At 69.5% G+C, this 226,435-nt stretch carries 213 protein-coding genes, 3 tRNA genes, 1 pseudogene and 1 other annotated feature (1 of these 218 running past the window's edge); of the genes and pseudogenes, 110 read left to right on the top strand and 107 right to left on the bottom strand.

Annotation, left to right across the window (positions count from 1 at the left end):
* Positions 1-155: 155 nt before the first annotated feature.
* Entirely contained in the window at positions 156-890 is a 735-nt protein-coding gene (locus QBJ89_RS00450; RefSeq protein WP_277978580.1) for a peptidylprolyl isomerase, read from the top strand.
* A 19-nt stretch (positions 891-909) separates the two neighbouring features.
* Complete coding sequence (gene queA, locus QBJ89_RS00455) at positions 910-1,935, top strand: tRNA preQ1(34) S-adenosylmethionine ribosyltransferase-isomerase QueA (protein ID WP_277978581.1); 1,026 nt, start codon at positions 910-912, stop codon at positions 1,933-1,935.
* Between the two features lie 544 nt (positions 1,936-2,479).
* On the opposite strand, the gene QBJ89_RS00460 is transcribed toward queA, so the two are convergent.
* A complete protein-coding gene (locus QBJ89_RS00460; RefSeq protein WP_277978582.1) occupies positions 2,480-4,756 on the bottom strand; it encodes an NADP-dependent malic enzyme in 2,277 nt (758 codons plus the stop codon).
* Between the two features lie 41 nt (positions 4,757-4,797).
* Positions 4,798-5,274 carry a methylated-DNA--[protein]-cysteine S-methyltransferase gene (locus QBJ89_RS00465; protein ID WP_277978853.1) on the bottom strand — a complete coding sequence of 159 codons (477 nt, stop codon included), beginning with the start codon at positions 5,272-5,274 and terminating at the stop codon, positions 4,798-4,800.
* Between the two features lie 98 nt (positions 5,275-5,372).
* On the opposite strand from QBJ89_RS00465, the gene QBJ89_RS00470 reads away from it, so the two are divergent.
* The 3 genes from QBJ89_RS00470 (at position 5,373) to mutS (ending at position 8,416) form a co-directional block, all read left to right on the top strand.
* Positions 5,373-5,552, top strand: coding sequence for an antitoxin (locus tag QBJ89_RS00470; RefSeq protein ID WP_277978583.1), 180 nt, complete (start codon positions 5,373-5,375; stop codon positions 5,550-5,552).
* A complete protein-coding gene (locus QBJ89_RS20155; RefSeq protein WP_431522487.1) occupies positions 5,540-5,770 on the top strand; it encodes a type II toxin-antitoxin system RelE/ParE family toxin in 231 nt (76 codons plus the stop codon). Before QBJ89_RS00470 ends, QBJ89_RS20155 begins: the two co-directional genes overlap by 13 nt.
* A 69-nt stretch (positions 5,771-5,839) precedes the next feature.
* Positions 5,840-8,416 (top strand): DNA mismatch repair protein MutS, encoded by a 2,577-nt coding sequence (mutS, locus tag QBJ89_RS00475; RefSeq protein WP_277978854.1) that lies wholly within the window; start codon positions 5,840-5,842, stop codon positions 8,414-8,416.
* Between the two features lie 152 nt (positions 8,417-8,568).
* Here the strand turns inward: mutS and QBJ89_RS00480 are convergent, their stop codons facing one another.
* Positions 8,569-9,696, bottom strand: coding sequence for an aspartyl/asparaginyl beta-hydroxylase domain-containing protein (locus QBJ89_RS00480; protein WP_277978584.1), 1,128 nt, complete (start codon positions 9,694-9,696; stop codon positions 8,569-8,571).
* A gap of 529 nt (positions 9,697-10,225) precedes the next feature.
* On the opposite strand from QBJ89_RS00480, the gene QBJ89_RS00485 reads away from it, so the two are divergent.
* Positions 10,226-10,639 (top strand): hypothetical protein, encoded by a 414-nt coding sequence (locus tag QBJ89_RS00485; protein WP_277978585.1) that lies wholly within the window; start codon positions 10,226-10,228, stop codon positions 10,637-10,639.
* Positions 10,640-10,739: 100 nt separating this feature from the next.
* On the top strand, positions 10,740-13,484 hold the full coding sequence (locus tag QBJ89_RS00490; RefSeq protein WP_277978855.1) for a [protein-PII] uridylyltransferase: 2,745 nt from the start codon (positions 10,740-10,742) through the stop codon (positions 13,482-13,484).
* 4 nt (positions 13,485-13,488) lie between these two features.
* On the opposite strand, the gene QBJ89_RS00495 is transcribed toward QBJ89_RS00490, so the two are convergent.
* From QBJ89_RS00495 to QBJ89_RS00505, 3 genes are all read right to left on the bottom strand, one after another.
* Positions 13,489-13,674 (bottom strand): hypothetical protein, encoded by a 186-nt coding sequence (locus QBJ89_RS00495; protein ID WP_277978586.1) that lies wholly within the window; start codon positions 13,672-13,674, stop codon positions 13,489-13,491.
* Between the two features lie 75 nt (positions 13,675-13,749).
* Positions 13,750-15,156, bottom strand: a complete 1,407-nt coding sequence (gene nhaA / locus QBJ89_RS00500) for a Na+/H+ antiporter NhaA (protein ID WP_277978587.1) — start codon at positions 15,154-15,156, stop codon at positions 13,750-13,752.
* Between the two features lie 255 nt (positions 15,157-15,411).
* The gene (locus QBJ89_RS00505; RefSeq protein ID WP_277978588.1) at positions 15,412-16,788 is read right to left on the bottom strand and encodes a helix-turn-helix domain-containing protein; all 1,377 of its coding nucleotides are present in this window, start codon (positions 16,786-16,788) and stop codon (positions 15,412-15,414) included.
* A 106-nt stretch (positions 16,789-16,894) separates the two neighbouring features.
* Here QBJ89_RS00505 and QBJ89_RS00510 point away from each other — a divergent pair, with 106 nt between their 5' ends.
* The 13 genes from QBJ89_RS00510 (at position 16,895) to QBJ89_RS00570 (ending at position 30,991) form a co-directional block, all read left to right on the top strand.
* Positions 16,895-18,421, top strand: coding sequence for an acyl-CoA carboxylase subunit beta (locus tag QBJ89_RS00510; RefSeq protein WP_277978589.1), 1,527 nt, complete (start codon positions 16,895-16,897; stop codon positions 18,419-18,421).
* Positions 18,422-18,464: 43 nt separating this feature from the next.
* Positions 18,465-18,752, top strand: a complete 288-nt coding sequence (locus QBJ89_RS00515; RefSeq protein WP_277978590.1) for a hypothetical protein — start codon at positions 18,465-18,467, stop codon at positions 18,750-18,752.
* A complete protein-coding gene (locus QBJ89_RS00520; RefSeq protein WP_277978591.1) occupies positions 18,749-18,961 on the top strand; it encodes a hypothetical protein in 213 nt (70 codons plus the stop codon). Before QBJ89_RS00515 ends, QBJ89_RS00520 begins: the two co-directional genes overlap by 4 nt.
* Positions 18,958-19,395, top strand: a complete 438-nt coding sequence (gene mce / locus QBJ89_RS00525; RefSeq protein ID WP_277978592.1) for a methylmalonyl-CoA epimerase — start codon at positions 18,958-18,960, stop codon at positions 19,393-19,395. The genes QBJ89_RS00520 and mce overlap by 4 nt, the downstream gene beginning before the upstream one ends.
* Positions 19,388-20,173, top strand: coding sequence for an enoyl-CoA hydratase-related protein (locus tag QBJ89_RS00530; protein ID WP_277978593.1), 786 nt, complete (start codon positions 19,388-19,390; stop codon positions 20,171-20,173). Before mce ends, QBJ89_RS00530 begins: the two co-directional genes overlap by 8 nt.
* Position 20,174: 1 nt before the next feature.
* Positions 20,175-22,382 carry a methylmalonyl-CoA mutase gene (scpA, locus tag QBJ89_RS00535; protein ID WP_277978594.1) on the top strand — a complete coding sequence of 736 codons (2,208 nt, stop codon included), beginning with the start codon at positions 20,175-20,177 and terminating at the stop codon, positions 22,380-22,382.
* Positions 22,379-22,798 (top strand): lysozyme inhibitor LprI family protein, encoded by a 420-nt coding sequence (locus QBJ89_RS00540; RefSeq protein ID WP_277978595.1) that lies wholly within the window; start codon positions 22,379-22,381, stop codon positions 22,796-22,798. Before scpA ends, QBJ89_RS00540 begins: the two co-directional genes overlap by 4 nt.
* Positions 22,786-23,793, top strand: coding sequence for a biotin synthase BioB (gene bioB, locus QBJ89_RS00545; RefSeq protein ID WP_277978596.1), 1,008 nt, complete (start codon positions 22,786-22,788; stop codon positions 23,791-23,793). Before QBJ89_RS00540 ends, bioB begins: the two co-directional genes overlap by 13 nt.
* Positions 23,794-23,866: 73 nt before the next feature.
* Positions 23,867-25,861, top strand: a complete 1,995-nt coding sequence (locus tag QBJ89_RS00550; protein ID WP_277978597.1) for an acetyl-CoA carboxylase biotin carboxylase subunit — start codon at positions 23,867-23,869, stop codon at positions 25,859-25,861.
* A gap of 298 nt (positions 25,862-26,159) precedes the next feature.
* The gene (locus tag QBJ89_RS00555) at positions 26,160-27,665 is read left to right on the top strand and encodes an efflux transporter outer membrane subunit (protein ID WP_277978598.1); all 1,506 of its coding nucleotides are present in this window, start codon (positions 26,160-26,162) and stop codon (positions 27,663-27,665) included.
* Positions 27,665-29,059, top strand: a complete 1,395-nt coding sequence (locus tag QBJ89_RS00560; RefSeq protein WP_277978599.1) for an efflux RND transporter periplasmic adaptor subunit — start codon at positions 27,665-27,667, stop codon at positions 29,057-29,059. The genes QBJ89_RS00555 and QBJ89_RS00560 overlap by 1 nt, the downstream gene beginning before the upstream one ends.
* The gene (locus QBJ89_RS00565; RefSeq protein ID WP_277978600.1) at positions 29,049-29,783 is read left to right on the top strand and encodes an ABC transporter ATP-binding protein; all 735 of its coding nucleotides are present in this window, start codon (positions 29,049-29,051) and stop codon (positions 29,781-29,783) included. Before QBJ89_RS00560 ends, QBJ89_RS00565 begins: the two co-directional genes overlap by 11 nt.
* On the top strand, positions 29,783-30,991 hold the full coding sequence (locus QBJ89_RS00570; RefSeq protein ID WP_277978601.1) for an ABC transporter permease: 1,209 nt from the start codon (positions 29,783-29,785) through the stop codon (positions 30,989-30,991). Before QBJ89_RS00565 ends, QBJ89_RS00570 begins: the two co-directional genes overlap by 1 nt.
* A gap of 64 nt (positions 30,992-31,055) precedes the next feature.
* On the opposite strand, the gene QBJ89_RS00575 is transcribed toward QBJ89_RS00570, so the two are convergent.
* The 6 genes from QBJ89_RS00575 to QBJ89_RS00600 all read right to left on the bottom strand — a co-directional run bounded on the left by QBJ89_RS00575 (position 31,056) and on the right by QBJ89_RS00600 (position 38,732).
* The gene (locus QBJ89_RS00575) at positions 31,056-31,730 is read right to left on the bottom strand and encodes a nucleotidyltransferase family protein (protein WP_277978602.1); all 675 of its coding nucleotides are present in this window, start codon (positions 31,728-31,730) and stop codon (positions 31,056-31,058) included.
* Entirely contained in the window at positions 31,717-32,640 is a 924-nt protein-coding gene (locus QBJ89_RS00580) for an XdhC family protein (protein WP_277978603.1), read from the bottom strand. Before QBJ89_RS00580 ends, QBJ89_RS00575 begins: the two co-directional genes overlap by 14 nt.
* 145 nt (positions 32,641-32,785) lie before the next feature.
* On the bottom strand, positions 32,786-34,990 hold the full coding sequence (locus tag QBJ89_RS00585) for a xanthine dehydrogenase family protein molybdopterin-binding subunit (RefSeq protein ID WP_277978604.1): 2,205 nt from the start codon (positions 34,988-34,990) through the stop codon (positions 32,786-32,788).
* Positions 34,991-35,020: 30 nt separating this feature from the next.
* A complete protein-coding gene (locus tag QBJ89_RS00590) occupies positions 35,021-37,264 on the bottom strand; it encodes a xanthine dehydrogenase family protein molybdopterin-binding subunit (protein ID WP_277978605.1) in 2,244 nt (747 codons plus the stop codon).
* On the bottom strand, positions 37,261-38,226 hold the full coding sequence (locus tag QBJ89_RS00595; RefSeq protein ID WP_277978606.1) for an FAD binding domain-containing protein: 966 nt from the start codon (positions 38,224-38,226) through the stop codon (positions 37,261-37,263). The genes QBJ89_RS00590 and QBJ89_RS00595 overlap by 4 nt, the downstream gene beginning before the upstream one ends.
* On the bottom strand, positions 38,223-38,732 hold the full coding sequence (locus tag QBJ89_RS00600; protein ID WP_277978607.1) for a 2Fe-2S iron-sulfur cluster-binding protein: 510 nt from the start codon (positions 38,730-38,732) through the stop codon (positions 38,223-38,225). Before QBJ89_RS00600 ends, QBJ89_RS00595 begins: the two co-directional genes overlap by 4 nt.
* A 67-nt stretch (positions 38,733-38,799) precedes the next feature.
* On the opposite strand from QBJ89_RS00600, the gene QBJ89_RS00605 reads away from it, so the two are divergent.
* Both QBJ89_RS00605 and QBJ89_RS00610 read left to right on the top strand, forming a co-directional pair.
* The gene (locus QBJ89_RS00605; protein WP_431522494.1) at positions 38,800-39,819 is read left to right on the top strand and encodes a glycerophosphodiester phosphodiesterase; all 1,020 of its coding nucleotides are present in this window, start codon (positions 38,800-38,802) and stop codon (positions 39,817-39,819) included.
* Entirely contained in the window at positions 39,819-40,097 is a 279-nt protein-coding gene (locus QBJ89_RS00610) for a hypothetical protein (protein WP_277978608.1), read from the top strand. The genes QBJ89_RS00605 and QBJ89_RS00610 overlap by 1 nt, the downstream gene beginning before the upstream one ends.
* Before the next feature lie 318 nt (positions 40,098-40,415).
* Here the strand turns inward: QBJ89_RS00610 and QBJ89_RS00615 are convergent, their stop codons facing one another.
* The 15 genes from QBJ89_RS00615 to QBJ89_RS00685 all read right to left on the bottom strand — a co-directional run bounded on the left by QBJ89_RS00615 (position 40,416) and on the right by QBJ89_RS00685 (position 54,815).
* Positions 40,416-40,709 carry a GCN5-related N-acetyltransferase gene (locus QBJ89_RS00615; protein WP_277978609.1) on the bottom strand — a complete coding sequence of 98 codons (294 nt, stop codon included), beginning with the start codon at positions 40,707-40,709 and terminating at the stop codon, positions 40,416-40,418.
* Positions 40,710-40,719: 10 nt separating this feature from the next.
* Positions 40,720-42,120, bottom strand: coding sequence for a dihydrolipoyl dehydrogenase (gene lpdA, locus QBJ89_RS00620; protein ID WP_223012500.1), 1,401 nt, complete (start codon positions 42,118-42,120; stop codon positions 40,720-40,722).
* 128 nt (positions 42,121-42,248) lie between these two features.
* Complete coding sequence (gene odhB, locus QBJ89_RS00625; protein ID WP_277978610.1) at positions 42,249-43,505, bottom strand: 2-oxoglutarate dehydrogenase complex dihydrolipoyllysine-residue succinyltransferase; 1,257 nt, start codon at positions 43,503-43,505, stop codon at positions 42,249-42,251.
* A 78-nt stretch (positions 43,506-43,583) separates the two neighbouring features.
* Positions 43,584-46,556: a 2-oxoglutarate dehydrogenase E1 component gene (locus QBJ89_RS00630; RefSeq protein WP_277978611.1), complete on the bottom strand. Its 2,973-nt coding sequence runs from the start codon at positions 46,554-46,556 to the stop codon at positions 43,584-43,586.
* Between the two features lie 125 nt (positions 46,557-46,681).
* The gene (gene sucD, locus QBJ89_RS00635) at positions 46,682-47,572 is read right to left on the bottom strand and encodes a succinate--CoA ligase subunit alpha (RefSeq protein WP_184035604.1); all 891 of its coding nucleotides are present in this window, start codon (positions 47,570-47,572) and stop codon (positions 46,682-46,684) included.
* Positions 47,573-47,638: 66 nt separating this feature from the next.
* Complete coding sequence (locus QBJ89_RS00640; protein ID WP_277978612.1) at positions 47,639-47,935, bottom strand: GIY-YIG nuclease family protein; 297 nt, start codon at positions 47,933-47,935, stop codon at positions 47,639-47,641.
* Positions 47,936-47,988: 53 nt separating this feature from the next.
* Positions 47,989-48,954, bottom strand: coding sequence for a malate dehydrogenase (gene mdh, locus QBJ89_RS00645; protein WP_277978613.1), 966 nt, complete (start codon positions 48,952-48,954; stop codon positions 47,989-47,991).
* A gap of 126 nt (positions 48,955-49,080) precedes the next feature.
* Complete coding sequence (zapE, locus tag QBJ89_RS00650) at positions 49,081-50,175, bottom strand: cell division protein ZapE (RefSeq protein ID WP_277978614.1); 1,095 nt, start codon at positions 50,173-50,175, stop codon at positions 49,081-49,083.
* A gap of 352 nt (positions 50,176-50,527) precedes the next feature.
* On the bottom strand, positions 50,528-51,310 hold the full coding sequence (locus QBJ89_RS00655) for a succinate dehydrogenase iron-sulfur subunit (RefSeq protein WP_132907670.1): 783 nt from the start codon (positions 51,308-51,310) through the stop codon (positions 50,528-50,530).
* 131 nt (positions 51,311-51,441) lie between these two features.
* Positions 51,442-51,912 (bottom strand): VOC family protein, encoded by a 471-nt coding sequence (locus tag QBJ89_RS00660; protein WP_277978615.1) that lies wholly within the window; start codon positions 51,910-51,912, stop codon positions 51,442-51,444.
* A complete protein-coding gene (locus QBJ89_RS00665) occupies positions 51,912-52,688 on the bottom strand; it encodes a VOC family protein (protein ID WP_277978616.1) in 777 nt (258 codons plus the stop codon). The genes QBJ89_RS00660 and QBJ89_RS00665 overlap by 1 nt, the downstream gene beginning before the upstream one ends.
* Positions 52,689-52,699: 11 nt before the next feature.
* A complete protein-coding gene (locus QBJ89_RS00670; RefSeq protein ID WP_277978617.1) occupies positions 52,700-53,416 on the bottom strand; it encodes a DUF1428 domain-containing protein in 717 nt (238 codons plus the stop codon).
* On the bottom strand, positions 53,413-54,114 hold the full coding sequence (locus QBJ89_RS00675) for a glutathione S-transferase family protein (RefSeq protein ID WP_277978618.1): 702 nt from the start codon (positions 54,112-54,114) through the stop codon (positions 53,413-53,415). The genes QBJ89_RS00670 and QBJ89_RS00675 overlap by 4 nt, the downstream gene beginning before the upstream one ends.
* A gap of 166 nt (positions 54,115-54,280) precedes the next feature.
* Positions 54,281-54,406 carry a hypothetical protein gene (locus tag QBJ89_RS00680; RefSeq protein WP_277978619.1) on the bottom strand — a complete coding sequence of 42 codons (126 nt, stop codon included), beginning with the start codon at positions 54,404-54,406 and terminating at the stop codon, positions 54,281-54,283.
* Complete coding sequence (locus tag QBJ89_RS00685) at positions 54,384-54,815, bottom strand: VOC family protein (RefSeq protein WP_277978620.1); 432 nt, start codon at positions 54,813-54,815, stop codon at positions 54,384-54,386. The genes QBJ89_RS00680 and QBJ89_RS00685 overlap by 23 nt, the downstream gene beginning before the upstream one ends.
* A 62-nt stretch (positions 54,816-54,877) precedes the next feature.
* On the opposite strand from QBJ89_RS00685, the gene QBJ89_RS00690 reads away from it, so the two are divergent.
* From QBJ89_RS00690 to QBJ89_RS00715, 6 genes are read left to right on the top strand one after another with little or no spacing between them, the layout of a single operon-like run.
* Entirely contained in the window at positions 54,878-55,573 is a 696-nt protein-coding gene (locus tag QBJ89_RS00690; protein ID WP_277978621.1) for a winged helix-turn-helix transcriptional regulator, read from the top strand.
* A gap of 58 nt (positions 55,574-55,631) precedes the next feature.
* A complete protein-coding gene (gene cobS, locus QBJ89_RS00695) occupies positions 55,632-56,636 on the top strand; it encodes a cobaltochelatase subunit CobS (protein WP_277978622.1) in 1,005 nt (334 codons plus the stop codon).
* Between the two features lies 1 nt (position 56,637).
* A complete protein-coding gene (locus QBJ89_RS00700; protein ID WP_277978623.1) occupies positions 56,638-56,940 on the top strand; it encodes a nucleotidyltransferase family protein in 303 nt (100 codons plus the stop codon).
* 16 nt (positions 56,941-56,956) lie between these two features.
* Positions 56,957-57,271, top strand: coding sequence for a HepT-like ribonuclease domain-containing protein (locus QBJ89_RS00705; protein WP_277978624.1), 315 nt, complete (start codon positions 56,957-56,959; stop codon positions 57,269-57,271).
* The gene (gene cobT, locus QBJ89_RS00710; protein WP_277978625.1) at positions 57,271-59,097 is read left to right on the top strand and encodes a cobaltochelatase subunit CobT; all 1,827 of its coding nucleotides are present in this window, start codon (positions 57,271-57,273) and stop codon (positions 59,095-59,097) included. The genes QBJ89_RS00705 and cobT overlap by 1 nt, the downstream gene beginning before the upstream one ends.
* Positions 59,094-59,354, top strand: coding sequence for a ribbon-helix-helix domain-containing protein (locus QBJ89_RS00715; protein WP_277978626.1), 261 nt, complete (start codon positions 59,094-59,096; stop codon positions 59,352-59,354). The genes cobT and QBJ89_RS00715 overlap by 4 nt, the downstream gene beginning before the upstream one ends.
* Before the next feature lie 21 nt (positions 59,355-59,375).
* Here the strand turns inward: QBJ89_RS00715 and QBJ89_RS00720 are convergent, their stop codons facing one another.
* Positions 59,376-59,795: a GNAT family acetyltransferase gene (locus QBJ89_RS00720; protein WP_277978627.1), complete on the bottom strand. Its 420-nt coding sequence runs from the start codon at positions 59,793-59,795 to the stop codon at positions 59,376-59,378.
* Between the two features lie 102 nt (positions 59,796-59,897).
* Positions 59,898-59,953, top strand: a sequence feature (sul1 is cis-regulatory element that is thought to sense ions involved in sulfur or methionine metabolism; They are found in Alphaproteobacteria).
* A gap of 59 nt (positions 59,954-60,012) precedes the next feature.
* Between QBJ89_RS00720 and QBJ89_RS00725 the strand changes: the two genes are divergently transcribed.
* Entirely contained in the window at positions 60,013-61,527 is a 1,515-nt protein-coding gene (locus tag QBJ89_RS00725) for a SulP family inorganic anion transporter (protein ID WP_277978628.1), read from the top strand.
* Positions 61,528-61,667: 140 nt separating this feature from the next.
* On the opposite strand, the gene QBJ89_RS00730 is transcribed toward QBJ89_RS00725, so the two are convergent.
* Both QBJ89_RS00730 and QBJ89_RS00735 read right to left on the bottom strand, forming a co-directional pair.
* A complete protein-coding gene (locus QBJ89_RS00730) occupies positions 61,668-66,296 on the bottom strand; it encodes an NAD-glutamate dehydrogenase (protein WP_277978629.1) in 4,629 nt (1,542 codons plus the stop codon).
* Positions 66,297-66,561: 265 nt separating this feature from the next.
* A complete protein-coding gene (locus QBJ89_RS00735) occupies positions 66,562-67,806 on the bottom strand; it encodes a PAS domain-containing protein (protein ID WP_277978630.1) in 1,245 nt (414 codons plus the stop codon).
* Between the two features lie 154 nt (positions 67,807-67,960).
* On the opposite strand from QBJ89_RS00735, the gene QBJ89_RS00740 reads away from it, so the two are divergent.
* Positions 67,961-68,036, top strand: a tRNA-Thr gene (locus tag QBJ89_RS00740).
* A 788-nt stretch (positions 68,037-68,824) separates the two neighbouring features.
* Here the strand turns inward: QBJ89_RS00740 and QBJ89_RS20160 are convergent.
* The 7 genes and pseudogenes from QBJ89_RS20160 to QBJ89_RS00770 all read right to left on the bottom strand — a co-directional run.
* Positions 68,825-69,265 (bottom strand): annotated as a pseudogene (locus QBJ89_RS20160) (phage baseplate assembly protein V); the annotation flags it as partial.
* Between the two features lies 1 nt (position 69,266).
* Positions 69,267-70,583: a surface lipoprotein assembly modifier gene (locus QBJ89_RS00745; RefSeq protein WP_277978631.1), complete on the bottom strand. Its 1,317-nt coding sequence runs from the start codon at positions 70,581-70,583 to the stop codon at positions 69,267-69,269.
* Positions 70,583-72,160 carry a transferrin-binding protein-like solute binding protein gene (locus tag QBJ89_RS00750; protein ID WP_277978632.1) on the bottom strand — a complete coding sequence of 526 codons (1,578 nt, stop codon included), beginning with the start codon at positions 72,158-72,160 and terminating at the stop codon, positions 70,583-70,585. Before QBJ89_RS00750 ends, QBJ89_RS00745 begins: the two co-directional genes overlap by 1 nt.
* A gap of 409 nt (positions 72,161-72,569) precedes the next feature.
* A complete protein-coding gene (locus tag QBJ89_RS00755) occupies positions 72,570-72,797 on the bottom strand; it encodes a hypothetical protein (protein WP_277978633.1) in 228 nt (75 codons plus the stop codon).
* The gene (locus QBJ89_RS00760) at positions 72,794-73,207 is read right to left on the bottom strand and encodes a hypothetical protein (RefSeq protein ID WP_277978634.1); all 414 of its coding nucleotides are present in this window, start codon (positions 73,205-73,207) and stop codon (positions 72,794-72,796) included. Before QBJ89_RS00760 ends, QBJ89_RS00755 begins: the two co-directional genes overlap by 4 nt.
* Positions 73,208-73,330: 123 nt before the next feature.
* Positions 73,331-73,528, bottom strand: a complete 198-nt coding sequence (locus QBJ89_RS00765) for a gp53-like domain-containing protein (protein WP_277978635.1) — start codon at positions 73,526-73,528, stop codon at positions 73,331-73,333.
* A 17-nt stretch (positions 73,529-73,545) separates the two neighbouring features.
* Complete coding sequence (locus QBJ89_RS00770) at positions 73,546-74,178, bottom strand: SOS response-associated peptidase family protein (RefSeq protein WP_277978857.1); 633 nt, start codon at positions 74,176-74,178, stop codon at positions 73,546-73,548.
* Between the two features lie 314 nt (positions 74,179-74,492).
* On the opposite strand from QBJ89_RS00770, the gene QBJ89_RS00775 reads away from it, so the two are divergent.
* The 7 genes from QBJ89_RS00775 to QBJ89_RS00805 all read left to right on the top strand — a co-directional run bounded on the left by QBJ89_RS00775 (position 74,493) and on the right by QBJ89_RS00805 (position 77,043).
* On the top strand, positions 74,493-74,720 hold the full coding sequence (locus QBJ89_RS00775) for a hypothetical protein (protein WP_277978636.1): 228 nt from the start codon (positions 74,493-74,495) through the stop codon (positions 74,718-74,720).
* On the top strand, positions 74,720-74,956 hold the full coding sequence (locus QBJ89_RS00780; protein ID WP_277978637.1) for a hypothetical protein: 237 nt from the start codon (positions 74,720-74,722) through the stop codon (positions 74,954-74,956). The genes QBJ89_RS00775 and QBJ89_RS00780 overlap by 1 nt, the downstream gene beginning before the upstream one ends.
* Positions 74,957-74,983: 27 nt before the next feature.
* Positions 74,984-75,190, top strand: coding sequence for a helix-hairpin-helix domain-containing protein (locus QBJ89_RS00785; RefSeq protein WP_277978638.1), 207 nt, complete (start codon positions 74,984-74,986; stop codon positions 75,188-75,190).
* 86 nt (positions 75,191-75,276) lie between these two features.
* Positions 75,277-75,618 carry a hypothetical protein gene (locus QBJ89_RS00790; protein ID WP_277978858.1) on the top strand — a complete coding sequence of 114 codons (342 nt, stop codon included), beginning with the start codon at positions 75,277-75,279 and terminating at the stop codon, positions 75,616-75,618.
* A gap of 71 nt (positions 75,619-75,689) precedes the next feature.
* Positions 75,690-75,878: a type II toxin-antitoxin system HicA family toxin gene (locus QBJ89_RS00795; protein WP_277978639.1), complete on the top strand. Its 189-nt coding sequence runs from the start codon at positions 75,690-75,692 to the stop codon at positions 75,876-75,878.
* A 26-nt stretch (positions 75,879-75,904) separates the two neighbouring features.
* Positions 75,905-76,306 (top strand): type II toxin-antitoxin system HicB family antitoxin, encoded by a 402-nt coding sequence (locus QBJ89_RS00800; protein WP_277978640.1) that lies wholly within the window; start codon positions 75,905-75,907, stop codon positions 76,304-76,306.
* A 341-nt stretch (positions 76,307-76,647) separates the two neighbouring features.
* Positions 76,648-77,043: a hypothetical protein gene (locus tag QBJ89_RS00805; RefSeq protein ID WP_277978641.1), complete on the top strand. Its 396-nt coding sequence runs from the start codon at positions 76,648-76,650 to the stop codon at positions 77,041-77,043.
* A 643-nt stretch (positions 77,044-77,686) separates the two neighbouring features.
* On the opposite strand, the gene QBJ89_RS00810 is transcribed toward QBJ89_RS00805, so the two are convergent.
* Positions 77,687-77,911, bottom strand: a complete 225-nt coding sequence (locus tag QBJ89_RS00810; RefSeq protein ID WP_277978642.1) for a hypothetical protein — start codon at positions 77,909-77,911, stop codon at positions 77,687-77,689.
* A 256-nt stretch (positions 77,912-78,167) separates the two neighbouring features.
* Here QBJ89_RS00810 and QBJ89_RS00815 point away from each other — a divergent pair, with 256 nt between their 5' ends.
* Entirely contained in the window at positions 78,168-78,371 is a 204-nt protein-coding gene (locus QBJ89_RS00815) for a hypothetical protein (protein ID WP_277978643.1), read from the top strand.
* Between the two features lie 38 nt (positions 78,372-78,409).
* Here the strand turns inward: QBJ89_RS00815 and QBJ89_RS00820 are convergent, their stop codons facing one another.
* On the bottom strand, positions 78,410-78,724 hold the full coding sequence (locus QBJ89_RS00820; RefSeq protein WP_277978644.1) for a hypothetical protein: 315 nt from the start codon (positions 78,722-78,724) through the stop codon (positions 78,410-78,412).
* Positions 78,725-78,902: 178 nt separating this feature from the next.
* Positions 78,903-79,427: a replication protein A gene (locus QBJ89_RS00825; RefSeq protein WP_277978645.1), complete on the bottom strand. Its 525-nt coding sequence runs from the start codon at positions 79,425-79,427 to the stop codon at positions 78,903-78,905.
* Between the two features lie 239 nt (positions 79,428-79,666).
* On the opposite strand from QBJ89_RS00825, the gene QBJ89_RS00830 reads away from it, so the two are divergent.
* Entirely contained in the window at positions 79,667-79,873 is a 207-nt protein-coding gene (locus tag QBJ89_RS00830) for a cold-shock protein (protein ID WP_277978646.1), read from the top strand.
* Between the two features lie 379 nt (positions 79,874-80,252).
* A complete protein-coding gene (locus QBJ89_RS00835) occupies positions 80,253-80,531 on the top strand; it encodes a hypothetical protein (RefSeq protein WP_277978647.1) in 279 nt (92 codons plus the stop codon).
* A gap of 692 nt (positions 80,532-81,223) precedes the next feature.
* Here the strand turns inward: QBJ89_RS00835 and QBJ89_RS00840 are convergent.
* The gene (locus tag QBJ89_RS00840; RefSeq protein WP_277978648.1) at positions 81,224-81,898 is read right to left on the bottom strand and encodes an SOS response-associated peptidase; all 675 of its coding nucleotides are present in this window, start codon (positions 81,896-81,898) and stop codon (positions 81,224-81,226) included.
* A 429-nt stretch (positions 81,899-82,327) separates the two neighbouring features.
* Here QBJ89_RS00840 and QBJ89_RS00845 point away from each other — a divergent pair, with 429 nt between their 5' ends.
* Complete coding sequence (locus QBJ89_RS00845; protein ID WP_277978649.1) at positions 82,328-84,982, top strand: sensor domain-containing diguanylate cyclase; 2,655 nt, start codon at positions 82,328-82,330, stop codon at positions 84,980-84,982.
* A 555-nt stretch (positions 84,983-85,537) separates the two neighbouring features.
* Here QBJ89_RS00845 and QBJ89_RS00850 read toward each other — a convergent pair.
* Positions 85,538-85,873 (bottom strand): hypothetical protein, encoded by a 336-nt coding sequence (locus QBJ89_RS00850; RefSeq protein WP_277978650.1) that lies wholly within the window; start codon positions 85,871-85,873, stop codon positions 85,538-85,540.
* Between the two features lie 67 nt (positions 85,874-85,940).
* Positions 85,941-86,756 carry a TrmH family RNA methyltransferase gene (locus QBJ89_RS00855; protein ID WP_277978651.1) on the bottom strand — a complete coding sequence of 272 codons (816 nt, stop codon included), beginning with the start codon at positions 86,754-86,756 and terminating at the stop codon, positions 85,941-85,943.
* A 68-nt stretch (positions 86,757-86,824) separates the two neighbouring features.
* On the opposite strand from QBJ89_RS00855, the gene QBJ89_RS00860 reads away from it, so the two are divergent.
* Positions 86,825-87,082, top strand: coding sequence for a hypothetical protein (locus QBJ89_RS00860; protein ID WP_277978652.1), 258 nt, complete (start codon positions 86,825-86,827; stop codon positions 87,080-87,082).
* Between the two features lie 240 nt (positions 87,083-87,322).
* Here QBJ89_RS00860 and QBJ89_RS00865 read toward each other — a convergent pair whose 3' ends face one another.
* Genes QBJ89_RS00865 through QBJ89_RS00875 form a run of 3 tightly spaced genes read right to left on the bottom strand, consistent with a single transcriptional unit; the run spans position 87,323 to position 89,654 of the window.
* Complete coding sequence (locus QBJ89_RS00865) at positions 87,323-88,321, bottom strand: SMP-30/gluconolactonase/LRE family protein (protein ID WP_277978653.1); 999 nt, start codon at positions 88,319-88,321, stop codon at positions 87,323-87,325.
* Between the two features lie 2 nt (positions 88,322-88,323).
* Positions 88,324-88,740 carry a hypothetical protein gene (locus tag QBJ89_RS00870; protein WP_277978654.1) on the bottom strand — a complete coding sequence of 139 codons (417 nt, stop codon included), beginning with the start codon at positions 88,738-88,740 and terminating at the stop codon, positions 88,324-88,326.
* 20 nt (positions 88,741-88,760) lie between these two features.
* Positions 88,761-89,654, bottom strand: coding sequence for a cupin domain-containing protein (locus QBJ89_RS00875; protein ID WP_277978655.1), 894 nt, complete (start codon positions 89,652-89,654; stop codon positions 88,761-88,763).
* Positions 89,655-89,767: 113 nt separating this feature from the next.
* Here QBJ89_RS00875 and QBJ89_RS00880 point away from each other — a divergent pair, with 113 nt between their 5' ends.
* Together QBJ89_RS00880 and QBJ89_RS00885 are read left to right on the top strand one after the other, a co-directional pair.
* Entirely contained in the window at positions 89,768-91,084 is a 1,317-nt protein-coding gene (locus tag QBJ89_RS00880) for an MFS transporter (RefSeq protein ID WP_277978656.1), read from the top strand.
* A gap of 26 nt (positions 91,085-91,110) precedes the next feature.
* On the top strand, positions 91,111-92,070 hold the full coding sequence (locus QBJ89_RS00885) for a cupin domain-containing protein (protein ID WP_277978657.1): 960 nt from the start codon (positions 91,111-91,113) through the stop codon (positions 92,068-92,070).
* A 103-nt stretch (positions 92,071-92,173) separates the two neighbouring features.
* Here the strand turns inward: QBJ89_RS00885 and QBJ89_RS00890 are convergent, their stop codons facing one another.
* Positions 92,174-93,202, bottom strand: coding sequence for a LacI family DNA-binding transcriptional regulator (locus QBJ89_RS00890; RefSeq protein WP_277978658.1), 1,029 nt, complete (start codon positions 93,200-93,202; stop codon positions 92,174-92,176).
* A gap of 175 nt (positions 93,203-93,377) precedes the next feature.
* Here QBJ89_RS00890 and QBJ89_RS00895 point away from each other — a divergent pair, with 175 nt between their 5' ends.
* Entirely contained in the window at positions 93,378-94,619 is a 1,242-nt protein-coding gene (locus tag QBJ89_RS00895; RefSeq protein ID WP_277978659.1) for an MFS transporter, read from the top strand.
* Entirely contained in the window at positions 94,616-96,217 is a 1,602-nt protein-coding gene (locus tag QBJ89_RS00900) for a glycoside hydrolase family 43 protein (RefSeq protein WP_277978660.1), read from the top strand. The genes QBJ89_RS00895 and QBJ89_RS00900 overlap by 4 nt, the downstream gene beginning before the upstream one ends.
* Positions 96,218-96,280: 63 nt before the next feature.
* On the opposite strand, the gene coaBC is transcribed toward QBJ89_RS00900, so the two are convergent.
* Genes coaBC through QBJ89_RS00920 form a run of 4 tightly spaced genes read right to left on the bottom strand, consistent with a single transcriptional unit; the run spans position 96,281 to position 100,801 of the window.
* Complete coding sequence (gene coaBC, locus QBJ89_RS00905) at positions 96,281-97,468, bottom strand: bifunctional phosphopantothenoylcysteine decarboxylase/phosphopantothenate--cysteine ligase CoaBC (RefSeq protein ID WP_277978661.1); 1,188 nt, start codon at positions 97,466-97,468, stop codon at positions 96,281-96,283.
* Complete coding sequence (locus QBJ89_RS00910) at positions 97,465-98,511, bottom strand: hypothetical protein (RefSeq protein ID WP_277978662.1); 1,047 nt, start codon at positions 98,509-98,511, stop codon at positions 97,465-97,467. The genes coaBC and QBJ89_RS00910 overlap by 4 nt, the downstream gene beginning before the upstream one ends.
* A complete protein-coding gene (gene ubiB / locus QBJ89_RS00915) occupies positions 98,508-100,046 on the bottom strand; it encodes a 2-polyprenylphenol 6-hydroxylase (RefSeq protein ID WP_277978663.1) in 1,539 nt (512 codons plus the stop codon). Before ubiB ends, QBJ89_RS00910 begins: the two co-directional genes overlap by 4 nt.
* A complete protein-coding gene (locus tag QBJ89_RS00920; RefSeq protein ID WP_277978664.1) occupies positions 100,043-100,801 on the bottom strand; it encodes a class I SAM-dependent methyltransferase in 759 nt (252 codons plus the stop codon). The genes ubiB and QBJ89_RS00920 overlap by 4 nt, the downstream gene beginning before the upstream one ends.
* 197 nt (positions 100,802-100,998) lie before the next feature.
* On the opposite strand from QBJ89_RS00920, the gene mutM reads away from it, so the two are divergent.
* From mutM to dnaA, 3 genes are all read left to right on the top strand, one after another.
* Positions 100,999-101,814: a bifunctional DNA-formamidopyrimidine glycosylase/DNA-(apurinic or apyrimidinic site) lyase gene (gene mutM / locus QBJ89_RS00925; RefSeq protein WP_277978665.1), complete on the top strand. Its 816-nt coding sequence runs from the start codon at positions 100,999-101,001 to the stop codon at positions 101,812-101,814.
* 97 nt (positions 101,815-101,911) lie between these two features.
* Positions 101,912-102,175: a 30S ribosomal protein S20 gene (gene rpsT, locus QBJ89_RS00930; protein WP_132909366.1), complete on the top strand. Its 264-nt coding sequence runs from the start codon at positions 101,912-101,914 to the stop codon at positions 102,173-102,175.
* 464 nt (positions 102,176-102,639) lie between these two features.
* Positions 102,640-104,001, top strand: coding sequence for a chromosomal replication initiator protein DnaA (gene dnaA / locus QBJ89_RS00935; protein ID WP_277978859.1), 1,362 nt, complete (start codon positions 102,640-102,642; stop codon positions 103,999-104,001).
* Positions 104,002-104,008: 7 nt separating this feature from the next.
* On the opposite strand, the gene QBJ89_RS00940 is transcribed toward dnaA, so the two are convergent.
* From QBJ89_RS00940 to secB, 4 genes are all read right to left on the bottom strand, one after another.
* Positions 104,009-104,299, bottom strand: a complete 291-nt coding sequence (locus QBJ89_RS00940; protein WP_277978666.1) for a PspC domain-containing protein — start codon at positions 104,297-104,299, stop codon at positions 104,009-104,011.
* A 217-nt stretch (positions 104,300-104,516) separates the two neighbouring features.
* Positions 104,517-105,524: a tryptophan--tRNA ligase gene (gene trpS / locus QBJ89_RS00945; protein WP_277978860.1), complete on the bottom strand. Its 1,008-nt coding sequence runs from the start codon at positions 105,522-105,524 to the stop codon at positions 104,517-104,519.
* A gap of 5 nt (positions 105,525-105,529) precedes the next feature.
* Entirely contained in the window at positions 105,530-107,119 is a 1,590-nt protein-coding gene (gene murJ, locus QBJ89_RS00950; RefSeq protein WP_277978667.1) for a murein biosynthesis integral membrane protein MurJ, read from the bottom strand.
* 104 nt (positions 107,120-107,223) lie between these two features.
* Complete coding sequence (secB, locus tag QBJ89_RS00955; protein ID WP_277978668.1) at positions 107,224-107,724, bottom strand: protein-export chaperone SecB; 501 nt, start codon at positions 107,722-107,724, stop codon at positions 107,224-107,226.
* Between the two features lie 192 nt (positions 107,725-107,916).
* On the opposite strand from secB, the gene QBJ89_RS00960 reads away from it, so the two are divergent.
* The 3 genes from QBJ89_RS00960 to QBJ89_RS00970 are packed head-to-tail and all read left to right on the top strand — an operon-like array spanning position 107,917 to position 110,442.
* Entirely contained in the window at positions 107,917-108,561 is a 645-nt protein-coding gene (locus QBJ89_RS00960; protein ID WP_277978669.1) for a Tim44/TimA family putative adaptor protein, read from the top strand.
* Between the two features lie 38 nt (positions 108,562-108,599).
* Positions 108,600-109,931 (top strand): MltA domain-containing protein, encoded by a 1,332-nt coding sequence (locus QBJ89_RS00965; RefSeq protein ID WP_431522488.1) that lies wholly within the window; start codon positions 108,600-108,602, stop codon positions 109,929-109,931.
* On the top strand, positions 109,906-110,442 hold the full coding sequence (locus tag QBJ89_RS00970; protein ID WP_277978671.1) for a Smr/MutS family protein: 537 nt from the start codon (positions 109,906-109,908) through the stop codon (positions 110,440-110,442). Before QBJ89_RS00965 ends, QBJ89_RS00970 begins: the two co-directional genes overlap by 26 nt.
* Before the next feature lie 71 nt (positions 110,443-110,513).
* Here the strand turns inward: QBJ89_RS00970 and dapE are convergent, their stop codons facing one another.
* A complete protein-coding gene (gene dapE / locus QBJ89_RS00975; protein ID WP_277978672.1) occupies positions 110,514-111,635 on the bottom strand; it encodes a succinyl-diaminopimelate desuccinylase in 1,122 nt (373 codons plus the stop codon).
* Positions 111,636-111,649: 14 nt separating this feature from the next.
* Between dapE and QBJ89_RS00980 the strand changes: the two genes are divergently transcribed.
* Complete coding sequence (locus QBJ89_RS00980) at positions 111,650-112,108, top strand: cupin domain-containing protein (protein ID WP_277978673.1); 459 nt, start codon at positions 111,650-111,652, stop codon at positions 112,106-112,108.
* Here the strand turns inward: QBJ89_RS00980 and QBJ89_RS00985 are convergent.
* From QBJ89_RS00985 to rpmH, 7 genes are all read right to left on the bottom strand, one after another.
* Positions 112,105-112,773 carry a glutathione S-transferase family protein gene (locus QBJ89_RS00985; RefSeq protein WP_277978674.1) on the bottom strand — a complete coding sequence of 223 codons (669 nt, stop codon included), beginning with the start codon at positions 112,771-112,773 and terminating at the stop codon, positions 112,105-112,107. The two genes, QBJ89_RS00980 and QBJ89_RS00985, sit on opposite strands and share 4 nt — an antisense overlap.
* Before the next feature lie 9 nt (positions 112,774-112,782).
* The gene (locus QBJ89_RS00990) at positions 112,783-113,130 is read right to left on the bottom strand and encodes a hypothetical protein (RefSeq protein ID WP_277978675.1); all 348 of its coding nucleotides are present in this window, start codon (positions 113,128-113,130) and stop codon (positions 112,783-112,785) included.
* Positions 113,131-113,346: 216 nt separating this feature from the next.
* Positions 113,347-113,997 (bottom strand): ribosome biogenesis GTP-binding protein YihA/YsxC, encoded by a 651-nt coding sequence (gene yihA, locus QBJ89_RS00995; protein WP_277978676.1) that lies wholly within the window; start codon positions 113,995-113,997, stop codon positions 113,347-113,349.
* Positions 113,994-115,697, bottom strand: coding sequence for a membrane protein insertase YidC (gene yidC, locus QBJ89_RS01000; protein ID WP_277978677.1), 1,704 nt, complete (start codon positions 115,695-115,697; stop codon positions 113,994-113,996). Before yidC ends, yihA begins: the two co-directional genes overlap by 4 nt.
* A gap of 18 nt (positions 115,698-115,715) precedes the next feature.
* Positions 115,716-115,928 (bottom strand): membrane protein insertion efficiency factor YidD, encoded by a 213-nt coding sequence (yidD, locus tag QBJ89_RS01005; protein WP_132910560.1) that lies wholly within the window; start codon positions 115,926-115,928, stop codon positions 115,716-115,718.
* The gene (gene rnpA / locus QBJ89_RS01010; RefSeq protein WP_277978678.1) at positions 115,925-116,242 is read right to left on the bottom strand and encodes a ribonuclease P protein component; all 318 of its coding nucleotides are present in this window, start codon (positions 116,240-116,242) and stop codon (positions 115,925-115,927) included. Before rnpA ends, yidD begins: the two co-directional genes overlap by 4 nt.
* Before the next feature lie 44 nt (positions 116,243-116,286).
* Complete coding sequence (gene rpmH, locus QBJ89_RS01015; protein ID WP_076743215.1) at positions 116,287-116,421, bottom strand: 50S ribosomal protein L34; 135 nt, start codon at positions 116,419-116,421, stop codon at positions 116,287-116,289.
* Between the two features lie 189 nt (positions 116,422-116,610).
* On the opposite strand from rpmH, the gene QBJ89_RS01020 reads away from it, so the two are divergent.
* Positions 116,611-118,119, top strand: coding sequence for a YifB family Mg chelatase-like AAA ATPase (locus QBJ89_RS01020; protein ID WP_277978679.1), 1,509 nt, complete (start codon positions 116,611-116,613; stop codon positions 118,117-118,119).
* 10 nt (positions 118,120-118,129) lie between these two features.
* Here the strand turns inward: QBJ89_RS01020 and QBJ89_RS01025 are convergent, their stop codons facing one another.
* Together QBJ89_RS01025 and QBJ89_RS01030 are read right to left on the bottom strand one after the other, a co-directional pair.
* Positions 118,130-118,480: a DUF3147 family protein gene (locus tag QBJ89_RS01025; RefSeq protein ID WP_277978680.1), complete on the bottom strand. Its 351-nt coding sequence runs from the start codon at positions 118,478-118,480 to the stop codon at positions 118,130-118,132.
* Between the two features lie 51 nt (positions 118,481-118,531).
* On the bottom strand, positions 118,532-119,854 hold the full coding sequence (locus QBJ89_RS01030) for a dicarboxylate/amino acid:cation symporter (protein WP_277978681.1): 1,323 nt from the start codon (positions 119,852-119,854) through the stop codon (positions 118,532-118,534).
* A 73-nt stretch (positions 119,855-119,927) separates the two neighbouring features.
* Here QBJ89_RS01030 and QBJ89_RS01035 point away from each other — a divergent pair, with 73 nt between their 5' ends.
* Entirely contained in the window at positions 119,928-121,211 is a 1,284-nt protein-coding gene (locus tag QBJ89_RS01035; RefSeq protein WP_277978682.1) for a M24 family metallopeptidase, read from the top strand.
* A gap of 4 nt (positions 121,212-121,215) precedes the next feature.
* On the opposite strand, the gene QBJ89_RS01040 is transcribed toward QBJ89_RS01035, so the two are convergent.
* A complete protein-coding gene (locus QBJ89_RS01040; RefSeq protein WP_277978683.1) occupies positions 121,216-121,962 on the bottom strand; it encodes a PEPxxWA-CTERM sorting domain-containing protein in 747 nt (248 codons plus the stop codon).
* 160 nt (positions 121,963-122,122) lie between these two features.
* Here QBJ89_RS01040 and alaS point away from each other — a divergent pair, with 160 nt between their 5' ends.
* The 4 genes from alaS (at position 122,123) to QBJ89_RS01060 (ending at position 128,997) form a co-directional block, all read left to right on the top strand.
* On the top strand, positions 122,123-124,801 hold the full coding sequence (gene alaS / locus QBJ89_RS01045; protein WP_277978684.1) for an alanine--tRNA ligase: 2,679 nt from the start codon (positions 122,123-122,125) through the stop codon (positions 124,799-124,801).
* Between the two features lie 302 nt (positions 124,802-125,103).
* Positions 125,104-127,140, top strand: a complete 2,037-nt coding sequence (locus QBJ89_RS01050; protein WP_277978685.1) for an alpha/beta hydrolase family protein — start codon at positions 125,104-125,106, stop codon at positions 127,138-127,140.
* Between the two features lie 69 nt (positions 127,141-127,209).
* A complete protein-coding gene (locus tag QBJ89_RS01055; RefSeq protein WP_277978686.1) occupies positions 127,210-128,280 on the top strand; it encodes a catalase family protein in 1,071 nt (356 codons plus the stop codon).
* 69 nt (positions 128,281-128,349) lie between these two features.
* Positions 128,350-128,997: a methyl-accepting chemotaxis protein gene (locus QBJ89_RS01060; protein ID WP_277978687.1), complete on the top strand. Its 648-nt coding sequence runs from the start codon at positions 128,350-128,352 to the stop codon at positions 128,995-128,997.
* 39 nt (positions 128,998-129,036) lie between these two features.
* Here the strand turns inward: QBJ89_RS01060 and QBJ89_RS01065 are convergent, their stop codons facing one another.
* The 4 genes from QBJ89_RS01065 to QBJ89_RS01080 all read right to left on the bottom strand — a co-directional run bounded on the left by QBJ89_RS01065 (position 129,037) and on the right by QBJ89_RS01080 (position 134,637).
* Positions 129,037-129,906 carry an acyl-CoA thioesterase gene (locus QBJ89_RS01065; RefSeq protein WP_277978688.1) on the bottom strand — a complete coding sequence of 290 codons (870 nt, stop codon included), beginning with the start codon at positions 129,904-129,906 and terminating at the stop codon, positions 129,037-129,039.
* 8 nt (positions 129,907-129,914) lie between these two features.
* Positions 129,915-131,042, bottom strand: a complete 1,128-nt coding sequence (locus tag QBJ89_RS01070; protein WP_277978689.1) for an acyl-CoA dehydrogenase family protein — start codon at positions 131,040-131,042, stop codon at positions 129,915-129,917.
* A 99-nt stretch (positions 131,043-131,141) separates the two neighbouring features.
* Positions 131,142-132,329, bottom strand: a complete 1,188-nt coding sequence (locus tag QBJ89_RS01075; protein ID WP_277978690.1) for an acyl-CoA dehydrogenase family protein — start codon at positions 132,327-132,329, stop codon at positions 131,142-131,144.
* Positions 132,330-132,618: 289 nt separating this feature from the next.
* A complete protein-coding gene (locus QBJ89_RS01080) occupies positions 132,619-134,637 on the bottom strand; it encodes a 3-hydroxyacyl-CoA dehydrogenase NAD-binding domain-containing protein (protein WP_277978691.1) in 2,019 nt (672 codons plus the stop codon).
* A gap of 433 nt (positions 134,638-135,070) precedes the next feature.
* On the opposite strand from QBJ89_RS01080, the gene QBJ89_RS01085 reads away from it, so the two are divergent.
* The 5 genes from QBJ89_RS01085 (at position 135,071) to QBJ89_RS01105 (ending at position 137,768) form a co-directional block, all read left to right on the top strand.
* Positions 135,071-135,454 (top strand): hypothetical protein, encoded by a 384-nt coding sequence (locus tag QBJ89_RS01085; protein WP_277978692.1) that lies wholly within the window; start codon positions 135,071-135,073, stop codon positions 135,452-135,454.
* Positions 135,455-135,484: 30 nt separating this feature from the next.
* Positions 135,485-136,222 (top strand): Crp/Fnr family transcriptional regulator, encoded by a 738-nt coding sequence (locus tag QBJ89_RS01090; protein ID WP_277978693.1) that lies wholly within the window; start codon positions 135,485-135,487, stop codon positions 136,220-136,222.
* Between the two features lie 46 nt (positions 136,223-136,268).
* Positions 136,269-137,486 carry an AI-2E family transporter gene (locus tag QBJ89_RS01095; RefSeq protein WP_277978694.1) on the top strand — a complete coding sequence of 406 codons (1,218 nt, stop codon included), beginning with the start codon at positions 136,269-136,271 and terminating at the stop codon, positions 137,484-137,486.
* 53 nt (positions 137,487-137,539) lie between these two features.
* Positions 137,540-137,616 (top strand) — tRNA-Asp (locus QBJ89_RS01100).
* Positions 137,617-137,691: 75 nt separating this feature from the next.
* Positions 137,692-137,768: transfer RNA gene (locus tag QBJ89_RS01105), tRNA-Asp, on the top strand.
* Between the two features lie 82 nt (positions 137,769-137,850).
* Here the strand turns inward: QBJ89_RS01105 and QBJ89_RS01110 are convergent.
* The 4 genes from QBJ89_RS01110 to QBJ89_RS01125 form a co-directional block, all read right to left on the bottom strand.
* The gene (locus QBJ89_RS01110; protein ID WP_277978695.1) at positions 137,851-138,057 is read right to left on the bottom strand and encodes a DUF2842 domain-containing protein; all 207 of its coding nucleotides are present in this window, start codon (positions 138,055-138,057) and stop codon (positions 137,851-137,853) included.
* The gene (locus QBJ89_RS01115; RefSeq protein WP_277978696.1) at positions 138,054-138,566 is read right to left on the bottom strand and encodes a 5-formyltetrahydrofolate cyclo-ligase; all 513 of its coding nucleotides are present in this window, start codon (positions 138,564-138,566) and stop codon (positions 138,054-138,056) included. Before QBJ89_RS01115 ends, QBJ89_RS01110 begins: the two co-directional genes overlap by 4 nt.
* A gap of 218 nt (positions 138,567-138,784) precedes the next feature.
* On the bottom strand, positions 138,785-139,090 hold the full coding sequence (locus QBJ89_RS01120; RefSeq protein WP_223010090.1) for a cell division protein ZapA: 306 nt from the start codon (positions 139,088-139,090) through the stop codon (positions 138,785-138,787).
* Positions 139,090-139,266, bottom strand: a complete 177-nt coding sequence (locus QBJ89_RS01125; RefSeq protein WP_223010091.1) for a hypothetical protein — start codon at positions 139,264-139,266, stop codon at positions 139,090-139,092. The genes QBJ89_RS01120 and QBJ89_RS01125 overlap by 1 nt, the downstream gene beginning before the upstream one ends.
* A gap of 136 nt (positions 139,267-139,402) precedes the next feature.
* Here QBJ89_RS01125 and gap point away from each other — a divergent pair, with 136 nt between their 5' ends.
* The 3 genes from gap to QBJ89_RS01140 are packed head-to-tail and all read left to right on the top strand — an operon-like array spanning position 139,403 to position 142,062.
* The gene (gap, locus tag QBJ89_RS01130) at positions 139,403-140,404 is read left to right on the top strand and encodes a type I glyceraldehyde-3-phosphate dehydrogenase (protein ID WP_277978697.1); all 1,002 of its coding nucleotides are present in this window, start codon (positions 139,403-139,405) and stop codon (positions 140,402-140,404) included.
* Positions 140,405-140,416: 12 nt separating this feature from the next.
* Positions 140,417-140,947, top strand: a complete 531-nt coding sequence (locus tag QBJ89_RS01135; RefSeq protein WP_347342808.1) for an MOSC domain-containing protein — start codon at positions 140,417-140,419, stop codon at positions 140,945-140,947.
* The gene (locus tag QBJ89_RS01140) at positions 140,872-142,062 is read left to right on the top strand and encodes a phosphoglycerate kinase (protein ID WP_277978698.1); all 1,191 of its coding nucleotides are present in this window, start codon (positions 140,872-140,874) and stop codon (positions 142,060-142,062) included. The genes QBJ89_RS01135 and QBJ89_RS01140 overlap by 76 nt, the downstream gene beginning before the upstream one ends.
* Before the next feature lie 132 nt (positions 142,063-142,194).
* Here QBJ89_RS01140 and QBJ89_RS01145 read toward each other — a convergent pair whose 3' ends face one another.
* From QBJ89_RS01145 to QBJ89_RS01160, 4 genes are all read right to left on the bottom strand, one after another.
* On the bottom strand, positions 142,195-142,644 hold the full coding sequence (locus QBJ89_RS01145) for a MaoC family dehydratase (RefSeq protein WP_277978699.1): 450 nt from the start codon (positions 142,642-142,644) through the stop codon (positions 142,195-142,197).
* Positions 142,645-142,715: 71 nt separating this feature from the next.
* Positions 142,716-144,044 (bottom strand): ectonucleotide pyrophosphatase/phosphodiesterase, encoded by a 1,329-nt coding sequence (locus QBJ89_RS01150; protein WP_277978700.1) that lies wholly within the window; start codon positions 144,042-144,044, stop codon positions 142,716-142,718.
* Between the two features lie 83 nt (positions 144,045-144,127).
* On the bottom strand, positions 144,128-145,591 hold the full coding sequence (locus QBJ89_RS01155; RefSeq protein ID WP_277978701.1) for a hypothetical protein: 1,464 nt from the start codon (positions 145,589-145,591) through the stop codon (positions 144,128-144,130).
* Between the two features lie 52 nt (positions 145,592-145,643).
* A complete protein-coding gene (locus QBJ89_RS01160) occupies positions 145,644-146,024 on the bottom strand; it encodes a hypothetical protein (protein WP_277978702.1) in 381 nt (126 codons plus the stop codon).
* On the opposite strand from QBJ89_RS01160, the gene QBJ89_RS01165 reads away from it, so the two are divergent.
* Positions 146,023-146,280, top strand: coding sequence for a hypothetical protein (locus QBJ89_RS01165; RefSeq protein WP_277978703.1), 258 nt, complete (start codon positions 146,023-146,025; stop codon positions 146,278-146,280). The genes QBJ89_RS01160 and QBJ89_RS01165 overlap by 2 nt on opposite strands.
* On the opposite strand, the gene QBJ89_RS01170 is transcribed toward QBJ89_RS01165, so the two are convergent.
* Both QBJ89_RS01170 and ychF read right to left on the bottom strand, forming a co-directional pair.
* Entirely contained in the window at positions 146,247-146,417 is a 171-nt protein-coding gene (locus tag QBJ89_RS01170; RefSeq protein WP_277978704.1) for a hypothetical protein, read from the bottom strand. The genes QBJ89_RS01165 and QBJ89_RS01170 overlap by 34 nt on opposite strands.
* Before the next feature lie 194 nt (positions 146,418-146,611).
* A complete protein-coding gene (gene ychF, locus QBJ89_RS01175) occupies positions 146,612-147,712 on the bottom strand; it encodes a redox-regulated ATPase YchF (RefSeq protein WP_277978705.1) in 1,101 nt (366 codons plus the stop codon).
* 103 nt (positions 147,713-147,815) lie between these two features.
* Between ychF and QBJ89_RS01180 the strand changes: the two genes are divergently transcribed.
* Both QBJ89_RS01180 and QBJ89_RS01185 read left to right on the top strand, forming a co-directional pair.
* Complete coding sequence (locus tag QBJ89_RS01180) at positions 147,816-148,412, top strand: TetR/AcrR family transcriptional regulator (RefSeq protein ID WP_277978706.1); 597 nt, start codon at positions 147,816-147,818, stop codon at positions 148,410-148,412.
* A gap of 229 nt (positions 148,413-148,641) precedes the next feature.
* Positions 148,642-149,547 (top strand): hypothetical protein, encoded by a 906-nt coding sequence (locus tag QBJ89_RS01185; protein WP_277978707.1) that lies wholly within the window; start codon positions 148,642-148,644, stop codon positions 149,545-149,547.
* Positions 149,548-149,662: 115 nt separating this feature from the next.
* Here the strand turns inward: QBJ89_RS01185 and QBJ89_RS01190 are convergent, their stop codons facing one another.
* From QBJ89_RS01190 to QBJ89_RS01210, 5 genes are all read right to left on the bottom strand, one after another.
* Positions 149,663-151,192, bottom strand: coding sequence for an efflux transporter outer membrane subunit (locus tag QBJ89_RS01190; RefSeq protein ID WP_277978708.1), 1,530 nt, complete (start codon positions 151,190-151,192; stop codon positions 149,663-149,665).
* The gene (locus QBJ89_RS01195) at positions 151,192-152,772 is read right to left on the bottom strand and encodes an MDR family MFS transporter (RefSeq protein ID WP_277978709.1); all 1,581 of its coding nucleotides are present in this window, start codon (positions 152,770-152,772) and stop codon (positions 151,192-151,194) included. The genes QBJ89_RS01190 and QBJ89_RS01195 overlap by 1 nt, the downstream gene beginning before the upstream one ends.
* 1 nt (position 152,773) lies before the next feature.
* Positions 152,774-153,955 (bottom strand): HlyD family secretion protein, encoded by a 1,182-nt coding sequence (locus QBJ89_RS01200; RefSeq protein ID WP_277978710.1) that lies wholly within the window; start codon positions 153,953-153,955, stop codon positions 152,774-152,776.
* Positions 153,956-154,267: 312 nt separating this feature from the next.
* Complete coding sequence (locus QBJ89_RS01205; protein ID WP_277978711.1) at positions 154,268-155,182, bottom strand: family 43 glycosylhydrolase; 915 nt, start codon at positions 155,180-155,182, stop codon at positions 154,268-154,270.
* Positions 155,179-156,321 carry an endo-1,4-beta-xylanase gene (locus tag QBJ89_RS01210; RefSeq protein ID WP_277978712.1) on the bottom strand — a complete coding sequence of 381 codons (1,143 nt, stop codon included), beginning with the start codon at positions 156,319-156,321 and terminating at the stop codon, positions 155,179-155,181. Before QBJ89_RS01210 ends, QBJ89_RS01205 begins: the two co-directional genes overlap by 4 nt.
* A gap of 237 nt (positions 156,322-156,558) precedes the next feature.
* On the opposite strand from QBJ89_RS01210, the gene QBJ89_RS01215 reads away from it, so the two are divergent.
* Complete coding sequence (locus QBJ89_RS01215) at positions 156,559-157,281, top strand: FadR/GntR family transcriptional regulator (RefSeq protein WP_277978713.1); 723 nt, start codon at positions 156,559-156,561, stop codon at positions 157,279-157,281.
* 10 nt (positions 157,282-157,291) lie between these two features.
* Here the strand turns inward: QBJ89_RS01215 and mobA are convergent, their stop codons facing one another.
* The gene (mobA, locus tag QBJ89_RS01220; RefSeq protein WP_277978714.1) at positions 157,292-157,879 is read right to left on the bottom strand and encodes a molybdenum cofactor guanylyltransferase; all 588 of its coding nucleotides are present in this window, start codon (positions 157,877-157,879) and stop codon (positions 157,292-157,294) included.
* A 236-nt stretch (positions 157,880-158,115) separates the two neighbouring features.
* Between mobA and QBJ89_RS01225 the strand changes: the two genes are divergently transcribed.
* Positions 158,116-159,150 (top strand): M23 family metallopeptidase, encoded by a 1,035-nt coding sequence (locus QBJ89_RS01225; protein WP_277978715.1) that lies wholly within the window; start codon positions 158,116-158,118, stop codon positions 159,148-159,150.
* A gap of 2 nt (positions 159,151-159,152) precedes the next feature.
* Positions 159,153-159,641 (top strand): bactofilin family protein, encoded by a 489-nt coding sequence (locus QBJ89_RS01230; protein ID WP_277978716.1) that lies wholly within the window; start codon positions 159,153-159,155, stop codon positions 159,639-159,641.
* Between the two features lie 283 nt (positions 159,642-159,924).
* On the opposite strand, the gene purB is transcribed toward QBJ89_RS01230, so the two are convergent.
* Both purB and radC read right to left on the bottom strand, forming a co-directional pair.
* A complete protein-coding gene (gene purB / locus QBJ89_RS01235; protein WP_277978717.1) occupies positions 159,925-161,238 on the bottom strand; it encodes an adenylosuccinate lyase in 1,314 nt (437 codons plus the stop codon).
* Positions 161,239-161,320: 82 nt separating this feature from the next.
* Positions 161,321-162,007, bottom strand: coding sequence for a RadC family protein (gene radC, locus QBJ89_RS01240; protein ID WP_277978718.1), 687 nt, complete (start codon positions 162,005-162,007; stop codon positions 161,321-161,323).
* A gap of 98 nt (positions 162,008-162,105) precedes the next feature.
* Here radC and QBJ89_RS01245 point away from each other — a divergent pair, with 98 nt between their 5' ends.
* The 3 genes from QBJ89_RS01245 to QBJ89_RS01255 are packed head-to-tail and all read left to right on the top strand — an operon-like array spanning position 162,106 to position 165,787.
* A complete protein-coding gene (locus QBJ89_RS01245; protein WP_277978719.1) occupies positions 162,106-165,204 on the top strand; it encodes a YdbH domain-containing protein in 3,099 nt (1,032 codons plus the stop codon).
* 8 nt (positions 165,205-165,212) lie between these two features.
* Positions 165,213-165,401: a YnbE family lipoprotein gene (locus QBJ89_RS01250; protein ID WP_132909268.1), complete on the top strand. Its 189-nt coding sequence runs from the start codon at positions 165,213-165,215 to the stop codon at positions 165,399-165,401.
* Between the two features lie 5 nt (positions 165,402-165,406).
* Complete coding sequence (locus QBJ89_RS01255; protein ID WP_431522489.1) at positions 165,407-165,787, top strand: YdbL family protein; 381 nt, start codon at positions 165,407-165,409, stop codon at positions 165,785-165,787.
* A 13-nt stretch (positions 165,788-165,800) separates the two neighbouring features.
* Here QBJ89_RS01255 and QBJ89_RS01260 read toward each other — a convergent pair whose 3' ends face one another.
* Together QBJ89_RS01260 and QBJ89_RS01265 are read right to left on the bottom strand one after the other, a co-directional pair.
* Positions 165,801-166,580 carry a sterol desaturase family protein gene (locus QBJ89_RS01260; protein WP_277978721.1) on the bottom strand — a complete coding sequence of 260 codons (780 nt, stop codon included), beginning with the start codon at positions 166,578-166,580 and terminating at the stop codon, positions 165,801-165,803.
* A gap of 10 nt (positions 166,581-166,590) precedes the next feature.
* Positions 166,591-167,295 (bottom strand): PEPxxWA-CTERM sorting domain-containing protein, encoded by a 705-nt coding sequence (locus QBJ89_RS01265; RefSeq protein ID WP_277978722.1) that lies wholly within the window; start codon positions 167,293-167,295, stop codon positions 166,591-166,593.
* A 379-nt stretch (positions 167,296-167,674) separates the two neighbouring features.
* On the opposite strand from QBJ89_RS01265, the gene QBJ89_RS01270 reads away from it, so the two are divergent.
* The 7 genes from QBJ89_RS01270 to uvrC all read left to right on the top strand — a co-directional run bounded on the left by QBJ89_RS01270 (position 167,675) and on the right by uvrC (position 174,589).
* Entirely contained in the window at positions 167,675-168,007 is a 333-nt protein-coding gene (locus tag QBJ89_RS01270) for an AtpZ/AtpI family protein (RefSeq protein WP_277978861.1), read from the top strand.
* A 28-nt stretch (positions 168,008-168,035) separates the two neighbouring features.
* Complete coding sequence (locus tag QBJ89_RS01275; RefSeq protein WP_132909269.1) at positions 168,036-168,824, top strand: F0F1 ATP synthase subunit A; 789 nt, start codon at positions 168,036-168,038, stop codon at positions 168,822-168,824.
* 42 nt (positions 168,825-168,866) lie between these two features.
* Positions 168,867-169,094: a F0F1 ATP synthase subunit C gene (locus tag QBJ89_RS01280; protein WP_019515901.1), complete on the top strand. Its 228-nt coding sequence runs from the start codon at positions 168,867-168,869 to the stop codon at positions 169,092-169,094.
* A gap of 63 nt (positions 169,095-169,157) precedes the next feature.
* Entirely contained in the window at positions 169,158-169,652 is a 495-nt protein-coding gene (locus tag QBJ89_RS01285; protein ID WP_277978723.1) for an ATPase, read from the top strand.
* Positions 169,645-170,262 carry a hypothetical protein gene (locus QBJ89_RS01290; protein ID WP_277978724.1) on the top strand — a complete coding sequence of 206 codons (618 nt, stop codon included), beginning with the start codon at positions 169,645-169,647 and terminating at the stop codon, positions 170,260-170,262. The genes QBJ89_RS01285 and QBJ89_RS01290 overlap by 8 nt, the downstream gene beginning before the upstream one ends.
* Before the next feature lie 390 nt (positions 170,263-170,652).
* Positions 170,653-172,470: a DUF885 domain-containing protein gene (locus QBJ89_RS01295; protein ID WP_277978725.1), complete on the top strand. Its 1,818-nt coding sequence runs from the start codon at positions 170,653-170,655 to the stop codon at positions 172,468-172,470.
* 199 nt (positions 172,471-172,669) lie between these two features.
* On the top strand, positions 172,670-174,589 hold the full coding sequence (gene uvrC, locus QBJ89_RS01300; protein WP_277978726.1) for an excinuclease ABC subunit UvrC: 1,920 nt from the start codon (positions 172,670-172,672) through the stop codon (positions 174,587-174,589).
* A 10-nt stretch (positions 174,590-174,599) separates the two neighbouring features.
* Here uvrC and QBJ89_RS01305 read toward each other — a convergent pair whose 3' ends face one another.
* Entirely contained in the window at positions 174,600-176,357 is a 1,758-nt protein-coding gene (locus tag QBJ89_RS01305) for a methyl-accepting chemotaxis protein (protein ID WP_277978727.1), read from the bottom strand.
* A gap of 262 nt (positions 176,358-176,619) precedes the next feature.
* Between QBJ89_RS01305 and recO the strand changes: the two genes are divergently transcribed.
* Together recO and leuB are read left to right on the top strand one after the other, a co-directional pair.
* Positions 176,620-177,351: a DNA repair protein RecO gene (gene recO / locus QBJ89_RS01310; RefSeq protein WP_277978728.1), complete on the top strand. Its 732-nt coding sequence runs from the start codon at positions 176,620-176,622 to the stop codon at positions 177,349-177,351.
* A 28-nt stretch (positions 177,352-177,379) separates the two neighbouring features.
* Positions 177,380-178,432 (top strand): 3-isopropylmalate dehydrogenase, encoded by a 1,053-nt coding sequence (gene leuB / locus QBJ89_RS01315; RefSeq protein WP_277978729.1) that lies wholly within the window; start codon positions 177,380-177,382, stop codon positions 178,430-178,432.
* A 65-nt stretch (positions 178,433-178,497) separates the two neighbouring features.
* Here leuB and QBJ89_RS01320 read toward each other — a convergent pair whose 3' ends face one another.
* Entirely contained in the window at positions 178,498-179,688 is a 1,191-nt protein-coding gene (locus QBJ89_RS01320; protein ID WP_277978730.1) for a glycosyltransferase family 39 protein, read from the bottom strand.
* A 245-nt stretch (positions 179,689-179,933) separates the two neighbouring features.
* Between QBJ89_RS01320 and QBJ89_RS01325 the strand changes: the two genes are divergently transcribed.
* The 6 genes from QBJ89_RS01325 to QBJ89_RS01350 all read left to right on the top strand — a co-directional run bounded on the left by QBJ89_RS01325 (position 179,934) and on the right by QBJ89_RS01350 (position 183,554).
* Positions 179,934-181,139 carry a trans-sulfuration enzyme family protein gene (locus tag QBJ89_RS01325; protein ID WP_277978731.1) on the top strand — a complete coding sequence of 402 codons (1,206 nt, stop codon included), beginning with the start codon at positions 179,934-179,936 and terminating at the stop codon, positions 181,137-181,139.
* 11 nt (positions 181,140-181,150) lie between these two features.
* Positions 181,151-181,549 (top strand): Co2+/Mg2+ efflux protein ApaG, encoded by a 399-nt coding sequence (gene apaG, locus QBJ89_RS01330; protein WP_277978862.1) that lies wholly within the window; start codon positions 181,151-181,153, stop codon positions 181,547-181,549.
* The gene (locus tag QBJ89_RS01335) at positions 181,546-182,334 is read left to right on the top strand and encodes a LysR family transcriptional regulator (protein ID WP_277978732.1); all 789 of its coding nucleotides are present in this window, start codon (positions 181,546-181,548) and stop codon (positions 182,332-182,334) included. The genes apaG and QBJ89_RS01335 overlap by 4 nt, the downstream gene beginning before the upstream one ends.
* The gene (locus QBJ89_RS01340; RefSeq protein ID WP_277978733.1) at positions 182,331-182,843 is read left to right on the top strand and encodes a GNAT family N-acetyltransferase; all 513 of its coding nucleotides are present in this window, start codon (positions 182,331-182,333) and stop codon (positions 182,841-182,843) included. The genes QBJ89_RS01335 and QBJ89_RS01340 overlap by 4 nt, the downstream gene beginning before the upstream one ends.
* A gap of 189 nt (positions 182,844-183,032) precedes the next feature.
* Positions 183,033-183,305, top strand: coding sequence for an alpha/beta fold hydrolase (locus QBJ89_RS01345; RefSeq protein ID WP_277978734.1), 273 nt, complete (start codon positions 183,033-183,035; stop codon positions 183,303-183,305).
* A 9-nt stretch (positions 183,306-183,314) separates the two neighbouring features.
* The gene (locus tag QBJ89_RS01350; protein WP_277978735.1) at positions 183,315-183,554 is read left to right on the top strand and encodes a hypothetical protein; all 240 of its coding nucleotides are present in this window, start codon (positions 183,315-183,317) and stop codon (positions 183,552-183,554) included.
* A gap of 188 nt (positions 183,555-183,742) precedes the next feature.
* Here QBJ89_RS01350 and QBJ89_RS01355 read toward each other — a convergent pair whose 3' ends face one another.
* From QBJ89_RS01355 to QBJ89_RS01365, 3 genes are all read right to left on the bottom strand, one after another.
* On the bottom strand, positions 183,743-184,363 hold the full coding sequence (locus QBJ89_RS01355) for a hypothetical protein (protein WP_277978736.1): 621 nt from the start codon (positions 184,361-184,363) through the stop codon (positions 183,743-183,745).
* A gap of 75 nt (positions 184,364-184,438) precedes the next feature.
* Entirely contained in the window at positions 184,439-185,869 is a 1,431-nt protein-coding gene (locus tag QBJ89_RS01360) for an AMP nucleosidase (protein WP_277978737.1), read from the bottom strand.
* Between the two features lie 215 nt (positions 185,870-186,084).
* On the bottom strand, positions 186,085-186,564 hold the full coding sequence (locus QBJ89_RS01365) for a peroxiredoxin (protein WP_277978738.1): 480 nt from the start codon (positions 186,562-186,564) through the stop codon (positions 186,085-186,087).
* Between the two features lie 98 nt (positions 186,565-186,662).
* Here QBJ89_RS01365 and QBJ89_RS01370 point away from each other — a divergent pair, with 98 nt between their 5' ends.
* From QBJ89_RS01370 to QBJ89_RS01420, 11 genes are all read left to right on the top strand, one after another.
* A complete protein-coding gene (locus tag QBJ89_RS01370) occupies positions 186,663-187,223 on the top strand; it encodes a YqgE/AlgH family protein (RefSeq protein WP_277978739.1) in 561 nt (186 codons plus the stop codon).
* A 72-nt stretch (positions 187,224-187,295) separates the two neighbouring features.
* Positions 187,296-188,780 carry an adenosylhomocysteinase gene (ahcY, locus tag QBJ89_RS01375; protein WP_431522490.1) on the top strand — a complete coding sequence of 495 codons (1,485 nt, stop codon included), beginning with the start codon at positions 187,296-187,298 and terminating at the stop codon, positions 188,778-188,780.
* Between the two features lie 169 nt (positions 188,781-188,949).
* On the top strand, positions 188,950-191,952 hold the full coding sequence (locus QBJ89_RS01380) for a TonB-dependent receptor plug domain-containing protein (RefSeq protein ID WP_277978741.1): 3,003 nt from the start codon (positions 188,950-188,952) through the stop codon (positions 191,950-191,952).
* A 115-nt stretch (positions 191,953-192,067) separates the two neighbouring features.
* Complete coding sequence (locus QBJ89_RS01385; protein WP_277978742.1) at positions 192,068-194,404, top strand: sensor histidine kinase; 2,337 nt, start codon at positions 192,068-192,070, stop codon at positions 194,402-194,404.
* The gene (tsaE, locus tag QBJ89_RS01390; protein ID WP_277978743.1) at positions 194,401-194,865 is read left to right on the top strand and encodes a tRNA (adenosine(37)-N6)-threonylcarbamoyltransferase complex ATPase subunit type 1 TsaE; all 465 of its coding nucleotides are present in this window, start codon (positions 194,401-194,403) and stop codon (positions 194,863-194,865) included. Before QBJ89_RS01385 ends, tsaE begins: the two co-directional genes overlap by 4 nt.
* A complete protein-coding gene (locus QBJ89_RS01395; RefSeq protein WP_277978744.1) occupies positions 194,862-195,839 on the top strand; it encodes an aminoglycoside phosphotransferase family protein in 978 nt (325 codons plus the stop codon). The genes tsaE and QBJ89_RS01395 overlap by 4 nt, the downstream gene beginning before the upstream one ends.
* Positions 195,836-196,591, top strand: coding sequence for a nucleotidyltransferase family protein (locus QBJ89_RS01400; RefSeq protein ID WP_277978745.1), 756 nt, complete (start codon positions 195,836-195,838; stop codon positions 196,589-196,591). The genes QBJ89_RS01395 and QBJ89_RS01400 overlap by 4 nt, the downstream gene beginning before the upstream one ends.
* Positions 196,584-199,580, top strand: coding sequence for a double-strand break repair protein AddB (gene addB, locus QBJ89_RS01405; RefSeq protein ID WP_277978746.1), 2,997 nt, complete (start codon positions 196,584-196,586; stop codon positions 199,578-199,580). The genes QBJ89_RS01400 and addB overlap by 8 nt, the downstream gene beginning before the upstream one ends.
* On the top strand, positions 199,555-203,028 hold the full coding sequence (gene addA / locus QBJ89_RS01410) for a double-strand break repair helicase AddA (RefSeq protein ID WP_431522491.1): 3,474 nt from the start codon (positions 199,555-199,557) through the stop codon (positions 203,026-203,028). The genes addB and addA overlap by 26 nt, the downstream gene beginning before the upstream one ends.
* Before the next feature lie 48 nt (positions 203,029-203,076).
* Positions 203,077-203,400 carry a thioredoxin TrxA gene (trxA, locus tag QBJ89_RS01415; RefSeq protein ID WP_132910589.1) on the top strand — a complete coding sequence of 108 codons (324 nt, stop codon included), beginning with the start codon at positions 203,077-203,079 and terminating at the stop codon, positions 203,398-203,400.
* A gap of 93 nt (positions 203,401-203,493) precedes the next feature.
* Positions 203,494-203,778 carry a virulence factor gene (locus tag QBJ89_RS01420; RefSeq protein WP_277978747.1) on the top strand — a complete coding sequence of 95 codons (285 nt, stop codon included), beginning with the start codon at positions 203,494-203,496 and terminating at the stop codon, positions 203,776-203,778.
* 156 nt (positions 203,779-203,934) lie between these two features.
* Here QBJ89_RS01420 and nagE read toward each other — a convergent pair whose 3' ends face one another.
* The 6 genes from nagE to QBJ89_RS01450 form a co-directional block, all read right to left on the bottom strand.
* Positions 203,935-205,635, bottom strand: a complete 1,701-nt coding sequence (nagE, locus tag QBJ89_RS01425; RefSeq protein ID WP_277978748.1) for an N-acetylglucosamine-specific PTS transporter subunit IIBC — start codon at positions 205,633-205,635, stop codon at positions 203,935-203,937.
* Positions 205,632-208,100: a phosphoenolpyruvate--protein phosphotransferase gene (ptsP, locus tag QBJ89_RS01430; protein WP_277978749.1), complete on the bottom strand. Its 2,469-nt coding sequence runs from the start codon at positions 208,098-208,100 to the stop codon at positions 205,632-205,634. The genes nagE and ptsP overlap by 4 nt, the downstream gene beginning before the upstream one ends.
* Before the next feature lie 29 nt (positions 208,101-208,129).
* The gene (gene nagA, locus QBJ89_RS01435) at positions 208,130-209,299 is read right to left on the bottom strand and encodes an N-acetylglucosamine-6-phosphate deacetylase (RefSeq protein ID WP_277978750.1); all 1,170 of its coding nucleotides are present in this window, start codon (positions 209,297-209,299) and stop codon (positions 208,130-208,132) included.
* Complete coding sequence (locus tag QBJ89_RS01440; RefSeq protein ID WP_277978751.1) at positions 209,296-210,354, bottom strand: SIS domain-containing protein; 1,059 nt, start codon at positions 210,352-210,354, stop codon at positions 209,296-209,298. The genes nagA and QBJ89_RS01440 overlap by 4 nt, the downstream gene beginning before the upstream one ends.
* A gap of 68 nt (positions 210,355-210,422) precedes the next feature.
* Positions 210,423-211,157, bottom strand: coding sequence for a copper homeostasis protein CutC (locus QBJ89_RS01445; RefSeq protein ID WP_277978752.1), 735 nt, complete (start codon positions 211,155-211,157; stop codon positions 210,423-210,425).
* Positions 211,154-212,176, bottom strand: coding sequence for a N(4)-(beta-N-acetylglucosaminyl)-L-asparaginase (locus QBJ89_RS01450; protein WP_277978753.1), 1,023 nt, complete (start codon positions 212,174-212,176; stop codon positions 211,154-211,156). The genes QBJ89_RS01445 and QBJ89_RS01450 overlap by 4 nt, the downstream gene beginning before the upstream one ends.
* A gap of 184 nt (positions 212,177-212,360) precedes the next feature.
* Here QBJ89_RS01450 and QBJ89_RS01455 point away from each other — a divergent pair, with 184 nt between their 5' ends.
* Positions 212,361-215,402, top strand: coding sequence for a TonB-dependent receptor domain-containing protein (locus QBJ89_RS01455; protein WP_277978754.1), 3,042 nt, complete (start codon positions 212,361-212,363; stop codon positions 215,400-215,402).
* A gap of 224 nt (positions 215,403-215,626) precedes the next feature.
* On the opposite strand, the gene QBJ89_RS01460 is transcribed toward QBJ89_RS01455, so the two are convergent.
* The 6 genes from QBJ89_RS01460 to QBJ89_RS01485 all read right to left on the bottom strand — a co-directional run bounded on the left by QBJ89_RS01460 (position 215,627) and on the right by QBJ89_RS01485 (position 221,034).
* Positions 215,627-216,025, bottom strand: a complete 399-nt coding sequence (locus tag QBJ89_RS01460; RefSeq protein ID WP_277978755.1) for a DUF6165 family protein — start codon at positions 216,023-216,025, stop codon at positions 215,627-215,629.
* Positions 215,982-216,911, bottom strand: coding sequence for a glycosyltransferase family 9 protein (locus QBJ89_RS01465; RefSeq protein WP_277978756.1), 930 nt, complete (start codon positions 216,909-216,911; stop codon positions 215,982-215,984). The genes QBJ89_RS01460 and QBJ89_RS01465 overlap by 44 nt, the downstream gene beginning before the upstream one ends.
* 124 nt (positions 216,912-217,035) lie before the next feature.
* Entirely contained in the window at positions 217,036-218,253 is a 1,218-nt protein-coding gene (locus tag QBJ89_RS01470; protein ID WP_277978757.1) for a dihydroorotase, read from the bottom strand.
* Positions 218,250-219,239, bottom strand: coding sequence for an aspartate carbamoyltransferase catalytic subunit (locus tag QBJ89_RS01475; RefSeq protein WP_277978758.1), 990 nt, complete (start codon positions 219,237-219,239; stop codon positions 218,250-218,252). The genes QBJ89_RS01470 and QBJ89_RS01475 overlap by 4 nt, the downstream gene beginning before the upstream one ends.
* 12 nt (positions 219,240-219,251) lie before the next feature.
* A complete protein-coding gene (gene ruvX / locus QBJ89_RS01480; protein ID WP_277978759.1) occupies positions 219,252-219,782 on the bottom strand; it encodes a Holliday junction resolvase RuvX in 531 nt (176 codons plus the stop codon).
* Between the two features lie 151 nt (positions 219,783-219,933).
* Positions 219,934-221,034, bottom strand: coding sequence for a DUF3089 domain-containing protein (locus tag QBJ89_RS01485; RefSeq protein ID WP_277978760.1), 1,101 nt, complete (start codon positions 221,032-221,034; stop codon positions 219,934-219,936).
* Positions 221,035-221,172: 138 nt separating this feature from the next.
* Between QBJ89_RS01485 and gatC the strand changes: the two genes are divergently transcribed.
* From gatC to QBJ89_RS01520, 7 genes are all read left to right on the top strand, one after another.
* Entirely contained in the window at positions 221,173-221,460 is a 288-nt protein-coding gene (gene gatC, locus QBJ89_RS01490) for an Asp-tRNA(Asn)/Glu-tRNA(Gln) amidotransferase subunit GatC (RefSeq protein WP_277978761.1), read from the top strand.
* A 40-nt stretch (positions 221,461-221,500) separates the two neighbouring features.
* On the top strand, positions 221,501-222,985 hold the full coding sequence (gene gatA, locus QBJ89_RS01495) for an Asp-tRNA(Asn)/Glu-tRNA(Gln) amidotransferase subunit GatA (protein WP_277978762.1): 1,485 nt from the start codon (positions 221,501-221,503) through the stop codon (positions 222,983-222,985).
* Between the two features lie 45 nt (positions 222,986-223,030).
* Complete coding sequence (locus tag QBJ89_RS01500; RefSeq protein WP_277978763.1) at positions 223,031-223,327, top strand: AbrB/MazE/SpoVT family DNA-binding domain-containing protein; 297 nt, start codon at positions 223,031-223,033, stop codon at positions 223,325-223,327.
* Positions 223,324-223,734 (top strand): type II toxin-antitoxin system VapC family toxin, encoded by a 411-nt coding sequence (locus QBJ89_RS01505; protein ID WP_277978764.1) that lies wholly within the window; start codon positions 223,324-223,326, stop codon positions 223,732-223,734. Before QBJ89_RS01500 ends, QBJ89_RS01505 begins: the two co-directional genes overlap by 4 nt.
* Positions 223,727-225,190 (top strand): Asp-tRNA(Asn)/Glu-tRNA(Gln) amidotransferase subunit GatB, encoded by a 1,464-nt coding sequence (gene gatB, locus QBJ89_RS01510; RefSeq protein WP_277978765.1) that lies wholly within the window; start codon positions 223,727-223,729, stop codon positions 225,188-225,190. The genes QBJ89_RS01505 and gatB overlap by 8 nt, the downstream gene beginning before the upstream one ends.
* A gap of 78 nt (positions 225,191-225,268) precedes the next feature.
* Positions 225,269-226,036 (top strand): hypothetical protein, encoded by a 768-nt coding sequence (locus tag QBJ89_RS01515; RefSeq protein ID WP_277978766.1) that lies wholly within the window; start codon positions 225,269-225,271, stop codon positions 226,034-226,036.
* Positions 226,036-226,435: the 5' end (the start) of a M48 family metallopeptidase gene (locus QBJ89_RS01520; RefSeq protein ID WP_277978767.1), read on the top strand. The gene runs 776 nt beyond the window's last position; the window shows 400 of its 1,176 coding nt (coding positions 1-400); it begins with the start codon at positions 226,036-226,038; its stop codon lies off the right edge, out of view. Before QBJ89_RS01515 ends, QBJ89_RS01520 begins: the two co-directional genes overlap by 1 nt.

The following is a 226,435-nucleotide window of genomic DNA, read 5'->3' on the forward strand; positions in this document are numbered from 1 at the left end:
CCGGACCAAGTTCGGGATGACGGAAGGTAAAAGCATGGAGAGGCGGTTCACCGCACCCGTCAGCAGCCGCATCGCCCCCCCATTCAGTTTGGCGCAAGCGTCAATCTGGTCTAGACGCGGCCGCTGACACTCTCCCGACAGATCCGAAAGCACCGATGCGCCCGTCCGCCCTCCTGTCCGCCCTCTTCACCGCCGCCGTGCTCACCGCCGCCCCCGTCGCGGCGCAGGAGCGGCTCGCGCCGCCGCCGCTCGGCGACAAGACCAACATCTGGCTGCTCGATCTCTCCACCGGGGGCCGCGTCGAGATCGCGCTGCGCCCCGACGTCGCGCCCAAGATGGTCGAGCGGATCAAGCAGCTCACGCGCCAGCATTTCTACGACGGTCTCGTGTTCCACCGCGTGATCGATGGCTTCATGGCGCAGGGCGGCGACCCCAAGGGCGACGGCACCGGCGGCAGCTCGCTCCCCGATTTGCCCGCCGAGTTCAACTATCTGCCGCACGTGCGCGGCTCGGTCGCCGCCGCGCGCGCCGAGAAAGAGGACAGTGCGAACAGCCAGTTCTACATCGTCTTCCAGCCGCGCTTCTCGCTCGACAAGAAATACACCGTGTTCGGCCGCGTCATGTCGGGGATGAACTACGTCGACGCGATCGAGCGCGGCGAGCCGCCGGCGAACCCGTCGCGGATCGTCCACGCCTATATCGCCTCGGACAACCCGCCGGCGTACCAGCCGCTGCCCGCCGCCGCGCCGGCCACGCTGCCCACGCTGCCGGGCACCACGCCGACGCTGCCGGGGACGGGGCCGGGGACAGGGCAGGACGCGACGACGACGACGCCCGCGGTCAGGACCGCCCCGGCGCCGCGCGCCAAGTCGGCGCCGCGCCGCCGCTGAGCCGGCGCGCGCGACGCCGATGAACGTCGACCTCTTCGACTTCGACCTGCCGCCCGAGCGGATCGCGCTGCGCCCGGCGAGCCCGCGCGACGCCGCGCGGCTGCTCGTGGTGCGCGGCGACGGGCTCGACGACCGCAGCGTCGCCGACCTGCCCGAGGTTCTGCGCGCGGGCGACCTGCTCGTCTTCAACGACACGCGCGTGATCCCCGCGCAGCTCGAGGGCATGCGCGGCAACGCGCGCATCGGCGCGACGCTGCACAAGCGCGAGGGATCGCGGCGCTGGCGCGCCTTCGTGCGCAATGCCAAGCGGCTGCGCGACGGCGATGCGATCGACTTCGGCGCGGGCGTGCACGCCAGCGCGAGCGACCGCGGCGAAGACGGCAGCTGGGCGCTCGACTTCGCGGGCGACGAGCCGGTCGAGCTGCTGCTCGAACGCGCCGGGCGAATGCCGCTGCCGCCCTATATCGCGGGCAAGCGCGCCGCCGACGCGCGTGACGCCGACGATTACCAGACGATGTTCGCCGCCGAGCCCGGCGCGGTGGCGGCGCCCACCGCGGCGCTGCACTTCACGCCCGGGCTGCTCGAACGGCTCGCCGCGGCCGGCGTGGAGCATGCCACGCTGACGCTCCACGTCGGCGCAGGCACCTTCCTGCCGGTCAAGGCGGACGACACCGCCGACCATAAGATGCATGCCGAATGGGGCCGCATCGACCAGGCCACCGCGGACCGGCTCAACGCAGCGCGCGCGCGCGGCGGGCGCGTGATCGCGGTGGGCACCACCTCGCTGCGGCTGATCGAGAGTGCCGCGGGGGAGGACGGGATCGTCCGCCCGTTCGAGGGCGACACCGCGATCTTCATCACGCCGGGCTATCGCTTCCGCGGCATCGACGGGCTGATGACCAACTTCCATCTGCCGCGCTCGACCCTGTTCATGCTGGTCTCGGCGCTGATCGGGCTGGAGCGGATGCAGGCGGCTTACGCGCACGCGATCGCGCAGGGGTATCGCTTCTACAGCTACGGGGACGGGTCGCTGCTGCTGCCATAGCGGCAAGCCGTGACGCGCCGGCGTGCGCAGGGGCAGGTTCGAGAGTAGAGGAAGGGCGGCGCCTGACGCTATCGGCGGCAGCGGGCTGTCCTACGCCGGTAGCCGTGTGGCAGAAACATCGACGCTCTGTCTCATCGCCGGCGCGTGCGTCGGCGCCCGGTACCATGACAATCGCCGCGCGCGTCGCCGCAAACGCGTCAGCGACTCAACATTCGCAACATTCGCCTGCGGCCGCGACCCGGGCGACGCGGGCGAAAGGCTGCGGCGGCAGACCCTTGATGTGTGTGTTCGGTCGCAAGCGCGACTGCGCGAACGTTGAGTCATGTTGGAGCGTCGCGAGCCGATCGGGCGCGAATGTTGAGTCATGTTGGAGCCGGGCGCACCGATCCGGCGCGAACCTTGAGTCGCCTCGACGCGTCGCGCCCCCACCGACCGGCACCGCTAACTGGATCGCGCCAGCACCGGTCTCCCGGCGCTCGAGCATGATCGACGGGCCTCGCCTGAGGCTTCACCACCGGCGCGTCCCGCGCCCCGGCATCGCGCCTCAGCGCGCGATGCCGCCCGCGGCGAGCACCGCCAGCGTCACCAGCTCGCTCGCGGTGGAGGTCATCGGCGCGATCTGCACCGGCTTCTCCATGCCCACCAGCATCGGCCCGATCATGTCGTCGCCGCCCAGCTCACGCAGCAGCTTGGCCGAGATATTGGCCGATTGCAGCCCCGGCATGACGAGGATGTTGGCCGGTCCCGACAGCCGCGCAAAGGGGTAGTTGGCCAGCTGCTTGGGATTGAGCGCGACGTCGGGCGCCATCTCGCCCTCATATTCGAAGCTGACCTCGCGCTGGTCGAGCACGTGGACCGCCTCGCGAATGTTGTCGAGCCACTGGCCGGTCGGGTTGCCGAAGGTGGAATAGCTCAGGAACGCGACGCGCGGCTCGTGCCCCATCTGGCGCGCCACGGTCGCGGTCTGCTCGGCGATGTCGGCCAGCTCCTCGGGGTTGGGGCGCTCGTTCACCGTCGTGTCGGCGATGAAGACGGTATGCGACTGGCCCACCAGCACGTGGATGCCGAAGGCGGTGCGGCCCGGCGCGGGATCGATCACGCGCTTGATCTCGCGCATCGACTGCGCCCAGGGGCGGGTGACGCCGGTGATCATCGCGTCTGCCTCGCCGAGCTGGAGCAGCACCGCGCCGAAGATGTTGCGGTCCTGGTTTATCATCCGCTCGACCTCGCGGCGCAGGAAGCCGCGACGCTGGAGGCGCTGGTAGAGGAAGTCGACCATCTTGGGCACCAGCGGCGAGACACGGCTGTTGTGCAGCTCATATTCCTCGGGGTTGTCGATCCCGAGCGCGCGCAGATTGTCGTACACGTCCTCGCGCCCGACCAGCACGGGAATGCCGTAGCCACCCTCCTTGAAGGCGATGGCGGCGCGCAGCACCACCTCTTCCTCGCCCTCGGCGAAGAGCACACGCTTGGGATTCGCCTTGGCGCCCTCGTAAGCGAGGCTCAGCACCGCGGTGGTGGGGTTGAGCCGCGCGCGCAGGGTCTCGCGGTAGGCGTTCATGTCGGTGATCGGCTTGGTGGCGACGCCCGAGTCCATCGCCGCCTGCGCCACCGCGACTGACACCATCTCCATCAGCCGCGGGTCGAACGGCGCGGGGATGATATAGTCCGGCCCGAAGGTGTGGCGCGTGCCATAGGCGACGGCGACCTCCTCGGGCACGCGCTCGCGCGCCAGCTCGGCGATGGCGTTGGCGGCGGCGATCTTCATCTCGTCGTTGATGCCGGTGGCGCGCACGTCGAGCGCGCCGCGGAAGATGAAGGGAAAGCCGAGGACGTTGTTGACCTGGTTCGGATAGTCCGACCGACCGGTGGCGACGATGGCGTCGGGGCGCGCCGCCTTGGCGAGCTCGGGGCGAATCTCCGGCTCGGGATTGGCCATCGCGAAGATGATCGGCGCGGGCGCCATGTCCTTGACCATCTCGGGCTTGAGCGCGCCCGCGGCCGAGAGGCCGAGGAACACGTCGGCGCCGTGCAGCGCCTCGGTGAGCGTGCGGCGATCGGTGTTGGCGGCGTGCGCCGACTGCCATTGGTTGACGTCGTCGCGGCCCTGGTAAATCACGCCGGTGCGGTCGCAGATCAGCACGTTGTCGGCGCGCACGCCCATCGCCTTGATCAGCTCGGTGCAGGCGATCGCGGCCGCGCCGGCGCCGTTGACGACGACCTTGACCGAGGAGAGCTGGCGACCGGTGAGCAGACAGGCGTTGATCAGGCCGGCGGCGCAGATGATCGCGGTGCCGTGCTGGTCGTCGTGGAAGACCGGGATGTTCATCCGCTCGCGCAGGGTCTGCTCGATGATGAAACACTCGGGCGCCTTGATGTCCTCGAGGTTGATGCCGCCGAAGCTCGGCTCCATCAGCTCGACCGCGTCGATGAAGCGGTTGACGTCCTCGGTCTTCAGCTCGATGTCGATCGAGTCGACGTCGGCGAAGCGCTTGAACAGCACCGCCTTGCCCTCCATCACCGGCTTGGAGGCGAGCGCGCCGAGATTGCCCATTCCCAGGATCGCGGTGCCGTTCGAGATCACCGCGACCAGATTGCCCTTGGCGGTGTAATCATAGGCAGTGGCGGGATCGTCCGCGATCGCCTGCACCGGCACGGCCACCCCGGGCGAGTAAGCGAGCGCGAGATCGCGCTGCGTTGCCATCGGCTTGGAGGCGATGATCTCGATCTTGCCGGGGCGCCCTTCCGAGTGGAACAGCAGGGCCTCGCGCTCGGAGAACTGGTCGTGGCGCGTCTCGGTGGCGGTGCGATCGTCGGTCATGCCCTTCCTCTAGGGAAGGCGGGCGCGTTTGAAAACCATCGCTAACGTCGCTCGTGCGCGAGCAGCCGTTGCTTGGCGGCGAGCCCGCCGGCGAAACCGGTGAGCTTGCCCGAGACGCCGATCACGCGGTGGCACGGCACCACGATGGACAGCGGATTGCGCCCGTTGGCGGCGCCGACCGCGCGGCTGGCGGTTGGCCGGCCGATGGCGCGCGCGATGTCGCCGTAGCTGCGAGTCTCGCCGTGCGGGATGGCGGCGAGCGCGGCCCAGACCGCGCGCTGGAACGGGCTGCCGGCGGGGGCGAGCGGCAGGTCGAAGCTGCGGCGCTGACCGGCAAAATATTCGCCGATTTGGGTCACTGCGCTGGCGAGCACGGGATGGTCGGCGCGCTCATCGGTCGCGGCGAGTCGGACGCGCCCGGGTGCGTCGTCGGGCCACAGCACGGCGACCAGTCCCGCATCGCTGGCGACCAGGGTGAGCGTGCCGACGGGCGAGTCCGTGGTGGTGCGGTAGAGCATGGCGCGAATGTAGCGGGTGGGGTGAAGGGGCGCATCCCATGCGTTGCGGCCAAAGTGCATGGATGGCCGAATCAGGTCGATGACCTTATGCTGGCGGCATGGAACAGGAGGCGGGCATCTTCGAGGAGCGGGACCCTGACGCCGAAGATGCGTCGGTCGCCCGCGCTCGCGCGGACCTTGCGGCCGGGCGGGTCTATTCCCACGAGGAGGTGGTCGCCTGGCTCAAGACCTGGGGCACCGACGCCTACCGGCCTTTTCCGCGTAGATGGCGAGGGTAGTCTGGACCGATCGCGCGATCCAGCAGCTTCAGCAGATCGTCGACTACATCAATGCGTTGGATCCCGGGGCGGCCCGGCGTATGCCGGCGCGGCTGGTTGCGGCGACGACGAGCCTCCGACACTTTCCGCAGCGCGGCCGGCTGGTGCGCCACGGCTACGCGAGTTGCCAAGCATACGGCGCTTCATCATTCTCTACGACATTCAGGGTGACAGCGTGACAATTCTCGACATCCGGCACGACGCGCAGCGCCAGCGTGACGCCTGACTTCATGACCGCCCCCACGCCGATGATGGCGCAGTATCTCGCTCTCAAGGCGGAGGCGGCGGACTGTTTGCTGTTCTACCGGATGGGCGACTTCTTTGAATTGTTCTTCGACGACGCGCGCGTCGCCTCCCAGGTGCTCGACATCGCGCTGACCTCGCGCGGTGAGCATGAGGGCGAGAAGATCCCGATGTGCGGCGTGCCGATCCATGCCGCCACCGCCTATCTCCAACGCCTCATCAAGGCCGGCCACCGCGTCGCCATCGCCGAGCAGACCGAGACGCCCGAGGCGGCGCGCAAGGCGCGTGGTTCCAAGGCGCTGGTCTCGCGCGCGATCGTCCGCGTCGTCACCGCCGGCACGCTGACCGAGGAGACGCTGCTCGATTCACGCGCCGCCAACTGGTGCGTCGCCGTCGGTGAGGCCGCGGGCGAGGTGGCGCTCGCCGCCGCGGACGTCTCGACCGGCCGCTTCGAGGTGATCGCCTGCGACCGCGCCGGTCTCGCCGCCGAGCTAGCGCGGCTCGGCGCCGCCGAGGTGATCGCCGCGGAAGAGAGCGACGCCCCCGCCACGGTGCGACGTCCGCGCGGCGAGTTCGACAGTGGCGCTGGCGAGGCGCGGTTGAAGCGACTGTTCGGCGTGGCGACGCTCGACGGCTTCGGCCAGTTCGGCCGCGCCGCGCTCGCCGCGGCGGGCGGGTTGGTCGCCTATCTCGACCATACCGCCAAGGGCAAGCTGCCCTTCCTGCGGCCGCCGGTGCTTGCCGCCGCGCGCGACACGATGGCGATCGACGCCGCGACGCGCGAGAGCCTCGAGCTGACCTGCACTGCTTCGGGGCAGCGCAAGGGCAGCCTGCTCGACGCGGTCGACCGGACCGTGACCGGCGCGGGAGCGCGGCTGCTCGCCGCCGACCTGGGCGCGCCGCTGATGGCGCGCGGTGCGATCGAGGCGCGGCTCGACCTCGTCCGATTGCTCCATGACGACGCGGCCCTGCGCGAGCGTGTCCGTGCCGCGCTGCGCGCGCTGCCCGATATCGGTCGTGCGCTGGGGCGGCTGGCGGCAGGGCGCGGGAGCCCGCGCGACCTCGGCCAGTTGCGCGACGGGCTGGACGGCGCCTGGACCATCGGCGAGCGGCTCGGCGCGCTGGAGCCGGCGCCCGCGCTGCTGCGCGAGCTAGCGCCGCGATTGCGCGGGCATGGCGCGCTGATCGATCTGCTGAAGCGCGCGCTCGTCCCTGCGCCCCCGATCGAGGCGAGCGACGGCGGCTATATTGCCGCGGGCTATGACGCCGCCCTCGACGCCTTGCGCGAGACCGGCAGCGGTGGCCGGCGCGCCATCGCAGCGCTCGAGGCAAGCTTCCGCGAGCGCACCAAGATCAGCGCGCTCAAGATCCGCCACAACGGCGTGCTTGGCTACCACATAGAGGTGCCCGCGCGCGTCGCCGACCCGCTGATGCGCGCGGACTCGGGCTTTACGCATCGTCAGACCCTCGCGGGCGTGGTTCGCTTCAACGCGCCCGAGCTGCACGAGGTGGCGGCGAGCGTCACGCAGGCGGGCGCGCACGCGCTCGCGGCCGAGGCGGCGCATCTGGAAGAGCTCACCGCCACGGCGCTCGCCGGGCGTGAGGCGATCGCCGCGACCGCGGACGCGCTCGCCCGGCTCGACGTCGCAGCGGGCCTGGCCGAGCGCGCCGCCGAGGGCGCCTGGTCGCGTCCGAGCTTCGTCGAGGAGGCCTGTTTCGACGTGCGCGAGGGGCGCCATCCGGTGGTCGAGGCCGCGCTGGCGAAGAGCGGCGACCGCTTCGTCGCCAACGACTGCGCGCTCGGCGGCGCGGCGGCGCGGCTGTGGCTTGTCACCGGGCCCAACATGGGCGGCAAGTCGACCTTCCTGCGCCAGAACGCATTGATCGCGGTGCTGGCGCAGGCGGGCGCCTATGTGCCCGCCGCGGCGGCGCGGCTCGGGCTGGTCGATCGCTTGTTCAGCCGGGTCGGCGCATCGGACAATCTCGCGCGCGGGCGCTCCACCTTCATGGTCGAGATGGTCGAAACCGCCGCGATCCTGGCGCAGGCGACGCCGGACAGTCTCGTGATCCTCGACGAGGTCGGGCGCGGGACGAGCACCTATGACGGGCTCGCGATCGCCTGGGCGGTCGTCGAGGCGATCCACCAGGACAATCGCTGCCGCTGCCTGTTCGCCACGCATTATCACGAGCTGACGCGGCTGGCGGAGCGGTGTGACTCGCTGTCGCTCCACCACGTCCGCGCGCGTGAGTGGAAGGGCGAGCTTGTGCTGCTCCACGAGGTCGCGGACGGGCCGGCAGATCGCAGCTACGGCCTGGCAGTGGCGCGGCTGGCAGGCATGCCGCCCGCGACGGTGCAGCGCGCCAAGGCGGTGCTGGCGAAGCTGGAGGCGGGGCGCGCCAAGACCGGCGGGCTGGCGGCGGGGCTTGACGACCTACCGCTGTTCGCCGCGGCGGCGCAGGTGGAGGAGGCGCAATGCGACGCCATCCGCGCCCAGGTGGAAGCCCTCGACGTCGACGCACTCACCCCGCGCGAGGCGCTCGACACCTTGTACCGGCTGAAAGCGCTGACGCGAGAAGCGTAGGGGTCAGTTGCGGCCGCGTTCGGCGTTCCGGTGCACGCAGCGATTCAGGGCCTTGCGGCGCGGCGCACGTGACCTGAGCTCGCGCGTGCGCGGGAGCACGGCGCGGCGCAATGGCCCCTCGCTGCCGCAGGGCTCGCCTGCCCGCTCGCCCGTTACTGCCCGCCCTCGTACAGCCCGACCGCGCCGAACAGCGTCGTCAACCCGGCGCGCTCTGCTGCGGTGAGCTCGGGGCGCCAAACCTCGAACAGCAGCACCACGCGGGGTTCGTCGCTGTCGTTCCACGCCTCATGCTCGATCGAATCGTCGAAGATCATCAGCTCGCCGGCGCGCACCGCGCGCTCCTCGTTGCCGACGCGCAGGCGGCAACGCTCGGGCACGATCAGCGGCAGGTGGACGATCAGCCGCGTGTTGAGCATGCCGTTATGCGCCGGAATGTGGGTGTGCGGTCGCAGCACCGAGAACAGCGCCATCGGCGAGCGTCCGGGGATGTGCGGCAGCGGCGCGGCCGCCAGGGCGGCGAGCGTCGCCGGGCAGCGCGGCGCGTTCACGGCCTGCGGTACGCCATTCTCGAGCAGGTGGAAGGCGCTCCAGCGGGGATCGTCGAGCAGCGCATGGCCGCGGCTGGCGCGGGTCGGATCGGCCTGCACATAGGGCGCGGAGCCGCTGCCGCTCGCGATCAATTCATCCAGCTCGGCGCGGATCGCCGACGCGGCTTCGACGAGCCCCGGCGCCCAATCGAACTCCGCCGCGTCGAAGAACTGGCGGTGCGGCAGACCGGGGAAGAAGAAGCTGGTCGGCTGCTGGAGGTACAGCTGCTTCTCGCCCGTCACCAAGGCTACCGCCTCGGTGAAGCGCGGGCCTGCGTTCGCGTCCGCCACCCGGGCGCGCAGGTGGTCCGCAAACCGCCCCGACGCCGCCGCGAGCCGCTCCTGCGCGGCGCGAAGCAGCGGCTGCGCGCGCTCCGCTTCGGACGCATTCGCCAGCGCCAGCCCATAGAAGGAGCAGGCGGCGCGATCGTCCTCGGCATAGTCGCCGCGCAGCACCAACGCCTGGCGGTGACGCGGCTCGGCGGCGAGCACGCGGTCGAGCGCCTCTGTCACCGCGATTCGCTCGGCGCCCGTGCCGGCGCGTGCCTGGGCGAGCAGTAGCCACAGCTGCGAGGTCGCCACCCCTGCCGCGGCGACGCGCTCGAACGCGTCGCGCGCCGCCCCCGCGTCACCGCGCTGCAACGCCTCATATCCCGCCTGCGCCAATCGCGCGTGCTCGCTCTGTGCTGCCATTTGCTCAGCGTAGAGGGAGAGCCGTCACGATTGAAGGAGGTTATCCGCAACGCGGTGCTTGGATAGCGCGGCTCTCCGCGTCGCATCGCACGATATGCGCCCACACGCCTCGGCTCGGCGCCGCTCGCTCTACAAATGGGAAGGCGACGGCGGGAGGAACGCATCACACGGAGGTCCGCACGCGATCGGCGGCGATCTCGGATCGCGGCCGCCGTCAGATCTGGGGGATTGCGGGTGAGAGTGGTGGTCATCAACTACACGGGCACAGTCGGCAAGGCGACGGTGGCCGCGCACCCGCTCGCCCCGCGGATGGCCGACGCGAAGATCTTCGCGATCGAGAGCGTCAACCAGACCACGTCCGATCTGGGTCTGGAATCCCAGGCAATGAAGGGCGAGAAGTTCGGCGTGCTCTTCCGCAAGCTGCTGATGCTCGCCTCCGTGATCATCGACGTCGGCGCCACCAACGTCGAGGATTTCCTCGACCGCATGATCATAATACGAGGGCGCGCAGGAGGAGATCGACTTCTTCGTGGTCCCGGTCGTCTCCCGCGGCAAGGAGCAGCAGGAGACGATCCAGCTGGTCGACGCGCTCGCGGCTGCCGGCGTCTCGCGCGAGCGCGTGCGGATCCTCTTCAACCGGGTGGACGCTGACGTGCGCGACGAGTTCGCGCCGGTGCTGATCTACGCCAAACAGCGGCAGACCTGCATCGCCAACCCGGCCGCCGCGCTGTACGAGACCGAATTGTGCGACCTGCTCGCCGCGAAGCGACTGTCGATCGGCGCGTTGATGGCGGACGAGACAGACTATCGCGTGCGCCTACGCACGATCGACAAGGGCGATGCCAAGGCGATCGCGCACTACTCCGACATGCACGCGCTCAAGCTCCTCGCCAAGGCGGCGGCACCGCAGTTCGACCGCGCGTTCGCGGCGCTGTTCGCCTGAGCGGACAGCGAGTGCGAGCAAGTACGGGGCGCCGGCGCGCCTGCACGATCGCACACGCGAGGGGGGCGACGCGGCGGCTCGATTGACCTATCTGGCGCGCATGACCGGGCGTTTCGACCATCTCCCCCACCGCCGCGCGATCGTCAGCCGTCGCGCGCTCGCCGAGGCCGCGGCGGCGCTACCGGGCGACGATCCCGCGACGCTGCGCCGCGGGCTGAGCCAGCTGCTGCGGGAGGCGCTCGACGCCGGCCGCGCCGAGATCGCCCGCCGGCTCGCCGCGACGCCGTCGCGCGGTCTCGAGGCTGCCAACGCCCAGGCCTATCTGGTCGACCAGTTGCTGATCGTGCTTGCCGAGGTGACGACGCACCGGCTCTATCCGGTCCACAACCCGACTGCGGGTGAGCGGCTGCTGCTGATCGCGGTGGGCGGTTACGGCCGCGGCGAGATGGCGCCCTTCTCCGACGTCGACATCGGTTTCCTCACGCCCGGCAAGCAGACCCCCTGGGCCGAGCAGGTGATCGAGTCGATGCTCTACACCTTGTGGGACTTGGGGCTGAAGATCGGCCACTCCAGCCGCTCGCTCGACGAGATGGTGCGTCAGGCCAGGGCCGACGTCACGGTGCGCACCGCGCTGCTGGAGGGGCGCTTCGTCTGGGGCGACGAAGCGCTTTATGCCGAGGCGGCGAAGCGCTTCCACGACGACGTGCGGCACGGCACCGAGCGCCAGTTCATCGCCGACAAGCTGGCCGAGCGCAACGCGCGCCACGTCCGCATGGGCGACACGCGCTACGTCGTCGAGCCCAATGTCAAGGAAGGGAAGGGCGGGCTGCGCGATCTGCACGCGCTCTTCTGGATCGGCAAATATGTCTATGACGTGCAGCGCGCCGCCGAGCTGGTCGACATCGGCCTGTTCACCCGCGCCGAATATCGCGCCTTCCATCGCGCCGACAACTTCCTCTGGGCGGTGCGCTGCCACCTCCACCTGATTGCCGGGCGCGCCGAGGACCGGCTGACCTTCGATTATCAGCGCGAGATCGCGGAGCGGATGCGCTACGCCGCCCGGCCGGGGAAGCCCGCGGTCGAGCGCTTCATGCAATTCTACTTCCTCCAGGCCAAGGCGGTGGGGTCGCTCACCGGACTGTTCCTCGCCCATCTGGAGGAACGGTTTGCGCCGAAGCGGCGCTACGGCCTTCCGCGGCTGCGTCGCGCCCCGCGCAAGCTGCACGGCTTCACCGTCGACGGCGGCCGTATCGCGCTGCCCGAGGACGAATTCCTCCGCGCCGATCCCGTTCGGCTGGTCGAGCTGTTCGCGCTCGCCGCGCACGAGGCCAAGGAGATCCACCCGCTGGCCATGCGCGCCGCGACGCGCGACGCCAAGCTGGTGGCGACGGTGCGCCGCGACCCGCGGGCCAATGCGTCGTTCCTGGAGCTGCTCGCCGGCCCCGCCGACCCCGAGCTGGCGCTGCGCTGGATGAACGAGGCCGGCGTGCTGGGCCAGTTCGTGCCCGATTTCGCGCGTGTGGTCGCGCAGATGCAGTTCGACATGTACCACCATTACACGGTCGACGAGCACACCATCCGCGCGCTCGGCCTGCTCAGCCGGCTGGAGCACGGTCAGCTCGCCGAGGAGCACCCGCTCCCCAGCACGGTGATCGAGCAGATCGTGTCGCGACGCGTGCTGTATGTCGCGGTGTTCCTCCACGACATCGCCAAGGGGCGCGGCGGCGACCATTCGATCCTGGGCGCCGAGGTGGCCGAGCGGCTCGGCCCGCGCTTCGGGCTCTCCCCGGCGGAGACCGAGACGGTCGCCTGGCTGGTGCGTCACCATCTGCTGATGAGCGCCACCGCCTTCCGCCGCGACCTCACCGACTTCAAGACCATTCTCGACTTCACCGAAGTGGTGCAGAGCCCCGAGCGGCTGCGGCTGCTGCTGGTGCTCACCGTGGTCGACATCAAGGCGGTCGGTCCGGGGACGTGGAACGGGTGGAAGGGCCAGTTGCTCGGCGACCTCTACGACCGCGCTGAGGAGGTGCTGCGGCTCGGCCACAAGCAAAAAGGGCGCGGCGAGCGGCTGCTCGCCAAGCAGGACGGCCTGCGCGCGGCGATGGGGTGGAGCGAGGCCGAGCTCGCCGCCTACGCGCATCGCCTGCCCGAGGCCTATTGGATCGCCGAGCCGGGCGACGTGCTCGCGCACAACGCGGCCTTCGTCGCGCGCGCCGGCGACGCGCCGCTGTCGATCGACGCGCAGGTCTATCCCGAGCGCGGGGCGACGCTGGTGACGGTCTATGCCGCCGATCACCCCGGCCTGTTCAGCCGCATCGCCGGCGCGATCCACGTCGCCGGCGGCAACATCATCGACGCGCGCATCCACACCACGCGCGACGGCATGGCGCTTGACAATTTCCTCGTGCAGGATCCGCTCGGCCGCCCCTTCGACGAGGCGGGGCAGCTCGAGCGGCTCAAGACCGCGATCGAGGACGCGCTGGCGGGGCGCGGCAAGCTGACCGACCGCCTGCGCGCCAAGCCGCTGCCGCGCGCGCGCGCAGACGCGTTCCGCATCGAGCCCAATGTGCTGGTCGACAACAAGGCATCCAACCGCTTCACCGTGGTGGAGGTGGCGGCGCGCGACCGCCCGGCGCTGCTGAACCAGCTGGCGCACGCGCTGTTCCTGTCGAAGGTCACGATCCACTCAGCGCATGTCGCCACTTATGGCGAGCGCGCGGTCGACGTCTTCTACCTGACCGATCTCACCGGCGACAAGCTCACGGCCGGCGCGCGGCAGCGCGCGCTGGAGAAGCGGCTGCTCGCCGCGGCGGCGGGCGTGCCCTACGAAGAGGCGGCGTAGCCGCTCAGTCGCGCTCGTCCTCATCGACGGCAGCATCGTTCGCGCCTGCGTCCGGCCCTTCGCCTGCGCCCGCGCGGCTCTGACCGGTGCCGCGCTTGGCAAGATCCTCGGTCGTGGTGCCGTCGTTCTGCTGGTCGATGTCGGCGGTGGGGTCGGCGCCCTCGCCGGCGTTGGCGCGATCGTCTGACATGGGTAAGGCTCCTGCTGCTCGCTGTCCTAACCCGCCGCGCCGGTGGACGGGCGCGGACGGTTGCGCTGCCCTGCGTTAGCCTCCGGTTGCCGCTGCTTCCGTATCGGCGACGGCCGCCGCGTGCCACAGTACGCCATAACCGAACAGGCCCGACACCAGCGACGCCGCCAGCACCGCGAGCGCGGCCATCTCGGTCAACTCGACCTCGGCAAAGGCGAGTTCGGCGATAAACAGTGAGATGGTGAAGCCGATCCCCGCCACCGCGCCGATGCCGAGCACCATCCGCCACGTCACACCGTCGGGCAGCCGTGCCTGACCGAGCCGCGTCGCCAGCCACGTCGCCGAGAGGAAGCCAATCGGCTTGCCCAGCACGAGCCCGACGACGATCCCGAGCGCCAGCGACGATTGCACCGCGTCGCCGACCAGCGCCGCCGAAAAATGGATCCGCACGTTCGACAGCGCGAACAGCGGCAGCACGATGTACGACACCCAAGGCGTGAGGATGCGCACCAGCCGCTCCGCCGCCTCGTCGGTGGCCGCGGCCATCTCGTGGAGGTAGCCGAGCCGGTGCTGTGCCTTCTCGCGATATTGCTCGGCCTCTTCCTCGTCGCGTGCGCTGTCGGCCGCGGCCTGCGCCGCCTTGAGCTGGTCGACCGGCTTCTGCACGCGCTCGACGAAGCGCTTCTCCGACAGGCGGGAGCTGGTCGGCAGCAGCAGACCGATCGCCACGCCGGCGATGGTGGGGTGGACGCCCGAGCCGAGCACGCCGACCCATACCACCAACCCGCAGGCGACGTAGAGGATCGGCGCCACCCAGCGCAGCCGCAGCAGCACCATCATCGCGGCATAGCCGGCCGCGGCGAGCAGCAGGAACCACGGTTGCAAGGTCTCGGTGTAGGCCACCGCGATCACGAGGAGCCCAAACACGTCGTCGATCGCGGCGAAGGCGAGCAGCACCGCACGCACCGCGGGCGGCAGCCGGGTGGTAAACATCGCCACGATCGCGAGGCTGAAGGCGGTGTCCATCGCCGCCACCACGCCCCAGCCATGCTGTGTCGGCGTGCCGTAGTTGAAGGCGAGATACAGCCCGACCGGCACGACAAGGCCGCCGATCGCGCCCGCGACCGGGAAGACCGCGGTCTGCCACGAGCTCAGCGCGCCCTTGACGAACTCGCGCTTCACCTCGGTGCCAATAATTAGGAAGAACAGCGGCATCAGCGCGTCGTTCACCCACTCAGCGACCGAGCGCTCGATCGCCCAGCTGCTGTAGCTGATCCGCAGCGGCCGGTCCCATAGTCGCGCATATTCCGCGCTCCACGGCGAGTTGATCGCCACCAGTGCGATCAGCGACGCGAGCAGCAGCGGCCCACCCGAGACCTGACCGATCGCAAAGAACGGCTCGATCTTGCGCAGGATCCTAGCGGCGGATGAGTGGTGCGCGCGCGCCGCGACCTGGCCGGACAGGCGCGGGCTGAGCGCCATGGATGCGTTCTCCCGCGGGTGAGTAGGGTAGTGGATACGGGCGAGCGGGGCGCGGCGTTCCGTGCGGCGGCGGCTGGCTGACACAGATCAATGACTAAGCACCGCTGCTCCGTCCTGATCGCAAACCGGAGTCCACCGTGCCGCTTACTCGGGAAGCGTTATTCTTGCGGGCCAGTGGTTTCCGGAACAGGCCGGGACGACGCCAAGAAGTTGCGGCTGAGCCTTCAAACCCTTCGTTCTTGCGGACCGTACCGGTCACATCACCCGATAAGGTACCGCGCGCCGCTCTGCCGCATCGACGACGATCGCGCGATCGGTCGGTGGGAAGGCGCGCTGGTCGCAGTCGGCGCGAGGGCAGAGGCGGCAGCTGATCCCGATCGGCGTCGCCGTGCCGCGCGGGCCCACCGCGTCGGCGTAGACGAAATCGGCGGCGTGCCGCGCCTCGCAGCCGAGCAGGACGGCGTAGCGTCGCGGGCTGCGCGCGAACTGCCCGGACGGTTTGACCAGCCCCTTGGCGAGCGAGACGTAGCGTGCGCCGTCGGGCGTCTCAGCGAGCTGGACCAGGATGCGATCCGGGATCGCCGCCGCCTCGTGGACGTGCCACAACGGACAGGCCCCGCCGAAGCGCGCGAACTGGAGCGGCGTGGCCGAGTGGCGCTTGGTAATGTTGCCCGCCATGTCGACGCGGCAAAAGTAGAAGGGGATGCCCTCCTCACCGGGGCGCTGCAGCGTGGATAGGCGATGGCAGGTCTGCTCGAAGCTCGTGTTGAAGCGGCGGGCGAGCCGGTCGATGTCGTGGCGCCCGCGACGCGCCTCGTCGCGGAAGGCGCGGTAGGGCATCAGCAGCGCGCCCGCGGCGTAATTTGCCAGACCGGTAGCGAGCAGTCGCCGCGCTTCTTCCTGCGCCAACGGCGCGGCGGCCACGATCGCGGCGATCGGCGCCGCAAAGGCGTGGGCGGCGAACCGGTGCGCGATCAGGAAACGCCGGCTTTCGGCGGGCAGTGCCGCAGAGAGCGTCAGGCGCGTGCCGTCGAAGCGCGCGAGCGCGGCGTCGTCGTGCTGGTCGGTCACGATCGTCACGCCGCGCGCGCGCAGCGCTGCCTCGACCCATTCGGCGTTGCCCGTGCCGCCCTGCTTGCCGGCAAGCGCCTCTGCGGCGAGGTCGAGCGGATCGACGTAGTTGCCCGCCTCGTGGAACCAGTCGCGCACCGCCTCCCAGGGCAGCCGCGCCCCCGCGCCGGCGGTCATCGCCTCCTCGGCGAGCGCCGCGCGCGCGTCGGCTTCCCGCTTGGCGGCGTGGAGCGCGATCAACCGGTCGGCGAGGTCGGGGCTCTGCTCGGCGAGGCGCGCCACCTCGTCGGGGGACATCGGCGCGACGGTCGGTTCGGCCAGCGCCTGCGCCAGCGCGGCGAGGCGGCGCGCCGGCACCTCGCCCTCGATCTGCGCCAGCGCGGCGGGAAAGTGGCGCGCGAGCGCGGCGAGCACCGCGCCGGTGAGCGGGCGTTCGTCGCTCTCTAGCTGCGACAGATAGCTCACCGACAGCGCCAGTCGCTGTGCCATGGCGCGTTGGGTGAGGCCGGCGGCGCGGCGCAGGTCGCGCAGCGCGGCGCCGGCGTAGAGCCGCTGCCTCATCGCGACGGAATAGTTCGCAAGACGTCGCTTCGCAAGTTCGCAACTTCGCATTTGCGCACGCGCGCGGCGACAGGCAGGACGGCCGCGCACGTAACGGGAGAGCTGCATGACCTCGACCATCGCCGAGCTGGAACGTCGCCGCGATGCCGCGCGCGCGGGCGGCGGCGAGAAGCGTGTCGCCGCGCAGCACGCCAAGGGCAAGCTGACCGCACGCGAGCGGCTCGACGTGCTGCTCGACGAGGGCAGCTTCGAAGAGGTCGACATGTTCGTCGAGCACAATTGCGTCGACTTCGGCATGGCGGAGCAGGTGATCCCGGGCGACGGCGTCGTCACCGGATCGGGCACGATCAACGGGCGCCTGGTGTTCGTGTTCAGTCAGGACTTCACCGTGTTCGGCGGTTCGCTGTCCGAGCGGCACGCGCAGAAAATCTGCAAGATCATGGACATGGCGATGAAGGTCGGGGCGCCCGTGATCGGGCTGAACGACAGCGGCGGCGCGCGGATCCAGGAGGGCGTGGCGAGCCTCGGCGGCTATGCCGAGGTGTTCCAGCGCAACGCGCTCGCCAGCGGCGTGGTGCCGCAGCTCAGCCTGATCATGGGGCCGTGCGCGGGCGGGGCGGTCTACTCGCCGGCGATGACCGACTTCATCTTCATGGTGAAGGACTCCAGTTACATGTTCGTCACCGGCCCGGAGGTGGTGAAGACGGTGACCAACGAGGTGGTGACGCAGGAGGCGCTGGGCGGGGCGGTGACGCACACCACCAAGACCAGCGTGGCCGACGTCGCGTTCGAGGACGATATCGAGGCGCTGCTCGCGGCGCGCGACTTCATCGACTTCCTGCCCGCGTCGAACCGCGAGGCGGCGCCGGAGCGACCCACCGCCGACGCCTGGGACCGGATCGAGCCGAGCCTCGACACGCTCGTCCCCGCCAATGCCAACCAGCCCTACGACATGCACGAGCTGATCCGGAAGGTGGTCGACGAGGGCGACTTCTTCGAGGTGCAGCCGGCGCACGGCGGCAACATCCTGTGCGGCTTCGGGCGGATCGAGGGGCGCACCATCGGCGTCGTCGCCAACCAGCCGACGGTGCTGGCGGGTGTGCTCGACATTAACGCCAGTCGCAAGGCGGCGCGCTTCGTGCGCTTCTGCGACGCCTTCGAGATCCCGATCGTGACCTTCGTCGACGTCCCCGGCTTCCTGCCCGGCACCGCGCAGGAGCATAACGGCATCATCAAGCACGGCGCCAAGCTCTTGTTCGCTTATGCCGAGGCGACCGTACCCAAGATCACTGTGATCACGCGCAAGGCCTATGGCGGCGCATACGATGTGATGGCGTCGAAGCATCTGCGCGGCGACCTCAACTATGCCTGGCCGACCGCCGAGATCGCGGTAATGGGCGCGAAAGGCGCGGTCGAGATCATCTTCCGCGGCCGCACGCCGGACGAGATCGCCGAGCGCACCGCCGAATATGAGGCGCGCTTCGCCAATCCCTTCGTCGCGGCGAGCAAGGGCTTTATCGACGAGGTGATCCAGCCGCATTCGACCCGCCGCCGCATCGCGCTGGGCCTGCGCAAGCTGCGCGGCAAGTCACTGGAGAACCCGTGGAAGAAGCACGACAACATTCCTTTGTGATGCTGCGTCATGCACATTATAAGGACATGTGAAGGAGTTTGCGGTGCAGACTGAGCGTGTAACGTTCCTGACCACGCCCGCTCACAAGGCCGCGTTGGACGCGTTCGCGCGCGAGAACGGCATGTCGGTCGGCCATGTCGTGCGCGAGGCGACGAGCCGTTACATCGTGGACCCGGCGCCGTCGTCGGACGACGAGCGTGTCGTGGACCTGCTCGTGCCGCTGGTGAACGATGCCGTCGTGGACATGCGTGAGACGATCGCGGCGATGCGCGGCGATATCGAGCGTGCTTGTGCGGTGGTCGATGCGGTACTGGCAGGTGAGCCCAAGTGAGCGCCGTCGATAAAGCGCTGAGCGCGCTCAAGAGCGTGATGACCGTCAAGGATCAGCTCGATCTGTTGGCGAGAGACATGACGGGGCTCAATGCACGGGTCGCTGCGCTCGCGGAGGCACATGGGGGATTGCGCGATCGGGTCAGCCGGTTGGAGGGCGTGATCCAAGGAGCCGCGATGATGAACGCTCGCCCCAGGCTCGAGGAATGACGAGACCTTCGGGCCTCGGCCGCCTCAACCACGTCGGCATCGCCACGCCCTCGATCGAGCGCGCGGTCGAGACGTACCGCACGCTGCTCGGCGCCGAGGCGGTCGGCGAGCCGTTCGATCTGCCCGCGCAGGGCGTGCGCGTCTGCTTCATCGACGCACCCAACACGCAGGTCGAGCTGATCCAGCCCTACGACGAGAGCTCGCCGATCGCCGGCTTCCTGCGCAAGAACCCGTCCGGCGGACAGCATCACGTCTGTTTCGAGGTTCCGGATGTCCACGCCGCGGTGGCGCATCTCACCGCACAGGGGGCGACCGTGCTGGGCGAGCCGCGGATTGGGGCGCACGGCACGCCGATCGTCTTCGTCCACCCGCGCGACATGGGCGGCGTGCTCGTCGAGCTGATGGAGACGACCCACGGAGACCCGCATGACTGAGCCGGCGATGATCCTCACCGAGCGGCGCGGCGACGTGCTGGTGTTGACGCTCAACCGCCCGGACCGGCTCAATGCCGCGCCGCCCGCGATGTTCGAGGCGATCACCGCCGCGTTCGCCGATCTCGGCGACGCGCGCGCGGTTCTCCTCCGGGGAGCGGGGCGCGCCTTTTGCTCGGGCGCCGATGTCGGCGCGGGCGCGCTCTCCAACGACGATCCCGGTGCGGCGACGCATGCGGCGTTGACCGGCTCGTACAATCCCGCGATCCTCGCCGTCGCCGAGGCGCGCGTGCCGGTCGTGAGCGCGGTGCGCGGTCCGGCGGCGGGGATCGGCTGCAGCCTCGCGCTCGCCGCCGATCTGTGCGTCGCCAGCGACACCGCTTATTTCCTCCAGGCCTTCGTCAACATCGGTCTGGTTCCGGACGGCGGCGCGAGCTGGCTGCTGCCGCGGCTGATCGGGCGCGCGCGCGCCGCGGAGATGATGCTGCTCGGCGAGCGGGTCCTCGCCGCCAAGGCGCTCGACTGGGGCATGATCCATAAACTGGTCGCGGACGTCGACCTCGACGCCGCCGCCTTCGCATTGGCCCAGCGGCTTGGCGCCGGGCCGACGGTGGCGCTCGGCGCGATCCGACGCGGGCTGCACGCCGCGCTGGAGAGCGACCTTGCCACCGCGCTCGCGCGCGAGGCCGATGACCAGCGCGCGATGCGCGGCACCGCCGACGCCTTGGAGGGCGGCACGGCGTTCCTCCAGAAGCGTGCGCCCGCGTTCAAGGGCACCTGACATGGCCGAGATCGAAACCAACCTCGGCGAGGACGCCGGCAGCACACGCGCTCCCGCCGCGGCGCCCGAGCCGACGGCGCAGCCGACGCTCGCCGACTGGCAGGCCGCCGCCTCGAAGGAAGTGAAGGGCAGGGACCTCACCTGGAGCACGCCCGAGGGGATCGACGTCCAACCGCTCTACACCGCGGACGATGTTGCCGACTGGGATCCGGGCCTGCCCGGCTTCGCGCCGTTCACACGCGGCGTGCGCGCGTCGATGTATGCCGGCCGGCCGTGGACGATCCGACAATATGCCGGCTTCTCCACCGCGGAGGAGTCGAACGCCTTCTACCGCCGCAACCTCGCGGCCGGGCAGAAAGGGCTGAGCGTCGCCTTCGATCTCGCGACGCACCGCGGCTATGACAGCGACCACCCGCGCGTCACTGGCGACGTCGGCAAGGCGGGTGTCGCGATCGACACCGTCGAGGACATGAAGATCCTGTTTGACGGCATTCCGCTCGATCAGATGTCGGTCAGCATGACGATGAACGGCGCGGTGATCCCGATCCTCGCCTTCTTTATCGTCGCGGGCGAGGAGCAGGGTGTCGAGCGCGCCAAGCTCGACGGAACGATCCAGAACGACATCCTCAAGGAGTTCATGGTCCGCAACACATACATCTACCCGCCCGAGCCGAGCATGCGGATCATCTCGGACATCTTCGCCTATACCAGCCGCGAGATGCCGAAGTTCAACAGCATTTCGATCAGCGGCTATCACATGCAGGAGGCGGGGGCGACGCAGCTCCATGAACTCGCCTTCACCATCGCCGACGGCATCGACTATGTGAAATACGGCGTCGCCAGCGGGCTCGACATCGATAAATTCGCGGGCCGACTGTCGTTCTTCTTCGCGATCGGCATGAACTTCTTCATGGAGGTGGCGAAGCTGCGCGCCGCGCGGGTCTTGTGGCATCGCGCGATGACGCAGCTGGGGGCGAAGGACGAGCGCTCCAAGATGCTGCGCACCCACTGCCAGACCAGCGGCGTGTCGCTGACCGAGCAGGATCCGTACAACAACGTCATGCGCACCACGATCGAGGCGATGGCGGCGATGCTGGGCGGTACCCAGTCGCTCCACACCAACGCGCTCGACGAGGCGATCGCTCTGCCCACCGACTTCTCCGCGCGGATCGCACGCAACACGCAGATCGTGCTGCAGGAAGAGACGGGGATGACCAAGGTCGTCGATCCGCTCGGCGGCAGCTATTATGTCGAGAGCCTGACCAAGAGCCTGATCGACGGCGCGTGGGACATCATCGAGCGGGTCGAGCGCGAGGGCGGCATGGCCAAGGCGGTCGCCGCGGGCTGGCCCAAGGCGATGATCGAGGAAGCTGCCGCCGCGCGCGCGGCCCGGGTCGATCGCGGCGAGGACGTGATCGTCGGCGTCAACAAATACCGGCTGGCGGGTGAGGCGCCGATCGACATTCTTGATGTCGACAATGTCGCCGTGCGCGAGGCGCAGGTGCGGCGCATCGCCGCGGTCAAGGGGGCGCGTGACGAGACGGCGTGCCAGCGCGCGCTTGACGCGCTGTGCGCGGGCGCACGCGGCGACGCCAACCTCCTCGCCCTCGCGGTCGACGCGGCCCGCGCGCGCGCCACGCTCGGCGAGATCTCCGCCGCGATGGAGCACGTGTTCGGCCGCTTCGGCACCCACCCCAAACCAGTCAAGGGCGTGTACGGCGGCGCCTATACCGACGACGAGCGCTGGGCGCGGCTGGTGCGCGGCGTCGCGGCGACCGAGCGCCGCCTCGGCCGCCGCCCGCGCCTGCTCGTGGCGAAGATGGGACAGGACGGCCACGATCGCGGCGCCAATCTCGTCAGCAGCATGTTCGGCGATCTCGGCTTCGAGGTGGTGCCCGGACCGCTCTTCCAGACGCCGCGGGAGGCGAGCGAGCTCGCGCTCGAGAAGAACGTCGACGTGGTCGGCGCCTCCAGCCTCGCCGCCGGGCACAAGACGTTGATCCCCGAGTTGATCGGCCACCTGCGCGAGGCCGGACGCGCCGACATCAAGGTGATCGCCGGCGGGGTCATTCCCGCGCAGGACTATGACATGTTGCGGGAAGCCGGCGTGCAGGCGATCTTCGGACCCGGTACCAACCTGATCCGGGCGGCGGAGGAGGTGCTCCGCCTGCTCGGCCACAACATGCCGCCCGACGAGGAGACCGCGTGACCGTCTATCCTTCGCGCCGCGCAAGCGCGGCACACTGCCTGACCCTGATGGTCGGAGCGGCCGTACTGGCGCTCCTTGCTCCGCCTGCCGAAGCGCAGACGCAGGCGCAGATGAACCAGCAGGCCGGCGCCGCGTACAAACAGGCCGATGCGCAGATGACCCAGGCGTGGCGCGTGCTCTACGCCGACATGAAGAAGCGCGATGCCGCTGATGGCTCGCGCGGCGGCGGCTTCGGCTATGCCGCGGCGGCGCTCGCCAGCCAGCGCGCCTGGCTCCAGTTCCGTGACAGGCAATGCGTGCTAGAAAGCGGCGAGTTCGCCGGCGGCTCGCTCCAGCCGATGGCGCAGGCGCAATGTCTGGCGAAGGTGACCCGCGCGCGGACGCAGCAGTTGAAGGGAATAGGGTGGACGAAGTGACGGGCGCGCGACGCAACGACTGGACCCGCGAGGAGATCGCAGCGCTGTTCGACCTGCCGTTCGACGAGCTGATGTGGCAGGCGCAGACGATCCACCGCGCGCATCACGCGCCCGGCCAGGTGCAGCTCTCCACGCTGCTGTCGATCAAGACCGGCGGCTGCCCGGAGGATTGCGGCTATTGCTCGCAGTCGGTCAGTGCGGAGAGCGGCGTCAAGGCGACCAAGCTGATGGACGTCCGCGCGGTGCTCCAAGCGGCGGCGCAGGCGAAGGACAATGGCTCGACTCGCTTCTGCATGGGCGCGGCATGGCGCAATCCGAAGGATCGCGACATGGACGCGATCGTCGCGATGGTCGAGGGCGTGCGCGGCATGGGGATGGAGACGTGCATGACGCTCGGCATGCTCGAGCCGCATCAGGCCGATCGCCTCGCGACGGCGGGGCTCGATTATTACAACCACAATATCGACACCTCGCCCGAGCGTTACGGCGACGTGATCACGACGCGGACCTTCCAGGAGCGGCTCGACACGCTCGACGCGGTGCGCTCGGCCGGGATCAACGTCTGCTGCGGCGGCATCGTCGGGATGGGCGAGACGCGCGAGGATCGCGTCGGCTTCGTCCACGCGCTCGCGACGTTGCCCGAGCATCCCGGTAGCGTGCCGGTCAACGCTTTGGTGCCGGTGAAGGGGACGGTGCTCGGCGACATGCTGGCCGACACGCCACTCGCCAAGATTGACGAGATCGAGTTCGTCCGCACCGTCGCGGTGGCGCGGATCACCATGCCTGCAAGCATGGTGCGGCTGTCGGCCGGGCGCGAGAGCATGTCCGACTCGACCCAGGCGTTGTGCTTCATGGCGGGTGCGAATTCGATTTTCACCGGCGACAAGCTGCTGACCGCAGGGAACGCCGGCGACGACAAGGACGCCGCACTGTTCGCCAAGCTCGGGGTGACGCCGATGGCGGCGGAGTGCCGGCTGACCCAAGCGGCGGAATAAGCGGCGGCAGCCGACCAGATAAGACAGCGCTCGCCATCGCCTCATCGCGGTGGCGGGACAGCAGGAGAGGTCCGTGTTCAAGAAGATCCTGGTCGCCAATCGCGGCGAGATCGCCTGTCGCGTGTTTCGCACCGCCAAGCGGATGGGGATCAAGACCGTCGCGGTCTATTCCGACGCCGACGCGCGTGCGCCGCACGTGCTGATGGCGGACGAGGCGGTGCGCCTCGGGCCGGCGCCAGCGGCGGAGAGCTATCTCAAGGCCGAGCTGATCCTGCTCGCTGCCAAGGAAACCGGAGCCGACTGTATCCACCCCGGCTATGGCTTCCTGTCCGAGCGCGAGAGCTTCGCGCGTGCCTGCGCGGAGGCGGGAATCGCCTTCGTCGGCCCGCCGCCGGCTGCCATCGCGGCGATGGGGGACAAGATCGAGTCGAAGAAGCTGGCCAAGCAGGCCGGCGTCAACGTCGTCCCGGGCTATCTCGGCGAGATCGCCGACACCGACGAGGCGGTGCGGATCGCGGGCGAGATCGGCTATCCCGTGATGATGAAGGCCTCAGCCGGCGGCGGCGGCAAGGGCATGCGCCTTGCTTGGAGCGAGCAGGACGTGCGCGAGGGGTTCGACGCGACCAAGCGCGAGGGACTGGCGAGCTTCGGCGACGACCGCGTCTTCATCGAGAAGTTCATCGAGAGCCCGCGGCACATCGAGATCCAGGTGCTCGGCGACCAGCACGGCACCATCGTCTATCTCAACGAGCGCGAATGTTCGGTGCAGCGCCGTCACCAGAAGGTGGTCGAGGAGGCGCCGTCGCCGTTCGTCACGCCCAAGATGCGCGCCGCAATGGGCGAGCAGGCGGTCGCGCTGGCACGGGCGGTGGGCTACTACAGCGCGGGCACCGTGGAGCTAATCGTCTCCGGCTCGGATACGACCGGCGATAGCTTCTACTTTCTCGAGATGAACACGCGGCTGCAGGTAGAGCATCCGGTCACCGAGGAGATCACCGGGCTCGATCTGGTCGAGCAGATGATCCGCGTTGCGTACGGAGAGCCGCTGGCGTTCGGGCAGGATGACGTCGGCATCAATGGCTGGTCGATCGAGAACCGCGTCTATGCCGAGGACCCGTATCGTGGTTTCCTGCCGAGTATCGGCCGGCTGGTGCGCTACCATCCTCCCCGTTCCGGGGATGATCTGCCCCGCACCCGCGTTGACGACGGCGTCGCCGAAGGTGGCGAGGTCAGCATGTTCTACGACCCGATGATCGCCAAGCTGATCACTTGGGCACCCACGCGCGAGGCCGCCATCGACGCGCAGATCGCCGCGCTCGACGCGTTCGAGATCGAGGGACCGGGCACCAACATCGACTTCCTCTCGGCGCTGATGCAGCATCCGCGCTTCCGCGAGGGCCGGCTGACCACCGGCTTCATCGCCGAGGAATATCCTGACGGCTTCCACGGCGCACCCGCCTCTGCCGGACTGGTGCGCGAGCTCGCCGCGATCGCTGCCTTCGCCGCGACGGCGCACGCGGATCGCGCACGGCGGATCGAGGGTCAGCTCGGCCATCGCCTTCAGCCTCCCGCCGACTGGGTGGTGCGGATCGATGGCGGCGATCATGCCGTCCATGTCTCGCCCGACGCGATCAGCGTCGACGGCGCGCCGCTCGAGATCGGCATCGAATATACCCCCGGCGATCGCCTGATCGAGGCGGAGCTGGCGGACGAGGCGCGATTGGCGGTGCGGATCGCGCCGACGCGCACCGGCTTCAGGCTAACGACGCGCGGCGCCAGCCATGTCGCGCGCGTGCTGCCCGCGCGGGTCGCGCCTTACGTGCAGCACCTGCTTGAGAAGGTGCCGCCCGACCTGTCCAAATTCCTGATCGCGCCGATGCCGGGCCTGCTCGTCCGGCTCGACGTTGCAGTCGGCGACAAGGTCGAGGCCGGCCAGCCGCTCGCGGTGGTGGAGGCGATGAAGATGGAGAACATCCTGCGCGCCGAGAAGAGCGCGACGGTGAAGACGCTCAACGCGGCGGCGGGCGACAGCCTGGCGGTCGATCAGGTGATCCTAGAGCTGGAGTGAGGGCGGCGGACGGCGTATCGCTATTGCGCCAGGTGCCGCCGGTTCATCCCATTCCCCATCCTAAACTCGTTCCAGGATCCACGCCGCCGCACACTCAGGAGCTGCGTCGCTTGCGGCTTAGTGGATGCTGAAACGAGTTCAGGATGGCGCCCTTTTCAGCCGTGTCTCACCACGGCAAGGGCAGTCGTCGTCACGGCGCCGGCGGCGGCCACAGCTCCCCTCGAGCGTCAACTCGCCACGACAACTTGCGACATATTAACGCTGGACGTCCCCGGCGGGCATGTTCATGCATCGCAGCATGAGGCGTGCGACCCTTGCGACGACCCTGCTCGCGCTGGCGGGCTGCACCGTCGGCCCCGATTATCAGCCGCGTTCGGCGTCCGAGCTCGGCGTGCCGGTCGCTTACTCCGTGCCGGCGCCGCCGACGCGCGAGGACCTCACGCGCTGGTGGCAGCGCTTCGACGATCCCGTGCTCGGGGAACTGGTCGACCAGGCCGCAACCGCCAACCTCGACGTCGTGCAGGCGATCGCACGGCTGCGCCAGGCGCGCGAGTCGTTGGTGCAGAGCCGCGCCGACCTGCTGCCCTCGCTCAGTGGCAACACCGGCTACAGTCGCTCTGAGACGCTGCGCGGCGGCGGCCAGACCATCACGCTTCCCGACGGCACCGTGCAGAACGTCGGCGGCGGCGGCGCGGACAATTACTCGGTCGGGCTGAGCGCCTCCTATCAGCTCGGCCTGTTCGGCGAGGTGCGGCGCACGGTCGAGGCGAGCCGCGCGCAATATCAGGCCTCGGGCTTCGACTACGCGACCACATTGCTGTCGGTGCAGCAGGAGGTGGCGCGCAACTACGTGCTTGCGCGGCTCTACCAGGCGCAGCTCGCCAACGCCCGCGCCAGCCTCGCGCTGCAGGACGACAATCTCGAGATCGCGGGCTTCCGCGTCCAGGCGGGCCTGGTCTCGTCGCTCGACCAGGAACAGGCGCGCCAGCAGCGCGCGCAGACCGCGGCGACGATCCCCTCGCTGGAGCAGCAGTATAACGCCGCCGTGTCGCGGATCGGCGTGCTCACCGCACAGGCGCCGGGCGCGCTCAAGCCGCGGCTGGCGGCGGCTCGGCCGATCCCGGTCGGCGCGGCACCCTCGGGTATCGGCATTCCCGCCGACGTGTTGCGCCAGCGACCCGACGTGCGCGCCGCCGAGCGCTCGCTCGCCGCCGCGACCGCGCAGATCGGCGTCGCCAAAGCCGCGCTCTATCCTAATCTCGCGATCACCGGGAACATCAACACGCGTGCGGCGGGCGTCGGAACCCTGCTCGACACCGTCACCGGGGGACTGTTCGCGGGCATCACCCAGGCGATTTTCAACGGCGGCCGGCTCAACAGCCAGGTGCGGGGGCAGGAGGCGGCGGCCGACGCCGCGCTCGCCGCCTATAAGTCGACCGTGCTGACCGCGCTCGAGGACGTAGAGAATGCCGCGGTTGCGCTCGATACCGCGCGGCGGCGCGAGGAGCAGCTGACCATTGCGTACGAGGCCGCGAACAACGCGGCAATCCTGTCGCGCAGCCAGTATCGCACCGGGCTAACCGACTTCACCACGCTCAGCCAGCAGGAGGCGACGCTGCTCAGCACCCGCAACAGTGCGGCGCAGGCGCAGGCCGACGCAGCGACGGCGCTGGTGCAGCTCTTCGGTGCGCTCGGCGGCGGGTGGGACGCCGCCAGCGTGCCCGAGGCGCCGCCGCGCGCCGCATCGGCACCGACGCTCGTGCAACCCGCCCCCACCACCACGCCCAGCGACGGACAACCCTGATGCCCGAGACACAGCTCGACGACTTCCTGGGCGTCCAGCCGCAGCCGGCGTGGCGGCGCTGGGCGAAGTGGGTGCTGGTGCTTGCCGGCCTGATCGTCGTGCTGCTGCTGCTGTCGCGCTGCGTCTTCGGCGGCACCGAACCGGTGCGCTACGCCACCGCCGCGGCCAAGCGCGGCGACCTCACCGTGACCGTCTCGGCCACCGGCAAGCTCGCGCCGACGAACCAGGTGACGGTCGGCTCCCAGCTCTCCGGCCTCGTCACCAAGGTGGTGGTCGATGTCAACGATCGGGTCACCGCGGGTCAGCCGCTCGCGCTGATCGACCCGGAGCAGATCGACGACCAGATCCGCGCCGGCCAGGCGCAGCTCGCCGCCAATGAGGCGCAGGTGGCGCAGGCGCGCGCCACGGTGGCGGAGTCGCAGGCGCAGCTCGCCCGGCTCAACGAGGTGTTCAAGCTGTCGAAGGGGCGCGTGCCGTCGCGTACCGAGCTGCAGACCGGTCAGGCCGACGCGCAGCGCGCCACCGCGGCGCTGCGCGTCGCCGAGGCGAACGTCGCCGCCGCGCGTGCGACGCTGTCGCAGTCACAGACGCAGCGCGCGCGCGCGATCATCCGCTCGCCCGTCAACGGCGTGGTGCTCGCGCGGCAGGTCGATCCCGGCCAGACCGTCGCTGCCTCGTTCAACACGCCGACGCTGTTCGTGATCGCGGAGGATCTGTCGGCGATGAAGCTGGAGGTGGCGATCGACGAGGCCGATGTCGGCGAGGTGCAGGTCGGGCAGAAGGCGAGCTTCACGGTCGATGCCTTCCCCGGCCGCAGCTTTCCCGCGACGATCACGCGCGTCGATCTCGGCTCGAACCTGACGGTGAGCAGCGCCACCGCCTCCTCATCGTCGTCGACCAGCTCGACGTCGAGCACGAGCGGGCAGGTCGTCTCCTACGCGGCAGATCTGACGGTGGCGAACCCGACGCTCCAGCTGCGCCCAGGCATGACCGCCACCGCCGACATCGTCACCGCGGACAAGCGCAACGTGCTGCTCGTCCCCAACGCGGCCTTCCGCTTCAAGCCCAGCGCGGGCGGCGGTGGGCGCGGCGGCATCACGGGCACGATCCTGGCGGGGCCGCCGCGCCGCACGCGCACCGAGCGCAGCGCTACCGTGGGCCGCGGCGCGTCGCAGACCGTCTACATCAAGGGTGAGGACGGTACGCCGCAGCCGATCCAGGTCACCACCGGCGATACCGACGGCACGCAGACCGAGGTACTGTCGGGCGGCCTCAAGCCGGGTATGGAGGTCATCACCGGGCAGCTCGCCGCGGGCACCGACCAGGCCGGCGCCGCCAGCGCGAGCGGGCGCGGGCGTCGCAGCGGGGGAGGGGGCGCGGCGGGTGGCCAGTGACTCGCCCCTGATCAGCCTGCGCGGCGTCACCAAGGTCTATGGCGAGGGCGCGACGCAGTTCCAGGCGCTCAAGGGCGTCGACCTCGACATCGCCGCGGGAGATTTCGTCGCGGTGATGGGGCCCTCAGGTTCGGGCAAGTCGACGACGATGAACATCCTCGGCTGCCTCGACGTGCCTAGCGCGGGTACCTTCCTGTTCCAGGGGCATCACGTCGAGACGCTCGATCGCGACCAGCGCGCCTTGCTGCGGCGCCGGCATCTCGGCTTCGTGTTCCAGGGATTCAACCTGCTCAGCCGCACCACCGCGCTGGAGAATGTCGAGCTGCCCTTGCTCTATCGCGGCGACGAGAAGCGCGCGCGTCGCCAGTCCGCGATGGCGGCGCTGGAGAAGGTCGGGCTCGACCCATGGTGGGATCATACCCCCGCCGAGCTCTCGGGCGGGCAGCAGCAGCGCGTCGCGATCGCGCGCGCGATCGTCACCTCACCCGACGTGCTGCTCGCCGACGAGCCGACCGGCAACCTCGATTCGGAGCGCTCGATCGAGATCATGGAGCTGCTCACCGGGCTCAACCGTGATAGCAACATCACCGTGCTGATGGTGACGCACGAGCCCGACATGGCCGCGTTCGCGCGCACCGTGATCCACTTCAAGGATGGGCTGGTCGAGCGGATCGAGGCGCGCCACCGCCCCGGCGAGATGCCAGAGCGGATCGAGGCGCACTGATGCTGGGCACCACCTTCCTGCTCGCGCTGCGCTCGATCCGGCGCCACATCCTGCGCTCGTTCCTGACCATCCTGGGGATCGTCATCGGTGTCGGCGCGGTGGTGACGATGGTCACGCTTGGCAAGGCGACCACCGCCGCGGTGCAGTCGCAGATTGCGGCGCTGGGCACCAACATCCTCCAGATCCGCCCCGGCCAGGGCTTCGGCCGCGGCGGTGGCGGACCGCGCCCGCCCGACTTCAAGCCCGAGGACGTCACTGCCATCGCCTCACAGATCGCGGGCGTCACCGCGGTGGCCCCGCAGGCGCAGGCGAGCGCCACCGCGATCTACGAGGGGGCGAACTGGTCGACCACGATCAACGGTACCACCGCGGCCTATTTCCAGGTCCAGCCTTGGCCGTTGGTGAGCGGCCGGCAGTGGACGGCACAGGAGGAGCAGGCGGGCAAGGCGGTCTGCATCATCGGCAACACCGTGCGGCAGAACCTCTTCCGCGGCGGCGAGGCGGTCGGTGAGCGCTTCCGGATCGGCGACGTGAGCTGCGACGTGATCGGCGTGCTGTCGACCAAGGGGCAGGCCGGGTTCGGCGGCGATCAGGACGATATCGTGATCATGCCGATCAAGACGGTGCAGCGTCGCTTCACCGGCAACCGCGACGTGCGGCTGATGCTGGTCGGGGTCGACCAGGCCTATGCCACCAGCACCGTCCAAGCCTCGATTACTCAGCTGCTGCGCGAGCGTCGCACCATCACCGACGGGCGCGAGGACGATTTCAACATCTTCGACACCAAGCAGATCAGCGACACGCTCACCGGCACCACCACCGCGCTGACCCGCATCGTCGCCGCCGTGGCCGCGATCAGCCTCGTCGTCGGCGGGATCGGCATCATGAACATCATGCTGGTGTCGGTGACCGAGCGCACGCGCGAGATCGGCATCCGGCTCGCGATCGGCGCGGTGGCGCGCGAGGTGCTGTTGCAGTTCCTGGTCGAGGCAGTGGCGCTATCGTGCCTCGGCGGGCTGATCGGGCTGGTGCTGGCGCAGGCGGTGATCGCCGGGCTGACGCCGCTGCTCCAGGTGCCGTGGACGTTCGATCCGCGGATCAACTTGGTGGCGTTCGCGATCTCTGCGGTGATCGGGGTGGTGTTCGGGTATTTTCCCGCGCGGCGGGCGGCAGCGCTAAATCCGATCGACGCGCTGCGGCACGAGTGATCCGGCCCGTCTCCTAGCGCTGAACCACCCCGGCGAACGCCGGGGAGGGCGCTCTAGTAAGCTCTTACTCCCCCAGCCGTCCACGCAGCGCCGCCAGCGCGGCAGCGTCACCACCGCGCAGCACGTGCGAGTCGGGCCGCGACAGCGCCTCAGGCGCGTGAACCAGCTGACGCAGCGCCTCCAACTCCTCCGGCGTGTCGACGTCCATCAGTTCCGCCGCGTTGGCGACGACGTGACGTCCCGATTGGATCAGGTCGCGCGCGCCCTGGTCGCCGCTGATCGCGAGCAGCTCGTCGAAGCGCGCGCGGCCGAACAGCGCGGGCGGCCGCGGGGAGTGGCCGTCGCTCGACGCCACCACCGCCCGCTCGTCCATCTCGCTGGCGTCGAACAGCCGATGGATGTGCGCCGCGGTAACCCGCGGCATGTCCGCCAGTGCGATCAGCACCGCCTTGGCGTCGTGCGATCGCGCGCAGTCCACCCCGATCCGCACCGACGAGGCCATGTCCCGTTCCGGATCGTCGTTGTGCGTGACGAAGAAGCCGAATTGCGCGAAATCGATCTTGCACCCGTCGACCACCGCGATGCGCTCGCGGAACGGCATGTCCTCGAGCGCCACTGCGACGTGCAGCCCGAGCGGGCGTGACAGGAACGGCTGATCGAGCTTGCTGCCGATGTCGCCGAACCGCTGCGAGCGGCCCGCGGCGAGCAGGACGAGTACGGTATCCTCAACGGCGATCATTGAAGGCTCCCACCATCGCCGCCGCGATCGACAGCGCGATCTCGGACGGGCCGATCGCGCCGATGTCGATTCCGACGGGACCGTCGATCCGGTCGAGTTGATCGGGGTCAACGCCTGAGGCGGCGAGCCGCTCCCGTCGCGCCGCATGGCTGCGTCGGCTGCCGAGCGCGCCGACATAGCCGGCATCGGTCGCGAGCGCGGCGATCAGCGCGGGGTCGTCGATCTTGGTGTCGTGGCTGAGCGTCACCACCGCGGTCGCGGGGCCGGGCTTCCATGCCGCCACCGCCTCGTCGGGCCAGCGGTCGTCGAGCGTCACGCCGGGGAAACGCTCCGCGGTGAGGAAACGCCCGCGCGGATCGATCACCACCGTCTCGACGCCGAGTGCCTGGGTGAGCGCGGCGAGGCTCTGCGCGATCTGCACCGCGCCGACGATCAGTAGCCGCCGCGGCGGGTCGTAGCGGTTGGCGAATACCTCGCCGGTCTCGAGCGGGCGCAGGTCGGAATGGCCGGTGGCGAGATCGGTGGTGACGGTGAGCGAGCGACCGTCGGCGCGCGCCTCGGCGATGCGGTCGAAAAGCTCAGGGTCGAAACCCTCGGCCGACACGGGCTGGACCATGACGCTGATCTCGCCGCCGCAGGGCAGGCCCACCTCCCAGGCGCTGTCATCGGCGACGCCGTAGCGCTTGAGCTGGAACGGCGCGCCCGCGATCACCTGTGCGGCGGTGTCGAGGATATCGCCTTCGACGCAGCCGCCCGACACCGATCCTTCGAAGCGCCCGTCGGCATGGACGAGCATGTGGCTGCCGCGTGGCCGCGGCGCCGAGCCCCAGGTCGAGACCACTGTGGCGATCGCGAGCGGAGAACCCTTCCAGTTCTGCGCGGCAGCGAGCACGGAGTCGTTGTCGGCCATGATTTATGTTGGTCCTACGAAGCGTTGTGCCCCTGCGCACGCAGGAGCCCAGATTGACGGGCGCCGCGATCGCGGCACCATGTATTCCGGCTCAGGGCCGGGATGACAGCGCGATCGGAACGGGCGGCGCCGCGCAATCATCCGCTCACACCGGCGGCAGCGCGGCGAGCAGCGTGTCGAGCGTGGCGGGGACGTTGCGCACGCGCACGCCGGTGGCGTTGTGGATCGCGTTGATCACCGCCGCGCCCGCGCCCGAAATGCCGAGCTCGCCCACCGCCTTGGCACCGGTCTGGTTGGCGGCATCGTCGATCTCCTCGACGAAGTGGCACTCGATCCGCGGCGCGTCGGCGTTCACCGCGACGTGATACTCGCCGAAGTCGGGGTTCACGAACCGGCCCGAGCGCGGATCCACCACCGCGGCCTCGCCCAGCGCGTAGCTGATCCCCCAGATCATGCCGCCGACCAGCTGGTTGATCGCGGTGGCGCGGTTGAGCACGCGGCCGACGTCGAACACGCCCACCATCCGTCGCACGCGCACCTCGCCGGTGACCGCGTTGACCGCTACCTCGGCGAAATGCGCGCCATGGCTGGCCTGGCTGGTGCGCTTGGCCTGCTGCCCCGGCGTGCTGCGCCCGCGCGCGACGATCGGCGCGTCGCGGACGAGGTCGGCGAGCGGTACGGTGCGTGACCCGGCGCTCACCACGCCGTCGCGCAGCACCAGCTCCTCGGGCGCGGCGTTCATCCGGCGCGCCAGCTCGGCGAGCACCTCTTCGCACGCCAGTGCCGCGGCGGAGGTGGCGCTGCCCGCACCGAACGAGCCGCCCGATCCAGCGGTAGGCGGCAGGTCGGTGTCGCCGAGCCGCACCGTCACCGCGGCGGGCGCGAGGCCGAGGATCTCGCCGACGGTCTGCGCCAGGATCGTATAGGTGCCCGTGCCGATATCGGTCATGTCGCACGAGACGGTCGCCGCACCGCCCGTGTCGAGCCGAACCTCCGCTTCGGCGGTCACGGTAAAGTTGCCGCGTAGCGCGGTCGCCATGCCGATGCCGATCAGCCATTCGCCGTCGAGCGTGGTGCCGGGATCGGGCACGCGTTCGGGCCAGCCGAAGCGCCGCGCGCCCTCGGTGTAGCAGTCGAGCAGCCGGCGCGTGGAGAAGGGGCGCGACGTGGTGGGATCATAGGCCGGCTCGTTGCGGCGGCGCAGCTCGATGGGATCGAGCCCGAGTTCCTCCGCCAGCTCATCCATCGCGCATTCGGTCGCGAAGGTGCCGACCGCCTCGCCCGGCGCCCGCACCGCACCGGTTGGCGGCAGGTTCACGCGGACCAGATCGGTGGTCATCCGCCGCGCCGCGCCGGCATAGAGCGGGATCGTCCCGAACGGCACCGGTTCGACGAAGCCGGCATCGTCGTTCTGCTGCGCGATACTCTCGTGCGCGATGGCGGCGATGTGACCCTCGCGATCGCACGCGATGCGGACGCGCTGCGTGGTCGGGCTGCGATGGTGCACCAGATAGGCGGTCTCGCGCCGGGGAAGGGCTACCTTCACCGGGCGACGCAGCCGCTCGGCGGCAATGGCGGCGAGGATCACCTCGGGGCCGACGCCGGTCTTGCCGCCGAAGCCGCCGCCTACATAAGGCGCGAGCACGCGCACCTTGTCGGGAGCCATGCCGAGCGCGGTTGCGATCGTGTTGCGTGCGGCGCCAACGATTTGGTTGCTGGACCGCACCGTCAGCACGTCGCCTTCCCACCAGATCGTCGAGGCGTGCGGTTCGAGCGCGGCGGGAAAATGTGGCGGCGTCGTGTAGATGCGGTCGAGCACCACCGCGGCGTCGCGCAAGCCGGTGTCGAGATCGCCGGTGTCGACGGGCGCGAGGAAGGCCGATTTGGGCTGGCGTTCGATCGGCAGGTCGGCGGCTTCGTAACGGCCGGGCGACGCCTCGGCGTCGACGCGGACCAGCGCTGCCGCCTCGCGCGCGACGGCCTGCGTCTCGGCGATTACCACTGCGACCGGCTGGCCGTAATGGAAGACGCGATCGGTGCCCTGGTGCGGCATCGCGCGCGAGTTGGCGCCCCCCGCGGGGATGCGTGGATCGTCGTCGATCACCGTCAGCACGCCGGGCAGCGCGCGCGCCGCCACGGCGTCGATGCGCGTGACCCGGCCGGCGCCGACCGGGGCGCCGACCACCGCGGCATAGACGACGCCGTCGGGCGCTTGCTCATAAGCGTAGGTAGCGGCACCTGTGACCTTCAACGGTCCCTCGACGCGTGGCAACGCGGCGCCGAGCACGCCCTGCACTGCACGCGTGAGTCCGCCCGGCCGTTCTGCCGCATCGATCGCTTGCTCGAACATGCTGCCCGTCCAAATTGTCCTGAATTTAGCTCAATCTGGCAGGCCGGGGAGGAGCTTGTCGAGCGTGATCGGATAGTCGCGCACGCGCACGCCGGTGGCGTTGTAGATCGCGTTGGCGATCGCCGCGCCCGCGCCCGAGATGCCCAGCTCGCCGATGCCCTTGGCGTGGATGGGATTGGCGTGATGGTCGCGCCCATCGAGGAACTCGACCTCCAGCTGCGGGATGTCGGCATTAACCGGCACGTGATATTCGGCGAGATCGCGGTTCACGACCTTGCCGTTGCGACGGTCGTGGACCAGCTCCTCGCTGAGCGCGGCGCCGATCCCGAAGGTCATGCCGCCGAGGCACTGCGAGCGCGCGGTCTTGCGGTTGAGGATCCGGCCAGCTTCGAACACCCCGAGCATCCGCACCACGCGCACCTCGCCCGTCACCGCATTCACCTTCACTTCGGCGAAGTGCGCGCCGTAGCTCGCCTGGCGGACCGCCTTCTCCTGATGCCCCGGCTGGATCGTGCCGACGACCTTCATGCCGTCGCCGACCAGCTCGGTGATCTCCACCGCGCGGTTCTCGGCGATGGCGCGACCGTCCTTGAGCGTCAGTTCGTCAGCGTCGACGCCCATCGCCTTGGCCAGCTTCTCGCGCAGCGCCTCGCAGGCGACATAGACCGACGAGCCCGACGAACCCGCGCCCCAGGAGCCGCCCGAGCCCGCCGCGGGCGGCGCCTCGCCGTCCCCGAGATGGACGATCACGCGGTCGAGCGGCAGGCCGAGCGTCTCCGCGGCGATCTGCGCCAGGATCGTGTAGGTACCCGTGCCGATGTCGGTCATGTCGGTCGACACGATCGCGCGGCCGTCCGTCGTCAGCTCGACCGAGGCGGACGACTTCTGCAGCATGTTCGAGCGCACCGCCGCGGCCACGCCCATGCCGTGGAGCCACTCGCCGCGCCGATCGCCCGCGGTCTTCTTGCGTGCCGACCAGCCGAACGCCTCGGCTCCTCGGTCGAAGCACGGGATCATCTGGCGGCTCGAGAAGGGCACCTTCTTCTCGGGATCCTGCTCGGGCTCGTTGCGGCGGCGCAGCTCGATCGGGTCGATCCCGATCACCTCGGCGAGCTCGTCCATCGCCGCCTCGAGCGCGAGCATGCCGACCGCCTCGCCCGGTGCGCGCATCGAGCCGGAAAGCAGCCAATTGAGCCGCACCAGCTTATGGTCCGTCAGCCGGTTCTCCGCGGCGTAAGCGAAGTGTGTGCCGATTGCGGCGGGCTCGAAATAGTCCTCGCCGGGCAGGTTGCTCGCGAGCGTCTCGTGCCCGATCGCGGTGAGCTTGCCGTCATGGTCGGCAGCGAGGCGGATGCGCTGCTCGGTGTTCGAGCGACGCACCGTAGCGTCGAACACTTGCTGGCGCGCCATCGCCACCTTGACCGGCCGATCGAGCCGCTTGGCCGCAATCGCCGCGGCGACGCTCTCGGGCGCGATGCCGAGCTTGGAGCCGAAGCCACCGCCGACATAGCGCGAGATGATCCGCACCTGATCGTTCTTCACGCCGAGCGCCTGCGCGAGCTGCATCTGGTCCGACGCGACCATCTGGTACGAGCCGTGGAGCGTCAGCTTGCCATCCTTCCACTCGGCGAGCGAGGCGTGCGGCTCCATCGCGGCCGAGTTCTGGCTCGGCGTGGTATAGGTCTGGTCGACGGTATAAGCGGCGGACGCCATTGCCGCCTCGACATCGCCCTGGCTTGTCTGCGGCGGGATCTGGTCGGGCGGCGGCCGATCGGCCTCGTCGCGATGCTCCTCGAACACGAAGGCACCCTCGCGTGGCTCGTAGTCGATCCTGACCTGTGCCGCGGCGTCGCGTGCCGCCTCGAACGTCTCGGCGACGACGATTGCGACGATCTCGCCGTGATAGTCGACCTTCTCGACCCCCTGCGTCGGCGCCTTTTTCTCACCGCCCTGCTGCGGGTTTCGGATGAAGCTGGGGTAATCGGTGATGACGTCGATCACGCCCGGCAGCGCCTTGGCGGCGGCTGCCTGGACGTCGGTGATCTTGCCCGAGCCGAACGGCGCGCGCACCAGCACGCCATAGCTCAACCGCTCGGCCGGATATTCCGCGGCATAAGTCGCGCGGCCTGAGACCTTGAGCGGACCTTCGATCCGGTCGACGGGTTGGCCGATCACGCCCTGCGCGCCGCGGTCGAGCAGGCTGTCGGGGAGGGGCTTGTCCATGCGGAGCGAGCGATGCTCGTCGCGACCCAGGACCTTGTCGATCAGCGTCATTGCGTGAGATCCCGGAGCGTGGCGATAAGGATGCGCCGCGCGAGCGGCAACTTGAAGTCGTTGGTGCCGAAACCCTTGGCGCCGTCGAGCAGCGCGTCGGCAGCGGCCTCGAAGGCGGCGGTGCCGGGTGCCTGGCCGACCAGAGCGGCCTCGACCGCCGGATTGCGCCACGGCATGTGCGCCACCCCTCCGAAGGCGAGCGCGGCGGAGGCGATCCTACCCTCCTCAACCGCGATCACGGCCGCGACCGACACCAGCGCGAACGCGTAGGAGGCGCGGTCACGTACCTTGCGGTAGGTCTGCTTTCCCTTCGGCGGGGCGGGCAGCTCGACATGGGTGATCAGCTCGCCGGGCGCGAGCACGTTCTCGATGTGCGGCGTGTCGCCGGGCAGGCGGTAGAAGTCGGCGATCGGAATGCGGCGCTTGTCGCCGTCGCCGCGCTGCGTGACGATGACCGCATCGAGCGCGCGCATCGCCACCGGCATGTCGCCGGGGTGCGTCGCGATGCACTGGTCGCTGGTGCCGAGGATGGCGTGGATGCGGTTAAAGCCGCCGATCGCCTCGCAGCCGCTGCCGGGCTCGCGCTTGTTGCATCCTGCCGCGGTGTCGTAGAAATAATAGCAGCGAGTGCGCTGGAGCAGGTTGCCGCCAGTGGTCGCCTTGTTGCGCAACTGGCCGCTCGCCCCTGCAAGCAGCGCGCGGCTGAGCACCTCATACTTCTCGATGACGCGCGGGTCGGCAGCGAGGTCGCTGTTGGGCACCAGCGCGCCGATGGTGAGCCCGCCGTCCTCGCGCTCCTCGATCTGGTCGAGGTCGAGACGGCTGATATCGACGAGCTTGTCGGGCGTCTCGACCTGGAGCTTCATCAGGTCGAGCAGGTTGGTCCCGCCCGCGATGAAGCGGCCGCCCGCTTGGACCGCCTCGGCAACGCTGCCGGGGCGCGCATAGTCGAAGGTCTTCATGCCGTCACCTCGCGCTGCTCGGCGGCGACCTCGCGAATCGCGTCGACGATATTGGGGTAAGCTGCGCAGCGGCAGATATTGCCGCTCATCCGCTCGCTAATCTCGCTCTCATCGAAGGTAACGTCGGTCAGATCGGCGGAGGCGTGGCTCGGCCAGCCTTTCCTCACCTCGTCGAGCATGCCGACCGCGGAGCAAATCTGCCCCGGCGTGCAATAGCCGCACTGATAGCCGTCGTGCTTGACGAACGCGGCCTGGAGCGGGTGGAGGTTCTCGACCGTGCCAAGACCCTCGATCGTCATGATCTCGTCATCCTGGTGCATCACGGCGAGCGTGAGGCAGGCGTTGATGCGGCGACCGTTCACCAACATGGTGCAGGCGCCGCACTGACCGTGGTCGCAGCCCTTCTTGCTGCCGGTGAGCCCGAGATGCTCACGGCACAGGTCGAGCAGCGAGGTACGGACATCGACCTCGGCCTCGTAGGATTTTCCGTTGATGGTGAAGTGCATGGACCGGCCCCTGACTAACATGTGCGAAACGTCGCGGCCGCTTGGCGGGTCCGTGCGAACGACTCTCATGGGAGTGGCGCTGCTGCTGGCGCCCAGCGCGGCGTTGGCGCAAAAGGCCGCGATGACCACACCGACGCGCCCGCTCATCATCGCGCACCGCGGCGCCAGCGGGGAACGGCCTGAGCACACCATCGCGAGCTACACGCGCGCGATCGAGCAGGGCGCCGACGTGATCGAGCCCGATCTGGTGCCCACCAAGGACGACGTGCTGGTCGCGCGCCACGAGAACGAGATCTCCGAGACCACCGATGTCGCGCAGCACCCCGAGTTCGCGACGCGGCGCACCACCAAGACGATCGACGGTCAGTCGCTGACCGGCTGGTTCGTCGAGGATTTCACGCTGGCCGAGCTGAAGACGCTGCGTGCCAGGGAGCGGTTGCCGCAGCTGCGCCCCGCCAATACCACGTGGGACGGCAAGGAGGCGATCCCGACCTTCGCCGAGGTGATCGCGCTGGCGAAACAGCATCATGTCGGCATCTACCCCGAGACCAAGCACCCGACCTATTTCCGCTCGATCGGCCATCCGACCGATGCGCTGCTGGTGGCGCAACTGCGCGCCGCCGGTTGGGACTCGCGTGACGCGCCGGTGTTCATCCAGTCGTTCGAGGTCGACAATCTCAAGCGGCTGGCGACGATGACCAAGATTCGGCTGATCCAGCTGGTCGCCGCCAAGGGTGCGCCGGCGGACGGCGCCGCGCCGAGCTACGAAGCGATGGTGACACGCGAGGGCCTGCGCGCGGTGGCACGCTACGCTTATGGTCTGGGACCGGAGAAGGCGATGCTATGGTCGGGCGCGACCGCGACGCCGCTGGTGCGCGACTCGCACGCGGCGGGGCTCAAGGTCCATCCTTGGACCTTCCGCGCCGAGAACGTCTTCCTCGACCCACGCTTCCGCCGCGGCGAGCAGCCCGCCGCGCATGGCGACCTGGTCGGCGAGATCCGCGCCGCGCTGGGGCAGGGGATCGACGGGTTCTTCACCGATTTTCCTGCTATCGGGGTGGAGGCCAGGGGGCGGGAGACGAAGTGATGCGTGGGTTCGTGATGATGATGGCGGCGGTGCCGTTGCTGGCGACCGGCGGGTGCGTGCGGACGGCGTGGAACGTCGCGACGCTGCCGGTGAAGGCGGTCGGCAAGGGCGCCGACGTAATGACCACCAGCCCCAAAGAGCGCGACGAAAAATACGTCCGCCAGCAGCGCAAGCAGGCCGAGAGCGACGAGAAGGAGCGGCGCGAGCGCGAGAAGGCATGCCGCAAGCATCCCGACCAGTGTGAGGCGGAGCCGGGGTACGCAGGGGCGGGGCGCTGAGGTACTCGCCCGGCGTGGGTGAGGTGAGCGGGCCTCCTTGTGCGTGTTCGTGCGCAGGCAGGAACCCAGATTCACGAGCGACGCGCTGAGCAACGCCGGGCTCCTGCGTGCACAGGAGCTCGGTCGTTGATTAAAGGGGTGCCTTTGCGACCTGCGTCGCCCCGGCGGGGGCCGGGGCCCAGTTGGAAAGGCGAAGTTAGATTCGACGAAATCTCTCAACTGGACCCCGGCTTCCGCCGGAGTGACAACTGATTTGGGGGGGGGGAGTGCGATCCGTCGGCGATGGGTGCCGCGTGGAGGTCGCCCGCGGATCGGACGCTACAACTTGCCGCGCCACTCCAGCGACTGGCGATTCAACGCCACAAGGTCCGCCTCCCCCGTGACGACCGCCTCACCCAGCGCGACGGCTCCGTCCAGCTGCGCATCCGTCGCGTGGCGGTAAGCCGGCCGCGCCGCGATGGCGTCGTACCAGCGCCCGCCGCAGGCGTGATCGAGCAGGATGCGCTGGAAGCAGTGATCGGCGCGCACCGGCCAGCCGCGCGAGCGTGCCAGCCCTGGCATCACCTCGCGGGTGAGCGCGAGCCAGCGGCGCTCGCGCTCCTCCCGGGTCATGCCGGCCGACTCAGATATGGATCGGCTTGCCGGTGACCGCCATCGCGGCCTCCTTGATCGCCTCCGAGTGCGTCGGGTGCGCGTGGCAGGTGTAGGCGATGTCCTCGCTGGTGGCACCGAACTCCATCGCCTGCGCCGCCTGCGCGATCATCGTGCCGCCGACGGTGGCGATGCACCACACGCCGAGCACGCGGTCGGTCTTGGCGTCAGCAATGATCTTCACGAGACCATCCGGCTCGTGATTGGTCTTGGCGCGACTGTTGGCCATCATCGGGAACTTGCCGACCTTCACCTCGCCGCGCTCGCGCGCGAGCTCCTCGGTGAGGCCGACCCCTGCGATCTCGGGCCAGGTGTACACCACCGAGGGAATCACGTCGTGGTTCACGATGCCGTGCTGGCCGGCGATATTCTCGGCCACCGCGATGCCTTCGTCCTCGGCCTTGTGCGCCAGCATCGGGCCGGGGACAACGTCCCCAATCGCCCAGATTCCGTCCACCGCGGTGCGGAAGTCGTGGTCGATTTCGACCTGCCCGCGCTGGTTGGTGGCGAGCCCGGCGGCCTCGAGATGGAGACCGTCGGTGTTGGGCCGGCGCCCGATCGACACCAGCACGCAATCGGCCTCCAGCGTCGTCGCCTCGCCGCCCTGCGCGGGCTCGAGCGTCAGCACCGCCTTGCCGCCCTCGACCGCGACCTTGGTCACCTTGGTCGAGAGCTTGAACTCGATCCCCTGCTTCTTGAAGATCTTGTTCGACTCCTTGCGGATGTCGCCGTCGAAGCCGGGCAGGATCTGGTCGAGGAACTCGACGCAGGTCACCTTGGCGCCCAGCCGCCGCCACACCGAGCCGAGCTCGAGCCCGATCACGCCGCCGCCGATCACCACCATATGCTCGGGCACGCGCGGCAGCTCGAGCGCGCCGGTCGAGTCGACCACCACCTGCTGGTCGATCGTCACGCCGGGCAGCGCGGTGACCGACGAGCCGGTCGCGATCACGATGTTCCTGGCGGTGACGCGCTGGTCGCCGACGCTGACGCTGTGCGCGTCCTGGAAGGCGGCGCGGCCCTTGAGCCAGGTCACCTTGTTCTTCTTGAACAGATACTCGATGCCGCCGGTGAGCTGCTTCACCGCATCGCGGCGCTGCCCGTGCATCGTGTCGAGATCGAGCTCGACCTGGGTCTTGATGCCGAGCTTGGCCATCGCGCCGTTGGCGGCATGGTCGTACAGCTCGGAAGCGTGGAGCATCGCCTTGGAGGGGATGCAGCCGACGTTGAGGCAGGTGCCGCCCAGCGTCTCGCGGCTCTCGGCGCAGGCGGTGCGAAGCCCGAGCTGCGCGGCGCGGATCGCGGCGACATAGCCGCCCGGCCCGGCGCCGATCACGAGAACGTCATAGTCGTACTGCTGTTCGTCAGCCATTCCATGCCTCCACCCCGGCGAACGCCGGGGTCCAGTTACGGGCCGCATATAGGGATCGCTGCGGCCGGTTACCTCTATGTCCCAACTGGACCCCGGCGTTTGCCGGGGTGGTGCGTTGGGGCGTCACCTTACAGGTCGATCAGGATGCGCGTCGGGTCCTCGATCGCGTTCTTGAGCGCGACGAGGAAGGTCACCGCCTCGCGGCCGTCGATCAGGCGGTGATCGTAGCTGAGCGCGAGGTACATCATCGGGCGCACCACCACCTGGCCGTCGCGGACCACGGGGCGCTCCTCGATACGATGCAGGCCGAGCACCGCCGACTGCGGCGGGTTGATGATCGGGGTCGACATCAGCGAGCCGAACACGCCGCCGTTGGAGATGGTGAAGGTGCCCCCGCGCATCTCGTCCATCTTGAGCGTGCCGTCCTTGGCGCGCTTGCCGAAGTCACCGATCGTCTTTTCGATGCCCGCGACCGACAGCGCCTGCGCGTCGCGGATTACCGGCACGACCAGCCCGTTGGGCGCCGAGACCGCGACCGAGATGTCGGCGTAATCGTGGTAGACGATCTCGTCACCCTCGATCGAGGCGTTGACCGACGGAATGTCCTTCAGCGCCATCGTCGCGGCCTTCACGAAGAAGCCCATAAAGCCGAGCCGAACGCCGTGCTTCTTCTCGAACAGGTCCTTGTACTTGGCGCGCGCCTCGATCACCGCGGTCATGTCGACGTCGTTGAACGTCGTCAGCATCGCGGCGCTGTTCTGCGCCTCCTTGAGGCGCTTGGCGATGGTCTGGCGCAGGCGCGTCATCTTGACGCGCTCTTCCTTGCGGCCGCTCGACGCGGCGACCGAGGGAGTCTGCGCCGCCGGCGCGGCACTCGCCTCGGCAGGCTTGGTCGAGGCGGCGGCGGCGACGTCCTCCTTGGTGAGGCGGCCGTCCTTGCCGGTGCCCTTCACGGTCGAGGGATCGACGCCGTGCTCGAGCACCGCGCGGCGCACCGAAGGCGACAGCGCGGCCGGCGCGTTGGTGGTCACCGGCGTCTCACCGTGGTTGCCGTAGCCGCCCGCGACCGGTGCAGCCTGCGCTGCCGTTTGGGGCGCGCTCGCCGCCGGGGCCGGCGCGGGGCTGGTCGACGCGGCCGCGGCGCCGTCACCGCTCTCGATCGTCGCGATCAGCGCGCCGACCTCAACCGTGTCACCCACCTTCGCCGCATGCTGGCCCATCACGCCCGCGACGGGGGAGGGGACTTCGACCGAGACCTTGTCGGTCTCGAGGCTGGCGATGGGCTCGTCGGCGGCGACCGCTTCGCCCGGCTGCTTGAGCCACTCGCCGACGGTGGCCTCGGTGATCGACTCGCCCAGCGTGGGGACCAGAACTTCGGTTGCCATTGTGTACCTCGTCATCCCGAGCGCGGGGTCTAGCATCAAACGGGGCGTCCCGGCGCATCGCCGGGACGCGGGATCGGATCAGGAGGAGGGCTGCGCCGCCTTCTTGGTAGTGTCGAGCTCGCGCGTGCGGCGGATCTCGTCGCGCACGTTATGCCCGAGCGCGTCGGCGATCAGCGCGCCCTGCTCGGCCTGGTGACGCTTCATCAGCCCGGTCGCGGGCGATGCGGCGGCGGTGCGGCCGGCGTAGCGCGGACGCGTGACGCGCGACTTGGCCAGCGCGAGCGCCTCCTCGATCAGCGGGTCGACGAAGAACCAGTAACCGTTGTTGCGCGGCTCTTCCTGCGCCCAGATCACTTCCTCGAGCGCGGTCAGGCGCGACAGCCGCTCGGCCAGCGCGTCGGTGGGGAAGGGGTAGAGCTGCTCGATGCGGACGATCTGCGTCTCAGTGTCACCCGCCGCGTCGCGCGCCTCGATCAGGTCGTACGCCACCTTGCCGGTGCACAGCACCAGCCGCTTGGTCTGCGCGTCCGGCGCGCCGTTGGTGTCCGACAGGATGCGGCGGAAGTGCGTGTTCCCGACAAAGTCCGCCGCGCTGCTGACCGCCAGCTTGTGGCGTAGCAGCGACTTGGGCGTGAACACGACCAGCGGCTTGCGGAAGTTGCGGTGCATCTGCCGGCGCAGCAGGTGGTAATAGTTCGCCGGCGTGGTGCAGTTGGCGACCTGGATGTTGTCGCCCGCGCACAGCTGGAGAAAGCGCTCCGGACGCGCCGAGCTGTGCTCGGGGCCCTGGCCCTCGTAGCCGTGCGGCAGCAGCATCACGAGGCCGTTGGCGCGCAGCCACTTGGCTTCGCCCGCGGCGATGAATTGGTCGATCATGATCTGCGCGCCGTTGACGAAGTCGCCGAACTGCGCCTCCCACAGCACCAGCGTCTTCGGATCGGCGAGCGCGTAGCCGTACTCGAAGCCGAGCACGCCATATTCCGACAGCGGGCTGTCGAGCACCTCGAAGCTGCCGTGCGGCACCGTCCAGAGCGGCACGTACTTGTGCTCGTCATTCTGGTCGACCCACACCGCATGGCGCTGCGAGAAGGTGCCGCGGCCGGAGTCCTGGCCCGACAGCCGCACGCCATAACCCTCGTGGAGCAGCGAGCCGAACGCCAGCGCCTCGCCGGTCGCCCAGTCGAAGTTCTCGCCGGAGGTGAACATCTGGCGCTTGGCATCGAGCACGCGCGCGAGCGTCTTGTGGATCGTGATGCTGTCCGGGACGGTGGTCAGCGTGCGGCCGATCGAGTCGAACAGTTTCTGCTCGATCCCGGTGTCGACGCTGCGGCGCGAACTCTCGGCATCGGCCGGCGCGTGCAGCCCCGACCAGCGCCCCGCGAACCAGTCCGCCTTGTTGGGCTTGTAGCTCGCGCCAGCGTCGAACTCACCCTCGAGCAGGGTGGTGAACTGACCGACACTGTCGTCGATGAACGCCTGGTCGACCACGCCCTCGGCAATCAACCGCTTGCCGTAAATCTCGCTGACCGGCGGGTGGCTGCGGATCGCCTTGTACATCAGCGGCTGGGTGAAACCGGGCTCGTCGCCCTCGTTATGGCCGAAGCGGCGATAGCACCACATGTCGATCACGACGTCGCGGTGGAACTTCTGGCGATATTCCATCGCGATCTTGGTCGCGAAGGTGACCGCTTCGGGATCGTCGCCGTTGACGTGGAAGATCGGCGCCTGGACGCCCTTGGCGACGTCCGACGGATAGGGTGACGAGCGCGCGAACTGCGGGCTGGTCGTGAAGCCGATCTGGTTGTTGATGACGAAATGGACGCAGCCGCCGGTGTTGTAGCCGCGGATGCCCGAGAAGCCGAAGCACTCCCAGACGATACCCTGGCCAGCGAAGGCGGCGTCGCCGTGGATCAGCACCGGCAGCGAGCGCGCGTGCGTGTCGAGGTCGTTGGCGATCGTCTGGATCGCGCGGATCTTGCCGAGCACCACCGGATCCGCCGCCTCGAGGTGCGACGGGTTGGCGACCAGCGACATATGGACGTGGTGCCCGTCGAACTCGCGGTCGGTCGAGGTGCCGAGGTGGTACTTGACGTCACCCGAGCCGCCGATGTCGTCGGGGTGCGCCGAGCCGCCCGCGAACTCGTGGAAGATCACGCGCAACGGTTTGGCCATGACGTTGGCGAGCACGTTGAGGCGACCGCGGTGCGCCATGCCGAACACGATCTCGTTGACGCCAGCGGCGCCGCCATACTTGATCACGCTCTCCAGCGCGGGGATCATGCTCTCGCCGCCGTCGAGCCCGAAGCGCTTCGTACCGACGTACTTGCGGCCCAGGAACTTCTCCCACTGCTCGGCTTCGATCACCTTGGTGAGGATCGCCTTCTTGCCGGCGGTGGTGAACTCGACGCCCTTGTCTTTGCCCTCCATCCGCTCCTGGAGGAACTTGCGCTCCTCGACATCGGCGATGTGCATGTACTCGAGGCCGACGCTGCCGCAATAATTGGCGCGCAGCGTGTCGACCACCTCGCGGATCGTCGCCCATTGCAGCCCGAGCGAGCCGCCGAGATAGACCGGGCGGTCGATGTCGGCGTCGGAGAAGCCGTGATAGTCGGTCTTGAGGTCGGCGGGCAGCTCGCGCGCCGAGGATAGGCCGAGCGGGTCGAGGTTGGCGGCGAGATGGCCGCGCACGCGATAGGTGCGGATCAGCAGCTGCGCGCGGATCGAGTCCGCCGCCGCCTTGACGATCGCGTCCTGCGACGGGGCAGGGGCAGCCGGCGCGGCGGGCGCGGGCTTACCGCCCTTCGCCGGCTTGGGCGTGGGCTCCATCTGCGTCGGGTCGAGCCCGGCGGTGAGGTCGTCGGTGGTGGTGAGCGGCCAGCGCTTGTTCTGCCACGATGGCGCGGTCAGCGATCCTTCCAGCCCCTCGAAGAAGCTGCGCCAGCCGGTCTCGACCGAGTCGGGCGATTCCTTGAAGCGAGCGTAGAGCGCGTCGATGAACGCTGGGCTGACGTTACCCGCGATGTCGCTGAAATCCTGGCCTTCGTAGCCCATGTCACGCATCCTCGACCGCTCGACTAATGGGTTCGTCACCCCGGCATGGAGGCCGGGGTCCAGGGCCGCGAACGGCCCGCTGGCCGCCCTGGATCCCGACCCGCGCCGGGATGACGTCAGTTCACTTACTTATTGAGCACGCTCAGCAGCGTCGAGCCCAGCTCGCTGGGGCTCGCCGCGACCTTGATGCCGGCCGCTTCCATCGCCGCGATCTTGCTTTCCGCATCGCCCTTACCACCCGACACGATCGCACCGGCATGGCCCATGCGCCGCCCCGGGGGGGCAGTGCGGCCCGCGATGAAGCCGGCCATCGGCTTCTTGCGGCCACGCTTGGCCTCGTCGATCAGGAATTGCGCCGCCTGCTCCTCGGCGTCGCCGCCGATCTCGCCGATCATGATGATCGACTGCGTTTCCTCGTCGGCGAGGAACAGCTCGAGCACGTCGATGAAGTTGGTGCCGTTGACCGGGTCGCCGCCGATACCCACCGCGGTGGTCTGGCCGAGCCCGGCGTTCGAGGTCTGGAACACCGCCTCATAGGTCAGCGTGCCCGAGCGCGACACGACGCCGACCGAGCCCTTCTTGAAGATGTTGCCCGGCATGATGCCGATCTTGCACTCGCCCGGCGTCAGCACGCCCGGGCAGTTCGGACCGATCAGCCGCGACTTGCTGCCCGACAGCGCGCGCTTGACGCGCACCATGTCGAGCACCGGAATGCCCTCGGTGATCGCGACGATCAGCGGCACCTCTGCGTCGATCGCCTCGAGGATCGAGTCCGCGGCGAAGGGTGGCGGCACGTAGATCACTGACGCATTGGCACCGGTCTTGGCGACCGCCTCGGCGACGGTGTCGAAGTTCGGCAGGCCGAGCTCCTCGTGCGTGGTGCCGCCCTTGCCGGGCGTCACGCCGCCGACCATCTGCGTGCCATAGTCCAGCGCCGCCCTGGTATGGAAGGTGCCAGTCTTGCCAGTCATCCCTTGCGTGATGACCTTGGTGTTCTTGTCGACGAGGATGCTCAAGTCCGTCTCCCTAGATCGGGCGATGTGCGTGCCCCGGCGAAGGCCGGGGCCCAGTTACGGTGGCGGTCATGGCGAAGCGATACGATCGTACAGGTCGTCCCACTCCGGGTTGAGCCCTTCGATCTCGCGCAGCTTCCACGCCCGCTTCCACTCCTTCATCTGCAGCTCACGATGCCGGGCTGCCTCGATGCTCTCATGCGCCTCATACCAGACGAGGCGATGACAGTGATGCTTCTTGGTGAAGCCGCCGATGACGCCGCTGCGATGCTCCCAAATACGTTTGGGTAGGTCGCTGGTAACGCCGATGTAGATCGTGCCGTTTCGTTCGCTCGCCATGATGTAGACGAAGCCGGCTTTCTCCACCTCGGGACTTCTCCCAACTGGGCCCCGGCCTCCGCCGGGGCACAGCTACTCGTTCACGCCCCCAGCGAGCCGTCGATCCCCTTGCAGGCCACGAGCAGCTCCTTGACCGCATCGACCGACACCTGGAGGTTGGCCTTGGCCTCGTCCGAGAGCGGGACCTCAACGATCTTCTCGACGCCGCCCGCGCCGATCACCACCGGCACGCCGACGTACAGGTCGTCGATACCATATTGGCCAGAGAGATGCGCCGCCGCGGGCAGAATGCGCTTCTGGTCGTAGAGATAGGCCTCGGCCATCGCGATGCCGCTAGTCGCCGGCGCGTAATAGGCCGAGCCGGTCTTGAGCAGCGCGACGATCTCGCCGCCGCCGCCGCGCGTACGCTTGATGATCTCGTCGACCTTCTCCTTGGTGGAGAAGCCCATCGCGATCAGGTCACTGACCGGAATGCCGCTGACGGTCGAATATTCGAGCACCGGCACCATCGTGTCGCCGTGGCCGCCGAGCACGAAGGTGTTCACGTCCTTGACCGACACGCCGAGCTCCTCGGCGAGGAAGTGGCTGAAGCGCGCGGAGTCGAGCACGCCTGCCATGCCGACCACCTTCTGGTGCGGCAGACCGGAGAACTCGCGCAGTGCCCAGACCATCGCGTCGAGCGGGTTGGTGATGCAGATCACGAAGGCGTCGGGCGCGTTGTCGCGGATGCCCTCGCCGACCGCCTTCATCACTTTGAGGTTGATGCCGAGCAGGTCGTCGCGGCTCATGCCGGGCTTGCGCGCGACACCGGCGGTGACGATGATCACATCGGCGCCGGCGATGTCGGCATAATCGTTCGAGCCCTTGATCGAGGCGTCGAAACCCTCAACCGGGCCGCACTGGCTGAGATCGAGCGCCTTGCCCTGGGGCACGCCCTCGACCACGTCGAACAGGACGATGTCGCCCAGACCCTTGAGTGCTGCGAGGTGCGCGAGCGTGCCGCCGATATTACCGGCGCCGATCAGCGCAATCTTCTTCCGGGCCATCCCATCCCTCTCTGATGCCGAGCCGTGAATGGAACAGTCGCCTACGCCCTTCGGGCGCATCCGACAACCCGCTAAAGCTACCAGGGTCAAAGTATTCCTGCATATTGTTCGCAAGAGCAATAAGGCTTAGCCTGTGCCGTGACCCTCGCTCAAGTAGCTCTCCGAGCGCATCTCTTCCAGGCGGCTGGCGGTGCGGCGGAACTCGAACGCGCCGTCGCCGCGCGGGTAGAGCTGGTCGGGCTCAGCGTCCGCGGCGGCGAGCAACTTGACCTTATGCTCGTACAGCGCGTCGATCAGCGCGACGAAGCGCGCCGCCTCGTTGCGGTTGTCCGGGCCCAGGATCGGGATGCCGACGAGGATGACGGTGTGATAGCGCCGCGCGATCGCGAGATAGTCGGCCGCACCGCGCGCCTCGCCGCACAGCTTCTTGAAAGCGAACACCGCGACGCCTTTGAGGGTCTTGGGGACGCGCAGCGTGCGGCCCTGCACCACCAGCTCCTCGCTCGGCACATGATCGCGATCCTCGGGCGGATAATCGGTGAGGCGATAGAAGGCGGCGGAGAGCTCCGCGGTGGCCTGCTCGCCATTGGGGACGAGCCAGGTCTTGTGCGTTCCGAGCCGGTCGCGGCGGTAATCGACCGGACCGTTGAGCGCGAGCACGTCCAGCCGCTCCTCGATCAGCGCGATGAAGCCGAGGAAATGCTCGCGGTTGAGCCCGCTCTTGTACAGGTCCGCGGGGGCACGGTTAGAGGTGGTCACGACGGTCACGCCGGCTTCGATCAGCGCGGTGAACAGCCGCGACAGGATCATCGCGTCAGGCGAGTTGGTCACCATCATCTCGTCGAAGGCGAGCAGCTGCGCCTCATCAGCGAGCGCCTCCGCAACAGGAAGGATCGGATCGCCTTCCTCCTTGCGCCGCTCGACCGCGATGCGCGCGTGCACCTCGAGCATGAACTCGGCGAAGTGGACGCGGCGCTTCTTCGCCACCGCGACATTGGCGAAGAACAGGTCCATCAGCATCGACTTGCCGCGGCCGACGTCGCCCCACAGATAGACGCCCTTGGCGGGAACGCGACGGCGGCGGAACAGGCCGATCGTGCGGGGCTTCTCCAGTTCCTGCGCGAGCGCGTCGAGCTGGAGCGCGGCGGCCTGCTGCTCGGGATCGGGGCGTAGCTCGTCGTCGGCGATCAGGCGCCGGTATGCGTCACTTACTTTTCCCATCGTCACCCTTCGCGGCGCTGCACCGCAGCATGGTGACGTCTGTGGGGATAGCGGGCGAGAGGATCAAGCCTCGCGACGGTGACGTTGTGTGGCGGGGGTGGGGCAAGCTAGCGGTCGTGGCGAAAGTCGCTCGCACCCTGATGTACCCCGGCGCATGCCGGGGCCCAGTTGGGAAGGCCGTCGTGAGTCTCACCACCGGTGCCCAACTGGGCCCCGGCCTCCGCAGGGGCACGATGCGGCCTCGTTTCGCTCGATCAACCAGCGTGGAGTCCACCGACAAAGCGCGCCGGATCCCTGCTAGCCTGATGGATCACCGGCCACATGGGATCCCGCAGGCGCCGCCACTCGCCGATCAGACGATCCGCTCGACTTCCATCTTCTTGATCTCGGCGATGGCCTTGGCGGGCGACAGCCCCTTCGGGCAGACATTGGCACAGTTCATGATCGTGTGGCAGCGATACAGGCGGAACGGATCCTCCAGCGCGTCGAGCCGCTCGCCGGTCATCTCGTCGCGGCTGTCGGCGAGCCAGCGATAGGCCTGGAGCAGGATCGCCGGGCCGAGGAACTTGTCCGAATTCCACCAATAGCTCGGGCACGAGGTCGAGCAGCAGGCGCACAGGATGCACTCGTACAGGCCGTCGAGCTTGGCGCGCTCCTCGGGCGACTGGAGCCGCTCCTTGCCCGCGGGCGGCGGCGTCACCGTCTGCAGCCACGGCGTGATCGACGCATATTGCGCGTAGAAGCGCGTGAAATCGGGGACAAGGTCCTTGATCACGTCCATCGCGGGCAGCGGCGTGATCTTGATCTCGCCCTTCACGTCCTCGATCGCGGTGGTGCAGGCCAAGCCGTTGCGCCCGTCAATGTTCATCGAGCACGAACCGCAGATGCCCTCGCGGCACGAGCGGCGGAAGGTGAGCGAGCTGTCCTGCTCCGATTTGATCTTGATCAGCGCATCGAGCACCATCGGCCCGCACTCGTCGAGATTGACCTCGAACGTGTCGTAGCGCGGGTTCTCGCCCGAGTCGGGATCGTAGCGATAGACCTTGAAGTTGCGCATCGTCCCGCCGGGCTGCGGTGAGGCGACCTTGCGACCGCCCTTGATCTTGCTGTTCTTGGGGAGCGTGAACTCGGCCATGCGCGTCTCTACTTCGTTGGGCCGTCGGCGCGCAGGAGGCGCACCGGCGCCGTTCGTGGGGCGGGTACACGATCGCGGGGCTGGCCGCAAACGTGACCGACGCCGCCTACCTAGAGATTATGGCCGCGCGCTCAAGAGGCGATCGCGCGCTCCAGCGCCGCGACGTCGATCCGCTTCATCGTCATCATCGCCGTCATCGCGCGCGGCCCGTTCACGGGATCCTGCATCAGCTCGGCGAGGCGACGCGGGACGATCTGCCACGCGAGGCTCCAGCGGTCCTTGATCCAGCCGCATGCCATCTCGGTGCCGCCGTTCGCCAGGATCGCGTCCCAGATATGGTCGACCTCGGCCTGGTCGACGCAGTCGATCTGGAGCGACATCGCCTCGCTATGCGTCGGGCCGGGACCGCCGTTCAGCATCGCGAACGATCGCCCCGCAAGGGTGAAGGTGACGGTGAGCACGTCGCCCGCCTTGCCGGCCGGATAGTCCGCGGGCGCGCGCGACACCGAGGTGATCGCGCTGTCGGGGATCAGCCCGGTGTAGAAAGTGGCCTGCTCCTCCGCGGTGCCGTCGCACCACAGCCACACCGACACTTTGTCCATCACGCCCTCCGCTCCCCGACGAAGCCGAAGGTCGCCCCCTCCGAGTCCGCGGCGACCACCGAGAAGCTGCCGCCGGGGATCTCGTCCGGTCCCTGGATCACCCGTCCGCCCGCGCTGGTGAGCCGCTCCACCGCGGCATCGACGTCGTCGACCATGAAGTAGAATTGCCAGCCCGGTCCTTTGCCCGCGAAGCTGTTCATCGTCGCGCCCAGACAAGTCACCCCCGAATGGACGAACTTGTAATCCCCCAGCGCGCCCATCGGCATCGCGCCCTCGTGCCGCCAGCCGAACAGCCCGGCGTAGAAGGCGAGCGCGGCATCCTGATCGGGTGCGGTCAGCTCGTTCCACACCGCGTGGCCTGGGGTGGCGGTATCGGCGGTGCGGAAGGAGCGCGACTTCTCGCCGTAAGCGCGCATGACATAGAAGAGCGTGCCGTCCGGGTCCGCCACCAGCGCGATCCGCCCGACTTCGGGGATGTCGGTCGCCGGCATCGTCACCGCGCCGCCCGCGGCGGTGACCCGCTCCACCGTCGCGTCGACGTCGTCGGCGGCGAGGTAGAACAACCAGCCCGGCGCCATCGGCGCGCCCGGCGGCACCGCCATCAGCCCCGCTACGCCGTCGCCGTCGGGCGCGGCGAGCACGCGATAGTCGGGGGCGCCGGCGAGCTGCGGTCGCTCCACCGACCAGCCGAGCACGTGCGTGTAGAAACGCTCCGCCGCGTCGGGGTCGCGCGCGAGCAGCTCGTACCAGATCGGCAGGCCCTGTGGGTCGGTCATCCTCGTCCTCCTTAAGCGTCGTTGAGTACGGCGAAACCGCCGAAGATCATGCGCTGACCGTCGCAGGGCAGCGGCGTCGGCGGGTTCGCCATGCGCTCGTCCGCCATGACGAGCGGCGTGGCCCGGTCGCGTGCGGCGCGGTCGGGCCACTCGACCCAGGCGACGACGACGGCCTCGTCGTCCTGCGCGAGCGCGGCACGGCTGAAATCGACCGTGTCGCCGGCGGGGACGTCGTCGCCCCACGCTTCGACGTGGCGGATCGCGCCATGATCGAGGAACACCGCGGACGCCGATGCGGCAAAGGCGCGATAGGCCTCACGGTCGACCAAGGCGACCGGCAGTACATAGCCGTCAATGAAGCCCGGCGCGGCGCCACGGCCGGTGTCGACGATCACCTCGAAGCCGCCGAGGATCATGCGCGAGAAGTCGAATGGTGGCAGCCCGAGCGCGGCGAGTCGTTCGTCCGCGACGATCCCCGCTCCAAAGGCGTCCCGCGTGGGGCGGTCGGCGAATTCGATCCAGCCGAAACTCGGGCTCTCGTGCGGTTTCAGCCGGACCGCACCCGCGATGTCGTTACGCTTGCCGACAGGCACGTCCTCACCCCAGGTGTCGACCACGCGGCTCGCGCCATGCTCGCGCACGATCGACGCGGCGGCGCGCGCGTGCTCGGCGAAGCGCGCCCGCGCCGCCATGGCGACCGGGGTGATGAAGCCGTCGATATAGCTCATGCGAGCTGCTCCGCGCCCGCCGCCCGCTGGGCGATCCACTCGGCGAAGCCTGGCGGCGGGCTGCCCGTGAAGCCAGCGAGCTGGTCGGCGAGCGCACGGCGGAAGGCGGGTCGCGCCTCGCCGCGCGCGACATAAGCGGCGAGCGTCGGCTGCGCGGCGAGCAGCGGGTGGTCGCGCAGGATACGCAACACCGCCACCATCAGCAGGTCGCCCACGGAGAAGGCGCCGTCATACCATTCGCGCGCATCCAGCCGCGCCGCCACCTCGCCGAGCCGCTCGGCGATGCGCGCCTCCACCGCGGGCAGGCGCGGCTTCGACCAGGGCTGGTCCGCCTCGAACAGGGTGGCGGTGGCATGGTCCATGATCGGTGGCTCGACTGTGTTGAGCGCGGCGAAGGCCCATTCCGTGGCACGCGCGCGGCCGAGGCGATCGTCGGGCAGCAGGCCGTCGCGGCTGTCGGCAAGATGCAGCACGATCGCGCCTGACTCGTAAAGCACGAGCTCGCCCTCCTCATAGGTCGGCAATTGGCCGAACGGCTGGCGCGCGCGGTGCGGCGAAGCCTTCTGCTCGCCCTGCGCGAGATAGCGCACGCGATAGGGCTGGCCGACTTCCTCCAATGCCCAGCGCACGCGCAGGTCGCGCACCTGCCCGCGCGCGAAATCGGGGACCCAGTCAAACGCGGTGATCACGGGTTGCATAGGAGCCTCTCCTGCTTTTCTCTCGCGAGCCGGTCGCGATATCAGGTTGTTCTTTCGCGCACGCGGGAGTCCAGTGGTCCGGTGAAATGCGCGTCGTTGCTCTGCATGGCCCTGGGTTCCCGCCTGCGCGGGGACCCACCAGGCGCATCGTCGGTCGCTACGGGGACTACAGGGGCGGCGCCGTCTGCCACAGCAGCGCGGCGGTCAGCGTGAAGGCGGCCAGCCCGAGCGGCAGCGGGCGGTCGAGCGCGCGCCGCGCGGTGCCCGGCTTAGGCCGGCACCGCGGCGTCATGCTGCTCGGCCGGCTTGGCGTCCGCGTCCATGTGCATCACTTCCCAGCCGTGGCCGTCGAGATCGTCGAAGGCGCGGCCGTACATGAAACCTCTGTCGTCAGCGCCGTGCAGCTCGCGCCCGCCCGCCGCCAGCGCCGCCGCGCCGAGCCGGTCGACCTCGTCGCGCGAGGCGCAGGACAGGCAGAGCAGCGCCGCGCTGGTGGTGCGCGTGTCGGCGATCGTCTTAGGCGTGAAGGTGCGATAGAAATCGTGCCCGAGCAGCATCACCCAGATCGAGTCAGACCAGACCATCCCCGACGCCTGATCGTTCGAGAAGTCGGGGTTTCGCACGAAGCCCAGCGCTTCGTAGAAGCGGGTGGAAGCGGCCACGTCGGCCACCGGCAGGTTGACGAAAATTGTTCTCTCCATGGTGCGATCTCCCGCGCTCGTCTCTTGTGCGATCCTGCTTCGCGTGGTTATTTAAAGCAACCATGAAGTTAGAAAATGTAACAAAAGGCTCGGCTAGCCGAGAGCGCTGGTACGACGACGCTTGCGGCACCGCGCTGGCAATGGAACTGCTCGGCGAGCGCTGGGCACTGCTGATCGTGCGCGAGCTGTTGTTCGGGCCGCGCCGCTTCACCGAACTGCGCGCCGGCCTGCCGGGGATCAGCGCCAACGTGTTGACGCAGCGGCTCGAGCGGCTCGCGGCGACCGCGATCGTCGAGAAGGTCGAGCTGCCCGGCCGCGCCACCGGTTATGCGCTGACCGAATGGGGCTACGAGGCCGAGCCCGCGATCATGACGCTGGGACGCTGGGCGGCACGCTCGCCCGACCATGATCCGACGCTGCCGCTGTCGGCCGCCTCGATGATGATGTCGCTGCGCACGATGGTCGATGTCGCGCGCGCGCCGGGGCCGATGACGATCGGCTTCCTGTTCGGACGCGACTCGTTCGTGGCGCGGCTCGCCGGCGGCGCGCTGCCGATCGAGCGCGCGCCCGCTTTCGGCGATGCGGTGTTCGACGCCGATCCGCAGACCATGGCCGCGATCGTCTACGGCAAGCTGCCGATCGCCGCGGCCGAGGCGGCGGGCAGCCTGCGGTTCGGCGGCGATCGCGCTGTGGCGGAGGCGTTCATCGACCTGTTCCACCTGCCGGCCAAGGCAACCGCGGCGCCCGCGGCGGGTTGACCCAGGCGCGTTCCCTTCCCACTGGAACGGCATCCTCCAGCGAACGGCCTGCCCGCGAATGACCGATCTGCCCAACACCCAGCCCGACAGCCGCGACACGACGATCCTCGACGCGCCCGACAAGATGGTCAGCGTGCGTGACCTGTTCGGCATCGACAGCGATATGCAGGTGCCCGCGTTCAGCGAGGCGGACGAGCGCGTTCCCGATCTCGACCCTGCCTATGTGTTCGACCCCGACACCACGCTCGCGATCGCCGCGGGATTCGCGCACAACCGCCGCGTGATGGTGCAGGGCTATCACGGCACCGGCAAGTCGAGCCATATCGAACAGGTGGCCGCGCGGCTGAAATGGCCGTGCATCCGCATCAACCTCGACGCGCACATCAGCCGCATCGACCTGGTCGGGCGCGACGCGATCGTGCTGCGCGACGGCCAGCAGATCACCGAATTTCGCGAGGGCCTGCTGCCTTGGGCGCTGCAGACGCCGACTGCTTTGGTGTTCGACGAATATGACGCGGGCCGCCCGGACGTGATGTTCGTGATCCAGCGCGTGCTCGAGACCGAGGGCAAGCTGACGCTGCTCGACCAGAATCGCGTGATCCGGCCGAACCCGTGGTTCCGTCTGTTCGCCACCGCCAATACGGTCGGTCTGGGCGACACCAGCGGGCTGTACCACGGTACGCAGCAGATCAACCAGGGCCAGATGGACCGCTGGAACGTGGTGATCACGCTCAATTATCTGCCGGCGGCGACCGAGGCCAATATCGTGCTCGCCAAGTCGGGTGAATATGACAAGCCCGAGGGCAAGAAGCTGGTCGAGAACATGGTGCGCGTCGCCGACCTGACGCGACGCGGCTTCGTCAACGGCGACATCTCGACCGTGATGAGCCCGCGCACGGTGATCAGCTGGGCACAGAACGCGCTGATCTTCGGCGACGTCGGATTCGCCTTCCGGCTCTCGTTCCTCAACAAGTGCGACGAGGCCGAGCGAGCCCTGGTCGCCGAATATTACCAGCGCGTGTTCGGCAAGGACCTGCCGGAGAGCGTTGCGGCGAAGGCGTGAGGTGAGGCGGGGCCAAGCGATCGATCTGCTGCTCGCGCGGGAGCAGGAGCTTCGCGCAATGAGCATCCGCGAGCTGTCGCTGTTTGGCTCGACGGCGCGCGATGAGGCCCGCGAGGGATCGGACCTCGATCTCGCCGCCGCACTCGACTACGATACCGTGTGCGCGGGTGGTCCTTTCGCCTTCTTCGGACTTCGCGACACGATCGCCGCGATGATCGGTCAGCGCGTGGACCTCGTTTCCGAGCCGACGCGAAAGCCGGCGCTTCAGGCGGAGATCGATCGGGATCGCGTCCGTGTCTACTAAGGATCCGGCCCGGCGATTGCGCGACATCGTCGACAATGCGGATCGCATAACTGCTTATGCGACCGGTCTCGACCTAACGGGCTTCGCTGCGGACAGCCGCACGATCGACGCATGCGAGCGTTGCCTAGAGCGCATCGTCGAAGCGGTGGTGAAGCTCGGTCCCGAGCAGTTCGCGGTCATCGCCCCTGACGTGCCGTTTCAGCGTGTGCGCGGGCTCGGCAACGTGCTGCGCCACGCCTATGATGACATCGACCTGACCATCCGGTTCGGGCTGGTCCGCAATGAAGTGCCCGCATTGCGCCACGCGGCGCTCCGCGCGTTGGAGGGCTGATGGCCACCGATACACCGCTCGACCGCTTCAAGTCCGTGCTCGGCGGCGCCGCGCGCGCGCTCTCCGACGAGGCCGAGGTGGAGCTCGCCTTCACCGCCGACGCGCCGGCGCAGTCGGGCAAGCACCTGCGCGTGCCGATGCCGGCGCGGACCTTGCCCGCCGACCAGGTCGCCGAGGCGCGCGGCTTTGCCGACTCGTTCGCGCTGCGGTTGCGCCACCACGACACCGCGCTGCACGCGCGCGGCGCGCCCGACGACGCCACCGCCCGCGGCGTCTACGACGCGATCGAGGACGCGCGCGTCGAGGCGCTCGGCAGCCGCGGCTATCAGGGGATCACCGCCAATCTCGCCACCGCGCTCGACGTGCGGCTGCGCGCCGATCCGATCCTGCGCGCGCGCAACCGCAGCGAGGTGCCGCTCGCCACCGCGCTCGGCCTGATGGTGCGCGAGGCGCTCACCGGCGAGCGCCCGCCAGCGGTGACTGAGCCCGGCTTGGCGCTGGTCCGCGACTGGGTCGAGCAGCGCGCCGATCTCGCCGCGCTGGCGCTGGCGCTCGACGATCAACGTGCCTTTCAGGGGCTCGCGCGCAAGCTGCTTGAGGATCTCGAGCTGGTCGAAGGCGATCGCACGCCCGAGGAGAGCGACGAGGGCGGCGACGAGGAAGAGGGCGAGGAGGGGCAGGACACCGATCAGCCCGACGAGGGCGACGCCGAGGGCAGCGAGGGCGAGTCCGAAGTGGAGGCGCGCGGCCAGCAGCGCGACGACGAGTCGAACGAAGGCGAAAGTGAGCAGCTCGAGGGCGATGACCTCGACGACGATGCCGAGGGCGAGCCCGGCGACGACGGCGAGGAGGGGATGCAGCCGGTCCGCCCCAACCGCCCCACCGGCGATCTCGGCCCCGACTTCGACTATCGGGTGTGGACCACCCAGTTCGACGAGGTTATCGCGGCGACCGACCTGTGCGACAGCGACGAGCTGGCGCGGCTGCGCGGCTACCTCGACCAGCAGCTGGTGCACCTGCAATCGGCGGTGTCGCGACTGGCCAACCGCTTGCAGCGGCGGCTGATGGCGCAGCAGTCGCGCTCGTGGGACTTCGACCAGGACGAGGGCCTGCTCGACGCTGCGCGGCTGGCGCGCGTGGTGGTCAATCCGACTCAGTCGCTGAGCTACAAGGTGGAGCGCGACACCGAGTTCCGCGACACGGTGGTGACGCTGCTGATCGACAATTCGGGCTCGATGCGCGGCCGCCCGATCTCGATCGCGGCGATCAGCGCCGACATCCTGGCGCGCACGCTCGAGCGCTGCGGCGTCAAGACCGAGATTCTTGGTTTCACCACGCGCGCCTGGAAGGGCGGACAAAGTCGCGAGACCTGGCTCGCCGCTGGCCGTCCGCCACAGCCCGGCCGTCTCAACGACGTGCGCCACATCGTCTACAAGAAGGCGGACGAGCCGTGGCGGCGCGCCCGCAACGCGCTCGGGCTGATGATGCGCGAGGGACTGCTCAAGGAGAATATCGACGGCGAGGCGCTGCTGTGGGCGCATGCGCGGATCGTCGCGCGGCCCGAGGAGCGGCGCATCCTGATGGTGATCTCGGACGGCGCGCCGGTCGACGATTCGACGCTGAGCGTCAACACCGGCTCCTACCTGGAGCGCCACCTGCGTCAGGTGATCGGCTGGATCGAGAAGAAGTCCTCGGTCGAGCTGGTCGCGATCGGCATCGGCCACGACGTCACGCGCTATTACAGCCGCGCCGTGACGATCATGGACGCGGAGCAGCTCGGCGGCACGATCATCGAGCAGCTCGCCGCGCTGTTCGACGCCGAGTGATCGCGCGCGCGCCGGGGGGCTTCATCGGCCCGGTCAAGCGGTCGATCACGATCGCGGGGCACCAGACCTCGATCAGCCTCGAGCCGGTGTTCTGGTCGGCACTCGAGCGCGCCGCGACGGCGCGTCGGCTGCCGCTCTCCGCGCTGGTGGCGCAGGTGGACGCGCTCCGCGTGAGCGAGCCTGAGCCGGCAAACCTCGCCAGCGCGCTGCGGACGTGGTTGATGGTCGAGGCGGGAGGCGTCGAGCGAGACGAGTGAGCGCGAGGCGCGCGCGATGTCTCAGGTGCTCAGCCACTTGCTCATCAGCACGCGTGGCATGTCCTCGTAGCCGAGCTGCTCGTAGAAGGGCACGACCGTGGCGTTGGCCTCGCGCACCATGAGCTGCACCTTGACGACGCCTTGAACGCGAAGCCACGCTTCGCCGGCCACGACGATGCTGCTGCCTAGACCCTCGCCGCGGCGCTCGGGCGCGCACGCGACGTAATAGAGCCATCCGCGATGACCGTCATGGCCGACCATCGCGCTGGCGACGATCAGGTCGTCCGCGTGCGCGACCAGCACCGTGGAGGCAGGCCCGCCAATCGCGAAGCGGAAGTCGCTGACGGGATCGTTGTGAGGCGCGACTAGGCCGCAGGCGCGCCAGAGCGCGAGGACCTGGTGTTCGTCCTCTGCCGTGGCGTCGCGGATGTCGATGGGCATCGCCACCGTGTAGCCGAGACGCGCCGCTCCCCCAAGCGACGGCGGTCCACGATCACCCCGGCTTGCCAGCGCGACCGTCTCCGCCTAGGGCGGGCGCAATCGCAAGGACCCGGTGAGAACCCGGGTGGCTCTTCCGGCCGCCGATCCGCCGGACAACACAACGCACCGAACTTCTCGCGCCCGCGCTGGCGCCGCGTGCCCTGTTGTGGAATTTTCGATGACTCCTGCCTTCTCAACCTACCGCCGCCAGTGGTTCACTGACGGCGTCGCCGCCCGCCGTGACGTGCTCGCGGGCATCGTCGTCGCGCTCGCGCTCATCCCCGAGGCGATCGGCTTCTCGATCATCGCGGGGGTCGACCCGCGCGTCGGGCTCTATGCCTCGGTCGCGATCGCGATGACGATCGCGCTGATCGGCGGCCGGCCCGGCATGGTCTCCGCCGCCACCGCCGCGGTCGCGGTCGTGGTCGGGCCGCTCGTGCGCGCGCACGGTGTCGATTATCTGTTCGCGGCGACGATCCTGATGGGGCTGATCCAAATCGCCGCTGGGCTATTGCGGCTGGAACTGGTCATGCAGTTCGTCTCGCGCTCGGTCATCACCGGCTTCGTCAACGCGCTCGCGATCCTGATCTTCCTCGCGCAGCTGCCGCAGCTCACCGGCGTGAGCTGGGCGAGTTACGCGCTGGTCGCGGGTGGGCTCGCGATCATCTACGGGCTGCCGCGGTTGACCCGCGCGGTGCCGTCACCATTGGTCGCGATCTTGGTCCTCAGCGGGCTCAACGTGGCGCTCGCTCTCCCGGTCGCCACGGTGGGGGACATGGGCCGGCTGCCCGAGGGGCTGCCCAGCTTGGCGCTGCCGCAGGTGCCGCTCACGCCCGACACGCTGCGGATCATCCTGCCGTATGCGCTGACGATGGCGGCGGTCGGGCTGCTCGAGTCGCTGCTGACCGCGCAGATCGTCGACGACATGACCGACACCGAGAGCGACAAGCGCCGCGAGTGCGCGGGGCAGGGCGGCGCCAATATCGTCGCGGCGTTGTTCGGCGGCATGGGCGGCTGCGCGATGATCGGTCAGTCGGTGATCAACGTCACCTCGGGTGGGCGCGGGCGATTGTCGACCTTCGTCGCGGGCGCCTTCCTGTTGTTCCTGCTCGCGGTGCTCGGGCCCTGGGTCGGGCGCGTGCCGATGCCGGCGCTGGTGGCGGTGATGATCATGGTGTCGATTGGCACGTTCAGCTGGAACTCGATCCCCAACTTGCGCCGGCACCCGCCGACCTCGTCGGTGGTGATGATGGTGACGGTCGTCGTAGTGGTGGCAACGCGCGACCTCTCGCTCGGCGTGCTGGCCGGCGTGCTGCTGTCGGGCATCTTCTTCGCGGGCAAGGTGCAGCGGCTGTTCGCGGTGGAGCGCCTCGGGACGGGTGAGCAGGCGACCTATCGCGTGACGGGTGAGATCTTCTTCGCCTCGGTCGAGCGCTTCACCCGCGCCTTCCAGGCGGAGGACAGCGCGCGCCACGTCACGATCGACGTGGGGGGTGCGCATTTCTGGGACATCTCGGGGATAGCAGCGCTCGACAAGGTCGTTGCGCGGCTGCGGCGTGACGGCCGCGTCGTCGAGGTGACCGGCTACAACCGCGCCAGCGCCGACCTCGTCGACCGCTTCGCGCTACACGACAAGACCGGGGTAGAGCTGGGCGTCGTGCCGCACTGCGGAGCCGGAAATCCCTCCTTGTAAGGGGAAGTGGCAGGCGCAGGCCCGACAGAGGGGTGACGCGGCCGGCGAGGGTCGGTGGACTCACCAGCGCCGACACCCCTCCGTCGCGTTTCGCGCGCCACCTTCCGGTGCAGAAGAGGGACCTCAGGCGTCCGCGGCCCCTACCGACCCAGCAGCACGCGTGCCTGGCTCGCAATTTGCGCCAGCATCGCCGCGTTCGGCGCCTGTGCGTTGCGCGCGCGGTCGATCACCGCGCGGAACTGCGCGACTCGCGTGCCGTTGCGCGCGAGCCAGTCGGCCACCAGCGCCTCCGGATCGCCCGCGCCGCCGCGGCCGAGGAAGTCGAGGCGCAGCTGCTGAAAGTCGCGCGCCAGCCCGGCGATCAGCAGCCGCTCCCATGGATCGCTCGGCGAAATGCGCGTCGCGGTTGACTGCGCCCAATCCAACCCCAGCGCCTGGCCAAGCCGGGTGAAGGCGCGCGCCAGCCGGGTCTCCGCGATACCTGCGCGCTCGCCCAGGTCGGCGAGGCCGATCGCGCCGTCCAGTTCGAACAGCCGCACTACGCGCGCGGCCAATTCGTGCGGCGCGCCGGCCTGCTCGAGCGTGTCGGCGATGCGGCGCGAGTGCGCGCGTGCCTCGTCGAGCAGCAGCTCGCCCGCGGCTGCGTCGAGCCGCTCGATCCCGCCCGACAGTCGCGCCAGCACCGCTGAAGGCGGCGTCGCCGGGCCGGTGATCCGCAGCAGGTCGGCGACCTGCGAGCGCACGGCCACCGCCACTTCGTCGAACAGCGCGATGCGCCCGCTCTCCGGCATCGCGGTCGTCTCGATCGCCTGCCACAGCGCCGCGAGGCCGAACTGGCGCTCCACCACGACGAACATTGCCGCGATGTCGGCGAGCGTCGCGCCTTCCTCCTCGGCCAGCTCGAAGGGATGCAGGATGCCGATCCGATTGATGATGCGGTTGGCCAGCTTGGTGGCGACGATCTGCGGGCGCAGGCGATGCGCGTCGATCGCCGCGGCGAAGCGCCCGCGCATTGCCGGTGGGAAGGCGGCGTGAAGGTCTTCCGCCAGCGCCGGGTCATCTCCCAGCGCCGAATGCTCGATCGCGTCCTGCAGCGCGAGCTTGGCGGTGGCGAGCAGCACCGCCAGCTCGGGGCGGGTGAGCCCGCGCGAGTCGCTGCCGCGGCGGAGCAGGTCGATGTTGCTGCCGAGCCCCTCGACGCGGCGGTCGAGCCGGCCACTCTCCTCGAACACCTCGATCAGGCGGACGTAGCTCGGCAGCGCCTGTACCCCGCCGCCCTCCGCGATCGACAGCGCTAGCGTCTGGAGCCGGTTGTCCTCCAGCACCAGCCGCGCGACATCGTCGGTCATTGCGCCGAGCAACGCGTTGCGGTCGTCGAACGCCAGTCGGCCCTCGATCATCTCGCGGTTGAGCGCGATCTTGATGTTGACCTCATTGTCCGAACAGTCGACGCCCGCCGAATTGTCGATGAAGTCGGTGTTGATCCGGCCCCCCCGCGCGGCGAAGGCGATGCGCGCCGCCTGTGTGACGCCAAGGTTGGCACCCTCGCCGATCGCGGTGGCGCGCAGCTCCTCGGCGTCGACGCGGAGGCGGTCGTTGGCGGGATCACCGACGGTGGCGTTGTTCTCGGCCGCGGCCTTCACGTAGGTGCCGATGCCGCCGAACCAGATCAGGTCGACCGGGCTCTTGAGGATCGCCGAGATCAGCGCGGTCGGCTCGAGCCGCTCCGCGGTGATGCCGAGCGCGGCGCGCACCTCGGGCGAGAGCGGAATCGACTTCATGTCGCGCGCGAACACGCCGCCGCCCGGCGAGATCAGCGCGGTGTCGTAATCGGCCCAGCTCGACCGCGGTAGCGCGAACAGGCGATCGCGCTCGGCCCAGCTCGCCGCCGCGTCCGGATCGGGGTCGAGGAAGATATGGCGGTGGTCGAAGGCGGCGACCAGCCGGATCGCCTCGGACAGCAGCATGCCGTTGCCGAACACGTCGCCCGACATGTCGCCGCAGCCGACGACGCGGATCGGCTGCGTCTGCACGTCGAGCCCACGCTCGGCGAAGTGGCGCTGCACCGAGACCCAGGCGCCCTTGGCGGTGATCCCCATCGCCTTGTGGTCATAGCCCTGGCTGCCGCCGCTGGCGAAGGCGTCGCCGAGCCAGAAGCCGCGCTCCAGCGCGATCGCGTTGGCGACGTCGCTGAAGGTCGCGGTGCCCTTGTCGGCGGCGACGACGAAATAGGGGTCCTCGCCGTCGTGCACGATTACGCCGTCGGGATGCACTACCTCGCCGCCGACGATGTTGTCGGTGATCGACAGCAGGGTGCGGATGAAGATGCGATACGCCTCGGTGCCCTCCGCCAGCCACGCGTCGCGGTTGCCCGGGGCGGGCAATTGCTTGGCGTAGAAGCCGCCCTTGGCGCCGGTCGGCACGATCACTGCGTTCTTGACGCGTTGCGCCTTCATCAGGCCGAGGATTTCGGTGCGGAAATCATCGCGCCGGTCGGACCAGCGCAGCCCGCCTCGCGCGACCGGGCCGGCGCGCAGGTGGATGCCCTCGACCCGCGGCGAATAGACCCACACCTCGCGCCACGGCAGCGGCGCGGGCAGGCCGGGGATCTTGGCGCTGTCGAGCTTGAACGCCAGCGCCTCGTTCGCCGCCTCGGTATAAGCGTTGGTGCGCAGCGTCGCGTCGATCACCGCGCGGAAGGCGCGCAGGATGCGGTCGTCGTCGATCCCCGTGACCGCGTCGAGCCCGGCGTCGATCGCGGCGGCAGCGGCCTCGGCGTCGCCGATGCGCGCGGGATCGTGGCGCGCGGCGAACAGGTCGACCAGCGCCTTGGTCACGCTGCGCGCGCGCGTCAGCGTCTCCACCACCGTGGCCATGCCGTAGCTCATCCCGGCCTGGCGCAGGTAGCGGAACCAGGCGCGGAACAGCACCACCGCCGACGGCGACAGGCCGGCCTCGAGCATCAGCCGGTTGAAGCCGTCGTCCTCGGCGCGGCCCTCGAGCACCTGCGCGAGCGCCTCTTGCAGCGTGTCCGCCGCGGCGAGCACCGCGGGCACGTCGGCGGCGGTCTCCAGCGTGAAGTCGTGGATCGAGGAGCGCTCCTCGTCGGTCAGCCCGGTCGGCATCTCCTCGATCACGCGGAAGCCGAAATGTTCGAGCGCGGGCACCGCGTCGGACAGCGCCAGCGGCCCGCCCTGACGATAGACCTTGAGGTGGAGCATGCCGTCACCACCAGCGGTGAAGCGCACCTCACGGTCGGCGTCGTCGACCAGATTGGCGATCGCGACGATGTCGCGCGCCGCCTCATCGGGCGTGGCGCCGGTGCGATAGCGCGGGGGGAAGGCGGCGGCGTGGCGCAGCGCCAGCCGGGCCGCGCGCGCCGGCCCCACCTCGTCGGCAAGCGCCGCTTCGATCGAGGGGGCCCAGCCACGCACCATCTTCTCCAGCCGCGCGTCGAGCAGCGCGGCGTCGGGCAGGCGGCCGGCACCGCGCAAATCGATGGTGTAGCGCAGCAGCGCGGTGCGGCTGTCCTCGACGCTGGTATTCCAGTTGAGGATCTGGCCATTGGCCTCCTCTGCCAGCATCGCGCCGATCGCGACGCGGCGCGCGGTGGTCATCTCGTCTCGCGGCAGCCAGACGAAGGCGTAGAGGTGGCGCCCGAGCGGGGAGCGCGCCAGCACCAGCTTGGGGCGCGGCCGGTCGGCGAGGCTCATCGCGGTGAGCGCCAGCTCCTCCATCCCCGCGGCGTCGACGGCGATCATCAGGTCGTGCGGCAGCGTCGCGATCGCGTGGGTCAGCGCCTTGCCGGTATGGCCGGCGGGATCGAAGCCGAACTTGGCCTCGCTCGCCGCCAGCCGCTGACGCAGCACGGGCACGCTGCGCGGCGGCGCGTTGAGCGCGGCCGAGGTCCACAGCCCGGCGTGGATCGACAGGCCCGTCACGTGGCCCGCGGTGGCAAGCGGCACCACCAGCAGGTCGAGCGGGACGCGGCGGTGCACCGGCGAGATCAGGCTCGATTTGAGCAACAACGGCGCGGCGTTGCCGGCAGTGAAATACTCTACCGCGAGCCGACGCGAGCGCTCCGCGAGCAGCGGCACCTCATGCTCGTTGCGCGCGATGCCGAGCGGCGCGGCCGGATCGGCGTGGCCATCGACGTGCCAGCGCTCGTGACCGAGCAGCGTGAAGTGACGGTCGAGGAACCAGCGCAGCAGGTTGGCGCCCTCGGGATCGTGCCCGGTGTCGTCGAGCATGCCCGCGTCGGCGGCGAGCGCGGCCTGCATCTGGCGCCAGTCGCCGACCGCCACGCGCACGTCGCGCAGCAGCCGCTCGATCTCGTCGGTCAGCGCGCGACGATCCTTGGCGTCGACGCGCTCGAGCTCGACGTAGATCATCGACTCGGCCTGGCCGCCGGCCTCCTCGATCGCGGTGAGCGTGCCATTGGCGTCGCGCGAGACGCGGATCACCGGGTGGATCACGCGATCGACCGCGATGTCGCGGTCGCCGATCGCGGCGGCGACCGAGTCGACCAGGAAGGGCATGTCGTCGTTGACGATGGCAAGCCGCATGCGGCGCCGCGCGCCGTCGCCGGGCAACTGCTCCAGCGCGAGCGCGGCGGTGCCGGGCGCGCGCTGCGCCGCGGTCTCGGCCAGGAAGGCGGCGGCTTCGGCCTGCTTGTCCTCGCCGAAGCCGGCGATCTCGCCGGGAAGCGCGCGATGGGTGAGCCGCGCCGCGAGCGCGGCAGACAGTTTCTGCAGAGACTTCTCGACCATGACCCGCGCTATGCGCCGGGCGGCGACGCGGCTCAACCCCGCCGGGGGAAGGAACAGCTGATGCGGAGCGAGCAGTCCGTCGCAAATTTCCGGCGTCATCCTGAGCTTGTCTCAGGATCCACCGACCCGCCAGCGCGGCTGCCGGCAAGTGTGCCGCACCTTAAATCCCCAATCGAGTTCGGGATGACGGCAGATAGTCAGGCGACGTCTGAAGCGGCTTTGCCCGAGCCTGAGTAGCGATGTCGTGGTCGAGAAAGCGCCGCCCTCAGCCGAGCCGCCGCAGCACCTGCTCCGCCAGCCGGGCATCGTCACTGACGGTCCCGATCACCACGATCCCGCCCGCGACGGCACGGCCGAGCAGCACCACGGGTTCGCCCTCGGCGAGGCCGCTGTCGAGCGCGAGCTCGGCCAGCGGCGCGCGCGCTGCGATTGCCGGCACCAGCCGCGGCGTAGCACGCGCGACCGGCCGGCGCGCGGCGCGCTCGTCGGCGACCACCCGCTTGATCCCGCCCTCGGTTGATTCGAGCAAGCCGGCCAGCTCACCCTCGGCGACGCCGCTGCGCGCGGCCCAGGCGAGGACCGTCGCCAGCTCGGTCAGCCGCGTCTTGTCGTAATCGGTGCCGAAGATCAGCTTGGCGATCGCGGTCATCGGCGCGCGCGCCTGCACCTTGATCGCTGCCTCGTCGAGAATCGCGGCGAGTCGCTCGGGAGCATCAGCGGCAGCCAGCGCGAAGTCGTGCGCGCGGCCGAGCGCGCGGTACAGCGCGGCGTGGCTGCGCGTCGCGGCGGCGCGCGCCGACGCCGCGCTCTCCCGCGCGGCGGCGAGCCGGTCGTCGAGCGAGGCGGCGGGGGCGGCCTCGGGCCAGGGCAGTGCGTCGAACTCGGCGTCGGCGTGTGGCCCGTCGGCCCAGGCGGCGGCGGGGACCGGGTCATGGCGCGGCGCCCGCGCCACCGATAGCTCGCGGTCGAGCGCGGCCTGGTGATCGGCAGTGACCAGCTCCTTCCAGTTGATCACGCCGTAGATGAAGTCGATCGACGCGCCGTCCGAGGAGAAGGGCATCAGGATGCCGCGGTACAATGTGGCGTGGCCGCGCGTGCCGACGAACTCAGCCTCGAAGCCGATCGGCGCCTGGTTGGCGATGATCTGGAGGTAATGGTCGGTCAGCCGCGACAGCAGCGAGCGCGCGGGGACGTCGCTGATCCGCGCGATCGTCTGGTCCGCGCCGCACTCGTCACGCAGCGCGCGGCCGATGAACTGGACAGACGGGTCGTCCACGCCCGCAGAGAAGTCGAGCAGCACGCTGTTGGCGCCGAAGTCGGCGATGCTGGCAGGCTCGAGGTCGGCAATGGCGGGATAGGGCCGTTCGCCGAGCAGCGAGACCCAATGATTATAGGCGCGCACGTGCATGCGCCGCTCGTCGCCGCCGATCGCGAGCACCGCCTCGCCGACGCCGCCCTCGGTCGGGTCGAGGTCATGGCGGAGGTCGTCGTAACCGCGCGGCGTGTCCATGCTCATCGTCCCAGTGAGGCCTGCAGAGTCGGCCTGTCACGCCCGATCTGCACCACGGATGGTAAACTCCGCGTAAAGTCCGGAAGCGCTTGCCACGTCCGGGACCCGCTGCTAAGCGCGCGCTCCACGATGCGGCGCTCTCGGGCGCGATCGGGCCGCTTTAGCTCAGTTGGTAGAGCACATCATTCGTAATGATGGGGTCACAGGTTCGAGTCCTGTAAGCGGCACCAGCTTTTCTCGTTCTCATTGAGACATTTAGGCCTCCTCGTCGTCGGTCGCGGCAGCGATTGCTCCGGTGCAGTTCCGGTGCAGCGCTCCAGGCGCGACGTGCTCCAGCTCGGCGATGATGCTGGTCAAGGCACTCACCACCGTGGAACTCGCCGATCGCGTAGGTCTCGGTCTGGCCCGAGGCGCGGTGGCCGATGAAGCCTTCCAGGTACCAGCGCGCGGCGCCGCGGTTGCGCGCCAGCGTCGCCAGGCTGTGCCGCAGCAGGTACGGGCGCCACTCGCGGCCGCTCGGCAGGCCCAGCTCGGCCAGCATCGTCGCCCAGGCGCGATCGACGTCCTTCACCAGGCGACCGTAGTGATTGACCAGCCAGCCGCGGCCGATGCGCGCGGCCTCGGGCAGCGCCCGATCGTCGGCCCATTCCGCATTGTTGGTCAGCTCGGCGAGCGCCACGATCGGGCTATTGCCGTCGCGGTACGCCTGCTTCAGCGCGGCGGGCAGGTCGACGCCCATCTCCTGAAAGTTCTTGATCGTCTGCGGCGTGTTGATCTTCTGGAGGATCTTGGCGAGGTTGATCGCGGCGGGCTCGGCCTGCCCGGCGCCCTTGTAAGTGATCTGCAACGCCGCGGAGAGATCGGCCACGGCCTTGATGCCGTTCTGCCCGAGCGCCAGGTAGGCCGCCGAGAGCTGTGGGAAATAGCGGGCCAGGTCCTTGATGCCGAAGGCGCCGTTCTTGCCCGCGCGCGCCATCGCGTTGATCGCGCGCTCGGTGTCTTCGAGCTTGAGGACGAGGCCGCCGCCCTCGGCGTCGTAGACGAGTTCGGCGCCGTCGGACCAGGTGATCAGGTCGCGTCTGTCGCTGGCGGGGGCGGAGTGTGCGTCGCTGAACAGGTCGGGCAGGACGAGCCCGCTCCCGACGTCGCCTTCAGGGCAGAGCAGCAGGACCTGCTCGCCCGCGAGCGGGGGCGACCAGACGCGCGTCGCGGCCGCGCGCGGCGTGAGCCAGGGCAGGTCGCCGGTGACGAGGTCGCCGACGCGCACGCGACAGCTGGCGTGCGCGAGATCGACCGGCTCGACCGCGCCGAGCTGGAGCAGGTTGCCGAACAGGCGGCGCGGGTCGGAGAGCGCGGTCACGGTGCGGGATCGTGCCAGCGTCAGCGGCGCGGTGCGCGGGGGCGTGCCTGTGGGAGAAGGATGCCACAGGAGTGTGCCCCAGCGCCAACGGCCCGCCACGTCAGAAAGCCCGCGTCACTCCGATCTCCCCCGCCACGCGGCGATAGCTGTACAGGCCCACGCTCGAGCTGTTCCGCTCGAGGGTCAGCCGTAGCAGCGGGGCGAAGTTGTGCACCGCGAGCTGGCGGAGGGTCGCGCCGGCCGAGCTGGTCACCAGCCACTCGCGGCGCCGGTCCGGGAACAGGAAGAGGCGCTCGTCACCCTCCAGGCGGCTCAGCCCGGTGTTCACGAAAACGGTGGTCTTGCCCAGCTCCTGCCACGCGGAGAGGCTGAGGCCGCCCGACACGGTGGCGTAACCAGGATCGCGCGCGGTCTGGCGATAGCCGGACAGCGTGGCGCCGAAACCCGCGCGCGGGCTTGTCGCCTGCTCGTAGCCGAGCGAGGCGTCGAACAGGCCGCCGTCCTGGAGATCGTTGAGGCGGTAGTCGCTCGCCGCCGCGCCGCCGTGAACGAAGAGCTGCGCCCGCCGGCCGAGCGGGTGAAGCCAGTCGAGCGCCCCGCTGATGGTGCGCGCGTAAGGCGCGCCGCGGTACCAGCGCTGTGTCACGCCGCCGGACGGGCTCCAGCGATCGCCGCCGTGACGCCACTCCAGCCCGAGCAGGGCCGAGGCGGAGACGTCGTTGAAGCGGGAGTCGCGGTACAGGCTGCCCAGCATCGCGGCTCGCGGCAGGAGCGACAGGTTGGATGAGAGCGGCACGCGCGCGAAGCCCTGACCCGCGAGGCGGACGCCCAGACCCGACCGGGCGCGCGCGTCGCGCGACAGGGTCAGCGGGGCGATGACCGTGTCGAGCGTCCGCGCCTGGGTCGCACGATTGACGTTGGTGTCGGGCGCCAGCGCAACCTGGATCGACCCGCCGAAGGGTTGCGTGGAGCGCAGCGCGCGCGCGAACTGGTCGACCAGCACGGCCACGTCGTCGGGCAGGCCCGCGGCCCGCGCCTGGCGGACGGCGCGTCGCGCACCGCTCTCGTCGCCGAGCTGCGCCAGCACCCTTGCCAGCTCGAGGCGCACGCGCGCTGCCCCCGGCTTCTCGTCGAGCAAGGCACGGAACGTCGCCGCGGCCTCGGCGAGACGGCGCTCGTCGGCGAGCAGCAGGCCTTTGCGGAACCGCGCTTCGGCGCGGACGTCCGCGTTGGCGTCGCGCGCCAGCGCGTCGTACAGCACCAGCGCCTGATCGGCGTGCCCCGCGGCACGCGCGCGATCCGCCAGAGCGAACAAGTCGACCGCCGACAACTTATCGACGCGGCTCTGCGCCACATCCGCGGAGAACGCGAGCGGGGTGGCCGCGGCGATCGCCGCGATCACCAGCAGCGGCGACATCACTGTCGCTTGGCTGCGGCTACGCCCGTGATCGACGTTCCCGCGCCCGGCGTACCCTGCGGGACGTTCAACGAGAAGGGACCGGCGATCTCGTCGCCGTCGGGGCCGAAAAACCGCGTCTCCAACTGGCCCGCCGCCTGGCCACCCTTGTTCAGCGTGAAGGTGGAGCCGGCGGCGTAGCCGGCGAGCTTGCCCGTGAAGTCGAAGCTGCCGAAGTCGACCGTCGCGCCGCCGCTGCTCGGCGCGCCCGTCATCGCGAGCGCACCCGACAGGCTCTGCGCGGAGAAGTCGACGTCGAACGTCGACGTGCCCTTCACCGCCAAAATGGCGTTGTTCTGATTGCCCGAGCCGTAGACGACACCCTCGTAGTGCCCGGTGCCGGTCTTGCCCGACAACAGCCGGGCAGGCGTCTCCAGCCCATAAGCGAACCATTGATTTACCGGCGTCGGGCCGCCGTACTGCGACGTCAGCGTCGACCAATGGCCGAAGCTGGCGTAGGTGAGGGCGAGTTCGGTGTTGACCGCACCAGGCTTGTACAACTCCAGCGTGACGTCCTGCGTCTCGAACGAGCCCGCGAAGGACTTGCGGTAGGTCGTGAAATTCGGATCGGTGCTGGCGACCTTGTCGTTGATGGTGAACTGACCGCCGTTATACGCGGACGTCGGCGGTGAGTAGGTAAAGGTCTCGCTGTTCTGCCAGTTCATCTGACCGACGCTGTTGGACCCGAACTGGGTATAGAAGAGCTGCGACTGCGTCAGGTTGGTCAGCGTCAGATTGTCGGCCTCGGCGTCGCTGCGCGGCCCCCAGAACGAGCCGGCGACCGCCGTGCCGTCTTTGCCACCGGTAAACGATGCGCCGACTTCCTCCGCGGCTGGACCGTAGAACCGGCCCGAGAGCGACCCGCCGATCGAACCGTTGGAGCTTCCCAGCAGCACGTTGCCGGTGAAGGTCCCGTTGCTGTTCAGGTGGCCGCCCGAGATCATCTCGATGCCACCTCCGACAGTGCCGTTGCCGCTGGTCACCTCATACTCGGTGACATAGGCCTGAGCGGAAAAGACCCCGGCGCCAAAGTCGGTGCTGAATTTGCCGGCACCTTGGAACTGCCGGGGTTGATACCCGGGGAAGGTCGACAAGCCGAAGACCTCGATGTCGAAGGCAGCCGTGCCGGTGCGGGGAACGGCGCCTGCCGGCGTGTTCTGGCCGTAAGTGAACGTGCCGAACAGCGTGTCCTGCTGCGTGTCCGACAGGCTGTTACGCTGCCAGAACCCCGCCCCGACATATTTGCTAGGCGGGCCTCCCGAGTAAGGCGACTTGATCAGGGTCAATCGGTCACGGGTGCTGCCCACCTTGAGATAAGCGGTGTCAAAGTCGTCGCTCGACTGGACGTCGCCAGGACCGAATGCTTGGGTGAAGTCGGGAGAGGACAGAGAATAGCTCTGCGTTGCCGCATCGTAGGCGACCGTCAAGGTCGTCCCCTGCGGCCCGGCGTTGATCGCCGTCGACGTTTTCAGATCAATGAGGACTGACTCGGATGCCGCATCGCTCACGAAGGTCTGGCTGACCTGGAGGTCTGTCACCGTCGTGTTCGTTGCGGGGGGTGTCGGCTCCGGCGTCGGCGTCGGCGTTGGCGTCGGTGCAGGCGTCGGTGTCGGTGCAGGCGTCGGTGTCGGTGTCGGTGCAGGCGTTGGTGTCGGCGCAGGCGAAGGTGTGGGCGTGGGTGCAGGCGTGGGCGTGGGCGTGTTGGATCCACCGCCGGCGGTCGGCGGAGATGATCCGGCACTCCCAACCCCGCCACCGGAACCGCCGCAGGCAGACAACATCACGCAGGCCGCCACAGGCAGCACGATAACCTTACGCATTCACAAATCCCCCGAGTCACGCTGACGATAGCCGGGCAGATGTGATCGTCAAGTTGATGACACACCGTTTTGAATGCGGGATGAGCCGAGCAAGGACGATTTGAGCGCGGCTGCCTTATCAATCTCGTCAATTCTTGTCGTCTGTGACATTTGTGGCGCCGATCACCCCCAGTGCGATCTTGTGCGCGACGCCGCGCGCCACCTCGTCGACCCGCGTCGCCGTCACGGCAGCGTCGTAGCCGTCGCCCGCGTCTAAGCAGGCATTGACCGGTCGTTCATGACGCACCCCATCCTGCTCGAACACGACGGCTACGGTGCGCGTGGCCGGTTCGTCGGTCCCGATAATGATTTTCACGTTACCTCTCCTGCGAATGGCGATCGTCGCCCACGTCGCAGCGCGCGAGCTGGCGCGGCGTCATCGTCGCCAGCGCCGCCTCGAGCCGCTCGGAGGCGCCGCTCGTCCACGGTCGCGCAGCGTCGCTCGACCGCGGCGCGGCGCTCGCTCGTCGCGGCGATGTCGCGCACGTCGTTGAGCTGGCGCCACAGCGGCGCGACCGCGAGGATCCGTCGTGCCGCCTCCTGCTTCACCGCGGCGAGCAGCCGCGCGCGCAGCGCCTCGGTCGGCTCAGTCGGGCGGCGCGCGGTCGGCGCGCCGTCGTCGCCGGGGCGGATTACCTTGCCGGCGGACTGCGCCGCGAGCAGCGCCTGGTGCTCCGCCGCGGTGACCGGCACCGCGTCGTCGGGCAGCGCGTTGTGCAGCCGCACGTCGAAGAAGGCGTTGGCGGCGGCGCGGTAGTGGAGCGGCAGCGCGGATCCCTCAATAGCCGATCGCGAGCACGGCGGGCGTGGCGCGCGAGTCGAAGCGATCGAAGACTTGCCGCTCGACCGTCACCCTGTCGCCGAGACGCTCGTGACGAAATAGGCCGAGCGGGAGGGTGCTCCGCCATCGCCCAGCCTCGTCGAGACGCTGGCGTGGAGGCAGCGGTTGGGGAAGGCGATCGGCAGCGTCAGCACCTGCGCGCCGCTCGTCCCGGCGGCCTGCTGCGCGCCGGCGAGCCACTGCAGGATCAGCCCGTTGGGCAGCATGACGTAGCAGTTGTCGCTCAGCGATGCCGGGAAGGCGCCGGCGAGATCGGCCGCGGCGTGCGCGTGCGGCGCGGGCGGGTAGGTCGCGGGCCGGTTGAGCAGCCGGGCGAAGTCGCGCAGGTCGCTGGCGTGCTCGCCGTCGAGCAGGTCGGCGTCGAGGCCGGCGCCGGCGCCGTCGTTGCCCGAGTGCCACAGCGTGCGCCCTGCTCGGTCGGGCGCCACACACCGGCGAAGCTGACGATCGCGCGGCTCGGCACGTCGAACCAGTGGAGCGGGAGCTTGCCGTCGGCACCACGGTCCTGGCCGTACTCGCTGAAAGCGGTGAACGGCACCAGGCAGCGCCGCCGCGGGTTGGCCAGCGCCGAGCGCCAGAAGGGCGAGGTGTAGTTGCGAACGTTGGTGATCTTCTTGGTGAGCAGCGCAGGCTTGCCGGTCGCCTTGTCGATGCGCTTGCCCGGCACCTGGTGCGGAAAGCCACAGGCCATCGCGTCGAGCGCGCGGCCGGCGTTGGTCTCGCGCACGACATAGGCGGGGCGATCAGGGAAGAGCTCGGGCGGCGGAACTTCGAGGTCGGGCGGGAAGGGCACGGCGACGCCGTAGCGCGTTGCCAGCGCGAACTGCGCCTCGGTCATGCGGTAGCGGTTGCACATCACCGACAGGCTGCCTCACGTGAGCTACCAAGGCAAAGGTCGCTGCCGCTCTAGCGGGGTCGGCAGGAGTGATCCGCGGCGGCTCGTCAGTCAGCCCGATCGCAGTGCCTGAAGTCGCACCACTTGGCCGAAGCCAGATCCCGCTCGATCTTGCCCACCCGCTCCTCGACGCGCGGTAGGTCACGCGCACCGCCCCTTCAACCCGGCGGAGATCCTGGAGTGTCTTGGGCGCGCCGACCATCCACCCAGCATGCCGGAACATAGCACGAACAGAAAGGCTGGATCGACTCGGAAGATTGCGTCATCTGAAGGCGATGAGCGTCCGCGAGACCCTCATCCGAGTCGCCGCCGAGCGCGGCGAGAGCCTCACCCAACTGTCGGTGAAGGTCGGCCGCAGCCGAGGCTATCTGCCGCGCTTCGTGTCGCGCGGATCGCCGCGACGGCTGCCCGACCTCGAACGCCGCCACCTCGCGATCGCGCTCGAGCTCGACGAGCGGCTGCTCGGCGCGCGCGATCCCTGGGCGCCGGGCGAGTCGGCGTGATGCACGATCATCCCGTCGCCGGCGTCGGCCACAATTCGGCCGGCTGCGCGCTGTGCACGTCGACCGGTCACGCGGGCCTGGTCGAGCGGCTCGCCGAAGAGCTGTGGGAGAGCCGCCAGGACGACACGCAATGGGCGCGGCGCTGGGCGGACGCCGGCGAGCTGTGGCACATCCGCTTTCGCGAACTGGCGCGGACCTCGATCGACTTCCTCGCGCAGATCCCGCAGGTCGACTGAACTGCATCAATGACGTGGAGGCTTGAGATGACCGACGGAACGCCGATCAACGTGAACACCGCCACCGCCGCGGAGCTGGACGCGGTGGCGGGCCTGCGCGGTCACGGCTTCGAAATCGTCCGCTACCGCGAGGAGCGCGGGCAGTTCACCGACCTGCGACAGCTCGACGAGGTGCCCGGTCTGACGGGCAAGGCCGATGACGGGCGCGCGTCGCTGACGGTCGGCGAGGGGTGATGGTGAGGTCGTCGGTCGGCCGCGCGCGCGACCGGCACCACGTCGAGCCGCGGGCGGAGCGTCCGCCGGTGAATGAGCCGGCACCGGTGACGCCGGACGGACGTTATCTCGTGGTGCGGGGGCGGCTGTGGCGTCGCGCCGACCCGCGCCTCGCTGAGCCGGAGCGCGAGCGGCTGGTCGGCGAGTTGATGACGGCGCGTCGCGCGGTCGCCGCCGCGCTGCGGTCGGGCGACGCGGACGAGCTCGGCGCGGCACGCGCCGGCGTTCACGCCGCCAAACTGGCGCTGGGCGAGCGCGGACCGGTGTGGTGGGACGATGGCGCCCCCGACTACAACCGTCGCATGGCACGGAACACGCCGTACGCGCCCTGGTATGAGGAGTTCACGCCGGCGGGCTCCGTCCTCGATGCGCCGCAGCCCACGGAGTAACGCCCGATCGCACACCCCGATTGTCGCGCGCGCTATAATTGTGTAGCAGCTACACAAGGTGAGAGCGAGCGATGCGGCGCGCGGAGGTGATCCGGCGGTTCGAAGCGGACGGCTGGTACGTCGTCCGCCAGACCGGCAGCCACCGCCACGTTCGCCACCCGGTCGAGCCCGGCACCGCGACCGTGCCGCACCCTAAGCGCGAGTTGCCGATCGGCACACTCAAGAGCATTGCGCGGCAGACCGGGGTCGATCTCGCGTGACGCGGCGGAACGGAGGAGTGAGCGCGATGGCGACGGTCTATTATCCCGCGATCCTCGAGCGCGGTGCGGAAGGCTACGGCGCCTTCTTCCCCGACTTACCCGGCTGCGTCTCGGTCGGCGCGACCGCGCAAGAGGCGGCGCTCGGCGCGGAGGAGGCGCTCAGCGGCCACCTCGCGGTGATGCTCCAGCACGGCGACGCGCTGCCCGAGCCGACCGAGCTGGACGAGATCGCGCGCGACCCGGAGGTGGACGAGGTCGCGCGGCTGCTGGTGCGCGGCGAGCGGCCCGGGCGCGCGGTGCGCGTCCAGGTGTCGATCGAGGAAGGGCTGCTGGCGCGAATCGACCGTGTCGCGACCAACCGCTCGCGCTTCCTCGCCGACGCGGCGCGGGCGGCGCTGGCCGGCGCTCCGGACGGTGGCCGTCGCTGAACAAGATTGGGTACGGTTGACGCCAGCCCGCGAGGACGTCCGTCAACGCGCGATTGCAGACATTGAGTGGGCTCGTAAGGCCCGCTTGCACTCACCGACGGGACGTGCACACTGGCCGGAGAACAGTTGTCGACTGCATTGACGTGGATTTGGCGGGCAAAAGGGGAATGGAATTGAACACAGCTCTTTACCGATGGGTTGGAGCCCTAGCCCTATTCGCATCTCCTACGATAATTGAGGCCAAAGGCATTACATACGATTGTGACACAGCCGCTAATCATTTCTCCGAATTGAGCCTGCCCGTTGGAGGGGTTAATTTCACCGTCTCGGGAAAGGTACAATTGAACGCGCTTGCCGCGAGTGCGAAATATGCTCCCCTTGCTCGGGTTCAAATTGCATCTTCGGCCACGCCGGGGAAGTCACCGGATGTTTACGCCGGCTTCGCTCTCGCAACGCTGCCGGCGGATGCCAAAAAGACATTGTCAGGATCACCGGCAGTTCAGATGCTTAGCTACAGCGTCAACGGTAAGGAAGACGATCTTCTGCCGCGCTCTTTGCTGACGCCGCCGGGCACTGTTCAACCTTTCACACTTTCATACGATGGTAAAGAGGTTGTAGTGGAACTCGGAGCTGAGACGAAAAACTTCTCTCTTATAACAAGTGATCCAGTCGTGCGGCTTGTTTGCTCAACAGGAGAGTTTCTTTTTACGGACGTGACAATCACCTCCTCGCGGTAGCGCCAACGTCGGCTCACCTGCCATAAACGGACGTCGTCGGGAGTGCTCAGTCCGCCGCGAAGTAGCCCGTCGACGTTTCTGTAACGGCGTAACGCCGTTACGTTCGTCACGCGTAGCTCACCGGACAGGCGCGAGGCCGGCTATCCACCGAAGCCCGCGGGAAGCACCTCGAGCAGGCGCCGCCGCCGCGTGACGTCACGGTGTCGCCGGTAGCGCTGTTCATGGACAATCCGCGGACTGCCCCGCGACATCATGGATCTGCATGGACACGAACTAACCGCAGGCGTTCTGCCATGCGATCCACATCCGTCAACTGTCGATTTAGACGAGCGCTGATGTCAAGAAGTGAGGCCCCTTGCCGCACTAGCTCTCTCAGCGCAGTTATGTCTGTCTGCGTCCATCGCTGGTGATGAAGAATTGCATCAGCTTCACCGACCATGACTTGCCCACTTCGTTCGCGAGATACCGCCTCGTATAAGTTGGCCTGAGAAGATGCCACGCATATGATCGGCGTCGCCCGCTCGAGTGAATACCACCCGAGTGCCGCCATCCGGCAGGGCCTCTATAGAGGTTATTTGTGCCTGCTGGCCGATTGCCAGCTTTTGCACCGCGGCTTCCGTCAGATTGACGTTGACGGCGCGACTCACTTGACTTCACCGCCGATGCGCAAGGTAGGCTGGATTGTAACGACAATCGGCAGGCGGTCGGGTTCAATCATCAGCTTGCGGTTCGGGAATGATTGGCCCGCAAGAAGTCGACCGTAAGCCGCCGCTAGCCCTTCATGGGCAATACGTGCCGGACCACCGGAAGCGATACTGGCGTTGTAAAGGGACACCTGCTCACGGGCGAGGATGTAATTGAGATCCACGTTCGTCTCCCACCAGAGCGGGAGCGCAGGGTCTCTCAGCCGTGCGAAGCTCGGATAGAGCGCATGGTATCCGCTATGTGGGTACAGCACTCTGGAATACAAGGAGCGACATCGTCGCTGGGATCGCTCTGTCGAAAATATTTGCGCCTAAGCGCCTATATCGAAACTGTTGATTGCGCCGGAGCAAAATTGTGTCACATGCGCTACAACTAAGCGACTACTGAACAAGCGATTCCACTAGATTGAGGAATTTGGCATGGCCGACATCAAGGACGTGACGGCCGTTATCGCTTCGGCGCTCACAGAAGTGAGCCTAGCGGGTTCGCTCGACGTCAAGATGGATGGGGGTGAGTCGATCGAGGTACTGAACCGACATGGTGGCGATGACGTTGAGGTCACCGTCGTTGTTAGCCGGGTGGGAGAGGGCGCACCTCCTGACCCGAGGCCTGATGAAGAATAATCCTCTTCGAGGAATCTTGCCCGCGTCAGATGAAAGCTTCATTTGGCGTCCGCTTTCCTGCCATCATCGGATATTCGCGGCCTCGTCACGTCCGCTCCGCCAGCACCCGTATTGTCGTTGGCGGGCAGCGCGCGCGACTGGGAGCGGGTGATGCCGTAAGCGCAGCGGCGCGCGACGCTAAGGCCGAGATCGCGGCGCTCGTCGGGGCGGATTTCGGTCGCGTCGAGGTTGCGCCCGACGCCGATGGTGCGATGGTTTCGGCGCAGCCGTAAAGCACCTCTCCTCCGGGCGGCGGAGGAGGCACACTTTCGGTGATGAGGAAGGATGCGGATCGACGCATCCGCGAGCGCCACAATCCGGGAACTCCGGCACGGTTCCTGCTCCGCCCTCCTGGCGGCCTCGGGGCGGCGCAAGCCGTCACGCTCGACCGCCGCGGCTGAGCGGTCGAGGGGCGTGGGCCACGCGCGTGCGGCACGGGGGCAATCAGATCAGCGCATGGCCTCGCCCTAAGCGAGGCCATTCCTCATCTCTTTATCCTCGCTGTGCGGGGTTCAGACTACCCGGCGGTATCGCGTCGCGGTCGATCGCCCGCCCGAGGCGAGCAAGCTCGCGGCCCAGCGAGGTGTCGCCGCCGCGGAACTGCCCCAGCTCCTCGGCCGACAGCGTCGCCAGCATCGCGGCGACGCGCTCTTCCTCTTCGCGGCTCCGGGTGACGTCGTCGTCGGATGGCGGCGAGCGGCCGAGCAGCCGACGCACCAGCTCGGCGGCCGAGCGCGGCAGCGTCAGGCGACAGGCGTTGCTGATTTGGCGCACGTGCGGGCCGAACGTTTCGGCGTCCTCACGTGGGGCGAAGCGGCGGATCCAGTCGAGGAAGCCGTGCGCGCGCAGCCGCTTCAAGGCGGCGTGCACCGCGCTGCGCGTTCGCCGTAGCCGCTCGGTGAGATAGTCGATCGGGGGGTCGATTCGTTCGGTGCGAAGGTCGATGAGCCGCGTCGTCTCGTCCAGCACCTCGATGGCGAAGTGCCCGAGCGGGCCGTTGCCCTCGTTGGTAGCCACGGCTCAGCTCTCCCCGCGCGGGTTGAGGATGGCTGCGAAGAGCAGCTATCGCTGGCTTACCGGGCGAAAGGTCAGTGGCCCTTACAATCGAGCGAAATGACGCTATATGAGTGTGGCTGACGTCGCGTGTGACGGATATACGAGCTGACGTCGTCGCCTCCTTGTCCCTTTCGAGCATCACCGAGGCCGGGATGCGCTGCTTTGGCGCATGCCCGTCGATAATTGGACAGGATCGTGCTATGACGACTGGTACCGTGAAGTTTTTCAACAGCGACAAGGGCTATGGCTTCATCGCGCCTGAAACGGGCGGCGATGACGCCTTCGTTCATATTTCCGCTGTGGAGCGTGCAGGCATGCATACGCTGAACAAGGATCAGCGGGTCACTTATGAGCTCGAGACTGACCGGCGGGGGAAGACCTCGGCGGTAAATCTACAAGAAGCTTGAAGCGTTTTGGCCGGGTGAAAACCCGGCCATTTTTCTAGGTGTGCGCCGTCCGTGCGCTTTTCACCTAGGGTTTGCAATCTTCAAGATCGGGTACGTACGCCATGTCAAGGATCATTCCCAAACCTTTCCTAATCGCTAAAGATGAGGAGGGCGCTTTTCGGATAACTGTTCGCGAGGTGCGCTATAACTCGCAGCAGTACCCAATAGTCACATCAACGCTTCAACCCGAAAACTTCGAAAGTGCCCACGCGGCGCGAGCGTTTGCGAAGCAGCACCACGGCGCCATCGCAGGCGACTTTGCTGCCAAGTGAGCGACGCGCGCGGAAGGCTTCCGGCTCTCTAGAGCGCACATGGACCGCGGAGTAAGCGGAGATCCGACATGACGACCTATCCGCTGAGCGGACCTGCGAGCGCTTACGTTAACGATGACGACGGCAAACCCACGTCGCAGCCCGTTTTCCAGGGTACGCTTTCCGAGTGCGTGGCGATCGTAGGTGCGATGCCGCACAACCAACGCTACTCCACGTCAATCAAGATGGATACGCTCGATCTCAGCTATAGCCCAGCCGAGGTGGACGAGCTGGTCCGCCACCTTCGTGATGAGGAAGTTGGCTTGTCAGCCCGAGAAATCGCGGAAGTCGCCGACAAGATCGATTAGCTGGCCAGCCAGCATGACTGCCGCAATGTCTACGCGGTTCTGCGTCGGCCTGTCAGACGTGCATCGCGAGCGCGTCTGCGGTCAGCCCGACCTCACGCTGGTGACATAGCCAAGTCGGTCTCGTCGATCGCAATGCTTATGGCGAAGAGCTTTTTGTTACCTCCTCAGAGCGCAGCGTCAGATGAAGCCGTGAGGCCATTCGCGTGATGTCGCCGATCTCTCGACTGAGCGCTCGCGCCAACTCACCAGATGAATGACCCGCCAGGATGCCGCTTCGAAGCGCCGTAATGTCGGTCTGCGTCCAACGGCGAGGAGCCTTCTCGGGCGACGTATCGTTCGTAAACTCACCATAAAGCGGGCAGGGGCGACCAGCCGCGTGCATGCTTACCATAGGACAAAGCGGCACGGCGACCCCGAGTTCTGCGGTCTTGCCTCTCAATGCGCCATCTGCAGGGTGCGAGTGCGTTAACGTAGCCCTCAAGAGCAGAACTTGTCATCGTCACGAGGGCAATCAGATCAAGAAAGATAACACCGCCACGCTCCTTATGCTCAATATCTTTCCAAGCGCTCGCGAAAAAATAGGCCGTATCTCCTAGGCCGTTACGCGGGCAATCTGACGCGTCGTTGGTTACCAACGCGCGAATGAGCGGCTGGCTAAGGTCGTCCTTCTTCCGATCGCCGAAAGTTGAAGATCAGAAGATCGCATCACAATCTACCGCCATCAACTGCGACGGGTAGGGCTGCGCCAGCGTGACCGCGTCGTTGAACGGGCAGCTGAGCCAGCGCTCCTCGTCCTCCTCGTGGAGCAGCACCGGCATTGCTCGGGGGTGGATCGGCGCGACCAGCGGATTGGGGTCGCACGTCAGGAAGGCAAACACCGCGCCCTGCTCGGTCGGGCGCCACACGCCGGCGAAGCTGACGATCGCTCGGCTCGGCACGGCGAACCAGTGGAGCGGGAGCTTGCCGTCCGTCGCGCGGTGCTGGCCGTACTCGCTGAAGGCGGTGAACGGCACCAGGCAGCGCCGCCGCGGGTTGGCCAGCGCCGAGCGCCAGAAGGGCGAGGTGTAGTTGCGGACGTTGGTGATCTTCTTGGTGAGCAGCGCAGGCTTGCCGGTGGCCTTGTCGATGCGCTTGCCCGGCACCTGGTGCGGGAAGCCCCAGGTCATCGCGTCGAGAGCGCGTCCGGCGTCGGTCTCGCGCACGACATAGGCGGGGCGATCAGGGAAGAGCTCGGGCGGCGGAACTTCGAGGTCGGGCGGGAAGGGCACGGCGACGCCGTAGCGCGTTGCCAGCGCGATCTGCGCCTCGGTCATGCGGTAGCGGTTGCACATCGTCGGCAGGCTGCACGATCCCAGCGCTATCAGCAACATAGCGCCGTGGCAGGCTGATCCCGCCGCCGCGTGCGAGCCTCAGGCGAGGCGGTAGGTGACCTTACGGCGACGCATGACATCGCCAGCCGCGTCGACGCCGACAATGATCAGACGACTGGCTCGCCTCGCGCTAGAGAAAGTAGGTCGGCCACAAGCTGCTCCAACGAGCTACTTGCTCCGTGACGCTTGCCCGTCAAGGTTGAGGTCGAGCACCGCATGCGATGGCTGAAACTCGTCTAGCACATGCATCGCGCCGTCGGCCGTCGGACGACGGCCAGGATAACTGCCCCGCTGACCTCAGCGCCACCGCTGCGTCGTCCGTGGTGAAGTAATCGCCCTCCACCAAGACGACGACGCAACCAGTCAGCGGCTTGTTCCCGGTCCTTCGTTAAGCCCCCAACTTTAACGGTTTGCCACGGACGTTGCATGCGGGAGCGGCGGCGTTTGAACGCGCGGAAGACGGCGGCGGTGACGAAAACTTCAGTCTTTTGGTCGTACAACGGGCATATGACGGAGCAGCGGGAGAGCGCCACTCAAGCGGAAGCCACGAGGCTCACAAGCCTTCTGAGTCTAAACCTACTCGATACGCCGGTCGAGGGCAGCTTCGACGCCGTCACCCGGCTCGCGGCCTTCGCTTGCGGAACGAGCAGCGCCGCTGTCACGCTGGTGGACGCCGATCGTGCGTGGCTCAAGTCGCGCGTCTGCGTCGGGGTTCAGGAGATGCCGCGCGAGCACGCTTTCTGTAGCCTCGAGATAACCCGCGGCGACCTGCTGGTCATTCCTGACACGCATCTCGACCCGCGTTGTGCCGCGAACCCGTTGATCGCGGGCGAAGACGCGGTTCGCTTCTACGCCGGCGCACCGTTGATCGTGGCTCCGACAGGCGCCTGCGTGGGTCGATTGTGCGTCTTCGACACGGCGCCGCGCGACGGACTGACCGCGGCTGAGGAGGACGCTCTGCTGAGTCTTGCCGGCATGATCGTCGAACGCATGGAGAGCACGCGCTTTCGACAGATCGGCCGCATGGCCGCGAAGGTGGCCGACGTCACCTCCGACGCGATCCTGTGCGCCGACGCTGGTGGGCGGATCACCTATTGGAACGCCGCTGCTGAAAGCATGTTCGGGCACGCCGCCGAAAGCGCCATCGGGTCGCCGCTGAGCTTGATCATGCCCGAGGGCTTCCGCGAAGCGCATGCCGCTGGTTTCGCTCGCGCCGCGGCGGGCGGCGCGATGACGCTCCAGGGAACGCCGGTCGAGCTGGTCGGGCTTCGTGCGAATGGCAGCACGTTCCCGATCGAGCTGTCGCTGGGGCGCTGGCACGACGGCGCGACGGTGGCGTTCGCCGCGATCGTGCGCGACATTTCCTCGCGCAAGCTGCTCGAGCATGAGCGCGAGCAAGCGCGGTTGTTCCTCGACACAGTGATCGAGAACCTGCCTGCCATGCTGTTCGTCAAGAACGCCGAGGATCAGCGCTACCTGTTGATGAACAAGGCTGGCGCCGAGATCGCTGGGCGGCCGCAGTGCGACTTCGTCGGCCGCACCGACAGCGAGCTCTTCCCCGGCCAGGGCGAGGCCTATGAGGCGCGCGACCGCGCCGCCGAGACGCGACCCGGCGTGCACATTTTCGAGAGCGAGTATGTTCGCGCGGACGGGCAGCGTTACAGTTTGCGTACCAAGCGGCTCGTGATCGACGCGCCGCCCGGTGGCAAGCGCCTGCTGCTCGGCATGACAGAGGATATGACGGAGGCGCGGCGCGCACAGGCGGAAGTGCGGCGTCTCGCGGAATATGACTCGCTCACCGGATTAAGGAACCGCGGCGGTTTCGTCGCGCGGATCGACAATCTCGTCGCCACGTTGACTCCCTTCACCGTGCTCAGCATCGACCTCGATCGCTTCAAGTCGGTCAACGATCAGTTCGGCCACCTGGCCGGCGACGAGGTGCTCGTCGAGGTCGGTGTCAGGCTGGGCCGCGTCGTCAGCGCCGGCGACGTTGTCGCCCGCGTAGGCGGTGACGAGTTCGTGTTGCTCCTGATCGGCCACGACGCCCCTGATCGCGCGCGAGCGCTGGCGTCCGAGATCGTCGCCGTGCTGGAGGAACCGATCACCACAACCCGTGCACTCGCCTACGTGGGATGCAGCATCGGCGGCGCGGCCTACCCCACCGATGGCGATACTTCGATCGAGGTGCGGCAGGCTGCCGATCTGGCGCTGTATCGCGCCAAGGAGAGCGGGCGCGGCTCGACGTGCTTCTACGACGCTGTACTCGACGCCGCGCTGCGCGAGCGCCGACGCCTGGAACACGCGCTGCGCCTCGCGCTGGAGCAAGACTCGATCGACGTCGCCTTCCAGCCTGTCTTCTCGACAGAATCGCGGCTGGTCACCAGTTTCGAGGCGCTGGCGCGCTGGCACCATCCCACCAAGGGGCCGATCCCACCCTCCGAATTCATCGTGCTGGCGGAGGAGTGCGGGCTCGTCGAAGCGCTCGGCAGCAGCGTGCTGCGCCACGCGTGCGACGCCGCGCGGTCCTGGCCGGACAATGTCTCGGTAGCGGTCAACCTGTCGCCGCTTCAATTCCAGACGGGCCGCCTGTGCGAGACCGTGCGGAGCGTGCTCGCGGCGAGCGGCTTGCGGGCAGGGCGGCTGCAGCTGGAAGTGACCGAGGGGCTATTGATCCGCGACGTCGAGCGCACCTTCCAGCAGCTCGAGGAACTGCGCGCCATCGGCATCCAGATCCTGATGGACGACTTCGGCGTGGGATATTCGTCGCTCAGCTATTTTCAGCGCTTCCCGTTCGACAAGGTCAAGATCGACCGCTCCTTCGTCGAGACGGCGCCGACCGCCCTGGCCGCCCAGGCGATCATCCGCGCCGTCACGCAGGTGGGTCAGACGCTCGGCATGGGCGTCGTCGCCGAAGGGGTCGAAACCGAGGAGCAGATGCGGATGCTCGTATCGCTCGGCTGCACGCACGTGCAGGGGTATCTGCTCGGGCGCCCTCTCGCGGGCACCATGGTCGACCAGTTCCTGCGGGCCAACCGCGCCGGAGCCGGCATGTTGTCGGCGCCATTGGCGCTGGCATCTTGACCCCAGCGGCCGATGATCGCGCCGTCCGCAGTTCACGAGCCATGTCATGCGCCTTTTAAGACGAACCAAAATGGACGAGCGGAGTATCCAAGCTTCGTATAAGCGCCTCATTGATCTCGTTAGATCTTGCGATCTAAGTGACTTAAAAATCTGCCAATTCCTCTTCCATCAGAACGCGTCCGTTGTGATGATCGGCACGTTGAGCAGGAATTGTTTCGAGAGCACTAAGCGGACGGTGAAAAGAAGCATAGCCGTTCGTCTATCTGCCGCCGCTGCCGCAGCGGAATACCGCTTAATGGCCTTCCCCGGAGCTTTGGTCGTCGCGACGCGACCGAGATTTCCGTGTTGGCCAGCGCGGTCTGGCGTGGGCGGCAGGCATGTCGCCGGAGTCCCTCTTCTGCTGACCGGTGCCGCCGCGAGCGTTCCGAAGGTAAGCTGTTGAAGCGCTGCTGGAACGGCCTTCACGGCCGTTCTGCCGTACCCGCATCAGCTGATCCGCCAGACCGGCGCGATCCCGCTCGTGAGTCGCGCGGCGCGATCGCTTCCTCACGCGCCTCAGTCCTTGCCCTCGACGTAGCTGCCGCGATCGCCCTCGATCCGATGCACCGCGTTGCGCCCGTGTGACGCCGCGGTCGCCACCTTGCGCGCCGAGGTCGAGGCGGTGTGGAGCACGCGCGTGCGGCCGTGCACCAGCAGGTTGTAGCCGACAAACCACATCCCCGCCGAGACGAGCAGCGCCGCGCCGAAGAAGATTCGCTTGCGCCGCCGCTGCCGCCCGCCGTGGGTCAGCGCGCGCGTGCCGCACCAGGCGCAGCGATGGACGGTGGTGCCTGGGCGCAGGGTCGGGTGGCTCTGCCAGCGGTGCAGGCCGAGGCTACACAGGATACTCATGGGACGAGACTTATGCCGCACCGGCGCGGCTCGGCAACGCTGCGCCGCGCCGCGTCGCCCCATAACGCTACGCCCCGCCGGCGCGCGCCGTGGCGAGATGGTGGAGCACGATCCCGGAGGTGGTCGCGACGTTGAGCGAATCGAACCCCGCCGCCATCGCGATTCGCAGCGTGCGCGACCGCGCCATCAGTGTCGGCGCCAGCCCCGGTCCCTCGGCACCGAGCAGCACCGCGCTGCGCGGCGCGGGTCGCCATGCCGGCAGCGCGGTCGCACCCGCGGGGCTGAGCGCGACCGCCTCGACGCCGAAGCGTGCCAGCAGCGCGAGTGCGTCCTCGTCGCGTCGGAGGCGCGCGAACGGCACGGTCAACGCGGCGCCGACCGAGACGCGGATGGCTTTACGATAGAGCGGGTCGCAGCAGTCGGCGTCGAGCAACACCGCGCCCACGCCGAAGGCCGCGGCGTTGCGGAAGATCCCGCCCATGTTGTCATGGTTGGCGATGCCGCTCAGCAGCAGCACGTCGCGCGGTGGCGTTGCGCCGCCCAGCAGCGCATCGGCGGGCAGGTCCGCGCTGCGCTGCCCGATCGCGAGCACGCCGCGGTGGAGCGGGAAGCCGGCGACGGCGTCGAGCACGCGCGGGGCGGCGAGATAGACCGGCGTGTCCGCGGGCAGCCGCGCCAGCAGCGGTGAGAGCGCCCCCGCGCGCTTGTCGGCGATCAGCAGCGAGGTCGCGCGATGCGTCGCGCTCTCCACCAGCTTCTCGAGCACGACAACGCCCTCGGCGACGAACAAGCCGCGCCGTCCAACCAAATCGCGCTCGCGTATGTCGCGATAGGGCTCGACGCGCGGGTCGGCGGGGTCGACGATCGGGATCAACTGGGGCACGGCGTTGCCCGTACAGCATCGGGCGCTGCGTGCCACTCTCGGCCAGCGCCATAACGGAGCGACGGCGGATGAGTGACGATCACGCGCGGGGCCAGCGCGACGGCCTCCGGCTCGCACTCGCCCTCCTTGCGGCGGAGGAGGAGAAATGGGCTGCGCTGCTGGGCGAGAGCCGATCGGGGCGGACCAACCAGGTGCGCGCGGTACGGCACAAGACGTTACAGGTGGCGCAGCGCCGCGTACAAACCGCGCTCAATCGGCTGACGCCGCGGCAAGGCGAGACGATCGACGCCGAGCTCGCCGCCGCGCTCGACACGATCGGGTTGTGAGCGAACCCAGGCGGAGGCGGAGGCGGTGCCGAACGCCGGCGGGGCGTACCTTCGTGATCCTGGCGCGCCTGGTTCTTCTGGCGTCGTCCTGAACTCCTCTCAGGATCGATCGCGCGGCGGACATCGCCGCTTTTGGGTCGATCGCCAACGCGCGCCGCCTACGCTTCCCCTGTGGACCACGCCCGACACCTGACTTGATGACGCGAGGGGCCGAGGTCGGGAGCGGGGCGGCCGCACCGGCTAGTGCGCGTAGCGCGGCAGCACCCCCGCCACCATCGTCCGCAGGCGGTAGACGCTGCTCGACGCCGTGATGTAGAGCGTGTGCCCGTCACCTGCGAAGGCAAGGTTGGCGGCGACCTCGGGCAGCACGATACGGCCGAGCACCTTGCCCGTAGGCGAGATCACGCGGATGCCGCCCGGGCCGGTCGCCCAGACGTTGCCGCGGCGATCGACCTTGAGCCCGTCCGCGCCGCCGGCCCCGCCCGCGGGAAAGCTGATCAGCACGCGTCGCCCCGACAGCGTCCCGCCGCGCCCGACTTTGTAGGCGTAGATCATGCCCGGCGGACCATAATCGGTGACGTACAACGTGCGTCCGTCGGGTGAGAAGCCGATGCCGTTAGGAAGCTTCAGGTCGGTGATCAACGGCGTCAGCGTGCCGCCGGCGTAGCGGAACACCGCGTTGTACGGCAGCTGCTTGGCGGGATCGCTGTCCATGCCGTTGTAGAGGCCGAACGGCGGGTCGGTGAACCACAACGCGCCGTCCGCGGCGACGACGAGATCGTTGGGGCTGTTGAGCCGCTTGCCGCGATATTCGGCGATCACCGGCGTGACACGGCGATCGGCGCCGACGCGCACGATGCGGCGCGCGCCCATCTGCGCCATCAGCACGCTGCCGTCGCGATCGGGTACCATCCCGTTGGGACCGATGCTCTTGCCCGCCGGCGGGTTGGGGAGGCCGCCGGCGTTGGCGATCAGCTCCTCGACGCGACCGGACGGGTCGACCGCGCGCAGCGTGTCGCCGCTGACGTCGGAGAACCATAGCCGGCCGTCGTGCCACAGCGGGCCCTCGGTGAAGCCGAAGCCGGTCGCGACTTGCTCGACCGGCGTGCCCGGCGCGACCAGCGCGTCCAGCGCGGGATCGAGTCGCTCGACGCGCGCGCCACTCTGCTGCGCGACGACGGGGGCGTGGAGCGCGAGCGGCGCGAGCAGCGCGGCGGCGAGCAGGGGAGCGATCCGCATGCTCACACCGCGTCGGTCAGCAGAACGAGATAGTCGCGGTTGAGCACGGTGCGCTCGATCAGCGGCCAATTGCGCTGGTGCACGGCCGAGTGGATCCAGACCTGACGCTGCTCCTCGCTCTCGTAGGTGAGCTGGAAGCGATAGTTCACCCCAGCGGGCGGCGCGGGCTGGCCTTGGATCACCGTACGGAGCTTGAGCATCTTGAGGTCGATGAAGCCGCGACCGCGGAAGCTCTGCGCGGCGGGCAGGAAATGCTGGTGGAAGGCATCGAGCATCTCCTGCTCGCGCGCCGGGTCGACGGCGAGGTCGCAGTAGAGCACGATCGGCTTGCGCGTCGGCGCGGCGGCGCGCGTAGCGCCGGGCAGGGCCGAGCCGGCACCTAGCGCGGCGATCAGTTGCAGGAGCGAGCGGCGTTGCATCGGCAGGTCCTCTCCGAGGGTCAGCGTGGGGGAAGCGAAGCGGCGTAGGCGGCCTTCGCGGCGAGATCGCGCGCGACGCCGATCACCATTAGCTCGAGCGGTGCGGCGCCGGTGGCGCGCAGCGTACGCGCGGTGCCGACCTCGACCGGAAGCGCGTCGCCGGCGCGTAGCGCGGCGCGCTCGCCGGCGACCATCGCCTCGCCCGCGCCGGCGATGACATAGACCATCTCGCTGATGCCCGGCGCGGCAGCGCCGTCGAGCGCGGCACCGGGGGGCACCAGCACATGGTCGACGAACGCCCACGGCGTGGTGAAGACCTCGGGCCCGAGCAGCCGGCGCACGCGCGTGGTCCCCTGCGGCTTCAGCTTGTCGCGGTCGAATGTCACCGCGGCGAACTGCGCGATGCGATCGAGCGGGGCGCCCTCGCGCGAGTCGCCGAGGTCGAGATTGTCGTAGCGCTTCGTCTGGCCGACGTTGATGTTGAGCCACTGCACCGGCCGGTCCGAGGCGTTGTACAGCGCGTGCGCATGGCCCATCCGGTCGGGCACGGCCGCCGGTCCCGCGATCGTGGCGGTGCGGCCGTCGACGGTGAACTGCGCCTCGCCGTCGAGGATGACGAACATTTCCTCGCACTGGTGGTGGAAATGCTGCCCGATCCCGCTGTGTGGCGCGATCACGCCGCGGTGGACGAAGATCAGGTTGGTCGAGAGCGCGTCGGCACCGAGCAGCGGCGCGAAGGCCATGGTCCCCGCGCCATCGTGCACCTTGGCAAGCTGGCGATAGCGGGTCGGGTCGGTGTGGCCGATGCGCGCCGCAAGCGGCCGCGGCGCGGGTGCCTGCTGTGCCGTAGCGGAGCCGGCCAGCGCCAGCGTGAGCAGCGCCGCGCGGCGTGCGAGCGATCCGGTCGCCTTCACCTGTTCCTCCCCGTCGCGCCCGACTTCGCCGGGCTTTACGCACGCTTACAACGGCTCTACACAGAATCATATAGGATATAATGCGGTGCCGACGCCGCTCGTCCGGGAGAGCGATGATGACGGGAGCGGGGCGGAGCAACGTCCGGGTGAAACTGGTGGCGATGCTGTTCGTCATCAGCGCAATCGCCTTCCTTGATCGCACCAATATCTCGGTTGCCGGCGTGCAGATGCGGCAGGAGTATGCGATCGACCAGATCCGGCTCGGCTGGGTCTTCAGCGCCTTCCTGATCGGCTATGCGGCATTCCAAGTGCCCGCGGGATGGCTGGCGGCGCGGATCGGACCGCGCCGGCTGCTGACGCTCGCCCTGCTGTGGTGGGGCGTGTTCAGCGTGGCCACCGCCTGGGTGCCGCCCGGCAGCGCGCACGCGATCACGCTGCTGATGCTGGTCCGCTTCGGCCTCGGCATCGGCGAGGCGGCGGTCTATCCCTCGGGCAATCAGTTCGTCTCGCGCTGGGTGCCGGCGCAGGAGCGCGGCAAGGCCAATGGCCTCATTTTCGCGGGCGTCGGCGCGGGCTCGGGACTGACGCCGCCGCTGATCAGCGCGGTGGTCGCGTACGGCGGCTGGCGCGCGTCCTTCTACGTCTGCGCGCTGATCGGGCTGGTCGCGGCGATCGTGTGGTTCACCGTCGCGCGCGATCGGCCGCAGGACCATTCAGCGGTGAACGCGGCCGAGCTGGCGCACATCGAGTCGGGGCTGCCCGACGCGCTCGAGAGCGCAGCCGGGCCGATCCCGTGGCGCGCGATCCTGGCGAGCCGCGCGGTATGGGGGCTGTTTCTCAGCTATTTCGCGTTCGGCTATGTCATCTGGATCTTCTTCAGCTGGTTCTTCATCTACCTCGCCGAGGCGCGCGGGCTGGATCTGAAGTCGAGCGCGCTGTTCGGCATGGCGCCGTTCCTGGCGATGACGGTCGGCTGCCTCGCCGGTGGCGTGATCAACGACGCGGTGTCGCGGCGGCACGGCCTCTATTGGGGACGATCGGGGCTGGCGATGCTGTCCTTCGCGCTGACCGCCTTGTTCCTGCTGATCGGCTCGCAGGTCGATAGCGCACCACTCGCGGTGCTGACGCTCGCGCTGGGCGGCGGCGCGATCTACCTGTCGCAAAGCTCCTTCTGGTCGGTCACCGCGGATATCGCGGGGCGTCACACCGGCGTGGTGTCGGGGCTGATGAACGTCGGCTGCCAGGTCGGCGGCGCGATGACCGCCTCGCTGACGCCATGGATCGCGGCGCGCTACGGCTGGGCGGCGGCGTTCGGCACCGGCGCGGGCGTGGTGGTGCTCGGCATCGCGGCCTGGGCGATGGTCGACCCGCGCCGGCTGATCGGCGCCGAACGCACGCCGAGCCATGATCCCGCGGTCGTCGCGGCATAGTGACACAACAGAGGAGGGGAGCGACCATGATCCATCTGATCCGACGCCGCGCGCGCGTCGCCGCTGCGGCCGCCGCGGCACTGCTGCTCACCGCGCAGGCGCCCCGCCCGGCACCGCCCGCGCCGGTCGAGATGTGGGTGCCCAAGAAGACGCCCTACGCCGCTTATGACACGCCCAATCGGCCGTGGTGGAAGCTCGCCGACGTGCTCGCGCTTCACCGCGGCGCGAGCGACTGGTCGCAGCCCATCGTGCGCAACCGCGACATCGTCGCCGACTGGCACCAGCAGGGAGCCAACAAGCGCACCACCGAGGTAGCTTACTCGGACAATCGCACCGCGATCATCGTGTGGGGCGGGCAGCTGCGCGTCGCGATCGCGGGGCAGCCGAGCTTCGTTGCGGGCAAAGGCTTCGAGATCGACGTGCCGCTGCGCGTGCCCTTCACGCTGGAGACTGTCGGCGACCAGCCCGCGCTGTGGTTCGAGATCCACGCCGCGGCGGACATGCCGCTCTATCCGGTGGCGAGCACCACCGAGCGGCCGCGCGACGTCGCCGGCTTCCACTATGAGCGGCGGCTGGCCGCGGGCGGGGCGGGCACGCCCGACGACGCCAATCCCTTGTACCTCGATTACTACAAGGACGTGGTCCAGGGCGGAGCGCGCGCTACCGCCTTCGTGGCGACGCAGCACCTGTTCGTGAACAACATTCGCGGTCGCGCCACGCCGACGCCACCTTCCTCCAACCTCGGCCACTTCCACGTCGGCTATGACGAGTTCTGGTTCGTGATGGAGGGCAACGTCGACCTGCAGATCGAGGGCGAGCCGCTGATCAAGGCCGCTGCACCCGGCGACGTGCTGATCGCGAAGCAGGGGCGCTGGCACCGCGCCAGCTTCGGCGGCCCGGAGGGGCAGATGGGGACGCGCGTGGCGGTCAACCCCTACCCAATGGGGTTGCACGGCTATAGCGTCGAATCGCGCGGGCGGCAGTGACGCTGGAAGGGCGTCACTCGCGTCTTAGCTCACCCGTGTTCCTGCGAAGGCAGGAGCGCAACACTGGGCTCCGGCATTCGCCGGAGCACAACTCAGCCGCGAGCTATTGCGCCGGCGGCGCCGTCGACTCGCGCTCGACCAGCACATGATCGAGCACGCGCGCGACGCAGCGTGGGCCTTTGCCCTGCGCCGCGCGCATCTCGTCGATCAGCAGCCGCAGCGCCTCCCCCGCCAGCTCCTGCACCGGCTGGCGGATCGTGGTCAGCGGCGGCCATAGCGTCGTCGCGGCGATGCTGTCGTCCATGCCGGCCACGGTGAGGTCGCGCGGCACGTCAAGATGGCGGCGATGCGCGACCGAGACGACCGCGGCGGCCATGTCGTCGTTGCTCGCGAAGATCGCGCTCGGCGGCGCGGCGGAGTCGAGCAGCCGCTCGCCCGCGACCAATCCCGAGGCGTAGCTGAAGTCGCCCTGCGCAACGCAGGTCTCCACCCCCGCTTCGCGCGCGGCCTCGCTGAAGCCGGCGAGCCGCTCGGCGCTGGCGGTCTGGTCGGGGTTGCCGACGATGAAGCCGAGTCGGCGATGGCCCAGCGCGATCAAGTGGCGGGTCATGTCGTGGGCGGCGCGGCGATCGTCGATGCCGACCGAGATGGCGTCGGCCACGCGCCCCGCCACCACCGCCAGCGGGAGCCCCGCGTCACGCAGGATCTGCCGCACCGCGCCCGACTCTCCCAGCGGCGGCGTCAGGATCACGCCGCCGATGCCCGAGGCGATCAGCTGCTCGATCTCGTCATGGGTCGGCACGCCGCCCTGCTTGCCTTTAAGCAGGATCAGCTGCGCCGCGCGCGCCGAGGCTTCCTCGAACACGCCGGCGAGGAAGCCGCTCATGAAGGCCGCGCTGGGATTGGCGTAGATCACGCCGATACGCAGCTCGCGCGAAGTGACGAGGCTGCGCGCCGATAGGTTGGGCGTGTAGTTGAGTTCGCGGATCGTGGCGTTGACAAGCACGCGCGTTTCCTCGCGCACGCCAGGATCGCCGTTGATCACGCGCGAGACCGTCATCGGCGACACGCCGGCCTGTTTGGCCACGTCGATGATCGTCACCCCGCGGCGACGTCCTCTCGGCTGGGGCACGTCGGTCCTTGCCTCCGCGCCGTCGCCCGCCGACCGCGCCTCACGTGGACCGACCTGCATCGCGGCGGGACACTGCGTCAATGGTATCGATCGCGCCGCGATCTGCTAGCGAGCGCTTGTCAGCGGCGGGTCTACCCGCGTACGACGATGCTGGTAACGTTACCGAGGAGGGCGGGTGGCGCGGTTCCCCTATGTGCGCTGGACGATTATCGCGCTGTTCGTCGGCGCGATGGTGATCAACTATCTCGCGCGCAGCGTGCTCGGGGTCGCCGCGCCCGCGATCATGGCCGAGCAGTCGATCTCCTCGGCGCAATATTCCTGGATCACCGGCGCGTTCCAGTTCGGCATCATGTTCCAGCCGGTAGCGGGGTATCTGCTCGACGTGATCGGGCTGAAGATCGGCTTCACCCTGTTCGTGGCGCTGTGGTCGCTGATCACCGTCGGGCACGGGTTGGCGACGGGCTGGCTCGGCTTCGCCGGCCTGCGCGGCGCGCTCGGCCTCGTCGAGGGCTCGGCGCAGCCCGCGGGCATGAAGGTGGTGGCAGAATGGTTTCCCGCGCGCGAGCGCGGCGTCGCGGGCGGTATTTACCAGATCGGTGCCTCGTTTGGTGCGGTGTTCGCGCCGCCGCTGGTTGCCTGGGCGGTGTTCCATCACAGTTGGCGCGCCGCTTTCTTCGTCGCCGGCGGGCTGGGGCTGCTGTGGGTCGTGGCCTGGCTGCTGTGGTACGCACCCCCCGCGCGCCACCGGCTGATTACAGCGGGCGAGCGACAGCTGATCGCGGACGGGCAGGAGGCGGCGCTGGCGCAGCACCGCCACCGACCGCCGCTGGGCGAGCTGCTGCGCCGGCGCAACCTGTGGGCAATCGCCGGGGCGCGCTTCCTCGCCGATCCGGTGTGGGGCATGCTGTCGCTGTGGATGCCGCTGTACCTCGTCCAAGCGCGCCACTTCGATCTCAAGCAGATCGCGCTCTTCGCCTGGTTGCCCTTCCTCGCCGCGGACCTCGGCTGCCTGTTCGGCCCGGCGGTGGTGGCCTGGCTGCAGCGCCGCGGGGTGAGCCTGATCGACGCGCGGCGCAGCGCCTTCACGCTCGGCGCGGTGCTGATGACGGGAATGATCTTCGTCGGCACGGTGACAAGCCCGGTCGCGGCGGTGGCACTGCTGTGCGTCGGCGGCTTCGCGCACCAGACGCTATCGGTCACCGTGATCACGATGGTGTCCGACCTCTTCCCGCAAGACCAGGTGGCGACCGCGACCGGCATTTCGGGAACGGCCGCCAACCTCGGCGTGCTGATCTTCACGCTGGTGCTGGGGGCGTTGGTCGACCAGGTCGGCTACCAGCCCTTCTTCATCCTGCTCGGCCTGCTCGACCTCGTCGGCGCCGCGCTGCTCTGGACGAACATCCGAAAGCCGTCATGACCATCCGCAATCCTATCCTGCGCGGGTTCAACCCCGACCCGTCGATCGTCCGCGTCGGTGCGGATTATTATCTCGCCACCTCGACCTTCGAGTGGTTGCCCGGCGTGCAGATCCACCATTCGCGCGACCTCGCCGACTGGCGGCTGGTGGCGCGGCCGCTGCACCGCCCCAGCCAGCTCGACCTGCGCGGGGACCCGGATTCCTGCGGTGTCTGGGCGGCCGACCTCAGCCATGCCGCCGGCCGCTTCCACCTCGTCTACACCGACGTGAAGCGCTACGGGCGCACCACGGTGGGCGGCGCGGCGGGGGTGTCGCTGCGCGATTTCCACAATTACTGGGTGTGGAGCGACCGGGTCGACGGCGACTGGTCCGATCCCGTCCATCTCAACAGCAGCGGCTTCGACCCGGCGCTGTTCCACGACGATGACGGGCGCAGCTGGCTGCTCAACATGCTGTGGGATCACCGCCCGGGCCGCGGCCGCTTCGGTGGGATCGTGGTGCAGGAGCTGGATGGCGCCGCCGGCCGCCTGATCGGCGAGCGCCGCGTCATCTTCCACGGCACCGCGCTGGGCTTCACCGAGGGTCCGCACCTCTACAAGCGCGACGGCTGGTATCATCTCCTCGTCGCCGAGGGCGGCACCGAGCGCAACCACGCGGTGGTGATGGCGCGCTCGCGCACGCTGTTCGGCCCCTACGAGCCGCACCCCGACGGGCCGGTGCTCACCGCCAAGGGGCGGCCGGACGCGCCGCTACAGCGGACCGGCCATGGCGACCTGGTCGATGCGCCCGACGGCACCACCTGGCTCACCTATCTCTGCGGGCGCCCGCTGCCCGCGAGCGACCGCTGCGTGCTCGGGCGCGAGACCGCGATCCAGCCGATGCGCTGGGGCGAAGACGGCTGGCTGCGAACGCTGAACGGCGACGCGCTCCCCGTCGCCCTGGTCGGCTTAGCAAGCGATGAGCGAGCGCCGGTGCGTGAGCGCGACGACTTCGCCCGCGACGCGCTGCCGCCCGCGTTCCAATGGCTGCGGACACCCTTTCCGGAGCAGATCCTCAGCCTCACTGCGCGGCCGGGCTGGCTGCGGCTGCACGGGCGCGAGACGATCGGCAGCCACTTCACCCAGGCGCTGGTCGCGCGGCGCCCGCTCGCCTTCCGCTACACCGTGGAGACTCTGCTCGACTACACTCCCGTCAACTTCCAACAGGCCGCGGGATTGGTCTGCTATTACAACGCGACCAAGTTCCACTTCCTCCATTTGACTGTGGGTGACGCGGGTGAGCGGATGGCGCAGGTACTCTCCGTGCTACCGTTCGACGAAGGCGTCAGCACGGTGAGCACGCCGGTCGCGGTCGGCGCGGGGCCGACGGCGCTGCGCGCGGAGGTAGACCACGAGCGACTGCGCTTCGCGGTGCGCGCCGAGGATGACGCAGAGTGGACGTGGCTTCCCGAGACGTTCGCCGCCGACCTGCTCTCCGACGAAGCCACCTTGCCCGGGCTGCCCAATTTCACGGGAACGTTCACCGGCATGGCCTGCCAGGACATGTCGGGCGCCGGGCAGCCTGCCGACTTCCGCTACTTCCACTATCTCGAGGAGTGACGCGGCCGGAGGAGAAGAGGTAGCGCGGGGAACTCCCCCGTCGGGGCCGGCGGGATGCTGCGCTCAGTCCGCCAGCACCGCAGCGATCCGCTCCGCCAGCCGCGCCGCGACCGCCGCCTTGGGCAGTCGCTCCCAGGTCTCGATCCCCTCGGCGGTGACGACTTGCACCGTGTTGGCGTCCCCGCCCATCACGTCGCCCGAGACGTCGTTGGCGACGATCCAGTCGGCGCCCTTGCGCACGCGCTTGGCGGTGGCGTGCGCGACGACCTGCTCGGTCTCGGCGGCGAAACCCACCAGCAGGCGCGGCCGGCGCGGGTCTTTCGCCAGCCCGGCGAGAATATCGGGGTTGGCGACCAGCGCGAGCGGCGCCGGCGCGGCGCCGTCCTTCTTCAGCTTCTGCACCGCCGCCTGCTCGACGCGCCAGTCGGCCACCGCCGCCACCATCACCGCGGCATCGGCGGGCAGCGCGGCGTCGACCGCCGCCGCCATCTCGGCCGCGGTCGCCACGTCGACCCGATCGACCCCGGCGGGCGTGGCGAGCGTCACCGGGCCTGCCACCAGCGTGACGCGCGCGCCGAGGTCGGCGAGCGCCGCGGCGAGGGCGAAACCCTGCTTCCCCGAGGAGCGATTGGCGATGAAGCGCACCGGATCGATCGGCTCGTGCGTCGGCCCCGCCGTGACCAGCACATGCCGCCCCGCCAGCACGCCAGCGGCGCGCGGCGCGAGCATGCGCTCGATCCGGTCGGCGATCGCCAGCGGCTCGGGCAGCCGGCCGGGACCGAACTCGCCGCACGCCATCGCGCCCTCGTCGGGCTCCATCACCGTGACGCCGTCGCCGCGCAGCTGCGCCACGTTGCGCTGGGTCGCGGCGTGCAGCCACATGCGGACGTTCATCGCGGGCGCGGCCAGCACCGGCTTGTCGGTGGCGAGCAGCAGCGTGGTGGCGAGATCGTTCGCCAGCCCCGCCGCCATGCGCGCGAGCAGGTCGGCGGTAGCGGGCGCGATGACGACGAGATCGGCCTCGCGGCTGAGCTGGATGTGGCCCATCTCGGCCTCGTCCTTGAGATCCCACAAATCGGTGTAGACCTTGTCCTCGCTCAGCGCGGCGAGCGTCATCGCGGTGACGAAATGCGCCCCGCCCTCGGTCAGCACGCAGCGCACCCGGTGGCCGCGGCGACGCAGCGCGCGCACCAACTCGCACGATTTGTAGGCGGCGATCCCACCGCCGACGATCAGCAGGATCCGGCTCATCGTGTCACCCTCGTCACCGTGATGCGACGTCGCCCCGGCGCGCCCCGCAGCAGATCGGCGATCGCGTCGGGTGCGAGCGCGAGTCCGGGGGCGACCAGCGCGGTCGCGAGCGTCGCGCTGTGCAGCCCGGCGAACCGCCCGTCGGCGGCAATCCCGACCAGCACGAGCGCGACCACGCGCGGTCCGAGCGCGCGCGGTAATGCCGCCCACCCGAGCAAAGCGAGCAGCAGCAGCGCCGCCGCCAACCCGGGGGCGACACCCGGCAGCGCGGCGCCGAGCAGCCGCGCCAGCCCGCCCGGCGGCGCGATCAGCAGCGGGGCCGCCTCGGTCGGTAGCGGCATCGCTGCGGCGACCGCCCACAGGTGGCAACCGAGCACGGCGCCCCCGACCGCGAGCGCGAGGAGCCAGCCGAGCGCCTCGCGCGCGCTGCCGTCGCGGAGCGCGAAAGCCCCCATCACGACCGGCACCAGCAGCGCGGCGGGATCGATCACCGCGGCGGCGCAGCCGAGCGCGGCGGCGGTGCCCCAGCGCTCGGCGCGGCGCAGCAGCACGGCGAAGGCGGCGAGCAAGGCGGCCCAGCCGGCGTGCGGCGCCTGCTCCCACAGCAGCGCGACCGCGGCGGTCCCGGCGACGAGCAGCAGCGCGGCGAGCACCTGGCCGGCGGCGCCGACGAACAGCGCGGCGAGCCGCTGCACGCCGACCGCGACCAGCGCGGCGAGCGCAGCGCCGACCAGCAGCAGCATTGCCCCATTCGGCAGAGCGGCACTGACGGCGGCGAGCGTCGGCGGCAGCGCGCGCGCGTCCTCGCCGTCGGGCGTCGAGCGGGCCAGGTCGCGGAAGGTCTCGTAATAATTGCCACCGTGGCGCATCGCCGCGACAATCGAATCATGGAGCAGTTCGGCGGCGGGTCGTGTGCTCACCTCGGACAAGCCGACCGCCGCGATCAGGCCGACCAGCAGCGCCGCGCACCACCACCGCGCCGTGCCGCGCTCGACCCGGCCGAGGCGGGTCGGCGCGACGAGCAGCAGCGGCGCAAACGTCACCACGGCGCCGCCAGCAGCATCGCGCCCGCGCCCGCAGCCAGGCCGATCGCACCCACCAGAACGTAACGCCAGCCTCCGCCCACGCGCACCACCTGAATCTCCTTGAGCGGCGGCTGCGGCGGCGCGCCGCCCGGCGCCGGGAAGCGCGCCTCGATCCGCCGCACCAGCTCGGGCAGCCGAGCGAGCGTGCGCACGTCGGCAACGAGCCGGTCGGCGATCGCCGCCTCGGGGCCGAGCTCGGTGCGGATCCAGTCCTCGACCAACGGCGCTGCGGTGATCCAGAGGTTGATGTCGGGATCGAGCGCGGTGGCGACGCCCTCCACCATCACCATCGTCTTCTGCAGCAGCAGCAGGTGCGGCTGGGTGACCATGTCGAAATCGCGCGTGATGCCGAACAGCCCGTCGAGCATCATGCCGATCGACATGTCCTTGACTGGCAGGCCGCGCATCGGCTCGCCGACGGCGCGCAACGCCGTAGCGAACTCCTCGACGCTGTGATGCGCCGGCACATATTGCGCCTCGAAATGAATCTCGGCGACGCGGCGATAATTACCCGTGATCAGGCCGTAGAGGATCTCGGCCAGCCATACGCGTGCGCGCCGGTCGATCCGTCCCATGATGCCGAAATCGATCGCCGCGACCTCGTCGCCCGGCAGCGCGAACAGATTGCCCTGGTGCAGGTCGGCGTGGAAGAAGCCGTCGGCGATCGCCTGACGCAGGAAGGCGTGGACGAGCACGCGGGCCAGCTCGCGCAGGTCGTAGCCGGCCTCGATCAGCGCCGACCGATCAGACAATTTGATGCCGTCGATCCACTCGATCGTCAGCACCTTCCCGGTGGTGCGTGCCCAGTCGACCGCGGGCACGAAAAACTTGGGCTCGGCCGTCATTGTCTCGGCCAGCTCGGACGCCGACGCCGCCTCGCGCGTGAAGTTGAGCTCGCGCGCGGTCCAGCGTTTGAACGTCTCGATCACCAGCCGCGGCTGGAGCCGCGCGATCTCGCCGCCCATCGGCTCGATCTGCGCAGCCGCCCACTCATAGGTGTCGATGGCGCGCGCGAAATCCTCCTCGACGCCGGGGCGCAGCACCTTGACCGCGACACGCCGACCATCGGTGGTGATGGCGCGGTGGACCTGTGCGATCGAGGCCGAGCCGACCGGCACCTCCTCGATCTCGCGGAACAAGGTGTCGAGCGGGCGGCCGAAGCTGGTCCGCATCACCTGCGAGATCGCGGCATAGGGCACCGGCGGGATCGAGTCCTGCAGCCGCAGCAGGTCGTGCGCGGCCTCCTCGCCCACCAGGTCGGGGCGGGTGGCGAGCGTCTGGCCGAACTTGATCGCCGCCGGCCCGAGCGCCTCGAAGGCGTCGGCGTAGCGCGGCGTGGCAGGCACGCGGGCGCCGAGCCGCGCGAGTCGCAGCAGCCGGCGCAGCCGCGGTGGCGTGTTGAGGTCGCGCTCGAGCCCGCGCAGCGCGCCATGGCGCGCCAGCGTGCGCCCCCAGCTGAGCAGCCGCCAGGTGTGGACGATGGGTGAGGTCACATCTTCCAGCCGCTGTGGATCGCCACCAGCCCGCCCAGCACCGCCTCGACGCGGGTCTGCACGAAACCGGCCTCGGCGATCATCCGCTCGAATGCGGGCATGTCGGGGAATCGGCGGATCGACTCGATGAGATAGCGGTAGCTGTCAGAGTCGCCGGCGAGCAGCTGGCCGAGCTTCGGCACCATGCGGTGCGAATAGGCGTCGTACACCTCCGCGAAGCCGGGCCATTGCGTGGTCGAGAATTCGAGGCAGTAGAAGCGGCCGCCCCGGCGCAGGACGCGATGCGCCTCACGCAGCGCGGCGGGGATATCGGTGACGTTGCGGATGCCGAAAGCGATCGTATAGGCGTCGAAGAAGCGCTCGGGGAAGGTCAGCGTCTCGGCATTGGCCTCGGTCCACACCAGTCCGTCGATCCCGCGCTGCTGCGCGCGGCGCATGCCGACCTCGAGCATCTCAGGGTTGATGTCGGCGACAGTCACCGCGGCGCCGTGCGCGGCGAGACGGAAGGCGATGTCGCCCGTGCCGCCCGCCATGTCGAGGATCTGCTCGCCCGCGCGCGGCTTGACCCGGCGTACGAAGCGATCCTTCCAGAGCCGGTGCATGCCCCCCGACATGGCGTCGTTCATCAGATCGTAGCGGCTCGCCACGTTGGAGAAGACGCCGCGCACGCGCGCGGTCTTCTCGACCGGGGTGACGTCCTCGTAACCGAAGGAGACCACGCGCTCGCTGGCGGCGCTGCCGGGGGTATCGCTCATGCCCGCCGCTCTAGGGCGTGCGCCGGGGGGAGGGAAGGGGGAGCGCCCGCTGATCTCAAACGGTCAGCGCCCAGGCCCGGCGTTCGGCTATCTCGATCGTGCCGCCGCCTCATGCCTGACACGATCGTGATCCGCGCGATAAGCGGCGTCGCGCGGCCTCCCTAGCCTCGCCGAGGTCGAGTCACTAAGTCACCGCCATGCCCGAGCTTCCCGAAGTTGAGACCACCGTGCGCGGGCTGACGCCGGTGCTGCTCGACGCCACGCTCGCGCTGGTCGAGCCGCGCCGCGGCGACCTGCGCCGGCCGTTCCCGCCCGAGCTACGCCAGCGGCTCACCGGTGCGCGGGTCATCGCGTTGTCGCGCCGCGCCAAATACGGTCTGATCGACACGGATCGCGGCGACACGATGATCTTCCACCTCGGCATGTCGGGGCGCTGGCGGGTCGACCCAGCCGAGCTGCTCGCGCACGATCATCTGCTGGTCGAGACGGCGGCGGGGCGGCGGCTCGCGCTCAATGATCCGCGCCGCTTTGGCTCGGTCGATCTGTGGCCCACCGACGAGCTGGTCGGCTTCCCTGCGTTTGCGGCGCTCGGCCCCGAGCCGCTCGGCCCTGCCTTCACTGCCGACTATCTACGCGCCGCGCTGGCGGGCAAGACGACGTCGATCAAGCTCGCGCTGCTCGACCAGCGGGTGGTCGCCGGGCTGGGCAATATCTATGTCTGTGAGGCGTTGTATTACGCGCGGATCAACCCGCGCCGGGCGGCGGGGCGGATCGCGCGGTCGCGGCTGGAACGGCTGGTCGAGACGGTCCACGAGGTGCTTGAGTCCGCAATCGCGGCGGGCGGCTCAAGCCTGCGCGACTATGCCCGGCCCGACGGCGAGCTCGGCTATTTCTCCAAGCAGTTCGCGGTGTATGGCCGTGAGGGCGAGCCGTGCGGCTGCGGCGGGACGGTGCACCGCTATGCCGAGGGTGGGCGCTCGACTTTCTGGTGCCCGGCCTGCCAGCGCGGTTGACCCTACGCGGCACCCGCGCTATGGGCCGCGCCTTCGAGGGTGACGGTGTTGCCGGCCGCCCTGCTTTTCATCGATTCGAAACAGTCAGAGGACGTTCATGGCGAACACGCCGCAAGCCAAGAAGCGCATCCGCCGCAACGAGCGCCGGGCCGAAGTCAACGGTAACCGCGTCGGTCGGATCCGCACCTTCGTGAAGAAGGTCGAGGCAGCGCTCGCGGCCGGCGACAAGGCCGGGGCGGCGACCGCGCTGCAGGCGGCGCAGCCTGAGATCGCGCGCGGCGTCGCCAAGGGCGTACTCCACAAGAATACGGCAGCGCGGAAGTTCTCCCGCCTGACCAAGCGCGTGGCCGGGCTCGCCTAAGCTAACGCCTTATCAGTGCTACGAAAACGCCCGCCGGGACGCTCCCGGCGGGCGTTTTCGTATGCGGTTTCGGCAATCCCCGGGCCGGGTCGGCGCTTCTTTCCAAAAGCCTCGGGAATCCTGCGATTCGCACCCGATACGATCGCGAGATCTTCAAAAAAACCAAGCAATTACAGTCACTTATGAGATATTTGACGCATTTGCGTGGGTGATGGCGAGTCAACCTTCTTTATTTCGATTTTGTGTCCGCGACCGGTCTTGATCGACTCAGTCGGCTGTTCCTAATCCTGTCGAACCGCACCGGCGATCGTCCGGCGCGGCACAGAGACACCGTCTGATAGCCGACGCGCGAGGGGCCGCGGGCAGGGGGACGTTTGACTTTGCGGATGAATGATCCGCGAACGCTCGCGTTCGCGGCAACGGGAGAGTCGTGCGTGGCGCAACTGGCGGAGCGAGTGGACGGGATGAGCGACGTGGCGCGGGCCTGGACCCGGGTGCGCGCCAACCTGCGCCAATCCGCCGGGGCGCGGCTGTTCGACCAGTGGCTCGCACCGATCGAGCTGGCCGACGCAACCGACCCGCTCGACGTTCGGCTGACGCTGCCGTCCCCGTTCATGACCAACTGGGTGCGCAGCCACTATGCCGAGCGGCTGGTGCACGAGTTCCGCGCGGTGCTGCCGGGCGTGCGCAGCGTTGAGGTCGAGACCGCGCCGCGCGCGCCGGTCGCCGCCGTGCTGACCGCGCCGGCCGCGGTCGCGGCACCGGCGGAGCCAGCCGCCGCCGACCCGGGGGAGGCCGGCGAGCGCCCGCAGCTCGATCCACGGCTCACCTTCGACCGGTTCGTCGTGGACGAGTCGAACCTGGTCGCGGTCAACGCCGCGCGCGCGCTGGCCGCGCCCGGTCCCGTGCGGTTCAGCCCGCTCTTCCTCCACGGCGCGACCGGACAGGGCAAGACCCACCTGATGAACGCGGTGGCACACGCCTTCCTCGCAGCGCACCCGGGCGCGCGCGTGATGCTGATGTCGGCGGAGCGCTTCATGTTCGAGTTCGTCGCCGCGGTGCGTGCGCGCGACACGTTCGCGTTCAAGATGAAGCTGCGCGGTCTCGACCTGCTGCTGATCGACGACCTCCAATTCATTGCCGGCAAGGACTCGACCCAGGAGGAGTTCTTCCACACGGTCAACGAGATCATGGCCGCGGGTAAGCGATTGGTGATCGCCGCCGATCGCGCGCCCCAGGCGCTCGAGGGGATTGAGCCGCGCATCCTCGGCCGTCTCGGCGGCGGGCTGGTGGCGGACATCCGCCCCTCGTCGCTGACGCTGCGCCGCGAGGTGCTCGCGCGACGCGTGGCGGACATGCCGGACGTACGTGTCCCCCCCGCGGTGCTCGATTTGCTGGCGACCCGGATCACCGCGAGCATCCGCGAGCTAGAGGGTGCGCTCACGCGGGTCACCGCTTATGCGATGCTGACGGGTGCGACGATCGACCTCGACTTCGCGACGCAGACACTCGGCGATATGCTGCGCGGGCACCAGCGGCGCGTGACGATCGACCAGATCCAGAAGCTGGTGTCGGATCATTTCGAGCTCAAGCCGCTCGACCTGATCTCGGCGCGTCGCGCGCGTGCGGTGGCACGGCCGCGGCAGATCGCGATGTATCTCGCGAAGAGACTGACAACGCGCTCGCTGCCAGAGATCGGCCGCAAGTTCGGCGGGCGCGATCACTCCACCGTGATCCACGCGGTCAAGCGGATCGAGGCGCTGCGTGACAGCGACCGCGAGGTCGACGGCGCGGTGCGGATGCTGCTCGGCCAGCTCGGCGGCTGAGCGCCGCTTACGCCGCGCGGCGCAGCGGCTCCTCCTCGATTGAGTCCGGCATCGGCGGGAGCTGAGTGACCGTGGTGCTGGCGGTGGCGCGCCGGCGATCTGGGAAGAGCAGTCGGCTGGCCAGCACGATCACGCCCAGCGCGGCATAGGTCGCTATCACCGCTTCAAGGCTGAACAGCAGCGCGCCCGCAAAGGCGGCGCGCAGCCACAGCGGATTGAAGCCCAAATCCGCACCGACCGCGGCGCAGACGCCGAAGAGGTTGTCGCGTGGGGCGGGTGGGGTGGTGGACTCGGTCATGCGCTCTCTCGCTCTCTCGGGCGGCGGTCGCCGCGGCTCACGAGAGGCTCAGCAAGAGTGATGCCAGACAGACTTTCGCTCTCCCTCAAAGGAGGGCTGGAGAGGGGCGTGGCCGCTAACGCGCCGTCTGCGAAAGCTCCCCGCCCCCAACCTTTCGTCCAATGGGAAGGGAAGAAGCGCCATCATCTGGCGTTACGCGCCACCAACAGCACGCAGCTTACGCCAACAACCCCATCGCGCGCTGCGCTTGGCGCAGTGTCGGCGCCGCCAACGCGCGCGCCTTCTCCGCGCCGCGCTCCAGGATTGAATCGATCGCGGCGCGATCGTCGAGCAACCGCACCATCTCGTCGCGGATCGGCGCGAGCTTGGCCACTGCCAGGTCCGCCAACGCCGGCTTGAAGGCGCCGAACCCCTTGCCGGCGAACTCGCTGAGCACGTCCTGCGGCGTACGGTCGGCCAACGCCGCGAAGATCGTCAGCAGGTTGCGTGCTTCGGGTCGGCCGTCCAGCTCCTCCACCGTCGCCGGCAGCAGGTCTGGATCGGTCTTCGCCTTGCGGAACTTGTCGGCGATAACCTCGTCGCTGTCGATCAGCTTGACCAATGATTGTTCCGACGGGTTGGACTTGCTCATCTTCGCTGCGGCGTCGCGCAGCGACATGATCCGCGGCGCCGCGGCGCTGATCAGCGGCTCGGGCAAGGTGAACAGCGCGCTGTCATAGTCGGTGTTGAACTTGGTCGCGATGTCGCGCGCCAGCTCGAGATGCTGCTTCTGGTCCTCGCCGACGGGGACGTGCGTGCCGTTGTACAGCAGCACGTCCGCGGCCATCAGCACGGGATAATCGTAGAGGCCGACGCTGGCGCCCTCGCGATTCTTCCCCGCCTTGTCCTTGAACTGGGTCATGCGGTTGAGCCAGCCGACGCGCGCGACATTGTTGAGCAGCCAGGCGAGCTCGCTGTGCGCGGGCACGCGTGCCTGGTTGAACAGGATCGAGCGCTCGGGGTCGATTCCGGCCGCGACCAGCGTGGCGGTCATCTCGATCGTGTTGGCGGTCAGCTCGGCGGGCGCGATGAACTCGGTGAGGCCGTGCAGGTCGGCGATGAAGTACATCGTCTCGCCGCCCTGCGCCTGGATCTGATCCTGCATCGCGACCCACTGCTTTACGGCACCCAGATAATTGCCGAGGTGGAGGTTGCCGGTCGGCTTGATACCGGAGACGACGCGCATCTTGGTCATCGGGAAGAGGCTCTGCGACGGAGGAGGGATCGAAGGTCGGCAACGCGGAACGCGCCGGTGGCGAAACAGGCGAGCGCGTAGATCGCGACGCCCGCGCCGACCAGCACCGCCAGCGCGACGCCGCGCACGACGAGGCTGCCGGTGAGATAGGGGTCGACCAGCGGTGTCACGAGCAGCAGCGCGCCGCCCATCAGCAGCGCAGCGAGCGCGAGCCGGGGCACCTTGCGCTTGAGCTGCGGGTCGAGCGCGAAATGACCGCGCCGCGCCAGCACGACGTAGAGCGAGGCGACGTTGACCGTCGACGCCAGCGCGGTGGCGAGCGGCGGGCCGATCTGGCCGATGTTCCAATGCGCCAGCGTCGGGATCAGCACGAGGTTGCCGACGAGGTTGAGCGCGACCGAGTAGAGCGCCAGCCGCACCGGCGTGCGCGTGTCGGCGCGCGCGTAGAAGCCGGGAGTGAGCACCTTGACCAGCACGTAGCTGGGCAGCCCGAGCGAGAAGGCGGCGAGCGCCTGCGCCGAGCGCGCGCTGTCCGCGCCGGTGAAGGCGCCGTGCTGGAACAGCCCGCGCACGATCGGCTCGGCGGCGAAGACAAAGGCGGCGGTGGCGGGCAGGGTGAGGAACAGCGCGAGCTCCAGGCCGCGGTTCTGCGTCTCCATCGCCTCGGCGTCGCGCCCCTCGCTGAGCAGCCGCGACACGACCGGCAGCAGGATCGTGCCCAGCCCGATGCCGATCATGCCGAGCGGCAGCTGGTTGAGTCGATCGGCGTAATAGATCGCGGAGACCGAACCGGCGGAGAGCAGCCCGGCGGCCAACGCGGTCGAGATGGCGAGATTGACCTGCGCCGCGCCAGCGCCCGCGGCGGCGGGAACGATCAGCTTCAGCAGCCGCTTGACGTCATCGTCTATCCGGGGGCGCCGTAGCCTCAGCGATACGCCTGCGCGTCGGCAGGCCAGCCACAGCCAGGCAAGTTGGAACGCTCCACCGACCGTGACGGAGATCGCCTGAGCGCGCGCGGTCACATAGACGTCGCTGCCGTGAAAGAAGAGCAGGCCACCGACCATCGCCACGTTCAGCAGGATCGGAGCCGCGGCATTAACCCAGAAGCGGTCGAGGGAGTTGAGAATGCTCCCGAGCAGCGAGACGAGCGAGATCAGCAGCAGATAGGGGATGGTGAAGCGAGAGAGCATCACCGCGAAGGCGAACTGATCCGCGGTTGGGTGCTGACGTTCGAAGCCGAGTGACAGCGCCCATGTCAGCGGCCACGCCGCGACCAACATCGCGGCGGTGAAGACGAGCAGCACCGGAAACAGCACTGCCAACGCGCGCTCGGCGAAATCGACGCCCGCGGGGGTGCCGCCACCCTCGGCCACCTTGCGGTTGAACAACGGGATGAAGGCGGCGGAGAAGGCGCCCTCCGCGAAGAGGGCGCGGAACATGTTGGGCAGGCGGAACGCGACGAAGAAGGCGTCCGAGGCGAAGCCCGCGCCGACATAGCTCGCCTGCAGCGTGTCGCGCACCAGCGCGAGCACGCGGCTGGCCAACGTCAGCCCGCCGACCGATCCGAGCGCTTTGGCGATATTCATAGCGCTAACGGCCACTCGAGTTCGCGCGGGCGCGGGAACCCAGAGACATACGAGCCAGGCTCGCCGCCCTGGGCTCCTGCGTGCGCAGGAGCACCGCTACGACCTCAGGCCTGGCCGATCTCGCCACCGAACGACACGCCCTGCGCCTGTGCCTGCTGGAGGAACAGCGCGTTGAAGTCGATCGGCTCGAGCAGCAGCGGCGGAAAGCCGCCGTCGCGGATCGCGTCGGCGACGACGCGGCGCGCGAACGGGAAGAGCAGCCGCGGCCCCTCGCCGAGCAGAAAGGGCTGGACATGCTCGGTCGGCACGTTGCGCAGCCCGAACAGGCCGGCATAGGACAACTCGGCGATGAAGGCGGTCTTGCCGCCGGTGGTGGCGCGCACCTCGATCTTGAGCGTCACCTCGTGGACGTCCTCGCCCACCTGTGCCGCACCGATGTCGAACTGGACGTTGATCTCGGGCGGGTTGGGCTCCTGGTAGACCGCCGGAGCGTTCGGGTTCTCGAACGACAGGTCCTTGACGTATTGCGAGATCAGGCCCGCAGCCGGGGCCGTGTCCGCGCCGTTGGCGAGCGGCTCGCCGCCGAGATTGTCCTGGCTGTCCATCGTCCGTCCCTTCACCGATTCTGTGTCGCGCGCGCCGGGGAGCCCCGGGCGCAGCAGTCAGCGGCGGTTAGCAGCGCGGCTGGCGGGATACAATCGCCGCCCCGGCGATTTGACCCAGGGCAGTTTGATGTTCGGCGCCGTCATGCCTATGTACGACGTCAAGTTTTCGCAGACCAGCCGTCTGGAGTTGCCGTGTTCTACGTAGTCCTGCTCGCCATGGTCGCCGGCTTCCTCGCCCTGCGGCTCTACTCGGTTCTCGGCAAGCGCTCCGGCCACGAGCAGCCGCTGCCCAAGCCTGCCGAAGAGCGAGTCGGCACGGCGGCGCTGCCGCGTACCGTCGACGTCACTCCTGAGGTGCGCGAGCTTGTGATGCGGCCGTTCGACAGCGGCACCGAACCCGGCCTCCGCGCGCTCGTCGCGGCCGAGCCGCAGTTCGATGTCAACCGTTTCATCGAGGGTGCCAAGTCGGCCTATCGCATGATCCTCGAGGCGTATTGGCGCGGCGACATCGAAGCGTTGCGCGGGCTGGTTGCGCCGGACGTGCTCGCCGCGTTCCAGGAGGCGATCTTGGCGCGACAGGCGGCAGGCCACGTGCTCGACAATCGCCTGATTTCGGTCGAGCGCGCCAGCATTGCCTCGGCGTCGGTCGGTGGCGGTGAGGCGCGCGTCACCGTGCGCTTTGACGCCGATATCGCCGCGGTGACCCGCGACGGTGAGGGCCAGGTGGTCGCGGGATCGACCAGTGACGCGGTCGAGACCCACGATGTATGGACCTTCGTGCGTCAGGTGAAGACCGCTGACCCGAACTGGATCCTTGCGGACACCGACGAAGCGTAAGACGCCGCGGACGACGGCGTGACAGCGAAAGGGGCGCAATGCGGATAAGAGGGGCGCTCGCGTTGGCGGGCGCCATGGCAGTCGCCGCGTGCGTCGGGCCCGGCGCGCGACTGACGCCGCCGCGCAGCGGTGCGAGCCGCCCGGCCTTTGCCCCGTCTGCCTCGCGCCCGCCGCGCGCGGCGGCACCGACTTCCTATCCGCTCGATCGACCGGCGCGGCAGCCGGTCGCGTCGACGCCGCTCCCGCCGGTGCCGGGCATCGCCGTGCCGGGCGCGGTCAGCGCCTCGGCCAACGGTATCGTGCGCGGCCCCGCGGTCAGCACACTCCCGCTCGAGCGCGACCAGGCCAGCGCCGCGCTCGCCGCTTTCCGGCTGAGCTGCCCCAGTCTGGTCCGCCGCACTGACACGAGCGGGCTGACGCTCGGCGCCGACTGGCAGGCGGCCTGCATCGCGGCGTCGACCACCGCCGACCGCGACGCTGCTTCCTTCTTCCAGCGCTGGTTCGAGGCGGTGCAGGTGGGCGATGGCCGCGCTTTCGCCACCGGATATTTCATCCCTGAGATCGCCGGCTCGCGCGAGCCGCGCCCCGGCTACGCCCCGATCTACGCGCGCCCCACCGACCTGATCGACGTCGACCTCGGCAGCTTCGTCGACACGCTCGCGGGCAAGAAGATCCGCGGTCGCGTCGATGGCAGTCGACTGGTGCCCTATTACGACCGCACCGCGATCGAGCAGGGCGCGCTGGAGGGGCGCGCGCGCGTGCTCGGCTATGCCGCCGACCCGGTCGAGCTGTTCTTCCTCCAGGTGCAGGGCTCGGGGCTGGTGCGCATGCGTGGCGGCGAACTGCTACGCATCGGCTATGAGACGCAGAACGGCCGCGAATACACCGGGATCGGTGCGCTGATGAAGAGCCGCGGGCTGCTCGGACCGGGGCAGTCGTCGATGCAGGGGATCGTCGCCTGGCTCCACGCGCATCCCGATGAAGGCCGCGCGATCATGCGCGAGAACAAGAGCTACGTCTTCTTCCGCGAGCTCGACGGGCCACCGCTCGGCGCGCTGGGCCTGCCGGTCACCGGCGGCGTCACCGTCGCCGCCGACCCGCGCTTCGTGCCGCTCGGCGCGCCGATCTTCCTCTCGATGGACCGCACCGACGCCAACGGCGTATGGATCGCGCAGGACACCGGCGGCGCGATCAAAGGCGCCAACCGGGTCGATACCTTCTGGGGCGCGGGCGAGGCGGCGCGCGCCACCGCTGGCGGGATGAGCGCGCGGGGCACCGCCTTCCTGCTGCTCCCGGTGGGCAGCTACGACCGCTGGGTAGCCCGACGCGCCGCGGGAGGCGTAGGTGGCGGGACGACGCCTCGGCGCTGACGAGGAAGCGCTGTGGGCGCGCGTGCGCGCCACGGTGCGCGCGCTGCCGGGGCGGCGGGCCGAGCCCGTCGCTGCCGCGCCGCCGCTGCCCGAGCCGACTGCACCACCGCGCACGACGTCGGTGACTCCGGTCAGCGCGCCGGCGCGTCCCGCGCCGCGCGGCCCCGGCGAAACGCTCGACCGCGGCTGGGACCGGCGGCTCGCGACTGGCCATGTCGCGCCCGAGCGGACGATCGACCTGCACGGTCACACGCTCGCCTCGGCGCATAGCGCGCTCGACTTCGGTTTAGGCGCGGCGATCGCGCGCGGGGAGCGGGTGGTGCTGCTCGTCACGGGCAAGCCGCCGCGGCCGGAGAGCCAGCGCCCGCATGCGCGCGGTGCGATCCGCGCCTCTGTGCTCGACTGGCTCCAGCTCTCGCGCCACGCCGGCGTGATCGCCGCGATCCGCAACGCCCACCCGCGGCACGGCGGCGCGGGCGCGCTGTACGTGATCTTGCGGCGGAAGCGGTGAGCGGGTGGAGAGCGTCAAAGGGCCCGGGATGACGGCAGTCTTGGGTCTTGGGACGGAAGGCGACCCGGGCCTCAACCCGCGAAGGCGCGCTCGATTGTCCGCTCGTAGATGTCGGTCAGCTGCGCCAGATCGTCGAGCGTCACCGCTTCGTCGGGCTTGTGCATCGTCGCGTTGAGCAGCCCGAACTCCACCACGGGGCAGAGCGCGCGCAGGAAGCGCGCGTCGGAGGTCCCGCCGGTGGTCGATAGCTCGGGCGTTCGCCCCGTCACCTCGAGGATCGCCGACGAGACCAGCGCCGACAACGCCCCTGGCGCGGTGAGGAACGCCTCGCCTGAGACTCGCGCCATCACCTGCGCCGTGGGGGCGTGGGCGCGGACGATCGCCTCCACCCTGGCCGCCAGATCGGCGCCGCGGTGGAGGTCGTTGAAGCGGATGCTCAGCCGCGCGCTGGCGTGCGCGGGAATGACGTTGGTCGCGGGATTGCCCACCGTGATGTCGGTGATCTCTAGGTTGGACGGCTGGAACCACTCGCTGCCCGTGTCGAGCACCAGCGCGTCGAGCTCGGCGAGTGCCGCGATCAGCGGCCGGATCGGATTGTCGGCGAGGTGCGGGTAGGCGACATGCCCTTGCCGCCCCGGCACGTCGATCCAGACGTTGACCGAGCCGCGCCGCCCGATCTTGACCATGTCGCCAAGCGCAGCGACCGAGGTGGGCTCGCCGACCAGGCACAGGTCGGGCAGCAGCCCGCGCGCGCGCATCCGCTCGATCAGCGCCACCGTGCCGTACGTGGCGGGTCCTTCCTCGTCCCCGGTGATGATCAGCGTCAGCTGGCCGGCGTCGGCCGGGACGCGCGCCGCGGCGACGACGAAGGCGGCCACCGCGCCCTTCATGTCGACTGCGCCGCGCCCGCGCAACAGGCCGTCGGCGATCACCGGCTCGAACGCGCCCGCGCTCCAGCCCGGCCCCGGCGGCACGACGTCGACATGGCCGGCAAAGGCGAGATGACGCCCGCTGCCGCGGGTCGCCAGCAGGTTCTCGACCGGCCCATCGGGTGCCTCACCGGCGACGAAGCGCTCGACCGCGAAGCCGAGCGGCAGCAGCACCGCCTCGAGCACGTCGAACACCGCGCCGCGCGCCGGCGTCACGCTCTCCGCAGCGATCAGCGCGCCCGCGAGTTGAACCACGTCGATCACGCGAGGAGTTCCTTATGCCCAAAGTCGATGTCGAGCGCCTGCCGTCGCACGAGGGGAGCGACTATCCCGCGCCGTTCGACGCGGCGGCGTCGGATCGCACGGTGCGCGTGCTGTCCGAGGCGATGGGGCTGGGCGACTTCGTCGCCACGCACGTCACCGTGCCGCCGGGCGGTTGGTCGTCGCAGCGCCACTGGCACGAGGGCGAGGACGAGGTGGTGGTCGTGCTCAGCGGCGAGGCAGTGCTGGTCGACGACACTGGCCGCCACTCGCTGCGCGCGGGCGACATCGCCACCTTCCGCAAGGGCGAGGCGAACGCGCATCATCTCCGCACCGAGAGCGACTCGCCCTGCGTCCTGTTCGCGGTGAGCCTGCCCGAGGCATCGACGGTGCATTATCCCGATATCGCGATGCATTGGCACCCGCGGCACGGCTACGAGGCCGAGCCGACGCCGGGCGGGGAGGGGGCGCACTAGGCGGCCGGCTGCTCGAACTTCTCGATCACCCATTCCTCCTCCTGCGCGCCGGCGATCCAGTCCTGCAGGAAGGGGTGGCGCAGCACCGCACCGATATAAGCGGCGGCGAAGCGGGGGGCGGGGAGCGAGTAGGTGACGATGCGCGTGCACACCGGCGCGAACATGATGTCGGCCGCGCCGAACGCGCCGAACAGGAAATCGCCCTCGCCGGCGCCGCCGAAGCGCGCGCGTGCCTGCGCCCAGAGCTCGAAGATCCGCGTCAGATCGGCCGCGACGTCGTCGTCGATCGGGCTCGGCGCGTAGATCTGGCGCACGTTCATGCCGTGCTTGCGGCGCAGCGCGGCGAAGCTGGAGTGCATCTCCGCCGCCATCGAGCGCGCCATGGCGCGCGCCGCTTCGTCCTCGGGCCAGAAGGGCGCGCGCCCGACCTTGTCGGCGAGATAGTCGACGATGGCGAGGCTGTCCCACACCACCGCCTCGCCGTCCCACAGGATCGGCACCTTACCGGAAGAGGGGGCGAACTCGTCGCCCTCGCGACGCTTGTCCCACGCCTCGTCGTAGAGCGGGACCACCACTTCCTCGAAGGGAAGCCCCGACTGGCGGCAGGCGAGCCAGCCGCGCAGCGACCAGGAGGAATAGGCCTTGTTGCCGATGATCAGCTTCATCCCCGCTGGTTAGGCGCGCGAAACGGGGAGGGCAATCGCGCGCGTATCGCCGACGTGCGTGTGCGTGCGGTTAACCGCTCTTGTAGAGCCGGCGGCAGTGATGCCGGGCGTAGCGTCGCGGCTGGCCGCTCCCGGCCGGAGGGTGATGTCGATGACCTTGGACCCGCTCAGCACGCCGCCCTGCACCGCCGATCTGGCGCCGCGCGCACCCGCCTTCATCCAGGCACCGCGGCTGGTGTTCGGCTCGACCATGGCTTTGCCGAGCCGCTCCGAACTGCTGCGGCGGCAGATCGCCGCGGCGCGGGAGCGCGTGCGGGCGCATTGAGGCGTGGGGAGCACTTTGAGCGAGCGCTTCACCAGGTGCGCGTCAGTTGGGAGTGCGACGAACTGAGGAAGGCATCAGGCGCTCGGCTGCTACCGGCCACCTCCGTCATCCCCGCGCAGGCGGGGATCCAGACGCGCGAACGGTGCGTCAAATTCGCGAACCTCAGCGTGTGCGGATTCCTGCTTACGCAGGAATGACGAAGGAGTACGGCGGGCGCGTCGACCAGGCCCGCGCGCACGCCCTTCTTCCTAGCCGATCGACTCGATCACGGCCGCGCGAAGTTCGGCGATACCCATTCCGGTCTCGCTAGCCGTCGTGAGGATCTGCGGGTGAGCCGCAGGGCGTTTGCGCGCTTCTTCCTCGGTGCGCGCCAGTACCTCCGCGAGATCGGTGGCTTTCACCTTGTCCGCTTTGGTGAGTACCAGGCGATAGCTCACCGCGGCCTTGTCGAGCATCGCGAGCACCTCACGGTCGACCTCCTTGATGCCATGGCGGCTGTCGATCAGCACCAGCGCCCGCTTCAGCGCCTGACGCCCGCGCAGATAATCGTTCACGAGGAAGCGCCATTTCTTGACGACGTCCTTGGGCGCCTTGGCGAAGCCGTAGCCCGGCATGTCGACCAACCGGAATACCGCCGGGTCGCCGACGTCGAAGAAGTTGAGCTCCTGCGTCCGTCCCGGCGTCACCGAGGTGCGCGCCAGCGCCTTGCGGCCGACCAAAGCGTTGAGCAGCGACGACTTGCCGACGTTCGAGCGGCCGGCGAACGCTACCTCGGGCATCTCCGCCGGCGGCAGATACTCGAGCGCCGGCGCCGACTTCAGGAACTCCACCGGCCCGGCGAAGCGCTTCCGTGCCGCCTCGATCAGCTCCTCGTCAAAGGCGGCGCCGTCGTCGCTCACTTCGCCGCCGCCTGCTTGAGCTGTGGATGGCGGCTGTAGAGCCACTTCTGCTGCGCAATCGAGATGCAGTTGGTGGTGATCCAGTAGATCTGCAGCCCGACCGCGAAGGGCGCCATCACGAACATCAGCACCCAGGGCAGAATCGCAAACACCTGCTTCTGCGCGTCCTCCATCGGCGCCGGGTTGAGCCGGAACTGGAAGAACATCGAAATGCCCAGCAGCACCGGCACCACGCCGATGGCGAGGAAGTGCGGCAGCGTGATCGGGATGTAGCCGAACAGGTTGAGGATCGTCGCCGGATCGGGCGCGGACAGGTCCTTGATCCAGAGGACGAAATGCTGGTGACGCATCTCGATCGTCAGCAGCAGCGCCTTGTACAGCGCGTAGAAGATCGGGATCTGGATGAACGTAGGCAAACAGCCCGCCAGCGGGTTGACCTTCTCCGCCTTGTACAGCGCCATGATCTCCTGCTGCTGGCGCGGCTTGTCGTCCTTGTAGCGCTCCTGGATCGCCTTCATCTTGGGCTGGAGCGCGCGCATCGCCGCCATGCTGGCGAACTGGCGCTGCGCGATCGGGAAGACGAGCAGCCGGATCGTCAGCGTCAGGATGATGATCGCGACACCGAAATTCCCGACCAGACGGAACAGCAGGTCGAGGTAGTAGAAGATCGGCTTCTCGACGAGGCGGAACCAGCCCCAGTCGATCGCATAGTCTAGCTTCGTCACCGCGCCGGTGTCGGTGTAGCGGTCCAGCAGCTTCACTTCCTTGGCACCCGCGAACAGCTTGGCGGTCTGGCTCAGCTGTCGGCCGGGCGGCAGCAGCTGCGGCGCGGTGGTGAAATCGGCCTGGTAGCTCTGGTTCGGCCCAGCGCGGAACTGACCGTCGAAGGCGCGACCCTGGTCGGGCACCATCGCGGCGAGCCAGTACTTATCGGTGAAGCCGAGCCAGCCGCCGTTGCTGGTGAAGCGCGCGGGCGCCGAGGCGAGGTCCTTGAAATTGGGGTTATAGTGCGCCGCGCCGTTGTTAACCGACATCGGCCCGGTGTGGATCGTCCAGCTGTCCGGGTCCTTGGACACGCCGATGCGGTTGACCAGGCCATAGGCCGCGACCGGCACCGCGCCGCTGCCGGCGTTGGCGACGGTCTGCTTGATCGTGAAGAGATAGTCGTTGTCGACCGCCAGCTCGATCGCGAAGCGCTGGCCCTGCGCGTTGCTGGCGGTGAGCGTCACCGGCGTGCCCGGGGTGAGCACGGGCGCCGAGGCGGTCCACACCGCATCGGCGGCGGGCGGGCGCAACCCCTCGTCGCGCCAGCCGAACGCGGCGAAATACGCGTCCTGCGTGCCCGCCGGCGAGAACAGCCGGATCGGCGGCGAGTTGGCCGCGACCGTCTCGTTGTAGCGGGTCAGCACGAGATCATCGATCCGCGCGCCCTTGAGGTTGATCGAGCCCTTGAGCGCGGGCGTCTCGATGCGGACGCGCGGGCTCTCCGCCAGCACCTTCGTGCGATCGCGCAAGGCGGCGGGCGAGTCGGCGGTCGGGTCGGCGCCCGGCTGCGGCAGCGCGCGCGACTTGCCTTGCTCGACCTTGGTCGCGGGCGGGTTCGCCGTCGGGAAGAAGCGGTTCTGCACCAGCGGCCATCCGAACAGGATGAGCGCGGCCACTACCGCGAACAGCACGAAGTTCTTGCTCTCGTCCTTCACAGGCGTCCCAAGCTTTCCTTATGGCACCGGATCATGGCCGTGCCCGCCCCAGGGATGACAGCGCGCGATCCGCCGCACCGCCAGCCACCCGCCCTTGACCGCGCCATAGCGGCCAAGCGCCTCGATTGCATAGGCGGAACATGATGGTTGGAAGCGGCACGAGGGCGGCAGCACCAGCGACGGCCCCAATTGCCAGGCGCGCGCCACCCAGATCAGCGCGCGCGCGATCACTTGCGTGTCTTCGCCAGCGCGCGGGTGAGATCGGCGCCGAGCTGCGCCCAGTCGCGATCCTTCGCGGCCAGTCGGCCGATCAGCACATGGTCGGCGCCTTCCGTCCCGTGGCTCGGCAGGACCTCACGCGCCAGCGCGCGAAAGCGCCGCTTGATGCGGTTCCGCACCACCGCATTGCCGACCTTCTTGGTGACGGTGATGCCGAGACGCATGCTGGCGTCACCATCCCCGCGCGCCTTCACCAGCAGCACGAAGCCGGGCATCGGAGCGCGACGCCCGGCATTAGCGGCCAGATAGTCCGACCGCTTCGTCATCCGGCCCACAGCCACCTTCGGCTCCGGACCGGCGGAGCGCTCGATTACGCCGACAGCTTCTTGCGGCCGCGCGCGCGGCGCGCCCGGATCACCGACCGGCCGCCGACCGTCGCCATCCGCGCGCGGAAGCCGTGACGGCGGGCGCGCACCAGATTGCTCGGCTGAAAGGTCCGCTTCATGAGTCATTTCCCGAATTCGAATGGCAAAGGGCCGCCACGTGGACGGCCCGAACGATCGTGGCCGCTAAGCGAACGGCACACGAAAGTCAACGCGCGCAAGGTAGAGCGACACGATCGGCCACGCCGGGTCAGCAGGTTCGGCGCCGTCACGTTGACAAGCCGGAGCATGGCGCGGTCTGCGTCGGCTTCATGGTCGCGATCGTCTCCACGCTGGCATATCTGGGGCTCGAGGCGCGTGCCGTCGAGGTGCAGGTGCAACTCATCCCCGGGCTGCCCGCCTTCAACCTCGTCGGCCTCGCCGACAAAGCGGTGGGCGAGAGCCGCGAGCGCGTGCGCGGCGCGATCGCCGCGATGGGCCTGTCGCTCCCGCCAAAGCGCATCGCGGTCAATCTCTCGCCCGCCGACCTGCCCAAGGAAGGTTCGCACTTCGACCTGCCGATCGCGCTGGCGCTGCTCGCCGCGATGGGGCTGGTCGAGGCCGCGGCGCTGGAGCGCTACGTCGTTGTCGGCGAGCTCGGGCTTGACGGGCGGCTGGCGCCGTCGCCGGGCGTGCTGCTCGCCGCACTCCACGCCGGCGCCGCGGGCAGAGGGCTGATCTGCCCCGCGGCGCAGGGCAGCGAGGCGGCCTGGGCGGGCCAGCTCGAGGTGATCGCCGCGCCCGATCTCATCGCGTTGCTCAACCATCTCAAGGGTCGACAGCTGCTCGCGGCGCCGCCCCCGGGCGAGGTGATCGAGCGCCGCAACGGGCCCGACCTGCGCCAGGTGCGCGGGCAGGAGATCGCCAAGCGCGCCCTCGAGGTCGCCGCGGCGGGCGCGCACAACCTGCTCTTCGTCGGTCCGCCCGGCGCGGGCAAGTCGCTGATGGCGGCGTGCCTGCCCGGCATCCTGCCGCCGCTCGACTCGGCCGAGGCGCTGGAGGTGTCGATGGTCCAGTCGGTCGCGGGCACGCTTGCCGGCGGCGCGCTGACGCGGGTGCGGCCGTTCCGCGCGCCGCACCACTCGGCGAGCATCGCGGCGCTGACCGGCGGCGGGCTGCGCGTGCGTCCGGGCGAGGTGAGCCTCGCGCATAACGGCGTGCTGTTCCTCGACGAGCTGCCTGAGTTCCAGCGGGCGGTGCTCGACTCGCTGCGCCAGCCGCTCGAGAGCGGCACCGTCAGCATCGCGCGCGCCAACGCGCACGTGACCTACCCGGCGCGGGTTCAGCTGGTGGCGGCGATGAACCCGTGCCGCTGCGGTCATCTCGGCGATCCCGCGCTGTCGTGCGGGCGCGCGCCGCGCTGCGCCGTCGATTATCAGGCGCGGGTCTCCGGCCCGCTGCTCGACCGCATCGACCTCCACGTCGAGGTGGCGGCGCTGACCGCGCTCGAGCTGGCGCTGCCGCCCGCGGCGGAGGGTTCGGCTGAGGTCGGCGCGCGCGTCGCCGCCGCGCGCGAGGTGCAGCGCGAGCGGCTCGCCGGCACCGGGCTGCGCACCAATGCCGAGCTCGACGGCGACCTGCTCGATCGCTTCGCCACGCCCGACGACGCCGGACGCGCGCTGCTCGTCGAGGCCGCGACGACGCTGCGGCTGTCCGCCCGGGGCTACACCCGCGTGCTGCGGACGAGCCGAACGATCGCCGATCTGGCCGGCTCCGAGACGGTCCGCCGCGCGCATGTCGGCGAGGCGCTGAGCTACCGGCGGCGGGGGACAGTCTTCTGAACCGCGCGCCTTATAGCGGTAGTCCAAGCCGCGCCAGCGACCAGGTCATTACGAGATAAAGCGCCACCGTGAGGACGCAGCCGCTAGCCAGCGCTGGCCAAAAGCCGACGCCGTGTCGCAGCAGGGTGGGGATGAGTAGGAACATCGGCAGCGATGGTAAGACGTACCAGAAGGTTGCCGCAGCATGCGCCGCCATCGTCGTACGGTCGGGCTTCTCGCTCCACAGCCATATCATGCCGACCACCGAGACGAGGGGCAGGGAGGCGATCAGCGCACCCGCGGTGGGGTAGCGTTTGGCCACGGTGGAGGCGAGCGCGATCACGATCCCCGACACGGCGGCCTTGATGGCGAGCTGCAGCATGGTCGATGCCTTACCGGCGGTGCTCAGGTCAGCAGGATTTGCCCAGTCCGCTTACACGTCGCCGAACCGCTCGACCGGCCGCGCGGGTCCGTCGCCCGCGGGCGCGCGCGCCGGCTCGATCGCGATCGGCTCGGGCGGGTCGAAGCCGCCTTCCCATTTGGCGATCACCGCGCTCGCCACCGCGTTGCCGATCACGTTGGTGGCGGTGCGGCCCATGTCGAGGAAGTGATCGATCGCGAGGATCAGCAGCAGCCCCGCCTCGGGTAGCTTGAACATCGGCAGCGTCGCCGCGATCACCACCAGGCTGGCGCGCGGCACGCCGGCGATGCCCTTGCTGGTGACCATCAGCACCAGCAGCATCGTCACCATCTGTCCCAGCGACATGTCGATGCCATAGGCCTGGGCGATGAACAGCGACGCGAACGTCATGTAGATCATCGAGCCGTCGAGGTTGAACGAATAGCCCAGCGGCAGCACGAAGCTGGCGATCCGCGGCGGTACCCCGAAGCGGTCGAGCGCCTCGAGCATGCGCGGATAGGCTGCCTCCGAGGAAGCGGTGGAGAAGGCCACCAGCAGCGGCTCACGCACGTGGCGGATCAGCGCGCCGATGCGCGGACCCAGGAACAGGAAGCCGATGCCGAGCAGCGCCGCCCACAGCACCAGCAGCGTGAGATAGAAGCTGCCCATGAAATAGGCGAGTTGGCCGATCACGTCGGGCCCGCGCTCGGTCAGCGTGCCAGCGACCGCGGCGAAGACGGCGAGCGGGGCGACACGCATGACATAGTCGGTCACCTGCAGCATGACATGGACGAGCGCGTCGATCGCGCGAACCAAGGGCGCCGCCTTCTCGCCCACCGCGGTAATCGCGACGCCGACGAAGACCGACATCACGACGATCTGCAGGATCTCGTTCTTCGCCATCGCATCGACCATCGAGGACGGCACGATATGGGTGAAAAAGTCCTTGAGGTTGAACGCCGCAGTCTCGAGCCCGCTCGTCCCGCTCGCGGCCGGCAGCGCGAGACCCACGCCGACGCCGGGTTTGAGCAGGTTGACCATGATCAGCCCGAGCGTGAGCGACAGCAGGCTGGCCGAGAGGAACCAGGCGAGGCTGCGGGCGCCGATCCGGCCGAGCGCGCGCGTGTCGCCCATCTGCGCGATGCCCGACACGAGCGTCGCGAACACCAGCGGCGCGATGATCATCTTGATCAGCCGCAGGAACAACGTGGTGACGATCGAGAAATAACCGGCGACCTCGGTGGCGCGCGTCGCCCCGGCAGGCGTGCCATCGTCGAGCCACACGTTGAGCACGAGGCCCAGCACGAGGCCGAGCGCGAGCCCGACGAGGATATAGAGGGTCAGCCGTTTGGCCATTCGTCGCTCCGGTTGATGCGCGCGCGAGGGAAGGGGATTGCGAGCACTCGGTCAAGCGCCCTAGTGCCGGCACATGACGACGCGAAGCCCTTATCGCCCCGCCCGACGAGACGTGCTGACGGGCGGTGCCGCGCTGCTCGCCGGGACGGGCACCGTGTCGGCCGCCGCCGCGGTGGTGCGCGCCGCGGCGCCCGATCTCGCCGCGCTTGCTGACCTCACCGCGGACGCGCACCCGATCGACGCCGCCGAGCGCGCAACGCGGCTGGAGCGGGCGCAGGCGCTGATGCGCGCGCACGGGATCGGTGCGGTGCTGGTCGAGCCGGGATCGAGCCTGATCTATTTCACTGGTGTGCGCTGGGGGCGCAGCGAGCGGCTCACCGCGGCGATCCTGCCGGTGGAGGGCGAGCCTTGTGTCGTCACGCCCTTCTTCGAGGAACCATCAGTACGCCAGACGCTGGCAGTGCCGGCCGAGGTAAGGGTGTGGCAGGAGGACCAAGACCCGCTCGCGACGGTCGCCGGCTTCCTGCGCGACCGCGGGCTGGCGGCGCGCCCGGTGGGCGTCGAGGAGAGCGTGCGCTATTTCGTCTACGCCGGTCTGGCGCGCACCCTGCCGGGCGCGCGGCTGGTCAGCGCCAACCCGGTCGTGCGCGGCTGCCGCATGATCAAGACCGCGGCCGAGATCGCGCTGATGCAGCGCGCCACCGAGGTGACGCTAGCGGCCTATCGCTGGACCTATCCGCGGGTCGAGAAGGGCATGACCGGACAGCAGATTGGCGCGCTGATGAGCGCCGCAACCGAGAGGCTCGGCGGCGAACCCGAGTTTGCCCTGGCGCTGATCGGCCCCGCCGCCGCGCTGCCACACGGCAGCCGCGAGGTGATCCGGGTGGCCGCCGGACAGGTGGTGCTGATGGATTGTGGCTGCACCGTCCAGGGCTATCAGTCGGACGTGTCGCGCACCTGGGTGCACGGCAGCGCCTCGGCCGAGCAGCGGCGCATGTGGGATCAGGTGAAGGCGGCGCAGGCGCTCGCGTTTCGTACCGCGCGGGTGGGCGTCGCGGCGGGCACGGTCGACGACGCGGTGCGCGGCTATTACGAGCCGCTCGGCTACGGCCCGGGCTACCGCCTTCCCGGTCTGTCGCATCGCACTGGGCACGGCATCGGCATGGACGGGCACGAGCCGGTCAACCTCGTCCGCGGCGAGACCACCCGGCTCGCGCCAGGCATGTGCTTCTCGGACGAGCCCGGCCTGTACCTGCCCGGCAAGTTCGGCGTGCGGCTGGAGGATTGCTTCCACGTCACCGCGGACGGCCCGCGCTGGTTCAGCGAGCCGCCCGAATCGATCGAGCGGCCCGTCTGAGGCGTCAGGCGGTGGCCGGCGCGCCGGCGGCGCGGCGGCGACGGATCGCGGCGCCCGCGAGACCGAAGCCGAGCACCATCATCGCCCAGGTCGCCGGTTCGGGTACCGCGGCACCGAACGGCGTATAGTCGTAGGTGAGCGTGTAGCGCACCGTTCCGCACATATCGTCGTCGTTGAACGGCGGCAGCGGCCCGTCACTCCCGAGCCGGCAGGCGCCGGAGGCGGGGATCGGCCGAACGTTGACGGGGAGGTTGGTGAACGCCGTACCCGCCGGATCGCCGTAGAAGCCGTTGTCGAAGCCGTTGAAATAGACGCGGCGGTCGCTCACGAACGATGCCGGATCGAAGGTGGTGGAGCCCGCGCCGCTCGCGCTGACCTGGAAGTAGCCGAAGTCGGAGGAGGGCCCGGAGCGGAAGGTCACGTCGCTGCTGCCCGCACCGGTGATCGCGACGCTGAGGCCCGGCGTGCCGAAGTTGCTGCCGCCGAGACCCCAGCTGCTGTTGACGGTCCAGCCGACCGACGCAGTGCTGCCCGTGAGCGAGCCGGACGGGGCGGTGAGGATCCAGACACGATATTTGAGGACGCTGACGTCGAGCGTCACCTTGTTCAGCGTGCCCAGAGCGGAATCGAAGCCCGGCATGCCGAGCATGATCGACTCGGAATCATATTGGACGATCGTCGCCGCCGTCGCGCTCAGCGGCGCGAGCACAGCACCGGCTGCTGCGGCGAGAAGCCACTTCCGAACGTTCATGTCGTGCAATCCCCCTGCTCCTGTGGAGCGGCATCTACCGGTTAACCTTAATTTCACAAAGAGGCGGCATTCGTCCCAAAGCGGGATAGGGCGTGACCGTTGCCGCTTTGCAACGCCTGAGGCTAGGCAGCGCCGCCATCGGCGATTAAGTCACCTCGCCATGAGCTCGACCAGCACCACCTCGACCAACGATCTTCGCCGCTCGTTCCTCGATTATTTCGGCGGAAACGGGCATCGCATCGTTCCCTCGGCGCCGCTGGTGCCGCAAAACGACCCGACGCTGATGTTCGTCAATGCGGGCATGGTGCCGTTCAAGAACGTTTTCACCGGGCTGGAGACGCGGCCTTACACCACCGCGACGAGCGCGCAGAAATGCGTCCGCGCCGGCGGCAAGCACAATGACCTCGACAATGTCGGCTATACCGCGCGACACCACACCTTCTTTGAAATGCTCGGCAATTTCTCGTTCGGCGATTATTTCAAGGAGCAGGCGATCACGCACGCGTGGACGCTGCTGACGAAGGAATGGGGGCTCCCGGCCGACAAGCTGACCGCCACCGTCTTCCACACCGACGATCAGGCGTTCGATCTGTGGAAGAAGATCGCGGGCCTGCCCGATCACCGCATCATCCGCATCCCCACCAAGGATAATTTCTGGGCGATGGGATCGGACGGGCCGTGCGGGCCGTGCTCCGAGATCTTCTACGACCACGGCGACCACATTCCCGGCGGCCCGCCGGGATCGCCGGACGAGGACGGCGACCGCTTCGTCGAGATCTGGAATCTCGTCTTCATGCAGTTCGTGCAGGAGGCAGACGCGATCGTCGGCGACCTGCCGCGCCCGTCGATCGACACCGGCATGGGGCTCGAGCGCGTCGCCGCGGTGATGCAGGGCGTCCACGACAATTACGACACCGATACCTTCAAGGCGCTGATCGCCGCTTCGGGCGCGCTGACCCACACCGCCACCACCGGCGACAATCAGGCGAGCCACCGCGTCATCGCCGATCACCTGCGCTGCTCGGGCTTCCTCGTCGCCGATGGCGTGCTGCCCGCGAACGAGGGCCGCGGCTATGTGCTGCGCCGGATCATGCGCCGCGCGATGCGCCACGCCCATCTGCTTGGTGCCAAGGAACCGCTGATGCACCGGCTGGTGCCAGCGCTCGTCGCCGAGATGGGGGCGGCCTATCCCGAGCTGGTGCGCGCGCAGCCGCTGATCGAGGCGACGCTGCAGCAGGAGGAGACGCGCTTCCGCCAGACGCTCGAGAAGGGCCTGCGCCTGCTCGACGACGCCACCGGCGGAATGCGGCCGGGCGACACGCTGGCGGGCGAGACCGCGTTCAAGCTCTACGACACGTTCGGCTTTCCCTACGATCTCACCGAGGATGCGCTGCGGGCGCAGGGTTATCGCGTCGACCGCGCCGGCTTCGACGCGGCGATGGCCGAACAGAAGCGCGCCGCTCGGGCGGCGTGGAAGGGGTCGGGCGCCAAGGCCTCCGACGAACTGTGGTTCGACCTCGCCGACCAGTTCGGCGCGACCGAGTTCACCGGCTATGCCAGCGAGAGCGGCGAGGGCGTTGTGCTCGCACTGGTAAAGGACGGCGTACGGGTCGAGCGCGCCGCCGCGGGCGACCAGGTCGACGTGATCGTCAATCAGACGCCCTTCTACGGCGAGAGCGGCGGACAGGTCGGTGACGCGGGCACGCTCGCGACCGACGCGGGCACCAGCGCGCGAGTCACCGACACGTCGAAGCAGCTTGGCAAGCTCTGGGTCCATCACGCCACGCTCGACGCCGGCGAGCTGGCGGTCGGCGATACGGTGCGGCTGACGGTCGATCACGCGCGACGCGGCGCGATCCGCGCCAATCACTCCGCTACCCACCTGCTGCACGAGGCGCTGCGCCAGCGGCTCGGCACGCATGTGGCGCAGAAGGGCTCGCTGGTCGCGCCCGAGCGACTGCGCTTCGACGTGTCGCACTCCAGCGCGATGACGCCGACCGAGCTCGCCGACGCCGAGGCGGCGGTCAACGCGCAGATCCGCGGCAACGGCGCGGTCGAGACACGGCTGATGACGCCTGACGATGCGATCGCGATGGGCGCGATGGCATTGTTCGGCGAGAAATACGGCGACGAGGTTCGCGTCGTGTCGATGGGCCGCGAGGCGGACGGCGCGACCTATTCGATCGAACTGTGCGGCGGCACGCACGTCGGCGCGCTTGGTGACATCGGCCTGTTGAAGATCGTCGGCGAGAGCGCGGTGTCGAGCGGCGTGCGTCGCGTCGAGGCGCTGACCGGCGAGGCGGCGCGCGCTTACCTGAGCGCGCGTGACGAGACGCTGCGAGCGGTGGCGGCGTCGTTGCGCACCACGCCCGACGAGGTGCCCGCGCGAGTCACTGCGCTGCTCGACGAGCGGCGCCGGCTCGAGCGCGAGCTGGCCGAGGCGAAGAAGGCGCTCGCGCTCGGCGGCGGCAGTGGCGGCGCGCCCGCCGGACCGGAGCAGGTCGGCGACGTCGCGTTCGTCGGGCAGGTGCTCGACGGCTTCGACGCCAAGGGGCTGCGCGGCGCGGTCGACGAGGCCAAGCAGCGCCTCGGCTCGGGCGTGGCGGCGGTGATCGCGGTCAATGACGGGCGCGCCTCGGTCGCGGTCGGGGTGACCGAGGATCTGGTCGCGCGCTTCAATGCGGTCGAGCTGCTGCGCCGCGCCGTCGCCGCGCTGGGCGGGCAGGGCGGCGGCGGTCGCCCGGACATGGCGCAGGGCGGCGGACCGGACGGATCGCAGGCCGCCGCGGCGCTCACGGCGATCCGTGCGGCGCTGGAAGGGGCGACGGTCGAGGCGTGAGGGTGGTCGTGTTCCTGCGAACGCAGGAACCCAGCGCCGTGAGCGCCTCGCCTGCCGCATCTGGGCTCCTGCGCGCGCAGGAGCACGGCGCTTTGATCGGAGGTGAGCTGCTCCTCACCTGAGCTGCCACCCCTGCGCAAGCCGGGTTCAGTTGGGATGGACGAAGTGGCTGCACGCGACGTCACCCACCTGGACCTCGGCGTTCGCCGGGGCGGTGGAGAAGAGTCGAAGGTGTCCCGCTCGACCTTCGGCGCCACCGTCCGCATTGTCTCAGCCGTCACCTTCTGCTGTATCGTCGCGCGATGAACCGCACCTCCGCCGCGAGTCTGCTCGCGCTCGCCGTCGCCGCGCTCGCCACTCCGGCCGCCGCGCGCCAGCTCACCATCGACGACGTCACGATGCTCAGCCGGGTCGGCGCGCCAGCGATGTCCGCCGACGGCCACTGGCTCGTCTGGGCGCAGCGCGAGACCGACCTCGACGCTGACCGCGGCCGCTACGATCTGTGGCGGCTCGATCTGACCCGCGTCGGCGCCGCACCCGAGAAGCTGGCCGCCGACCCCAAGCTCGACGAGAACGACCCGCAGATCGTCGGCACCACCGTCTATTTTAGCGCCGACGACGCGATCTGGTCGGTACCCGTGACCGGCGGCAGCCCGCGCCGGCTCACCGACTTCAAGGGCGGCTTCGGCGGCTTCAAGGTCGCCCCCACCGGCGACAAGCTCGTGGTCTGGGCCGACCGCAATCCCCGCGCGCCCTCGCTCGAGCTGCCGATGGTGAAGCGCCGCGCCGACGCCGGCGCGGGCCGCACCTATGACCAGCTGTTCGTGCGCCACTGGGACACCTGGGCAGACGGCACCCGCTCGCAGCTGTTCGTGCTGCCGCTCACTGCGCAGGGCGCGCGCGGCAACGGGCGATCGGTGATGGGCGGGCTGGTCGGCGACACACCGTCCAAGCCGTTCGGCGGTGGCGAGGAAGTGAGCTGGAGCCCGGACGGCCGCACGCTGTATCTCGCGCTGCGCGAGGCAGGGCGGATCGAGCCTCTGTCGACCAACCTCGACATCTTCCAGGTGCCCGCTGACGCCAGTGCGGCGCCGACCAATCTCACCGCCGCCAACCGCGCCACCGACACCCAGCCGAGCGTCTCGCCCGACGGCCGCACGCTCGCCTATCTCGCGATGCGGCGGCCCGGCTACGAGGCCGATCGCTACGTGCTCACGCTGCGCGACATCGCCACCGGGCGCTCGACCTCGCTGACCGAGCGCTGGGACCGCTCGGTCGGATCGCTGCGCTGGGCCCCCGACTCGCGCTCGCTCTACGTCACCGCCGAGGACACGCAGGAAAACCCTTTGTGGCGCGTCGATGCCGCGAGCGGGCAGGTCACCCGGCTTACCCAGCAGGGCAACGTCGCCGCGGTGGCGGTCGGCGCGCGCGGCGCGGTGGTAGCGATGAACAGCCTCACCGCGCCCGACGACTTCTATCGCGTGGCGCCGGGTCGCGCGGCGCAGCGGCTCACCAGCGTCAACGCCGCCAAGCTGGCGGGCATCGACATGCCGGCGGTCGAGCGGTTCAGCTTCAAGGGCGCCAACGACGACACCGTGTGGGGCTATGCGGTGCGGCCGGCAGGCAGTTCCGGCAAGCTGCCGATCGCCTATATGGTCCACGGCGGGCCGCAGGGGTCGAGCAACAACAGTTGGTCGTATCGCTGGAACCCGGCGGTGTTCGCGGGCGCGGGTTACGCGCTGGTGGCGGTCGATTTCCACGGCTCCACCGGCTACGGCCAGGCCTTCACCGACGCGATCCGCAACAATTGGGGCGGCTGGCCGCTCGAGGACCTGCAGAAGGGCCTCGCCGCGGCGACCGCGAGGTTCGACTGGATTGACGGCGGTAACGCCTGCGCGCTGGGCGCGAGCTACGGCGGCTATATGATGAACTGGATCGAGGGGCGCTGGCCCGATCGCTTCAAGTGCATCGTCCAGCACGACGGCGTTTTCGACGCGCGCGCCATGGCGTATGAGACCGAGGAACTGTGGTTCGACGAGTGGGAACATGGCGGCAAGGCCTATTTCGAGGACCCGCAGGTGTTCGAGAAGTGGAACCCGGTCAATTATGTCGATCGCTGGAAAACGCCGCAGCTGGTGATCACCGGCGAGAAGGACTTCCGCATTCCCTATACGCAGGGGCTCGCGGCGTTCACCGCGTTGCAGCGGCGCGACGTCCCCTCGCGGCTGCTCGTCTTCCCCGCCGAGAACCATTGGGTGCTCAAGCCCAAGGACTCGCGCCAATGGTACCGCGAGGTGATCGGCTGGATGAACCGCTGGACTGGGCGCGCGGGACAGTGAGACAGGCTGGCGGCGGAACGCGCCGGGCTAACCTGGGTTGGTAGGCGCACCTGCCCAGGAGAGCCGACGATGTACGCTGCCCCGATCCGCTACCGACCCGAACTCGAGCAGCTGAAGCCCGACGAGGCGGAGACGATCGCGCAGCTCAACGCGACGTTCGACCGGATCCTCGAGACCACGCACGAGGATTACGGGCATGCCGTGCGCGCCGTCCACGCCAAGGCACATGGCGTGCTCGAGGGGACGCTGACGATCGATGCCGACCTGCCGCCCGAGCTGGCGCAGGGGCTGTTCGCCACGCCGGGAGAGCACCGCGTGATGATGCGGCTCTCGACCAATCCCGGCGACATCCTCGACGACGCCATCTCGCTGCCGCGTGGGCTGGCGATCAAGGTGTTCGACGTCGACGGCGAGCGGTTGCCCGGCGCCGAGGGACGCACGCAGGACTTCGTGATGGTCAACGGCAAGGTCTTCCAGGCCAAGGACGCGGACAAGTTCCTCGGCAGCCTCAAGCTGCTCGCGCCAACCACCGATGCGATCGAGGGCGGCAAGAAGGCGCTGTCGGCAGTGCTGCGCGGGGTGCGCAGCGCGTTCGGCGCGGTCGGCATCGAGAGCCCGGCGATCAACTCGCTCGTCGGCGCGCCCAACGTCGATCCGGTCGGCGAGACCTATTACAGCGTGACGCCGTTCCGCTACGGCGATCATGTCGCCAAGTTCAGCCTCCGGCCGATCGCGCCGGGGCTGCGTGCGCGCAAGGGCGATATCATCGACACCGACGGCGAGCGCGACGCGATCCGCCGCACCGTGCAGGAGGACCTGCGCGAGACCGACGGCGAGTGGGAGTTCCGCGTTCAGCTAGCGCGCGACGGGGTGCATCAGCCGATCGAGGATCCCACGGTCGAGTGGGACGAGGAGGAGGCGCCGTTTCACCGTGTGGGCGTGATCCGCACGAAGGCGCAGGACAGCTGGGATGCGGCGCGAGTCGAGCTGGTCAACGAGCAGATGCGCTTCAGCGTCTGGACCGGACTCGCTGCGCATCAGCCGCTGGGCAACATCAACCGCGCGCGCCGCGACACCTATCGGCATTCGGCCGACTTTCGCGCGCGGGCCAACGGCTGCCCGATCCACGAGCCGGCCTGAGCGCGGGTCGGTAGCGTCTCATTAACCTCGAGCAATTAGCGTCTTTCCTCAGGCGAGTGGGGAAAGCGTGTGCGCGAGGGACCGTTGTGGGACGCGATCAAGCGATCGCAGCTGGTGATCGAGTTCACGCCCGACGGCACGATCACCTGGGTCAACGAACGCTTCCTCACGGCGATGGGCTATGCCGCGCGCGAGGTGGAGGGGCGGCACCATCGCACTCTGTGCCCGCCCGCCTTCGCCGCTTCTTCCGACTATGCCGCGCTCTGGCGCGCGCTGGCGGAGGGCAAGCATCAGAGCGGATTGTTCGAGCGCGTCGCACGTGACGGCAGCGCGGTATGGCTGCGGGCGGTCTACACCCCGATCACGGGGGAGGACGGCACCGTCGAGCGCATCGTCAAGTTCGCCAGCGACGTCACCGCCGAGGTCAACCTCGCCGACGAGGTCGAGCTGCGCCTGCGCGAGAGCGTGCGCTACCGCGGCGAAGCCGAAGTCGACCGCGGGAAGATGGCGACGCTGGTCGAGCAGCTCGCCGGCGTGGTCGACGCGATCGCGGGCATCGCGGCGCAGACCAATTTGCTCGCGCTCAATGCCTCGATCGAGGCGGCGCGCGCGGGCGATGCCGGGCGCGGCTTCGCGGTGGTCGCGGCAGAGGTGAAGAAACTGGCGGGCGATACGCAGGCCGCGACGCTGCGCGCGCGGCAGATGATCGCGGCGTAGCGCAGCGCGAGCCCGCCGAGCGCCTCCTACGAGACGCTGCTACCGCCGCCGGATCAGCCCCTCCTGCGCTACGCTCGCGACCAATCGCCCGTCACGCGCGTAAATCGCGCCGCGATTGAAGCCGCGGCCGCTGCCCGACCAGGGGCTGTCCGCCGCGTACAACAGCCACTCGTCCGCGCGCACCGGCGCGTGCAGCCAGAGCGCATGGTCGAGGCTCGCGGTCTGCATGCCCGGCGTCGTCCAGCTCACGCCGTGCGGCAGCATCGACGTGCTGAGCAACGCGGTATCGCTGGCATAGGCCAGGATCGCGCGATGTATCGCCGCGTCGTCGCCCAGCGGCGCTACCGCGCGGAACCAGCTGTGTTGTACCGGGGCGCGCGGCACAGGATCGGTCCAGCGGCGCGGCGCGACCGGGCGGAACTCGATCGGGCGCTCGCGCAGCAGCGACTCGCGCCAGCGCTCCGGGATCGCGTCGCGCTGCTCGATTCGCCACCCATGCTCGCTCCGCAACGTCTCGGGCGCGGGCACGTCGGGCATCGCTGACTGATGGTGGAAGCCGGTCTCGTCGCGCTGGAACGAGGCGGTGAGCGTCAGGATCGGCCGCTCGTCCTGCCACGCCACCACCCGTCGGGTGGCGAAGCTGGCGCCGTCGAAATCGCGCGTGACACGATAGTCGATCGGCACCGCCTCCGACCCCGGCCGCATGAAATAAGCGTGGAGCGAGTGCGCGGCGCGGCCTGCGACGGTGCGCTGCGCCGCCTGGAGCGCCTGTGCCACCACCTGGCCGCCAAAGACGCGCCCGACCCCGCCGGTCGAGCGGCGCCCGCGGAACAGGTCGACGTCGACCGCGACGACGTCGAGCAGATCGACGAGATCGGCGACGAGCGCGGCGGGCGTTGTCTTCGCCATCGCCGGCGTCAGTAGCCCGCCGCGCGCGCGAGCCGGTCGGCGTGGTAGTGCGCGTCGCCGAACATCTCGGCGAGCACGCGCGCGCGTTTCATGTAGAAGCCGACGTCATATTCGTCGGTCATGCCGATGCCGCCGTGCATCTGCACGCTCTCCTGCACCGACGATGTCGTTGCCAGCCCGGTCATCGCCTTGGCGACCGAGACCGCCTCGTCGGCGGCGTCGCTGTCCGCGTCCAGGAGCTGCTGTGCCTTGAGCACGGCGGCGTGCGCCACCTCCATCTCGCTGTAGAGATGCGCGGCGCGATGCTGCAGCGCCTGGAAGCTGCCGATCGGCACGCCGAACTGCTTGCGCTGCTTGAGATAGCCGATCGTCATGTCCATCGCGCCAGCACCGACGCCGACCAACTCGGCCGAGGCGCCCGTACGCCCCGCGCGCAGCGCGCGGTCGAGCACGGCACGGCCACCGTCGATCTCGCCGAGCACCGCGTCGGCGTCGAGCGTCACGTCCTCCAGCGTCAGCCGCGCGGCGACGCTTGAGTCGGCGAGGCGCTCGGGCGTGGCGGTCAGCCCGGCAACGTTGCGCGGCACGGCGAAGAGCGTGACGCCGTCGGCTTCATCCTCGCCGCCGGCGGTGCGCGCCGCGACGATCAGCACGTCGGCGACATGGCCGTGGATGACGAACTGCTTGGCGCCGGACAGGCGAAAGCCGTTGCCGGCACGCTCGGCGCGCAGCGCGACACGGTCGCGGTGCTTGGCGCCCTCGTCGACGGCGAGCGCGGCGATCGTCTCGCCCGCGAGGATTCCGGGATACCAGCGCGCCGCCTGCGCGCTGCCGCGCAGCGCCTCCACCGCCGCGACCGCGGTGGTGAGAAAGGGCGAGGGCGACAGGTTGCGCCCGATCTCCTCGAGCACCACGCCGGCCTCGACATGGCCTAGTCCAAGTCCGCCCTGGTCCTCGCCGATCAGGATGCCGGTGAAGCCCATCTCGGCGAACTGCTTCCACAGCTCGCGCGAGAAGCCGGCAGGGTCGTTAGCATCGCGTAAGGCCCGCAGATGCGAGACAGGGGCGTGCTCGGCGACGAACTCCTTGGCGGTGTCGCGCAGCATCGTCTGTTCGTCGTTAAGGTAAAGCGGCATGTTGGCATTCCCGTGTTCCGGCGAAAGCCGAAACCCAGGGTTCCGGGCGCGCCGCTTTATGGCCCTGGGCTTCTGCGTTCGCAGGAGACCGGTCTCGATTTAAGCTCCCGGCAGCTCGAGGATCCGCTTGGCGACGATGTTGAGCTGGATCTCGCTCGTCCCGCCCTCGATCGAATTGGCCTTGGTGCGCAGCCACGCCCGCGCGCCCGCGCCGCCGCGCGACCGCTCGCTCTCCCATTCCAATGCGTCCGAGCCGCCCGCGGCCATCATCAGCTCGTGGCGTGCCTTGTTGAGCTCGGTGCCGACGTATTTCATCATGCTCGGCTGCGCCGGATGCGCACGCCCGGCCTTGAGTTCGTCGATGAAGCGCTCGGACATCGCCGCGAACGCCTTGGCGCGGACCTCGAACACGGCGATCTGCGCGCGCAGCAGCGGGTCGGCGAGGCGGCCGTCGTGATCGAGGCCGACCGTGGCGATTGCGCCCTCCACCAGCGGGTTGCGCCCGCCGCTCGCCAGACCCATGCCGCTGATCATCTCGCGCTCGTGACCGAGGAGATATTTGGCGACGTCCCAGCCCTTGTTCTCATCGTGGACGCGCTGCGCCTTGGGCACCTTCACGTCGTCCATGAAGGTCTCGCAGAAGGGAGAGTAGCCGCTGATCAGCAGGATCGGCTTGGTCGAGACGCCGGGCGAGTCCATGTCGAACAGCACGAAGCTGATCCCGCCTTGCTTCGACTCCTTGCTGGTGCGCACCAGGCAGAAAATCCAGTCGGCCTTGTCCGCATAGCTGGTCCACACCTTCTGGCCGTTGACGACATAATGGTCGCCTGCGTCCTCGGCGCTGGCGGCGAGCCCGGCGAGATCGGAGCCGGCATTGGGTTCGGAATAGCCCTGGCACCAGCGGATCTCGCCGCGCGCGATCCTGGGCAGGTGGTCGAGCTTCTGCGCCTCGGTGCCATATTTCAGCAGCGCCGGGCCGAGCATCGAGATGCCGAAGGAGTTGAGCGGGTTGCGCGCGCGGATCGCCGCCATCTCCTCGCGCAGCACCTTGGTTTCGGCAGGGGAGAGACCGCCGCCGCCATATTCCTTCGGCCAGTCGGGGACGGTCCAGCCGCGCTCGGCCATCGCCTTGAGCCAGCGCGCCTGCGGCGGGTTGGCGGCGGGGTCGTAGCGCCGGCCGCCCCAGCAGATGTCGGTATCGGCGCGTACCGGCTCGCGCATCTCGGGCGGGCAATTCCCGGCCAGCCAGGCGCGGGTCTCGGTGCGAAAGGTGTCGAGGTCGGTCATCGCTGGATCCTCGCGGAAGAGATGGCGTGGGCGGCGGGGGCGGCAGTGGTGTAATCAGAGGCGCTTACTCCGCCCCTCTCGCCGACTGGCGTCATCCCGAATTTGTATCGTGTTCGCCCTTTGGCGCGCCCCCAGAGAGCCAAGATCGTGTCCGGGGGACACGATCTCGCGCGAACACCATGGTGCCGCGTACTCAGGTGCGGCGACCGCCAGTGGGCGGGGGCGGCGCTCATTCGTCGGCTGGCCGACACCGCCCCAAGAGGCTTCGGTTGTCCACCGCCGCGCGCCGTCACTTGATCGCGCCCGCGCGCAGGCTCTTCGCCACCGTGAAGCCGTGCTTCTCCAGCCCGGCGACGACCTTGTCATAGCCCTCGGTCGCCGCCCAGAACATCGGGCCGCCGCGGTAGACCGGCCAGCCATAGCCGTAGATCCACACGACATCGACGTCGGACGCGCGCTGCGCCTTGCCCTCCTCCAGGATCAGCGCGCCTTCATTGACCATCGGGTAGAGCGTGCGCTCGACGATCTCCTCGTCGGTGACCTCATGCTGTGGCGTACCCGTCCTGTCGCGCCACTCCTGAATGATCTCTGCGACGCGGGGCGAGGGGGTGGGATTGCGCTTTTCGTCGTAGTCATAGAAGCCCGCCCGCTTCTTCTGGCCCCAGCGACCCTCGGCGGCGAGCGCGTCGCGAACGTTCTCGATGCGGCTCGGGTCGCGGTGCCAGCCGATGTCGACGCCCGCGAGATCGGCCATCTGGAACGGACCCATCGGCATGCCGAACTCGGTGTGGACGCGATCGATCTGCTCGGGCGTGGCGCCCTCGAGCAGCAGCTTGTTGGCCTCGACCTGGCGCGGCATCAACATGCGATTGCCGATAAAGCCATAGGTGACGCCCGCGACCACCGCCACCTTGCGGATGCGTTTGGCCAACGCCATCACCGTTGCGAGCACGTCGGGCGCGGTCTCGGCGCCGCGCACCACCTCGAGCAGCTTCATCACGTTGGCGGGTGAGAAGAAGTGCATGCCCAGCACGTCCTGCGGCCGGTTGGTGCAGGCGGCGATCGCGTCGATGTCGAGATAGGAGGTGTTCGAGGCCAGGATCGCGCCCGGCTTGGCGATGCCGTCGAGCCGCGTGAAGATCTCCTTCTTCACGTCCATGTTCTCGTACACCGCCTCGATGATGAGGTCGCAATCGGCGAGCGAGTCGAAGTCGAGTGTCGGCGTCAGCGCGGCCATCGCTGCATCTACCTGCTCGGGCCGCATCCGCCCTTTGGCCGCGGTCGCCTCGTAATTCTTGCGGATGACGCCGGTGCCGCGGTCGAGCGCCTCCTGCGCGGTCTCGACGATCGTCACGCGCAGGCCGGCGGAGAGGAAGTTCATCGCGATCCCGCCGCCCATCGTCCCCGCGCCGATCACGCCGACCCGCGCGATCGGGCGAAGCACGGTGTCGGCGGGGACGTCGTCGATCCTGGCGGCTTGGCGCTCGGCAAAGAAGATATGGCGCTGCGCCGCCGACTGCGTGCCGGTCATCAGCCGCATGAACGCCTGCCGCTCATAGGCGAGCCCCTCCGCGAAGGGCAGCTCGGTCGCCTTGACGACGCAGTCAATATTGGCGGCCGGCGCGTCGAAGCCGCGGAAGCGGCGCGCGTTCGCCTTCGTGAACGCGGCGACCGCCGCCGGATCGGCCGCGACGGTCTTCTCGGCGGCGCGCGGGATCGGGCGCTTGGCCTTCACCTCATTCGCGAAGGCGAGCGCGTCGGCGGCGAGACTGTCCTCGCCGACGATACGGTCGATCAGCCCCGCCTCCTGCGCGTGCTGGGCCGAGATCGGCTCGCCCTTGGCGGTCATCTCCAGGGCGACCCGTACCCCGGCGAGGCGCGGCAGCCGTTGCGTCCCGCCCGCGCCCGGCAGCAGTCCGAGCTTGACCTCGGGCGTGCCAATCTTGGCCGAGGGCACCGCGACGCGATAGTGGCAGCCGAGCGCCACCTCGCAGCCGCCGCCCAGCGCGGTGCCGTGGATCGCGGCGACCACCGGCTTGCCGCACGCCTCGATCATGTCGACCAGCACCGGCAGCATCGGCTCGACCGGCGGTTTGCCGAACTCGGTGATGTCCGCGCCCGCGAAGAAGGTGCGGCCATCGCAGCGGATCACCATCGCCGCGATCGACTGGTCCGCGGCGCCTTCCTTGATCGCGGCCTCCAACCCGATCCGCACCGCGGCGCCGAGCGCGTTCACCGGCGGGTTATCGGAGACGATGACGAGCACGTCGCCGTGGCGCTCGGTGCGGATCGGGGAAGAGGCGGTCATGCGTGCGTTGCTCCTGGGAGGCGGTAATGACGCTGGTCGGAATAGATTAGCGGCGGCGCGGCAGGTCGCGGTGCGGTGTCACACCGCCACGCCGGATGACTCGACGGGCTCGCACCAAGCTCCTATCGCGTCGGCGGATCGCTGCCGTGCTGGCCATACCACACCTTCTAACCATCCGTCGCTGTATCGCCCCGTGCGCTTCCCGAATCAACTCTAGTCTAGCCTCGCAGCGAACCCGATGTTCGAGCGGCGGAGACGGCGATGGCGGGTGGGAGGGGAGGGACGTGACTGGCAGGCGCAGTCCCACGATGAGGTGCGCGCGCCGCTCATCGTGCCGGGCAGTGCCTTAGAGGTGGAGGCGGACGATCCAGGGCTGTGGAGCGCACGTGGATGACCGCGCCGCCCGCGCTCCGCGCGCTTCTCGAGGCAAGTCGTGGCAAGACGAGCAGCTGATGTCGATCCACGAGGACGGTTCCTCTACATCCTCGGTCGCGCCAAAGACGTGGTGATCCGCAGCGGCGGGAACATCTACTCGAACGCAGTCCAGAACGTGCTCGCGGCGCATCCGACGGTGGGCGAGTGCGGTGATCGGCATGCCGGACGCGTGCTCGGCGTGGAGCGGGTCGCGGTGGCGCGGCTGACTGCAGGAGGCGGCGCCCACGAGGCCGAACTGCAGTGCAGCGTGTGCGAGCGGCTCGCCCCTTTCCAAGAAGCCCCGGCGATTGGCTCGCCGCCGAGCCAGTGCGGCGCAAACGCCGGTGGCAAGATCCGCGGGCGCGAGCTCAAGGACTTGTTCCGGGAACGTTTCGCGGCGTAGGGCTATTCCCGACAGGAGCGGGGAACGACAATGCGGGTGACACGGGACTTCCTGCGCGGACGCGGCCGCGATGCGATGAGCGAGCTGGACAAAGACATCCTTGAGCGCGCGGTCGATCGCATCGAAACCTTACCGGCGCGCACGATCGTCACGCGGCGCGGCGATCGTCTGCGCAACAGCACGTTGCTGCTGGAGGGCGCGATGTGCCGCTACATGGACGCGCGCGACGGTTTCCGCCAGCTCGTCGCCTTGCAGGTGCCCGGCGACTTCGTCGACCTCCATGGCTATCCGCTCCACCGGCTCGACCACGACGTCGGCACGCTGACCGAGGCGCGCGTCGCGGTGATCCCGCACGCGGCGATCGACTCGATCGTCGCCGATCATCCCCAGCTCGCGCGCATCCTGTGGCGCTCGACGCTGCTCGACGCCGCGCTTCACCGCGAGTGGATCTTCCGCATCGGCCGGCTCGACGCCGCGGGGCGGATCGCGCACTTCCTGCTGGAGACCTACCATCGGCTCAAGGCAACCGGGCGCGGCGGCGACGGCGTGTTCGACCTGGCGCTGATCCAGCAGGATCTCGGAGAGGCGTGCGGGCTCACCAGCGTCCACGTCAACCGCACGCTGCGGCGGCTGCGCGAGGAGAAACTGGTCGAGGCGGTGCGCGGCACGGTAACGATCCTAGACGAGAACGGGCTGGCACGCGTCGGCGAGTTCGACCCCGATTACCTCTACCTTGAGGAGGGGCCCTGGCAGGCGGTTGCTGCTTGAACTCAGCGTGCTTCCAAGCCGCCGTTCCTCTCGCTAGGTTGCTCTGATGGCCGATTTCCCGCCGCCGACCTCAGCGCCGGCCACGCTCCCACCCCATGCCGCCGCGCTGTCGGCCGAGGGCGACGCGCACGTGGTGTTGCGGCGCGATCGGCTGCTCGCCGCGCTGACGCTCACCGCAGGGATCGGGCTGATGCTCGGCCTGCCCTTCGCGCTCAAGTCGGGTGCCGAGTTCTTCATGCCGACCGCCATAGCACTGGTGGTGGCGCTCGCGCTGATCCCGCTGCTCGAGTGGCTCGAGCGGCGGCGACTGCCTTCAGCGGTGGCGGCGCTGGTCTGCGTGCTGCTGTTCCTGGTAATCGCCAACGTCGCGCTCGCCGCGATCGTCGTGCCGGCTACCGAGTTCTTCCGGCTGCTGCCGTCACGGATCGGGCGCATCCAGGACAATCTCGCGCCGCTGCTCGATCTCTATTCGAGCCTCGAAAAGTACGCCAACCGGACGCTGCGCCAGATCGCCAGCACGCCGGTGCGCCCGTCGCCGACCGCGGCGGTGGCGCCGCCCAGCTCGATCGTCGAGCTCGCCGCCACCTCGGCGCCTGCGGTGATCATCCAGATCTTCTACGCGATCCTCGTCGCTTTCTTCTTCCTGTCGGGCTGGACCCGCACGCGCGAGCGGATGATTACCGAGCGGGCGAGCTTCGGCGGCGCGATGGCGACCGCGCGCGTGCTGCAGGAGATGGTCGACGACGTGTCCTCCTATCTGGGCACGATCACCGTCATCAACGTCGCGCTTGGTGCAATCATCGCAGGTGCGCTTCACCTGCTCGGCATGCCGTTCCCGCTGATGTGGGGCGGCATCGTCGCGCTGCTCAACTACATCCCTTATTTCGGGCCGGTGGTGGCGGCGCTGCTGCTCGCGGTGGGCGGGCTGATGACCTTCAGCGACGTATGGACCGCGTTGTCGGCGCCCGCGATCATGTATGGCGCGCATCTCATCGAGGCCAACGTGGTGACGCCGCTGATCGTCGGGCACCGTCTCACCATCAATCCGGTGATGATCCTGATCTCCATCTCCTTCTGGGGCTGGGTGTGGGGCACGGTGGGCGCGCTGCTGGCGGTGCCGATCCTGATCATCGTGCAGACCGTCCTGTCGGCCGCCGGGCGGCCCGATATCGCCGGCTTCCTGTTCGAGCACGGCACGCTAACTCGTACCCGCGAGGGGGCGCCGGGCGCGCTCGCGCGGCGCAGCGACAAAGACGCCGAATAGCCGTTGACAGCCCCCGGCGTGCCGCCTAGTTGGCGCGCCTCACGCTTCTGCAAGCGGGTGTAGCTCAGTTGGTTAGAGCGCCGGCCTGTCACGCCGGAGGTCGCGGGTTCGAGCCCCGTCACTCGCGCCACCCCTTGGGGAGGCCGCAGATCCAAGCATGACCGTCGAATGTCGCAGCGGGCCGTCTCGGCCTGACACGACCATTGCGGGTGTAGCTCAGTTGGTTAGAGCGCCGGCCTGTCACGCCGGAGGTCGCGGGTTCGAGCCCCGTCACTCGCGCCACGGTCGGTGGTGGTCGCAGCGCGACGTTCTCGCCTGGCCGGTCCGCGCGATCTTGATCGGTGACTTCCCGACCGCCGTCACCTCACCGCCAGCGGCCGGTTTCCATCCAGCGCAGCAGCGGCTTGAGCGGCGTGATCCAGACGACCCCGGTGACGAGATAGAAGCCGAGCTGGAGCAGCGCCGGCCAGCGCCCGATCACGCCCGAGAGCGAGGCGATCGCGACGCACCAGACAGCGATCAGCAGCAGGATCGCGAGCATCCCTACCGGCTTGCGCCACGAAGGCGTCATCGCGGCTGCCCCGCGATCCAGCCGCGCTCGGTTACGATCGCGTCGAGCGGGGCGTCCCAAGGATCGGGCGTGATTGAGTCGAGCTGTTGCACGCTCCACGCGATACCGATGCGCAGCGCCGCAGGATAGGCCGCGAAGGCGCGGTCGTAATGGCCCGCGCCCTGGCCGATGCGGTTGAGCGAGGCGTCGAACGCCACCAGCGGGGTGAGCACGAAGTCGGGCACGACCGCGGCATGCCCGCCGTCGGGTTGGCGCAGGCCGAACGGTCCGTCCGAGAGTGCATGCTCGGCCTCCCACGCGAGGAAGCGGATCGGGGTCGCGCGATCGACGACATGGGGCAGCGCCAGCCGGCAATTGGCGGCGCGAGCGGCTACCTCCAAGGCCGTGGGGTCGGCCTCGCTGCCGATCGGCGCGTAGCTCGCGACGACGAGGCCGGGCGCGAGCAGCGCGACGAACTCGCGCGGGCAGGGGAGAGCGGGCGCCCCCGCCGCGACAAACGAGTCGCGCATGGCACGCGCCGTGGCGCGGAGCGTGCGCTTATCGGTCATGGGAAAAGCGGGTGGCGGGACCGCCGTGGCCGTTGGCCGATGTATCCACTGACGCCCAGTACGTCAGGTGGGAGTCATATACGTCGGACCAGGATCCGGGCAGGGACAACCCCCATGGAAGATGAATAGCCTCAGGGATATTTATGAGCTCGTACCGGGCAGAACCCGCCGACCCCTATCTAGGACGTCGGCGGCGCCTGCTCAAGGGCCTCGGCCAGCTTCTCGAGCCGTTCCGACAGACGATCGAGCGCGATCCCCTCCGGCGTCTCGGGCGGGGGCGCCTCGCGCGCCTCGATCAACGCGTCCGCCACCATCAGCGCGGCGAGCAGCATGGTACGATTGACCCCGCCGGCTCCCGCGGCGCGGCGCGCGTCCTCCCAGCGCTCGTCGATCAGCGCGGCCGCCTGCATCAGTCGCGCCTCGCCGCCGTCGCCGCAGCCCAGATCGTAGCTCGTCTCGCCGATCCGCAGCGTCACGCGTGCCATCAGTCCTGCCCCCCGCGCGCGATGATCTCGTCGAGCGCGGCAACCGCCTCGCCCATCTTCTCGCGCAATGCTTCGTGACGGCGCGCGAGCGTGGCGGCGGCGGCGAGGCGCTGTTCCAAGACGCGTTCGACGCGGGTGATGGCGGCATCAAGCCGGTCGATCGCTGGGTTGTCCATGAACAGAGGCGATAGGATCGCGCGCGCGCGCCGACAAGATGGTGCGGAGACGAGTGGATGCACCGCAGCGGTTGACGGCTGCGCGCCGTCCGGCGCAAAGACCCGCGCGACACCGAACTTACGCGGAGACAGGCGCATGACCAAGGTAGCGATCAACGGCTTCGGACGGATCGGGCGGCTGGTGGCGCGCGCGCTGATCGAGCGTGGCAGCGACCTCGAGCTGGTGACGATCAACGATCTCGCCGACACCAAGTCGAACGCGTGGCTGTTCAGCCGCGACAGCGTCCACGGCAAATATGCCGGCACCGTCGAGGCCGACGGACATGACATGGTGATCGACGGCAAGCGCATCCGCGTCACCGCCGAACGCGATCCGGCCAACCTGCCGCACAAGGAGCTGGGCGTCGACATCGTGCTGGAGTGCACGGGCTTCTTCACCGACCGCGCCAGCGCGCAGAAGCATATCGACGCCGGCGCCAAGAAGGTGCTGATCTCGGCACCCGCCAAGAACGTCGACCTCACCGTCGTCTATGGCGTCAACCACGACAAGCTCGAGGCCGGTCACACGATCGTGTCCAACGCTTCGTGCACCACCAACTGCCTTGCGCCGGTGGCCAAGGTGCTCAACGACGCGATCGGCATCGAGCGCGGGCTGATGACGACCATTCACGCCTATACCAACGACCAGAAGATCCTCGACCAGATCCACAGCGACCTGCGCCGCGCGCGCGCGGCGGCGATGAACATCATTCCCACCACTACCGGCGCGGCGCGCGCGGTGGGCGAGGTGCTGCCCGAATTGAAGGGCAAGCTGGACGGCTCGGCGATCCGCGTCCCCGTGCCCGACGGCAGCCTCGTCGACCTTACCTTCACCCCCAAGCGCGACACCAGCAAGGAAGAGGTCAACCAGCTGCTCAAGGCCGCGGCCGAGGGCGCGATGAAGGGCGTGCTGCATTATTCGGACGAGCCGCTCGTCTCGATCGACATCGTCCACACGCCCTATTCGTCGACGGTCGACAGCCTCGAAACCGCGGTGATTGACGGCAAGCTGGTGCGCGTGGTCAGCTGGTACGACAATGAATGGGGCTTCTCGAATCGCATGGTCGACACCGCGACCGCGATGGCGAAGCTCGGCTGAGGTCGGGCGGGCGTGACGGGCGTGCTGCTCGGCATCGCGCGTCACGCCCGCTCGCGCGCGCCGGTCGAGACCGTCGCGCGCGCCGAGGTGTCGCTCGCGGGCGGCATCCACGGCGACTTTCGCGGCGCGATGCGGGGCAAGCCGTACAAGCGCCAGGTCACGCTGATCGAGCGCGGCGACTGGGCGGCGGCGATGCGGCTGGTCGGCCACACGATCGACTGGACCGAGCGGCGCGCCAACCTGCTGGTCGAAGAGCTCGACCTGCCGCAGCAGGGGGGAACGGTGCTTCGCATCGGTGCCGACGTGCTGCTCGAAATCACGCGCGAGTGCGACCCGTGCGAGCGGATGGAAGCGCTGGCTCCCGGTCTCAAACAGGCGATGACGCCCGACTGGCGCGGTGGCGCCTGCGCGATGGTGATACAGGGCGGCACGATCGCCGTCGGTGACAGGATCAGGATCGAGGACCCATGGCCAAGTCTTTTCGAACGCTCGACGACATCGGCGACGTCGCCGGCAAGCGGGTCCTCGTCCGCGAGGATTTGAACGTGCCCTTCAAGGACGGCCACGTCACCGACGACACGCGGCTGCGCGCCACCGTCGCTACCGTCGCCGAACTCGCGGACAAGGGCGCGATCGTGCTCGTGGCCGCGCATTTCGGCCGCCCCAAGGGGCAGCCCGCGCCCGAGTTCTCGCTCGCGCAGATCACCAAGCCGTACGAAAGCGTGCTCGGTCGCCCGGTGCGTTTCGTCGACTGGGCGGGTGCCGCCGAGTCGGTCGCCACGCTCCAGCCCGGCGACGTTGCGGTGCTGGAGAACACGCGCTTTTTCGCCGGCGAGGAGAAGAACGATCGTGAGACGATCGACCGCCTCGCCGCGCTCGGCGACCTGTACGTCAACGACGCCTTCTCCGCCGCGCACCGCGCGCACGCCTCCACCGCGGGGCTCGCGCAGGTTCTGCCCGCCTTCGCCGGGCGCGCGATGGAGGCCGAACTCGATGCGCTCGAAAAGGCGCTCGGCGCGCCCGAGCATCCGGTCGCGGCGGTGGTCGGCGGCGCCAAGGTGTCGACCAAGCTCGACGTGCTCAAGCATCTCGTCGGCAAGGTGGATCATCTGATCATCGGCGGCGGCATGGCCAACACGTTCCTCGCCGCCCGCGGCGTGAACGTGGGCAAGAGCCTGTGCGAGCACGATCTCACCGGCACCGCCGACGAGATCCTGGAGGCCGCCGACCGCGCCGGCTGCACCGTCCATCTGCCTTATGACGTGGTGGTGGCCACCGAGTTCCGCGCCAACCCGCCGGTACGCACCGTCAACGTCCACGAGGTCGCCGCCGACGAGATGATCCTCGACGTCGGCCCCGCCGCGGTCGAGGCGCTCGGCGACGTGCTCAAGACCTGCCGCACGCTCGTGTGGAACGGCCCGCTCGGCGCGTTCGAGACGCCGCCGTTCGATGCAGCGACGGTGGCGCTGGCACGCACCGCCGCGGCGCTGACCAAGGAGGGCAGTCTGGTCTCGGTGGCGGGCGGCGGCGACACGGTCGCGGCGCTCAATCAGGCCGGGGTGGCGGAACAGTTCAGCTTCGTCTCGACCGCTGGCGGCGCTTTCCTGGAGTGGATGGAAGGCCGCGAGCTGCCGGGCGTGGCGGCGCTCAAGCGCTGAGCTTGGCGGGGCGCGTCGAGACGAGGCGTCGCCGGGCTCGGCCTCTCGTCCGCATGGTCGGGATCGCCCGTCCGTTCGTGTTGAGGAGGCGCTGAGCTCGTCGAAGCGCCCTCGCGAAGCACTCGACCGAGATCACCCCGCCGGCCGCGTCGCGATCAGCGCGTTGGACACCATCATTAACACCGCGACGTCGTGCTGGTTGAAGGCGGTGAGGCGGCTCTTGTAGATCCCCATCTCGGGTCGGGAGCGTGAGACGCGCTTGTCGAGCACCTTGGTCTCGCAGCGTAGCCGGTCGCCGGGATAGACCGGCGTGAGCCAGCGCAGCTCGTCGATGCCGGGCGATCCGAGCCCCGCCTGCTCGACCGCGTGGAGGTGCTCGACCAGCATCGCCATCACCATTGCGCAGCTATGCCAGCCGCTCGCCGAAAGCCGACCGAAATGGGTCGCCGCTGCGGCCTCGTCGGAGAGGTGAAACGGCTGGGGATCATATTTGCGAGCGAACTCGACCACGTCGTCGCGCGTGACCGCATAGTCGCCGAAGCGAGCGGTCGCGCCGACCCTGATGTCCTCGAAATATTGCACCCGCGCCGCTCTCCTCTCGCGATCTCATATCGCCAGATCTCCGGCGTTGGTTCAAGCAGCGGTGGCGCTGGTCAGCGCCGCAGCACGCGGCGGAACGGTGCGTCATCGCCGTCGAGCCCAACGCCGGCAGGCAGGCCGAGCAGGTCGCGCAGCAGCGGCGCCACGTCGGTGTTGTCGAAGGTCGGCAGCCGCTGGCCCGCGGCAAAGGACGGCCCGTTGGCGATGAATAGCGCGCGCATGTCGGGTGAGTCATTGTCATAGCCGTGCGCGCCGCGGTGGGTGGCCTCGTCCGTCTTGCCATTGGCGAGGATCCAGCCGCCCGCAGCGCCGTCCTCGGCCAGGCAGAGGAAGGCAGGCACGCGCGCGTTACGGCCATAGTGGACGCGCGCCGGCAGCGCCTCCTTGCGCCAGCAGGTCATATGCGGGTGGGGGCGCAGCAGCGCCTGCGCGACCGCGGCGTCGCGCCCCGGCAGCGGCGCGAAGGTCGCATAGGGGCCGCTCTCGACCACCCGGGCGTCGGTCGGCGGGACGATCGAGTCGATCGCGATACGCCGCTCGGGCGCGATCGGCGCCATGCCATGGTCGGAGACGATCACGAGATTGGCGGGCTGGCCTAGCGCGCCAAGACCGTCCACCAGTCGACCGATGCTCGCGTCGGCCGCGGCGGCCGCGGATAGGGCACGCGGATCGGCGGGGCCGTAGTCATGGCCGGCGGTATCGACCTCGTCAAAGTAGAGCGTGACGAAGCGCGGCCGCGTCTCGGCGGGGCGTCGCAGCCAGTCGAGCACCGCGTCGACGCGCTGCCGGTCATTCACCGCCTCGTTATACTGCTGCCAGTCGCGCGGGCGCGTGCCGACATCCGCGTGCGGGCGGGCGGGGTCGCGCGTGCCGCCCCAGGCGACGTTCGAGCCCGGCCAGAACATCGTCGCGGTCGGGATCCCGGCGCGCTCGGCGGTGACCCACAGCGGCTCCGCGGCGTTCCACCAGAACGGGTCGTCGGTCGCCATAGTGAAGGTCTCACCCGGCCGTGCCCGATCCTCCATCCGGTTGGCGACGATCCCGTGCCGGTCCGGCACCAGCCCGGTGACGAGCGTCCAGTGATTGGGGAAGGTCTTGGACGGGAAGGACGGTCGCATCGCCGCGCTGACTCCGCCGGCCGCTAGCGCCGAGAGCCGCGGCGTGACGCCGCGCTCGAGATAGTCGGGGCGGAAGCCGTCGATGGACACGAGGATCGTCACCGGGGCGTGAACGACCGGATGCGCCGCTGTCGCTGCCGCATGCGCGGGAGCAGCACGTGGTGGGGCGGGCGCGGTCACCGGCGGCAAGGCGGGCGGCACATGGGGATAGGCGCAGCCGCCGAGAGCGAAGGGCGCGGCGGCCAGAAGCGATCGGAGCGTCATGCTGCGTGCTTACGCCGCTGTGATGACGGCGAGAAGTCTCGCGACGACGGGGGGCGTCGCCGCGAGAACTCTGGCTAAGGCGACTAGAGCCCGACCGCGAACTTGGCGAATAGCGTCCAACTCACCGGCGAGTCGCCATAGGCCGCGTCCAGCGCCGCGGGCTTGGCATAGGCCGCGACCGTGCCGGCCAGCGCGACGCCGAGCGGCCCGATGATCGGCAATCGATAGGCATAGCCCGCCTCCGCCTTGGTGACGCGGAAGCGACGGTCGTGCAGCGGATCATCGTGATCGGGGAAAAGTTCGTCGTTGGCGACATTCTCCACCCGCGCGAAGACGGCGTGGCGCGGCGTCAGCTCGTAGGTCGCCTCGGCGAGGAAGGCGTCGAGTACGTCACCCGGTTGGCGATCCTTGCGCGACCAGGCCAGCGTCGTGGCCAGTCCGGCGCGCGCATATTGCATGCTCGCCGTGGTGCGGTCCTCGTCCTCGCCGGGATGAAGCGCCTCGGGCTGTTTTAGGCGACCGTGGCTGACCTGTAGCGCGATATAGGGCGACGGCGTCCAGGTGCCGCGCACGCTCCACGAGTCGAGCCGCACGGGATCGAAGCCCCAGCGCCGCTCATCGGGTTCGCGGCCCTTGAACCACGACCCTTCCAGCTGAAGCTTCGGCGCGGAGACGCCCGCGGTGAGCACGCCATAGGTGATGTGGGTCGAGTCGAACCAGTGATGCGTGATCGGCGACATCGGCAGGTAGCGCGCCGAGCCGCGGTGCATGAAGGCACTCGGGCCCAGTGCGGGTTCGCCGACGGGCGCGGCGTAGACGAACAGGCTGGTGTCGCCGCCGAGCCGATAGTCGATCCGCGCGGCCAGCTCCATGAAGAGGTCGTGCGGATGCTGGCGGTCGACCAGCGCGCGGCCGTTCGCGGTCTCGCCGGTGGCGAAGAGGTTGGGATAGCCGCGCGCGCCCATCGCCGGCTCCAGGCTGCCCATGCCGCGGAGTTGAAGGTGGACACGATCGGTCAGGTCGTTGTCGGCCATGATCATGGCCATGGATTGCACGTAGGCGCCGTCACCGCCGCGCGGGCCGCCCTGATCGGTGACCATCGTCCAGGCGTAGCCGTGCGCCATCAGCATCCAGTCGCCGGCGTGGAGCATCGCGCCGCGCATCGGCCCCTCGCCGGCGGGATTGCGCGCGGTGCCGCTGCCGGGCGTGTACCAGCCGGCGGCGGTGCCCATGGTCATGCCGGTCATGGCGGCACCCTCGGGCGCGTGGGCGAGGGCGGCGTCGGACGCGTCCCGCCACTCGGGCGGCGCGGTGACCGCCGGCCTCATGTGGTCCATGCCGGCGCGATCGTGGGACGTGCCTGAAGCGTCCGGCGTCATGGCGGCATGGCCCATCGCGCTATGGTCCATCATGTCGACGTCGCCCGCAGCGGAGCCGGGCGTGGGCGAGGGCTCCTGCGCGGTGACGGGCGGATGGTGCTGTGCCGACGCGAGCGTCGGGCACAAGGCAGCGGCCGCGGCGGCGGCACGCAAGGTGTGGCGGAACATCGATATTCTCCGATTGCAGACGTGACGGGCCGGGGCGCAGCACCCCGGTGAGTCACCCCGCGCGCGGAGGCGGGGAGAGCGGCACCAGCAACGCGCCGGCGGTCATGCTCGTGCGCATCGGCGGTCGTGGCCGGTCGGCCGGTCGCCACGGCGACGCGACGACGCCGCCCGCGAGATCGAGCGGAGGCACGCAGCCGAGGCAATCGTGCGACGCCACGGTCGCGGGGGTAGCGGGCCGATGCTCGTGACGCTGCATCGTCGCCGTTACCGCGGCGGAGGTCTCGTGGCACGCCGGCACAGCGCTCGCTGGGAGCGCGAGCAGCAGCGCGAGGAGGGAGACGAGCAGCCGCAGCATCGCCGTGGCTCTAGCCGGTCGCGCGCGCTCGCGCCAGCCGGCGGGAACGAGCGGCGCACTGGTGCTTTGTCCCACCATGCGCACGCTTCCTTTCCTGCTTCTCCTCTCGCTGGCGGCCTGTGGTAGCGGCGGCAAGGAAGGCGGCGGCAACCAGGCGGCGCCCGCGCCGAGCCCGACCGGCCCCGCGCCCAAGACGCCGGTGATGCAGATCACCCCCGCGCCCGGCAACCAGGCGGAGTGGATGGAGCCGCGCGACGCGCCCGGCGCGCCGACCAGCGCGCCTTACGCCAATCTGCTCGATCAGCCGGTCGTGAAAGGTCCGCCCGCCAAATAGCGGTACGTGACGAACAGCACGAAGAGCGCGAACCCTGCCTGGATCGGGACCGCCGCGGCGAAAGCATCGTAGCGGAGAACGCGCCAGGCATAGCCGTTCACCGCCTCGTCCGCCGTCATCAGCAGGCTTGCCGCCATCAGGCCAGCGCACCGTTGCCATGCGAGCAGCGCGATGACGGCGAGGTCGATCGGCAGCAGCGCGTTCCAGAACAGCCGGAACGCTGGTGAGCCGAACTGTTAGGGCCACCAGCCGAGATGCAGGAAGTCGGCCGCGTGGAAGGCGGCGCCAATCGCGAGACCGAGCGCCTCCAGTGCTACCGGCCGCCGGGACGTCACACGTTGAAGCGGAACAGCATCACGTCGCCATCGTGGACGACATATTCTTTGCCCTCCTGGCGCAGCTTGCCAGCGTCGCGCGCGCCGGCCTCGCCGCCGCAGGCGACGTAATCGTCGAACGCGATCGTCTCGGCGCGGATGAAGCCGCGCTCGAAATCGGAGTGGATCGCGCCGGCCGCCTGCGGCGCCTTGGAACCCGCCTCGATCGTCCAGGCGCGCGCTTCCTTCGGCCCGACGGTGAAAAAGGTGAGCAGGTGGAGCAGCTCGTAGCCGGCGCGAATCACGCGCGCGAGCCCGGTCTCCTCCAATCCCAGCTCGGACAGGAACTCGCCGCGCTCGTCCGCGGGCATGGTCGCGATTTCGGCCTCGATCGCGGCGGAGACCACCACCGCCTGTGCGCCCTCGGCCGCTGCCTTGGCGAAGACGCGCGCGGAATAATCGTTGCCTGCGGCGGCATGCTCTTCGTTGACGTTGCAGACGTACAGCACGGGCTTGGCGGTGAGCAGCTGCGCCTGGTCGAGCACGCGCGCTTCCTCGGCGTCGTTCGCCTCGGTCAGCCGAGCGGGCTTGCCGTCGCGCAACAGGTCGAGCGCGCGGCCGAGCACGACCGCGCCAAGCTTAGCCTCCTTGTCGCCCTGCTGGCCCTTCTTGGCGAGATTGGGGACGCGCTTCTCTAGGCTCTCGAGGTCGGACAGCATCAGCTCGGTCTCGACCGTCTCGGCATCGGCAATCGGGTCGACGCGGTTGTCGACGTGCTGGATGTCGTCGTTCTCGAAGCAGCGCAGCACGTGGACGATCGCATCGACCTCGCGGATGTTGCCGAGGAACTGGTTGCCCAGCCCTTCGCCCTTGCTGGCGCCGCGCACCAGCCCGGCGATGTCGACGAAGCCGAGCTGGGTCTCGATCACCTTGCCCGACTTGGCGATCTCGGCCAGCTTCTCCAGCCGTGGATCGGGCACGCCGACGTTGCCGACGTTCGGCTCGATCGTGCAGAACGGATAATTGGCGGCCTGCGCCGCGGCCGTCTCGGTCAGCGCGTTGAAGAGGGTGGACTTGCCGACGTTGGGCAGGCCCACGATGCCGCAGCGGAAACCCATGGGAAGAACCTGTGTGATGGGGAAAGCGCGCCAGATAGGCGAGGGGCGCGCCGCTGGCTAGGCCATGCTTTCCCCGACGCCGCGCAGCCTTTAACAGGAACGTATGAGCGACGAGATCAGCGTGGCGGCGGCGCGTCCCCTGCGCCGCGACGCGCAGGCGCGCCGCGACGCGCTGATCGCGGCGGCGCGGCTGTGTTTCGCGCGCGCGGGCTATTTCGTGCCGCTGGAGGACATTGCCGACGCCGCCGGCGTGGGGCGCGGCACCTTCTACCGCAATTTCAAGGATCGCATGGCGCTGGCGCTGGCGGTGTTCGAGCAGGAGGTCGAGCGCATGCGGGCGCGGCTCGACCCGGCGCTGCCGCTCGACGAGGCGCTGACCCAGGTCGTCTTGGACGGTGCCGAAACCGCGACGCTGTTCGCCAGGCTCGCACTCGACATGCCCCGCGACGGTGCGGATCGCGCCGCCTTCGACGGGTTGCGCCAGCGGCTCGAGCGGTTGTTCGAGCCGATTGCGGCGCGCGCCCACCGCGATGGAACCCTCGCGCCCGAGCTTGGCGCGCGCGACCTGGTGCTGGCGATGCGGATGCTGAGCGGACTGCTGCTCAAGCACAACAATGCTGCGGAGCGGCGCCAGCAGATCGACGATGCGTTGCGGCTGCTGCTAGCGGGGTTACGGCCGCGGTCGATATCAAGATCTTAAAGGTATTATATCGTGTAAACTCGCGATTGTAGCCGGCCAGAGCCCACGATCGTTGCGTCATAGCGGTGAATCTGGTGGCGTGGAGCCATCCCCGGGGCGCTGCTGCTCCTCTATATAGTCGTACAGCTACGGAGTACCTCGCGCGGCACTGTTTGTTTCGGATGTTCGTCGACTAGGCTCCGCTGTATAGTCATCCCGGCCATGGTCGGGAGCAGATCGGGGAGCGACCATGAGCATCGTGACAGCAATCAGCGCGGCACGGCCCGTGCAACATGTACCGGAATATGTTGACCCTTCCGCTTTTGCGTTCGCACGCGGCGAGTGGGGGCGGGCGTCTTATGCCACGTTCCTGGACGCAGCGTCACGGCCCTCCCGGCTTGCGGCGAGTGGCATGGCGGCGACGGAAACGCCCTTGGCTCATCGCGACGACGGCGAGGCCAAGCGGCGCCTGGCCGTGATGGAGGAGGTGGCGGCTCGTCTCGCTAAGCTCGCCGAGTCGGATCGCAGGAACCTGGCGGTTCGTGCCCTTGAGGCCCTGCGGCAGAAGCTGGTCGTTCTGAAGATGCAAGCGATGGCGGCGATCCTGCGTGGCGATCGCGGCGCGGCGCTCGCGCTGGCGGACGAACTCGAAGATCTTGCGCGCGCCATGACGGCGGCCGAGCGCGACTGCGCCACGGCGGGAAGTGGCGGTGTCGACGTGATCGACTCCGTCCCCATCCTGGGTCCGCAGACGCCGCACAAGGACGATGCACCGCCACTGGCGGGTGAGGCGGCGCTCGAGATGTCTCTTCAGTCGGCGCCGACGACGCTGGATAATCCCTCCGGCGATGCGGAAGCGGTCGCGCGCGCGGCGGCCTCGGTGCGCTCCATCGGGGAGGAGCACGATCTGCGCGAGCTCAGCACGAGGCTGGTGAAGCGCTCCTCGGCGCTTCTTCCCCTGTTTGACACGAGCGATGGTCCGGACGCGGTGGCGAGTGAGGCCGCCGGTCTGATCCGCTCGCTGCGGCGCGCTGGTCATCGCCCCGAGCGGCGGCACGGCGAGATCGACGCCAGCGCCCGTATGGACGCGAGCGCCATCGCCGCCTCGCTGGGCAAGGCGGGGCTATTGAGCGTGGCGGAAGTCAGCGTGGCGTGACGCGGGCCGCGGCACGCTTCCTTCAGGTGAGCGTGTCGCGACCTACCGGACCGCTTGTCGCGCGAAGAGCGATCGCGAAGGGCGAGCTACCCTCGCAGCACCGCGGACGTGTTGGTCAGCCGCCTGTGGTCGGTGCACTCGCGTCACTCTGCCCGGATCTCTGAGCGCCGGCGGCCGTTGGCGGTGTCGGTTCGCTCCAGCCTAGCCCGAGGCTCTTCTGTACCGTGATGTAGCTGTCGGTCAGCTGCGCCCTGGCCTGCGCCACGGCGATGGCGGCGGATAGGCGCTGGCGCTCGACGTCGAGCTGATCGATCACGTTGCTTGTCCCGGCCTCGACGCGCTGGCCGTTGAGCGACGCGGCCCGAGCGGCGGACTGTTCGGCGCGGAGCAGCTGCGCATATTGCAGCCGCGTGTTGCCGAAGCGCGAGAGGCTGGTCTCGGCATCCTGCAGCGCCTCGAGCACGCGCTCGCGATATTGTGCGGCGGCGAGGTCGCGTTGCGCCTCGGACTGGTCGATCGCGGCGCGGGTGCGGCCGAAGTCGAGGAAGGACCAACTCAGCATCGGCGCGACCAAGGCAGTGAGCTTGTTAGGATCGACCACGTCGCCGATCTTGGTGCCGCCGAGCCCGAAGATGCCGAGGAAGCTCAGCGAGGGAAACAGCTTGGCGGTGTTCACCCCGATCTGCGCGTTGCTCGCGGCGAGCGCGCGTTCGGCCGAACGGATGTCGGGTCGGTGTGCGATCAACGCCGCGGGATCGCCGATCGGCACCTCTGCGGGTGGCAACGGCACGGGCATGGCGGTCGTCAGCGTCTGGTCGAGCGCGCCCGGTGTCCGGCCGGTCAGTACCGCGAGCTGGTCGAGATATTGCGCCACCTGCGCGCCGAGCGGGATGCGCTGTGCGTCGGTGCTCTCGAGCTGGTTCTGCAACCGTTCGACCTGGAGCTGCGACGCCGCGCCCGCGGCATAGCGCTGCTGGGTGAGCTCGAGCTGGCGCTGCTGCAGCCGGCTCGACTCGGCGTTGAGGCGCACGCGTTCCTGTACGTCGCGCAGGCCGACATAGGCCTGTGCCACCTGGGCGGAGAGGCTCACCTGCGCGTCGGCCAGATCGGCGAACCGCTCCTCCACCGTCGCGCGCGCGCCCTCGATGCCACGGCGGCGCGCGCCGAACAGGTCGGGCTCCCACGAGGCGGTGCCGCCGAGATTATAGAAGTTGACGGCGCTGCTGTCCGAGCCACCCGAGGAGCCCTCGCCGCCCGCGTCCCCGCTGCCCCCGCCGAGCGCGGTGCCAGGCAGGCGCGCGTGGAGGTAGGTGGCGCTCGGGCTGATGCTCGGCAGCTGGTTGGCGCGCTGAGTGCGCAGCCGCGCACCGGCCTCGCGGATGCGCGCCTGCGCCGCGTCGATCGTCGGACTATGTGCGAGCGCGTCGTCGACCAAGGTGGTCAGCGTCGTGTCCCCAAGCGCCTCCCACCAGCGCGCCACGCCCGGCCCAGGGCGGAGCGCCGGATCGCCGGCGCGGACGAAGCGGCCGCGCTGCACCGCGTCCGCCGCGGTCGCGGGCGGGCCGTGATAGTCGGGACCAACGGTGCAGGCGCCGAGCAGTGCCAGCGGCAGCAGCGCGAGAGCGGGGAGGGGAGCGTGTCGCATCAATGTGTCGCCGCCGGAGGGGCGCCCTTGGGTAGCGGGCGGAGGAACAGCACGAGCGGCAGCACCGCCAGCGTCCCCATGCCCATGATCCAGAAGATGTCGTTAAAGGTCATCACCAGCGCCTGGCCCTGGATCTGCTGGCCGAGCGCGCGCAGCGCGGTCGACCGGCCGCCCAGCGACTGCGCGGTGCCGTTGATATAATCCTGTACCATCACCGAATTGGCGTTGAGCGTCTCCTCGATGCGGCGGCTGTGGAACCAGCTACGCTGGTCCTGGATCACCGAGATCCCCGCCAGCGCGAAGCTGCCGCCGAGGTTGCGCGCCGAGTTGAACAGCCCGGAGGCGTCACCCGCCTCGACCGGGGGCACCGAGCGCACCGCTGCCTGGCTGAGGAACAGCATGGCCAGGATCTGGCCGACGCCGCGCAGCAGCTGCGACTCGACGAAGTCGGCGCCGACCGCGTCGATCGTCAGCGTCGAGTCGAGCAGCGCCGAGGTCCCCATGATCAGCAGTCCGGCACCGACCGCGATCCGCACGTCGACGTGGCGCAGCAGGATCGGCACGATCGCCATCATGAAAAAGCTGGGTATGCCCGAGAGCAGCACCACCTTGCCCGATTGCAGCGCGTTATAGTCCGCGATCGCGGCGAGGAACTGCGGGATGGCGTAGGAGGTGCCGTACAGCACTACCCCCACCACCATGCCCATCAGCGCGACCGAGCCGAACTGGCGATCGAGCAGCAGCCGCAGCTTGATGATCGGCCGCCGCGCGAGAAATTGCCCCGCCATCAGCAGCGTGAAGCCGAGCAGCGAGATGGCGAACATGTAGCGGATCAGCTCGGACGAAAACCATTGCTCGCGCTGGCCCTCCTCGAGGAAGACCGTGAGCCCGCCGAGACCGAGCGCCAGGCCGAAGATGCCGAGCCAGTCGGCCTCACCGATCAGGTGCAGCTGCGCCTTCTCGTGCTTCAGTCCGACCAGCAGCAGCACCACCAGGATCGCGCAGATCGGCAGGTTGATGAAGAAGGCATAATGCCAGCTGATGTTCTCGGTCAGCCAGCCGCCCACCAGCGGCCCGAGCACGGGGCCGAGGATCGCGGTCATGCCGAAGGCAGAGATGCCGATCGGTTGCTGCTCGCGCGGCAGCCGCTGCGCGATGATGGTCTGTGCGGTGGGGATCATGGCGCCGCCGGTGAAGCCCTGACCGATGCGGCCGACGATCATCTGCGGCAGCGTGTCGGCGGTGCCGCACAGCACCGAGAAGATCGTGAACAGCACCGCCGCGATCAGCAGGAAGGTGCGCAGCCCGAGCAGCCGGGTGAGCCAGGCCGACATCGGGATGATGACGATCTCGGCGACCAGATAGGCGGTAGCGACCCAGGCGCCTTCGGTGCCGCTCGCGCCGATCTCGCCCTGGATCGTCGGCAGCGCCGAGTTGACGATCGAGATGTCGAGCGTCGCCATGAAGGCGCCGAGCGTGCCCGCCGCAACCGCCAGCCAGGCCGCGAGGTCGGCGCGCTGCGGTGCGGCCTGCGCTGCGCCTGGGGAAGCGCCGCGCCGAGGCGCAGCCGCGCTCGCCACCTCAGCGCTCCCGCTGGTTGAGCTGCTGCTGGCGGTCGCGCAGCCGCTCGATCTCGTCCTTGGCCGAGATCGTGTCGACCGTCGCGGTCACTGACAGGCCGGGGACGAGCAGGCGCCGCACCTCGGGGGAGGCCTCGAGCTCGATCCGCACCGGCACGCGTTGCGTGATCTTGGTGAAATTGCCCGTCGCGTTCTGCGGCGGCAGCAACGAGAATTGCGCGCCCGTGCCCGGCGAGAAGCTGGCGACGCGGCCCTTGAGCGTGATACCGTCCAGCGCGTCGACCTTGATCTCGACCGGCTGGTCCGGTCGCATCAGCGCCAGCTGCGTCTCCTTGAAATTCGCCGTGACGTAGAGCTTGTCGAGCGGCACCAGTGACATCAGCCGCGTGCCGGTCTGCGCGTATTGGCCGACCTCCACCGTCTTGTCGCCGATGCGGCCGTTGATCGCGGCGCGGATCAGCGTCGCGCCGACGTTGACGTTAGCCGAGGCGAGCTGCGCGCGCGCGGCCTGCGCCTGCGCCAGACCCTGGCGGATCTGCGTCTCGTACGAGGCGACGCGGCGGCGCTGCATCTCGACCGCCGCTGCCTGGGCGCGCGCCTGGTCGGCCGACTGGCGCGCCGCGAGCTCGAGCGAGGCGAGCTGCTCGCGGCTCTCTGCCCCGGAGGCGGCGAGCGGGCGGTAGCGCCTAACCTCGGCGGCGTCGTGCGCGGCGCGCGCCTGCGCGGCGGTGAGCTGGGCCTGCGCCTGATCGATCGCGGCATATTGTTCCTCGACCTGCGCGCGCGCACTATCGGCCTGGGCCTGGGCGACCGCAATCTGCGCGTTCGCCTGCGCGGCCTGGGCACGGGAGTCGCGCGGGTCGATGCGGACCAGCGGCTGGCCGGCGCGGACGTCCTGATTGTCCTGCACGAACACCTCGGCGACATAGCCGGCGACGCGCGGCGCCACGACCACGATGTCGGCGCGCACCAGGGCGTCGTTGGTGTCCTGCAGATATTTCCCGTGGCTCTCGTAGCGCAGGTACCAGATGGCAATTCCCGCCAGCGCCCCCAGCGCGAGCGCGATGAGGATCGTCTTGGCACGACCGCTCAGCCTGCGCTTGGCGGGCGCCTGCTGGTTCTCGTCCTTGTTGTCGGCTTCCCCTCCAGGCGTGTCGTTCTGGTGCGCAGCCTGTTCCGCCATGTCGTCTCGTCCAGCAGCAGCAGACCGCCCGCGGAGAGCTTCCACGGACGGTCGGCGAGTCGTTGTAAGCGGACAATATGTCCGGTTACCGGTAATGGCAAGTGGATGCCGTCGCGGACCTAACGTCGCGGCGGGAGAAAGGTGGCGCGACGCCTAAGCTCCTCTCCGCTCACGGGGAGGGGGACCGCCGGCCACCGGCCGGTGGTGGAGGGGCTTCTCCTCGTGGGGCAGCGCTCGTGATGGACCTCCTCTACCATGCTGCGCATGGTCCCCTGCCCGTGCCGAAGAGGATCTGAGAAGTCCTCGCGAACTTCAAGGCGTCATCCGGATCGGGGCGATGCGGCCGTCGGGCAGATAGCGGATCGTCTCGATCGCGACCTGGCGCTCGCCGCGATAGGGACCGTCGCCGCTGACATGCTCCCAGCGATGGTAGGCGATCTTCCAGCGCCCATCCGCCGGATCGCGGAAGAAGCTGTGGTGACCGGGCCCTTTGTAGCGTGAATCGCTGGCGAGCAGCCGACCGCGATACGTCCATGGTCCGGCCACGCTCGGCGCCGTCTCATAGTGGATCGAATAGTCGCCATGATCGTAGCGGCCGTGGCTGTACGACAGATAATAGGTGCCGCCTCGCTCGTGCAGATAGGCGCCCTCGGTGAAGCCGGGCGGTTGCGTCACGGGCAGCTCGCGCGCGATCGAGACGCGGTCGGGCGCAAGCTCGAACATGCGCAGGTGCGCGCCTGCGCTGCCGCCCGCGAACAGATAGGTGCGGCCGTCGCGCGGGTCGGCGAACACCGCCGGATCGATCGCCTCGAAGCCCGCGCCACCGGTGAGCAGCGGCCGCCCCGAATCGACGAAGGGACCGTCGGGGCTGACCGCGGTGGCGACGCCGATGCGGCTCGGCGTCGGATCCTGCGGCCCGATCGAGTAATAGAGGTAATAGCGTCCGTTGGCCGCCAGCATGTCGGGCGCCCAAAGGAAGTGGCGCGGCGCGCCGTCGGGCGCCCAGCGGATATCGGACAAGGCGATCAGCGGCGGTCCGGCACGCCAGCGGCCGCGCTCGCGCACCCAGCCGCGCAGCGTGTCGCCTCCGCCGGTCGGCAGCAGCCGCACCGTGCCCTGCTCCACGAGCACCGCCGGGTCGGCGCCCGCGAACAGCGGGTTGTGCGTCGGCGTCGCGCAACCGGCGAGCAGCGCGGCGGCGAGCGCGAGCGACGCACGACACCTCACTGCGGCGCGCCGTCGGCCTCGCTGGTCAGCCGCTTGATCAACGCGACCTCGGCCGCGCGATAGGGCGTACCATCGGCGCGCAGCACCTCGTGGAACCACACGGTCGGCTCCTCATACGTGTACGGCTTCTTCCAGCTGTCCCACGGCATGCGGGTCTGGGTCTTGCCGTCGACGAAGCCCCAGTTGAACATCGCCACCTTGAGTTTCTTCCCGATCGGCAGCGAGCCGTCGAAGGTCGAACCGTTGCCGCGCGCCATATATTCGCTGCACAGCACGGGGCGGCCGTAGCTCGCCATCTGGCGCGCACGCTTCTCCCACTGCTCCGGCCAATTGTAGTCGTGGAAGCTCATCACGTCGGACTGCGCGACCTGGATCTTCTCGACTGCGTCGAGCGTGTCCTGCCGGTCCCAGCTCTCGCCGATCCACAGCCCGCTGGTGAGCGGCTGGGTCGGATCCACGCTGCGCGCCCAGTCGAACACCCGGCCGAGCAGCCCGGCGACCAGCTCGGTCTTGCGCGGGGTCGGCTTGTAGTTGCCGCCGCCCGAGTTGTTGGGCTCGTTCCACACGTCCCACGCGACGATGCGTTTGTCGCGCGCGAAGGTGCCGACGACATCCTTCACATAGGCCTCGAACTTGCCGTACTGGCTGGCGTCGGAGAGCCGTGCGGCCCCGGGCGCCTGCATCCAGCCGGAATTGTGCACGCCCGGGATCGGCGGGCGCTGCGGCCCGGCAACCGGGTCGGGATCCCAGCAGCTGTCGAACAGCACGAACATGACGCGGATGTGATGACGCTCGGCGATGTCGAGGAACTGACCCATACGTCGCTTGAGCCCGGCGGCGTCATTCTCCCACAGCATGTTGTGGAGATAGACGCGCATGACGTTCATCCCCATCGCCTGCGCCCAGCCGAGCTCCTGGTCGATCTGCTGCGGGTTGAACGTGTCGGCTTGCCACATCTCGAACTGATTGATGGCGGAGCGGTTGGTGTAATTGGCGCCGACCAGCCATGGCTGATCGCCGTACCAGCGGTTCGCCTCGTCCTTCGACCACATTGCGCGCGCGTCGGCGGCCAGCGCTCCCGCCAACCCGGTCAGGGCGCCGACGGCTACGGTGCCGGCGAACAGCAGGTGGCGGATCATCTCGTCTCCTCTCGTATTTTGTCACGCAGGAATAAGGCGTTGCATGGTCAATCCGCAATCTAGCCGTGCGCCAACACGGAGAAAAGCGGTGTAATCATATGAAAGCCTTACGGGGGGACGGATGGGTGTCCTGGGTCGCGCCATCACCTGCATGATTAATCTTCTCGATACCGATCAGGTCGGCTAGTGTCGCCCGTTGGGCCGATCGGTGCCCGCGTCAGCTACGGGGCTCCGCCAGTGCAGCATGAACTCGGTCGCAACCTGACCTACGGCCTGCAGGAGGTGCTCGGGCGCGCGATCGTGGTCGGCGACTATACCGATCGACCTTTCCCCAATGAGGCCGAGATCGTCAAGGCGCACGGCGTCAGCCGCTCGGTCACGCGGGAAGCGGTCAAGATGCTGGCGGCGAAGGGACTGCTCGGCGCACGCCCGAAACAGGGCACGTTCGTCCGCCCGCAGGACGCGTGGAACCTGTTCGATCCCGACGTGCTGCGCTGGCTGCTCGAGCGCAAGCTTTCGATCGAGCTGCTGCGCCAGTTCAACGAGCTGCGCATCGCGATGGAGCCCGAGGGCGCGGCGCTGGCGGCACAGCGCGCCACGGCTGAGCAGCAGGCGGCGATCAGCGCCGGGCTGGAGCGGATGCGCGCCGCCGAGCGTGGGGAGGACGACACGCTCGACGCCGACCTCGCTTTCCACGTCGCGGTGCTGCGCGCCTCGAACAACCCGTTCTTCACGCGGCTGCGCGACATCGTCGAGACGGCGCTGCGCACCTCGATCCGCTTCACCAACCGGATCTCGGGCCGGTCGGCGAGCATCGCCGAACATACTGCGGTGCGCGACGCGATCCTGGCGCGCGACGCCGAGGCGGCGCGTGCGGCGATGCGCGTCCTCATCGTGAACGTGCTCACGCTGATCGACCAGGTCGAGGCCAAGGAGCGCGAGGTCGCCGCGGCGCGCTGAGTGGTGTGGCTCAGCAGCGCGCGAGCCGCGCCAGGTCGTCCAGCGTGTTGACGTTGGCCAGCGTGACGCCGGGGCACACCGCGATCACACCGACCCCCGCCGCCCAGCGTCGGATCGAGCGCTCGCCGCCGGCGGCGAGATGCAGTGCGAGCGGCTCGGCTAGCGTCACTGGCCAATAGCCAACGGTGGGCGCTTCCGCGGCATGCGCAGCCGCGCTGGCGCGGAGCGCGGTGATGAGCGACTCGGGCAGCGCGGGCGTGTCGCAGGCGGTGGTCAGTACCGCATCGAAGCCGTTCGTCGCGGCGTGCGCCAGCGCACCCGCGATGCCGCCGAGCGGGCCTAGGCCGGGGTGCGGCCGATCAGGCACGACGGGCACGGGTGCCGATACGCGCCCAACCACCACCAGCGCGGCGACGTACGGCGCCAGGCTCGCCAGCGCGTGGTCGAGCAGCGCGGTGCCGTCGAGCGATGCGAGCGCTTTGTCACTGCCGAACCGCCGCGCTTGGCCGCCGGCGAGGACGGCACCGAGGATCTTGATCATGCCGCGCTTGTCGCGCCCCATAGCCGCGAAGGAAAGCGTGTTCGATTCGTCAACCACGGGAGAGTTCCCGCGCGCCGTCGACGAGTAACAGGCTGAATCGGGCGTAGTTCTCGTGAAGTCGAGCGCCGGCGGCTGGCCCGTTCTGGTGAGAAGGGCGCGGGACGGATTGGCTTATCGCGGGACCGGTTGTTAGGCGCGTCGCGGGATCAACGGCGGGATGGCGTCTTTTGTCGCAGAACGGCTCGTGGCGGGCGATCGCGGCATGGTCGCGACAGACTTTCGTCGACCGCGAGTTGTTCCTTCGCTCCGACGGGCGCGTCCGCTTCATCCGGATCACGCGGCGGACGCAGCTGCGGGCCGTGGCCGCGGGCGCGCTGGTGCTGCTGATCTGGGGCGGTGGAACGCTCACCGCGCTAGTGTGGAGCCTGCGGGGACCCGCGCCTACCCCCGATCGCGCCGAGCCGCGCGTCGCGGTAGTGACGCCACCACCGCCTGTCGTGCGCCCGTCGAGTGCCGCTTCGTCTCGCGCCACGCCGCGTGACACGGCAGCAATCGCCGAGCTGCTCCGGCGCCAGCGATTGATCGAGCAGCTCGTCGCCTCCAAGCTAGGGCAGCCGGTAGTCCATCACGGGTTGGAGCCGCCGGTACGCGAGGGCGATAATGTGCTGAGTGCGCTCGACGCGGCGCAGCAGGCGCTCGCGTACGGGCTTGGCAAGGCGTTCGACGCCGATCGCGAGCGGCGGGCCGCAGCGCTGCACCGGCTCGGGCTCGACGCGGAGCGCCTTGCCGCGAGAGGACGGCGCGCGGAGGGAGGGCCGCTGATCCCCTGGCCCGACGACGGCACCGCCGCGCCCGCCGCGCTGGAGACGCTCGCGAACGCGGTGGTGCACTGGGCCGCGGTCGGACAGGGGGCCGCGGCCGTGCCCTCCGGTCGCCCAACGCACGACTCGAGCCAGACCAGCAGCTTCGGGGTGCGCGCCGATCCCTTTTCCGGCCGCGCGACCTTCCATGCCGGGCTCGACTTTCGCGGCCGCTACGGCGAGCCGATCTACGCCGCGGCGGCGGGGCGGGTCAGCTTCGTCGGCGAGCGCGCGGGCTATGGCCGGCTCGTTGAAATCGATCACGGCAACGGCATCGCATCGCGCTACGGCCATCTCTCCGGCGCCGACGTCACCCTGGGCGAGCAGGTGGCGCGCGGACAGCGCATCGCGCGCATGGGCTCGACAGGCCGATCCACCGGCACCCACGTCCATTTCGAGGTGCGCCTCCACGGTACCGCGGTGAATCCGCAGCCGTTCCTCGCCTTCGGCGACACAAAAGGAAGATGATCATGTCGATGTTTGGAAGCCGGCACGCGCCGCCTCCTCCGCCGCCACCCACGCGCGCCGCCGCGCTGGTGCCGCCCGCGCCCGCGACCGGCGCCAAGCATACGCCGTTCTCGCTGATCGGCGGCGACGTCGTCGTTACGGGCAATGTCGCGGCGACGGTGGACATCCATATCGATGGCCGGATCGACGGCGATCTGGAATGCGCCGCGCTGGTCCAGGGCGCGGAGAGCGTGATCCGCGGCAATATCGTCGCCAAGGCCGCGCGAATTGCCGGTCAGGTCGAGGGCAGCATCAACGCCGACAATCTCGTGATCGAGCGCAGCGCGCGCATCTTCGGCGACTGTCGCTACGGCACGTTGGCGGTCGAGAACGGCGCGCAGGTCGAGGGACGTTTCTCGGCGCAGAGCACGATCGTGGTGCCGCCCGAGCTCACCGCGCCGGAACAGGATTACGTCGATGAGATCGAGGAGGAAGAACGCTACCTCGACTGAGCGAGCATGTACGATCATGCCGGGCGAGGGCGGGGCAATCGCATATGACGCTCTGACATACCGAACGGGTCACGCCGCGCCGTCATCCCGGACTTGATCCGGGATTCATGGTGCCGCAAAACAACGACCTGGGCGTACGCGGCACGATCGATCCCGGATCTAGCCCGGGATACGAGGTAGCGTCGCAGAGCTTTCCATAGGCGGGTAACTTTTGGCGTTTGGGGTGGAGCCGGACGACGGGCGCCACTGTCGGCCCATTTCACCGCCGTGGCGTTGCACGCGGCTAGGCGCCGAAGACGCGCGCGAAGATCGTGTCGACGTGCTTGAGGTGGTAGCCCAGGTCGAACTTGTCGTCGATCTCGGCCGCGGAGAGCGCCGCGGTCACCTCGGGATCGCCCTTGAGCAACTCCTGGAGCGACAGCGCGCCGTCCGACTCCCACACCCTCATCGCGTTGCGCTGCACCAGCCGATAGGCGTCCTCGCGGCTCACCCCCGCCTGGGTCAGCGCGAGCAGCACGCGCTGCGAGTGGACCAGCCCGCCCATCCGGTCGAGGTTCTTCTGCATGCGCTCCGGGTAGACGAGCAGCTTGTCGACCACCGCGGTCAGCCGCGCCAACGCGAAGTCGAGCGTGATCGTCGCGTCCGGCCCGATGTAGCGCTCCACCGACGAGTGCGAGATATCGCGCTCGTGCCACAGCGCCACATTCTCCAGCGCGGGCGTGACGTAGCCGCGCACCATGCGCGCCAAGCCGGTCAGGTTCTCGGTGAGCACCGGGTTGCGCTTGTGCGGCATCGCCGACGAACCCTTCTGTCCGGGCGAGAAATATTCCTCCGCCTCGAGCACCTCGGTGCGCTGTAGGTGGCGTACTTCGGTGGCGACGCGCTCGATCGAGCCGGCGATCACGCCCAGCGTCGCGAAGAACATGGCGTGGCGGTCGCGCGGGATCACCTGGGTCGACACCGGCTCGACCGCGAGGCCGAGCGCGGCGGCGACATGCTCTTCCACGCGCGGGTCGATGTTGGCGAAGGTGCCGACCGCGCCCGAGATCGCGCAGGTCGCGATGTCCGCGCGCGCCGCGATCAGCCGGGTCTTGCAGCGGTCGAACTCGGCATAGGCCTGCGCCAGCTTGAGCCCGAAGGTGACCGGCTCGGCGTGGATGCCGTGGCTGCGCCCGATCGTCGGCGTCAGCTTGTGCTCTCGCGCGCGCCGTTCGATCACCGCCAGCAGCCGGTCCAGGTCGGCGAGCAGCAGGTCGGCGGCGCGGGCGAGCTGCACCGCCAGCGTGGTGTCGAGCACGTCGGACGAAGTCATGCCCTGGTGCATGAAGCGTGCTTCGTCGCCCACCTGCTCCGCCACCCAGGTCAGGAAGGCGATGACGTCGTGCTTGGTCACCGCCTCGATCGCGTCGATCGCGGCGACGTCGATCGCGGGCTTGGTCGCCCACCACGCCCAGAGCGCGTCGGCGGCGCTCTGCGGCACGACGCCGAGCTCGGCGAGCTTCTCGGTGGCATGCGCCTCGATCTCGAACCAGATCGCGTAGCGCGCCTCGGGTGTCCAGATCGCGGTCATCTCGGGGCGGGAATAGCGGGGGATCATGCGCGCGGTCCTGGAGCGAGGCGGGAGGTTGCGCGGGCGGGTAGCAGCGCGCGGCGCCAGGGGCAAATGGCGCGGCGGTCGCTCAGATCAGCCCCTTCGCGCGCAGGCTCAGCTGCCCCGATCCCCCGACGATGACATGGTCGTGGACCGAGATACCGAGCGGCCGGGCCGCGGCGACGATCGCGCGCGTGATGTCGATGTCGGCGCGGCTCGGCGACGGATCGCCCGACGGATGGTTGTGGACGAGGATCAGCGCCGCCGCGCCAGTGTCGAGCGCGCGCTTGATCACCTCGCGCACGTGCACCGCGGCCTGGTCGATCGTGCCCTGCGCCATCACCTCGTCGCGGATGATCATGTTGCGCGTGTTGAGGTGCAGCACACGGAACCGTTCGATGCTGTCGTGCGCCATATCGGCATGAAGATAGTCCGCCAGCGCCTGCCAGTTCGACAGGATCGGCGCGGCGGTGGCGCGCTCACGCAGCAGTCGGATCGCGGTCGCACGCGCGATGCGCAGCGCGGCGACGCTCACCTCGCCGAGCCCTTCCACACGCATCAGCGCCGTGGCGTCCGCTTCCATCAGCGCGTTGAGGCTGCCGAACCGACGCAGCAGATCCTTGGCGATCGGCTTGGTATCGACACGTCGGAGCGAGATGCCGAGCAGATATTCGATCAGTTCATAATCGTGCAGCCCTTCCGGATCGAGGAGCAGCCGCTCGCGCAGCCGCCCGCGGTGGCCCAGAACGTCGCTCGCGGTCTCTTCGTCGACCATCGCGGGGCGCCTAGGCGAGCGCGCGATCGTGCGCAATTGCGCGCGGCGGTCGCGGCGGCCTATGCTGGCGATCGAATGGCGCGCGACGGAGATCCGAGGTGACCAGCGCGCGTCGTCGCGCCCTGATCGCGGTCTCCGGGCTGGCGCTCGCCGGGGGCGCGACCCTGTGGCTGTCGCGCGTGCCGATCGCGACTCACGTGATCGACCGCGAGCTGGCGCGGCGCGGAGTCGCCGGCCGCTACGCCATCGAGGACCTGGGTTTCGGCCGCCAGCGGCTGACCGGCGTGGTGATCGGCAATCCGCGCGCGCCCGATCTCGTCGCCGACTGGGTCGAGACCGAGACCGACATCGGTCTCGCCGGCGCGAAGCTGGTCGGTGTGCGCGCGGGGCACGTCCGCCTGTCGGCGCGACTGGCCGATGGTAAGCTGTCGCTCGGCGCGATCGACCGGCTGCTGCCGGCGGGCACGGGCGGCGGCTTCGCGCTGCCCGCGATCGACCTCGCCGTCGCCGATGCACGAGTCGCGCTGGCGACGTCGCTAGGCGACGTGGCACTGCGGTTGAGCGGGCGCGGACGGCTCGATGACGGGTTCAGCGGCCGCCTGCTTGCCGCCGCACCGCGTCTCGACAGGGGCGGTTGCGCGCTGCGCGCGCTCGACGCGCGCGTGGCGGTGCGCGTTGTCGAGAAAGCGCCGCGGCTCGTCGGGCCGGTCAGCGCCGCGGCGCTAGACTGTGCGGGCGCGCAGCTGATTGCGCCGGCGGTCACGCTCGACGCCGCGCTGTCGCCCGGGCTTGACCGCTGGCGCGGCAGCGCGCGGTTGAGCGCAGCGGGGGTGACGGCGCCGGCGGGCCGGCTCAACGGGCTGGGTGGGACGATCACCTTTGCCGGCGACGCGCGGCGCAGCAGCGGCACGCTGGCCCTCATGGCGGCGCGGCTGCACGCGGCGGCGGCGAGCGGCGGCGCGACCCGCTTCTCTGGCACGTGGCGACTCGCCGAGCGTGGCGCGACGGTCGCCGGCCGGCTCGACGCCGAGGCGGTGGCGCTCGCGCCGGGCGAGCGGGCGCGGCTGCGGGCCGTGCGCGACGCGGCGGTCAGCACGCCGCTGGCGCCGCTCGGCGTCGCGCTCGCGCACGACCTCGACGCCGCGGCGCGACGGATGCGCGTGAACGCCGATCTGGCGCTGGCGAGCGGCGCGACGACGCTCCTGGCGGTCGACCGCGCGGAGATCGTCGCGGCGACCGGCGCACGCGCGTCGTTCGACGGCGGCGAGATCGTGTTCGGTCATCCCGCGGGGCCGCGATTCGGCGGCGGACTGACGCTCGGCGGTGGTGGGTTGCCCGCGATTGAGGCGCGGCTGACGCAGGCCGCAGCGGGCGCGGCGGTCGGCGGGACCGCGACGATCGCGCGCTACGCCCGGAACGGCGCCGTGCTGGACCTCACCCCGCTTACCTTCTCGCCCACGCGTGACGGCGTCCGGCTGCGCACCAGCGCGACGGTGTCGGGGCCGTTTCCCGGCGGACGCGTCGATCGACTCAGCCTGCCACTCGACGCGCGGCTCGGCCGTCACGGTGCGCTGACCCTCGCGCCCGGCTGTGTTCCGCTGCGCGTCGACCACTTCGCCGTGTCGAGCCTGACCCTCGACCGCAGCGCGCTGACGCTCTGCCCGATCGACGGCGCGCTGGTCCGAGTGGCGGACGGGCAAGTGAGCGGCGGGATGCGAATCGACGCGCTGGCGCTGCGCGGCGCGCTGGGCGGCACGCCGCTGCGGCTCACTGCGTCGGACGCGCGGCTGCACCTCGCCGAGCGCGTTTTCGCGCTGAGCGACGTCGCCGCGCTGATCGGCCCGCTGGACCGCCTGACCCGTATCGACGCCATGCGGCTCGAAGGTACGGTGGGTGGTGCCGGCGTGAAGGGGCGTTTCACCGGGGCGGGCGGCGCGATCGCCAACGTGCCGCTGGTGATGAGCGCCGCCTCTGGGCAATGGCGCTTCGCCGGCGGCGCACTCGCGCTCGATGGCGCGCTCACCGTCGCCGACCAGGCGACACCGGCACGTTTCGAGCCGCTCGCCGCGCGTGACGTGACGCTCACCCTGCGCGACGGCGCCATCGCCGCGGCGGGCACGCTCCACGAGCCGAGCACGGGCACCAGGGTCGCCGACGTGACGATCGCGCACCGGCTCGCCGCCGGCACCGGCCGCGCGCATCTCGCGGTTTCGGGAATCACGTTCGGCGATAAGCTCCAGCCCGAGAAGCTGACGCGGCTCACGTTCGGGGTGATCGCCGACGTGCGCGGCACCGTCAGCGGCACGGGCGACATCGCCTGGAGCCCGGACGGCGTGACCAGCACCGGCAGCTTCACCACGCCCGGCACCGATCTCGCCGCTGCCTTCGGCCCGGTCGAGGGCGTGACGGGAACGATCCGCTTCACCGACCTGCTCGCACTGGAGAGCGCGCCCGACCAGGTCGCGACGGTGCGCTCGATCAATCCGGGCGTGCCGGTAACCGACGGCAGGATCGTCTACCAGACGCTGCCGAACACGCGCGTCCGCGTCGCCGAGGGACGCTGGCCATTCGCGGGCGGAACGCTGACGCTGGAGCCGACTCTGCTCGATTTCGGCACCGATCAATCGCGCCGGCTGACCTTCCGAGTCGACCAGATGGACGCGGGCAAGTTCCTGCAGCAGTTCGACTTCAAGAATCTGAGCGCGACCGGCTCGTTCGACGGCGTGCTGCCGATGCTGTTCGACGCGAGCGGTGGCCGGATTGAGGACGGGCGGCTGGTCGCGCGCGCGGGCGGGGGCAGCATCGCCTATCTCGGCGAATTGACCGAGAAGGACCTCGGTTTCTGGGGCAATCTCGCCTTTCAATCGCTGCGCTCGCTGACCTATCGCGACCTGGCGGTGGAGATGAACGGGCCGCTCGCGGGCGAGATGGTCACGGGCGTGCGCTTCGCCGGGATCCGGCAGGGGCAGGGGGCGAAGAGCAACTTCCTGCTGCGCCGGCTGACCCGGCTGCCCATCCGTTTCAACATCACCATTCGCGCGCCGTTCCGCGGGCTCATCGACTCCGCGGCGAGCTTCTACGATCCGCAGCGCTTGGTGAAGCGCAACCTCCAGGCGCTGATCGAGGAGCAGAACCGCCGCGACGGCGCCGTTCAGCCTTCCGCAAGCGCCCCCGTGGCAAAACCTAAGAAGGATTGACGAACCCGATGCGCCTCCCGATCTTGACCGCGATGACGACGGCGACGCTGGTTGCGGCCACCGCGGGGTGCGTGAACATCTCCGCCCCCGACAAGCCGATCCAGATCAACCTCAACATCAACGTGACGCAGGAAGTGGTGTATCGCCTCGACAATGAGGCGAAGACATTGATCCAGCAGAACCCGGGGATTTTCTGAAGGTGATGACGATGAAGGCCTTATTGACGCTCGCCGGTGCGGTGATGCTCGCCGGCCTCTCCACCGCCGCGCTGGCGCAGCGCGATCCGGCTTATGCCGCGGCGCGCGCGGCGGGCCAGGTCGGCGAGCAGCCCGACGGCTATCTCGGCGTGGTCGGCGGCGGCAGCGCCGAGCTGCGCGCGCTGGTGAGCAACATCAACATCCAGCGCAAGGCAGCGTACACGCAGAAGGCGCAGGCCAGCGGCGCGACGGTGGAGCAGCTCGCCTTCACCAGCGGCTGCAACCTGATCGCGCAGACCCAGCCGGGCGAGAAGTACAAGGCGCCGGACGGCAGTTGGCAGACGCGCGGCGCTGGCGCACCGCAGCGCGACTCGCGCTGCGTGTGAGGGTGGTGGCCGGCTAAAGCTCGTCGGTCGCCGCTTCGCGCGGCGGGGATGCGCCGATGCCGTAGCGTTCGGGCCAGTCCCGCGCGGGCAGGTGCAAGGTGCCGAACAGCCGGTCGATCGCGGGCAGGGTAGAGGCGAAGTTGCGGTTGAGCGGCGTGTCGGCAACGTGATGCCAGTGATGGAACGCGGGGGTGGCGACGAGCTGCTCCAGCCAGCCGAAGCGCCAGCGGACGTTGGCGTGGAGAAAGAAGCCCCACCATGTCGAGAGCGCGACAACGGCGGCGGCAATGGCGCCACCGCGATCCCACTTCGCACTCGCCAGGCCGAGCAGATGGATTGGCACCAGCCCGCACAGGCGCGTGAAGATCATGTCGATCGGATGGGTGCGGCTGTTAACCAGCCAGTCCAGTCGTTCGGGTTGATGGTGAAGCCCGTGATAGTGCCACAGCCATGGCCACTCATGCGACCAGCGGTGTCCCCAATAGAAGCCGACTTCGGCGATGAGGAAGGCGGACGTTATCCGCGTCCAGAAGGATAGGCCGCTCACCGCGGCGAGGTAGCCGGGCGGCAGATATCGGCTCGCGAGCGTCGTTAGCGCGGCCAGCGGGGCGGCCAGGATCAGCGCCGGCACGAAGCCACCAGCGAAGTACAATGCCAGGTCGAGGAGCAGTTGCGGGCGCGGTCCGGTGTGCCGCTGGATCGGGCCTTGGCGCTCCAGCGGCACGAAAATGGCAGCGAGCACCGCCAGCCAGACGCACAGATGCATCGCTTGCTCGGTGATCACGGTGCTCACCACGCCGACGTCAGACGAGCGCGGCGGCGCGTCGATTGCGCCGGCGAGCGCGCATCGCCCCGCCGACCGCTGCGAGGCCGCCAACCATCATCGCCCAAGTCGAGGGCTCCGGCACGGCGGACAAGGAGACGCCGTCCAGCAGCGACATGGGCGGCGCGCCGGACGGGGTGCCGTCTGCGAGGAAGGCGAGGACCTGCGAGGTGGAGGTCGCAGTGAACCTCATTTTCTGCAGCTGCCACGCTCCGACGCCGGTGAAAGGCAGGTTGTACGAGTCCGACTGCCTCGTCTCATCACCGAACGATACCTGCCATCTCTCGGTCGTATCGGCCGCATACGGGCGACCTGCCCACTGACCAGCGGCTTGGAAGAAGTTAAGTTCGTAGACGGCTCCGATCGTCAGGCCCGCGATCGTCTGCCAGATGGCGTCGCGATATGGTCCGTCTCCGTCGGCGATGACGAATTTACCGCCGTCCGGACTAGTTCTCGGGAAGGGTCCGTATAAGGACATCTCTCCTTCACCGTCGTCGGCTGTTCCAGGGGCGGCGATATACGTCAGATTGCCGCCCCCGCTCCAGCCATCAACATTTCCTTCAAACCGCCCCTTCCCCTCGATGTTGGTGTTTTCGAAGGACCCGTTCTTGACGAGGTTACTGGCTTGGGCGGTGTCTACGCCCGTGATCGAGAGTAGTGCTGAGAGTGCGAGAGCTGTTCGCATGACGATCCTCCTGATTGGCAGGCTCATCGTAGTGCCAGCAGTAAGTGGAGGAGGCGGTGCGATGGGAGTTCATTCCGTTGTGGACGAACCTACTCGCGCATAATGCGATGTGGCGCTGCTTTGACCTGACAATCCACTTTGTGACAAAATGATCGCATTCGGATCGAAGATGGCCGATGAGTGTCGCGCTGGCCGGTCGCCTGCCGCAAGATGGGGGGCGCCCGCCGCAGCGCCGCTCGGGGCAACCTCCGTTAACCCGGCGTCCACACAGGTTGACACCCCCGGACCCCCCGGCTAACCGGACGGCGCCTTGGCGGGGCTGCTCGCCGCTCGCGCGCATTCTCTCCTGGTCAACGAACTTCAGGGCGAGGGTGGCGGCGTGGCGGAGAACGGCCCCGGACAGGATTTCCACGACGCGGCGGACCCGCGCCTGACTTCGCTCGACGATCGGTTGAGGCAGGCGCGCCGGGACGAGGCGGTTCGCACGGGGGCTGTGCGCGACGGGGGTGATGCGGGCTATGCGCTCGGCAACCGCGTGCTCGCCGCCCTCATCGGAAGTCTCGTCGGCTCGGCGCTGATCGGCTGGCTCCTCGACCGCTGGTTCGGCACGACGCCCTGGGTACTGATTGTGATGCTGTTCCTCGGGATCGGCGTGGCGTTCAGGCAGACCATTCGGTTGACGACCAAGCGTCCGGACGATCCGGGCGCTTGATCTATGTTATAGGCGCAGGGACCAGCACGTGGCGGCAGAAGGCGGCAAGATCGATCCGATGCACCAGTTCCTGATCGAGCCCGTGCTCGGTCAGCGCTGGATCGTGGGCGGCTATGACGTGTCGTTCACCAACTCCGCGCTGTGGATGGTGATCACGCTGGTCGTGCTGTGGCTGTTCATGCTGGGGGGCATGAAGCGCGAGCTCGTCCCCGGCCGCTGGCAGGCCGCGGTGGAGGGCTTCACCGGCTTTGTCCAGAACATGCTGACGTCGAACGTCGGCCCCGAGGGCAAGCGCTTTGTGCCCTACGTCTTCTCGCTGTTCATGTTCATCCTTTTCGCCAATATCCTCGGCCTGATGCCCGTCGGCATCGTGCCGGGCTGGCACCCGTTCACCGTCACCAGCCACCTGACCGTCACCGGCGTGCTGGCGATCATCAGCTTCTCGATCGTGCTGATCGTCGGCTTCGGCCGCCACGGCTTCCACTTCTTCAGCCTGTTCGTACCGCACGGCACGCCCGCGCTGATGGTGCCGCTGATCTTCGTGGTCGAGCTGATGAGCTTCCTGGTGCGCCCCTTCTCGCTGGGCCTGCGACTGTTCGTCGCGATGACCGCGGGGCACATCCTGCTCAAGGTGCTCGCCGCGTTCGTGATCAACGGCATCAACCTCGGGCCGGGCTATGCGGTGCTGATCACCGTGCCGAGCTTCGTGCTGATGCTGGGGATCACGCTGCTGGAGCTGCTGGTCGCGGCGATCCAGGCCTATGTGTTCGCGCTGCTGACGAGCGTCTATCTCAACGATGCCGTCAACCTGCATTGAGTTTTCACACCAACCTTTTGTTTCTGAACGGGAGTTACTGACATGGACGCAAATGCCGCCAAGCTGCTCGGCGCCGGTCTCGCCGCGATCGGCATGGGCATTGCCGCGCTGGGCGTGGGCAATGTGTTCGCCGCCTTCCTCGAGGGCGCGCTGCGCAACCCGGGTGCCGCCGACGGCCAGCAGGGCCGACTCTTCATCGGCTTCGCGGGCGCCGAGCTGCTCGGCCTGCTCGCCTTCGTGACGATGATCATCCTGGTGTTCGTCGCGTAACCTGACGCCGACGGATCAGCCCCGCCCGACCACCGGGCGGGGCCGCAAGGATAGCGGATCACCATGCCTCAAATCAGTCAGATCGCCGCCACCTACGCCTCGCAGATCTTCTGGCTGCTCATCACCTTCGGTCTCCTGTATTTCGGGATCGGCAAGCTGATGGTGCCCAGGGTGCAGGGCGTGATGGACCTGCGTGAATCGAAGATCGCGCAGGACCTCGCGAGCGCGGAGAGCGCGCGCATCGCGGCCGACACGACCGAGGCGGCGTGGAACGCCGACATGGACGCCGCACGCGCCGCTGCGCAGGCCGAGGTGGCCGCCGCCAAGGCGCGTGCCACGGCCGCGGCCGAAGCACAGCTCCGCAGCGCCGACGCCGATCTCGCCGAGCGGGTCGCGCACCACGACGTCGCGGTGGCGAACGCCAAGGCGGCGGCGATGGTCAACGTCCAGACGATCGCGACCGAGGCGGCGCAGGAGCTGGTGCAGCGCCTCGCCGGCGTTACCGTCCCCACCGAGGCCGCCAACGAGGCGGTGCGCAGGCAGCTGAACCATGGCTAACGCTCCCGCCCGACCGACCCAGGGTCCCACCTCCGAGGGGCTGGAGCCGCACGATCTCGCCAACGGCAGCGGCTATGCCGCGTCGACCGAGCATGGCGGCGCGGGCGACCACGTGGCGCCGACAGCGCTTGGCTTCAACGACACCGGCTGGGTCGCTATCGCCGCCTTGGTGGTGCTGATCGGCATGGTGATCGTCCGCGTGCCAAAGACGATCGCGGCGATGCTCGACAAGCGCATCGGCGAGATCCGCCACCAGCTCGACGAAGCCGCCGCGCTGCGCCGCGAGGCCGAGGCGCTGCGCGACGAATATGCCGCACGCGCGCGCTCGGCCGAGGCCGACGCCGCCAAGATGCGCGAGAACGCGCACCATGAGGCGGCCGAGATCGTCGCCAAGGCCAAGGCCGACACCGAGCAGCTGATGGATCGCCGCGCGCGCATGGCCGAGGACAAGATCGCCGCCGCCGAGCGCGCTGCCATCGCCGAGGTGCGCGCTCGCACCGCCGAGGCCGCTTCCGCTGCCGCGGCGGCGCTGATCGCCGAGCGCCACGACGCGGAGAGCGACAAGGCGCTGGTGGATCGCGCGATCGCTGGGGTCGGCCGGCTCAACTGAGCGGGGCGGGGGGGGGGCGTGTCGGTAGTGCCGCCGCCCCCCGCGTGCTCCTGCGGACGCGGGAGCTTGAAGCCACGCAGAACATCGTCGCTATACTGTGCACCGGCGTTCGCCGGAGCACGGCGGCTATAGTGCTGGCCGAGCGCGTGTTAGTGACCGTGTCCCGCAGGGGACGCTTCGTCCGTCGCCCTGCTGGCGGCATCCTAAATCCGTCTCAGATTCCACTGTCCCGCGAGCGCCGCGGCAGCTGGGAGGGCCGCCGCACCGTGGATCCTGAAACGAGTTCAGGATGACGGAAGATAGATGGTGCGAGCACGCACTTCAGTGCATCACCGCGCCTCGCTCTGCCATGACCATCCACCCGCCACCAATCCAAATCGAGGTGACCTGATGCCGCGCCCGTTCGCCGTCGCCCTGCTGCTCGCGACCGGCCTCGCCGCGCCGCGGCCGGCGCTCGCGCAGGCGGTTCCCGCCGCCGCCGCGCCTGCCGGCTCCGCCGAGGACGTCAAGCTCAAGGCGTTGTTCGCCGCGAGCGACGAGGCATCGCTGCAGCGCAACCCGATCAACGCGCTGTTCCGCGGGGACCTCCGCTATGCCGACCGGCTCGGCGATCCTTTCTCCGACTCATACATCGCGGCCGAGCGCGCCGCCGCGCAGGGTGATCTTGCCGCGCTCGCGCGGATCGATCGCGCCAAGCTCACCCGCACCGACCAGATCGCCTATGACGTCTTCCAGCAGCAGAGTTCGGTGACGCTACGTGGGCTTGCGCCCGATCTCGTCGCGCTCAACATCGTCCGCCCGCTCGACCATTTCTACGGACTGCAGACCTTCTACCCCGAGCTCGCCTCGGGGCAGGGCGCGGCGCCGTTCAACACCGTCGCGGACTATGACAACAACCTGAAGCGCAACGCACGCTACGCCGAGTTGCTCGATCAAGCGATGGCGCGTTTCCGCGAAGGCATGCGCGCGCGCGTCGTCCAGCCCAAGCTGGTGGTGCGCAACATGATCGCGCAATTCGATCATCTGCTCGAAGGCGGTGCCGAGGGCTCCCCAATGTATGGCCCGGTAAAGTCCTTCCCAGCGGCCATCCCGGCCGCCGACCAGGCGCGGCTCCGCGCCGCCTACACGCGCCAGATCACCGAGGTGATCAATCCGGCGCAGCGGCGCATGCGCGATTTCCTTGAAAAGGAGTATTTGCCGGTCGCACGCGACAGCGTCGGCCTCTCGGCAATGCCGGGCGGCGCTAAGCTATATGCGTACCTGATCGAGTCGAACACGACGCTGCCGCTCTCCGCTGATAAAGTCCACCAGCTCGGTCTCAGTGAAGTGACGCGGATCACCCGTGAGATGGAGGCGCAGAAGGGCAAGGTCGGCTTTACCGGCTCCCTCGCCGATTTCTTCACCTTTATGCGCGAAGACAAGCGCTTCCAGCCCTCGTCCAAGGAGCAATTGCGGCTCGGCTATGAAGCGATCGGCCGCCGTGTCGACTCGCGCGCGCGCGAGCAATTCTCGCTGATCCCCAGAACGACGCTCGAGATCCGCCCCGTGCCCGCGTTCAAGGAGAAGACCGACGCGGGCGGGTCCTATCAGGCGGGCACGCCCGACGGGTCGCGGCCCGGCGTGTTCTACTACAACACCTATGACCTCCCGGTCCGCTACATGTGGGAAATGGAGACGTTGTACCTCCACGAGGCGGTGCCGGGGCATCATTTTCAAATCAGCCTGGCGCAGGAGAATGAGTCACTCCCGGCCTTCATGCGCTTCAGCGGCAACACCGCCTATGTCGAGGGCTGGGCGCTCTACGCCGAGACGTTGTGGCCCGAGCTGGGGATGGAGACCGATCCCTATCAGCGCCTGGGCGGCCTCAACGACGAAATGCTGCGGGCGATGCGGCTGGTGGTCGACACTGGCATCCACACCAAAGGTTGGACGCGCGATCAGGCGATCGACTATATGCTCTCGCACTCTCCGATGGCGCGCACCGATGCGACCGCCGAGGTGGAGCGCTATATCGCGATCCCCGGACAGGCGTTGGCTTACAAGATCGGTCAGCTGACGATCTCGCGGCTGAAGGCAGACGCAAAGGTGAAGCTAGGCGACCGCTTCGACGCGCGCGCCTTCCATGCGCAGGTGCTCGACACCGGCGCGCTGCCGATGCCGGTGCTCGAGGCGAAGATCGGGGACTGGGTGAAGGGTAAGGGGAAGTAGGGACGCGGCGCCGTCGCTCCCTCACCCTCTTCTGTCCCGTCATCCTGGACTCGTTTAAGGATCTGCGGCGCCGCTTGTTCTGGGGCCGTGGCGTGTGCGGGACGGTGCATCCTGAAACGAGTTCAGGAAGACGCCAGTGAGCACGAGACGAGATCCCACCCCGTTGTCCCGCGCCGCGCCAGCCCCTAGATCGCGTGCGATGAACGGCAGTTACGGCCCACCCGACCGCTTCAACGAAGAGCAGGCCACCTTCACCATCCGCGGTGCCGACGCCCCCGACCTCAAGGCGGGCGAGGCGGCGATCCGCAACGTGCTCAAGACGCTGCCGCTCAAGCCCGGCGTCTATCGCATGCACGACGCCAAGGGCGACGTGCTCTACGTCGGCAAGGCGCGCGCGCTGAAGAACCGCGTCGCCAACTACGTTCAGGTCGAGCGGCTGCCGAAGCGGCTGCAGCGGATGGTGTCGCAGACGCGATCGATGACGATCGTGACGACCAATAACGAGGCCGAAGCGCTGCTGCTCGAGGCGCAGCTGATCAAGCGCTACCGGCCCGCGTACAACGTGCTGCTGCGCGACGACAAGAGCTTCCCCTTCATCCTGCTGCGCGCCGACCACGACTTCCCGCGGATCCAAAAGCATCGCGGCGCGCGGCGCGCCAAGGGCGATTACTACGGCCCCTTCGCCAGTGCGGGCAGCGTCAATAATACGCTCAACGCGTTGCAGAAGCTCTTCCTGCTGCGGAGTTGCACCGACGGCTTCTTCAAGACGCGTGACCGCCCCTGCCTGCTGTACCAGATCAAGCGCTGCTCGGCGCCGTGCGTCGGTCGGATCGACCCCGTCGGCTACGCGGATCTGGTCGGCGACGCCAAGAAGTTCCTCGCCGGCAAGGCCACCGACGTCCAGGCCAAGCTGGGCGCGCAGATGCAGGCCGCCGCGGAGAACATGGACTTCGAGCTCGCCGCGGTACTGCGCGACCGGCTCAAGGCGCTGACGTTCATTCAGGGCACGCAGTTCATCAACGCGGAGGGGGTGGGCGATGCCGACATCTTCGCGCTCGCCAGCCACGAGGGACTGATCGGGATCGAGGCCTTCTTCATCCGCGGCGGCCAGAACTGGGGCCATCGCAGCTTTTTCCCCGCGCACACCGCCGACGTACCCGAGGACGAGGTGCTCACCCAGTTCATGATGCAATTCTATGAGGAGGTGCCGCCCGCGCGCACCATCCTCATCGATCGCGTGCTGCCCGAGGCCGAGCTGTTGACGCAGGCGCTGTCCGAGCAGACGGGGCGCAAGGTGGAGCTGACCGTGCCCCAGCGCGGCGTCCGCAAGCGGCTGCTCGACCAGGCCAGCCGCAACGCCCAGGAGGCGCTGGAGCGTCGCCTCGCCGAGAGCACGACCCAGGCGCGTCTGCATCGCGAGCTCGCCGAACTGTTCGAGCTGGGCGAGTCACCCGACCGGATCGAGGTCTATGACAACAGCCACATCCAGGGCACCAATGCGCTTGGCGCGATGGTGGTCGCGGGGCCCGAAGGGTTCCGCAAGGGTCATTATCGCAAGTTCAACATCAAGCAGGCCGCCACCGACGACGATTATGCGATGATGCGCGAGGTACTCCAGCGCCGTTTCTCGCGCGCGCTGGAGGAGAATTCCGATCGCGATGGCGAGACGTGGCCGGACCTGGTACTGCTCGACGGCGGTCGCGGCCAGCTTAACGCCGCCAAGGCGGTGCTGGAGGATCTCGGGATCGAGGACGTGTGCCTTGTCGGCGTCGCCAAGGGGCCGCACCACGGCCGCGAGGGACGCGAGGTGTTCCACCTGATGGACGGTCGCGAGCTGACGCTGCCGGTGAACTCGCCTTTGCTCTTCTACCTTCAGCGGTTACGCGACGAGGTCCACCGATTCGCCATCGGCGCGCACCGCGCCAAACGTGCGAAGGCGATCGGCGCAAGCCCGCTCGACGAAGTTCCCGGTATCGGCCCGGCGCGCAAGAAGGCGCTGCTGATGCACTTCGGCACCGGCCGCGCGGTGCGCAACGCCAGCCTGGAGGACCTGCGCAAGGCGCCGGGCGTGAGCGCGGCGGTGGCGCAGCAGGTCTACGACTTCTATCACGCGCGCTAAGGCTCGGCGGTCACTCCACCGGGATCAGCGCGCGCGATGGACGCTCACGCCGCGGTGCCGGCGACATGGCCTCGACCAACTCGAACTGCGCTATCTCGCCGGCGAGCAGGTCGGCCTGATCGGCGAGCCCGCGCGCGGCGGCGGTGGCCTGCTCCGCCATCGCGGCATTCTGCTGTGTGACGCTGTCGATCTCGGCCACCGCCGTATTGACCCGCTGAAGTCGCGACGCTTCCTGCTCGGCCGAGTGCGCGATCTCGACGATCAGCTGGTTGATCTCGCTGACTCGTTCCGTGATTCGCTTCAGCGATCCGGCGGCGCTGACCACCAGCTGGGCGCCGCGCTCCACTTCCTCGCCAGAGGCGGTGATGCGCGCCTTGACGTCCTTCGCCGCCTCCGCGGAGCGCTGCGCGAGCGCGCGCACCTCCGCGGCGACGACCGCGAAGCCTCTGCCAGACTCACCCGCGCGCGCCGCCTCCACTCCCGCATTAAGAGCGAGCAGGTTGGTCTGGAAGGCGATACCGTCGATCACCGCGATGATCTCGCTGATCTCGGCGGAGCTGTGGCGGATCGAGTCCATCGCCGCGGCGGCAGACTCGACGATTTGCCCAGACTCCTCCGCTTCGGCACGCATCACCTGCGCGGTCTGGCGAGCGCTTCCGGCGCCTACCGCGGTGTTGCGCACCGCCGTCGTGATCTCGTGCATCGCGCTGGCGGTCTCGCCCAGGCTGGCGGCCTGCTGCTCGGTGCGCTGTGCCATATGGTCGGACGCGAGCCGGATCTCGACCGCGCCGGCACGGACCATCTCGCCGGTCTCGCTCACCTCGGTGAGCGCACGGCTCAGCTGCTCGACCGCGGTGTCATAGGAGTGTGCGATTGCCTCGTAGCCGGCGGGCAACAAGTCGCCGAGCCGCTCGGTCATCCGGCGCCGTGCCAGATTGTCGAGCGCGCCGGCGAGCCGGTGGACGACCATCTCCTGCGCGCTTGTCGCGGTGCGCCGCTCTATTACCAGATCGCGGAAGCCTTGCAGCGCGTGAACCATCTCGCCGATCTCGTCGGACCGGTCGCCGCCTGCCAGCGCGACGGTGAGCTGGCCCGCCGCCATCTGTCGAATCGCGGCCGCGGTCGCGAGGATGGGTGCGAGCACGTGGCGGAACAGCAGCAGCAGTCCTGCCCCCACCACCAGCATCAGCACCGCCGCCATGGTCAGCAGCAGCGCCAAGGTCGCTTTGACCTGACTGCTCGCTGCGATGCCGAGCTTGACGCGCGCCGTCGTGGCCGCGCGCACCAGCGTGTCCAGCGCCGTGCGATGTTCCGCATAGAGGGCGGAGAGGCGAGCGTAACTGGCGTCGGCGGTGCGCAGGTCGCCGCGTCCGATCGCAGGGATGAAGGTGCTGTCCAGTTCGCGCCAATACGCATCGGCGGGACGCGCCACGCGGTCCAGACCGGCGAGTAGCGCGGGGTCCACGTCGCTCTTCCGCCAGTGCCCGACACTGTCCTCGAAGGCACGTTCGAGCGCGACCAGTTCGCGCCGGCGAACGGGTAGTGTTGCGGGATATTGGCATAGCAACAAGGCGGCGAGGTGGGCCTCGATCAGCGTTGCGGGTGGTGGCATGATCGCCGCATCGAAATCGTCGATCTGCTGCCCTACGCGATCGATCGGACCTCCCACGCGAATGCGGTCGATCATGATGTCGGTCGCGATGGTACCCAGGAGCAGGGCGGCTACAGTGAGCGCCGCGCCGATCTGACACTTGCATTTGATCTGCATCTCTCGAGCCTCGTTGATGGCTCGTTTCCAGCACGCCGGCCGCGATCAGGACAAGTCGCCCGGTTCGCCGAGTCGCCGCTGCGGGTCGGGAGATCGCCGCTCGCCTGTGCCCGCCAACTCGCGCCCGATCGGCGCGAGGTGCCGCATGGCGGTTCATCGCGCATCTCGGCCCAGACACTGGCCAGCGCGGTGCGAAGGAGCACGTTGGTGGGCGTCCTCCGAGCGGATGCGCATGCCCGCTCGCACCGCTATGAATGGACCGATGCACCTCGCCGCCGACGCTTTGATCCTCTCCGCCCGCGCGCATGGCGAGCACGGCGCGGTCGTGCGCGGCTTCACCCGGGACGACGGGGTGCGCCCGGGCTATGTCCGCGGCGGGCACTCGCGTCGGCTGCGGCCCTTGCTCCAGCCGGGCAATGTCGTGCGCGGTGACTGGCGCGGGCGCAGCGACGAGCAGCTCGCGGCGCTCACCGTCGAGCTGGTGCACAGCCGCGCGCCGCTGTTCGCCCAGCCGCTGCCCGCCGCTGCGATCGAGTGGCTGTGCGCGCTTACCGCTGGCGCCCTGCCCGAGGCGCAGCCCTATCCACGTCTGCACGACGCGCTCGCCGCGGTGTTCGACGCGATCGAGGCGGCGCCGAGCGCGCATGGTTGGGCCGGCAGCGTTGCGCGTTACGAGCTGCTGCTGCTCGCCGAGCTCGGTTTCGGGCTGGACCTGAGCGGTTGTACCGTCACCGGCACGCGCGACGATCTGGCGTATGTCAGCCCGCGCAGCGGCGCCGCGGTGAGCCGTGCCGGCGCGATCGGCTACGAGACGCGGCTGCTCGCGCTACCACCGTTCCTGCTCTCGGGCGGCGCGGCCACCTGGGACGAGGTGCTCGGCGCGCTGACGCTCACCGGGCATTTCCTCGCGCGCGACGTGCTGGTCGACCGCCGTCGCGACCTGCTCGCCGCACGCGAACGGCTGGTGGCGCGGCTCGCGCGGGCGGTTGCGTGAGCGCGCGCGCCGCGCCATGCGGTGCGGCATGACCGACTCCACCCTGATCGCGATCCTGCCCGGCGACGGCATCGGCCCCGAAGTGACGCGCGAGGCGCGCCGCGTGCTCGAGGCGCTCGACCTCGGCCTCCGCTTCGAGGAGGCGCCCGTCGGCGGCGCCGCCTATCGCGCCACTGGCCACCCGCTGCCGCTCGAGACGTTGGCGCTGGCCGATCGCGCCGCGGCGGTGCTGTTCGGCGCGGTGGGCGACCCGGCGTTCGACTCGCTCGAGCGTGCGCTGCGTCCCGAGCAGGCGATCCTCGGCATCCGCAAGCATCTCGGCACCTTCGCCAACCTGCGCCCGGCGCGGATCTTCCCCGGCCTGGAGGACGCCTCGACGCTCAAGCCCGAGGTGGCGCGTGCGATCGACCTGGTGATCGTGCGCGAGCTCAACGGCGACGTCTATTTCGGCGCCAAGGGGCGCGGCACCACAGCGGAGGGCAAACGCGAGGGTCACGACCTGATGCGCTACGACGAGGACGAGGTGCGCCGCATCGCGCGCGTCGGCTTCGAAACCGCGGCGAAGCGGCGCGGCAAGCTCTGCTCGGTCGACAAGGCCAACGTGCTCGAGACCTCGCAGCTGTGGCGCGACGTCGTGATCGAGGTGGCAGCGGACTATCCGCAGGTCGAGCTGACGCACATGTACGTCGACAATGCCGCGATGCAGCTGGTGCGCAACCCGGGCGCGTTCGACACGATCGTGACGGGCAATCTGTTCGGCGACATCCTCTCCGACCAGGCGAGCATGTGCGTCGGCTCGATCGGCATGCTGCCCTCGGCCGCGCTCGATGGCGCGGGCAAGGGACTGTACGAGCCGATCCACGGCTCGGCGCCCGACATCGCGGGGCAGGGCAAGGCCAATCCGTGCGCCGCGATCCTGTCCGCGGCGATGCTGCTGCGCCACTCGCTGGCGCAGGACGCGGCGGCGGACCGCGTCGAGGCGGCGGTGGCAGCTGTGCTGGCGCGTGGCCTGCGCACTACGGACATGGGCGGCGAGGCGACCACGGTAGAGATGGGCGACGCGGTGCTCGTGGAGCTGTGAGCCCTTTCACTTTTTCCCGTCAGGGGGAGAAGTGAAGGGCTACCGCCTCCGACCAAACTTCTCGCTCACACCCAGCTGGCGAACCACGTCCAGCGATGGAACGCCGCGGCATGCGCCAGCGGGGCGGCGGTGAGCACCGGCAGGAAGTAGAGCGTCAGCGCGAGCGCCAGCAGCAGATACACTTCGTCCCACCACCCCAGCGGCGCGCGCCAATGGTCCAGCGCCACCGCGAGCGCGACGCTGAGGAAGACGCTGGCCGGATAGTAATAGTAATAGAACCCGAGCGATTTGGGGATCACCGCGAAGATACCGACCGCGAAGGTCCACAGCACGGCCGGCGCGAGCAGCCGCGCCGACCCGTGCTTCACCCAGCCGCCGTAGCAGGCCGCGACCGCTGCGAGCCCGCCCCACATCACCGCGGGGTTGCCGAGCAGGATGATGCCGCGTTGCGCGCCGTCGACGGGCTCGTACAGATACCAGATCGGGCGGATCAGCAGCGGCCAGGTCCACCAGTCCGACTGATAGGTGTGGTGCGGCAGCTTCTGCGTCTGGCGCAGGTACATTTCCCATTGGAACGGCAGCAATCGCGCGACCGTCATTGGCTCGTTGGCGTAGAAGAAGGCGGGAACGAAGGTAAGGAAATACACCGCCACCGACACCCCGACCAGCAGCGCCAGCGCGCGCACCGCACCGAGCCCCGGCCAGCGCGCGGGCCGCTCGCGCTTCAACAGCACGAAGGTCACCGCCGCCGCGGCCACGTACGGCGCAGCGACCCATTTGCAGGCGGTGGCGAGCCCCAGCAGCGCCGCGCCGGCGGACCAGCGCGCGACGCTGCCGTCGCGGATCGTGGCGGTGAGCAGCACGATTCCCCACAGCAGGAAAGCGAGCATGAACGTGTCCAGCATCGCGATCCGCGCCTGGACATAGACGGTGAAGCCCAGCACCGCGAGTAGCGCGCCGGTCAACGCGGCGCGGGTGCGCCCGGTCAGCAGCCAGGTCAGCGCGAACACCCCCGCGACCGTCGCGCTGCCCGCCGCCGTCGACATCGCGCGCCAGCCCAGCGGCCCGTCGCCGAATAGCCGCATCCCCAGCGCGATCAGCTCCTTGGCGAGCAGCGGGTGCTCGATATTGGCGGGGCCGCTGAGATCGCGCAGCGCGCGCGCGGCGGGCAGATAATGGACCTCGTCGAACACCGGCTTGTCGGGCACGGTGACGCGGAACAGGAACAGCAGCTCGGCGGCGAGCGCAATCGCCAACGTGAGTAACCAGGGTCGAGGCGCTGTCACCGTCCTGTCGCGTGCGGCCATCAACTTTACCATTCGTGCTCCTGCGCTCGCAGGAGCTCAGGGCCGCGAGCGTGGCGGGTGATGATCCTGGGTTCCCGCCTGCGCAGGAACACTCTGCTTCCTTGCGTCAGCCTCGCCGCGGCGACAAGCCCGCCCGCCGCCGGCGCCGCGCTGCCCCTTGTCTCCGCGCGCCGCCGGAGGCTAAGCGTGCGCGCATGAAGCGGCGTAGCGGACAGGACCGGTCGGTCACCCAGCATTGGCGCCCCGCCACCCTCGCGGTGCGCGGCGGCACCGCCCGATCCGAGTTCGGTGAGACCTCGGAGGCGATCTTCCTCACCTCGGGCTACAGCTACGACTGTGCCGAGGACGCCGCGGCGCGTTTTGCCGGCGAGCAGGAGGGGATGACCTATTCCCGCCTGCAGAACCCGACCGTCGAGATGCTTGAGCATCGCATCGCGCTGCTCGAGGGCGCCGAGGCGTGTCGCACCATGGCCACGGGCATGGCGGCGATGACCGCGGCGCTGCTGTGTCAGCTCCAGCAGGGTGACCATGTTGTCGCCGGCCGCGCCGCTTTCGGTTCGTGCCGCTGGCTGGTCGACACCCTGCTGCCCCGCTTCGGCATCCAGTCGACCACCGTCGACGCGCGCGACTCTCGGGCGTTCGAAGCGGCGGTGCGCCCCAACACCAAGGTCTTTTTCTTCGAGACCCCTGCCAATCCGACGATGGACGTGGTCGACCTGAAGGCGGTGTGCGGCATCGCGCGCGAGCGCGGGATCGTGAGCGTGGTCGACAATGCCTTCGCCACGCCAGCGCTCCAGCGCCCGCTCGAGTTCGGGGCCGACGTGGTCGCTTATTCCGCCACCAAGATGATGGACGGGCAAGGGCGCGTGCTCGCCGGCGCGGTGTGCGGCAGCGAGGATTTCGTCACCAACACGTTGCTGCCCTTCACCCGCAACACCGGGCCGACGCTCAGCGCGTTCAACGCCTGGGTGGTGCTCAAGGGGCTGGAAACACTCGACCTGCGCGTCCGTCGCCAATCGGCCAACGCGGTGACGGTCGGGCAATTTCTCGAGGGCCGCGTGCCGCGGATCCTCCATCCCGGCCTGCCAAGCCATCCGCAGCATGCGTTGGCGATGTCGCAGATGGTCGCGACGGGGCCGATCTTCGCCTTCGAGGTGGCCGATCGTGCCCAGGCGCATGCTCTGCTTAACGCGCTGGAGCTGATCGACATCTCGAACAATATCGGCGATTCTCGCTCGCTGATGACGCATCCCGCCTCCACCACCCATTACGGTGTCAGCGCCGAGGCGCGCGCCGAGATGGGCGTGACCGAGGGGCTGCTCCGGCTCAACGTCGGACTCGAGGACCCACAGGACCTGATCGACGATCTCGACCAGGCGCTCCGGCAGGTCGGCTTATGACCGCGATCGGCATGGAGGCGCTGTTCCCGCTCGCCACGACGACCGGGACGGTCACCGTGCGGGTCTCGGTCAGCTATCTGCCCGAACAGTCGGAGCCGGCGCGCGGGCGCTGGTTCTGGGCCTATCATATCCGGCTGGAGAATGACGGTGAGGGCGCGGTGCAGCTGCTCACGCGTCACTGGGTCATCACCGACGGCAACGGCGCGCGCCACACGGTGGAGGGCGAGGGCGTGGTCGGCGAACAACCGCTGATCGCGCCGGGCGCGAGCTACGATTATGTGTCGGGTTGCCCGCTTGCAACGCCGAGCGGCGCGATGCAGGGCAGCTACCGCATGATCGCCGAGGACGGGCATCTCTTCGACGTCGCCATCCCGCGCTTCGCGCTGACCGCGCCGGCGGTGGCGGAGTGAAGCGCACCCACCTGCCGCTCAACGGGCTGCGCGTGCTCGACGCCGCGGCGCGCCACCTCTCCTTCACCCGCGCCGCCGACGAATTGGCGGTGACGCCGGCCGCGGTCGGCCAGCAGATCCGCGCGCTGGAGGACACGCTGGGCGTCGTCCTGTTCCGCCGCACCACCAAGGGGCTGGAGCTCACCCCCGAGGGCGAGGCGGGGCTTGGACCGCTGCGCCAGGGCTTCCTCGAGTTCGAGGAAGCAGTGCGCGCGATGCAGGCGGGCCAGTCGTCCAAGTCGTTGACGATCGCGGCGCCGCGCGACGTCACCGAGAAGTGGCTGCTGCCGCGCCTAGCGGCGATTGCGGCGGGCGACGCCGAGCTCCGCTTCGCGTTGGTCGCGGCCGACGACAACGTCGATTTCACCGAGGCAAACCTCGACCTCGCAATCCGCTGGGGCGAGGGCCCCGGCGCGCTGGAAGGCGAGGCGATCGAGAGTGAGGGGCTCGTGACGGTCGAGCGTGCGGGCGGCGGCGCGGCGGCGGTGATCCACTGGCCGGGCGCGCCCGGCGAGGGCGGGGCGCAAGTGCGCGTCGGCGACGCCGGGTTGGCGATCGACGCTGCCGCGGCCGGGCTGGGTCGCGCCACCGTCCCCGAACTGCTCGCGACGCGTGACGTCGCGGCGGGGCGGCTGGTCGTGGTCGGCGAGGCGATGCCGTCGCGGCTCGGCTATTGGCTGATCGCGCCGACCCCGCAGTGGCGCCAGCGCAAGGTGCAGGCGTTGGTCGAGGCGCTGGGCGGATGACGCCGCGGCTCGCGACCGCGCGGCTGGTGCTGCGCGCGCGCGTGCCCGACGATGCCGAAGCGCTGTTCGCCGCGATGGGCGACGCGACGGCGATGACCTGGTGGTCGCACGCGCCCGCCGAATCGGTGGCCGCCTTGCGCGAGCGCTTCATTGCGCGCGACGACGGCAGCTGGCGTACTTGGGCGGTCACGCACGCGGACGATGACGTCGCGATCGGGTTCGTCGCCGCGGGCGAGAAGCGCGCCGGCGTGGTTGAGATCGGCTACCTGCTGGTACCCGCGGCGCAGCGCAGGGGCTACGCGCGCGAGGCGGTTGGCGCCGTGATCGGGCAGCTGTTCGCCGAGGGTTATCGGCGCGTGTTCGCCGACACGGATCCTGCGAACGTCGGCTCGAACCGGCTGCTGGAGGCGCTCGGCTTTCGGCGCGAGGGGCTGCTGCGTGCCGAATGGGAAACTCACATCGGCGTGCGCGATACGGTGCTGTGGGGATTGCTGCGCGACGAGTGGTAGCGCGGCGAAGAAGATCGCGCCGCCGCGACGCCGTCACCGCCGCCAGACCCTATGACGCGGTGAGCGCCGCCGCTCGAGCGACCATGACAGGACGGACGGCAGCCCCATGCTCTCCGACACGCATTGCATCGCGGCCGTGGACGGCACACGATCGCGTGGCGTGAGATCGGGACCGGGCGAGCGCTGCTGATGGTGCACGGCTGTTTTTGCGGCGCTCATGCCAATTGGATCCGGCCAGGCTATGCCGCGGCGCTCGCCCGCGCCGGCTCACGGGCCATCATGCCGGACTTTCGAGGCCACGGCGAGAGTGGCCGACCGCATGACCCGAGCGCTTACCGGCGCGGCGTGCTGGCGCACGACCTGCAGACGCTCGTGGCAGCATTGGCGCTGCGGGAACATGACATCGTCGGTTATTCGCGCGGCGCCCGCGTCGTGGTCCGCATGCTCGCTAATGGTGCCTGACCGCGTCGGGTGATCCTGGGCGGAACCCGGCTGGAGGGGATCGTCGCCGCCGAGTTGTTAGCGGAGGGCTTCCTACGGGCGAACAAGGGCGTCCCGGCGGCGATGCAGTTGGTCAACGACACCATCGCCAGCACGCCGCTCGACACACTGGCGACCGTCCGCTGCCCGATCCTCGTCCCCTGCGGTGAGGATGATAACGAGAATGGGTCGGCAACCGCGCTTGCCGAGGCCGTGCCGAGCGGTCATTAGCGCAGGATTCCCGGCGATCATCTCGGCGCCGCGACCGGGCCCGAGCTGGCATCGACGATCGCCGCTTTCGTCGCCCAGTGAGGACCGCCGTCCGAGGCAAACCGTTCAACGAAGGGTCGGACCTGCCGCACATCCCCGGTTCGGGTGGATGAAGGGAGGCCCGGAACGCGCCCCCTTCCACCTTCGCCTCATTCGGGAACGGAGTTCTCGTCCGCGATCTTCGCCTCGAACGACTTGCTCGAGTCGGTACCGTCGGGCTGGTGGGCGCCGCCGTGCTTGGCGCCGGTTCTGCTCTCCGGCTTCGCACCGGCCTTGCCGTCGGACTTGGGGGCCGGCAGCGAGGGCTGCTTCGGCGTCGAACTGCGCAGCGACAAGAGCGCCGCGGTCGCCGCGGCACCGATCGCCGCCACGCCGCCGGCGATCGCCGCCGCGCCCCATTTGCCGCCGACCTTGTCCGTGGCGCGCGATGCCGCCTTACCGGCACTGCGCGCCCCGCGAGTGGCGCTCTTGCGCGTGTCGGTCGCGGCGCGGCTCGCGCGCTTGCGTGCAGCGCCGGCCGAGCGCGACACGCTCTTGGTCGCCGTGGTCACCGCCTCGCCGGCTTGCTCGAGCGTCGAGGGCTCGCCCGCGGCGGCGCGCTTGGTGGCGGCGCGGCGCTTGGGCGCCGGCGCATCACTCGCCGTCTGGCGCTTCGTCGCAGGCTTGCTCGCCGCACTCGCGCTGGTCTTGCGCGGCGCGCGGCGGCGCGGCGTCGCCGGCTTGGACGAGGCCGGCGCGGGGGTCGGCGTATCGCTGCTGTCGTCGGCCATCATCTGCTCCCTGGCGAAATGGTACGGCCGCGTAACGCGCGGCCGCCGCTTCGTTTCCCAGGGAGTGCTCGGCACTTAGCGGAAGGGCGGTTCGTTGAAGGCGCGCAGCTTGCGGCTGTGCAGCGTGGCGCCCTCGCGGCGGAGTTCCTCACACGTCTCGATGCCGATGCGCATATGCTCGCTGATCGCCCGCTCGTAGAAGCGATTGGCCTGGCCCGGGAGCTTGAGCTCGCCGTGCAGCGGCTTGTCCGAGACGCACAGCAGCGTCCCATACGGCACGCGGAAACGATAGCCCTGCGCCGCGATGGTCGCCGATTCCATGTCGATCGCCACTGCGCGACTGAGCGAGAAGCGCAGTGCCGACCGGGCGTAGCGCAGCTCCCAGTTGCGATCGTCGGTGGTGACGATCGTGCCGGTGCGCAGCCGCCGCTTGAGCACGTCGCCCGACTGGCCGCTGACGGTCTCGGCCGCGCGCGCCAGCGCCTGCTGCACCTCGGCGATGGCGGGCACCGGAATTTCGGGCGGCAGCATGTCGTCGAGCACGTGGTCGTCGCGCAGATAGGCGTGCGCGAGCACATAGTCGCCGATCCGCTGCGAGGGGCGAAGGCCACCGCAGTGGCCGATCATCACCCAGGCCTCGGGGCGCATCACCGCGAGATGGTCGCAGATCGTCTTGGCGTTGGAGGGGCCGACACCGATGTTGACGAGCGTAATGCCGGTGCGATCGTCCGCCATCAGGTGATAGGCCGGCATCTGCAGCCGCCGCCACGCGCTATCGTCGAGCATCGCGGGATCGTCGCCCGCCTGGAACAGCACGCCGCCCGGCCCCGAGAGCGCGGTGAAGCGGCTATCGCCGCCGACCTGGCTCGCACCCCAGCGGACGAACTCGTCGACGTAGCGATGATAGTTGGTGAACAGCACGTAGCGCTGGACGTGCTCGGGCGGCGTGCCGGTGTAATGCCGCAGCCGGGCGAGGCTGAAGTCGGTGCGTAGGCCATCGAACAGCGCGAGCGGGCGCGTGCCGTCGATCGAGGCCCAGAGGCCATCGGCGATCTCATCACCGATATAGGCGAGCTCGGTCGTCGGGAACCAGCGCGCCAGCTCGGCGGCGGAGACGGTGTCGAGGCTGAGCGCGTGGCCGGCGTCAATGACGTACGGGAAGGGGATCTCCTGCGTCCCCGCCACGGCGCTGACGGTAACGTCATAGTCCTCGATCAGCAGGGTCAGCTGCTCGGTGAGATAGTCGGCGAAGACCGCGGGTTTGGTGACGCTGATGCGATATTCGCCGGGGCTCACCAGCCGGCCGAACGAGCGCAGCGGCGTGGGACGATCGTCGCCGCCGGCGAAGCGGAGCCGGATCTCGGGATAGGCGAAGGAGCCGTCGCGCCGTGTCTCGGGGGCGGGCGGCGTTCCATCGGCGATGTAGCGGGAGATCGCCGCCTTGAGCCGGTCGACCGACGCGCTGTAAAGCCGGTCCAGTTCCTGTACGATATCGTTCGCTGTCATTCCCGACGGTTACATTTGCGACGTGACCGCGGCAAGTCGCGGCCAACTCATGACGAACGTGCGAGCATCCTGATCCTCCCCGGCACGGGGAGGGGGACCGCCGCGCACCAGCGCGGTGGTGGAGAGGGCTCTCTACGGATCGCAGCGCCTGCGGACACTCCCTCTACCAGCCTGCGGCTGGTTCCCCTCCCCGTGCCGGGGAGGATCCAAGGGAGTTACAGCATCGTCAGCAGATGCTCCGCCGAGCTGACACGGAACTCGCCCGGTGCCTCGACCTCAAGCGACTCGACCACGCCGTCGTTGACGACCATGGCGTAGCGCTGGCTGCGCTTGCCCATGCCGTACTTGCTGCCATCCATCTCGAGCCCGAGGGCGCTAGCGAAGTCGCCGTTGCCGTCGGCGAGCATCGTGACGCCCTCGGCGCTGTTCTGCTTCGCCCAGGCGGCGAGGACGAACGCGTCGTTCACCGCGGTGCAGGCGATCTCGTCGACACCCTTGGCGCGCAGTTCCTCGGCTTTGTCGAGATAACCCGGCAGGTGGCGCGCCGAGCAAGTGGGGGTGAAGGCGCCGGGCACCGCGAATAGCGCGACACGGCGGCCCTTGAAATAGTCGCCGCTGTCGACGGGCTCGGGCCCTTCGGCGGTGACCTTGGTGAGGCGGACGGACGGCAGGGTGTCGCCGACGCTGATCGTCATGGGGCAGGGCTCCGGTGCGAGGATGGCGCGGGTGTCGCAGCCGAGGCGATTGATTTCAAGCTTTGGCAAGCGCCGCCGCACGCACTAGGTTCGCGCGGATGGAGCAAGCCAATTATCTCGCCGGTCAGTTCCTGCTCGCCATGCCCGGGATCGGTGACCCGCGCTTCGAGCGTTCGGTGATCGCGATCTGTAGCCACGACGAGAGCGGCGCGCTGGGCGTGGGGATCGGTGCGGTGGTCAACGGGCTTGGCCTGCACGACGTGCTCGAACAGCTCGAGATCGCGCCCGGGGAGGCACCCGACGCCCCGGTCCATTTCGGCGGCCCGGTGGAGACGCGACGCGGCTTCGTGCTCCACTCGAGCGACTGGGGCGGGCACGATACGCTCGACGTTGCGGGGCGCTGGGCGCTGTCGGGGACGCTCGACGTGCTGCGCGCGATCGCGGCGGGGAACGGCCCGTCGCGCTGGCTGGTCGCGCTCGGCTACGCCGGCTGGGCGCCGGGCCAGCTCGATGCCGAGATGACGCGGCACGGCTGGCTCAACGTCGCCGACTCGCCCGAGATGTTGTTCGACACGCCGGTGGAGCGGCGCTGGACGCGTGGCTTCGCCGCCGCCGGCGTCGATCCGCGGCTGCTGTCGAGCGAGAGCGGGCACAGCTGAGCCGCTCTTCCAGAACGATATAAAGATATCTTTATATTTGATCGACAGCGCTGGGCGGGTTAAGGCGCACACATGCCGACCGGTGCGTGGCGCCTTGGTCGGCCCTATCAGTCTGGAGACAACGCCGTGGCTACCGCCCCAGTGTCTGACCGCACGCTCAACACCAACGATTACGTCATCAAAGACATCGCTCTCGCCGATTTCGGCCGCGCCGAGATCAAGATCGCCGAGACCGAGATGCCCGGCCTGATGGCGCTGCGCGACGAGTTCGGCGCCGCACAGCCGCTCAAGGGCGCGCGCATCACCGGCTCGCTGCACATGACGATCCAGACCGCGGTGCTGATCGAGACGCTGACCGCTCTCGGTGCGGACGTGCGCTGGGCGACCTGCAATATCTTCTCGACGCAGGACCATGCCGCCGCCGCAATCGCCGCCGCGGGCATCCCGGTGTTCGCGGTGAAGGGCGAGACGCTCGCCGATTACTGGGACTATGTCGGCTCGATCTTCGATTGGGACGACGGCAACGGCCAGACTGCCAACATCATCCTCGACGACGGCGGCGATGCGACCATGTTCGCTTTGTGGGGCGCCAAGCTCGAGGCGGGCCAGAGCTTCGGCGAGCCCGAGAATGAGGAAGAGGTCGAGTTCCAGCGTTCGGTCAAGGCGTTCATCGCCAAGAAGCCGGGCTACCTGACCGAAACGGTGAAGAACCTGAAGGGTGTGTCGGAGGAGACCACCACCGGCGTTCACCGCCTGTACGAGATCGCCAAGAAGGGCGAGCTGCCGTTCCCGGCGATCAACGTCAACGACTCTGTCACCAAGTCGAAGTTCGACAATCTCTACGGCTGCAAGGAGTCGCTGGTCGACGCGATCCGCCGCGCCACCGACGTGATGCTGGCCGGCAAGGTCGCTACCGTCGCGGGTTTCGGCGACGTCGGCAAGGGTTCGGCGGCGTCGCTGCGCAACGGCGGCGCGCGCGTCCTCGTTACCGAGATCGATCCGATCTGCGCGCTGCAGGCGGCGATGGAAGGCTATGAGGTCGTGACGATGGAGGAAGCGGTGAAGCGCTCCGACATCTTCGTCACCGCGACGGGCAACGCCGACGTCATCACCGCCGATCACATGAAGGCGATGAAGCCGATGGCGATCGTCTGCAACATCGGCCATTTCGACTCGGAGATCCAGATCGCCGCGCTGTCCAACTACAAGTGGACCGAGGTGAAGCCTGGCACCGACCTGGTCGAGTTCCCCGACGGCAAGCAGATCATCGTCCTCGCCAAGGGTCGCCTGGTGAACCTGGGCTGCGCGACTGGCCACCCGTCGTTCGTGATGTCGGCGTCGTTCACCAATCAGACGCTGGCGCAGATCGAGCTGTGGACCAAGGGCGAGAATTACAAGAACGAAGTCTATGTCCTGCCCAAGCACCTCGACGAGAAGGTCGCGGCGCTCCACCTGGAGAAGCTCGGCGTCCAGCTATCGCAGCTGAGCGAGAAGCAGGCCAAGTATATCGGCGTACCGGTCGCTGGCCCGTTCAAGCCGGATCATTATCGCTACTGATCGCCGTCGCGATCGTCAAAATGAGGGGGCGGTGCCGCGAGGTGCCGCCCTTCTCGCATGTTGCTGCGGCGCAACAACGTGGCTGAATAACACATTAACCCTTGCGACGAAGATGACGAGATGTCCCTAATGGGACATGGAAATCACGGCGTCGGAACAGGGGAAGACGATGACGATCTCGCATTGGCGGAGCGGATGCGCACTGGTCGCGCTGGTCGCGGGCGGCCTCAGCCTGCCGGCGCACGCACAGCAACAACCGCTCCAGACGGCGACCCAGCAGGATGCACCTGACGCGGCGCCGACCGCAGCGGAAGCGGCGCAGGCCGATGATCCCGTCGATGTCGTCGTCACCGGCTCGCGCATCGCCCGGCCCGAGATCGACTCGCCAACTCCGGTCACCAGTTACTCCTCGGCGTCGTTGCAGCAGTCGGGCCGTGTCAACGTCACCGACTTTTTGACGCAGAATCCCGCGCTGATCGGCTCCTCGACCAGCGCGAGCCAGTCCGGTTCTACCGCCGATAACGGCGCTGCCGGCGTCAATCTGCTCAACCTCCGCAATCTCGGCGCGAACCGGACGCTCGTCCTGGTCGATGGACGCCGTCACGTTGCCGGTCTACCCGGGACCGCAGCGGTCGACATCAACACGATACCCGCCGATCTGATCGAGCGTATCGACGTGACGACGGGCGGAGCGTCGGCGATCTACGGTGCCGACGGCGTGTCAGGCGTCGTCAATTTCGTGCTCAAGCGCGATTTCGAGGGGCTGGTCGCACGCGCGCAGACCGGCGTCTCGGAATATGGCGACGCCGGCAGCCGCTTCTTCTCGCTTACCGGCGGCAAGAACTTCGCCGGCGGTCGCGGCAACATCGCCTTGAACTACGAGTTCCGCGACGATGATCGTGTCAGCTCTTTCGCACGCGAGCGTACGGGCAATCCGCTGCGCACGTACGGCATCGTGCGCGATCCGACCGACATCCCCGACGATCCCGCACGATTTGACCGTATCCGCACCAACAATCTGCGTTATGCCGACAGCTCGCGAGGAGGCGCTGTCGATCTCGATCTGGACGGCGTGCCCGATTTCAACGGGGACGGCCGCGTCTACGACCGCGGGGTCAGTCTGCCGGGCACGGGCCAGGTCCAGGGCGGCGACAGCACGCCAGTGGCGGGCTACCAGGGTGACCTTCAGCCCAAGAACCGCATCCACAACGTCAATCTGCTGAGCAGTTTCGAGGTGTCACCCGCGCTGCGGCTGTTCGCGCAGGGCAAATATACCAACACGCACAGCTATACGGTGTCGCAGCCGAGCTTCGACTTCTACACCTATCTCGCTCCCGACAACGCCTTCCTGATCGATCGCTTCGGTGCCGACGCGGCGGCCAACGGCGCGCTCGTCTCGCGCGACAATTTCGACTTCGGCGTCCGTGGCGAGTCGTCCAAGCGCGAGACTTACCGTTCCGTCATCGGTGCGGACGGGCAGATCAGCGATCATGCGCGTTACGAATTTTCCTACACATATGGCCGCACGGACAGTCGCTTCCTCTCGACCAACTACCGCATCAGCGATCGTTATTTCGCTGCGCTGGACGCAGTACGTGACCCCACGACCGGGCAGATCGTCTGTCGCTCCGACCTTGATCCGACGGCCAATATCGACCCGAACAACTTCGATGCGCCGGCGACGACCTTTACGCCCGGCGCGGGCAGCGGGTGCCAGCCGCTCAACATCCTCGGCGAGGGTTCCCCCAGCGCCGCGGCGCTCGGCTTCGTCCAGGCCGACATGGTCAACTTCTACCGGGTGCAGCAGCACGTGGTCTCTGGTTCGATCAGCGGTGATTTCGGCCAGTTTTTCGAGCTTCCCGGCGGCCCGATCGGCTTTGCCTTGGGCGCCGAATATCGCAAGGAGAGCAGCCGCTTCAATCCCGATCCCCGGGTCGAGCAGGGCGAGTTGCTCGACTTCTCGCAGGTCGGGCCGCAGCGCGGCAGCTTCGACGTCAAGGAGGCCTTCGGCGAGCTCCGCGTGCCGTTGCTGAAGGACTTGCCCTTCGCCAACACGCTCGAATTCAACGCCGCGCTGCGTGTCTCCGATTATTCGACTGTCGGCAACACAACGACGTGGCAGGTGAACGGCATCTGGGCGCCGGTTCGCGACATCCGCTTCCGCGGCGGCTATTCCGAGGCGGTTCGCGCGCCCAATATCAGCGAGCTCTATGCGCCGGTCAGCGGCGCCTTCTCCTTCATCGACGATCCCTGCGATCCGGAGAACCTGCCGGAGGGCACGCGGTACCGTGTCGCCAATTGCCAGGCCACGCTCACCGCGGCGGGCTTGTCGCCGGCTCAGATCGCCGCGTTCAATCCGGTGAATGACCCCGTCGCGACCGCCAGCCTCCCGGGCCGGACGGGCGGCAACCGCGGGCTGCGCGAGGAGACCGCCAAGACGTGGACCGCCGGCGTCGTGCTGTTGCCACGTTTCCTGCCGGGTCTGTCGATCACGGCGGATTGGTACAACATCAATCTGACCAACGCAGTGAACTCGCCGACCGCGCAGCAGCTCGCGGACCTATGTGTCGACCAGCCGACACTCGACAATCCCTATTGCTCGAACGTCTCGCGCAGCGGGGTGACCGGCTATGTCAATGACTATCTGCTGCAACCCGAGAACGTTGCTGCGTTCCGCACGCAAGGCCTGGATCTTCAGGTCGCCTATAGCCTGAACGCCGGCAATCTCGGGCGCTTCAACCTGAAGCTGGTAGGTAACTACCTCGATCGGCTCGACTTCGTGCCGACGCCGGGCGCCGAGCGCGAGGACCAACTCGAGCTGCCGACGCTGCCCGCACCCAAATACGCGGGTACGTTCGACCTGACCTGGACCAAAGGCGCGGTGACGCTCAATTACGGCCTCAACTATTCCAGCAAGGTACGGCGCTTCACCCGCGATCAGGTCAGCGCCAATCCGGATATCGCTGCGCCGGAGTATCTCTACTATCGTGAGCGCTGGGAGCATGACATCCAGGCCTCGATCGCGGTCGAGAAGAACTTCAGCTTCTACTTTGGCGCCAACAATCTCACCGGCGCGGGTGTCGAGCCGACTGGCTATGGCCCGTACTCATATTCTTTCCTGGGCCGCTATTACTATGCCGGGGCGCGGATTGCGCTCGACCGGCTGTTCTGATCGGGGGGGCGGGCGGCCGGGCGGCGCCTGTTTACCACGTCGAGGCGCTTTTCCCGCGCGAAGGGCTTGCTAAATCACGGGACATGCCGTCCCTGCGTGATATGGTGCAGCGTCCATGATCACGATCGCGCCCGCCACCGCGGTGATCGTCGGCACCGTCGTGGCGCTGCTGCTGGTGGCCGGTGCGGTCCTGCTCGCGCTCGGCCTGCGCGCGCGCGCCTCCGCGGCGGGGGCGATCCGCGGGCGCGACGCTCTCGAGTCGTTGCTGGCGGTGGCGCCGATGCAGCCGGTCGTCGTTCACACCGATGGGCGCGTCGAGATGGCGCGCCGCGTTGCCGACTGGCTCGGCCTCTCGGGCGTGCCGTCCTATCTGCAGGAGCTCGAGGCGGCGGGGTGGGGCATGGACTCGTCCGACGCCGAGGCGATGGCACGCGAGCTGTCGGCGTGCCAGCGCTCGGCGCGCGGCTTCACGCGCAGCCTGCACGCGCGCGACGGCCAGCGCACGCTGACGGTGCAGGGCGAGCGACGCGGCAGCGCGGTGCTGCTGTGGTTCTACGATTCGACCGTCAGCGAGGGCGAGCGCCGCCGGCTGCGCGCCGAATATGCCGAGCTGTCCGACGCCTTCGATGCGCTCACCGGCCTGGTCGAGGCGGCGCCGCTGCCGATGTGGTATCGCGACAACGACCTGCACATCGCCATCGTCAACTCGGCCTATGTCAGCGCGGTCGAAGGCAACGATGCCGCCGAGGTCGTCGGGCGCGGGCTGGAGTTAGTCGACGGGTCGGGGCAGGGCGGCCCGAGCGCGGGTGCGGAGGTGGCGCTCGCCGAGGGCCGGCCGCAGCAGCGCGTCCTGCCCGCGACGATCGGCGGGGCTCGGCGGTCGCTGCGGATTCACGATGTGCCGCTCCCGGTCGGTGGCGTCGCCGGTTACGCGATCGACATCGAGGAGCTGGAGCAAAGCCACGCGCGCGAGCGCCGCTTCGCCGACGCGCAGCGCGCGATGCTGGATCGCCTCTCCGCCGGCGTGGCGCAGTTCGGGCGCGACCGCAGTTTGGTCTTCTGCAACCAGCCGTTCCGCCGCATGTTCGCGATGCGGCTGGAGTGGCTCGCCGATCGCCCCGAGTTCGACCGCGTGCTGGAGCGGATGCGCGAGGCCAATCGCGTGCCCGAGGTACGCGACTTCCCGGGCTGGAAGGCGGAGCGGCGCGGCTGGTTCGTCGACGCCGAGGGCGCGAACGAGGAGAATTGGCATTTGCCTGGCGGCACGCACCTCCGCGTCGTCGCGCAACCGCTGCCCGACGGCGGACTGCTGCTGATTTTCGAGGATCGTACCGAGCAGGTCCAGCTCGCCAGCGCACGCGACACGCTGCTGCGCGTCCGCACCGCCACCTTCGACAATCTGTTCGAGGCGCTGGGCGTGTTCGCCGCCGACGGGCGGTTGCAGCTGTGGAACAATCGCTTCCGGGCTTTGTGGGATCTCGACGAAGAGTTCCTCACCGGCCATCCCCGCGTCGACGTCATCGCCGAGAAGGTCGCCGTCAAGCTGTCCAATCCGCGCCGCGCGCGCTCGATCGCCGAACTGGTGCGCGTCGCCACCGTCGAGCGGCAGCAGCGCGCCGGCCATATCGCGTTGGCGGACGGGCGTAACTTCGAGTTCGCCGCGGTGCCGCTGCCCGACGGCAACGCGTTGTTCACGATGCTCGACGTCACTGACAGTCGCGCGATGGAGCAGGCGTTGCGTGATCGTAACGACGCGCTCGAGGCGGCCGATCGGGTCAAGACTGCGTTCGTCGCCAACATGAGCTACGAGCTTCGCACGCCGCTCACCTCGATCAGCGGTTTTGCGGAGATGCTGCACGGCGGCTATGCCGGCGCGCTGACCCCCGACGCGACCGCCTATCTCGACGCGATCCTCGACTCGGTCGATCGCCTCGGTCTGCTGATCGACGACGTGCTCGACCTCACGTCAACCGACACCGGCGCGCGCCCTTTGGAGCGCGGCGACGTCGACCTCGCCGCGGTCGCGCGCGCTGCGGCGGACGCGCTGCGCGCCGCTTCCAAGCGCCACCATGTCGAGCTGGTGATCGACGTCCAGCGCTCGGCGGGCCGGCTCACCGGTGACGCGCGGCGGATCCGCGAGGTGATCGAACATCTGCTGCGCCACGCCGTCGGCTCGGCGCACAGCGACGGGCGCGTGCTGCTCCACGTCGACGGCAACGCCAAAACCGCGCGGATTATCGTGTCCGACGACGGCGAGGGTCTGCCGAACGACGTCGCCGCGCGCGCCTTCGATCGCTTCGCGCAGAGCGGCGTCTCCGCCGGCAGCGAGCGCGCGCTCGGGCTGGGGCTGCCGCTCGCCAAGCAGTTTGTCGAGGCGCACGGCGGGACGATCACGCTGGTAAGTGAGTCGGGCGAGGGCACGCTGATCACAGTCGAACTGCCGCGGCGATGAGTCATGCGCACGGATCGCTGCGGCTGGCCGATGCCGCTGAGACGCTGGCGCTCGGCGCCCGGCTCGCGCCCTTGCTGCGCGCTGGTGACGTGGTGACGCTGTCGGGCGGGCTCGGCGCGGGCAAGACCAGTCTGGCCCGCGGCGTGCTGGCGACGCTCGGACTCGCTGAGGAGGCACCGAGCCCCACTTTCGCGATCGTCCAGCCTTACGCGCCGCCCGAGGTCTCGCTGCCACTGCTCCACGTCGACCTCTACCGGCTCGACCATCCGGCCGAGGTGGAGGAACTGGGCCTCGATGAGGCACGGCTCGACTCGGCGCTGCTGATCGAATGGCCCGAACGCGCCGGGACGGGGCGCTGGCCCGACGCGCTGGCGCTCACCCTCGCGGCCGAGCCGGACGGCGCGCGGCGCTTGACTTGGGCGGCGCCGCCCGCTTGGGCAGCGCGATGGCGACCCCGATGACACCGCCGGCGGACGCCGCGGCCTTTCTCGATACTCACGGCTGGCACCAGGCACGGATCGACCCGCTCGCGGGGGACGCTTCGTTCCGCCGCTACTTCCGCGTCGTCGCGGGCGAGCGGCGCGGCATCCTGATGGACGCGCCGCCGCCGCACGAGGACCCGCGCCCCTTCCTCGACGTCGCGCGCTGGCTCGCCGAGCGTGGCTTCGCGGCACCCGCGGTCCATGCGGTCGACCTCGAGCGCGGGCTCGTGCTGCTCGAGGACTTCGGCGACGAGCGCCTGCGCGAGACCGCCGACGCCGATCCCGATGCGGCGGTGCCGCTCTACGCCGCCGCGGTCGATCTGCTCGTAGCCCTGCGCCGTCATCCCGCCGCCGCGGTGCGCGCCTATGACCGCGCCGAGCTGCAACGCGAGGCGGGGCTGCTCACCGACTGGTATTGCCCCGCGATCGGCGTCTCGGTCGACGTCGACGGCTATCGCGCCGCCTGGGACGAGGTGCTCGGCCACGCCGAGGTGGCGGTGCCGGTCACTGTGCTGCGCGACTATCACGCCGAAAATCTGATGCTGGTCGGCGCCGAACGCTCGCTCGGCCTGCTCGACTTCCAGGACGCGCTGGCGGGGCATCCGGCCTATGATCTCGTCTCGCTGCTGCAGGATGCGCGGCGCGACGTCGATCCGTCGCTGGAGGAGCGGATGCTGGCGCGCTATCGTGCCGCCACGGGCGAGGGGGATGCGTTCCTGCGCGCCTATCACGTGCTCGGCGCGCAGCGGAACGCCAAGATCATCGGCATCTTCACCCGGCTGTGGCAGCGCGACGGCAAGCCGCGCTACCCGGCGCTGTGCCCGCGCGTCTGGGGCTATCTCGAGCGCGACCTCGGCCAGCCCGTGCTCGCCCCGGTGGCGCGCTGGTTCGCCGACAACGTGCCGCCCGAGCTGCGCGGCGACCCGATGCTGATCGCCGGCGCGCGCGCGTGACCCGCCCGCGCTACATCCGACCCGACCCCGGCGCGCGCGTGCCGCGCACCGCGATGGTGATGGCCGCGGGGATCGGCAAGCGCATGCGGCCGCTCACCGCAACGCGGCCCAAGCCGCTGGTCGAGGTGGCCGGGCGCGCGCTGCTCGACCACGTCTTCGATCGGCTGCGCGCGGCCGGGGTGCAGCGCGCGGTGGTCAACGTCCACTATCTCGCCGACGCGCTGGAGGCGCATCTGCGCCATCGCGTCCGCGGCATCGAGGTGATCGTGTCGGACGAGCGTGAGCGGCTGATGGAGACCGGCGGCGGGCTGGTGAAGGCGCGCGCGCTGCTCGGGGACGAGCCGTTCCTCGTCGTCAACAGCGACAATTTCTGGCTCGACGGACCGACCGACGCGATCCGCCAGCTCGCCGCGCGCTGGGACGGTGCGACGATGGACGCGCTGATGCTGATGGTGCCGTGCGCGCGCGCCCATAACCACGGCGGGCAGGGCGACTTCCATCTCGCGCCCGACGGCCGGGTGACCGGGCGGCGCAAGCCCGGGCGCGTCGCGCCGTTCGTCTATACCGGCGTGCAGATCATGGCGCCCGCGCTGATCCGCGACTGGCCGGAAGGGCCGTTCTCGACCAACCTCTTCTGGAACCGCGCGATCGAGGCCGGGCGCGCCTATGGCTTCGTTCATCAGGGCCTGTGGTCGGAGGTCAACGTGCCGGGCGCGATCGCGCGTACCGAGGCGCTGCTCGCCGATGTCTGACTCGCCCGGTCGCCAGCGCGGCCTGCGGCTTTACTCCATCCCGGCGCACCGTGCCTTCGCCGACGCGCTGGTCGCGGGGCTGCTGCGCCGCTATGCCGCCGATCGCATGGCGCTCGCGCGCGGCGTCGTGCTGGTGCCCAATAACCGCGCCGGCCTGGCGATCAGCGATGCGTTCGTGCGCGCCAGCGGCGGTGCACTGCTGCTGCCGCGGATCGTCGCGCTGGGGGGCGACGACCTGGAGGCGGCAGTGGGCGCCGCGCTCGATCCGGCCGACGCGGTGCCGCCGCTGCCGCCCGCGATCGACCCGCTCGAGCGTCGCATGATCCTCGCTCGACTGGTCAGCGAGGAGCGCGCCGCGAGCGGGCGGGCGGTCGACGCGGCCGAGGCGGTGCGGCTCGCGGGCGAGCTGGCGCGCACGCTCGACCAGCTGATCGTCGAGGAGGTCCAGCCTGAGACACTCGCCGCGATCGATCCCGGCGAAGGACTGTCGGACCATTGGGAGGTGTCGCTGCGACTGTTCCGGCTGCTGCTCGAACGCTGGCCGCAGGAGCGGGAGCGACTGGGCCGGGTCGATGCGGCGTGGCGGCGGGTGCAGCTGCTCGATCGCCAGGCGGCGCGGTGGCGTGCCGATCCGCCCGCGCGCTTCGTCTGCGCCGCCGGCATCACCGATCCAGCGCCCGCGGTGGCGCGGCTGCTGCGCGTGGTCGCTGATCTGCCCGAGGGATCGGTGGTGTTCGCCGATCTGGATCTGCACCTTCCCGAGGACGAGTGGGAGGCGCTCGGCCCGCACCGGCCTGACCCGGTCACGAGCTTGCGCCAACGCGCGATCGAGGTTCACCCGCAGTTCCACCTCAAGTTGCTGTTGGAGCGGATCGGTGCCGCGCGCGGTGAAGTCACACGCTGGGGCGCGGCGAGCGAGCAGGACGCGGGCGCCGCGCGCGGCCGTGCCATCGCCAACGCGCTCGCCCCCGCCGCCTTCACCGCCAAATGGACCCGGCTCGACGCCGCCGACCGCCGGCTGACCGGGGTCGAGGCCGTCGAACTTGCCACGCCGGCGGAGGAGGCGCAGGCGATCGCGCTCAAGCTGCGCGAGGCCGTGGAGGAGCCGGGCCGCACCGCGGCGCTCGTCACGCCGGACCGCGCGCTGGCGCGCCGCGTCGCCGCGCACTGCCGCCGCTGGAACATCCAGGTGGATGACAGCGCGGGACGGCCGCTGACGATCCTGCCGCCGGGCACGCTTCTCGCCGCGATCGTCGAGGCGGCGGCGCACGACTTCGTGCCGATGGCGCTGTTGACGCTACTTAAACACCCGCTGATCCGCGCGGGTGCCGAGCGCGGGGCGTGGCTCGACGGCGTGCGCCGGCTCGACCGCGCGCTGCGCGGGCCGCGGCCGGGACCGGGGCTCGACGGGATCGACCGCCATCTCGCCGGCGGCAATGAACGCGAGCGCGCGATCCGCTCGCGGGCCGCCGATTGGTGGCGAGACACGCGCGCCCTGCTCGATCCGATCGCGGGCGTGTTCGGCGACGGCGAGACAAGCTTGGCGGCGCTCGTCGCGGGGCTGCGCGAGGCGGCGCAGCGGCTGGCCGGCGACGAGGCGTGGCGCGGCCTCGCCGGGCGTGCCGCGGCCGACCTGCTCGCCGCGTTGGAGGAGCAGGCGCCGCGCGGTCCCGCGCTGGTGAATCCGGCCGGCTTCGCGACGATGCTGCGTCAGCTGATGGATGAGTCGGCGATCCGGCTGTTGCCGCGCGAGCGCCACCCGCGGCTGGCCATCTACGGGCTGATGGAGGCGCGCCTCCAGTCCGCCGACCTCATGATCCTGTCGGGCCTCAACGAGGGCGTGTGGCCCGGCTTGCCCGCGCCCGACCCGTGGCTCGCACCGCGCGTTCGCGCCGAGCTGGGCCTGCCCGGGCTGGAGCGCGGCATCGGCACGGCCGCGCATGACTTCGCGCAGGCACTCGGCGCCCCGCGCGTGCTGCTCACCCGCGCGCGGCGCGATCAGCGCTCGCCGGCGCTCGCTTCGCGCTTCTGGCTGCGGCTGGAAGCGATGACGGGCGAGCGTTTCCCGCGCGTGACCGCGCTCGCCGACTGGGCGCGCGCGCTCGACCACGGCGGCGTGCCGCGCCCGGCCGCGCGCCCCGCGCCGCTGCCGCCCGCGGCGCTGCGCCCGCGCGCGATCTCGGTGACCGAGGTCGATCGCCTCAAGGCCGATCCCTACGCCTTCTACGCGCGCCGGATCCTCAAGCTGCTGCCGCTCGACCCGGTTGACGCCGTCCCGAGCGCGGCGTGGCGCGGCACCGCGGTCCATGCCGTGCTCGAGGCCTGGGCGCGCGACGACCGCTGCGACCCGGCCGCGTTGCTGCCCCGCGCTCGGCTCCTGCTTCAAGATCCCGCCGCCCACCCGCTGCTGCGCGCGCTGTGGCAGCCGCGGCTGGTCGCCGCGTTCGAGTGGATCGCGGCGCGCACGCTGGCCGATCGGGCGGAGGGGCGCGAGGTGCTCGCCGTCGAGGGCCGTGGCCGGGTCGAGCTCTCCGGCATCGCGCTCGACGGCCGCTTCGACCGGATCGACCGCATGCCCGACGGTGGTCTCGGGATTGTCGACTACAAGACCGGCAAGGCGCCTTCGGTCGCGGCGGTGCGCGGCGGGTTCAACCTCCAGCTCGGGCTGCTCGGCGCCATTGCCGAGCAGGGCGGATTTGACGGCGTGCGCGGCGGCGCGACTGCCTTCGAATATTGGTCTCTCGCCAAGAAGGGCGAGGGCTTCGGCTCGGTCAGTTCGCCAGCTGACCCCGTCGGTAAGGGCGGCCGCATCCCGACCGGAGAGTTCGTCGCCGCCGCGCGCGAGAGTTTCGCTCAGGCGGCGGCGCGCTGGCTCACCGGCGAGGAGGCGTTCACCGCGAAGCTCCACCCTGAGTTCGCGCCCTATGCCGAGTATGACCAGCTGATGCGCCGCGACGAATGGTATGGCCGGGAGCAGGCGCGTGGCTGAGCGCGCGGTCGGGCCGTTGCCGATGCTGCGCGGCGAGCAGCTCCGCGCCAGCCGGCCCGAGTCGCATGTCTGGCTTTCGGCCTCGGCGGGAACGGGCAAGACCCAGGTGCTCGCCGCGCGTGTGTTCCGGCTGCTGCTGCGCGACGTCGAGCCCGGTGCGATCCTGTGCCTCACCTTTACCAAGGCGGGCGCGGCCGAGATGGCGGGGCGGATCAACCGGCAGCTCGCCGCCTGGGTGCGGATGGACGAGACCGGGCTCGCCAGCGACCTGCTCGCGCTCGGCGAGCGCACCACACCTGCGCTGATCACACGCGCGCGTACGCTCTTCGCCAAGGTACTCGACGCGCCCGGCGGCGGGCTGCGCATCCAGACGATCCACGGCTTCTGCCAGGGGCTGCTCGCCGCTTTCCCGATCGAGGCCGGGCTGGTGCCGGGCTTCCGCCCGCTCGAGCCGCGCGAGGAGGCGCTGCTGCGGCGCCAGGCCTTGTCGGACCTGCTCGTCGACGCCGAGCGGGCAGGCCGCGCCGCCCCGGTCGACACGATCGGCCAGCTCAGCCTGCGACTCGGCGAGCAGGGCGCGGAACAGTTCCTCGTCGCCTGCGCGCGTGCCGGTGCCGCGCTGGAGGCGCTGCCCAGCGGCATCGCACCCTTCGTCCGCGGCCAGCTCGGCGTGCCGCTCGGCGATCTCGACTCGCATGTCCATGACGCCTGTGGCGACGATCGCGTCGACCGCGCCGCGCTCGACCTGCTCGCCGCACTCAACCGCGGCTGGGGCACCAAGAGCGGCGTCGAGCGCGCCGAGGCGATCGGCGCCTGGCTCGCTGCCGCGCCGGCCGAGCGCGCCGCCACGCTCGACACGCTCCACCTCGTCTGGGCACGCAAGGACGGCGAGCCGCAGTCGTTCGGCAAGGGTCGCGCCCCCGCCGACCCCGATTACGCCGACCACGCGCTGCGCCTCCACGGCTGGTGCGGCGAGCTGCTGCTGCTGCGCAGCCGCGCCGCCTACGCCGACCTGCTCGGCGCCGCACTCGAGGTGGGGCGCGATTATGCGCGCGGCTATGCCGCCGCCAAGCGCCGCGCCGGCGCGGTCAATTTTGACGACCTGATCGCCGCCGCGGTCGCGCTGCTCCAGCAGGACGGCATCGGCGAGTGGATCCGCTACAAGCTTGACCAGCAGACCGAGCACGTTCTGGTCGACGAGGCGCAGGATACCAATGTCGCGCAATGGACGATCGTGCGCGCGCTGGTGGACGAATATTTTGTCGGGCGCGGCGTCTTCGCGCCCTCGGTGCGGACGCTGTTCACGGTGGGTGACCTGAAGCAGGCGATCTTCGGCTTCCAGGGCACTGATCCTTATACCTTTATGGCAGCTGAGCAGCACTTCGACCGAAAGGCGCGCCAAGTCGCCGGCACCGATGAGATGCCGGATGACGATCGCGGGCTACCGTTTGATCGGCTCTCCTTGACTGACTCGTTCCGGTCCACCGCGCCGGTGCTGGAGTTCGTCGACGCTATGATCGAGTCAGTTGGTCCGGAAGCACTCGGAGCGCTGGAGGCGATCCCGCCCCATGCCAGCCGCGTCGCCGGCCCCGGCGCGGTGATCTTGTGGCCCGCCGTCGCCGCAGGCACGAACGAGGCGGAGGAGGACGGCGAGGAGGGCTGGGCCGACGATGCCGTTCGCCGCAACGCCTCGAACATCGCGCGTCAGGTGCGGGACTGGCTGCGCCCGGTGGAGGACGGCGGGCTGCTGCTCGGCAGCAAGGGACGCGGACTCCGACCCGAGGACGTGATGATCCTGGTCAAGCGCCGCGGTGAGCTTGCCCAGCTGCTGGTCGCGCGGCTCTACGCCGAGGGCGTGCCCGTCGCGGGCGTCGACCGACTGCGGTTGTCCGCGCCGTTGGCGGTGCAGGATCTGCTCGCCGCGATCCGCTTCGTGCTCCAGCCCGAGGACGATCTCAGCCTCGCCAGCCTGCTCGTCTCGCCGTTGATCGGCTGGAGCCAGGACGAGCTGATGGCGCGCGCGGCGCCGCGCGAGGTCGGGCTGTGGCGGCATCTCCAGCGCACCTGCGGCGACGCGGTCGCGCCGGTCGCCGTGCTGCTCGCCAGCGCCGATTATGACACGCCTTACCGGTTCCTCGAGCAGCTGCTGTCCGGCCCGCTCGACGGCCGGCGCAAGCTGCTGGCGCGGCTGGGCGAGGAGGCGCGCGACCCGATCGAGGAGCTGCTCAACGCCGCACTCGACTTCGAGCTCGACTCGACCCCCTCGCTACAGCGCTTCCTCGACTGGTTCGAGCGCGACGAGGTCGAGATCGTGCGCGACGCCGCCGCGCCGCTGGACGCGGTGCGCGTGATGACCGCGCACGGCGCGAAGGGCTTGCAGGCGCCGCTGGTCATCCTCGCCGACGCCACCGCCGATCCGGACGCGACCCCGCGGTCGGTGCTTGCCTGGACGCCCGAGGACATGGAGCTCGCAGTCCCCGTGTTCCGCCCGCGCGCGGCCGAGCGTGCCGGCGCGATCGACGCCGCGCTCGCCGCGGCCGAGCAGCGCGAGCGGGAGGAGCATTGGCGGCTGTTCTACGTCGCCGCGACCCGCGCAGAAGAGCGGCTGGTGGTCGCCGGCTCGCTCAGCGCGAAATGGCAGGGCGTGCCGCCCGAGGCGAGCTGGTACGCCGCGGCGGCACGCACGCTCGACGCGCTCGGCGTTCCCTCGGCGGAGGAGGCGGGCCAGCGGACGTTCCTCGGCCGCGCGCCGGCTGCCGCCGTCATGGCCAAGCGCGCCGCTGCGGCGAGCGCGCCCGCCGCACCGCTGCCCGACTGGGTGCGCCGCGCCGCGCCCGAGGACGCCAAGCCGCCACGCCCGCTTTCGCCGTCGTCGATCGGTGACGATTCGGTCGCCGACCCGCCGCCCACACCCGCCACCAGCGCGGCGGCGGAGCGCGGGCGGCTGCTCCACGCGTTGTTCGAGCGGCTGCCCCCGCTCGCGCCCGAGCGTCGCGCTGGGGCCGCGGCCGCGTGGCTCACCCAGCGCGGCGTCGCCGAGCCGGCAGCGATGGTGACGGCGGTGCTCGCGGTGCTCGACGATCCCGCGCTCGCGCCCTTGTTCGGGCCTGAGTCGCTCGCGGAGGCGCCGATCAGCGCTACGCTGCCGTCGGGTCGGGTCATCTCGGGCACGGTCGACCGGCTGCTGCTCGGCGACGGCGTCGTGCGCGTGATCGACTATAAGTCGTCGCGCGCGGTGCCGGAGAGTGCCGCGGAGGTGCCCGACTATCACCTGCGCCAGATGGCGGCCTACGCCGCCGCGCTCGAGGTAATCGTGCCGGGGGCCCGTGTCGAGGCCGCGCTGCTCTATACCGCGGCGGCGCGACTGATCGTGTTGCCCGAGGATCTGCTCGCACCGGTCAAGCGGCGCTTGGCGGGGCCGGAGCAAAGCTTGGGGCTGGGCGGTTGAGCGCACACGGGTCGCGTCCTAGCTAAGGCGCAACGAAGGAGAAACACGATGGCCACCAAGACGATCACCGACGCCAGCTTCCAGAGCGACGTGCTCCAGGCGGACAAGCCGGTGCTGGTCGATTTCTGGGCTGAATGGTGCGGGCCGTGCAAGATGATCGGGCCGTCGCTGGAGGAGATCAGCGAGGAACTGGGCGAGCAGGTCACCATCGCCAAGCTCAATATCGACGACAACCCCGATGCGCCCGGCCGCTACGGTGTGCGGGGAATCCCGACGATGATCCTGTTCAAGGGCGGCGCGCCGGCCGCGACCAAGATCGGCGCCGAGCCCAAGGGGCGGATCAAGTCCTGGCTGGAGGGCGAGCTCGCCTGAGCGACTGATCGCCGGACCGGGTCAGCCCGGTCTCCCGGCTTCCGTTGCCCGCGCCTAGGGATAGGCGCGGGCTTCGGCGTTTCAGGGGGATGCATGTACGCGATCGTGTTCGACCTCGACGCGACCATCCTCGAGCGGCGCTATCCCAGCCCCTCTTTGCGCGACGCCTACCGCGAGGTGAGCGATATCCTGCGCCACCACGGCTTCGCGCAGCGCGACGGCGCCAGCCTCTACGTCAGCGAGGCGGCCAAAGCGGTGGACTGCGTGCTCGCGGTGCAGGACCTCAGCCGGCTGTGCGCCTGGTTCGCGCCATCGGTGCTCGACATCCGCATGCTGCGCATCGACGAGGAGAGCGACCTTTCGGCCGCCTTGCGATGAGAGCCCGGTTGGCTGGGCGAACATCGAGGCGACCGTCCCTCGCAAGGGGAGTGCGGGCTTTGGCTTACCTCCGGCAAGCCAAGATGGTCGTCGCGCTTCGCGCGCCACCCCCCTCGCAGGGGAGAATGAACGATCTTCCTCGGCGATCCGTGGGGATTAACTCAGCAGCCTTTGAGGGTCGTGCGCGAGCAGGTGGACCACGCTCTCGCTTGGCCGCGCCACCTTCCGGACCCCGCCGTCGCGTAGCGCCGCCTCGTTGATCGCCGCGTCGCCCAGTTCGACTCGCACGCGGCCGGCATGGACGCTCGCGCCGCGCACGTTGCCCTCGCCGCCGAGCGCCGCCAGCAGCGCCGGCGCCAGCGTCACCGTGGTGGTGGTGGCCGCCGGCTCCTCCACCGCCGCGACGGCAACGCCGCCGCCGGCCGCCAGCGCGTCGCGGATCTCGACCGCAACGCTGTCGGCGATCGGGCCGAGCACCACCTGGAGCGCGGACGGGGAGGGGCGGATCACGCCGCGCGCGCCGAGCGCCTTGAGCGCGGCCTCGTCCACCGCCGCCTGGTCGCGCACGCCGAGCCGCAGCCGCGTGGTGCAGGCGCCGACGTTGGTGAGGTTCGCGCCGCCGCCCAGCGCGCGCGCGAACGCCGCGCCGCGCTCCCCCACCGCGATCGGCGTCGCTGCCGCCGCGGGCGCGTCGTCGCGCCCCGGTGTCTTGAGGTTGAGCCTGGCGATGAAGAAGCGGAACAGCCCATAATAAAGTACCGCGTAGACGGCGCCGACGGGGAGCAGCAGCAGCGGCCGCGTCGCCTTGGAGAAGTTGAGCACATAGTCGAGCAGCCCGGCGGAAAAGCCGAACCCCAGCTTGACGCCCAGCGCCGCCATCAGCGACATCGACAACCCCGTGAGCACCGCGTGCACCGCGTACAGGACGGGCGCGAGGAACATGAAGCTGAACTCGATCGGCTCGGTCACGCCGGTCAGTGCGGAGGTCAGTGCCAGGCTGAACAGCATGCCACCCACTTCCTTGCGCCGGTCGCGCGGCGCGGCGTGGTACATCGCGAGGCAGGCGGCGGGCAGGCCGAACATCATGATCGGGAAGAAGCCCGCCATGAACGCTCCCGCGCTCGGGTCGCCCGCGAAGAAGCGCCGCAGATCGCCGTTGGCGCCGTGATAGTCGCCCATGACGAACCAGGCGATGTTGTTGATCAGATGGTGCAACCCGGTGACGAGCAGCAGCCGGTTGAGGAGCCCGAACAGGAACAGCCCGACGCTGCCCGCGCCGGTGATCGCGTAGCTCAGCTGGTCGATCCCGCGGCTGATCCCGGCGAAGCCGAGCCCGACCGCGACCGCCAGCACCAGTCCGGCGACACCGCTAACGATCGGCACGAACCGCCGCCCGCCGAAGAAGGCGAGGTACTCCGGCAGCTTCACGGTCGAGAAACGATTGTAGAAGCCACCCCCAACGAGGCCCGAGATGATCCCGATCGGCACGTCGAGCCGCGCGATCGCCTTGGCCTTCCATGCCGCGACCGCGAGATCGACGCTCGCGCCGGTCAGCCCGGCGGTGACCTCGGCCGGCACGGTCAGCAGTACCTTTGACGCCTCCGTAGCGACGAGGAAGCAAACCATGCCGGCAAGGCAGGCGGCACCGTTTCCGTCGCGCGCGAAGCCGGTGGAAACGCCGATCGCGAACAGCAGGCCGAGATGGTTGAAGATCGCGTCGCCGGCCGCGCTGACGAACGCGATGTTGAGCAGGTCGGGCTGGCCGAGCCGCAGCAGCAGGCCCGCGATCGGCAGCACCGCGATGGGCAGCATCAGCGCGCGGCCGAGCGGCTGGAGCGTTCCCAGGATCGACTTCATCGTGCGAACTCCCGTGCGAGCTGGCGGACTTCGGCGGCGCCGTCGCAGTCGAGCGCGGCGCGAGCGTGGTCGCGGACGCGGACCATGTCGAGGTCGCGCACCAGCGCCTTGATGTCGGCGACCGCGGCGGGCGCGACCGACAGCTCGGTAACGCCGAGCCCGACCAGGATCGGCACCGCCAGCGGGTCGGAGGCGAGGCCGCCGCACACGCCGGTCCAGCGCGCGTGACGCGCGCCGCCCGCAACGGTCTGCTCGATCAGGCGCAGCACCGCGGGGTGTAGCCCGTCGAGCGCGCCCGCGACTGCGGCGTTGCCGCGGTCCATCGCCAGCGCATATTGGGTAAGATCGTTGGTGCCGATCGACAGGAAATCGGCCTCGCGCGCGAGCTGCGTCGCGGTCACCGCGGCGGCAGGGGTCTCGACCATGATGCCGAGCTCGATACCGTCACCGCCCCCGACGCGATCGAGCGCGGCGCGCACTTGGCGTAGCTCGTCAAGCCCCACGACCATCGGTACCATGATGCGGCACTGGCCGATGGGGCGGACCGCGAGGATCGCGCGCAGCTGGTCGTCGAGGATGTCGGGGTGCGCCAGCCCGACGCGGATGCCCCGCAGCCCGAGCGCCGGATTCTCCTCCGCCCCGATCGGCAGATAGGGCGCGGGCTTGTCGCCGCCGATATCGAGCAGGCGGACGATCACCGGCTTGCCCGCGAGCGCGTCGGCGACCGCCTGATAGGCCGCTGTCTGCTCGGCGACGTTAGGGGCGGTGGCGCGGTCGAGGAACAACAGCTCGGTGCGTAACAGCCCGCAGCCCTCCGCACCGTTGGCGGCGGCGACGCGCGCGTCTTCGGCCGAGCCGCAGTTGGCGACCACTTCGATCCGCGTCCCGTCGGCGGTGCGGCATTCCTCGGCGGCGCGCGCGCGCGCGGCGGCGCGGCGCTGCGCGACGACGGCGAGGCGCGCTTCCGCTTCGGCGACAAGCTCGGGCGGCGGCGCGATGTGAAGCAGCCCCTCGCTCGCGTCGAGGACGACGCGAGCGCCGTCGGCGAGGTCGCGTACTGGGGCACCGAGCGCCACCAGCGCTGGCAAGCCGCGCGAGGCGGCGAGGATGGCGACGTGCGAGGTCGGACCGCCGTGCTCGATCGCCAGCCCCGCGACGCGGTCGAGGTCGAGCGCCATCAGCTGCGACGGGAGCAGGTCGTCGGCGAGCAGGATCGCGTCGTCGGGCAGCGTCGCCACCTCCTGCTCGACCCCCATCAGCCGCGCGATCAGCTGGCGCTCTAGGTCGCGCATGTCGTCGGCGCGCTCGGCGAGACGCGCATCGCCGCCGGCGCGCAGCGCCTCGGCCTGCGGACGGATCGCTTCCCGCCATGCCTGCGCCGCGCTCGCGCCGCGCGCGATCGCGCGGTGCGCGGCGTCGATCAGTGCCGGGTCGGCGAGCATGTCGGCATGTGCCTGGACGATCGCGCGCGCTGGGCCGGTCGCACCGGCCGAGCGCGCGGCGAGGTCATCGGCGAGCGCGGCGCGCGCGGACTCGAAGCATGCCTCCTCGGCGGCGATGCCGGCGCCGGTGGCGGGTACGTCGAGGTCACGCACCTGCCAGCGCGCGATGGCGCCGATGGCGAGACCGGGGGAGGCGGTGACTCCGGCGATGGCGCCCTGCGGCACCACGCGCGGCGTGGCGGGGGGAGGCGAGGCGGCCGGCGCACCCGCGTCGAGGTCGGTGGCGAGCAGCTCGGCGATGGCGGCGACCGCCGCCTCGGCGTCGGTGCCGCGCGCCTCGACCGTCAGCGCGTCGCGATGCGCGACGATCAGTGAGAGCAGGCCGACCGGGCTGCGCGCGTTCGCCGAGCGCTCACCCTTGGTAAGCGTGATATCCGCGGTGAAGGTCTTGGCCGCGGCCGCGATCTTGGCGGCGGGGCGGGCGTGGATGCCGTGCGACAGGGCAACCGTGACGGCGCGGCGGGCCGTGGGGCCGTCGCTCGCATCCTCGATCGCCGCGGCCTCACGCGCTACGAGTGTGAGCAGCGGCGCGCCGAGCGCCACGACGCCCGCCTCGGCACGCTCGGCGATGGCGAAGCGCTCGCCGTTGGTGACGATCACCGGCGTGATCGCGGCCTGCGCCTCGCGTACGATCAGGTCGAGGTCGAAGCGGATCAGCGGCTGACCGCGCGTCACGGCTGTGCCCGCCGCCACCAGCGGCTCGAACCCGCGTCCGTCGAGCGCGACCGTGTCGATGCCGAGGTGGATCAGCAGCTGCGCGCCCTCGGGCGTCTCCAGCGTGATGGCGTGGCCGCTCGGCTGCACTACCAGCACGCGCGCGTCGCACGGTGCCACCAGCACGTCCCCGGTCGGGTCGATCGCCAGCCCGTCCCCCAGCATCCGCTCCGCGAAGACCGCGTCGACGACCTCGTCGAGCGGGCTGACCCAGCCCTCCAATGGTGCGGTCAGCGAGATGGTGGCCATGGATGCTCCGGATCGGGGGAAGGGAGAAGTCAGGTGACGGGCTCGCCGTGCGCGAGCTGCGGCAGCACGACGCGCTCCTCGCCGCCGACCCAGGTGCCGAGCGGCTGAAGATCGGCGTCGAGCCGCACCCAGTCGGCGCGCAGCCCGACGGCGAGCGCGCCGCGCTCCGCCTCCAGGCCGAGGAAGGCGGCAGGGCTGGTCGCCGCCAGCCCCGCCGCGGTTTCGGGTGCGAGGCCCAGGCGCCGAACCGCGTTGCGCACCGCGCCCGCCATGTCGAGGTCCGAGCCAGCAAGCGTGCCGTCGGCACCGACGCAGCGGCCGTCCTCGACGTGGATTGGCTTGCCCTGGAGCACGAAGTCCTTCCGCGCCGCGCCGACGCACGGCATCGCGTCCGACACCAACATGAAGCGATCGACCGCGCGCGCGCGCAGCGCGATCCGCAGCGCGGCGTCGTCGACGTGGAAGCCGTCGACGATGATCCCACAATAAGCATGCTGATCGTCGAGCGACGCACCGACCACGCCGGGCGCGCGATGCACCAGCGGCGACATCGCGTTGAACAGATGAGTGACGCCGGTCGCGCCCGCGGCGAAAGCAGCGGTGGCGGTGGCGTAATCGGCGTCGGTGTGGCCGAGGCAGACGCGAACGCCAGCCCGCGCCAGCGTCGCGATCTGCTCGGCGTCGACGCGCTCGGGCGCCAGCGTCACCATCACCACGCCGCGACGGGGCTGGAGCAGCAGCGCCATCAGCTCGTCGTCGAGCGGCTGAAAGCGTGCGGGATCGTGGATGCCCTTGCGCGCGAGGCTCAGCACCGGGCCTTCGACGTGCGTGCCGAGCACGCCGGGCACGCCCGCCGCGATCGCCGCGTCGGTGGCGTCGAGCCCGCGCGCGATCACCGCGGGCCGGTCGCTGATCAGCGTCGGCATGAAGCCGGTCGTGCCATACGGCGCGTGCGCCGCGCCGATCGCGGCAATGCCCTCGACTGTCGGTGTGTCGTTAAAAAGCACGCCTCCACCGCCATTGACCTGGGTGTCGATGAAGCCCGGCATCACCCAGCCGCCAGCGAGATCAACCGCCTCACGCTCGGCGCCGGCGCGCAACGCCGCGATCGTACCGTCGGCGGCGACCTCGATCGTCGCCGCGTCGAGCACGCCGTCGCGCGTGGCGATCTGGCCGTTGCGGAAGCTGTGCGTCGTCATAGCGTCTTGGTGACCTTGCTGAGATGGCGCGGCGAGTCGGGATCGAGCCCGCGCGCGACCGAAAGCGCGTTCGCCATGCGATAGAAGCTCTGGATCATCAGCACCGGCTCGAGCGCGGGATGGTCGCGCAGCGCCGCTGGACTGCCCGCGCCGTCCTGAGCGGCGTCGGCGAGCGCGACGCGCGCGTCGCGACGGGCGAACTCGGCCGCCGCCTCGCGCACGCCGTCACCGGCCTGGTCCGAGGTGGCGAAGGCGATCAGCGGAAAGCCGGCATTGACGATCGCCATCGGGCCGTGGCGTACCTCGGCGCTGCTGAACGCCTCGGCATGGAGCGCGCACGTCTCCTTGAGCTTGAGCGCCGCTTCCTGCGCGACGCCGAAGCCGAGGCCGCGGCCGATCACGAACAGATTGCTGGCGTCGCGCAGCAGTGCGACGACGCCGCTCCAGTCGAGCGCCCAGGCGGCGCCAAGCCGCTCGGGCAGGCGGTCGAGCGCCTTGGTCAGCGCGGCGTCCTGGCTCCACTCGGCGGTGAGCAGCGCCAGCGCGGCGAGCGCGGCGATGTACGACTTGGTCGCCGCGACCGAGCGCTCCGGCCCTGCCATCAGCGGCACCAGCGTGTCCGCAGCCTCGGCGAGCGGGGACGTCGTGTCGTTGACCAAGGCGACGACGTGCGCGCCCGCCGCCTTCTGCGCGGCGACGCTGGCGAGCAGGTCGGGGCTGCGTCCGCTCTGCGAGATCGCGATGCACAGCGCACCCGAGGACGCGACGTCGGCGGCATAGACCGAGGCGACCGAGGGGGCGGCCGAGGCGACGGGCACGCCGACAAACGTCTCGATCAGATATTTGCCGTACGTCGCCGCGTGATCGGACGAGCCGCGTGCGCAGGTCACGACCACCGCCGGCGGGGCGGCGCGGAGCCGCTCGCCCAGCGCGGCGAGCGTCGCGCGATTGGCCTCGAGCAGCCGCGCCACCGCCGCGCCGGCCTCGGCCGCCTCGGCGTGCATCAGCGTGGCGGTCGCGTCCTTGGCCGGTGGCTGGTCGGTCGTCGCGATCATGCTGGGCTCCCTGCCGCGCGGGACCGCGGCGGCGTTTGCCAGAGGGTTAAGTTATAAATTGGTATTGTTCAAGCGGCCTCGTCGCGCAGCATCGCGGCGAGCCGGGCGACGGTCGCCCGATCGGTGGCGTAGCTGGTCTCGGCGACGAAGCCGAAGCGGCGCAGCGTGGTGTCGGCGGCGCCGGCGCGTGCGAGCCGGCACGAAGCGTGCACCTCGCGCGCGCCGGTGGCGAGTAGCGCCGGCAGCGTCGCCGGGGAGACTCCGCTGCCGACCAGAACGGTGATCCGGTCGCGCGCCGCGGCAACCAATCGCGTCAGCATCTCGACCGCGTCGGCCGATCGTGGTGCGCCGCCCGAGGTGAGGATCCGATCAAAGCCGAGCGACACTGCCTGCTCAAGCGCGGCGAGTGGGTCGGGGGTAAGGTCGAAAGCGCGGTGCAGCGTCACCGATAGTGTCCGTTCGCGCGCTACCTCGAGCCAGCGCACGAGGCAGTCGACGTCGAGCGTGCGGTCGCGCGCATTGGCGCCGATTACCACGCCGGCGAGCCCCGCGTCTGCCGCGGCACGAATGTCCTCCTCGACCAGCCGTCGCTCGCCCGCGTCATAGACGAAGTCGCCCGCGCGCGGCCGCACGAGCAGGTGGACGGGGATCGGCGCGGCCGCGGCGGCATGGATCAGCGAGGGTGAGGGAGTGAGGCCGCCGACATCGAGCGCGGCGCAGAGTTCGATCCGGTCGGCGCCACCCTGCACCGCGGCGGCGATGCCGTGCACGTCCTCGACGCAGACCTCGAGCAGCCGCCTCATGCGCGGTACAAAGAGCGAGCGAGGTGGACGGTGGTCGTCCCGCCCGCGTCGGTCACCGCATAGGTGAAGCCGGGCAGCAGGCAGAAGGCGCCGACCTCGCCCTTCGTGTCGAGCGCGAGGAAGCCGACCTGCATGCCCTTGATCGCCGCGCCGCGCAGCGCAGCAATGTGGCGCACCACCTCCTCGCATGCCGCCTGCGCCGAGCGGCCGGCGCGCATCGAGGCGACGACCCGTGCGCTGCCCGCGACGCGAGTCACCTCCTCGCCGACGCCGGTCGAGGTGGCGCCGCCGATGCCGCGCTCGACGTAGAGACCGGCGCCGACCTGGGGCGAGTCGCCGACGCGTCCGCGGATCTTGAAGGCCATGCCCGACGTGGTGCACGCACCCGCCATGCGCCCGTCCGCGGTGCGCGCGAGCAACCCGATCGTGTCATGATCGAGCGCGCCGCCGGGCGTGCGATGCGGCGTGGCGGTGCCGTAAGTGCCCGTCTCGCTGTTCGCGACGGGTTGGTACTTCGCCGTCCTGAGCCACTCGCGCCACGCTTGCTCCGCCGGCGGCGTGAGCAGGTCGACCTTCTCGAAGCCCTGTTCGCGCGCGAAGCGGGTGGCGCCTTCGCCGACGAGCAAGGTGTGCGGCGTCTTTTCCATGACGCGCCGCGCGACCGAGATGGCGTGGACCGTGTCCTCGAGCGCGGCGACCGCGCCGACCGCGCCCGCGTCGTCCATGATCACGGCGTCGAGCGTGACATGGCCGTCACGGTCGGGGTAGCCTCCGTAGCCGACCGAATGGTTGTCCGGATCGGCCTCGGGCACGCGCGCACCCGCCTCGACCGCGTCGAGCAGCGAGCCGCCCGCGCGCAGCCGCGCGAACGCCGCGTCGTTGGCAGCGGCGCCGAAGTCCCAGGTGGAGAGCACGCGCACGTCGCGCGCCGGCGCGGGGGCCGCAACGGCGCGGCGTGCCAGCGGCAGTGCGCCGCCCGCCGCGGTGAGCGTCGCCAGCAAGGATCGTCTTGTCGTCATCCGCTCCCCTCCGTGTCGCCGCAACGCGGCCGGGCGCACGACAAGCACGGATCGACGCCGCGACGCAACCGCCCGCATGATTGGTCCCGTCAGTGGTCCTGTCAGGTATTGACCTTTGTGGCAGATTGATGAAACAACGGCAAAAGCGAACTTTACCAATGAAAACAAATCAGAGGGTTAACCGATGACGCCGCAGCACCATGTCTCCCTCGCGGCGCTCGCCGCGGCCCTGCTGGCGGCGACGCCCGCGCTCGCGCAGCAGGCGGACGCGCCCGCCGACTCGACCCAGACGGCGGGGCAGGCAACCCCGGAGCGTGCGGAGGCGATCGCTGGCGAGCAGGGCAACCAGGCGGCCGCCGCCGCATCGACCGGCGACGTGGTCGTCACCGGCACGCGCATCCAGCGCCCCAACGTCACTTCAGCGGCGCCGATCACCTCGGTGACCACGCAGGACATTCGCGCGCAAGCGCCGGTCAATGTCGAGGACGTGCTCAATCGCCTGCCGCAGATCGCGCCCGACAGCCAGCAGACCTACAACGATTCAGACGGGCGCCAGCGTATCAAGCTGCGTAGTCTCGGCTTCGAGCGCACCTTGGTGCTGATCGACGGCAAGCGGCTCGGCACGCAGAACGGTCAGGATGTCGGCATCATCCCGCCCTCGCTGCTGGAGCGCGTCGACGTGCTGACCGGCGGCGCCTCCTCGGTGTATGGCTCGGACGCTGTCGCGGGTGTGGTCAACTTTGTTCTTAAAAAGGACTTCGAGGGACTGCAGCTCGACGCCAACTACAATTTCTACAATCATAACAACAAGGACACGATCGTGTCGCCGCTCGCGCGCGCGGCCGGTTTCAACAGCCCGCGCGGCTGGACCAACGACGGCGGTCGCGTGGACGTGACGCTGACCGCGGGCAAGAAGCTGTTCGACGGCGCGCTGCGGCTGAGCGGCTTCGTCAACTATCGCAAGACCGAGGAGGTCGGGCTCACCGATCGCTCGAACGCCGGCTGCTATCTCACACAGCTCCAGGCCAATGGCCCGCTGTCGTGCGGGCTGACGCCGAGCAGCTCGACCAGCGGCCTGATCACGCCGCGCGCGGGTGCCAACGCCGGGGCCCAATATGTCAACAATCCCGACGGCACGCGCAGTTTCGTGCCGTTCGCCGCAGGCGCGGGCAACGCCTCCAACTATTTTAGCGGTTATGCCTATCAGCGCCCGTCCGAGCGGGTGAACGCGGGCGGCTTCGCCAGCCTCGACCTGGGCTCCGACGCCGAACTCTACACCTCGGGCATCTGGTTCCGCGACAAGTCCTTCAACAACTATCCAACGATTGCGAGCGGCACCGTCAACGTCAGCTGCGGCAACCCCTATCTGTCCGCGGCGCAGGCCGGCGCGATCGGCTGCGGCGCGGGCGTGGCGAGCGTCCCGGTCGACCTGCGCTACCGCCTCGGCGAGGGCAGCGATCGCCCCGACACATACATCAACACCGGCGTGCGGCTGACCGGTGGAGTGCGCGGCAAGGTGGGCGACGCCTGGACCTACGACATCGGTGGCGTCTACGCGCGCAACCATCAGGACTATACGCCGAGCTTCGGCATCCCGGGTCGCCTGCAGGACGCGGTCAACGTCGGCGGCACCGCGGCATCGCCGACCTGCGCCAGCGGCGCCGCGGGCTGCGTGCCCTTTGACATCTTCAGCGCCGGCAACAGTGACCCTGCGCTGATCAATTACCTGTTCGGCACGGGCACCTCGACGACGACCGGCACGTTGTACGACGTCCAGGCTAACATGACCGGCGATCTCGGCAAATACGGCATCACCTCGCCGTTCGCCGAGCAGGGCCTCGCGATCGCGCTCGGCACCGAGTATCGCAAGGACACGCTCAAGTCGGTCGCCGACGCCGCCTATCGCGGCACGCTGGGCGGCAACGACACCTACCTCAGCCAGGACGTGTGGGAGTCGAACATCGAGGTCCAGGCGCCGCTGGTCGAGCACAAGCCCTTCGCCGAGCTGGTGCAGCTCAACGGCGGCTTCCGCGTGTCGAAGTACAGCAGCAACCCGAGCACCTTCACCACCTGGAAGGTGGAGGGGATCTACGCGCCGATCAGCGACCTGACCTTCCGCGCCTCGTTCAACAAGGCGCAGCGCGCGCCGACCGTGGTGGAGATCCGCCAGGCCACCAACATCGAGTTCGCCGCGGGCGGCTCGGGCACGTTCAACGACTTCTGCGCGCCCACCGTGATCAACGGCGCCAACGGCGTCAGCTACGGTGCGCCGGTCGCCTCGCGCGAGGTGTGCCGCGCCACCGGCCTGTCCGACGCGCTCTACGGCAGCCAAACGCTGCTGTGCAGCAACGGCACCAGCCCGAACGGCACCGCGGCGTGTTCGGTGCGCTCGGGCGGCTTCACCGCCGACCCGGAGACCGCGTACACCCAGACCTACGGCCTGGTGGTAAAGCCCCGCTTCCTGCGCGGCTTCGTCTTCTCGGTCGACCGCTACCGCATCAAGATCAACGACTCGCTCGGCTACAACGACTATAGCTATTACACCGATGGCTGCCTGCGCTCGGGCGGCGACCAGTTCTTCTGCCAGGGCATCGTCCGCAACGCCAACGGTACTCTGTTCTCTGCGGCGGGCTCCGGCACCGGCTTCATCCGCCAGGGCACGACCAATTATTATACGTCGCTGGCGCGCGGCTGGGACTTCCAGGCGCAGTACACGCTCAACCTCGAGTCGGTCGGTCGCTTCGACATGTCGTTCAACGGCTCGCTGACGACGAACGCGGGCGGGCAGGACTCGCCGCTCCAGCCTGAGCGCAACTGCGCGGGCTATTACGGCAACGGCTGCGGCCAGCTGATCCCCAAGTGGAGCCACGGGCTCCGCGGTACCTACACCACGCCCGACCAGAAGTTCGGCGCGTCGCTCAACTGGCGCCACGTCGGCTCGCTGACCAACGCCAACAACTCCGGTGACGAGGCGATCGGCGGTACGCCCGAGCGCGCGCTGACTGACTATTACCGCGTCGACCCGGCGGACTATTTCGATCTCGCGCTTAACTTCGCGGTGTCGAAGCAGTTCTCGCTGCGGCTGATCGCCAACAACCTGCTCGACAAGGCGGCGCCGATCGTGCCCGACTCGTACAATATCAGCCTGGCGCGCAGCAACACCATTCCGCAGCGCTACGATTCGCTGGGTCGCAACATCGCAATCGCCACGACGATCAAGTTCTGATCTGCTGAGGGACGCTGCCGGGGTCGGTGGCCCGGGTGAGCGTGCGGCGCGTGGGCTGCTATTACCGCGCGCCGAGCAAGCGTCTCCCCTTCAAGGGAGGGCCCGGGGCGGTGAACGCCGGAGGCGCCACCTTCGTCGGGGGCGCCTTGCTAGCCCTCCTGCGAAGGGGAGGGAGGAGGCCAAGTTTCGCCATCCGCCTAGGGTCCGGCGCTTCTCCTGCCGGATCAGCGCACCGCGGCGTAGCTTTTCTCCTCGATCAGATCGGACTCAAGCGCGACGTTGATCGCGCGCTTCAATCGCGCGCGTTCGTCGTTCTTGAAATAAACCGAGCGCGCCAGCTGGATGAAGTCGCTGCCGAACGACGCCGCGGCCTCCTCCTGCCGGATCGCGTCCTCGATCTCCCACAATTCGCGGTTGATCGATTTAAGCTGGCCGAACAGCGGCGCGATCGCTTGTTGACCGATCACGCCGGCGCCGATGTCGCTCAGCGCCTGATGCTCGCGCGCGACATTGGCCCGCGCCTCAGCGCGCGCGATCCGCTCGCGCTTGATCTCGAGGATGGTGATCTTGTCGAGCAGCTCACCCCAGGAGACGGGCACCGACGGGCTGGGCAAACTGGCCATGGTTCGTCTCTCCCTGATCGTCGAAGAAGGCGTGGAGCTCGCTGGCCACCCTGGCCAGGACCGGCATCCAATCACCGGCGCGTGGTTGCGCGTGGAGACGGACCGTCGGGTACCAGTCGCTGTCGTGGCGTGTAGGGTCCCAACGCCAGTCCGGCTGATGCTTGAGCAATAGCCAGGTCGGGCGGCCGAGCGCGCCGGCGAGATGCGCCACCATCGTGTCGACCGTGACCACCGCTGCGCAGCCGGCGACCAGCGCGGCGGTAGCGGCGAGATCGAAGGGACAGCCGTCGGCATTGATCACCGGCAGCGTCGAGGGCGCGGCAACGAGCGAGAGGCAGCGGTGCCGCTCGGCGATCGGGGCGAGCAACGCCTCGGGCAGCGAGCGGTCGGCGTCCCAGTCTCCGGCCTGGTGGCACAGTCCGACGGTGAATGCCGGAATTGGCGCCGGGGCGACGCGGAGGTAGCAAGCTGGACCGTCGTCCGGCGCCAGCTCGAGTGCGCCGGGCAGCTCGGTGATCTCGATGTCGCAGCTGCTCGGCTTGAGCGGCCGCGCCGGGTCGAAGGGGTGGAGGCTCACCTCGGCGATCCCGGCGAGCAATGCGTGAAGCCGTACCGGCGCCTCGACCGTCACGCTCCTGGCGCGGCGTACGAGCGCGGGTAGGTAGCGCGCGAACTGGAGCGTGTCGCCGAGCCCATGGTAGCAGCGCACCAGCACATCGACGCCATCGACGGCGCTGCCGTCCCACACCCAGCGCTGGTGATAGGGCAGGCTCGGGTCATCTCGTGTGGCCGGATCGCGTGCCGCGATGACCTGGCGTTCGAGCGCCCAGGCGGCGGCATAGTCGCGAGCGCGCATCGCCTCCGCCCAGCTGCTATGTAGTTCCATGCGGGACGAACCGCGCGGGGGCCGCGCCGGTTCCCTCGTTGCGCCAGCGTGACGGAATTAAGCGCCTGATTTGCCGAGCTCCGTCGCTTCCGAACGATCGCCCTACCTTCGAGCGGAAGCCCGCTCAGACCAGCTCGCGCCCGCCTTTCCACATGCGCAGCAGCTTGCCCTGCACCGGCAGCCCGTCGAACGGCGTGTTGCCCGCCTTGCCCGGCAGCGTGTCCGCGTCAATCCGCCATGGCGCCTCGGAGTCGACGAGGATGACGTCGCCGGGCAGCCCCGGCAGCAGCGCGCCCGTCTCCAGCCCGAGCAGTGCGGCCGGGGCGCGCGCGAGCAACGCGAAAAGCCGCGGCAGCGACACGCGCCCGTCGCGGGCCAGCCCAAGCCCGAGCGCGAGCAATGCCGCGGCGTCGGCCGCGCCGGGGCTGGCGTCGGCGAAGGGGAGGCGCTTCTCCTCCGGCCCGCGCGGGTCGTGGCCCGAGCAGAGCAGGTCGATCGTCCCGTCCGCCAGCGCGGCGAGCGCGGCATGGCGGTCGGCTTCGCTGCGCAGCGGCGGCGACAGATGCGCGAAGGTGCGGAAGTCGCTCATCGCATTGTCGGAAAGCAGCAGGTGCGCCGGGGTGATGCCGCAGGTCACGCGCACGCCGCGTGCCTTGGCCGAACGCACCAGCGCGAAGCCGGCCGCCGTGGTGACGGCCCGGAGGTGGAGCCGCGCGCCGGTCTCTTCCGCCAGCATCAGGTCGCGCGCGATCGCCAGCGCCTCCGCCACCGCGGGAGCGGCCGGCAGGCCGAGCCGCGTCGCGGTCTCGCCCTCGCTCGCCACCGCACCGCGCGACAGTCCGCCATCCTCGGCGTGGGTGATCACGACCACGTCGAGATCGCGCGCATAGCTCAGCACGCGGTGCATCACGCCCGAATCGGCGACCCAGCCGCGGCCGGTACCGACCGCACGCGCACCCGCGGAAAGGCAGATCGCCATTTCCGCCAGGTCGGCGCCCGCGAGCCCGCGCGTCGCCGCCGCGATCGGGTGGATCCACAGATCCGGGCGGCCGATCAGCGCGAGCCGCTGCACCGCGCCGGGCTCGTCGAGCACCGGCACCTGGTCGGGCATTGGCGCGACCCGCACGATCCCGCCCGCGCGCGCGGCGGCACGGTCGATCCGGGCCACACCGACGTCGATCAGGGCGGGAGCGAGCAATCTGCCGCGGCAGTCGACCCGCAGCACGTCGGCGGGGGTGGGGCCGTCCACGATCACGCCGTCGACGATCAGCAGCTCGCCGTCGCGCTCGCCGCGCTCCGGGCAGACCAGGCGAGCGTTGGTGAACAGCACGGCGCGGTTCATGCCCAGCCCTCCACGCCGCGCGCGCGTCGCGTCAGCACGTCGAGGCAGGCCATGCGCACCGCCACGCCCATCTGCACCTGCTCGGTGATGGCCGACTGCTCGACGTGATCGGCCACCGCCGAGTCGATCTCGACCCCGCGATTCATCGGCCCGGGATGCATGATCAGCGCGTTCGGCGCGTGCTGGGCGAGCCGCTCGAGCGTGAGCCCGTAGCGCAGGTGATATTCGCGGCTCGAAGGGACATAGCCGCCCGCCATCCGCTCGGTCTGGAGCCGCAGCATCATCACCACGTCGGCGCCTTCCATCGCACGGTCGAAGTCGGTGAAGGCGGTGACGCCGAAGCGCTCGATCGCGGGCGGCATCAGCGTCGAGGGTGCGCACACGCGCACCTCGGCGGCGAGCGCGGTGAGCGCGAGGATGTTCGAGCGGGCGACGCGGCTGTGGAGCAGGTCGCCGCAGATCACGACGCGCTTGTGTGCGATGCCGCCGAGGCGACGCCGGATCGTCAGCGCGTCGAGCAGCGCCTGGGTCGGGTGCTCGTGGCGGCCATCGCCGGCATTGAGCACGGGGCAATCCACCTTGTCCGCGATCAGCCGCACCGCGCCCGACGACATGTGGCGGATCACGATTACGTCGGCGCGCATCGCGTTGAGCGTCTGCGCGGTGTCGATCAGCGTCTCGCCCTTCTTCACGCTCGACTGGGCGGCGTGCATGTTGACGACGTCCGCACCGAGCCTCTTGCCCGCGATCTCGAAGCTCAGCAGCGTGCGGGTCGAGTTCTCAAAGAAGGCGTTGATCTGGGTGAAGCCGGCGAGGCGGCGGTCGGGCGCGGCGCGGGTGCGATTGGCCTCGACCCAGGTCTCGGCTTCGTCGAGCAGAAAGGTGATCTCGTGCGGCTCGAGCCCCTCGATGCCGGTGAGATGGCGATGCGGGAATACCGCGCCCCCGGGGATCAGGGTGCCGGGGCGGTGGTCCGATTGGGTCATCGAGCGCGGTGCCTAGTCCGCGCTCCCCGGCGGCGCAAGCGGTTCGCCCGGTGCGACCTCGGCCAGCACCAAAGCGTCGAGGGCGGCCTGGAGGATCGTGGCGGCGGCGTGATTGTCGATCCGCTCGGCGCGCTTGGCGCGGCTGACGTCCTGCGCGATCAGCGCGCGCTCGGCGCTGACGGTGGACCAACGCTCGTCCCACAGCAGCAGCGGAATGCCCAGGTCAGCGCAGTTGCGGGCGAAGGCGCGGGTCGATTGGGTGCGCGGGCTCTCGCCGCCATCGAGGCTGAGCGGCAGGCCGATCACCCAGCCGACGACCTGCTGCTGGGTCGCCAGCGCCAGCAGCGCGGCCTTGTCGGCAGTGAATTTGGTGCGGCGGATCAGCAGCGCGGGACTGGCGAAGCTCCACCCGGCGTCGCACAATGCGGTGCCGATCGTCTTGGTGCCGACGTCGAGCCCGAGCAGCCGGCCGCCATGGGGAAGCGAGGCGCGGAAGGCGGCGGCGCTGGTGGCGATCGGCGGGCGCCGGGTGGGTACGGTCATCGGTCGCGCACCGACCGATCGACTCTCCCCGTCAGCGTGGCCCTGAGCCGGGATCGATCGTGCCGCTCACACGACGGCCGATGTTCCTGCGGAGACATGGGCCCCGGCGCAAGGCCGGGATGACGTAGAAGGGTAGGCCGCCGCCCCACGCTCACTTCGCCGCCAGCCGCCGCGCGGCGTCGGCGCGGACGTTGGCCCAGAACAGGCTATAATCGTAGACGTGGTAATTGTTGCCGGGCAGCGCATACGGCCCGAGGTCGGGCGGGCTGCCGATCAGCAGCAGCCCGCGCCCGGCGCAGCGCGCCCCGATCGTACCGGCGCGGATTGTCGCGCTCGACAGATCGGCGTTGGGGTAGAGCGTCCCCAGATTGGCGCTGGCGGGGGCGCTGCCGCCGTTCGCCCCCGTGAGCGGGTTGGTGCACAGCAGCGGCGTCCCGCGGCGCGGGCGCCCGTCGAAGCCGGCGGTGCGATCGAACGTGTCGAGGATCAGCGAAGGATCGGCGGGCTCGGCGAAGCTCTGCCACCCCAGCACGCAGCCGCGCTGATTCGGCGACGCGCAGGCGGGCAGCCCGAGCGCGGGCAGGTCGGTCGTGGTCGAGATCGGCCAGCCGATCGCGTAGGCCGCGACGATCCGCTTCGCCAGCGGCTGACCCGCGACGCGGTCCTTGAGCAGGTGGGTGAGGTGGAGCGCGCCCTGGCTGTGCCCGGCGAGGATGATCGGACGATCGGGGGCGATCTCGGCAAGGAAGACGTCAAAGGCGGCGAGCAGGTCGCGATAGGCGAGCGCCAGCGCCTGGTCCGCCGCGGCCTTGTCGGTGAGGAAGGCGCCGAAGGTCGCCTGGCGGTAGCGCGGCGCCCAAACCTCGCCGGTCTCGTTGAAGGCACTCGCCTGGCCGCGGAGGAACAAGGCGGCGCGATCGTTGGCCTCGCGATCGTCAAGCGGTGCGTTCCAATGCGCGCGGCTGAGATAGGAAGTGGGATGGATGAAGAACACCGCCGCGCCGCCATGGGTCTGGCGGGGTCGATAGCCGGGCGGGGTCCAGCGCGACGGGTCGTTCGCCAGCGACGGTCGCGCCAGCCACATGCGGTCGTCGCGATAATTATCGGCGCTCATCCCCGGCTGCGCCTGGAAGGTCTCTCCCGGAATGAGAGCGGCGCGCATCATCGGCACGCCCCAATAGCGGTAGGCGAGGCTGGCAGCGAGCGCGAGCACGATCAGGCCGGCGACGAGGTAGAGGAATTTGCGGACCAAGCGTATGTCACCATGCTGCGGTGCAGCAAACTTGCCGCTGCCGCAATCGCAAAGGAGGTGCCTCAGAGTTGCGATCCGCGCAACCGCTGTGTGCCGGCGCGGTTGCGTTGCGGCGGGGCTCGCGGTAGCGCGCCGGCTATGTCCGTTGATATCGCAACCGTGCGGCGCATCGCTGGGCTCGCCCGCATCGCCATCACCGAGGAGGAGGCCGAGCGGCTCTCCCCCGAACTGGGTAACATCCTCGACTGGATCGAGCAGCTCGGCGAGGTCGACACCGCTGGAGTCGAGCCGATGACGGCGGTGATCGCCAACCGGCTCCGGCTGCGTGACGACGTCGTAACCGACGGCGGCATCCGCGACTCGGTGCTCGCCAACGCTCCCCAGGCCGAGCACGGCTTCTTCACTGTGCCCAAGGTGATCGAGTGACGATCGCGCTCGATCATCCCTCCCGCATGGACGACCTCTCGTGACTGACCTTACCGAACTCGGCATCCGCGACATTCGCGACGGCGTGCGCGCCGGCACGTTCACCGCGCGCGAGGTGGCCGAGGCCTTCTCCGCCGCGGTCGCTGCCGCCAAGCCGCTCAACGCCTTTCTGGTCGAGACCCCCGAGCACGCACTCGCCGCCGCCGATGCCGCCGATGCGGCGCGCGCCGCGGGCGCGGCGCCCAAACCGCTCGCGGGCGTGCCGATCGGGATGAAGGACCTGTTCTGCACCAAGGGCGTGCCGAGCACCGCGGCGAGTCATATCCTTGAGGGCTTCACTCCCGAATATGAGTCTACCGTCTCGCAGAAGTTGTGGGACGCGGGCGCGGGCATGCTCGGCAAGCTCAACATGGACCAGTTCGCGATGGGCTCGTCCAACGAAACGAGTTTCTTCGGCAACGTGGTCAGCCCGTGGCGCCGCGCCGACGGTGGCAACGCGCCGCTCGCGCCGGGCGGCTCGTCGGGCGGCAGCTCGGCCGCGGTGGCGGCACGGATCGCGCCGGGCGCGACCGGCACCGACACCGGCGGCTCGATCCGCCAGCCGGCGGCGTTCACCGGTATCTCGGGGATCAAGCCGACCTACGGCCGCTGCTCGCGCTGGGGCGTGATCGCCTTCGCCTCGTCGCTCGATCAGGCCGGGCCGATGGCGCGCGACGTGCGCGATTGCGCGATCATGCTCGAGGCAATGGCGGGCTTCGACCCGAAGGATGCGACCTCGCTCGATCTCGAGGTGCCGCGCTGGGAGGCAGGGCTCAACGCCTCGCTCAAGGGCAAGCGCGTCGGCATTCCCAAGGAGTATCGCGTCGACGACATGCCGGCCGAGATCGACGCGTTGTGGCAGCGCGGGATCGACTGGCTGCGCGACGCCGGCGCCGAGATCGTCGAGGTGTCGCTGCCGCACACGCGCTACGCGCTGCCGGCCTATTACATCATCGCTCCGGCGGAAGCCTCGTCCAACCTCGCACGCTACGACGGCGTCCGCTACGGCCTGCGTGACCTGCCCGATGGCGCCAACCTGCAGGAGATGTATGCGCAGACCCGCGCCGAGGGCTTCGGCGACGAGGTCAAGCGTCGGATCCTGATCGGCACCTATGTGCTGTCAGCGGGTTTCTATGACGCGTATTATACTCAGGCGCAGAAGGTGCGCACGATGATCGCGCGCGACTTCGAGCGCGCCTGGGCGGCGTGCGACGTGCTGCTGACGCCGACCGCGCCTTCGGCAGCCTTCGCACTTGGCGAGAAGGCGGCCGACCCGCTGGCGATGTACCTCAACGACGTCTTCACCGTGCCGTCGTCGCTCGCTGGTCTGCCCGCGATGAGCGTGCCGGGCGGCATCGACGCGGGTGGGCTGCCGCTGGGGTTGCAGATCATCGGCAAGCCGCTCGACGAGCAGGGCGTGCTGGACGCCGCGCTGGCGATCGAGGAACGCGCCGGCTTCGTCGCGCGACCTGGGCGCTGGTGGTAGACCGCTTTGAGCGCGAGTGTTACCCTCGGTAACACTGGAGGAACGATGCACGCTCCGCTCGAGAGGCGCACCCGCACCAACATGACCAGCAAGGGACAGGTGCTGATCCCCAAGGACGTGCGCGACCTGATCGGGTTGGTTCCGGGTGCACCGGTCGACGTGGGCGTGAACGACCGCGGGGAGGCGGTCGTGGTGCCGAGTGCCGTCGCGGCCGCGGAGACGACCGAGGAGCGGGCGCAGCGGCTCGACCGGCTGTTCGCCGGCGTCGATGCCGATCCGCTCTTCGATCGACCGAGCGACGAGATCATGCGCGCGCTTCGTGGCGACGAGCGCCTCCCGTGATCTTCCTCGACACCAGCGTCGTGATCGATCTGTTCGGTGCCCAGCAGAGCGTCGGCGCGGCATGGTCGCGCGAGGCGTATCGCGCGGTCGCCGACCGGCTGCTGATGGTCAATCTGGTGGTCGTGGCCGAACTCGCGGGCTATGCGACTCGACCGGAGCGGCTGCTCGATCGCCTTCAGGCGTTTCGGATCACTGCCGTCGATCTCACCGTCGATGCGTGCTTCGCTGCCGGGACCGCCTTTCGCGAATATCGCCGCCGCGGCGGCGCCCGTGACGCGATGCTCGCCGATTTCCTGATTGCGGGGCACGCCGTCGCGCTGCGCGCGTCGCTCATGACGCGCGACCGCCGGCTCACCTCCTATTTCCCCGACCTCACCCTCATCACACCCGAGACCGATCATGGCTGACGCATCCACTCCCTATCGAATCAAGGGCGGCACCGGCGAGTGGGAGGTCGTGGTCGGCCTCGAGGTCCACGCCCAGGTGACAAGCCAGGCCAAGCTTTTCTCGGGCGCTGCCACGGCCTTTGGCGCCGAGCCCAACACCCAGGTCTCGCTAGTCGACGCGGCGATGCCTGGCATGCTGCCCGTGCCCAACCGCGAGTGCATCCGCCAGGCGGTGCGCACCGGCATGGCGATCGACGCGCAGATCAACCGCTGGTCGCGCTTCGACCGCAAGAACTATTTTTACGCCGATCTGCCGCAAGGTTATCAGATTTCTCAGCTTTATCATCCGCTTGTCGGCGAAGGCTCGGTCGAGATCGAGGACGGCGAGACGATCAAGACGATTGGCGTCGAGCGCATCCACGTCGAGCAGGACGCGGGCAAGCTGATGCACGACCAGCATCCCACGCGTTCCTACGTCGACCTCAATCGATCGGGCGTGGCGCTGATGGAGATCGTCAGCCGACCAGACATGCGTTCTCCATCAGAAGCAGGAGCTTACCTGCGTAAGCTGCGGGCAATTCTGCGCTACGTGGGCTCGTGCGACGGCAACATGGAGGAGGGCTCCATGCGCGCCGACGTCAATGTCAGCGTGCGGCGGCCCGGCGCGGAGTTCGGAACGCGCACCGAGACCAAGAACGTCAATTCGGTCCGCTTCGTGATGGCGGCGATTGAGCATGAGGCGAAGCGCCAGGTCGAGTTGATCGAGAGCGGCGGCACCGTCGTGCAGGAGACGCGATTGTTCAACCCCGACAGCGGCACGACGCGGTCGATGCGCTCCAAGGAGGACGCGCACGATTACCGCTACTTCCCTGATCCCGACCTGCTGCCGCTGGAGCTGGACGAGGCCTTCCTCGAGGCCTGCCGCGCGAGTCTGCCCGAACTGCCCGACGCCAAGCGCCAGCGCTACGAGTCGCTCGGCATCACGCCGTACAATGCCGAGGTGCTCACCGCCGAGGTGGAGAGCGCGCGCTGGTTCGACGCGCTGTTGGAACAGGGCGCGGCGCCGGTCGCGGCGGCGAATTGGGTGACCAGCGAGTTGTTTGGCGCGCTCAATCGCCTGGGCACCTCGATCGGCGACAGCCCGGTGCAGCCGGGTCAGGCCGCCGAGCTGCTCGCGCTGGTGGCGGACGGCACGCTCTCCGGCAGTCTCGCCAAGCAGGTGTTCGAGGCGATGCTCGAGACCGGCGACGCGCCGGGTAAAATCGTCGAGGAGCGCGGGCTCAAGCAGACCAGCGACACGGGCGCGATCGAGGCGGTGATCGCCGATGTGTTGTCCAAGAACCCGGGCCAGCTGGAGCAGTATCGCGGCGGTAAGGTGGCTTTGTTCGGCTTCTTCGTCGGGCAGACGATGAAGGCGATGGGCGGAAAGGCAAATCCGCAGGTCGTCAATGACTTGCTGAAGAAGGCGCTGAACTGAGCCAGTCGCCCGCTTGCCGGTCGGCAGGCGGGCGGTAATTTCTCTCTCAGCGGCGGGATCGTCGACGAGGGGGAATGGATGTCAGTCTGTCGCGCCGCCGTGGCGGCCTGCTGTGTCGCGCTCGTCGCCGTCGGGGCCGCTGAGCCGGCAGTGGCGCAGGAGCGATCGGCGGTGCGGCCTGGCTTCACCCTGCCGCGCGGCGCCGCGCATATCCTGCTGCTGCGCCCACGTATCACGGTCGGTGCGCAGTCGACCGCGGGTCTCTTTCAGGCCAACGCCGACTGGACCGCACAGGCGCGTGAGCAGATCGACGCTGCGCTGGCGGCGGCGCAGCGCACGTTCGGCAACGACGTGGTGCGCGCGCCCGAGGCGATCGGCACCGACACGCGGCTGATCGCCGACTATCAGGCGCTGTTCGCGGTCGTCGCCCAGTCGGTGATCGACTATCAGTTCTTCAAGGGCAATCGCCTGCCGACGAAGAAGCGCGCCGGCCAGTTCGACTGGACGCTCGGCCCGGACGTGGCGCGGATCGCGCGCGGGCAGGGGTGCGACTATGCACTCTTCGTCGATACCGAAGACGCTTATGGCTCGACCGGGCGCAAGATCTTTCAGCTGCTCGCTGCGGTGACGGTCGGGGTCGGGGTCAGGTCGGGCGAGCACATGGGCTATGCCGGGCTCGTCGACCTGCGCACCGGCGATCTGGTGTGGCTCAACGCAGACCGGCAGATGGGCGGCGACGTGCGCACCTCGGAGGGTGCCGCCAAGCGGGTCGCCGAGCTGCTCGAGGGCTTCCCCGGCCGCGCCGAGGTGCCGGTGACCCCCATCGCCGCGTTGAAGGCGCGTTGATGTCGCGCCCGATCGTCGGCGTGGCGCTGGCGCTCGCCGCGCTCTGTCTCCCGGTCGCGGCGCCAGCGGCCGACCTGACGCTGCCGCCGTTCGTGAGCGCGTATCAGCCACGTACCGCGGCTGAGCGCGGTATCTGGATGCAGGCCGACGAGGACGAGCGTCAGTTGCGCGATTCGCACCTGTTGATCGACGACGCCACACTCAATGCCTTCGTCCGCCACGTGCTGTGCCGCACTGTGGGTGAGGAACGCTGCCACGCCGTCCGGCTGTACGTGCTTCGCGTCCCGGCGATGAACGCCATCACCAGCCCCAGCGGCGGGATCTCGGTGTGGAGCGGGCTGCTGTTGCGGCTGCGCGACGAGGCCGAGCTCGGCGCAGTCCTGGGGCATGAGTTCGCGC

Origin of the sequence: Sphingomonas phyllosphaerae (assembly GCF_029623345.1) — a bacterium.
Taxonomy (GTDB): domain Bacteria; phylum Pseudomonadota; class Alphaproteobacteria; order Sphingomonadales; family Sphingomonadaceae; genus Sphingomonas; species Sphingomonas phyllosphaerae_C.

Coding starts and splice junctions, on each gene's coding strand:
- QBJ89_RS01445 (WP_277978752.1), bottom strand. CDS start 211,157: ATGAGGCGGCTGCTCGAGGTCTGCGTCGAGGACGTGCACGGCATCGCC.
- QBJ89_RS01285 (WP_277978723.1), top strand. CDS start 169,158: ATGCCTCAAATCAGTCAGATCGCCGCCACCTACGCCTCGCAGATCTTC.
- leuB (WP_277978729.1), top strand. CDS start 177,380: ATGACCGACTCCACCCTGATCGCGATCCTGCCCGGCGACGGCATCGGC.
- QBJ89_RS01465 (WP_277978756.1), bottom strand. CDS start 216,911: ATGGAACTACATAGCAGCTGGGCGGAGGCGATGCGCGCTCGCGACTAT.
- QBJ89_RS01075 (WP_277978690.1), bottom strand. CDS start 132,329: ATGACCGACCTCGACACCTTTCGCACCGAGACCCGCGCCTGGCTGGCC.
- QBJ89_RS00900 (WP_277978660.1), top strand. CDS start 94,616: ATGACCATCCGCAATCCTATCCTGCGCGGGTTCAACCCCGACCCGTCG.
- QBJ89_RS01360 (WP_277978737.1), bottom strand. CDS start 185,869: ATGACAGCGAACGATATCGTACAGGAACTGGACCGGCTTTACAGCGCG.
- QBJ89_RS01420 (WP_277978747.1), top strand. CDS start 203,494: ATGTACGCGATCGTGTTCGACCTCGACGCGACCATCCTCGAGCGGCGC.
- QBJ89_RS01370 (WP_277978739.1), top strand. CDS start 186,663: ATGGAGCAAGCCAATTATCTCGCCGGTCAGTTCCTGCTCGCCATGCCC.
- QBJ89_RS00795 (WP_277978639.1), top strand. CDS start 75,690: ATGCGGCGCGCGGAGGTGATCCGGCGGTTCGAAGCGGACGGCTGGTAC.
- QBJ89_RS01305 (WP_277978727.1), bottom strand. CDS start 176,357: ATGCAGATCAAATGCAAGTGTCAGATCGGCGCGGCGCTCACTGTAGCC.
- trpS (WP_277978860.1), bottom strand. CDS start 105,524: ATGCGCGTCGTCTCCGGTATCAAGCCGACCGGCAACCTCCACCTCGGC.
- QBJ89_RS01380 (WP_277978741.1), top strand. CDS start 188,950: ATGACGATCTCGCATTGGCGGAGCGGATGCGCACTGGTCGCGCTGGTC.
- QBJ89_RS01280 (WP_019515901.1), top strand. CDS start 168,867: ATGGACGCAAATGCCGCCAAGCTGCTCGGCGCCGGTCTCGCCGCGATC.
- QBJ89_RS00765 (WP_277978635.1), bottom strand. CDS start 73,528: ATGCTGCCCAACGGGCTGATCCTGCAGTGGCTCGCCGGCGCGCAGCAG.
- QBJ89_RS00490 (WP_277978855.1), top strand. CDS start 10,740: ATGACCGGGCGTTTCGACCATCTCCCCCACCGCCGCGCGATCGTCAGC.
- mutS (WP_277978854.1), top strand. CDS start 5,840: ATGATGGCGCAGTATCTCGCTCTCAAGGCGGAGGCGGCGGACTGTTTG.
- QBJ89_RS00720 (WP_277978627.1), bottom strand. CDS start 59,795: ATGCCCATCGACATCCGCGACGCCACGGCAGAGGACGAACACCAGGTC.
- QBJ89_RS01265 (WP_277978722.1), bottom strand. CDS start 167,295: ATGCGAACAGCTCTCGCACTCTCAGCACTACTCTCGATCACGGGCGTA.
- rnpA (WP_277978678.1), bottom strand. CDS start 116,242: ATGACGAAGCGGTCGGACTATCTGGCCGCTAATGCCGGGCGTCGCGCT.
- QBJ89_RS01290 (WP_277978724.1), top strand. CDS start 169,645: ATGGCTAACGCTCCCGCCCGACCGACCCAGGGTCCCACCTCCGAGGGG.
- apaG (WP_277978862.1), top strand. CDS start 181,151: ATGGAGGCGCTGTTCCCGCTCGCCACGACGACCGGGACGGTCACCGTG.
- QBJ89_RS00835 (WP_277978647.1), top strand. CDS start 80,253: ATGACGACCTATCCGCTGAGCGGACCTGCGAGCGCTTACGTTAACGAT.
- ptsP (WP_277978749.1), bottom strand. CDS start 208,100: ATGGCCACCATCTCGCTGACCGCACCATTGGAGGGCTGGGTCAGCCCG.
- QBJ89_RS01395 (WP_277978744.1), top strand. CDS start 194,862: ATGACACCGCCGGCGGACGCCGCGGCCTTTCTCGATACTCACGGCTGG.
- uvrC (WP_277978726.1), top strand. CDS start 172,670: ATGAACGGCAGTTACGGCCCACCCGACCGCTTCAACGAAGAGCAGGCC.
- dnaA (WP_277978859.1), top strand. CDS start 102,640: ATGAGCGACGTGGCGCGGGCCTGGACCCGGGTGCGCGCCAACCTGCGC.
- QBJ89_RS00480 (WP_277978584.1), bottom strand. CDS start 9,696: ATGGCAGCACAGAGCGAGCACGCGCGATTGGCGCAGGCGGGATATGAG.
- QBJ89_RS00985 (WP_277978674.1), bottom strand. CDS start 112,773: ATGAAGCTGATCATCGGCAACAAGGCCTATTCCTCCTGGTCGCTGCGC.
- QBJ89_RS01080 (WP_277978691.1), bottom strand. CDS start 134,637: ATGACCGCCTCTTCCCCGATCCGCACCGAGCGCCACGGCGACGTGCTC.
- recO (WP_277978728.1), top strand. CDS start 176,620: ATGCACCTCGCCGCCGACGCTTTGATCCTCTCCGCCCGCGCGCATGGC.
- gatB (WP_277978765.1), top strand. CDS start 223,727: ATGGCTGACGCATCCACTCCCTATCGAATCAAGGGCGGCACCGGCGAG.
- QBJ89_RS01065 (WP_277978688.1), bottom strand. CDS start 129,906: ATGGCGAAGACAACGCCCGCCGCGCTCGTCGCCGATCTCGTCGATCTG.
- QBJ89_RS01155 (WP_277978701.1), bottom strand. CDS start 145,591: ATGTTCCGCCACACCTTGCGTGCCGCCGCCGCGGCCGCTGCCTTGTGC.
- mdh (WP_277978613.1), bottom strand. CDS start 48,954: ATGGCCCGGAAGAAGATTGCGCTGATCGGCGCCGGTAATATCGGCGGC.
- QBJ89_RS01170 (WP_277978704.1), bottom strand. CDS start 146,417: ATGGCGGCAAGCCTGCTGATGACGGCGGACGAGGCGGTGAACGGCTAT.
- QBJ89_RS00850 (WP_277978650.1), bottom strand. CDS start 85,873: ATGAGTATCCTGTGTAGCCTCGGCCTGCACCGCTGGCAGAGCCACCCG.
- QBJ89_RS01020 (WP_277978679.1), top strand. CDS start 116,611: ATGGTCGCGATCGTCTCCACGCTGGCATATCTGGGGCTCGAGGCGCGT.
- QBJ89_RS01200 (WP_277978710.1), bottom strand. CDS start 153,955: ATGGCGGAACAGGCTGCGCACCAGAACGACACGCCTGGAGGGGAAGCC.
- zapE (WP_277978614.1), bottom strand. CDS start 50,175: ATGGGAAAAGTAAGTGACGCATACCGGCGCCTGATCGCCGACGACGAG.
- QBJ89_RS01255 (WP_431522489.1), top strand. CDS start 165,407: ATGACGATGAAGGCCTTATTGACGCTCGCCGGTGCGGTGATGCTCGCC.
- QBJ89_RS01460 (WP_277978755.1), bottom strand. CDS start 216,025: ATGGCCAGTTTGCCCAGCCCGTCGGTGCCCGTCTCCTGGGGTGAGCTG.
- QBJ89_RS00600 (WP_277978607.1), bottom strand. CDS start 38,732: ATGCACTTCACCATCAACGGAAAATCCTACGAGGCCGAGGTCGATGTC.
- QBJ89_RS01055 (WP_277978686.1), top strand. CDS start 127,210: ATGTACGCTGCCCCGATCCGCTACCGACCCGAACTCGAGCAGCTGAAG.
- QBJ89_RS01440 (WP_277978751.1), bottom strand. CDS start 210,354: ATGATCGCGACGACCGACCAGCCACCGGCCAAGGACGCGACCGCCACG.
- secB (WP_277978668.1), bottom strand. CDS start 107,724: ATGGACAGCCAGGACAATCTCGGCGGCGAGCCGCTCGCCAACGGCGCG.
- QBJ89_RS00830 (WP_277978646.1), top strand. CDS start 79,667: ATGACGACTGGTACCGTGAAGTTTTTCAACAGCGACAAGGGCTATGGC.
- QBJ89_RS00570 (WP_277978601.1), top strand. CDS start 29,783: ATGCTGGGCACCACCTTCCTGCTCGCGCTGCGCTCGATCCGGCGCCAC.
- QBJ89_RS00920 (WP_277978664.1), bottom strand. CDS start 100,801: ATGAGCGATACCCCCGGCAGCGCCGCCAGCGAGCGCGTGGTCTCCTTC.
- QBJ89_RS00690 (WP_277978621.1), top strand. CDS start 54,878: ATGAAGTTAGAAAATGTAACAAAAGGCTCGGCTAGCCGAGAGCGCTGG.
- QBJ89_RS00530 (WP_277978593.1), top strand. CDS start 19,388: ATGACTGAGCCGGCGATGATCCTCACCGAGCGGCGCGGCGACGTGCTG.
- QBJ89_RS00470 (WP_277978583.1), top strand. CDS start 5,373: ATGGAACAGGAGGCGGGCATCTTCGAGGAGCGGGACCCTGACGCCGAA.
- QBJ89_RS00615 (WP_277978609.1), bottom strand. CDS start 40,709: ATGACCCGGGAGGAGCGCGAGCGCCGCTGGCTCGCGCTCACCCGCGAG.
- nagE (WP_277978748.1), bottom strand. CDS start 205,635: ATGAAGTCGATCCTGGGAACGCTCCAGCCGCTCGGCCGCGCGCTGATG.
- gatC (WP_277978761.1), top strand. CDS start 221,173: ATGTCCGTTGATATCGCAACCGTGCGGCGCATCGCTGGGCTCGCCCGC.
- QBJ89_RS01180 (WP_277978706.1), top strand. CDS start 147,816: ATGAGCGACGAGATCAGCGTGGCGGCGGCGCGTCCCCTGCGCCGCGAC.
- QBJ89_RS00510 (WP_277978589.1), top strand. CDS start 16,895: ATGACCTCGACCATCGCCGAGCTGGAACGTCGCCGCGATGCCGCGCGC.
- QBJ89_RS00655 (WP_132907670.1), bottom strand. CDS start 51,310: ATGGCCGAGTTCACGCTCCCCAAGAACAGCAAGATCAAGGGCGGTCGC.
- QBJ89_RS00870 (WP_277978654.1), bottom strand. CDS start 88,740: ATGCAACGCCGCTCGCTCCTGCAACTGATCGCCGCGCTAGGTGCCGGC.
- QBJ89_RS00555 (WP_277978598.1), top strand. CDS start 26,160: ATGAGGCGTGCGACCCTTGCGACGACCCTGCTCGCGCTGGCGGGCTGC.
- rpmH (WP_076743215.1), bottom strand. CDS start 116,421: ATGAAGCGGACCTTTCAGCCGAGCAATCTGGTGCGCGCCCGCCGTCAC.
- QBJ89_RS01050 (WP_277978685.1), top strand. CDS start 125,104: ATGAACCGCACCTCCGCCGCGAGTCTGCTCGCGCTCGCCGTCGCCGCG.
- QBJ89_RS00675 (WP_277978618.1), bottom strand. CDS start 54,114: ATGCAACCCGTGATCACCGCGTTTGACTGGGTCCCCGATTTCGCGCGC.
- QBJ89_RS01190 (WP_277978708.1), bottom strand. CDS start 151,192: ATGCGACACGCTCCCCTCCCCGCTCTCGCGCTGCTGCCGCTGGCACTG.
- QBJ89_RS00590 (WP_277978605.1), bottom strand. CDS start 37,264: ATGACGCTGATCGACAAGGTCCTGGGTCGCGACGAGCATCGCTCGCTC.
- QBJ89_RS00605 (WP_431522494.1), top strand. CDS start 38,800: ATGGGAGTGGCGCTGCTGCTGGCGCCCAGCGCGGCGTTGGCGCAAAAG.
- QBJ89_RS00980 (WP_277978673.1), top strand. CDS start 111,650: ATGCCCAAAGTCGATGTCGAGCGCCTGCCGTCGCACGAGGGGAGCGAC.
- QBJ89_RS00885 (WP_277978657.1), top strand. CDS start 91,111: ATGATCCATCTGATCCGACGCCGCGCGCGCGTCGCCGCTGCGGCCGCC.
- ruvX (WP_277978759.1), bottom strand. CDS start 219,782: ATGACCGTACCCACCCGGCGCCCGCCGATCGCCACCAGCGCCGCCGCC.
- QBJ89_RS01450 (WP_277978753.1), bottom strand. CDS start 212,176: ATGACGACAAGACGATCCTTGCTGGCGACGCTCACCGCGGCGGGCGGC.
- ahcY (WP_431522490.1), top strand. CDS start 187,296: ATGCCGACCGGTGCGTGGCGCCTTGGTCGGCCCTATCAGTCTGGAGAC.
- QBJ89_RS01095 (WP_277978694.1), top strand. CDS start 136,269: ATGGCCGATTTCCCGCCGCCGACCTCAGCGCCGGCCACGCTCCCACCC.
- QBJ89_RS00775 (WP_277978636.1), top strand. CDS start 74,493: ATGAGCGTCCGCGAGACCCTCATCCGAGTCGCCGCCGAGCGCGGCGAG.
- addA (WP_431522491.1), top strand. CDS start 199,555: ATGGCCGGGAGCAGGCGCGTGGCTGAGCGCGCGGTCGGGCCGTTGCCG.
- nhaA (WP_277978587.1), bottom strand. CDS start 15,156: ATGGCGCTCAGCCCGCGCCTGTCCGGCCAGGTCGCGGCGCGCGCGCAC.
- QBJ89_RS00505 (WP_277978588.1), bottom strand. CDS start 16,788: ATGAGGCAGCGGCTCTACGCCGGCGCCGCGCTGCGCGACCTGCGCCGC.
- alaS (WP_277978684.1), top strand. CDS start 122,123: ATGAGCTCGACCAGCACCACCTCGACCAACGATCTTCGCCGCTCGTTC.
- QBJ89_RS01070 (WP_277978689.1), bottom strand. CDS start 131,042: ATGCCGCTTTACCTTAACGACGAACAGACGATGCTGCGCGACACCGCC.
- odhB (WP_277978610.1), bottom strand. CDS start 43,505: ATGGCAACCGAAGTTCTGGTCCCCACGCTGGGCGAGTCGATCACCGAG.
- QBJ89_RS00610 (WP_277978608.1), top strand. CDS start 39,819: ATGCGTGGGTTCGTGATGATGATGGCGGCGGTGCCGTTGCTGGCGACC.
- radC (WP_277978718.1), bottom strand. CDS start 162,007: ATGGTCGACGAAGAGACCGCGAGCGACGTTCTGGGCCACCGCGGGCGG.
- QBJ89_RS01295 (WP_277978725.1), top strand. CDS start 170,653: ATGCCGCGCCCGTTCGCCGTCGCCCTGCTGCTCGCGACCGGCCTCGCC.
- QBJ89_RS01115 (WP_277978696.1), bottom strand. CDS start 138,566: ATGCGCGACTCGTTTGTCGCGGCGGGGGCGCCCGCTCTCCCCTGCCCG.
- QBJ89_RS00785 (WP_277978638.1), top strand. CDS start 74,984: ATGACCGACGGAACGCCGATCAACGTGAACACCGCCACCGCCGCGGAG.
- QBJ89_RS01090 (WP_277978693.1), top strand. CDS start 135,485: ATGCGGGTGACACGGGACTTCCTGCGCGGACGCGGCCGCGATGCGATG.
- QBJ89_RS01110 (WP_277978695.1), bottom strand. CDS start 138,057: ATGACGCCTTCGTGGCGCAAGCCGGTAGGGATGCTCGCGATCCTGCTG.
- QBJ89_RS01185 (WP_277978707.1), top strand. CDS start 148,642: ATGAGCATCGTGACAGCAATCAGCGCGGCACGGCCCGTGCAACATGTA.
- QBJ89_RS01345 (WP_277978734.1), top strand. CDS start 183,033: ATGGTGCACGGCTGTTTTTGCGGCGCTCATGCCAATTGGATCCGGCCA.
- QBJ89_RS20155 (WP_431522487.1), top strand. CDS start 5,540: ATGGCGAGGGTAGTCTGGACCGATCGCGCGATCCAGCAGCTTCAGCAG.
- QBJ89_RS00560 (WP_277978599.1), top strand. CDS start 27,665: ATGCCCGAGACACAGCTCGACGACTTCCTGGGCGTCCAGCCGCAGCCG.
- mce (WP_277978592.1), top strand. CDS start 18,958: ATGACGAGACCTTCGGGCCTCGGCCGCCTCAACCACGTCGGCATCGCC.
- QBJ89_RS00770 (WP_277978857.1), bottom strand. CDS start 74,178: ATGTGCAACCGCTACCGCATGACCGAGGCGCAGTTCGCGCTGGCAACG.
- QBJ89_RS01355 (WP_277978736.1), bottom strand. CDS start 184,363: ATGGCCGACGACAGCAGCGATACGCCGACCCCCGCGCCGGCCTCGTCC.
- QBJ89_RS00860 (WP_277978652.1), top strand. CDS start 86,825: ATGAGTGACGATCACGCGCGGGGCCAGCGCGACGGCCTCCGGCTCGCA.
- cobT (WP_277978625.1), top strand. CDS start 57,271: ATGGCCACCGATACACCGCTCGACCGCTTCAAGTCCGTGCTCGGCGGC.
- QBJ89_RS00845 (WP_277978649.1), top strand. CDS start 82,328: ATGCGGGAGCGGCGGCGTTTGAACGCGCGGAAGACGGCGGCGGTGACG.
- QBJ89_RS01210 (WP_277978712.1), bottom strand. CDS start 156,321: ATGATCCGCCACCTGCTGTTCGCCGGCACCGTAGCCGTCGGCGCCCTG.
- QBJ89_RS00745 (WP_277978631.1), bottom strand. CDS start 70,583: ATGTCGCCGCTGCTGGTGATCGCGGCGATCGCCGCGGCCACCCCGCTC.
- QBJ89_RS00595 (WP_277978606.1), bottom strand. CDS start 38,226: ATGAAGACCTTCGACTATGCGCGCCCCGGCAGCGTTGCCGAGGCGGTC.
- QBJ89_RS01250 (WP_132909268.1), top strand. CDS start 165,213: ATGCGCCTCCCGATCTTGACCGCGATGACGACGGCGACGCTGGTTGCG.
- QBJ89_RS00575 (WP_277978602.1), bottom strand. CDS start 31,730: ATGATCGCCGTTGAGGATACCGTACTCGTCCTGCTCGCCGCGGGCCGC.
- rpsT (WP_132909366.1), top strand. CDS start 101,912: ATGGCGAACACGCCGCAAGCCAAGAAGCGCATCCGCCGCAACGAGCGC.
- QBJ89_RS01125 (WP_223010091.1), bottom strand. CDS start 139,266: ATGGACAACCCAGCGATCGACCGGCTTGATGCCGCCATCACCCGCGTC.
- coaBC (WP_277978661.1), bottom strand. CDS start 97,468: ATGAGCCGGATCCTGCTGATCGTCGGCGGTGGGATCGCCGCCTACAAA.
- QBJ89_RS00735 (WP_277978630.1), bottom strand. CDS start 67,806: ATGGACACGCCGCGCGGTTACGACGACCTCCGCCATGACCTCGACCCG.
- QBJ89_RS01515 (WP_277978766.1), top strand. CDS start 225,269: ATGTCAGTCTGTCGCGCCGCCGTGGCGGCCTGCTGTGTCGCGCTCGTC.
- QBJ89_RS01150 (WP_277978700.1), bottom strand. CDS start 144,044: ATGACGCTCCGATCGCTTCTGGCCGCCGCGCCCTTCGCTCTCGGCGGC.
- mutM (WP_277978665.1), top strand. CDS start 100,999: ATGCCCGAGCTTCCCGAAGTTGAGACCACCGTGCGCGGGCTGACGCCG.
- QBJ89_RS01475 (WP_277978758.1), bottom strand. CDS start 219,239: ATGACCCAATCGGACCACCGCCCCGGCACCCTGATCCCCGGGGGCGCG.
- QBJ89_RS00680 (WP_277978619.1), bottom strand. CDS start 54,406: ATGACGCCGCGGTGCCGGCCTAAGCCGGGCACCGCGCGGCGCGCGCTC.
- QBJ89_RS00450 (WP_277978580.1), top strand. CDS start 156: ATGCGCCCGTCCGCCCTCCTGTCCGCCCTCTTCACCGCCGCCGTGCTC.
- QBJ89_RS01455 (WP_277978754.1), top strand. CDS start 212,361: ATGACGCCGCAGCACCATGTCTCCCTCGCGGCGCTCGCCGCGGCCCTG.
- QBJ89_RS01470 (WP_277978757.1), bottom strand. CDS start 218,253: ATGAACCGCGCCGTGCTGTTCACCAACGCTCGCCTGGTCTGCCCGGAG.
- ychF (WP_277978705.1), bottom strand. CDS start 147,712: ATGGGTTTCCGCTGCGGCATCGTGGGCCTGCCCAACGTCGGCAAGTCC.
- QBJ89_RS00725 (WP_277978628.1), top strand. CDS start 60,013: ATGACTCCTGCCTTCTCAACCTACCGCCGCCAGTGGTTCACTGACGGC.
- QBJ89_RS00580 (WP_277978603.1), bottom strand. CDS start 32,640: ATGGCCGACAACGACTCCGTGCTCGCTGCCGCGCAGAACTGGAAGGGT.
- QBJ89_RS00965 (WP_431522488.1), top strand. CDS start 108,600: ATGCGGATAAGAGGGGCGCTCGCGTTGGCGGGCGCCATGGCAGTCGCC.
- scpA (WP_277978594.1), top strand. CDS start 20,175: ATGGCCGAGATCGAAACCAACCTCGGCGAGGACGCCGGCAGCACACGC.
- QBJ89_RS00730 (WP_277978629.1), bottom strand. CDS start 66,296: ATGGTCGAGAAGTCTCTGCAGAAACTGTCTGCCGCGCTCGCGGCGCGG.
- QBJ89_RS00940 (WP_277978666.1), bottom strand. CDS start 104,299: ATGACCGAGTCCACCACCCCACCCGCCCCACGCGACAACCTCTTCGGC.
- queA (WP_277978581.1), top strand. CDS start 910: ATGAACGTCGACCTCTTCGACTTCGACCTGCCGCCCGAGCGGATCGCG.
- QBJ89_RS01230 (WP_277978716.1), top strand. CDS start 159,153: ATGTCGATGTTTGGAAGCCGGCACGCGCCGCCTCCTCCGCCGCCACCC.
- QBJ89_RS01165 (WP_277978703.1), top strand. CDS start 146,023: ATGCGCACGCTTCCTTTCCTGCTTCTCCTCTCGCTGGCGGCCTGTGGT.
- QBJ89_RS01340 (WP_277978733.1), top strand. CDS start 182,331: ATGACGCCGCGGCTCGCGACCGCGCGGCTGGTGCTGCGCGCGCGCGTG.
- QBJ89_RS01500 (WP_277978763.1), top strand. CDS start 223,031: ATGCACGCTCCGCTCGAGAGGCGCACCCGCACCAACATGACCAGCAAG.
- QBJ89_RS00670 (WP_277978617.1), bottom strand. CDS start 53,416: ATGAGCTATATCGACGGCTTCATCACCCCGGTCGCCATGGCGGCGCGG.
- tsaE (WP_277978743.1), top strand. CDS start 194,401: ATGAGTCATGCGCACGGATCGCTGCGGCTGGCCGATGCCGCTGAGACG.
- QBJ89_RS00630 (WP_277978611.1), bottom strand. CDS start 46,556: ATGGGCTACGAAGGCCAGGATTTCAGCGACATCGCGGGTAACGTCAGC.
- nagA (WP_277978750.1), bottom strand. CDS start 209,299: ATGACGACGCACAGCTTCCGCAACGGCCAGATCGCCACGCGCGACGGC.
- QBJ89_RS00880 (WP_277978656.1), top strand. CDS start 89,768: ATGATGACGGGAGCGGGGCGGAGCAACGTCCGGGTGAAACTGGTGGCG.
- QBJ89_RS00780 (WP_277978637.1), top strand. CDS start 74,720: ATGCACGATCATCCCGTCGCCGGCGTCGGCCACAATTCGGCCGGCTGC.
- QBJ89_RS00460 (WP_277978582.1), bottom strand. CDS start 4,756: ATGACCGACGATCGCACCGCCACCGAGACGCGCCACGACCAGTTCTCC.
- murJ (WP_277978667.1), bottom strand. CDS start 107,119: ATGAATATCGCCAAAGCGCTCGGATCGGTCGGCGGGCTGACGTTGGCC.
- lpdA (WP_223012500.1), bottom strand. CDS start 42,120: ATGGCTGACGAACAGCAGTACGACTATGACGTTCTCGTGATCGGCGCC.
- QBJ89_RS01160 (WP_277978702.1), bottom strand. CDS start 146,024: ATGGTGGGACAAAGCACCAGTGCGCCGCTCGTTCCCGCCGGCTGGCGC.
- QBJ89_RS00685 (WP_277978620.1), bottom strand. CDS start 54,815: ATGGAGAGAACAATTTTCGTCAACCTGCCGGTGGCCGACGTGGCCGCT.
- QBJ89_RS00815 (WP_277978643.1), top strand. CDS start 78,168: ATGGCCGACATCAAGGACGTGACGGCCGTTATCGCTTCGGCGCTCACA.
- QBJ89_RS01030 (WP_277978681.1), bottom strand. CDS start 119,854: ATGGCCAAACGGCTGACCCTCTATATCCTCGTCGGGCTCGCGCTCGGC.
- QBJ89_RS01035 (WP_277978682.1), top strand. CDS start 119,928: ATGACGACGCGAAGCCCTTATCGCCCCGCCCGACGAGACGTGCTGACG.
- purB (WP_277978717.1), bottom strand. CDS start 161,238: ATGATCCCCCGCTATTCCCGCCCCGAGATGACCGCGATCTGGACACCC.
- QBJ89_RS00465 (WP_277978853.1), bottom strand. CDS start 5,274: ATGCTCTACCGCACCACCACGGACTCGCCCGTCGGCACGCTCACCCTG.
- QBJ89_RS01385 (WP_277978742.1), top strand. CDS start 192,068: ATGATCACGATCGCGCCCGCCACCGCGGTGATCGTCGGCACCGTCGTG.
- QBJ89_RS01325 (WP_277978731.1), top strand. CDS start 179,934: ATGAAGCGGCGTAGCGGACAGGACCGGTCGGTCACCCAGCATTGGCGC.
- QBJ89_RS00660 (WP_277978615.1), bottom strand. CDS start 51,912: ATGGACAAAGTGTCGGTGTGGCTGTGGTGCGACGGCACCGCGGAGGAG.
- gap (WP_277978697.1), top strand. CDS start 139,403: ATGACCAAGGTAGCGATCAACGGCTTCGGACGGATCGGGCGGCTGGTG.
- QBJ89_RS00800 (WP_277978640.1), top strand. CDS start 75,905: ATGGCGACGGTCTATTATCCCGCGATCCTCGAGCGCGGTGCGGAAGGC.
- cobS (WP_277978622.1), top strand. CDS start 55,632: ATGACCGATCTGCCCAACACCCAGCCCGACAGCCGCGACACGACGATC.
- QBJ89_RS00495 (WP_277978586.1), bottom strand. CDS start 13,674: ATGTCAGACGATCGCGCCAACGCCGGCGAGGGCGCCGACCCCACCGCC.
- QBJ89_RS01025 (WP_277978680.1), bottom strand. CDS start 118,480: ATGCTGCAGCTCGCCATCAAGGCCGCCGTGTCGGGGATCGTGATCGCG.
- addB (WP_277978746.1), top strand. CDS start 196,584: ATGTCTGACTCGCCCGGTCGCCAGCGCGGCCTGCGGCTTTACTCCATC.
- QBJ89_RS00585 (WP_277978604.1), bottom strand. CDS start 34,990: ATGTTCGAGCAAGCGATCGATGCGGCAGAACGGCCGGGCGGACTCACG.
- QBJ89_RS01040 (WP_277978683.1), bottom strand. CDS start 121,962: ATGAACGTTCGGAAGTGGCTTCTCGCCGCAGCAGCCGGTGCTGTGCTC.
- trxA (WP_132910589.1), top strand. CDS start 203,077: ATGGCCACCAAGACGATCACCGACGCCAGCTTCCAGAGCGACGTGCTC.
- QBJ89_RS00865 (WP_277978653.1), bottom strand. CDS start 88,321: ATGCGGATCGCTCCCCTGCTCGCCGCCGCGCTGCTCGCGCCGCTCGCG.
- QBJ89_RS01140 (WP_277978698.1), top strand. CDS start 140,872: ATGGCCAAGTCTTTTCGAACGCTCGACGACATCGGCGACGTCGCCGGC.
- QBJ89_RS01365 (WP_277978738.1), bottom strand. CDS start 186,564: ATGACGATCAGCGTCGGCGACACCCTGCCGTCCGTCCGCCTCACCAAG.
- QBJ89_RS00665 (WP_277978616.1), bottom strand. CDS start 52,688: ATGACCGACCCACAGGGCCTGCCGATCTGGTACGAGCTGCTCGCGCGC.
- QBJ89_RS01120 (WP_223010090.1), bottom strand. CDS start 139,090: ATGGCACGCGTGACGCTGCGGATCGGCGAGACGAGCTACGATCTGGGC.